General features: G+C 67.6%; 208 protein-coding genes and 1 pseudogene (2 of these 209 running past the window's edge). 111 read left to right on the top strand and 98 right to left on the bottom strand.

The features are described from left to right. A protein-coding gene (locus ACZ50Q_RS16660) for a cytochrome b/b6 domain-containing protein (RefSeq protein WP_464079013.1) crosses the window boundary here: on the bottom strand, positions 1 to 583 show its 5' portion. 41 nt of this gene lie to the left of the window's left edge; 583 of the gene's 624 nt are visible here — the first part of the coding sequence; it begins with the start codon at positions 581 to 583; its stop codon lies beyond the left edge, outside the window. A gap of 146 nt (positions 584 to 729) precedes the next feature. On the opposite strand from ACZ50Q_RS16660, the gene ACZ50Q_RS16655 reads away from it, so the two are divergent. Further along, the gene (locus ACZ50Q_RS16655) at positions 730 to 1449 is read left to right on the top strand and encodes a response regulator transcription factor (protein WP_076521195.1); all 720 of its coding nucleotides are present in this window, start codon (positions 730 to 732) and stop codon (positions 1447 to 1449) included. Further along, on the top strand, positions 1446 to 2924 hold the full coding sequence (locus ACZ50Q_RS16650; RefSeq protein WP_092575283.1) for a sensor histidine kinase: 1479 nt from the start codon (positions 1446 to 1448) through the stop codon (positions 2922 to 2924). Before ACZ50Q_RS16655 ends, ACZ50Q_RS16650 begins: the two co-directional genes overlap by 4 nt. Here ACZ50Q_RS16650 and ACZ50Q_RS16645 read toward each other — a convergent pair. The 13 genes from ACZ50Q_RS16645 to ACZ50Q_RS16585 all read right to left on the bottom strand — a co-directional run bounded on the left by ACZ50Q_RS16645 (position 2921) and on the right by ACZ50Q_RS16585 (position 14782). Continuing rightward, positions 2921 to 5527: a PEP/pyruvate-binding domain-containing protein gene (locus ACZ50Q_RS16645; RefSeq protein ID WP_464079012.1), complete on the bottom strand. Its 2607-nt coding sequence runs from the start codon at positions 5525 to 5527 to the stop codon at positions 2921 to 2923. The two genes, ACZ50Q_RS16650 and ACZ50Q_RS16645, sit on opposite strands and share 4 nt — an antisense overlap. Further along, positions 5524 to 6171 carry a TetR/AcrR family transcriptional regulator gene (locus tag ACZ50Q_RS16640; protein ID WP_464079011.1) on the bottom strand — a complete coding sequence of 216 codons (648 nt, stop codon included), beginning with the start codon at positions 6169 to 6171 and terminating at the stop codon, positions 5524 to 5526. Before ACZ50Q_RS16640 ends, ACZ50Q_RS16645 begins: the two co-directional genes overlap by 4 nt. Before the next feature lie 118 nt (positions 6172 to 6289). Further along, a complete protein-coding gene (locus tag ACZ50Q_RS16635; protein ID WP_464079010.1) occupies positions 6290 to 7249 on the bottom strand; it encodes a DMT family transporter in 960 nt (319 codons plus the stop codon). Positions 7250 to 7378: 129 nt separating this feature from the next. Then, the gene (locus tag ACZ50Q_RS16630) at positions 7379 to 8245 is read right to left on the bottom strand and encodes an AraC family transcriptional regulator (protein WP_464079009.1); all 867 of its coding nucleotides are present in this window, start codon (positions 8243 to 8245) and stop codon (positions 7379 to 7381) included. Between the two features lie 32 nt (positions 8246 to 8277). Beyond that, positions 8278 to 9576, bottom strand: coding sequence for an RNA polymerase sigma factor (locus ACZ50Q_RS16625; RefSeq protein ID WP_464079008.1), 1299 nt, complete (start codon positions 9574 to 9576; stop codon positions 8278 to 8280). Next, positions 9573 to 9980: a VOC family protein gene (locus tag ACZ50Q_RS16620; RefSeq protein WP_076521188.1), complete on the bottom strand. Its 408-nt coding sequence runs from the start codon at positions 9978 to 9980 to the stop codon at positions 9573 to 9575. Before ACZ50Q_RS16620 ends, ACZ50Q_RS16625 begins: the two co-directional genes overlap by 4 nt. A 67-nt stretch (positions 9981 to 10047) precedes the next feature. Next, the gene (locus ACZ50Q_RS16615) at positions 10048 to 10461 is read right to left on the bottom strand and encodes a YciI family protein (protein WP_076521187.1); all 414 of its coding nucleotides are present in this window, start codon (positions 10459 to 10461) and stop codon (positions 10048 to 10050) included. 416 nt (positions 10462 to 10877) lie between these two features. Further along, on the bottom strand, positions 10878 to 11231 hold the full coding sequence (locus ACZ50Q_RS16610) for a YciI family protein (protein WP_092575302.1): 354 nt from the start codon (positions 11229 to 11231) through the stop codon (positions 10878 to 10880). A 98-nt stretch (positions 11232 to 11329) separates the two neighbouring features. Then, on the bottom strand, positions 11330 to 11521 hold the full coding sequence (locus ACZ50Q_RS16605) for a helix-turn-helix transcriptional regulator (RefSeq protein ID WP_076521185.1): 192 nt from the start codon (positions 11519 to 11521) through the stop codon (positions 11330 to 11332). Next, positions 11518 to 11904 (bottom strand): hypothetical protein, encoded by a 387-nt coding sequence (locus ACZ50Q_RS16600; protein WP_464079007.1) that lies wholly within the window; start codon positions 11902 to 11904, stop codon positions 11518 to 11520. Before ACZ50Q_RS16600 ends, ACZ50Q_RS16605 begins: the two co-directional genes overlap by 4 nt. A gap of 229 nt (positions 11905 to 12133) precedes the next feature. Then, positions 12134 to 13147: an OmpA/MotB family protein gene (locus ACZ50Q_RS16595; protein ID WP_092575310.1), complete on the bottom strand. Its 1014-nt coding sequence runs from the start codon at positions 13145 to 13147 to the stop codon at positions 12134 to 12136. Next, positions 13144 to 14037, bottom strand: a complete 894-nt coding sequence (locus ACZ50Q_RS16590; protein WP_464079006.1) for a motility protein A — start codon at positions 14035 to 14037, stop codon at positions 13144 to 13146. Before ACZ50Q_RS16590 ends, ACZ50Q_RS16595 begins: the two co-directional genes overlap by 4 nt. A gap of 154 nt (positions 14038 to 14191) precedes the next feature. Next, positions 14192 to 14782 (bottom strand): GNAT family N-acetyltransferase, encoded by a 591-nt coding sequence (locus ACZ50Q_RS16585; RefSeq protein WP_464079005.1) that lies wholly within the window; start codon positions 14780 to 14782, stop codon positions 14192 to 14194. Between the two features lie 122 nt (positions 14783 to 14904). On the opposite strand from ACZ50Q_RS16585, the gene ACZ50Q_RS16580 reads away from it, so the two are divergent. Beyond that, positions 14905 to 16647, top strand: a complete 1743-nt coding sequence (locus ACZ50Q_RS16580; RefSeq protein WP_464079004.1) for an NYN domain-containing protein — start codon at positions 14905 to 14907, stop codon at positions 16645 to 16647. A 25-nt stretch (positions 16648 to 16672) separates the two neighbouring features. Here the strand turns inward: ACZ50Q_RS16580 and ACZ50Q_RS16575 are convergent, their stop codons facing one another. Further along, on the bottom strand, positions 16673 to 17545 hold the full coding sequence (locus ACZ50Q_RS16575; protein WP_464079003.1) for an AraC family transcriptional regulator: 873 nt from the start codon (positions 17543 to 17545) through the stop codon (positions 16673 to 16675). A 74-nt stretch (positions 17546 to 17619) separates the two neighbouring features. Between ACZ50Q_RS16575 and ACZ50Q_RS16570 the strand changes: the two genes are divergently transcribed. The 3 genes from ACZ50Q_RS16570 (at position 17620) to ACZ50Q_RS16560 (ending at position 18845) form a co-directional block, all read left to right on the top strand. Further along, the gene (locus ACZ50Q_RS16570) at positions 17620 to 17880 is read left to right on the top strand and encodes a hypothetical protein (RefSeq protein WP_464079002.1); all 261 of its coding nucleotides are present in this window, start codon (positions 17620 to 17622) and stop codon (positions 17878 to 17880) included. 151 nt (positions 17881 to 18031) lie between these two features. Further along, positions 18032 to 18538, top strand: a complete 507-nt coding sequence (locus ACZ50Q_RS16565) for a 2-thiouracil desulfurase family protein (RefSeq protein WP_464079001.1) — start codon at positions 18032 to 18034, stop codon at positions 18536 to 18538. Further along, positions 18528 to 18845, top strand: a complete 318-nt coding sequence (locus ACZ50Q_RS16560) for a hypothetical protein (protein WP_464079000.1) — start codon at positions 18528 to 18530, stop codon at positions 18843 to 18845. The genes ACZ50Q_RS16565 and ACZ50Q_RS16560 overlap by 11 nt, the downstream gene beginning before the upstream one ends. 12 nt (positions 18846 to 18857) lie before the next feature. Here the strand turns inward: ACZ50Q_RS16560 and ACZ50Q_RS16555 are convergent, their stop codons facing one another. Further along, the gene (locus ACZ50Q_RS16555; RefSeq protein ID WP_464078999.1) at positions 18858 to 19427 is read right to left on the bottom strand and encodes a hypothetical protein; all 570 of its coding nucleotides are present in this window, start codon (positions 19425 to 19427) and stop codon (positions 18858 to 18860) included. Between the two features lie 225 nt (positions 19428 to 19652). Here ACZ50Q_RS16555 and ACZ50Q_RS16550 point away from each other — a divergent pair, with 225 nt between their 5' ends. Continuing rightward, positions 19653 to 20264, top strand: coding sequence for a TetR/AcrR family transcriptional regulator (locus ACZ50Q_RS16550; RefSeq protein ID WP_464078998.1), 612 nt, complete (start codon positions 19653 to 19655; stop codon positions 20262 to 20264). A gap of 390 nt (positions 20265 to 20654) precedes the next feature. Beyond that, on the top strand, positions 20655 to 23060 hold the full coding sequence (locus tag ACZ50Q_RS16545) for a mechanosensitive ion channel domain-containing protein (protein WP_464082007.1): 2406 nt from the start codon (positions 20655 to 20657) through the stop codon (positions 23058 to 23060). Between the two features lie 6 nt (positions 23061 to 23066). Here ACZ50Q_RS16545 and ACZ50Q_RS16540 read toward each other — a convergent pair whose 3' ends face one another. Further along, positions 23067 to 23768 (bottom strand): hypothetical protein, encoded by a 702-nt coding sequence (locus ACZ50Q_RS16540; RefSeq protein ID WP_464078997.1) that lies wholly within the window; start codon positions 23766 to 23768, stop codon positions 23067 to 23069. 244 nt (positions 23769 to 24012) lie between these two features. Here ACZ50Q_RS16540 and ACZ50Q_RS16535 point away from each other — a divergent pair, with 244 nt between their 5' ends. Next, positions 24013 to 24927, top strand: coding sequence for an MBL fold metallo-hydrolase (locus ACZ50Q_RS16535; RefSeq protein WP_464078996.1), 915 nt, complete (start codon positions 24013 to 24015; stop codon positions 24925 to 24927). Here the strand turns inward: ACZ50Q_RS16535 and ACZ50Q_RS16530 are convergent. The 7 genes from ACZ50Q_RS16530 to ACZ50Q_RS16500 all read right to left on the bottom strand — a co-directional run bounded on the left by ACZ50Q_RS16530 (position 24911) and on the right by ACZ50Q_RS16500 (position 32500). Further along, entirely contained in the window at positions 24911 to 26311 is a 1401-nt protein-coding gene (locus ACZ50Q_RS16530) for a M20 family metallopeptidase (protein ID WP_464078995.1), read from the bottom strand. The genes ACZ50Q_RS16535 and ACZ50Q_RS16530 overlap by 17 nt on opposite strands. Next, positions 26308 to 27288, bottom strand: a complete 981-nt coding sequence (locus ACZ50Q_RS16525) for an ABC transporter ATP-binding protein (RefSeq protein WP_092575346.1) — start codon at positions 27286 to 27288, stop codon at positions 26308 to 26310. The genes ACZ50Q_RS16530 and ACZ50Q_RS16525 overlap by 4 nt, the downstream gene beginning before the upstream one ends. After that, on the bottom strand, positions 27285 to 28274 hold the full coding sequence (locus ACZ50Q_RS16520; RefSeq protein ID WP_076521163.1) for an ABC transporter ATP-binding protein: 990 nt from the start codon (positions 28272 to 28274) through the stop codon (positions 27285 to 27287). Before ACZ50Q_RS16520 ends, ACZ50Q_RS16525 begins: the two co-directional genes overlap by 4 nt. Positions 28275 to 28276: 2 nt before the next feature. Beyond that, positions 28277 to 29194: an ABC transporter permease gene (locus ACZ50Q_RS16515; protein WP_076521162.1), complete on the bottom strand. Its 918-nt coding sequence runs from the start codon at positions 29192 to 29194 to the stop codon at positions 28277 to 28279. Position 29195: 1 nt separating this feature from the next. Next, on the bottom strand, positions 29196 to 30113 hold the full coding sequence (locus tag ACZ50Q_RS16510; protein ID WP_464078994.1) for an ABC transporter permease: 918 nt from the start codon (positions 30111 to 30113) through the stop codon (positions 29196 to 29198). A gap of 63 nt (positions 30114 to 30176) precedes the next feature. Beyond that, complete coding sequence (locus tag ACZ50Q_RS16505; RefSeq protein WP_464078993.1) at positions 30177 to 31763, bottom strand: ABC transporter substrate-binding protein; 1587 nt, start codon at positions 31761 to 31763, stop codon at positions 30177 to 30179. A 23-nt stretch (positions 31764 to 31786) separates the two neighbouring features. Further along, on the bottom strand, positions 31787 to 32500 hold the full coding sequence (locus tag ACZ50Q_RS16500) for a GntR family transcriptional regulator (RefSeq protein ID WP_371466541.1): 714 nt from the start codon (positions 32498 to 32500) through the stop codon (positions 31787 to 31789). Between the two features lie 235 nt (positions 32501 to 32735). Between ACZ50Q_RS16500 and ACZ50Q_RS16495 the strand changes: the two genes are divergently transcribed. From ACZ50Q_RS16495 to ACZ50Q_RS16485, 3 genes are all read left to right on the top strand, one after another. Further along, positions 32736 to 33932: a pyridoxal-phosphate-dependent aminotransferase family protein gene (locus ACZ50Q_RS16495; protein ID WP_464078992.1), complete on the top strand. Its 1197-nt coding sequence runs from the start codon at positions 32736 to 32738 to the stop codon at positions 33930 to 33932. 22 nt (positions 33933 to 33954) lie between these two features. Next, positions 33955 to 35013, top strand: coding sequence for a serine hydrolase domain-containing protein (locus ACZ50Q_RS16490; RefSeq protein ID WP_076521158.1), 1059 nt, complete (start codon positions 33955 to 33957; stop codon positions 35011 to 35013). Positions 35014 to 35140: 127 nt separating this feature from the next. Continuing rightward, positions 35141 to 36151 (top strand): aldo/keto reductase, encoded by a 1011-nt coding sequence (locus ACZ50Q_RS16485; RefSeq protein WP_464078991.1) that lies wholly within the window; start codon positions 35141 to 35143, stop codon positions 36149 to 36151. A gap of 15 nt (positions 36152 to 36166) precedes the next feature. Here the strand turns inward: ACZ50Q_RS16485 and ACZ50Q_RS16480 are convergent, their stop codons facing one another. Beyond that, entirely contained in the window at positions 36167 to 36739 is a 573-nt protein-coding gene (locus ACZ50Q_RS16480; RefSeq protein ID WP_092575356.1) for a TetR/AcrR family transcriptional regulator, read from the bottom strand. Positions 36740 to 36954: 215 nt separating this feature from the next. Here ACZ50Q_RS16480 and ACZ50Q_RS16475 point away from each other — a divergent pair, with 215 nt between their 5' ends. The 3 genes from ACZ50Q_RS16475 (at position 36955) to ACZ50Q_RS16465 (ending at position 42813) form a co-directional block, all read left to right on the top strand. Beyond that, on the top strand, positions 36955 to 38130 hold the full coding sequence (locus tag ACZ50Q_RS16475; RefSeq protein WP_092576230.1) for an efflux RND transporter periplasmic adaptor subunit: 1176 nt from the start codon (positions 36955 to 36957) through the stop codon (positions 38128 to 38130). A 93-nt stretch (positions 38131 to 38223) separates the two neighbouring features. Next, positions 38224 to 41373, top strand: a complete 3150-nt coding sequence (locus ACZ50Q_RS16470; protein WP_464078990.1) for a multidrug efflux RND transporter permease subunit — start codon at positions 38224 to 38226, stop codon at positions 41371 to 41373. A gap of 3 nt (positions 41374 to 41376) precedes the next feature. Next, entirely contained in the window at positions 41377 to 42813 is a 1437-nt protein-coding gene (locus tag ACZ50Q_RS16465) for an efflux transporter outer membrane subunit (RefSeq protein WP_464078989.1), read from the top strand. 19 nt (positions 42814 to 42832) lie between these two features. On the opposite strand, the gene ACZ50Q_RS16460 is transcribed toward ACZ50Q_RS16465, so the two are convergent. Then, positions 42833 to 44173 (bottom strand): MFS transporter, encoded by a 1341-nt coding sequence (locus ACZ50Q_RS16460; RefSeq protein ID WP_076521153.1) that lies wholly within the window; start codon positions 44171 to 44173, stop codon positions 42833 to 42835. A gap of 81 nt (positions 44174 to 44254) precedes the next feature. Continuing rightward, positions 44255 to 45916 (bottom strand): GMC family oxidoreductase, encoded by a 1662-nt coding sequence (locus ACZ50Q_RS16455; RefSeq protein ID WP_464078988.1) that lies wholly within the window; start codon positions 45914 to 45916, stop codon positions 44255 to 44257. A gap of 134 nt (positions 45917 to 46050) precedes the next feature. Between ACZ50Q_RS16455 and ACZ50Q_RS16450 the strand changes: the two genes are divergently transcribed. Further along, positions 46051 to 46923: an IclR family transcriptional regulator gene (locus tag ACZ50Q_RS16450; protein ID WP_464078987.1), complete on the top strand. Its 873-nt coding sequence runs from the start codon at positions 46051 to 46053 to the stop codon at positions 46921 to 46923. A 51-nt stretch (positions 46924 to 46974) separates the two neighbouring features. On the opposite strand, the gene ACZ50Q_RS16445 is transcribed toward ACZ50Q_RS16450, so the two are convergent. After that, entirely contained in the window at positions 46975 to 47403 is a 429-nt protein-coding gene (locus tag ACZ50Q_RS16445) for a VOC family protein (protein WP_464078986.1), read from the bottom strand. 166 nt (positions 47404 to 47569) lie between these two features. Between ACZ50Q_RS16445 and ACZ50Q_RS16440 the strand changes: the two genes are divergently transcribed. From ACZ50Q_RS16440 to ACZ50Q_RS16400, 9 genes are all read left to right on the top strand, one after another. Continuing rightward, entirely contained in the window at positions 47570 to 48181 is a 612-nt protein-coding gene (locus ACZ50Q_RS16440; RefSeq protein WP_076521150.1) for an LON peptidase substrate-binding domain-containing protein, read from the top strand. Between the two features lie 27 nt (positions 48182 to 48208). Beyond that, positions 48209 to 49099 carry a ParB N-terminal domain-containing protein gene (locus tag ACZ50Q_RS16435; RefSeq protein ID WP_464078985.1) on the top strand — a complete coding sequence of 297 codons (891 nt, stop codon included), beginning with the start codon at positions 48209 to 48211 and terminating at the stop codon, positions 49097 to 49099. A 223-nt stretch (positions 49100 to 49322) separates the two neighbouring features. Further along, positions 49323 to 50003 carry an RraA family protein gene (locus ACZ50Q_RS16430; protein WP_092575375.1) on the top strand — a complete coding sequence of 227 codons (681 nt, stop codon included), beginning with the start codon at positions 49323 to 49325 and terminating at the stop codon, positions 50001 to 50003. Beyond that, on the top strand, positions 50000 to 51202 hold the full coding sequence (locus tag ACZ50Q_RS16425) for an aminotransferase class I/II-fold pyridoxal phosphate-dependent enzyme (protein ID WP_092575378.1): 1203 nt from the start codon (positions 50000 to 50002) through the stop codon (positions 51200 to 51202). The genes ACZ50Q_RS16430 and ACZ50Q_RS16425 overlap by 4 nt, the downstream gene beginning before the upstream one ends. A gap of 72 nt (positions 51203 to 51274) precedes the next feature. Beyond that, positions 51275 to 52096, top strand: a complete 822-nt coding sequence (locus ACZ50Q_RS16420; RefSeq protein WP_092575381.1) for an ABC transporter substrate-binding protein — start codon at positions 51275 to 51277, stop codon at positions 52094 to 52096. Positions 52097 to 52230: 134 nt separating this feature from the next. Next, positions 52231 to 52920, top strand: coding sequence for an amino acid ABC transporter permease (locus ACZ50Q_RS16415; protein ID WP_076521146.1), 690 nt, complete (start codon positions 52231 to 52233; stop codon positions 52918 to 52920). Further along, on the top strand, positions 52913 to 53602 hold the full coding sequence (locus ACZ50Q_RS16410; protein WP_076522118.1) for an amino acid ABC transporter permease: 690 nt from the start codon (positions 52913 to 52915) through the stop codon (positions 53600 to 53602). The genes ACZ50Q_RS16415 and ACZ50Q_RS16410 overlap by 8 nt, the downstream gene beginning before the upstream one ends. 11 nt (positions 53603 to 53613) lie before the next feature. Further along, the gene (locus tag ACZ50Q_RS16405; protein WP_464078984.1) at positions 53614 to 54348 is read left to right on the top strand and encodes an amino acid ABC transporter ATP-binding protein; all 735 of its coding nucleotides are present in this window, start codon (positions 53614 to 53616) and stop codon (positions 54346 to 54348) included. Positions 54349 to 54415: 67 nt separating this feature from the next. Then, positions 54416 to 55351 (top strand): LysR family transcriptional regulator, encoded by a 936-nt coding sequence (locus ACZ50Q_RS16400; protein ID WP_175493070.1) that lies wholly within the window; start codon positions 54416 to 54418, stop codon positions 55349 to 55351. Here ACZ50Q_RS16400 and ACZ50Q_RS16395 read toward each other — a convergent pair. From ACZ50Q_RS16395 to imuA, 4 genes are all read right to left on the bottom strand, one after another. After that, positions 55348 to 55725, bottom strand: a complete 378-nt coding sequence (locus tag ACZ50Q_RS16395; protein WP_464078983.1) for an I78 family peptidase inhibitor — start codon at positions 55723 to 55725, stop codon at positions 55348 to 55350. The two genes, ACZ50Q_RS16400 and ACZ50Q_RS16395, sit on opposite strands and share 4 nt — an antisense overlap. A gap of 143 nt (positions 55726 to 55868) precedes the next feature. Then, positions 55869 to 59108, bottom strand: coding sequence for an error-prone DNA polymerase (locus ACZ50Q_RS16390; RefSeq protein ID WP_464078982.1), 3240 nt, complete (start codon positions 59106 to 59108; stop codon positions 55869 to 55871). A 1-nt stretch (position 59109) separates the two neighbouring features. Further along, positions 59110 to 60579, bottom strand: coding sequence for a Y-family DNA polymerase (locus ACZ50Q_RS16385; RefSeq protein WP_092575390.1), 1470 nt, complete (start codon positions 60577 to 60579; stop codon positions 59110 to 59112). Then, positions 60509 to 61213 (bottom strand): translesion DNA synthesis-associated protein ImuA, encoded by a 705-nt coding sequence (gene imuA / locus ACZ50Q_RS16380; RefSeq protein ID WP_464078981.1) that lies wholly within the window; start codon positions 61211 to 61213, stop codon positions 60509 to 60511. Before imuA ends, ACZ50Q_RS16385 begins: the two co-directional genes overlap by 71 nt. Positions 61214 to 61496: 283 nt before the next feature. Here imuA and ypfH point away from each other — a divergent pair, with 283 nt between their 5' ends. After that, complete coding sequence (gene ypfH / locus ACZ50Q_RS16375) at positions 61497 to 62201, top strand: esterase (RefSeq protein WP_464078980.1); 705 nt, start codon at positions 61497 to 61499, stop codon at positions 62199 to 62201. 42 nt (positions 62202 to 62243) lie between these two features. Here the strand turns inward: ypfH and ACZ50Q_RS16370 are convergent, their stop codons facing one another. The 11 genes from ACZ50Q_RS16370 to queE form a co-directional block, all read right to left on the bottom strand. Beyond that, positions 62244 to 63371, bottom strand: a complete 1128-nt coding sequence (locus ACZ50Q_RS16370) for a DUF6708 domain-containing protein (protein ID WP_464078979.1) — start codon at positions 63369 to 63371, stop codon at positions 62244 to 62246. A 55-nt stretch (positions 63372 to 63426) separates the two neighbouring features. After that, entirely contained in the window at positions 63427 to 66006 is a 2580-nt protein-coding gene (locus tag ACZ50Q_RS16365; protein WP_464078978.1) for a T6SS effector BTH_I2691 family protein, read from the bottom strand. A 24-nt stretch (positions 66007 to 66030) separates the two neighbouring features. Beyond that, on the bottom strand, positions 66031 to 66912 hold the full coding sequence (locus ACZ50Q_RS16360; RefSeq protein WP_464078977.1) for a DUF4123 domain-containing protein: 882 nt from the start codon (positions 66910 to 66912) through the stop codon (positions 66031 to 66033). Beyond that, complete coding sequence (locus ACZ50Q_RS16355; protein ID WP_464078976.1) at positions 66909 to 68966, bottom strand: type VI secretion system Vgr family protein; 2058 nt, start codon at positions 68964 to 68966, stop codon at positions 66909 to 66911. The genes ACZ50Q_RS16360 and ACZ50Q_RS16355 overlap by 4 nt, the downstream gene beginning before the upstream one ends. Before the next feature lie 506 nt (positions 68967 to 69472). Beyond that, positions 69473 to 70894, bottom strand: coding sequence for an efflux transporter outer membrane subunit (locus ACZ50Q_RS16350; protein WP_092575396.1), 1422 nt, complete (start codon positions 70892 to 70894; stop codon positions 69473 to 69475). Between the two features lie 66 nt (positions 70895 to 70960). After that, on the bottom strand, positions 70961 to 71875 hold the full coding sequence (locus ACZ50Q_RS16345; protein ID WP_464078975.1) for an efflux RND transporter periplasmic adaptor subunit: 915 nt from the start codon (positions 71873 to 71875) through the stop codon (positions 70961 to 70963). Continuing rightward, the gene (locus ACZ50Q_RS16340; protein WP_076521137.1) at positions 71872 to 72090 is read right to left on the bottom strand and encodes a DUF1656 domain-containing protein; all 219 of its coding nucleotides are present in this window, start codon (positions 72088 to 72090) and stop codon (positions 71872 to 71874) included. The genes ACZ50Q_RS16345 and ACZ50Q_RS16340 overlap by 4 nt, the downstream gene beginning before the upstream one ends. Continuing rightward, positions 72087 to 74138: an FUSC family protein gene (locus tag ACZ50Q_RS16335; RefSeq protein ID WP_464082006.1), complete on the bottom strand. Its 2052-nt coding sequence runs from the start codon at positions 74136 to 74138 to the stop codon at positions 72087 to 72089. Before ACZ50Q_RS16335 ends, ACZ50Q_RS16340 begins: the two co-directional genes overlap by 4 nt. A gap of 2 nt (positions 74139 to 74140) precedes the next feature. Beyond that, positions 74141 to 74614: a MarR family winged helix-turn-helix transcriptional regulator gene (locus ACZ50Q_RS16330; RefSeq protein ID WP_076521135.1), complete on the bottom strand. Its 474-nt coding sequence runs from the start codon at positions 74612 to 74614 to the stop codon at positions 74141 to 74143. A gap of 160 nt (positions 74615 to 74774) precedes the next feature. Beyond that, complete coding sequence (gene queD / locus ACZ50Q_RS16325) at positions 74775 to 75218, bottom strand: 6-carboxytetrahydropterin synthase QueD (protein ID WP_076521134.1); 444 nt, start codon at positions 75216 to 75218, stop codon at positions 74775 to 74777. A gap of 28 nt (positions 75219 to 75246) precedes the next feature. Continuing rightward, positions 75247 to 75879: a 7-carboxy-7-deazaguanine synthase gene (gene queE / locus ACZ50Q_RS16320; protein ID WP_076521133.1), complete on the bottom strand. Its 633-nt coding sequence runs from the start codon at positions 75877 to 75879 to the stop codon at positions 75247 to 75249. A gap of 225 nt (positions 75880 to 76104) precedes the next feature. On the opposite strand from queE, the gene arfB reads away from it, so the two are divergent. The 4 genes from arfB (at position 76105) to ACZ50Q_RS16300 (ending at position 78724) form a co-directional block, all read left to right on the top strand. After that, positions 76105 to 76521, top strand: coding sequence for an alternative ribosome rescue aminoacyl-tRNA hydrolase ArfB (arfB, locus tag ACZ50Q_RS16315; protein WP_464078974.1), 417 nt, complete (start codon positions 76105 to 76107; stop codon positions 76519 to 76521). 9 nt (positions 76522 to 76530) lie between these two features. Then, a complete protein-coding gene (locus ACZ50Q_RS16310) occupies positions 76531 to 77223 on the top strand; it encodes a DUF2238 domain-containing protein (protein WP_464078973.1) in 693 nt (230 codons plus the stop codon). 69 nt (positions 77224 to 77292) lie between these two features. After that, complete coding sequence (locus ACZ50Q_RS16305) at positions 77293 to 77640, top strand: ArsR/SmtB family transcription factor (protein WP_076521130.1); 348 nt, start codon at positions 77293 to 77295, stop codon at positions 77638 to 77640. A gap of 28 nt (positions 77641 to 77668) precedes the next feature. Then, a complete protein-coding gene (locus tag ACZ50Q_RS16300) occupies positions 77669 to 78724 on the top strand; it encodes an alkene reductase (RefSeq protein WP_092575416.1) in 1056 nt (351 codons plus the stop codon). 98 nt (positions 78725 to 78822) lie between these two features. Here ACZ50Q_RS16300 and ACZ50Q_RS16295 read toward each other — a convergent pair whose 3' ends face one another. Beyond that, positions 78823 to 79671, bottom strand: a complete 849-nt coding sequence (locus tag ACZ50Q_RS16295) for a lysostaphin resistance A-like protein (RefSeq protein ID WP_464078972.1) — start codon at positions 79669 to 79671, stop codon at positions 78823 to 78825. Between the two features lie 155 nt (positions 79672 to 79826). On the opposite strand from ACZ50Q_RS16295, the gene ACZ50Q_RS16290 reads away from it, so the two are divergent. After that, on the top strand, positions 79827 to 80201 hold the full coding sequence (locus ACZ50Q_RS16290) for an MAPEG family protein (protein ID WP_464078971.1): 375 nt from the start codon (positions 79827 to 79829) through the stop codon (positions 80199 to 80201). A 50-nt stretch (positions 80202 to 80251) separates the two neighbouring features. Here ACZ50Q_RS16290 and ACZ50Q_RS16285 read toward each other — a convergent pair whose 3' ends face one another. The 10 genes from ACZ50Q_RS16285 to ACZ50Q_RS16240 form a co-directional block, all read right to left on the bottom strand. Further along, entirely contained in the window at positions 80252 to 80686 is a 435-nt protein-coding gene (locus ACZ50Q_RS16285; RefSeq protein WP_076521126.1) for a carboxypeptidase-like regulatory domain-containing protein, read from the bottom strand. Between the two features lie 191 nt (positions 80687 to 80877). After that, a complete protein-coding gene (locus ACZ50Q_RS16280; RefSeq protein ID WP_464078970.1) occupies positions 80878 to 81672 on the bottom strand; it encodes an NRDE family protein in 795 nt (264 codons plus the stop codon). A 3-nt stretch (positions 81673 to 81675) separates the two neighbouring features. Continuing rightward, on the bottom strand, positions 81676 to 83637 hold the full coding sequence (locus tag ACZ50Q_RS16275) for an FUSC family protein (protein WP_464078969.1): 1962 nt from the start codon (positions 83635 to 83637) through the stop codon (positions 81676 to 81678). 39 nt (positions 83638 to 83676) lie between these two features. Next, positions 83677 to 84159 carry a YbaK/prolyl-tRNA synthetase associated domain-containing protein gene (locus ACZ50Q_RS16270; RefSeq protein WP_076521124.1) on the bottom strand — a complete coding sequence of 161 codons (483 nt, stop codon included), beginning with the start codon at positions 84157 to 84159 and terminating at the stop codon, positions 83677 to 83679. Between the two features lie 66 nt (positions 84160 to 84225). Next, positions 84226 to 84951: a response regulator transcription factor gene (locus ACZ50Q_RS16265; RefSeq protein WP_464078968.1), complete on the bottom strand. Its 726-nt coding sequence runs from the start codon at positions 84949 to 84951 to the stop codon at positions 84226 to 84228. Positions 84952 to 85083: 132 nt separating this feature from the next. After that, positions 85084 to 86553: an efflux transporter outer membrane subunit gene (locus tag ACZ50Q_RS16260; protein WP_464078967.1), complete on the bottom strand. Its 1470-nt coding sequence runs from the start codon at positions 86551 to 86553 to the stop codon at positions 85084 to 85086. Between the two features lie 5 nt (positions 86554 to 86558). Beyond that, on the bottom strand, positions 86559 to 87704 hold the full coding sequence (locus ACZ50Q_RS16255) for an ABC transporter permease (RefSeq protein WP_092575436.1): 1146 nt from the start codon (positions 87702 to 87704) through the stop codon (positions 86559 to 86561). After that, positions 87701 to 88648 carry an ABC transporter ATP-binding protein gene (locus ACZ50Q_RS16250; RefSeq protein ID WP_464078966.1) on the bottom strand — a complete coding sequence of 316 codons (948 nt, stop codon included), beginning with the start codon at positions 88646 to 88648 and terminating at the stop codon, positions 87701 to 87703. Before ACZ50Q_RS16250 ends, ACZ50Q_RS16255 begins: the two co-directional genes overlap by 4 nt. Beyond that, positions 88645 to 89598: an HlyD family secretion protein gene (locus tag ACZ50Q_RS16245; protein WP_464078965.1), complete on the bottom strand. Its 954-nt coding sequence runs from the start codon at positions 89596 to 89598 to the stop codon at positions 88645 to 88647. Before ACZ50Q_RS16245 ends, ACZ50Q_RS16250 begins: the two co-directional genes overlap by 4 nt. A gap of 2 nt (positions 89599 to 89600) precedes the next feature. After that, the gene (locus ACZ50Q_RS16240; protein WP_464078964.1) at positions 89601 to 90329 is read right to left on the bottom strand and encodes a TetR/AcrR family transcriptional regulator; all 729 of its coding nucleotides are present in this window, start codon (positions 90327 to 90329) and stop codon (positions 89601 to 89603) included. Between the two features lie 162 nt (positions 90330 to 90491). Here ACZ50Q_RS16240 and ACZ50Q_RS16235 point away from each other — a divergent pair, with 162 nt between their 5' ends. The 3 genes from ACZ50Q_RS16235 to ACZ50Q_RS16225 all read left to right on the top strand — a co-directional run bounded on the left by ACZ50Q_RS16235 (position 90492) and on the right by ACZ50Q_RS16225 (position 92962). Continuing rightward, positions 90492 to 91541: an NADP-dependent oxidoreductase gene (locus ACZ50Q_RS16235; protein WP_464078963.1), complete on the top strand. Its 1050-nt coding sequence runs from the start codon at positions 90492 to 90494 to the stop codon at positions 91539 to 91541. Continuing rightward, complete coding sequence (locus ACZ50Q_RS16230) at positions 91538 to 92233, top strand: type 1 glutamine amidotransferase domain-containing protein (protein WP_092575454.1); 696 nt, start codon at positions 91538 to 91540, stop codon at positions 92231 to 92233. Before ACZ50Q_RS16235 ends, ACZ50Q_RS16230 begins: the two co-directional genes overlap by 4 nt. A gap of 129 nt (positions 92234 to 92362) precedes the next feature. Continuing rightward, positions 92363 to 92962, top strand: coding sequence for an HD-GYP domain-containing protein (locus ACZ50Q_RS16225; protein ID WP_464078962.1), 600 nt, complete (start codon positions 92363 to 92365; stop codon positions 92960 to 92962). A gap of 20 nt (positions 92963 to 92982) precedes the next feature. Here ACZ50Q_RS16225 and ACZ50Q_RS16220 read toward each other — a convergent pair whose 3' ends face one another. After that, positions 92983 to 94581, bottom strand: coding sequence for a glycerol-3-phosphate dehydrogenase/oxidase (locus tag ACZ50Q_RS16220; protein ID WP_464078961.1), 1599 nt, complete (start codon positions 94579 to 94581; stop codon positions 92983 to 92985). Positions 94582 to 94674: 93 nt separating this feature from the next. Next, complete coding sequence (locus ACZ50Q_RS16215; protein ID WP_231952158.1) at positions 94675 to 95466, bottom strand: DeoR/GlpR family DNA-binding transcription regulator; 792 nt, start codon at positions 95464 to 95466, stop codon at positions 94675 to 94677. Positions 95467 to 95686: 220 nt separating this feature from the next. On the opposite strand from ACZ50Q_RS16215, the gene ACZ50Q_RS16210 reads away from it, so the two are divergent. The 7 genes from ACZ50Q_RS16210 (at position 95687) to ACZ50Q_RS16180 (ending at position 102894) form a co-directional block, all read left to right on the top strand. After that, positions 95687 to 96772, top strand: coding sequence for an ABC transporter ATP-binding protein (locus tag ACZ50Q_RS16210; protein ID WP_464078960.1), 1086 nt, complete (start codon positions 95687 to 95689; stop codon positions 96770 to 96772). Further along, positions 96772 to 97860, top strand: a complete 1089-nt coding sequence (locus ACZ50Q_RS16205; RefSeq protein ID WP_464078959.1) for an ABC transporter ATP-binding protein — start codon at positions 96772 to 96774, stop codon at positions 97858 to 97860. Before ACZ50Q_RS16210 ends, ACZ50Q_RS16205 begins: the two co-directional genes overlap by 1 nt. Further along, positions 97857 to 98747, top strand: a complete 891-nt coding sequence (locus tag ACZ50Q_RS16200) for a carbohydrate ABC transporter permease (RefSeq protein ID WP_076521110.1) — start codon at positions 97857 to 97859, stop codon at positions 98745 to 98747. The genes ACZ50Q_RS16205 and ACZ50Q_RS16200 overlap by 4 nt, the downstream gene beginning before the upstream one ends. Further along, positions 98740 to 99552, top strand: a complete 813-nt coding sequence (locus ACZ50Q_RS16195) for a carbohydrate ABC transporter permease (protein WP_076521109.1) — start codon at positions 98740 to 98742, stop codon at positions 99550 to 99552. The genes ACZ50Q_RS16200 and ACZ50Q_RS16195 overlap by 8 nt, the downstream gene beginning before the upstream one ends. 12 nt (positions 99553 to 99564) lie before the next feature. After that, entirely contained in the window at positions 99565 to 99873 is a 309-nt protein-coding gene (locus ACZ50Q_RS16190) for a DUF2160 domain-containing protein (protein WP_464078958.1), read from the top strand. A 138-nt stretch (positions 99874 to 100011) separates the two neighbouring features. Then, positions 100012 to 101742: an ABC transporter substrate-binding protein gene (locus ACZ50Q_RS16185; protein ID WP_092575474.1), complete on the top strand. Its 1731-nt coding sequence runs from the start codon at positions 100012 to 100014 to the stop codon at positions 101740 to 101742. Positions 101743 to 101919: 177 nt separating this feature from the next. After that, positions 101920 to 102894: an alpha/beta hydrolase family protein gene (locus tag ACZ50Q_RS16180; RefSeq protein WP_464078957.1), complete on the top strand. Its 975-nt coding sequence runs from the start codon at positions 101920 to 101922 to the stop codon at positions 102892 to 102894. 15 nt (positions 102895 to 102909) lie between these two features. Here the strand turns inward: ACZ50Q_RS16180 and ACZ50Q_RS16175 are convergent, their stop codons facing one another. Beyond that, complete coding sequence (locus ACZ50Q_RS16175) at positions 102910 to 103965, bottom strand: GGDEF domain-containing protein (protein ID WP_464082005.1); 1056 nt, start codon at positions 103963 to 103965, stop codon at positions 102910 to 102912. A 107-nt stretch (positions 103966 to 104072) separates the two neighbouring features. Continuing rightward, positions 104073 to 104969, bottom strand: coding sequence for an NAD(P)/FAD-dependent oxidoreductase (locus ACZ50Q_RS16170; RefSeq protein WP_464078956.1), 897 nt, complete (start codon positions 104967 to 104969; stop codon positions 104073 to 104075). 290 nt (positions 104970 to 105259) lie between these two features. Between ACZ50Q_RS16170 and ACZ50Q_RS16165 the strand changes: the two genes are divergently transcribed. The 3 genes from ACZ50Q_RS16165 (at position 105260) to ACZ50Q_RS16155 (ending at position 109162) form a co-directional block, all read left to right on the top strand. After that, complete coding sequence (locus ACZ50Q_RS16165) at positions 105260 to 106081, top strand: glucose 1-dehydrogenase (protein WP_464078955.1); 822 nt, start codon at positions 105260 to 105262, stop codon at positions 106079 to 106081. A gap of 7 nt (positions 106082 to 106088) precedes the next feature. Then, on the top strand, positions 106089 to 107909 hold the full coding sequence (locus ACZ50Q_RS16160) for a glycoside hydrolase family 15 protein (RefSeq protein WP_464078954.1): 1821 nt from the start codon (positions 106089 to 106091) through the stop codon (positions 107907 to 107909). 125 nt (positions 107910 to 108034) lie between these two features. After that, positions 108035 to 109162 (top strand): acyl-CoA dehydrogenase family protein, encoded by a 1128-nt coding sequence (locus ACZ50Q_RS16155; RefSeq protein WP_076521100.1) that lies wholly within the window; start codon positions 108035 to 108037, stop codon positions 109160 to 109162. A 25-nt stretch (positions 109163 to 109187) separates the two neighbouring features. On the opposite strand, the gene ACZ50Q_RS16150 is transcribed toward ACZ50Q_RS16155, so the two are convergent. The 5 genes from ACZ50Q_RS16150 to ACZ50Q_RS16130 all read right to left on the bottom strand — a co-directional run bounded on the left by ACZ50Q_RS16150 (position 109188) and on the right by ACZ50Q_RS16130 (position 111897). Then, positions 109188 to 109580, bottom strand: a complete 393-nt coding sequence (locus ACZ50Q_RS16150) for a DUF2784 domain-containing protein (protein WP_076521099.1) — start codon at positions 109578 to 109580, stop codon at positions 109188 to 109190. Positions 109581 to 109632: 52 nt separating this feature from the next. Beyond that, positions 109633 to 110208: a restriction endonuclease gene (locus ACZ50Q_RS16145; RefSeq protein ID WP_076521098.1), complete on the bottom strand. Its 576-nt coding sequence runs from the start codon at positions 110206 to 110208 to the stop codon at positions 109633 to 109635. Between the two features lie 33 nt (positions 110209 to 110241). Next, the gene (locus ACZ50Q_RS16140) at positions 110242 to 110484 is read right to left on the bottom strand and encodes an RNA-binding S4 domain-containing protein (protein ID WP_076521097.1); all 243 of its coding nucleotides are present in this window, start codon (positions 110482 to 110484) and stop codon (positions 110242 to 110244) included. A 27-nt stretch (positions 110485 to 110511) separates the two neighbouring features. Further along, positions 110512 to 111270 carry a DUF502 domain-containing protein gene (locus ACZ50Q_RS16135; protein ID WP_464078953.1) on the bottom strand — a complete coding sequence of 253 codons (759 nt, stop codon included), beginning with the start codon at positions 111268 to 111270 and terminating at the stop codon, positions 110512 to 110514. Positions 111271 to 111429: 159 nt separating this feature from the next. Then, a complete protein-coding gene (locus ACZ50Q_RS16130) occupies positions 111430 to 111897 on the bottom strand; it encodes a winged helix-turn-helix transcriptional regulator (RefSeq protein WP_076521095.1) in 468 nt (155 codons plus the stop codon). Positions 111898 to 112032: 135 nt separating this feature from the next. Here ACZ50Q_RS16130 and ACZ50Q_RS16125 point away from each other — a divergent pair, with 135 nt between their 5' ends. The 3 genes from ACZ50Q_RS16125 to ACZ50Q_RS16115 all read left to right on the top strand — a co-directional run bounded on the left by ACZ50Q_RS16125 (position 112033) and on the right by ACZ50Q_RS16115 (position 117323). Continuing rightward, on the top strand, positions 112033 to 113334 hold the full coding sequence (locus tag ACZ50Q_RS16125) for a D-amino acid dehydrogenase (protein WP_076521094.1): 1302 nt from the start codon (positions 112033 to 112035) through the stop codon (positions 113332 to 113334). A gap of 192 nt (positions 113335 to 113526) precedes the next feature. Continuing rightward, positions 113527 to 114654, top strand: coding sequence for a metallophosphoesterase family protein (locus ACZ50Q_RS16120; protein WP_464078952.1), 1128 nt, complete (start codon positions 113527 to 113529; stop codon positions 114652 to 114654). After that, positions 114651 to 117323, top strand: a complete 2673-nt coding sequence (locus ACZ50Q_RS16115; RefSeq protein ID WP_464078951.1) for an AAA family ATPase — start codon at positions 114651 to 114653, stop codon at positions 117321 to 117323. The genes ACZ50Q_RS16120 and ACZ50Q_RS16115 overlap by 4 nt, the downstream gene beginning before the upstream one ends. On the opposite strand, the gene ACZ50Q_RS16110 is transcribed toward ACZ50Q_RS16115, so the two are convergent. Together ACZ50Q_RS16110 and ACZ50Q_RS16105 are read right to left on the bottom strand one after the other, a co-directional pair. Beyond that, complete coding sequence (locus tag ACZ50Q_RS16110; protein ID WP_464078950.1) at positions 117320 to 118276, bottom strand: hypothetical protein; 957 nt, start codon at positions 118274 to 118276, stop codon at positions 117320 to 117322. The two genes, ACZ50Q_RS16115 and ACZ50Q_RS16110, sit on opposite strands and share 4 nt — an antisense overlap. A gap of 417 nt (positions 118277 to 118693) precedes the next feature. Beyond that, positions 118694 to 119680, bottom strand: coding sequence for a Bug family tripartite tricarboxylate transporter substrate binding protein (locus ACZ50Q_RS16105; protein ID WP_076521090.1), 987 nt, complete (start codon positions 119678 to 119680; stop codon positions 118694 to 118696). Positions 119681 to 120265: 585 nt separating this feature from the next. Here ACZ50Q_RS16105 and ACZ50Q_RS16100 point away from each other — a divergent pair. The 17 genes from ACZ50Q_RS16100 to ACZ50Q_RS16020 all read left to right on the top strand — a co-directional run bounded on the left by ACZ50Q_RS16100 (position 120266) and on the right by ACZ50Q_RS16020 (position 136620). Then, the gene (locus ACZ50Q_RS16100; protein ID WP_092575509.1) at positions 120266 to 123181 is read left to right on the top strand and encodes a monovalent cation/H+ antiporter subunit A; all 2916 of its coding nucleotides are present in this window, start codon (positions 120266 to 120268) and stop codon (positions 123179 to 123181) included. Next, positions 123181 to 123525 carry a Na+/H+ antiporter subunit C gene (locus ACZ50Q_RS16095; protein WP_076521088.1) on the top strand — a complete coding sequence of 115 codons (345 nt, stop codon included), beginning with the start codon at positions 123181 to 123183 and terminating at the stop codon, positions 123523 to 123525. The genes ACZ50Q_RS16100 and ACZ50Q_RS16095 overlap by 1 nt, the downstream gene beginning before the upstream one ends. After that, entirely contained in the window at positions 123522 to 125153 is a 1632-nt protein-coding gene (locus ACZ50Q_RS16090) for a monovalent cation/H+ antiporter subunit D (RefSeq protein ID WP_464078949.1), read from the top strand. The genes ACZ50Q_RS16095 and ACZ50Q_RS16090 overlap by 4 nt, the downstream gene beginning before the upstream one ends. Then, positions 125153 to 125635: a Na+/H+ antiporter subunit E gene (locus ACZ50Q_RS16085; RefSeq protein ID WP_076521086.1), complete on the top strand. Its 483-nt coding sequence runs from the start codon at positions 125153 to 125155 to the stop codon at positions 125633 to 125635. Before ACZ50Q_RS16090 ends, ACZ50Q_RS16085 begins: the two co-directional genes overlap by 1 nt. Further along, complete coding sequence (locus ACZ50Q_RS16080) at positions 125632 to 125913, top strand: K+/H+ antiporter subunit F (protein WP_076521085.1); 282 nt, start codon at positions 125632 to 125634, stop codon at positions 125911 to 125913. The genes ACZ50Q_RS16085 and ACZ50Q_RS16080 overlap by 4 nt, the downstream gene beginning before the upstream one ends. Beyond that, positions 125910 to 126251 (top strand): monovalent cation/H(+) antiporter subunit G, encoded by a 342-nt coding sequence (gene mnhG / locus ACZ50Q_RS16075; RefSeq protein ID WP_092575514.1) that lies wholly within the window; start codon positions 125910 to 125912, stop codon positions 126249 to 126251. The genes ACZ50Q_RS16080 and mnhG overlap by 4 nt, the downstream gene beginning before the upstream one ends. A gap of 157 nt (positions 126252 to 126408) precedes the next feature. Continuing rightward, entirely contained in the window at positions 126409 to 126903 is a 495-nt protein-coding gene (locus ACZ50Q_RS16070; protein ID WP_464078948.1) for a hypothetical protein, read from the top strand. Between the two features lie 73 nt (positions 126904 to 126976). Beyond that, positions 126977 to 127825, top strand: a complete 849-nt coding sequence (locus ACZ50Q_RS16065; protein WP_092575520.1) for an HAD family hydrolase — start codon at positions 126977 to 126979, stop codon at positions 127823 to 127825. Positions 127826 to 127835: 10 nt separating this feature from the next. Beyond that, entirely contained in the window at positions 127836 to 128327 is a 492-nt protein-coding gene (gene tadA / locus ACZ50Q_RS16060; RefSeq protein WP_464082004.1) for a tRNA adenosine(34) deaminase TadA, read from the top strand. Then, entirely contained in the window at positions 128324 to 129379 is a 1056-nt protein-coding gene (locus ACZ50Q_RS16055; protein WP_092575523.1) for an LD-carboxypeptidase, read from the top strand. The genes tadA and ACZ50Q_RS16055 overlap by 4 nt, the downstream gene beginning before the upstream one ends. A 109-nt stretch (positions 129380 to 129488) precedes the next feature. Next, positions 129489 to 131093, top strand: a complete 1605-nt coding sequence (locus ACZ50Q_RS16050; protein ID WP_092575526.1) for an ABC-F family ATPase — start codon at positions 129489 to 129491, stop codon at positions 131091 to 131093. A 140-nt stretch (positions 131094 to 131233) separates the two neighbouring features. Continuing rightward, positions 131234 to 132460, top strand: coding sequence for an MFS transporter (locus tag ACZ50Q_RS16045; protein WP_464078947.1), 1227 nt, complete (start codon positions 131234 to 131236; stop codon positions 132458 to 132460). A gap of 109 nt (positions 132461 to 132569) precedes the next feature. Further along, positions 132570 to 133340 carry an ABC transporter ATP-binding protein gene (locus ACZ50Q_RS16040; protein WP_464078946.1) on the top strand — a complete coding sequence of 257 codons (771 nt, stop codon included), beginning with the start codon at positions 132570 to 132572 and terminating at the stop codon, positions 133338 to 133340. 68 nt (positions 133341 to 133408) lie between these two features. After that, positions 133409 to 134407 carry an ABC transporter substrate-binding protein gene (locus ACZ50Q_RS16035; protein WP_092575535.1) on the top strand — a complete coding sequence of 333 codons (999 nt, stop codon included), beginning with the start codon at positions 133409 to 133411 and terminating at the stop codon, positions 134405 to 134407. Beyond that, positions 134404 to 135177 (top strand): ABC transporter permease, encoded by a 774-nt coding sequence (locus tag ACZ50Q_RS16030; RefSeq protein WP_076521076.1) that lies wholly within the window; start codon positions 134404 to 134406, stop codon positions 135175 to 135177. Before ACZ50Q_RS16035 ends, ACZ50Q_RS16030 begins: the two co-directional genes overlap by 4 nt. 16 nt (positions 135178 to 135193) lie before the next feature. Then, positions 135194 to 136000 (top strand): transporter substrate-binding domain-containing protein, encoded by an 807-nt coding sequence (locus tag ACZ50Q_RS16025; RefSeq protein ID WP_464078945.1) that lies wholly within the window; start codon positions 135194 to 135196, stop codon positions 135998 to 136000. A 32-nt stretch (positions 136001 to 136032) separates the two neighbouring features. Continuing rightward, positions 136033 to 136620 (top strand): IMPACT family protein, encoded by a 588-nt coding sequence (locus ACZ50Q_RS16020; RefSeq protein WP_092576244.1) that lies wholly within the window; start codon positions 136033 to 136035, stop codon positions 136618 to 136620. A 92-nt stretch (positions 136621 to 136712) separates the two neighbouring features. On the opposite strand, the gene ACZ50Q_RS16015 is transcribed toward ACZ50Q_RS16020, so the two are convergent. Beyond that, on the bottom strand, positions 136713 to 137087 hold the full coding sequence (locus tag ACZ50Q_RS16015; protein WP_076521074.1) for a thioredoxin family protein: 375 nt from the start codon (positions 137085 to 137087) through the stop codon (positions 136713 to 136715). Between the two features lie 174 nt (positions 137088 to 137261). After that, positions 137262 to 138284, bottom strand: a complete 1023-nt coding sequence (locus ACZ50Q_RS16010; protein ID WP_464078944.1) for an LLM class flavin-dependent oxidoreductase — start codon at positions 138282 to 138284, stop codon at positions 137262 to 137264. A 233-nt stretch (positions 138285 to 138517) separates the two neighbouring features. On the opposite strand from ACZ50Q_RS16010, the gene ACZ50Q_RS16005 reads away from it, so the two are divergent. Further along, positions 138518 to 138874, top strand: coding sequence for a VOC family protein (locus ACZ50Q_RS16005; RefSeq protein ID WP_464078943.1), 357 nt, complete (start codon positions 138518 to 138520; stop codon positions 138872 to 138874). 57 nt (positions 138875 to 138931) lie between these two features. On the opposite strand, the gene ACZ50Q_RS16000 is transcribed toward ACZ50Q_RS16005, so the two are convergent. Then, positions 138932 to 140224: an NCS2 family permease gene (locus tag ACZ50Q_RS16000; protein ID WP_076521072.1), complete on the bottom strand. Its 1293-nt coding sequence runs from the start codon at positions 140222 to 140224 to the stop codon at positions 138932 to 138934. Positions 140225 to 140334: 110 nt separating this feature from the next. Between ACZ50Q_RS16000 and tsaD the strand changes: the two genes are divergently transcribed. Further along, complete coding sequence (gene tsaD / locus ACZ50Q_RS15995) at positions 140335 to 141366, top strand: tRNA (adenosine(37)-N6)-threonylcarbamoyltransferase complex transferase subunit TsaD (RefSeq protein WP_464078942.1); 1032 nt, start codon at positions 140335 to 140337, stop codon at positions 141364 to 141366. A gap of 51 nt (positions 141367 to 141417) precedes the next feature. Here the strand turns inward: tsaD and plsY are convergent, their stop codons facing one another. Next, positions 141418 to 142056 carry a glycerol-3-phosphate 1-O-acyltransferase PlsY gene (plsY, locus tag ACZ50Q_RS15990; protein ID WP_092575555.1) on the bottom strand — a complete coding sequence of 213 codons (639 nt, stop codon included), beginning with the start codon at positions 142054 to 142056 and terminating at the stop codon, positions 141418 to 141420. A 179-nt stretch (positions 142057 to 142235) separates the two neighbouring features. On the opposite strand from plsY, the gene surE reads away from it, so the two are divergent. From surE to rlmD, 7 genes are all read left to right on the top strand, one after another. Then, the gene (gene surE / locus ACZ50Q_RS15985) at positions 142236 to 142994 is read left to right on the top strand and encodes a 5'/3'-nucleotidase SurE (protein WP_076521069.1); all 759 of its coding nucleotides are present in this window, start codon (positions 142236 to 142238) and stop codon (positions 142992 to 142994) included. Further along, complete coding sequence (locus ACZ50Q_RS15980) at positions 142979 to 143803, top strand: protein-L-isoaspartate(D-aspartate) O-methyltransferase (protein WP_175493059.1); 825 nt, start codon at positions 142979 to 142981, stop codon at positions 143801 to 143803. The genes surE and ACZ50Q_RS15980 overlap by 16 nt, the downstream gene beginning before the upstream one ends. A 16-nt stretch (positions 143804 to 143819) precedes the next feature. Beyond that, positions 143820 to 144677 (top strand): peptidoglycan DD-metalloendopeptidase family protein, encoded by an 858-nt coding sequence (locus tag ACZ50Q_RS15975; RefSeq protein WP_464078941.1) that lies wholly within the window; start codon positions 143820 to 143822, stop codon positions 144675 to 144677. Further along, positions 144674 to 145453 (top strand): 3'-5' exonuclease, encoded by a 780-nt coding sequence (locus ACZ50Q_RS15970; protein ID WP_464078940.1) that lies wholly within the window; start codon positions 144674 to 144676, stop codon positions 145451 to 145453. Before ACZ50Q_RS15975 ends, ACZ50Q_RS15970 begins: the two co-directional genes overlap by 4 nt. A gap of 189 nt (positions 145454 to 145642) precedes the next feature. Continuing rightward, on the top strand, positions 145643 to 146269 hold the full coding sequence (locus ACZ50Q_RS15965) for a hypothetical protein (RefSeq protein WP_464078939.1): 627 nt from the start codon (positions 145643 to 145645) through the stop codon (positions 146267 to 146269). A gap of 355 nt (positions 146270 to 146624) precedes the next feature. Further along, on the top strand, positions 146625 to 147377 hold the full coding sequence (locus ACZ50Q_RS15960; protein ID WP_092575567.1) for a TorF family putative porin: 753 nt from the start codon (positions 146625 to 146627) through the stop codon (positions 147375 to 147377). A 175-nt stretch (positions 147378 to 147552) separates the two neighbouring features. Beyond that, positions 147553 to 149046: a 23S rRNA (uracil(1939)-C(5))-methyltransferase RlmD gene (rlmD, locus tag ACZ50Q_RS15955; RefSeq protein WP_092575572.1), complete on the top strand. Its 1494-nt coding sequence runs from the start codon at positions 147553 to 147555 to the stop codon at positions 149044 to 149046. A 109-nt stretch (positions 149047 to 149155) separates the two neighbouring features. On the opposite strand, the gene cueR is transcribed toward rlmD, so the two are convergent. Together cueR and ACZ50Q_RS15945 are read right to left on the bottom strand one after the other, a co-directional pair. Beyond that, positions 149156 to 149548 (bottom strand): Cu(I)-responsive transcriptional regulator, encoded by a 393-nt coding sequence (cueR, locus tag ACZ50Q_RS15950; protein ID WP_076521062.1) that lies wholly within the window; start codon positions 149546 to 149548, stop codon positions 149156 to 149158. Further along, positions 149545 to 151827, bottom strand: a complete 2283-nt coding sequence (locus ACZ50Q_RS15945; RefSeq protein WP_464078938.1) for a heavy metal translocating P-type ATPase — start codon at positions 151825 to 151827, stop codon at positions 149545 to 149547. The genes cueR and ACZ50Q_RS15945 overlap by 4 nt, the downstream gene beginning before the upstream one ends. Before the next feature lie 153 nt (positions 151828 to 151980). Between ACZ50Q_RS15945 and ACZ50Q_RS15940 the strand changes: the two genes are divergently transcribed. From ACZ50Q_RS15940 to ACZ50Q_RS15930, 3 genes are all read left to right on the top strand, one after another. Beyond that, positions 151981 to 152181 carry a heavy-metal-associated domain-containing protein gene (locus tag ACZ50Q_RS15940; protein ID WP_076521060.1) on the top strand — a complete coding sequence of 67 codons (201 nt, stop codon included), beginning with the start codon at positions 151981 to 151983 and terminating at the stop codon, positions 152179 to 152181. A 181-nt stretch (positions 152182 to 152362) separates the two neighbouring features. After that, positions 152363 to 153091 (top strand): glutathione peroxidase, encoded by a 729-nt coding sequence (locus ACZ50Q_RS15935; protein ID WP_076521059.1) that lies wholly within the window; start codon positions 152363 to 152365, stop codon positions 153089 to 153091. Between the two features lie 133 nt (positions 153092 to 153224). Continuing rightward, complete coding sequence (locus ACZ50Q_RS15930; RefSeq protein ID WP_464078937.1) at positions 153225 to 154655, top strand: dihydrolipoyl dehydrogenase; 1431 nt, start codon at positions 153225 to 153227, stop codon at positions 154653 to 154655. Positions 154656 to 154743: 88 nt separating this feature from the next. Here ACZ50Q_RS15930 and ACZ50Q_RS15925 read toward each other — a convergent pair whose 3' ends face one another. Together ACZ50Q_RS15925 and ugpQ are read right to left on the bottom strand one after the other, a co-directional pair. Beyond that, entirely contained in the window at positions 154744 to 155634 is an 891-nt protein-coding gene (locus ACZ50Q_RS15925) for a 23S rRNA (adenine(2030)-N(6))-methyltransferase RlmJ (RefSeq protein WP_076521057.1), read from the bottom strand. A 12-nt stretch (positions 155635 to 155646) separates the two neighbouring features. After that, entirely contained in the window at positions 155647 to 156396 is a 750-nt protein-coding gene (gene ugpQ / locus ACZ50Q_RS15920; RefSeq protein WP_092575588.1) for a glycerophosphodiester phosphodiesterase, read from the bottom strand. Between the two features lie 305 nt (positions 156397 to 156701). Between ugpQ and ACZ50Q_RS15915 the strand changes: the two genes are divergently transcribed. Beyond that, complete coding sequence (locus ACZ50Q_RS15915) at positions 156702 to 158666, top strand: SurA N-terminal domain-containing protein (RefSeq protein ID WP_464078936.1); 1965 nt, start codon at positions 156702 to 156704, stop codon at positions 158664 to 158666. Positions 158667 to 158682: 16 nt separating this feature from the next. On the opposite strand, the gene ACZ50Q_RS15910 is transcribed toward ACZ50Q_RS15915, so the two are convergent. Further along, complete coding sequence (locus ACZ50Q_RS15910) at positions 158683 to 159330, bottom strand: arylesterase (protein WP_464078935.1); 648 nt, start codon at positions 159328 to 159330, stop codon at positions 158683 to 158685. Here ACZ50Q_RS15910 and ACZ50Q_RS15905 point away from each other — a divergent pair. After that, on the top strand, positions 159329 to 160006 hold the full coding sequence (locus ACZ50Q_RS15905; RefSeq protein WP_076521053.1) for an ABC transporter ATP-binding protein: 678 nt from the start codon (positions 159329 to 159331) through the stop codon (positions 160004 to 160006). The genes ACZ50Q_RS15910 and ACZ50Q_RS15905 overlap by 2 nt on opposite strands. Positions 160007 to 160357: 351 nt before the next feature. After that, entirely contained in the window at positions 160358 to 160663 is a 306-nt protein-coding gene (locus ACZ50Q_RS15900) for a hypothetical protein (RefSeq protein ID WP_464078934.1), read from the top strand. 64 nt (positions 160664 to 160727) lie between these two features. Here the strand turns inward: ACZ50Q_RS15900 and fabV are convergent, their stop codons facing one another. Next, positions 160728 to 161918 (bottom strand): enoyl-ACP reductase FabV, encoded by a 1191-nt coding sequence (gene fabV, locus ACZ50Q_RS15895; RefSeq protein ID WP_464078933.1) that lies wholly within the window; start codon positions 161916 to 161918, stop codon positions 160728 to 160730. 106 nt (positions 161919 to 162024) lie between these two features. Continuing rightward, positions 162025 to 162999 carry a DMT family transporter gene (locus ACZ50Q_RS15890; RefSeq protein ID WP_464078932.1) on the bottom strand — a complete coding sequence of 325 codons (975 nt, stop codon included), beginning with the start codon at positions 162997 to 162999 and terminating at the stop codon, positions 162025 to 162027. Between the two features lie 111 nt (positions 163000 to 163110). Between ACZ50Q_RS15890 and ACZ50Q_RS15885 the strand changes: the two genes are divergently transcribed. The 7 genes from ACZ50Q_RS15885 (at position 163111) to ACZ50Q_RS15855 (ending at position 170549) form a co-directional block, all read left to right on the top strand. Beyond that, positions 163111 to 163998: a LysR family transcriptional regulator gene (locus tag ACZ50Q_RS15885; RefSeq protein ID WP_076521049.1), complete on the top strand. Its 888-nt coding sequence runs from the start codon at positions 163111 to 163113 to the stop codon at positions 163996 to 163998. Between the two features lie 414 nt (positions 163999 to 164412). Beyond that, positions 164413 to 165459: a TRAP transporter substrate-binding protein gene (locus tag ACZ50Q_RS15880; protein ID WP_464078931.1), complete on the top strand. Its 1047-nt coding sequence runs from the start codon at positions 164413 to 164415 to the stop codon at positions 165457 to 165459. A 155-nt stretch (positions 165460 to 165614) separates the two neighbouring features. Next, positions 165615 to 166235: a TRAP transporter small permease subunit gene (locus ACZ50Q_RS15875; RefSeq protein ID WP_076521047.1), complete on the top strand. Its 621-nt coding sequence runs from the start codon at positions 165615 to 165617 to the stop codon at positions 166233 to 166235. Next, positions 166232 to 167515, top strand: a complete 1284-nt coding sequence (locus ACZ50Q_RS15870) for a TRAP transporter large permease (RefSeq protein WP_464078930.1) — start codon at positions 166232 to 166234, stop codon at positions 167513 to 167515. Before ACZ50Q_RS15875 ends, ACZ50Q_RS15870 begins: the two co-directional genes overlap by 4 nt. 66 nt (positions 167516 to 167581) lie before the next feature. Beyond that, complete coding sequence (locus ACZ50Q_RS15865) at positions 167582 to 168265, top strand: DUF2848 domain-containing protein (protein WP_464078929.1); 684 nt, start codon at positions 167582 to 167584, stop codon at positions 168263 to 168265. Positions 168266 to 168356: 91 nt separating this feature from the next. Beyond that, complete coding sequence (locus ACZ50Q_RS15860) at positions 168357 to 169706, top strand: amidase (protein WP_076522114.1); 1350 nt, start codon at positions 168357 to 168359, stop codon at positions 169704 to 169706. A gap of 36 nt (positions 169707 to 169742) precedes the next feature. Beyond that, positions 169743 to 170549, top strand: a complete 807-nt coding sequence (locus ACZ50Q_RS15855) for a putative hydro-lyase (RefSeq protein ID WP_464078928.1) — start codon at positions 169743 to 169745, stop codon at positions 170547 to 170549. A gap of 18 nt (positions 170550 to 170567) precedes the next feature. Here the strand turns inward: ACZ50Q_RS15855 and ACZ50Q_RS15850 are convergent, their stop codons facing one another. The 5 genes from ACZ50Q_RS15850 to ACZ50Q_RS15830 all read right to left on the bottom strand — a co-directional run bounded on the left by ACZ50Q_RS15850 (position 170568) and on the right by ACZ50Q_RS15830 (position 176244). Beyond that, positions 170568 to 171872, bottom strand: coding sequence for an alpha/beta hydrolase (locus tag ACZ50Q_RS15850; protein WP_464078927.1), 1305 nt, complete (start codon positions 171870 to 171872; stop codon positions 170568 to 170570). A 256-nt stretch (positions 171873 to 172128) separates the two neighbouring features. Then, positions 172129 to 173199, bottom strand: coding sequence for a porin (locus ACZ50Q_RS15845; protein ID WP_464078926.1), 1071 nt, complete (start codon positions 173197 to 173199; stop codon positions 172129 to 172131). Positions 173200 to 173467: 268 nt separating this feature from the next. Then, on the bottom strand, positions 173468 to 174769 hold the full coding sequence (locus ACZ50Q_RS15840) for a TRAP transporter large permease (RefSeq protein ID WP_076521041.1): 1302 nt from the start codon (positions 174767 to 174769) through the stop codon (positions 173468 to 173470). After that, entirely contained in the window at positions 174762 to 175262 is a 501-nt protein-coding gene (locus ACZ50Q_RS15835) for a TRAP transporter small permease (RefSeq protein WP_076521040.1), read from the bottom strand. The genes ACZ50Q_RS15840 and ACZ50Q_RS15835 overlap by 8 nt, the downstream gene beginning before the upstream one ends. Before the next feature lie 7 nt (positions 175263 to 175269). After that, complete coding sequence (locus ACZ50Q_RS15830; protein ID WP_076521039.1) at positions 175270 to 176244, bottom strand: TRAP transporter substrate-binding protein; 975 nt, start codon at positions 176242 to 176244, stop codon at positions 175270 to 175272. 280 nt (positions 176245 to 176524) lie between these two features. On the opposite strand from ACZ50Q_RS15830, the gene nudC reads away from it, so the two are divergent. The 3 genes from nudC to ACZ50Q_RS15815 all read left to right on the top strand — a co-directional run bounded on the left by nudC (position 176525) and on the right by ACZ50Q_RS15815 (position 181719). Next, entirely contained in the window at positions 176525 to 177295 is a 771-nt protein-coding gene (gene nudC / locus ACZ50Q_RS15825; RefSeq protein ID WP_076521038.1) for an NAD(+) diphosphatase, read from the top strand. A gap of 202 nt (positions 177296 to 177497) precedes the next feature. Beyond that, positions 177498 to 178007: a winged helix DNA-binding protein gene (locus ACZ50Q_RS15820; protein ID WP_076521037.1), complete on the top strand. Its 510-nt coding sequence runs from the start codon at positions 177498 to 177500 to the stop codon at positions 178005 to 178007. 88 nt (positions 178008 to 178095) lie between these two features. Continuing rightward, on the top strand, positions 178096 to 181719 hold the full coding sequence (locus ACZ50Q_RS15815) for a hydantoinase B/oxoprolinase family protein (RefSeq protein ID WP_076521036.1): 3624 nt from the start codon (positions 178096 to 178098) through the stop codon (positions 181717 to 181719). Positions 181720 to 181742: 23 nt separating this feature from the next. Here the strand turns inward: ACZ50Q_RS15815 and ACZ50Q_RS15810 are convergent, their stop codons facing one another. Next, complete coding sequence (locus ACZ50Q_RS15810; protein WP_464078925.1) at positions 181743 to 182777, bottom strand: C45 family autoproteolytic acyltransferase/hydolase; 1035 nt, start codon at positions 182775 to 182777, stop codon at positions 181743 to 181745. Between the two features lie 167 nt (positions 182778 to 182944). Here ACZ50Q_RS15810 and glnH point away from each other — a divergent pair, with 167 nt between their 5' ends. The 5 genes from glnH (at position 182945) to ACZ50Q_RS15785 (ending at position 186598) form a co-directional block, all read left to right on the top strand. Then, entirely contained in the window at positions 182945 to 183694 is a 750-nt protein-coding gene (gene glnH, locus ACZ50Q_RS15805; RefSeq protein ID WP_464078924.1) for a glutamine ABC transporter substrate-binding protein GlnH, read from the top strand. A gap of 164 nt (positions 183695 to 183858) precedes the next feature. After that, complete coding sequence (gene glnP / locus ACZ50Q_RS15800; RefSeq protein WP_076521033.1) at positions 183859 to 184515, top strand: glutamine ABC transporter permease GlnP; 657 nt, start codon at positions 183859 to 183861, stop codon at positions 184513 to 184515. Beyond that, positions 184512 to 185240 carry a glutamine ABC transporter ATP-binding protein GlnQ gene (gene glnQ, locus ACZ50Q_RS15795; protein WP_464078923.1) on the top strand — a complete coding sequence of 243 codons (729 nt, stop codon included), beginning with the start codon at positions 184512 to 184514 and terminating at the stop codon, positions 185238 to 185240. The genes glnP and glnQ overlap by 4 nt, the downstream gene beginning before the upstream one ends. Positions 185241 to 185336: 96 nt before the next feature. Next, the gene (locus ACZ50Q_RS15790; RefSeq protein WP_464078922.1) at positions 185337 to 185831 is read left to right on the top strand and encodes a MarR family winged helix-turn-helix transcriptional regulator; all 495 of its coding nucleotides are present in this window, start codon (positions 185337 to 185339) and stop codon (positions 185829 to 185831) included. Then, on the top strand, positions 185828 to 186598 hold the full coding sequence (locus ACZ50Q_RS15785) for a DNA alkylation repair protein (RefSeq protein WP_464078921.1): 771 nt from the start codon (positions 185828 to 185830) through the stop codon (positions 186596 to 186598). Before ACZ50Q_RS15790 ends, ACZ50Q_RS15785 begins: the two co-directional genes overlap by 4 nt. A gap of 132 nt (positions 186599 to 186730) precedes the next feature. Here the strand turns inward: ACZ50Q_RS15785 and ACZ50Q_RS15780 are convergent, their stop codons facing one another. The 3 genes from ACZ50Q_RS15780 to gmk are packed head-to-tail and all read right to left on the bottom strand — an operon-like array spanning position 186731 to position 189928. After that, positions 186731 to 189025 carry a RelA/SpoT family protein gene (locus tag ACZ50Q_RS15780; RefSeq protein WP_076521031.1) on the bottom strand — a complete coding sequence of 765 codons (2295 nt, stop codon included), beginning with the start codon at positions 189023 to 189025 and terminating at the stop codon, positions 186731 to 186733. Between the two features lie 22 nt (positions 189026 to 189047). Next, positions 189048 to 189251 carry a DNA-directed RNA polymerase subunit omega gene (gene rpoZ, locus ACZ50Q_RS15775; protein ID WP_006219679.1) on the bottom strand — a complete coding sequence of 68 codons (204 nt, stop codon included), beginning with the start codon at positions 189249 to 189251 and terminating at the stop codon, positions 189048 to 189050. 44 nt (positions 189252 to 189295) lie between these two features. Beyond that, a complete protein-coding gene (gene gmk, locus ACZ50Q_RS15770) occupies positions 189296 to 189928 on the bottom strand; it encodes a guanylate kinase (RefSeq protein WP_464082003.1) in 633 nt (210 codons plus the stop codon). A gap of 153 nt (positions 189929 to 190081) precedes the next feature. On the opposite strand from gmk, the gene ACZ50Q_RS15765 reads away from it, so the two are divergent. After that, positions 190082 to 190852, top strand: a complete 771-nt coding sequence (locus ACZ50Q_RS15765; RefSeq protein ID WP_464078920.1) for an SDR family oxidoreductase — start codon at positions 190082 to 190084, stop codon at positions 190850 to 190852. Positions 190853 to 190945: 93 nt separating this feature from the next. Here the strand turns inward: ACZ50Q_RS15765 and ACZ50Q_RS15760 are convergent, their stop codons facing one another. Then, positions 190946 to 191542, bottom strand: a complete 597-nt coding sequence (locus tag ACZ50Q_RS15760) for a C40 family peptidase (protein WP_464078919.1) — start codon at positions 191540 to 191542, stop codon at positions 190946 to 190948. A 374-nt stretch (positions 191543 to 191916) separates the two neighbouring features. Here ACZ50Q_RS15760 and ACZ50Q_RS15755 point away from each other — a divergent pair, with 374 nt between their 5' ends. Beyond that, complete coding sequence (locus tag ACZ50Q_RS15755) at positions 191917 to 193416, top strand: AMP nucleosidase (protein ID WP_464078918.1); 1500 nt, start codon at positions 191917 to 191919, stop codon at positions 193414 to 193416. Positions 193417 to 193644: 228 nt separating this feature from the next. Next, entirely contained in the window at positions 193645 to 195132 is a 1488-nt protein-coding gene (locus ACZ50Q_RS15750; RefSeq protein ID WP_464082002.1) for an amino acid permease, read from the top strand. A gap of 145 nt (positions 195133 to 195277) precedes the next feature. On the opposite strand, the gene ACZ50Q_RS15745 is transcribed toward ACZ50Q_RS15750, so the two are convergent. Together ACZ50Q_RS15745 and ACZ50Q_RS15740 are read right to left on the bottom strand one after the other, a co-directional pair. Continuing rightward, positions 195278 to 195562 carry a helix-turn-helix domain-containing protein gene (locus ACZ50Q_RS15745; RefSeq protein ID WP_464078917.1) on the bottom strand — a complete coding sequence of 95 codons (285 nt, stop codon included), beginning with the start codon at positions 195560 to 195562 and terminating at the stop codon, positions 195278 to 195280. Between the two features lie 125 nt (positions 195563 to 195687). Next, positions 195688 to 196620 carry a YicC/YloC family endoribonuclease gene (locus ACZ50Q_RS15740; RefSeq protein WP_076521027.1) on the bottom strand — a complete coding sequence of 311 codons (933 nt, stop codon included), beginning with the start codon at positions 196618 to 196620 and terminating at the stop codon, positions 195688 to 195690. Between the two features lie 184 nt (positions 196621 to 196804). Here ACZ50Q_RS15740 and rph point away from each other — a divergent pair, with 184 nt between their 5' ends. Further along, on the top strand, positions 196805 to 197539 hold the full coding sequence (rph, locus tag ACZ50Q_RS15735; RefSeq protein ID WP_464078916.1) for a ribonuclease PH: 735 nt from the start codon (positions 196805 to 196807) through the stop codon (positions 197537 to 197539). Between the two features lie 7 nt (positions 197540 to 197546). On the opposite strand, the gene ACZ50Q_RS15730 is transcribed toward rph, so the two are convergent. Both ACZ50Q_RS15730 and ACZ50Q_RS15725 read right to left on the bottom strand, forming a co-directional pair. After that, complete coding sequence (locus tag ACZ50Q_RS15730) at positions 197547 to 198929, bottom strand: MmgE/PrpD family protein (RefSeq protein ID WP_464078915.1); 1383 nt, start codon at positions 198927 to 198929, stop codon at positions 197547 to 197549. A 16-nt stretch (positions 198930 to 198945) separates the two neighbouring features. After that, positions 198946 to 200106: an acyl-CoA dehydrogenase family protein gene (locus ACZ50Q_RS15725; protein ID WP_092575660.1), complete on the bottom strand. Its 1161-nt coding sequence runs from the start codon at positions 200104 to 200106 to the stop codon at positions 198946 to 198948. Positions 200107 to 200335: 229 nt separating this feature from the next. On the opposite strand from ACZ50Q_RS15725, the pseudogene ACZ50Q_RS15720 reads away from it, so the two are divergent. Next, positions 200336 to 201721, top strand: a pseudogene (locus tag ACZ50Q_RS15720) (methyl-accepting chemotaxis protein); the annotation flags it as partial. Positions 201722 to 201919: 198 nt separating this feature from the next. On the opposite strand, the gene ACZ50Q_RS15715 reads toward ACZ50Q_RS15720, so the two are convergent. Beyond that, positions 201920 to 203665, bottom strand: a complete 1746-nt coding sequence (locus ACZ50Q_RS15715; RefSeq protein ID WP_464078914.1) for an EAL domain-containing protein — start codon at positions 203663 to 203665, stop codon at positions 201920 to 201922. A 337-nt stretch (positions 203666 to 204002) separates the two neighbouring features. On the opposite strand from ACZ50Q_RS15715, the gene rdgB reads away from it, so the two are divergent. The 5 genes from rdgB to ntrC all read left to right on the top strand — a co-directional run bounded on the left by rdgB (position 204003) and on the right by ntrC (position 210232). Beyond that, a complete protein-coding gene (gene rdgB / locus ACZ50Q_RS15710; protein ID WP_092575665.1) occupies positions 204003 to 204626 on the top strand; it encodes an RdgB/HAM1 family non-canonical purine NTP pyrophosphatase in 624 nt (207 codons plus the stop codon). Between the two features lie 32 nt (positions 204627 to 204658). After that, positions 204659 to 205879, top strand: a complete 1221-nt coding sequence (hemW, locus tag ACZ50Q_RS15705; RefSeq protein WP_464078913.1) for a radical SAM family heme chaperone HemW — start codon at positions 204659 to 204661, stop codon at positions 205877 to 205879. 184 nt (positions 205880 to 206063) lie between these two features. Further along, positions 206064 to 207476: a type I glutamate--ammonia ligase gene (gene glnA, locus ACZ50Q_RS15700; protein WP_464078912.1), complete on the top strand. Its 1413-nt coding sequence runs from the start codon at positions 206064 to 206066 to the stop codon at positions 207474 to 207476. 186 nt (positions 207477 to 207662) lie between these two features. Further along, positions 207663 to 208727: a nitrogen regulation protein NR(II) gene (gene glnL, locus ACZ50Q_RS15695; RefSeq protein WP_076521019.1), complete on the top strand. Its 1065-nt coding sequence runs from the start codon at positions 207663 to 207665 to the stop codon at positions 208725 to 208727. Beyond that, a complete protein-coding gene (gene ntrC / locus ACZ50Q_RS15690) occupies positions 208727 to 210232 on the top strand; it encodes a nitrogen regulation protein NR(I) (RefSeq protein ID WP_092575671.1) in 1506 nt (501 codons plus the stop codon). Before glnL ends, ntrC begins: the two co-directional genes overlap by 1 nt. A gap of 56 nt (positions 210233 to 210288) precedes the next feature. On the opposite strand, the gene ACZ50Q_RS15685 is transcribed toward ntrC, so the two are convergent. Further along, positions 210289 to 211200: a LysR family transcriptional regulator gene (locus ACZ50Q_RS15685; RefSeq protein WP_076521017.1), complete on the bottom strand. Its 912-nt coding sequence runs from the start codon at positions 211198 to 211200 to the stop codon at positions 210289 to 210291. 181 nt (positions 211201 to 211381) lie between these two features. Here ACZ50Q_RS15685 and ACZ50Q_RS15680 point away from each other — a divergent pair, with 181 nt between their 5' ends. The 5 genes from ACZ50Q_RS15680 to ACZ50Q_RS15660 all read left to right on the top strand — a co-directional run bounded on the left by ACZ50Q_RS15680 (position 211382) and on the right by ACZ50Q_RS15660 (position 215813). Next, the gene (locus ACZ50Q_RS15680) at positions 211382 to 212080 is read left to right on the top strand and encodes a pirin family protein (protein ID WP_464078911.1); all 699 of its coding nucleotides are present in this window, start codon (positions 211382 to 211384) and stop codon (positions 212078 to 212080) included. Positions 212081 to 212182: 102 nt separating this feature from the next. Further along, entirely contained in the window at positions 212183 to 213088 is a 906-nt protein-coding gene (locus tag ACZ50Q_RS15675) for a pirin family protein (RefSeq protein ID WP_464078910.1), read from the top strand. Positions 213089 to 213166: 78 nt separating this feature from the next. Further along, positions 213167 to 213802 carry a CGNR zinc finger domain-containing protein gene (locus ACZ50Q_RS15670; RefSeq protein WP_464078909.1) on the top strand — a complete coding sequence of 212 codons (636 nt, stop codon included), beginning with the start codon at positions 213167 to 213169 and terminating at the stop codon, positions 213800 to 213802. Positions 213803 to 213995: 193 nt separating this feature from the next. Continuing rightward, positions 213996 to 214868, top strand: coding sequence for an alpha/beta fold hydrolase (locus ACZ50Q_RS15665; RefSeq protein WP_464078908.1), 873 nt, complete (start codon positions 213996 to 213998; stop codon positions 214866 to 214868). Between the two features lie 39 nt (positions 214869 to 214907). Continuing rightward, a complete protein-coding gene (locus ACZ50Q_RS15660) occupies positions 214908 to 215813 on the top strand; it encodes a LysR family transcriptional regulator (protein ID WP_092575687.1) in 906 nt (301 codons plus the stop codon). A gap of 6 nt (positions 215814 to 215819) precedes the next feature. Here the strand turns inward: ACZ50Q_RS15660 and ACZ50Q_RS15655 are convergent, their stop codons facing one another. Beyond that, the gene (locus ACZ50Q_RS15655) at positions 215820 to 216284 is read right to left on the bottom strand and encodes a RidA family protein (protein ID WP_092575689.1); all 465 of its coding nucleotides are present in this window, start codon (positions 216282 to 216284) and stop codon (positions 215820 to 215822) included. Between the two features lie 79 nt (positions 216285 to 216363). Further along, positions 216364 to 217095 (bottom strand): SDR family NAD(P)-dependent oxidoreductase, encoded by a 732-nt coding sequence (locus ACZ50Q_RS15650; RefSeq protein ID WP_464078907.1) that lies wholly within the window; start codon positions 217093 to 217095, stop codon positions 216364 to 216366. Between the two features lie 207 nt (positions 217096 to 217302). On the opposite strand from ACZ50Q_RS15650, the gene ACZ50Q_RS15645 reads away from it, so the two are divergent. Further along, a complete protein-coding gene (locus ACZ50Q_RS15645; protein ID WP_464078906.1) occupies positions 217303 to 218277 on the top strand; it encodes a Bug family tripartite tricarboxylate transporter substrate binding protein in 975 nt (324 codons plus the stop codon). Between the two features lie 54 nt (positions 218278 to 218331). Here ACZ50Q_RS15645 and ACZ50Q_RS15640 read toward each other — a convergent pair whose 3' ends face one another. From ACZ50Q_RS15640 to ACZ50Q_RS15630, 3 genes are all read right to left on the bottom strand, one after another. Then, positions 218332 to 219108, bottom strand: a complete 777-nt coding sequence (locus ACZ50Q_RS15640) for an ABC transporter ATP-binding protein (RefSeq protein WP_464078905.1) — start codon at positions 219106 to 219108, stop codon at positions 218332 to 218334. Between the two features lie 5 nt (positions 219109 to 219113). Beyond that, a complete protein-coding gene (locus ACZ50Q_RS15635) occupies positions 219114 to 220784 on the bottom strand; it encodes an ABC transporter permease (RefSeq protein ID WP_464078904.1) in 1671 nt (556 codons plus the stop codon). Between the two features lie 145 nt (positions 220785 to 220929). Next, entirely contained in the window at positions 220930 to 221973 is a 1044-nt protein-coding gene (locus ACZ50Q_RS15630; RefSeq protein ID WP_092575701.1) for a Fe(3+) ABC transporter substrate-binding protein, read from the bottom strand. Between the two features lie 341 nt (positions 221974 to 222314). Between ACZ50Q_RS15630 and ACZ50Q_RS15625 the strand changes: the two genes are divergently transcribed. Beyond that, a complete protein-coding gene (locus ACZ50Q_RS15625; RefSeq protein ID WP_076521008.1) occupies positions 222315 to 223091 on the top strand; it encodes a ferredoxin--NADP reductase in 777 nt (258 codons plus the stop codon). A gap of 138 nt (positions 223092 to 223229) precedes the next feature. On the opposite strand, the gene ACZ50Q_RS15620 is transcribed toward ACZ50Q_RS15625, so the two are convergent. Continuing rightward, positions 223230 to 224018: the 3' portion of a Bug family tripartite tricarboxylate transporter substrate binding protein gene (locus ACZ50Q_RS15620; protein WP_464078903.1), read on the bottom strand. 174 nt of this gene lie beyond the right edge of the window; only the last 789 of its 963 coding nucleotides appear in the window; the start codon falls outside the window, past its right edge; it ends in the stop codon at positions 223230 to 223232.

The raw sequence follows: 224018 nt of genomic DNA, 5'->3' as shown, positions 1-224018 counted from the left end.
GCGCGACCATCGCCAGGTGGACAGCGACGAACGCCACCAGCAACGCCATCGCGACGAAGTGCACGCGGCGCGCGGCTTCGTAGCCGCCCATCAGCTCGCGCAAAAGGTCGAATTGCACGGATTTCCACAGCACCAGCCCGGACAGGATCAGCACGGCGATATCGGCCATGACAAACAGATAGGCCAGGCGCTGCACCTGGTTGTAGCGGCGCGGATCCGCGTGGGACAGCCTGCCGCGCAGGGCCGAGACCAGGTCGCGCGCCACGCCGCCCGCGCTGACGGGCAGGAACTTGCGCCACAGGCGGCCGGTGGCGATGTTCATCGCCAGGTAGAACAGGCCATTGAAGAACAGCAGCCACATGCCGGCAAAGTGCCACTGCAGCGCGCCGCCCAGCCATCCGCCCAGCGTGATGCCGTTGGGAAACGTGAACGCGAAGAAGGGCGCGGCGTTGTAGATGCGCCAGCCGCTCATCACCATGATGACCACGGCCAGCGCATTCAGCCAATGCGACACCCGCAGCCAGGCGGGGTGGATGGGCGCGTTCTGTGGCGGCAAGTCGTCGATTGCGGGTCGAGCCAGCATGGCGGTCTCCGGTGGGGGGGCTGTCGTTGGAGGCATTCTTGCCCCGCGCCAATATCGAAGTCCTCACGCAAAGTTAAATTAAATGTGAACTTTCACCCCCGCCGATTGGCGACAATAGGCGCATCGATCACGCCCCAGGTAGCCCCATGGATACGCCCCGCCGCGTACTGATAGTTGAAGACGACGCCCACATCGCGGAACTGCTGCGCCTGCACCTGCGCGACGAGGGCTATGACGTCGAGCACGCGGCCGACGGCGACGCGGGCATGCGCATGCTGGAAGAGGGCGGCTGGGACGCGCTGGTCCTGGATCTGATGCTGCCCGGCATCGACGGGCTGGAAATCTGCAAGCGCGCGCGCGCGATGGCGCGCTATACGCCCATCATCATCACCAGCGCGCGGTCCAGCGAAGTCCACCGCATCCTGGGCCTGGAGCTGGGCGCGGACGACTATCTGGCCAAGCCGTTTTCGATGCTGGAGCTGGTGGCGCGGGTGCGCGCGCTGCTGCGCCGCAGCGACGCCATCGAGCGCAATGCGCGCCTGGATGCCGGCAGCCTGGCCGTCCATGGCGTGTCGATCGATCCGATCGCCCGCACGGTGGACGTGGACGCGCGCCGCCTGGACCTCACGCCCCGCGAGTTCGACCTGCTGCATTTCTTTGCGCGGCATCCGGACAAGGTGTTTTCGCGCATGGACCTGTTGAACCAGGTGTGGGGCTATCAGCACGAGGGCTACGAACACACGGTCAACACGCACATCAACCGGCTGCGCACCAAGATCGAGGCCGACCCGTCCAACCCGCAGCGCATCCTGACCGTGTGGGGGCGAGGGTACAAATTTTCGGCGGCCCCGGGGGGACAGTCATGAAGCGTTTCACGCTGACCCAGCGCCTGTCCGGCGTCTTCGCCTTGCTGCTGCTGGCGTGCTGCGGGGCGTCGGCCTGGCTGCAGATCGCCGCCAATTCGCGCTACGAACAGGAGGTCGTGCAGCGGCTGTCGAGCGGGCTGGCCCAGCACATTGCCGGGTCCACCGAGCTGATGGACGCCGGCGGCTGGAAGCCCGGCGCCGTGCGGTCGCTGTTCGACATGCTGATGGCGGTGAATCCGGCCGTCGAGGTCTACCTGCTGGCCAGCGACGGACGCATCGTGGCCGACGCCGCGCCGCCCGGGCAGATCAGGCGCGACCGGGTGGATCTGGGCCCGGTGCAGCGCCTTCTGGCCGGGGGGATGCTGCCCATCGCCGGCGACGACCCGCGCAGCCTGGACGCGCAGAAAGTGTTCAGCGCCGCGCCGGTGCGCGTGGACGGCCGCGAGCAAGGCTACGTCTACGTGGTGCTGCAGGGCCAGGCGCATGATGCGCTGGCGATGGATGTGTCGCGCAGCTCGGTGCTGCGCACGACGCTGTGGTCGATCGCGCTGGTGGCCCTGCTGGGACTGGTGGCGGGCCTGGCCGCGTTTGCGCTGATCACGCGGCCGTTGCGCGCCCTGACGCGCGCGGTGCGCGCCTTCGATGGCGACGAAGGCCAGGCGCTGGCCGCGCTGGCGCCGCCGGACGAGCTGGCGGCGCGCGGCGGCGACGAGATCGCGGTGCTGCGGCGCACGTTTGCGCAGATGGGGCAGCGGATCTCCGAGCAGTGGCGCGAACTGACGCGCCAGGACCAGCAGCGGCGCGACCTGGTCGCCAATATTTCGCACGACCTGCGCACGCCGCTCACGTCCCTTCATGGTTATCTGGAGACGCTGCGCCTGAAGGACGAGTCGCTGGACCCGGCCGAGCGCCGCCGCTACCTGGACATCGCGCTGGCGCAAAGCCGCAAGGTCGGCCGGCTGGCGCAGGAGCTCTTCGAACTGGCGCGGCTGGAGTCGGGGCTGGTGCGGCTGGAGCCCGAGACGTTCTCGCTGCCCGAACTGGTGCAGGACGTGATCCAGAAGTTCGAACTGGCCGCCGAGGCGCGCGGCCAGCGGCTGACGACGGCCATCGCGCAGGCGCTGCCGCCGGTGCGCGCGGACCTGGGGCTGATCGAGCGCGTGCTGACCAATCTGCTGGACAACGCCATCCGCCACAGCCCGCCGGGCGGGCGGATCGAATTGCAGCTTGGCGTGTCCCGCAACCGGGTGCAGGTCCAGGTCAGCGATTCCGGCACGGGCATCCCGGAGGAACTGCGCGCGGGGCTGTTCACGCGCGCGTCGGCGCTGAACAGGGGGCCTGGCGACGCTGGCGGGCTGGGCCTGGTGATCGTGCAGCGCATCCTGCAACTGCATCAGAGCGAGATCCGGCTGGTCGACGGGGCGGCCGGCGGCGCGGTGTTCCAGTTCGACCTGGCGGCGGGAAACCCGGCCTAGGGCATGTCGTCCGGCACGCGCCGGACCACGCCGCGCACGGCGTCCACCGCCAGCATGTCCCCCGTGGCGACGCCTTCCAGAATTCCCTGCACGTTCACCACGGCCGGAACGCCGAATTCGCGCGCCACGATGGCGGCGTGCGACAGGTAGCCGCCGGCTTCCATCACCACCGCGCCCGCGCGCAGGAAAAGGGGCGTCCACGCAGGGTCGGACGACGCCGCGACCAGGATGCCACCGGCAGGCATGGCCAGGCCCTCTTCCGGCGTGCGGGCGACGAACGCGCGGCCGCGAGCGTGTCCGCCCGCCACCGGCGTGCCGCGCCACGAATCGCCGGGCGCTGCCCCGGCCGGGGGCGTTTGCGGCGCGCCTACTGGCACGCCAACCCGCACGCCAACCCGCACGCCAACCGCCGCGTCGCCGGTGGCGTATTCGGTGATGACATCGGGGTCCGGCAGCGCGGCCCAGGCCTGCAGTTGCTCGCGTCGTGCCGCCGCCCGCCGGCCCAGGGCGGCGGCGGATATCCGGCCGTCCGCCAGCGCGAAGATTTCGGCGGCGTTCAGATGGAAGATGTCGTCCGGGACGGCCAGCCCGTCCGGGCCGGCGGTGCGCCGGCCCAGTTCCCGCGCGATTCTGCGGGCCACGGCCAGATAGGCCACGAGCACGCTGCGCGCGGCCTCGCGCTGGTTGCCTTCCAGGCGGGACGCGGCCAGCAGTTTGGCGGCCAACGGCCGTTGCCAGAAGGGCAAGGCGCGGCGCACGCGCTGCCATGCCTGCCGCGCCGCGTCGGCCTGCCGTGCGCGCAGCGCGGCGGGGTCGGCGCCGATCAGGTTCAGCACGCTGTCCAGCAGGTAGCCCGGGGCCTCGCGCCAGCGCGGATTGCGTAGATACGTCTCGTAGACGGCGCGGTGGCCATAGCGGCGCAGAAAGTCCGCAAAGGCCGTCTTGAACGGGCTGCCGTCCGGGAGGGCAGCCAGCCACGCGGCGCTGTCGCGCCCAGGCGCACGCAGCCAGGCAAGCGCCGCGGCGTCGTCCGCGGCCAGTTGCGCCAGCCGCATGAGCGCGTAGCCCTGCTCGGCGGTCACGCTGGGATCGCCGCCCGCCATCAGGGCGGCGGTCAGCGCGTGGCCTTCGCCGGGGGCGGCGCGCTCCACCATTTCCAGCAGCTTGGATAGCGCGCCGCCGCCCGAACCCTGCAGGAAAAACAGCTCATCGGCGGCCAGCACGGTCTGGAACTGTTCGCGCAGTTGGGCGCCCAGGGCGGCGTTGGAAGCGGGCAGCGGCGCATCCAGCCATGCCTGCGCGCGCGCCATGAACCGGGGCAGGTCGGCAGCGGCCTGGCGGCGCAACGGGGCGGCCCGGCGCAGATAGCGCACGAGGCGCAGACCATGGCGCAGGCGCTGCGCAGCGGTCAGGGGCGGCACGCGGATCTCGGGCTGCGGGCCGCCCAGCAAGGCATTCATGTCGCGCGGCTTGACCCCGAGCGCGTCGTAGCCCACCCATTGGATGACCGACGCGTTCAGGTAGGCGCGGCCCTGGAACAGTGCCGCGAGCCGCACGCCGGGCAGCGTGCCGTAGCCGCTCAATTCAAAACCGCAGGTGAGCATGCGCTGCGCCATGACGCGGCCCGCGTCCCATTCCAGGGCCGACATGGCCTGCGGCAGCACCTCGCGGGTGTTGCCGCGCGACCAGTAATCGGGCTGGTTTTGCAGCGCGGGATAGGTGCGGCGGGCGGAGGCGGTGACCGGCCGGGCCTGGACGATCCAGAACCGCTCGCCGTCCCAGGCCCACTCGATGTCGTAGCCCCCGCCGCCGTAGTCCAGCGCGCGGGCGGCGTCGCGGGCGATGTCGCCCAGGGCCTCGGCCTGCGCGTCCGTCAGCACGGCCCGCGCGGCGACCGCGTCGGGCGTGGCGGCCAGGCGGGTGCCCGCGCCGCGCGGGACAGGCTGCGTCGCGTGGCGCTTGGCGCCGATGCGCCGGGCCACCAGCGGCCAGGCCTGGCGCAGGGTGTGTTCACGCAGGCGGTACTCGTCGCCCTCGGCCTGGCCGTTCACGAGGGATTCGCCCAAGCCCCAGTTGGCGTGGATGATCATCTCGTCGTGGCGGCCGGTGGCGGGATCGATGGTGAAGATGATGCCCGAGGCCGCCGCCTCGATCATCGGCATCACCACCACGGCCATGCCATCCGCGTCGCTGTCGGTCAGGCCGAGGCGCTGGCGGTAGGCCTGGGCCTGGGGCGTCCACCGCGAATCCCAGATGCGCCGCAGCGCCTCCTGCGCCGCGTCCGGTCCGCGCACATTCAGGCACGAGAGATGGATGCCGGCGAACGACGCGCCCGCGGAATCCTCCTGTGGCGCCGACGAGCGCAACGCCAGCGGACGGTCCAGCCAGCCGCGGGCGTGCAAGGCCTCCAGCAAAACCTGCGCGACGCCGGGCGGCAGGTCCTGGCCGGGCCGATGCGCGTGGCTGGCCTGCGCCGCCAGCACGAAGCCGTCGGGCACAGGCACGCCGAATTGGGCCATGCGGCCCAACTGCCATCCTTTGCCGCCCGCCGCTTGCGGGCCGGCGTGGGCCGCCGCCGCCCAGTCCAGCACCAGGGCGGTCATGCCGCGCGCCGGTCGACGCCGTCCATGAAAAGGGCGATCGCGGCGTCGAACTCCGTCTTGAGCGACGCGCCGGGCTGGTCCAGCCAGCGCAGCAGGGCGCCCAGGTAGAGAAACTGCAGGTGGTGAGCCAGCAGATCCGCGGCCAGGTCGGACCGCGCCTGGCCCGCAGCCTGCGCGTCCTGGATCAAGGCGGCGAAGACGGCCTGCATGCCGCTGCGGGGGGAGCGCGCGTCGCCGCGTCCGCCCGGCTGCACCGTGGCAAGGCGGTAGCGCAGATAGGGGCCCAGGTAGGCGCGATGCGATTCGGACCAGTGCGCCGAGGCATGCAGCAGGCGCGTGAGCCGCGCGGCAAGCGTGGGGAGCGCTTTCAATGCGGGCCCCAGGCCGGCCAGCGACGCCGCCAGTTCGCCGTGGAAGCGGTGCGCCAGCAGGGCTTCCTTGACGGGGAAATGGTTGTAGAGGGTGCCCTTGGACACGTCCGCCTGCGCCGCAATCTGTTCCATCGTCACCGCGTCGTAGCCCAGCGTTTCGAACAGGCGCCACGCGGTCTGGGTCAGATGAGACAGGGTCTGCTGGCGCTTGCGCTCGCGGCGGCTGGTGTCGGCGGCGTCGGCGTCGGGAAAAACAGGGATGGCGTCGGGCATGGCGGATCCAATGATTAGACGGCGTAGAAAATTATACGTCGTCCAATAATTGACGAGGTGCCCGCCGGCGGTGGGCCGTCGCACCGGGTGGTAACGGGCGGCCCCCGCAGGCGCCGCTTCACGCGGCCGCCGCCACCGCCTGCGGCTTCACCCGCACGGCCCGCAGCACGCCCACCACCAGGCAAGCAATGCCCACCAGCGTCAGCGGCGCCGGCATGCTCCCGCGCAGGATGAACGCATAGGCCAGCGCCGCCAGGGTTTCGAACACGATGAGCTGGCCGGCCAGCGCCGTGGGCAGCCGCTGGCTGGCTTCGTTCCAGCACAGGGTGCCCAGCCAGGACGCGAACAGGCCGATGGCGATCATCAACCCCAGAAACACGTCGGGGCGAGGTCCCAGCGGCATGTCGAACCCGCTGCCGGCGGCCGCCATGCCGATCCACAGCAGGCCGTAGCCCGCCAGCGCCAGCGGCAGCGTGGCCACGCCCTGCGCGGTGGCCCAGGTGCGCGGACTGCGGCCGGGATGGTTGCGCAGCCAGTCGGCATTGCGCAGCGGATACCACGTCCAGCACGCCACCGCGCCCAGCGCGAGCAAGGCGCCGATCGCGTGGCGCGACATGTCGGCATCCGCCTCCTGGCGCAGCGCCTGCAACTCCACCTGGTTGACGCAGGCGATGCCGAGCGCGATGAGGCCCAGCGACGGGGCCAGCCGCCGCCACGGCAACCGGCCGTCGCGGCGCGCATTGCGCAGGTTGGCGCTGATGGCGATGACCACGGGCAGGGTGCCGATGATCATGGTCGGCACCGGTCCGCCGGCGCGCTGGATGGCGCTGGCCAGGCACAGGTAATACAGCAGGTTGCCGATGGCGGCGAGCTTGAGCGCCTCGATCCAGTCCGCGCGCGTCAAGAGGCGCAGGTTGCGGCGGTCCAGCCAGGCGAGCGGCAGGGCGATGAGGCCGAACGCGAGGTAGCGCGCCACGGATTGCAGCGCGGCCGGATACTCCGGCAGCAGCAGCGGACCGATGAACACCAGCCCCCACATCAGGCCGGCGGCCAGGGCGTAAAGGGTTCCAGCCCACATACATCGCACTCCAGGTCTTGAATGCCGCCAGTCTAGCCAGGAGCGCGGGGCCGAATCTTGTACCAGATTGCGACGCCGGCGGCGGCGAGGCGCGCACCGGCAGGCACGTGCCCATTACCCGCGCACCTTTTACCCGCGCACCTGTTTCTGATAGCGCGACGGCGTGACGCCATAGCGGCGCGAAAACGCGCGCGTGAGATGCGCCTGGTCGGTCAGCCCGGCCGCCAGCGCCACCTGGGCCGGCGCCACGCCTGCCGCCAGCAGGCGCTTGGCCTCGTACAGCCGCAGCGCCATCAGCATCTGCTGCGGCGTGGCGTGGTGATGCGCCTGGAAGCTGCGCAGGAAATGGAAGGGGCTCAGCCCGGCCACCGCGGCCAGTTCGTCCAGCGTCAGGCGGCGCGACAGGTTCGCGTGCAGGTAGTCGATGACCGGTGCGAAGCGGGGCGCGCCTTCGGCCGCGGCGGGACGCGGCACGCCAGCGTGGCGGCGGAATTCGCCCAGCAGCGCGAACAGCGCGCTGTCGAAGGCCAGCGGCTCGGATGCGTGCCACAGCGTATCGAGCAGCGCGGTGACGCGCTGCGCGCCGGCGGCATCGCGGCCCACGGCGGCGCCGAACCACCAGCCGGTCTCCCCGGTCACCCGCGCGGCGACGTCCGGATCGATGTAGGCCATGCGGTAGCGCCAGCCGCCTTCGGTTTCGGCGCGTCCGGTGTGCAATTCGTCGGGGTTCATCGTCACCAGCGAGCCGGGGGGCGCCAGGTGGTCGGCGCCGCGGTAGCGGAAGCGTTCGACGCCGGATTCGATGGCGCCCAGTCCGAACGCCTCATGGGTATGCGGTTCGAAGGCGTGGCGGACGATGTGGGCGCGGTACAGCTCCACCCCGGGCTGGTGGGCCGCGCGGCGAAACTGCGCGCGGTCACCGGGATGGTCGAACGCCGCCGGCACGCCCGTGAGGGGCGGCGCGGCGGGATCAGGCGTGGCGGCGGCGCGTGGCATGCCTGGGATTTAAGCACGCCGCGTCCGGCCCCTCATTCGTCCGGAGTCGGGTCGGGTTCCCGGGACATGTCGCGGGCCCGCGCCAGCAGCAGTTCGCGCTCGCGGGCGTTGCGCGTCATGCCGGCCGCGCGCTCGAATTCGTCGCGGGCTTCGGCCTTGCGGCCCAGCCGGGCCAGCAGGTCGGCGCGCACGCTGGGCAGCCAGTGATAGTTGGCGAGTGACGGGTCCGCCGCCAGCGCGTCGGCCAGATCCAGTCCGGCCTGCGGGCCGTATGCCATGCCGACGGCGACGGCGCGGTTCAGCGCCACCACCGGCGACGGCGCGGCCTGGGCGAGCGCATCGTACAGGGCCACGATGCGCGGCCAGTCCGTTTCCGCGGGCGTGCGGGCGCGGGCGTGGCAGGCGGCCAGTTCGGCCTGCAGGGCATAGGGGCCGCGCGCGCCGCCCAGCGCCTCGACGCGCGCCAGCGCCGCCAGCCCGCGCCGGATCAGCAGCGGATCCCAGCGCCGGCGGTCCTGGTCCATCAGCAGCACCGGCCGGCCCGCGGCATCGGTGCGCGCATGCAGGCGCGACGCCTGCAGCTCCATCAGCGCGACCAGCCCGTGCACGTCGGCCTCGTCGGGCGTCAGCTCTGCCAGGATGCGGCCCAGGCGCAGCGCTTCGTCGCACAGGCCGGGGCGCATCCAGTCCTCGCCCGACGTTGCCGAATAGCCTTCGTTGAAGATCAGGTAGATGACCTCCAGCACCGAGGCCAGGCGGGGCGCCCGGTCCGCGGCCTTGGGCACCTCGAAGGGCACATTGGCCGCGGACAGCGTGCGCTTGGCCCGCACGATGCGCTGGGCGATGGTCGATTCCGACGCCAGGAAAGCGCGCGCGATCTCGGCCGTGGTCAGCCCGCCCAGCAGCCGCAGCGTCAGCGCCACGCGGGCCTCCGTGGACAGCAGCGGGTGGCAGGCGGTGAAGACCAGCCGCAGCAGGTCGTCGCCGATGTCGTCCTGACGCGCCGCATCCAGCGCGTCGACGAAATCGGGCTCCACGTCGGCCTGCAAGGCCTCCAGTTCGTGGCCGATCTGCGCGTGCTTGCGGGCGTGCAGCGCATCCAGCCGCAGGCGGTCGCGCGCGCGGTTCTTCGCGGTGGTCATCAGCCATGCTCCGGGATTGTCCGGCACGCCCGTCTGCGGCCAGCGTTCCAGCGCCGCGACCAGGGCGTCCTGCGCCAGTTCTTCGGCCAGTCCCACGTCGCGCACGAGGCGCGCAACGCCCGCGATGACGCTGGCGGCCTCGATCCGCCAGACCGCCTCGATGGCGCGATGCGTGGCCGCCTGCGTCATGCGCCAGCCGCTTCGCCCGGGACCATGTACGCCAGTTCCCAGATGTGCCCGTCCAGGTCCTCGAAGCCGTGCGCGTACATGAAGCCGTGGTCCTGCGGCGCGCGCGGCGCCGTGCCGCCCGCCGCCACCGCGCGCGCGACCAGGTCGTCGACCTCGGCCCGGCTCTCGCAGGACAGGCAGACCAGCACTTCCGTGCTTTGGGTGGCATCGGCCACCGGCTTGCCGGTGAAGCCCTGGAAGAAATCCTTCACCAGCAGCATGACGTAGAGGTTGTCGCCGACGACCATGCAGGCGCCCTGGTCGTTGGTGAAATCGGGATTGAAGTCGTAGCCCAGTTTCCGGAAGAATGCCTGGGACTTCTGCATGTCGGCGATGGGAAGGTTGACGAAAATCTGCTTGTGCATGGCGTGTCTCGCTTTGTGTGGGGGGGGCGTTCGGGTCTGGCTCTGCGTTGCGCGGGGGATGGCGGCTTCAGTGGCTGGGCGAGGGCATCTGGCGGAAGCGCTCGACCTGCGGGCTGGGCTCGAAATCCTCCAGCTCGAACACCTGGCGCACCTCGATCTCGCATGCCTGGCCGGGGAAGGGCGACGGAAAGCGCATCGCCCATTGCATCGCCTCTTCGCGCGAGCGCACCTGGATCATGGTGTAGCCGGCGATCAGTTCCTTGGTCTCGGCGAATGGCCCGTCGATAAGCCGGCGTTCGCCGCCGCCGTCATAGCGCACGCGCCAGCCCTTGGACGTGGGCTGCAGTCCATTGGCGTCCAGCAGCACGCCGGCCTTGACCAGGGCTTCGTGGTAGGTCGCCATCGCGGCGAGCAGGCTGTCGTCCGGCATCTTGCCGGCTTCGCTGTCGGGCGTGGCCCGAACGAGGATCATGAATCGCATCGGTGTGATCTCCTGGATCGATGGGCAAGTCCCGGAAGGGGGACTTGTATTGCATCGACGAACGGCGCGGCTGCGGATCGACAAGGTTTTTGTGACCCCAGGGTAAACACTAGGTCAAACGGGGGCGCTTCGCAGTTGGTTACGAAGATCCAGCCCTTGTTGCAGGCACCTTCCCTACACTCGCAAGCTTTCCAAACGCCTGAAGCCACGATATGAAAGTCCTGTGCAGCCTTGCCCTTGTTGCCTCCTTGTTGTCCGGCTGTGCCGTGTATACGCCGCAAGGGTCTGTCGTCGTCGACCCGCATGATGGCGGCGGCCGCGGGGGCTTCTGTCCGCCCGGACAGGCCAAGAAGGGCAATTGCTGAAGCAGCCGCGTGTCCGCGTGGTGACGCCGGGCTGGCATCGCGCCACAGCCACTACAGGAAGCAGGGCCCCAGCTCCCTGACCTCGACCGTGGCCCATTGCGCCGCCGGGCATTCGGCGGCCAGGGCCAGCGCCTCTTCGCGCGAGTCGCAGGTCAGGAGGAAGAATCCGCCAATCATCTCCTTGGCCTCGGCATAGGGGCCGTCCACGATCTGCCGTTCTCCGTCGCGCACGCGCAGGCGCGCGCCTTCGGCCTCGGATTTCAGGGATTCGGCGCGGGCGAGCAGGCCGCGCGATTGCAGGGATTCGGCGTAACGCAGCATCTGCGCATAGGCCTCGCGGCCTTCTTCGGGCGTGCGCTGGGCGCGCTGGCCCACCGGTTCTACGATCAGAAGCAGGTAAGACATGGGGACTCCCGGGGCGGACTGCGGACGCCGCGAGCGGCGGGTCCGCTAGGTTAACGCCGATCCCCGCGTGCGCGCCACGGCGCCGAGGCGCAGCGGCGTCATTCTTCCTGGAAGATCGATTCGATCGCGGTGTCGAACACGCGGGCGATGGCGAACGCGAGCGGCAGGCTCGGATCGTAGCGGCCCGTTTCGATGGCATTGACCGTCTGGCGCGACACGTCCAGACGCTCGGCCAGCGCGGCCTGGCTCCAGCCGCGTTCGGCGCGCAATTCGCGGATGCGGTTTTTCATCGATGGCGCAGCGTTTGGACGAGGGTCGTGCATGCCCAGACCCCGCCCATCAGCGGCCAGACCACGAACATGCTCAGCTTCGGAAAGCCCGCGATTTCCAGGAAGCCATAGGTGAACGTGACGCCGGCCGTGACCGCGGCGGCGATGGCCAGATGTTCCAGCGTGGTCTTGCGAATGAACTCGTCCGAACTGCGGACCGCGCGCACGACGGCGCGCAACGCCAGCAAGAAGGCGAGCATGGGCGTGAGCAGCACGGCGGTGCGCAAGGCGCCTGCCGGCATGTCCAGGCTGAGGCGCAGGGCGCCCACCAGCAGCACGATGTAGAGGGCGAACGCGATGCCCAGTTCCTTGAAATAGCGGCGCTTTGCCTGGTTTTGACTCATGGGAATGCCTGTGTGGATGTAAAGCGTGCTTGATATTCTGGCGGGGCGGTTGGGGTGTGTCAAGGGTCCTTTACATCTTCGGGTGTGCGCTTCAGCCAGTCTTTGCACGCAGGACGCAGGACGCAGGACGCAGGACGCGGGGCGCGGGGCGCAGGCCATGCACAGGCCCGCCGCCCAATCGAACGGCAATAAAAAACCGGCTTGCGCCGGTTTCCGAAGGGGATCGCGATCAGGACCGGGCCGGCGCCTTGGCGGCGGTCTCGGCGGCTTTGGCCGCCGCGTCGGGGCGCGACGCCGGCTTGCCGGCATCGGTCGCCTGCGGGGTGGCGGCCGCTTTGGTGGCCTGCTGCGGCGTGATGTCCATGATCAGTTCGACGCGACGGTTGGCGGCGCGCCCGGCAGCCGTGTCGTTCGACTCGATGGGGCGCGTTTCCGCATAGCCCACCGCGCGCAGGCGCTGCGGGTCCACGCCGTCGCGCACCAGTTCCCGCAGCACGCTGGTCGCGCGGCTGCTGGACAGCTCCCAGTTGGAGGCGAACTGTTTGGTCAGGATGGGCACCGGATCGCTGTGGCCTTCGACCGACACCTGGTACGCATTTTTGTTCAGGATGCCCGCCAGGCGCTTGATCACGTCCAGGCCTGCGTTGCTGAGCGTGGCCTGGCCCGAGGCGAACAGCAGCTCGTTGCTGATGCGAAAGCTCACCGACTGTTCATTGACGATCACATCCACCGAATTGCCCAGGTCCGCCAGGCCCAGCGACTCCTTGGACGGGGCGGTCAGCGGCTTGGCGGCCTCGGCCACCACGACCTCGTCGTCGGCCGCGGGGGGCGCGGACGACGCGACGACCGGAGCGGGGGGAGCAGGTAGTTCCTTCCAGCTGGCGGGGATGGCCACGCTGTCGAACTCGGAATACTCGCCGTCGTAGGCGGGCAGTCCGGCCGCGGCCAGGGTGCCGACGACTTCCACCGCTTGATCGGACTTGCCGTAGCCGCCGCCGTGTAGCGCAATGGCCAACATGACGACGAGCATGGCGAGCAGCAGCGTGATGAGATCCAGATAGCTCAGCAGCCAGTTTTCAGAATCCTGTTCGACGGATTCCTCGACGTGCCAGCGCGCGTAGCGGTCCTGGCGGTCGCTTTCGCTGGGCCGCCAGCCGCTATTGGCGGCCGCCTTCTGTGCGCGTAGCTGCGCCTGGCGGGCCTGCTCGATCCGCTGGGCGAGGGAAGGGGAAATCAGGCTCATTGACGCGCGGCTGCCGGGCGGACGAGGGTGGCGGGAGCGCCGGCGGCATTGCCTGCCGCGGCGGCGGGCGCCGGCTTGCCCTGGCCTTCCGGCTTGGCCTTGGGCCGGGCGTCGGCGCCGCCATCGTAGATTTCGTCTTCGACGTGCATCACGAAGGAATTCAGGGTCTCGCGCACCATGGCCGGGCCGCGCTTCTCGCACATCATCGAGATGCCCTGCAGCACCATGTTCATGGACTCCACGCGGCGCGCCGTGCGGCGTTCCAGCTTCAGTGCGATCGGCTTGCAGACCAGGTTGGCGAGCAGGATGCCGTAAAACGTGGTCATCAGGCCGATGGCCAGCTGCTGGCCGATGGTCTGCATGCTGCCATCGCCCAGCACGGCCATCAGGTTGATCAGGCCGACCAGCGTGCCCAGCATCCCGAAGGCCGGCGCAAACGTGGCCATGACGCGGAACATCTGGGCTTCGGCCTGCTCGCGGGCGCGCAGGCGGGCCACGCGCCACTTCAACAGCTCGATGATCTGCTCTTCGGGCGTGTTGTCGATGATGAGCTGCACGCCCGTGCGCAGGAACGGATTCGAGACTTTCTTGAGCTCGTGCTCAACCTTGTGGACGTCGGTGTTCATCCAGAGCTGGGCCATCCCGACCAGTTCTTCGATGTCGCGCTGCTGGTCGTGCTGGTCATTGCGGAACACGGTGCGCACCAGCTTGAAGACGCGCACGACTTCCTGCAGCGGATACGCGATGAACAGCGCCGCGCAGGTGCCGCCCAGCACGATCGCCAGGCCCGGCAGATTGAAGTACAGGCTGGAGTCGTTGGCGGACAGCGCCACGACGATGACCAGGGTGAGCAGGCCGACAACGGCGCCGATGACGGTAGACGGATTCATGGATGTTGCCCGATGACAAGGCATCCCACGCGCGGAATGCCGGATTTTCGGGAATTCTAGCCAGCGCGGGCCCAGGTCAATCGGCCGGAAAGCGGGGCGAAATAGGCGATAAGCGCCGGGTTGACCGGCCAGGCGGCCGGCCGAGACGCCCGTCTTAATCGGGGACGAACTCGGCTTCGGGGGAGCCGGCCTGGCGCGCCATCCATTCGTCGCGGGTGATCTCCCAGATCTCGCAGGCATGGCGGCCGCTGACCAGGCCGCGTTCCTCGGTGGCCACGCAGCGCATGCCGCTGCTTTCCGATATCCGGCGCGAGGCCGTGTTGGCGATGGCCTTGGGCGCGCGCAGCACGGGCTTGCCCAGCACGCCGAACCAGTAGGCCGTGGCGGCGGCGCAGGCTTCGGTCATGTAGCCCAGGCCCTGCTGGGCCGGATCCAGCCAGAACCCCCGGTTGTTGCCGGGGTCGTCGTTCATCAGGCTGATGACGCCGATCAGCTGGTCCGGCTGCGCGCGCGTGCGGATCGACCAATGCCACTGCGTCCCGCGGCGCACGGCGGGCAGGGCGGCCTGCTCGATGTACTGGCGCGCCCCATCGTCGGGGTACGGCCAGGGCACCTGGTCGGCCAGGAATCGCACGACGTCCCATTGGGCAAAGATGCGCTGGATGGCGTCCGCGTCCGCCAGGCACAGGGGCCGCAGCAGCAGTCGAGCGGTGGTCAGTTCAGGAGGCGGAGCGGCGTCGGGCATGGCGGTAGCGGACTGGGAGGCCGGAGAGGTCAATCGGAAATGTATATCATGGGCGGATTGTGGCGGCGTATCGCCTGGCTTGGCCCAGGCTTGGCGTGGGCGGCCGCGGAATTGGAGAGAACATGAACAACCCCAACGAAAACGTCAGCATGGCGCTTTTCTGCGACTTCGAGAACGTGGCGCTGGGCGTGCGCGACACCAAATACCAGAAGTTCGACATCCGGCCGGTGCTCGAGCGCCTGCTGCTCAAGGGCAGCATCGTCGTCAAGAAGGCCTACTGCGACTGGGAGCGCTACAAGGAATTCAAGGCGCCCATGCACGAGGCCAACTTCGAGCTCATCGAAATTCCGCATGTGCGGCAGTCGGGAAAGAACTCGGCCGACATCCGGCTGGTCGTGGATGCGCTGGACTTCTGCTACACCAAATCCCACGTCAACACCTTCGTGATCATCAGTGGCGATTCCGATTTTTCGCCGCTCGTGTCCAAGCTGCGCGAGAACGACAAGAAGGTCATCGGCGTGGGCGTCAAGCAGTCCACCTCGGACCTGCTCATCGCCAACTGCGATGAATTCATCTTTTATGACGACCTGGCGCGCGAAGGCCAGCGCACCGCCGACGCACGGCGAGACACCCGCGGCGCCAGCGTCCAGCGCCGCTCGCCGGACGAGGAACGCCGCCGCAAGGAAGAGCAGGAAGCCCGCAAGACCCGCGCCGTCGAGATGGTCGTCGAGACGTTCGAGGCCCTGGTGGCCGAACGCGGCGACAGCGGCAAGATCTGGGCCTCGGCCCTGAAAGACGCCCTCAAGCGCCGCAAGCCGGATTTCAACGAGTCCTACTACGGGTTCCGCGCGTTCGGCAACCTGCTGGAAGAGGCGCAGTCGCGCGGCTTCCTGGAGGTCGGCCGCGAGGAAAAGTCCGGCACCTATGTCTACCGCGACAGCACGGGCGGCGAGCGCGTCGCGGGCGGCGATGCGCCGGCCGAATCCGCGCCGGAAGGCGTGGCCGACCACGCGGACGCGCAGGCCGGCGGCGGCAGGAATTCGCGCAAATCCCGCGGCGGCCGCAAGTCGGCGGGCGGGCGGACGGCGGGCCAACAGGGCGGCGCGGACCGGGACGATGGCGCTTCGCCGTCCGCGGATCATGCCGGCGAGCCGGACGCCTGGAAACAACCCGATGCGCCCCGCCAGACCGAAGGCGGCACGGTCGTCGACGCGCCCGCGCTTGCGGGGCAGATGGCGGGCGCCGATCAACCGGAGGATGCCGGCCAGGCCCGCAGTCACGATCAGGACGAAGGACGTCCGCCCCGCAATGCGCGGCAGGCGGACCGGCGTTCGCGCGGCGCCAGGCCGGCAGGCGGTGCGCGGCGGGCGCGGGACGAGGCGCAGGCCGACGCACCCAGCCAGCCGGACGCGGCGCCCGCGGGCGACCGTGTGCCGTCCGACGCACCCCAGGCCCCGGCGGTCCCCGCGCCGTCCTTCGGCCGGCCCCCGCAACCCCTGCCGCAATCGGCGCTCGTGCCCATGCCGCCGCCAGTCGTGAACGTGGGCGAATGGACCTTCGTCACGCCGCCTGTCCAGGCCGAACGCGAACGCCCGGCGAAGGCGGCCGATCCGATCACCGGCCCCGCAGCCAGCCCGGCCGCCGAACCCGCACCCGCCGCCAAGCGAGGACGCGGTGCGCGCAAGACCGCCGCGAAGGCCGAAGACGGCGCGCAGAGCGAGGCCAAGCCTGCCGCAGGGAAATCCGCGCCCGCGAGGTCCGCGGCCGAGCCGGCGGCAGAGGCCGCGACGCCCGCCAAGCCGGCGCGCAAGACGGCCCGCAAGACCGCGCCGCGCGCCGCCAAGAAGGCGGCCCAGGAGGGTTGAGCGCGCTCGGGCGGGGTGCCAGTGCTTAATCCGCCTGGCGGTCCGCCCGTGGCCTGAACCGGCCCGGCGTGGCGCCCAGTTCCCGCTTGAACATGGCGATGAACGCGCTGACGTTGTCATAACCCAGCTCCAGCGCCACCGTGGTCACCGCAGCCCCCGCCGCCAGCATTTCCTGGGCGCGCATCAGGCGCGCGCGCTGCCGCCATGCGCCCACCGGCAATCCCGTCTCGGCAAGAAAACGGCGCGCCAGCGTGCGCGGGGCCATGCCGACGGCGGCCGCCCATGCCTGCAGCGGCCGCGTGTCCGCGGGGTGGTCCGACAACGCCAGCGCCAACTGCTGCAAGCGCGCATCGCGCGGCAGCACGAGCGCGACCCCGGCGTGCGGCAGGCTACGGATCTCGTCTCGAATCACCTCGACGATACGCCGGCGCGCCGGATCGGCGGTGTCGGCGTCTTCTCCCCAGCTTGCCGCGCGTTCGATCGCGGCCAACAGCAAAGACGAGGCCTGCAATACGCACGGCCGTTGCGGCAGGCCTGCGCAGGCCGCGGGGCTGAGATAGGCGCTGTAGCCGGCGTAGGGACCGTGCGAGCGCAGCCCATGCGGGTGACCGGGAGGAATCCAGACGGCATGCTGCGACGGGACGACCCACTGCTGGTCTGCCGCGTAGACGGTCAGCAGGCCTTGCCACGCGCCCAGCAATTGACCCCGCGCGTGCTCGTGCATGGCCGTGTGCCGAAGCGCACCGTCCTGCCGGGCGACGGCGATGAGCCGCGGGCCCCCACGCGCGCGGGCGCGCTCGGGAGCCAGCAGCGGCGCGCCCGGGGCGCAGGAAGAAGCGGGCGCCGGACCGGGGCGGACGCCGGTGCGCGAAGCGGGTGGCTGAAACGCGGTATTCATTGGCCAGACTGACGCAGTTATGCCGAAAGATAGGGCTTATCGTAGCGCCTGTACCCAACCCTCAGGAGTCAATCATGAAAGCCCAGGATGTGCTGCCGGACGGCAAGGACCAAGGCATCTTCCATGGGGTGGCGGTGCGCAAAGGCACGGTCGGCGCGTTTCTGGCCAATGCCCGCGTGTGCGTCGATCCGGCGGCGCCGCCCGAGGCCGTCGCCGACGCGCGGCGGGACATCCAGGACGCGATGCCCGCCCTGCGGGCGCTGGGCCTGTTCGACATACTCCAGGTGCGCGATCCGGCGCTTCGGGACTGGATGCAGGCGTTGCCGGGCAACTAGCGGACCGGTTCCGCGGGCAAGGGGCATGCCCGCATTCGTGTTCTATGATTCGAGCCTCGGACGCCGGTCTGTACGTTCGGCCCCGGATTCCCGGCCCGAGCAGCCCAAATCCACCGTCCGCCTCCACCGACTCCCCATTTCCCGGTCCTGCATGCATTACGTTCTGGTCAGCTCCTGCCTGTTGGGCAATCCCGTGCGCTACGACGGCCGCAGCGTGCAGCAAGGCGATGCCGTGCTGGACCGGTGGCTGCAGGAAGGCCGGGTCGTCGCCGTCTGTCCCGAGGTGGCGGGCGGCATGCCGATCCCCCGGCCGCCCGCCGAGATCGAGCCGGGCAAGGACGCGGCCGCGGTGCTGGCCGGCCGGGCGCGCGTCGTGGCGGTGACGGGCGACGACGTCACGCAGGCGTTCGTGCGCGGCGCCCACGAGGCGCTCGCGGCGGCGCAGGCGCGCGGCATCCGCATCGCCGTGCTGAAAGAAGGCAGCCCGTCCTGCGGCAGCGGCTATGTGTACGACGGCCATTTCGCCGGCCGCCGCCAGCCCGGCGTGGGGGTGACCGCTGAATTGCTGCGCCGCGCGGGCCTGCAGGTCTTCAGCGAAAAGCAATGGGGCGAAGCCGCCGCCTGTCTCGCGGCGCTGGAGGCGGGCGATGCTGAGTGAGGCCGGTGACTGGCTGGTCCTGCTGGGCGTGGCCGCATGCGCCTATGCGGCATGGAAAAGCGCGGCGCGCGCCGGCCGCAGCCGTGCGATTGCGCGCGTGGCGGCGCTTTTTTGCCTGGCCTTGTCCGCATTCTTCTTCTACGCCTGGTACGCGCAGTACCTGAAATGGGACTTCAACGAACTGGGCCGCTACTACGATCCGGTCGACCAGGTGGTCTATACGGACGCAGGGTTCGTCTGGGTGTTGCCGGCCGCCGCGCTGTTGATCCTGGGCCTCTTGTACGCCCGGCGCGGCTGGCGGCGCTGATCGCGCGGTGCGTCAGTTGGCGCGATACCCGCGGCTGGTCATGCAGGAATCCAACGCTCGGTTGTAGGTGTCCACCATGATCTGGGTGGTCCAGGCGTTGATGGTGGCCGGATCGTACCCGCTCTGGTTCATGGCCCAGCGCCGGCAGTCGGTCGTGGCGTTCGCCTGGGCGGTATTGACCGCGGGGGCCGGTTCATACTGCACCGGCGCGTATTGCGGCACGGGCGTCGAATAGGCAACGGGGGGCGTTTCATACACCGGCGCCGCTTCATAAACCGGGGCGCCATACGCCGGCGCCGCATAGAGGGGAGGGCTCGTGTACCCCACGCCGGACGAATACACCCCGGTCTGCACGTAGGAAGGCCCCGAATTGGCCGCCAGCAGCAGCCCGACCGTCGCCAGCGCAAATGCGCCGCCGATCCACCAGCCGTCCGAACTGCTGCCGCCGCCACCGTGATGGTGGTGATAGCCGCCGCCATGGCCGCCGCCCCAATATCCGCCACGCCCGCCAGCCACCGCCGGCGCGCTGGCCACCGCCAGCGCCAATGCCGCCATGGCCACCCGGCCTGAAAACCGCTTCATGATCTTGCTCCTCGGCCGCCCGGAGCCGGCACCGTGCACGGCGCGGACGACAGCCTTACTTTACTGCTCCGTCGCCGCAATAAGTTGTCGCAAGCGATACGGGGATTTCAAGTGATTTCAGGCGCGTGACCGAGGCCGGGAACGGGTTGCTCGCAGTGGCCGACGCGTGGCCAAACCGTCCTGCCGCGTGTGGCGTAAAGGGGGGATAGGTAGTACTTTCTCGCGATGAACACGGCACTACCCATTTCGGCATCGCAAGACAAGCGTCTCACCAAGGGTGAGCGTACGCGGCTGCTGCTATTGGCCGTCGCCGCGGCAGAGTTCGCCGAGCGGGGATTCCAGTACACCCGGGTCAGCGACATCGTCGCCCGCGCCGGCGTGACCCAGCCCGTGTTCTACCAATACTTCGCCAGCAAACAGGCGGCCTACGACGAACTGGTGGGCCTGTTCGCCCAGCGCCTGCGTCACGCGATCAGCCAGGCGCGGCTGCCTGGCGACCTGCACGGCGCCGAACTGGCCGCCCGAATCCGCCAGGGCGTGGGCAGCCTGCTCGCCATCTTGCAGGAAGATCCCAACCTCACCCGCATCGGCTTCTTCCAGGCCGACGCCGCCGAGGCGCTCAAGGACGAACTGGTCGCCATGATCGCCGACAACGTGCGCGCCGAGCAGCAGGCCGGCCTGTTCCGCCCCGAAATATCGCCCGAGTGGTTCGGCCAGTCCCTCATGGGCATCATCGAACGCTTCACCCGCCAATCCCCCGACGCCGCCCGCCAGCAGGCGCTGGCGGAATTCATCACGGATCTGCTGCTGGATGGGATGCGCAGGCGGCCAGGATAGGGCCGTTTCGCGTGTCAGCTTGCGATGGCGCGTGTTTTTGCGCTGCAGGAATGGAGCGACGACGCGTGACGGTGACTCAGTTGGCGGCGCCGACGTCACGCCAGATCCCGCGAACCCGGCGCCCCAGCCCATGCTCCCCCTCGCACCACACCGCCCGCGCCCTCGGGGACAGACCCATGGGCTTTATCATGTGCCCTGTGCCCAAGCACGCGACCTTGTTCGCGTGCCCGCTTTATTGCCTGACATTCATGCCCTGATCGCAGAGGAGATTCATTAGTGGTTCGATCCTCAACGACAGCATCCCTATCCCTTCCCACCCGCCATCACGCCGCCATTTCCTGGCGGCGCAGACGGGAGAGGCCCTGGCTGGCGGTCCTGCTGCTGGGGGCGATGCTGAGTTGCCTGTCGTTGCTCTGGCACGCACCCGCCAAGGCCGCGCTTCCGCTGCTGTCACAGACCCAGACACAGGAACCCGCGGCCGCGTCTCCGGCGCTGACGCCCGCCGCGCTGGCCGACCTGCTGGACAATCCCGAGGCTCGCCAGGCCCTGATCGACCAGTTGCGTGCGCAGGCGGCCGGGGACAAGCCGGCGGCTGGCGGAACGGCGCCGGTGCGGACCGCGTCATCGCAGGCGCCGCCTGCCGAGCCGGCCGAACCCACGCTGCTTGAGCGCATGACCGACGGCGTGCAACGCTTCCTGACCGGCGTGGCCGCCGACATGGGGCAGGGCGTCGACGACATGCGCGCGCTGGCCTCGGGCCGCAGCCTGCGCCTGGACAGCGGCACCGCGGGCGCCGCGCTGCTGCCGCTGGCATTGGCCGCCGTGGTCACGCTCGTCGCGTTCCTCCTGCTGCGCATGATCGCCATGCGCATCTACACCCGGATCGACCATTGGGTGGCCGAGCTGGGCTGCGGCGCGGCGGCGTCACCCGCACGGGGCGCGCCCGCGTCCATGCGCGTGCTGGCCCGCCGGGCGGGCGCGATCGTGGGGGCGCTGGCGATCGACGTGGTTGTCGTGATGCTGGCCGTCATGGCGGGCGGCGCCGCGGCGCTGTGGGGCACGCCCGGGCGCGGCGCGCTGGATGCGCTGGCGGCCGTGTTCCTGCAGGCGTTCGTGGCGGTGGAGATCGTCAAGGTGCTGATCCGCACGGTGTTCGCCGTCCGCCATCCGCACCTGCGGCTGCTGCCCATGTCGGATGAACTGGCCAGGTACTGGTGCGGCTGGCTGTTGCGCATTGCGGCGATGGCCGGCTACGGCACGCTGCTGGTCGGTCCCGTGATGGCGGCGACGCTATCGCCGGCGCTGGGGCGGCTGGCGACCATGCTCATCATGCTGGCGGTGTACATCTATGCCGTGCGCGTCATCTGGCAGAACCGCCGGGCCGTGCGCGAGCGCCTGGACCGGCGCGCCGCGGGGGCGGCCACGTTCATGGGATCGAGGCTGCGTTTCCTGTCGCGCGTCTGGCACGTGTTGGGGATCGGCTATTTCACGATCCTGCTGGTGGTCAGCCAGGTCGATCCGACCAACGCGCTGCCGTTCATGGCCCGCGCCACGGCGCAGACCCTGCTGGTCATCGGCGTGGGCAGCCTGCTGATCCTGCTGCTCAATACCGTGCTGGCCAAGCCCATCCGACTGTCGGACGACCTGCGGCGGCGCCTGCCGCTGCTGGAGGCGCGCGTCAACGCCTACGTGCCGGCCACGCTGAAAGGGGTCGGCTGGATCATCCGCATCGTCATCGTGCTGCTGATCCTGGATGCGTGGCAGGCCTTCGACCTGTCGCGCTGGCTGGCCTCGGACGCCGGGGCCGCCGCGATCAAGGTGGTGCTGAACATCGTCATCGTGCTGCTGATCGCCACGCTGGCCTGGACCGTCATCGCCAGCATCATCGAGCATCGCCTGAGCCAGAGCGAAGAGCGCGGCATGCCCAGCGCGCGCGAACGCACGCTGCTGGCGCTGTTCCGCAACGCGGCGCTGATCGTCATCGTGACGATGACGTTGATGGTGCTGCTGTCGCAGATCGGCATCGACGTCGGTCCGCTGATCGCCGGCGCCGGCGTGGTCGGCCTGGCCATCGGGTTTGGTGCGCAGAAGCTGGTGCAGGACATCATCACCGGCGTTTTCATCCAGCTTGAGAACGGGATGAACGAGAACGACGTGGTGCAGGTGGCGGGCGTGTTCGGCACCGTCGAGAAGATGACCATCCGCTCTGTCGGCATCCGCACGCTGGATGGCGGTTATCACCTCGTGCCGTTCTCGTCGGTGGATGTGGTGGCCAACCATATGCGCGACTTCTCTTACCACCTGGGCGAATACACCATTGCGCACCGCGAAAGCATCGACGACGCGATCGAGCATCTGCGCGCGGCCTTTGCCGAGCTGATGACGGATTCGGTGCTGGGACCGGAGATCCTGGAAGAGATGACGGTGGCCGGCGTCACGGCGGTCAACGACAAGGGCGTGACGATACGCATCCTGATCAAGACCACGCCCGGCATGCAGTGGGCGGTGCAGCGCGGCTACAACCGGCTGCTCAAGAAGCATTTCGACGCCGCCGGCATCGAGCTGCCGTACCCGCACACGGTGGTTTACTTCGGGCAGGACAAGCGCGGTTACGCGCCGCCTGCCAACGTGGCCTTGCAGACTGAACGCGCGGACGAGGGCGACGACGCCCGCGCCGCGGGCCATACGCGCCGCCGGCTCAAGCCGGAGGCGGCCGGCGAGGATTCGGCCGAGGTGCTGGGCAATGAGCTGGAGGCGCGGGAGGAGCCCGACGCGGCACCCGCCCGGACGTCGTGACGGTCTTCAGTCGATGACCTTGACGCCTGCGGCCCGCAGGCGTTTTTCGACGGCCTGGTATCCGGCCTGCGTCATGTCGGTCTTGCGGATGGCCTGGTCGCACGCCGCGCGGTCGTCGGGGCAGCCGGACTTTGCCGGCATGTCGCCCGCGACCACGAAGTAGTCGATGACGAACTGCGCGACGTGCTTGTTGGTGGGCTTGCCTTGCAGAAAGCCGGCGATGTCGGCGCGGAACGTCGCGACGGTCTTTTCAGCGACGGTCTTCCAGTCCTGGCATTGCGAGAACGTCACCACGCCCTCGGCCCACGCCAGCTTGCGGCACAGGAGCATCGCCTCGGCGGGCGCGACGCCCGCGGGCAGGGCGACGCGCACCGTGGCGCCGCTGGTGCCGGCGAAAGTGAGCACCCCGGCCTGCGCCGCGGCGGCATCGATCTTGGCCTTCAGCACGAAGGCTTCTTCGATCACGGCCGGCAATTGCTTTTTGGGGCCCGTCGCGTACATGTCGGAGACGACCTCGGCATCGACGCGGGCCAGGTCCATTTGGCGGCCCAGCAGGCGGCGCTCGGCCAGGAGCAAGCCATCGTGCTCTTCACGGATGGCGTATTCGAGCACGGCTTTTTCTTTGGCGCTGGGCGTGTAGGCGGCGTGGGCCAGCGAAGGCTGCAGGGCGCAGGCCGCGGCGGCGAGTGCGAGGGAAAGCGATTTCATGAAGGTTCGGCGGATGGTGAAAGGCCGCAAGCGTAACCGAGATTGCGCGACGTGATCACGGCTTGCCCGCGCGCATTGGTGCGCATCGCACAACATCGTGCTTCCGGCGCCGTGTCTACCGCGCGCACGGCCCCGGTCCTACGATGCCCTCACTGTCTCTTCCCTGCCTGAGGCCCCCATCAAGGATGCATGCGACCCCGGGGTGCCGCACGGCCTGTTCGCCCGCCATCAAGGAGCTTTCGCCATGTATTCCGCAGACACCCAGGATTCCATCACCCAGGAACCCATCGACCGGGTCCCGTCCCGCTACGCCGTGCAGATCGGCGACATCGACGCGCTGGTCGTCAGCGACGGCGTGCTGCCGCTGCCCACCTCAACCATGGCGACCAACGCCGATCCCGCTGACCTGGCCGTCTGGCTGGATCATATGTTCATGCCGCCGGACGCCTTCGACTGGCCGCTGAACGTGATGGTGGCGCGCAGCGGCGACCAGACCATTCTTATCGACGCGGGGCTGGGCGGCCAGTTCCCGGGCTTTCCGCGCGCGGGCATGTTCCCGCAACGGCTGGCCTCGGCCGGCATCCCGCTCGAAACCGTGACGGACGTGATCATTACGCACATGCACATGGATCACGTGGGCGGGCTGCTGGTCCCCGGCGTCAAGGAGCGCCTGCGCCCCGATGTGCGCATCCATGTGAATGCGACCGAGGTCGCGTTCTGGACCTCGCCGGACTTTTCTCAGACGGTCATGCCCAAGCCGGTGCCCGCGGTGCTGCGCTCGACCGCGACGAGCTTCTACGAGACGTACCGCGACCGGATCCGCGTCTTCGAGGACCGCCACGAAGTGGCCCCGGGCGTGACCGTGCGCCTGACCGGCGGGCACACGCCCGGCCACTGCGTGGTGGACCTGGTCTCGGGCGGCGAGCGCCTGACGTTTGCCGGCGACGCCGTGTTCCCCGTGGGCTTTGACCATCCCGAATGGCACAACGGCTTCGAGCACGACCCGGTGGAATCGGCCCGTGTGCGCTTTGCGCTCTTTAACGAACTGGCCGAAAACAAGGGCCTGCTCGTGGCGGCGCACCTGCCGTTCCCGTCCGTGGGACGGGTGGCGGTGGAAGGCGATGCGTTCCGCTGGGTTCCGGTCATCTGGGACTACTGATCGCGGGCGTATTCCCCGCGCCCAGATCCCAGTACAGCCCGGTCATCAGGCTGAGCGCCTGCCGCAGCAGTGCCGGCGGCAGGTGTTCGTTGGGCGCGTGCTGCGAGCAGCCGGGATAGGAGTGGGGCACCCAGATCGTGCGCAGGCCCAGCACGTCGGTGAAGATGTCGTTGGGCAGCGAGCCGCCCAGGTTGGGCAGCAGCGCGGCCTTCTGGCCCGACGTGCGTTCCAGCGATTCCACGGCCCAGCGCACCCAGGCGTCGTCGGGATCGATGCGCGTCGCGCGGAACATGGATTCGCGGGTCAGGGAGATCTTGACCATCGGAAAGCCGTGGCTGTCCAGGTGCCGGCGCAGGGCGGGGATGAGGTCGTCGGGGTCCACGCCCACCACGAAGCGCAACTGGCAGCGCGCCCAGGCGCGCGGCGGGATGGCATTGACGGGCGTGTCGGGGTTGCCGGTCTTGTAGGCCAGCACCTCGAACGAGCACCAGCCGAACACGCGCTCGGCGGGCGACAGGCCCGGTTCGCCCCAGTCGGGCTCGATGTCGGGGCCGTCCGCGCCGCCGTCGACTTCGCAGTCGGCGAGCGCGCGCCGCACGGCGGCCGGCAGCGCCTTGGGCACCCACTCGGGGATGAGGATCTTGCCGGTGGGCGAGGCGATGCTGGCGATCGCGTGGGCAAGCTGCAGGCCGGGGTTGGAAATCAGTCCGCCCCAGTTGCCGGAATGATGGCCGCCGGCGCGCGCCTCGATCGTGAGGTCGAAATTCAGGCTGCCGCGCGCGCCCAGGAAAATGGTGGGCCGATTGGCGCTCAGGCGCGGGCCGTCCGAGGCGATCAGCAGATCGGCCGCCAGCAGGTCCCGATGCTCGGCGCACAGTTCGCGCAGGCCCATGGAGCCGGTTTCCTCGCCCATCTCGATCAGGTACTTGGCGTTAAAGCCCAGCGCGCCGCGCGTTTCCAGCACCAGCCGCAGGGCCTCCATGTTGATGGTGTGCTGGCCCTTGTTGTCGGCGATGCCGCGGCCGTACCAGCGGCCTTCGGCCTCGGTCAGCGCCCACGGCGACAGGCCTTCCTTCCATTCGCGTTCCAGGCCCCGGATGACGTCGCCATGCCCGTAGCCCAGCACGGTGGGCAGGGCGGGATCCTCGATGCGCTCGGCATAGAGAAAGGGCGCCAGCGCCTTCGGATGCGTGAGGGTGCGGCAGGTAAAGCCCAGGGCCTCGAAGGCCGGGCGGATCTCGGACTCGAGGTAGTCCGCCAGCACGGCGGCGCGTTCCGGGTTCTGGCTTTCGGTGGGCAGCGCCAGCCGGCGCGCCAGCAATGCGCGGAAGGCGCCGGAATCAAAGCATTGTTCCGCCTGGGCGATGGCGTGTGCGCGGGTCATGGCTGGGTAACTCCCTGGGAAGTGGGGGTGACGGACGGATAGAGGTGGCAGGCGACGAGCGCGCCGTCGCGCTCGGCCAGCGCGGGGCGCTCGGTCTTGCATTGCGCCATGGCGTGCTGGCAGCGCGGATGGAAAGGGCAGCCGGAAGGCGGGTGCAGCGGATCGGGGAACGACAGGCCCAGGCCCATGTCGGGAATGCCCAGGCCGGGCTCGGGCGTCAGCACCGACGCCAGCAGCGCCTGCGTGTAGGGGTGGCGCGGGTCATGGAAGAGGCGGGCGGTGGGGGCCGATTCCACCACGCGGCCCAGGTACATCACGGCTACGTGGGTGGCGATGTGCTCGACCACCGCCAGGTTGTGGCTGATGAAGACATAGGTCAGGTTGAAGTCGCGCCGCAGATCCATCAGCAGGTTCATGATCTGCGCCTGCACCGACACGTCCAGCGCGGAGGTCGGCTCGTCGCAGATCACGATCTCGGGTTGCATCACCAGCGCGCGCGCGATCGCCACGCGCTGGCGCTGTCCGCCGGACAGTTGGCCCGGCGTGTTGTGGGCCAGCCGGGGCGGCAGGCCCACGCGCTCCAGCATGTCGATGGCCTTGTGCATCTTGGGATTGGGGATGCCATGCACCTCCAGCGGCAGGGACACGATGGAGGCGATGGAGCGGCGCGGGTTGAGCGACGAATACGGATCCTGGAAGATGGGCTGCACGCGCCGGGCCAGCGCGCGCCGGTCTATCTGGCGGATGTCCTGGCCTTCCAGGCGGATGGCGCCTTCGCTCGGTGGGGTCAGGCCCAGCAGCATGCGCGCCAGCGTGGACTTGCCGCAGCCGGACTCGCCCACGATGCCCAGCACCGCGCCGCGGTCCACGGCCAGGTCCACGCCATTGACCGCGTGCAGGGTGGCGCGCGGGCGGAACATCCCCGCGCGGACGGTGAATTGCCGGCTGACGGCGTCGGCTTGCAGCAGCGCGCTCATGCCGGCACTCCTTCGGCGCCCAGGATGCAGCGCCATTGCTGGCCAGTCGCCTGGCCGTGGACGGGAACCGCTTGCCTGCATTGCGGCTGGGCATGCGGGCAACGGTCGGCGAAGGCGCACCCGCGCAGCTCGCCCACCAGCGACGGCACGACGCCGGGAATGGTGCCCAGCGCCTGGCCGGGCGCCGTGCGACCGGGAACGGGAATACAGCCCAGGAGCCCCTGCGTGTAGGGGTGGTGCGGCGTGGCGAAGATGTCGGCCACGGGGCCTTCCTCGACGATCTGCCCCGCGTACATCACCGCCACCTGCCGCGCGATGCGCGCCACCACGCCCAGATCGTGCGTGATCAGCACCATCGCGATGCCCAGTTCGGCCTGCAGGTCGGCCAGCAGCCGCAGGATCTGCGCCTGGATGGTGACGTCCAGCGCGGTGCTGGGCTCGTCGGCGATCAGGAGCTCCGGACCGCACATCAGCGCCATCGCGATCATGACGCGCTGGCGCAGCCCGCCCGACAACTGGTGCGGATACTGCCCCAGGCGCTGGCCGGCCGACGCGATGCCGACCTTCTCCAGCAGCTCCACGGCCCGGTCGCGCGCCTGCTGGCTGCTCGCCTTGCGGTGGTGGATGTAGTGTTCGGTGAGCTGTTCGCCGATGGCGTAGGCGGGGTTGAGCGCCGTCATGGGCTCCTGGAAGATCATTGCCATCTTGCTGCCGCGCAGCGCGTTGATGCGCCGGCCGCGCGCCGTGGACAGGTCCTCGCCCAGCACCGCCAGCCGGCGCGTGCTGCGCCGGGCGGCCTTGGGCAAGAGGCCCATGATGGCCAGCGAGGTCATGGACTTGCCGCAGCCCGATTCCCCCACGAGGCACAGCGTTTCGCCGCGGCGGACCTGGAAGGACACGTCGCGCACCGCGTGCAGCGCGCCGCGCGGCGTGGCGATGTCGACCGTCAGGCCCTGGACGTCCAGGACGATATCCGTGCTGTTCATGCTCAGGCCCTCTCTTCAGGCGTCAGGAGTTGATGCAGGCCGTCGCCGGCCAGGTTGATCGCGAAGATCAGGAGCGCCAGGGCCGATCCCGGGATGGCGATCAGCCAGAACGAGAAGAACATGTAGGCCTTGGCTTCGGAGATCATCAGGCCCCAGGACGGCAGCGGCGGTTGCACGCCCAGGCCCAGGAACGACAGCGACGCCTCAAGCAGGATGGCGCTGGCCGCTTCCAGGGTGGCGATCACGATGAGCTGCGGCACCACGTTGGGCAGGACCTCGCCCCAGACGATGCGCCAGGTGCTGGCGCCCGCGGCCTGCGCCGCGGCCACGTATTCCAGCGAGCGCACCTGCTGCGTGGCGCTGCGCATCACCACGGCGTAGCGGTCCCATTTGAGCAGGCCCAGCACCAGGATCACCACCCACAGCGATCCGCCGACGATGGCCACGGTGGCCAGCGCCACCAGGATCACCGGCATGGACAGGCGCGTGGTGATGAGGAACGACACGGCCATGTCGACCTTGCCGCCGAAGTAGCCGGCGGCCATGCCCATCGCGGTGCCGATGAGCCCCGAGATGAGCGCCACGCTGATGCCGATCAGGAGCGAAATGCGCGCACCGTAGAAGAGCCGCGACATGTAGTCGCGCCCGAGCTGGTCGGTGCCCAGCGGGTGCAGCCAGGTGCCTTTTTCATACCAGACGGGCGGCGCGGTACGGTAGGCCAGGTCCTGGAAGTAGGGATCGTGCGGCGAGATCCATGGCGCCAGCAGCGCGATCAGCACGATGACGAGCAGGATGCCGCCGCCGGCCAAAAGCGCCTTGTTGCGGCGCAGCCGGCGCCAGCGCAGCGCGGAGGCGGACAGTTCCAGCGGCGCCGGGGCGGGCGCGCCGGGCGCGGAAGGAGTGAGGATAGGCGTGTTCATGTCAGGACACCCGGATGCGCGGATCGAGCCACGCGTTGGCCACGTCGCTGGCGAGCGTCAGCAACACGTACAGCACCGACAGCAGCAGCACGATGAGCTGCATGACCGGGTAGTCCTTGTACGTGATGCTCTGGTAGGCGAGGTACCCCAGGCCGTCCAGCGCGAAGATGGTCTCGATGACGACCGAGCCGCCCAGCAGGTAGCCCAGTTGCACCGCGGCCAGCGCCACGACCGGGACGATGGCATTGCGCAGGGCGTGCTTGAAGATGATCTTCCTGGCCGGCAGGCCCTTGGCCCGCGCGGTGCGGATGTAGTCGGCGCCCAGCACCTCGATCATCCCCGCGCGGATCAGGCGCATGAAGGCCGGCGCCACGTAGTAGCCCAGCGCGATCGCCGGCATGACGAAGTGCTGCCACGTGCCGCTGCCCGACACCGGCAGGATGCGCAGCGAAATGGAGAACAGCATGATCAGGATCAGCGCGAAGAAGAAATTCGGCAGCGCCTGGCCCAGCACGGCGATGGCCAGGCACAAGCGGTCGATCAGGCTGCCCTTGTACAGCGCGGCCAGCACGCCCAGCGGAATCGAGATCAGGAGCGCGAAGGCCAGCGCGGCCATGCCCAGCTTGAGCGTGGTGGCCAGCTTGGACAGGATCAGCGGTCCGGCCTCGGTCTTGAAGTACACCGAGGTGCCGAAGTCGCCCTGCAGGATGTGCCAGAGCCAGTCGGCGTACTGGACGATGATGGGCCGGTCCAGCCCGTAGGTCTTGCGGATCAAGTCGATGTCGGCCTGCCGCGCGCCTTCGCCGGCCAGGGCCAGCGCCGGATCGCCCGACAGGTGCAGCAGCAGGAACGCCAGGACGGACACGGTCAGCGCCACCAGGGCCGCCAGGCCCAGGCGCCTCAGCGTGAAATAAAGCATAGGACTACCTCTCTGTTCAGCAGCGCCGGGCAGGCATGGGGCCGGCCCGGCGCGGACCGCGCCTTACTTCCAGCTCATGTCCCAGAAGCGCACCAGCTCATCCGAGTAGGGCTTGAAGTTCACGTCCTTGGTGGCGACGTAGTAGGCGGGCAGCGTCCACAGCGGCACCGCGTAGGCCTTTTCCGCGATGATGTCCAGCGCCTCTTTGTAGGCTGCCTTGCGCGGCGCGAGATCGATCGTGTGGTCGCCCTTGTTGAGCAGGTCGCGCACCTTGGGATCGCGGGTGATGTCGTCGTTGCCGAAGGCGAAGTACACCGGCGTGGACGCGGACACGTCGTTGACCAGGTTCGAGCCCCAGGTCTGGTGCGTGAGCGACGCCTTGTTGGCGCGGATCATGTCGCGCATGGCGGCGTACTGCAGGAAGTTCAGCTTGGCCCGGATGCCGACGGCCTGCAGGTAATTGATGATGGCCTCGGTCTGGTTGCGCTCGCGGTAGGCCACGATGTCGATGTCAAAGCCATTGGGATAGCCCGCCTCGGCCAGCAGCTTCTTGGCCTGCGCCGGATCGTACTTGTAGGTCGGCGCGCCTTCCTGCGTGCAGCCGACCTGCGAGGGCGTGCAGATGGTATTGATGAGCCCGCCGCCTTCGCCCACGATGTTCTTGAGCATGGATTCGCGGTCGATCGCGTGGATGATGGCGCGGCGCACGCGCTCGTCCTTGAGCTGCGGCGCGGGCGTGCCCTCCAGGATGTTCATCTGCATGAACACGATGCGCATGGTGTTGCCCGTGACCATCTGCAGGTTGGGCATGCCGCCCAGCTGTTCGGCCTGGTCCTTGGGCACGCTCATGATCAGGTCTTCGCCGCCCGAGATCACTTCCGCCATCTGCGTCTGGCGGTCGGGGATGAAGCGGATGACCACCTTGCCGATCTTGGGCTGCGCCTTGGGCGAGTCCTTGAAATAGTCGGCATTGCGTTCCAGGGTGATGGACTTGCCGGGCTGGTAGTCCACCACCTTGTAGGGACCCGATCCGACCGGCTTGGCGTTCATGCCCTTGGGGCCGACTTCCTGGTAGTACTTGGCGGGATGGATGGCGGCCGTGGTGGACAGGTATTCCTTGGCGCCGGGGAAGGGCTGCTTGGTGGTCAGGCGCACCGTGTATTTGTCGATCTTCTCGACCTTGTCGATCCACGACACGTTCTGCTGCGTGACCGCCTTGTTCTTGGGGTCGGCCACGAAGTTCAGCGTGTACACGACCGAGTCGGCGTCGAACTCCTCGCCGTTGTGGAATTTGACGCCTTGGCGCAGCTCGAATTCCATGGTCTTGTCGTCGATCTGCTTCCAGCTCTTGGCAAGCTGGCCCTTGTACTCATTGGTGACGGGATCGCGGTAGAGCAGGGTGTCCCACACGTTGGCCGCGATGATGACGCCGATGCGCACGTTGTTGAAGTAGGGATCGACGCTTTCCGGCGCCTGGTCGTAGGCCATGCGCAAGGTGTCGTCTTTCTTGCCGGCAAGCGCCGGCTGGGTGGCCAGGGCGGCGCAGGCAAGCAGGGCGGCGGCCAGGGACTTGAGCGCAGGGATGCGGCGGGAGGACAGCGCGGGTGCAGCGGGGGTGAAGCGATAAGGTGTGAAGCGACAATCAGCCATGGTGAAGGCTCCTCTTGAAGACACTACATGTGTTGCGTATCTATCGTCTCGCTCCGGCTTTTGAGCGCCGCCTCGCATTTGCGCTGCAGGTGCTGCCGCATGATGGCTGCCAGCCGGTCCGCGTCACGCGCGGCCAGGGCCTCTGCCATTTCTATGTGTTCGCGCATCGCCAGATCCCATTTCTGGCGGTTTTCATTCGACACGAAGCGCAGGTTCTGAATTCGTGCGTTCTGCGCGTCGTAAAGCTGTTTCAGCAGGCTGTTGTGGGCAGCCAGGCTGATGCGTTCGTGGATTTCCCGGTTGATCCGGAAGTACGTCGGCAGATCGTGGCGGGCATGGCTGGCCATCATTTCGAAGGTCAGCGCGCGGATCTCCGCGATCTCCACGACCGAGGCGCGTTCGCAGGCCAGCCGGCAAGACATGGCTTCCAGGCCGCCGATGACTTCGAAGATCTCGCGGATGTTGGCCAGCGACAGCGCCACCACCTGCGCGCCGCGGTTGGGTTCGATCTGCACCAGGCCTTCGGCGGCCAGCAGGCGGAACGCCTCGCGCAGCGGCGTGCGCGACACGCCGAGCAGGTCGCACAGCGCGCGTTCGTTAAGCCGTGTGCCTGGCGGGAACTCGCCCTGGATGATGCGTTCGCGCAGCGCGCCCGCCGCCGTGCCCGCCAGGGTGCGGCCGTCGCCGGCGGCACGGGCCGCCGGTTGCGGCGCGGGATCGGGCGAGGCATCGGCCATCGCGTGATCCGGCAACAGGCTAGGATCGCTGCGCATTGGTATACAAAAATTCCCCTTGTTTTCGCAGACTATAAACCCGACTTCGTCTTCCCTCTGATGGGTGCATACCCTAGGTTATGCGGGCAAAAACAATGGGATAGAGTGGCGCATGCCGCATATCCGCCTGCCGGCAGCGCGCGGTTCGCCTGCCGCGTCACACTGGCTGGTATACAAAACATCCATTTTGGGGCCACGCATGCTCACGCTGAACACCCATCCGTCTGGCCGGCATTTCCTGCAGATTCCCGGACCCACCAACGTGCCGGACCGGGTGCTGCGCGCCATCGACCAGCCCACCATCGATCACCGCGGACCCGAGTTCGGGGCATTGGGGCGGGCGGTGCTGGCGGGCATCAGGCAAGTCTTCCAGACCGACGGCCCCGTCGTCATCTTTCCGGCCTCGGGCACCGGGGCGTGGGAGGCGGCGCTGGTCAATACGCTGTCGCCCGGCGATCGCGTGCTGATGGTCGAGACCGGCCATTTCGCCAGCCTGTGGCGCAAGCTTGCCGGGCGCCTGGGCCTGGACGTCGACAACATCGAAGGCGACTGGCGCCATCCGGTGGACCCGGACGCCATCCGCGCCCGCCTGGCCGACGACGCCCAGCACCGCATCAAGGCAGTCTGCGTGGTGCACAACGAGACGTCCACCGGTGTCACCAGCGACATCGCCGCGGTGCGCGCCGCCATGGACCAGACCGGGCACCCGGCGCTGCTGATGGTGGACACGATTTCGTCGCTGGGCTCCATCGACTACCGCCACGACGAATGGGGCGTGGACGTCACGGTGGCGGGCTCGCAGAAGGGGCTGATGCTGCCGCCCGGCCTGTCGTTCAACGCGGTGGGGCCGCGCGCGCTGGCGGCGGCCGAGACCGCCCGTTTGCCGCGGTCCTACTGGGATTGGCGCGAGATGCTGGGACCCAACGAGAAGGGCTATTTCCCCTACACGCCGTCGACCAACCTGCTGTATGGCCTGCACGAAGCGCTGGCGATGCTGCACGCCGAAGGCCTGCCGAGCGTGTTCGCCCGCCACGAGCGCCACGCCCGCGCCACGCGGCTGGCGGTGGCGGCCTGGGGGCTGGAGCTGCTGAGCCTGGACCCGGCCGCGCACAGTCCGGCGCTGACCGCCGTGCTGATGCCCGAGGGCCATGGCGCGGACGCGCTGCGCAAGGTGATCCTGGACCGCTACGACATGTCGCTGGGGCAGGGGCTGGGCAAACTCTCCGACCGCATCTTCCGCATTGGCCACCTGGGCCATTTCAACGATCTGACGCTGTGCGGCACGCTGGCCGGGGTGGAGATGGGGCTGGCCGCGGCCGGCGTCCCGCACCGCCCGGGCGGGCTGCAGGCGGCCATGGAATTCTTGTCCCGCGCGCCGGAACGCGCGGCGGGCTGAACCAATCACTACGAGGGAACCGATGAATACGCTCATGCAGCAGGCGATCCAGTTCGCCAATGACCACGAATCGCCCTGGGACCGCAGCGTCAAGGGCAATTTCGGCGTGCACCTGAATGATCCGCCGCCCTGGAACCGCCTGCTCGGCCCCATCCATGACCGCGGGCCGGTGTCCGGCGTGGTCGTGGTGGACGGCAAGACGGTGGCCGCCTGGGGCGAGCCCGACCGCGCCGACCTGACCTTCAGCGTCGCCAAGCTGTACCTGGCCATCCTGGCGGGCGTGGCCCATGACCGCGGCCTGCTGCCCGACGTGGACGAACCCGTGGGCAAGCGCGTGCCGGGCATCGGCTTTGACGAAGGCCGCAACGCGTCCATCACCTGGCGTCACCTGTTGCAGCAGACCAGCGAGTGGGAAGGCGAACGCTTCGGCGTGTCGGACCAGGCGGACCGCTACCGCGCCGTCACCTTCGGCGTGCCGCCCGACGGCAAGAAGGGCGATGCGCGCCCGTTGCAGACGCCCGGCACGTACTGGGAATACAACGACGTGCGCATCAACCAGCTGTCGTATGCGCTGCTGCACCTGTTCAGGAAGCCGCTGCCGGAGGTCTTCCGCGAGGCGGTCACGCGCCCCATCGGCTGCAGCGAAGACTGGCAGTGGGTGGGCTACGACAACGCCTGGGTCGAGATCGACGGCCAGCGCATGCCGTCCGTGCCGGGCGGGTCGCACTGGGGCGGCGGCATGTCCATCAGCGCCAACGACCAGGCGCTGATCGGCCAGATGCTGCTGAACGACGGCCAGGCCAATGGGCAGCAGATCCTGTCGCGCGAATGGCTGCAGGCCATGCGCACGCCGTGCGACATCGCGCCGTACTACGGCTACCTGATCTGGCTGAACCACGAGGGCAAGGTGTTTCCCAGCGTGCCGTCGTCCAGCTTCTTCGGGGTCGGCGCGGGCAGTTCCTTCACGTGGGTGGAGCCGGAGCGCAAGATGGTGGTGATCGTGCGCTGGCTCAACTCGGCGCATGCGGATGCGCTCTTCGGCAAGATCCTTGCCGCGGTGGATGCTGGCGCGGGGGTCTGACACCTCGCAAAGCCCGGCGCGCCGCGCGGGTTTTGCGGCGTGTCAGGATTTTTCGGGCAAGATGTGGCGTTCGGCCGCGCTGCGGCGCGGCCACGCCTGACCTCTTCATCCGATCAAGGAACACGCCATGAATTACCGCCGACTGGGAACCAGCAATCTCCGGGTATCGCCGCTCTGCCTGGGCACCATGATGTTCGGAGAGCAGACGCCCGATGACGAGGCCGCGCGCATCGTCGCGTCGGCGCGCGACCATGGGCTCAATTTCATCGACACGGCCGATGTCTACAACGAGGGCCGTTCGGAAGAGGTGGTTGGCAAGCTGCTCAAGGGCCAGCGCCACGACTGGGTGCTGGCCAGCAAGATCGGCAATCCCGTCGGCAAGGGGCCGAACCTGGCGCATTACTCGCGCCAGTGGCTGATCCGCGGGGTGGAGCAGAGCCTGTCGCGCATGGGCACGGATTTCATGGACATCCTGTACCTGCACCGCGACTACCACGAGGAAAACCTCGAAGAGGCGCTGTGGGCGCTGGGCGACCTGATCCGCGCGGGCAAGCTGCGCAGCTTCGGCCTGTCGAACTTCCGGGGCTGGCGCATCGCCGAAGTGATGCGCCTGTGCGAAAAACTCGGCGTGCCGCAGCCGGTGGTGTGCCAGCCTTACTACAACATGCTGAACCGCGGACCGGAGGTCGAGATCCTGCCGGCCTGCAAGCATTACGGGCTGGGCGTGGTGCCGTACAGCCCGATCGCGCGCGGCGTGCTCACGGGCAAGTACCTGCCGGGCCAGGCCCCCGCGGCGGATACGCGCGCCGGGCGCGGCGACCGCCGCATCCTGGCCACCGAATTCCGCGAGGAGTCGCTGCAGATCGCGCAAAAGCTCGTCCAGCACAGTGCCGCGCGCGGCGTGCAGCCGGGGCATTTCGCCACCGCCTGGGTGCTGGCCAATCCCGTCGTCACGGCCGTCATCGCCGGCCCGCGCACGCTGGCGCAGATGGACGACTACTACGCGGCGCTGGACGTGACGATCACGCCCGAGGACGAGACCGTGGTGAACGACTGGGTGACGCCGGGCCACGCGTCCGCGCACGGCTACAACGATCCGAACTATCCGTTTTATGGGCGTCCGGTGACGGCTGTGTAGCGGTCAACCCCGCGATCAGCCCCGCGCCGCCGAGGGCTCGGCGGCGATGCCGTGCAGCATCATCTGTTCGGCGACCTGGGCGATCCCCATGCGGGCGATGCGCCCGCGCCGCTCGGCGTCCACCATGCTGGTGATGACGGCAATCAAAAGTTCGCTGAGCGCGGCGGCGGTCATGTCCACGCGGAAGACGCCTTCGCGCTGGCCTCGCAGGAAAAACGCGTCCAGCGTTTCCTGATACCCGGACCAGCTGTTCATGATGTCCGGCTCCAGTTCGGTGTCGGGCTTCCAGTTGTAGATCAGGAACGCGGTCAGCTCCTTGTGCGCCAGATGCTGTTCGATCAGGCTGCGCAGCGCCGCGCGCGGCGGGGCGGTCTCCAGATGCGAATCCGCCAGCGCCTGCTTCATGACGTGCGCGCAGTGCGTCATGAGCCGCAACACCAATTGGTCCCGTGTCTTGCAGAACCGGTACAAGGTCGCCTTGCTGACGCCGACCGCCTTGGCCAGTTCCTGCAGCGTCGCGCGCGGCTGGTCCACCATGGCAAGCGCCAGCGCGACGAGCAGCCGTTCGTGGCCGGCTTCTTCAGACATTGCTTCCTCCCCGTTTGTGCTTATCCCTTGGGCCGGTATTGGATCATGGTCGATTCACTTTGTACAAACTTTGGTCATTTGATCAAGTAAAGACTTGTTATTGGTCAAAATAAGTCTACATAGCCGCAAATGAATCATTATTGATTCAAATCATCCTTTAAGGTAGCATCGGCGTCTCTTTGAATTCAAGACGCGGTGCGCGGGGGATGTGAATGATGTGGAACAAGGCATGGCGACTGCCCCTGGCGGCGTTGGCGGCGGCAACCTTTCTGGCCGCGTGCGGCGGGAAGGAGGGCGGCGAGCCGCAGGCGGCCGGACCGCGTCCGGTGAAGGCGCTGGCGGTGCAGCCCCAGCGTTACGCACTGACCAGCGAACTGCCCGGCCGGGTCGAGCCCATGCGCGTGGCCGAAGTCCGCGCCCGCGTGGCCGGCATCGTACTCAGCCGGGATTTCGAGCAAGGCGCCGACGTGAAGGCGGGCGACGTGCTGTTCCGCATCGACCCGGCGCCGTTCAAGGCCGCGTTGTCGCGCGCGCAGGGCGAGCTGGCCAAGGCCGAGGCCGCCGTGTCCGACGCGCAGGCCGTCGTCAGGCGCTACGCGCCGCTGGTCAAGATCGAAGCCGTCAGCCAGCAGGACTTCGATACCGCCAACACCACGCTCAAGAGCGCGCTGGCGGCCCGCCGCTCGGCCCAGGCCGACGTCGAGACCGCGCGGCTGAACCTGGACTACGCCACCGTGAAGGCGCCCATCTCGGGCCGCATCGGGCGCGCGCAGGTGACCGAGGGCGCGCTCGTGGGCCAGAACGAAGCCACCGTGATGGCGACGATCCAGCAGCTCGATCCGGTCTACGTGGACTTCAACCAGCCCGTGGCCGACATGCTGCGCATGCGCGCCGCCATGCAGGACGGCCGCCTGGGCGCGGGCGAGGGCGCCAGCATCTCCATCACCATCGACGGCACCGACCAGCAGCGCGAAGGCCGTCTGCTGTTCTCGGACATCGCCGTGGACCGCGGCACGGGCCAGGTCGCGTTGCGGGGCGAGTTCGCCAATCCCGACGTGTTGCTGTTGCCCGGCATGTACGTGCGCGTGCGCACGCAGCAGGGCGTGGACCCCGAAGCGATCCTGGTGCCCCAGCGCGCCGTCACGCGCAGCACCGATGGCAAGCCGCAGGTGCTGGTGGTGGGGGCGGATGACGTCGTGGAGAGCCGCGCGGTGCAGACCGGCACGATGCGCGGCGGCGATTGGCACATCACCGAGGGACTGGCGCCGGGCGACCGCGTCATCGTCGGGGGCGCGAGCGGCGCCGTCCCCGGCCAGAAGGTCAGCGTGACGCCCGTGAACCCGGCAAAGCTGGCCGCCGCCCGCGATGCCGCAGTGCCTGCCGCGCAATGAGCGGGCTGTGTGATCGGCCTCTGTTTGATCGGCTATTTGATCGGCCTGTGTAAGCAGCCTGTGATGCATCGCGCGCAAACCCGAAGGTAGAACATGTCCAAGTTTTTCATTGGCCGCCCCAATTTCGCCTGGGTGGTGGCCATTTTCATTTCGCTCGCCGGCCTGCTGGCGATTCCGTCGCTGCCGGTGTCGCAGTTTCCGGTGGTGGCCCCGCCGCAGGTGACCATCGCGGCCACCTATCCCGGCGCGTCCGCGACCGTGCTGGTCGATTCGGTGACCAGCGTCATCGAAGAGGAGCTGAACGGCGCGAAGAACATGCTGTACTACGAGTCGTCCAGCAGTTCCAGCGGCAGCGCGGAAATCACCGTCACGTTCGAGCCAGGCACCGATCCGGACCTGGCGCAGGTGGACGTGCAGAATCGCATCAAGAAGGCCGAGGCGCGCCTGCCCACGGCCGTGACGCAGCAGGGCCTGCAGGTCGAGCAGGCCAGTTCCAACTTCCTGATGATCTATGCCCTGACGTACAAGGGCGATGACGCGAACAAGGACGTGGTGGGGCTGTCCGACTACGCCGCGCGCCACATCAACAACGAGATCCGCCGCGTCGACGGCGTGGGCAAGGTGCAGTTCTTCGGGGCCGAAGCCGCCATGCGCGTCTGGATCGACCCGCAGAAGCTGCTGGGCCTGGGCCTGTCCGTGGCGGACGTCAACGCGGCCATCGCCGCGCAGAACGTGCAGGTGCCGGCCGGCAGCTTCGGCAGCCGTCCCGGCGCGCCCGAACAGGAGCTGACCGCGACCCTGGCCGTCAAGGGCACGCTGGACAATCCCGAGGAGTTCGGCCGCATCGTGCTGCGCGCGAATCCGGACGGCTCGTCCGTGCGGCTGGCAGACGTGGCGCGGCTGGAAGTCGGCCGGCAGAGCTATGACTTCGAAACGCGCCTGAACGGCAGGAAGTCGGTCGGCGCGGCGGTCCAGCTTGCGCCGGGCGCCAACGCCATCGACACCGTCAAGGCGGTGAAGGCCCGGTTGCAGGAACTGTCGGCTTCGTTCCCCGAGGACGTGGCCTATTCGGTGCCGTTCGACACCTCCAAGTTCGTCAGCGTGGCGATCACGAAGGTGGTGCACACGCTGCTGGAAGCGATGGTGCTGGTGTTCCTGGTGATGTTCCTGTTCCTGCAGAACTTCCGCTACACGCTGATCCCGACCATCGTGGTGCCGGTGTGCCTGCTGGGCACGTTTGCGGTGATGTCGGTGCTGGGCTTCTCGGTGAACATGATGACGATGTTCGGCATGGTGCTGGCCATCGGCATCCTGGTGGACGACGCCATCGTGGTGGTCGAGAACGTGGAGCGGATCATGGCCGAGGAGGGGCTGTCGCCCCGCGAGGCCACGGTCAAGGCCATGGAGCAGGTGTCCGGCGCCATCGTCGGCATCACGCTGGTGCTGTCGGCGGTATTCCTGCCGCTGGCGTTCATGAGCGGGTCGGTCGGCGTCATCTACCAGCAGTTCTCGCTGTCGCTGGCGGTGTCGATCCTGTTCTCGGGGTTCCTGGCGCTGACGTTCACGCCCGCGCTGTGCGCCACGTTCCTCAAGCCTATCCCGAAGGGCCATCACGAGGAAAAGAAGGGGTTCTTCGGCGGGTTCAACCGCGTCTTCAACCGCCTGACGGGCCGCTTCGAGGCGCTGAACTCGCGGCTGGTGCGCCGCACCGGCCGCTACATGGTCATCTACGTCGCCATTGTCGCGGTGCTGGCCGTGCTGTACGTGCGCGTGCCGGAATCCTTCGTGCCGCCGGAAGACCAGGGGTATGTCATCGTCGACGTGCAGTTGCCGCCGGGCGCGACCCACATGCGCACCGACAAGGTGGTGGCGGACGTGGAGCAGCACCTGTTGTCGCTGGACGCCATGGGCGACGCCTTCACCGTGATGGGATTCAGCTTTTCGGGCACCGGCCAGAACGCGGGCATCGCGTTCCCGACGCTCAAGGACTGGTCCGAGCGCGGCGAGGGCCAATCGGCCACCGACGTGGCCGACAGCGTGAACGCGCGCTTCGCGGCGATCGACGACGGCGCGGTCATGGCCGTCAATCCGCCGCCCATCGACGGGCTGGGCAATTCGGGCGGCTTCGCGCTGCGGCTGCAGGACCGCGGCGGCCTGGGTCGCGCGGCGCTGACCGACGCCCGCAACCAGTTGCTGGCGCAGGCCAACAGTTCGCCCGTGATCGCCTACGCCATGATGGAAGGCCTGGCGGATGCGCCGCAACTGCGGCTGGACATCGACCGCGAAAAGGCCGAGGCGCTGGGCGTGGGGTTCGACGTGATCAGCACGGCGATCTCGTCCGCTTACGGGTCGGCCACGATCAATGACTTCGCCAATGCCGGCCGCCTGCAGCGCGTGGTGGTGCAGGCCGACGTGCGCGACCGCATGACGCCCGAAAGCATCCTGCAGCTGAACGTGCCGAACAAGACGGGCGGGATGGTGCCGCTCAGCGCGTTCGTCAAGACGGACTGGGAGACCGGGCCGGTGCAGATCTCGCGCTACAACGGCTATCCGGCCTTCAAGATCGCGGGCGACGCGATGCCGGGCAGCAGCACCGGCGAGGCGATGGCCGAAATCGAGCGCATCGTGGCCGGACTGCCCGAGGGCATCGGCTACGAGTGGACGGGCCTGTCGTACCAGGAGAAGTTCGCCGGTTCGCAGGCGCCCATGCTGTTCGCGCTGGCGTTCCTGGTGGTGTTTTTGCTGATGGTTGCGCTGTACGAAAGCTGGGCGATTCCGGCTTCCGTGATGCTGATCGTGCCCATCGGCGCCCTGGGCTCGGTGCTGGCGGTGACCTTGCTGGGCATGTCGAATGACGTGTACTTCAAGGTGGGCCTCATCACCATCATCGGCCTGGCGGCCAAGAACGCCATCCTGATCGTGGAGTTTGCCAAGAGCCTGCGCGAACAGGGCCACACGCTGGCCGACGCCGCCATCCAGGCCGCCAAGCTGCGCTTTCGGCCCATCGTGATGACGTCGCTGGCGTTCATCCTGGGCGTGGTGCCGCTGGCGCTGGCCACCGGCGCGGGCGCGGCCAGCCAGCGCGCGCTGGGCGTGGGCGTGATCGGCGGGATGCTGACCGCCACGCTGCTGGGCGTGATCTTCGTCCCCATCTTCTTCGTGTGGGTGCTGTCGCTGGTGCAGCGCTGGCGGGGCAAGTCCTCGCCGGCATCCGCCGCCGCGCCGCGCACGGTGCAGGAGTAATCCATGATGCAGACCTTCTTTCCCTTGCGGATTTCCGCGCTGGTCCTTGCCGCGGCGCTGGCCGGTTGTTCGATGGCCCCGGTCTACGAACGCCCGGCCTCGCCGGTAAGCGAGCACTGGGGCAACGCCACGTCCGGCCCCGGGCCCTCGGCCGCGGCGACGCTCGGCTGGCAGTCCTTTGTCACCGACGAGGCCTTGCGCAAGCTGGTGGAACTGGCGCTGGAGAACAACCGCGACCTGCGCCAGTCGCTGCTCAATATCGAAGCGGCCCGCGCGCAGTACCAGATCACGCGCGCGGACCGGCTGCCGACCCTGGACGCGCAGGGCACGGGCACGCGCCAGCGCGTGCCGGGCGACCTGAACACCACCGGCACGTCCGGCGTGCAAAGCAGTTACCAGGCCGGCGTGGGCCTCACGGCGTTCGAGATCGACCTGTTCGGGCGGGTGCGCAGCCTGTCCGATGCGGCCCTGCAGGAGTTCCTGGCGACCGAGGCCACCGCGCGCAGCGCGCAGATCAGCCTGGTGGCCGAGGTGATCCAGGCCTACGTGGCCCGCGACAGCGCGCAGCGGCGCCTGGACGTCACGCGCCAGACGCTCGCCAGCCGCGAGGCGTCGCTGGAACTGATCGTCAAGCGCCGCCAGGCGGGCACGGCCACCGCCCTGGACTACCAGGAGGCGCTGGGCCTGACCGAACAGTCGCGCGCCGAACTGGAACGCATGGACCGCGAGGTCCGGCAGGCCGGCAACGCGCTGGGCCTGCTGGTGGGCGTGCGCGACCTGTCTCCCTATCTGCCCGCGCGCACGGCGGATGCGCCCATGCTGGTGCAGGAGATCGCGGCGGGTGCGCCGTCGGACCTGCTGGAGAACCGGCCGGACATCCTGGCCGCCGAGCGTCAGTTGCAGGCGCGCAATGCCAGCATCGGCGCGGCGCGGGCGGCGTTCTTTCCCAGCATTTCGCTGACCGGCCTGTTCGGCAGTTCCAGCGCGGACCTGTCGGGCCTGTTCGACTCGGGCCAGCGCGCCTGGTCGTTCACGCCGCAGATCACGCTGCCGATCTTTGCCGGCGGGCGCAACGTCGCCAATCTGGATCTGGCGACCGTGCGCAAGGACATCGCCGTGGCCGAGTACGAAAAGACCATCCAGACGGCGTTCAGGGAGGTGTCCGACGCGCTGGTGGCCACCGAAACGCTGCGGCGCGAAGAGGCCTCGCGCCGCGCGCTGGCGCAGTCCAGCCTGGTCGCGATGCGCCTGTCGGAGGCGCGCTACCGGGGCGGCGTGGACAGCCATCTGCGCTATCTGGACGCGCAGCGCAGCGCGTACACGGACCAGATCGCCTACATCGACGTCAGTGCGCAGCGCCAGGCGGCGCTGGCGACCCTGTTCAAGGCGCTGGGCGGCGGCTGGCCGGCCCAGCAGCCGCCGCAGGCCGCGCGGGACTGAGGCGCGGCCGGCCTTCCGGCTACGCCTTGCGCAGACCGGCCGCCTGCATGGACGGCTGGTTGGCGCCGTCCAGCTCGGCCGGCTGCCTGCCGCGGCCGATCAGCCAGGCGCACACCGCCGACACCACGCCCGCGAACATCACGTACAGGCAGATCAGCCAGGGCTGGCCGCCGCCTGTCTTGAGCAGCGCCGTGGCGATGATGGGCGTGATCCCGGAGGCGAAGATGCCGGAGAACTGGTAGACGAAGGAAATGCCGGTGTAGCGCACCTTGGCGTCGAAAAGCTCGCAGAACAGCGCGGCCTCCGGCCCGTAGACGGCGGCGTACAGGATGCCGAACGGGATGATGATGGCCAGCCAGATCAGCATCACGTTGCCGCCGCTGTTGATCATCATCCAGAACCCCGGAAAGGACGCGGCCGCGGTGATGAGCGAGCCCCAGAAATACACGCGGGTGCGCCCGATGCGGTCGGACAGCCGGCCAAAGAACGGGATGAAAAAGCACATGACCAGCGCCGCGGCCATCACCCCGATCAGCGCCTCGGTCCGCGTGATCTGCACGGTCTGCGTCAGGAACGAGATCGAGAACACGCCGAACACGTTGAAGAACACGCCGTCGATGTAGCGCGCGCCCATGCCCTTGACCACGTTGCCCGGATAGCGCCGCATCATGTCCATGAAGGGGATGCGGCTCTCGGCGTTCTGCGCCTTGACCGCCGAGAACTCCGGCGTTTCCTTGATGTTCAGCCGGATGTACATGCCCACGGCCACCATGACGGCCGACACCAGGAACGCGACGCGCCAGCCCCAGGCCATGAACTGCTCGTCGGTCAGCAAGACGGACAGCAGCGCCACGGTGCCGGACGCCAGGCACAGCCCGATGGCCAGGCCGATCTGCGGCAGCGACGCGTAGAAGCCTTTCTTGTCGGGCGGGGCGTATTCATACGCCATGAGCACCGCGCCGCCCCATTCGCCGCCCAGCCCGATGCCCTGGAACACGCGCAGCAGGAGCAGAAGAATGGGCGCCCAGACGCCGATGGTCTCGTAGGTGGGCACCAGGCCGATCAGGAAAGTGGCCACGCCCATGATCATCAGCGTCATCACCAGCATGCTCTTTCTGCCGATGCGGTCGCCGAAATGGCCGAAGATCAGCCCGCCCAATGGCCGCGTGACGAAGCCGACGGCAAAGGTCGTATAGGCCAGCATGGTGGAAACCAGCGGGTCGCCTGCCGGAAAGTACAGCTTGTTGAATACGATGCCGGCGACGACGCCATACAGGAAAAAGTCGTACCACTCGATGGTGGCGCCGATCAGCGAGGCGGTGACGACTTTGCGCACCGCCGCTTCGTTTTGCTTGGCCATGTCTAGTCTCCTTTGGTGGGTCGGCCGGGCAATCTGCGTTGCCGCGGACCGGGTCTGTCTGCGATATGCGATATGCGATTCCTATCCTGGGTCCGTCATTGCCATGCGGGCCGGCGTGCGCACGGCCTGCGCACGCGCCTGGCGCGCGTCTTGCAGCATGAAATCCGCCGCGCGCTCGGCCAGCATCACGACGGGCGCGTTGGTGTTGCCCGACACCAGCGTGGGCATGATCGAGCAATCCACCACGCGCAGCGCCGACACGCCGTGCACGCGCAGCCGCGCGTCGACCACGGCCATGGGATCGCTGCGCGGCCCCATCTTGGCCGTGCCCGACGGGTGGAAGATGGTGGCGCCGTATTCGCGGCAGAAATGCAGGATCTCGTCGTCCGAACGCATGTCCGCGCCGGGGCGGAACTCGCGTTTCATCAGGCCGGCCAGCGGCTCGGTCGCGGCCAGCCGGCGCGCATAGCGCACGGCGGCGACGGCCATGCGGCGGTCCAGGTCCGTCGACAGGTAGTTGGGCTGCATCGACGGCGCCTCGAACGGATCCGCGCTGCGCAGGCGCACGCGTCCGCGCGAGGTCGGGCGTAGCTGGCATACGGAATAGGTGCAGCCCGAGAACGGATGCACCTTGCCGCCGGCCATGTCGGCCGACAGGGTCGCAAAATGGAACTGGGTGTCGGGCGTGCGGCTGGCCGGATCGACCCGGCAGAACAGGCCGCCCTGGTTGATGCCCACGGCCAGCGGGCCGCTGCGCAGCAGCAGCCATTGCAGCCCCATGCGCAGGCGTCCGGTCAGCGTGCGCAACTGGTCATTGGTGGTGATGGGCCGGGTGGTCTCGTAGATCAGGCGGATCTGCAGGTGGTCCTGCAGGTTTTCGCCCACGCCGGGCAGGTCGCGCACCACGCCGATGCCGAATTCGCGCAGCAGGCCGGCCGGGCCCACGCCCGAAAGCTGCAGCAATTGCGGCGATTGCAGCGCCCCGGCGCACAGCACCACTTCGCGCCGCGCGCGCAGCGTGCGCACCTGGCCACCCTGGCGGTAGCGCACGCCGCAGGCGCGGGTGCCCTCGAACAGCACGGCCATGGCGTGCGCGTCGGTCTCGATGCGCAGGTTGGGCCGGTCCTGCGCCGGACGCAGGTAGGCCACGGCGGTGGAGCAGCGGCGGCCGCGGCGCGTGGTGAGCTGGTAGTAGCCCACGCCCTCCTGATCGCCGGTATTGAAGTCGCGCAGGTGCGGGATGCCCAGTTTCCCGGCGGCGCCGATCAGCGCTTCGACCAGCGGGTGGGGCGTCTTGATGGACGTGGCGTTCAGCGGGCCTTGCGTGCCGCGGGTCGGGCCGGGGCCCAGGTCGTTGTTTTCGAGCTTGCGGAACCAGGGCAGGCAGTCGTCCCAGCTCCAGCCCGGATTGCCGGCGTCGGCCCAGGCGTCGTAATCGCCCTGCTGGCCGCGGATGTAGATGAGGCCATTGATGGCGCTGGAGCCGCCCAGCGTGCGTCCGCGCGGCCAGTAGATGCGGCGGCCCAGCATGTTCGGATCGGGGTCGGTGTAGAAGCCCCAGTTCACGACCTTGTGGAACATCGTCTTGCCGTAGCCGATGGGGATATGAATCCACGGATAGGTATCCTGGGGGCCGGCTTCCAGCAGGCAGACGGCATGCGCGCCGTCCGCGCTCAACCGGTTCGCCATCACGCATCCGGCCGAGCCGGCGCCCACCACGATGTAATCGACGGTATCGGACATTTCCACGCGGTCTCCCTTATATTTGTCCGGCAGGGCCGCGGTCCGCGCTACGCCATGCGGACCGGGCGGGCATCTGAGGCGATTCTAGGAAGCGCGCGCACAGAACAAAGCACAACACGCGCAGGGGCGGAGAAATGGAACAGAACATGCAGCTTCGGTTTCAAAATCGCAGTGCAGCATCGGATCAGGCGGCCGATGGCCGCGCCGACGACGCAGGCGGGCAGCAGGAGGCCGCGCGTTCGCTGCGGGCGCTGCTGGTGCTGGATCACCTGGCCCGCGCCCAGCATCCGCCCACGCTTGCGCAGCTTGCGCAGCGGCTGGACATGCCCAAGACCACGCTGATGCGGCTGCTCGCCGCCATGCAGCGCGCCGGCTACGTGGCGGCCACGCCCACCGAAAACGGTTTCGTGCCCGGACCGCAGGCGACCTCGCTCGCGCTTGCCACCTTGCGCGCCTGCGCCTTCACGCGCGCCTGCCGCGCGGTGCTGACCAAGCTGGTGGGCACGCTGGGCGAAACCTGCAACCTCACCGCGCCGGACGGCGACCGGGTCGTCTATATGGAACGCGTCGAGACGTCGGAGCCGCTGCGCCTGTTTTTCGCGGTGGGCAGCCACGTGCCCATGCATTGCACCGCGAGCGGCAAGCTGTTCCTGGCGTCGATGAACCGGCTGGAGCGCAGCCGCGTGCTGGCGCGGCTGCCGCTCACGCGCAATACGCCGCGCACGCTGACCGATCCGGCCCGGCTGGAAGCGGAACTGGAGCGCCTGGCCGCGCGCGGCATCGGCATCGACAACGAGGAATTCGTGCGCGGCATGAGCGCGGTGGCGGTGCCGGTGCGCGACGGCGAGGACCGCGTGGTCGCGGCGGTGGCCTGCCATGCGCCCACGGCGCGGGTCATGCTGGACGATCTGCTGCGCGCGGTGCCGGTGCTGCAGGGGGCGGCGCAGTCGCTGCACGAGGTGCTGGCGGCGCACCGGCCGGGCGGCCAGGGCGAAGCGCGGCCCTGAGCGCCGGGCCGGTCGACCGGGCCGGTCGCCCGGGGCTGGCCGCCCGCGCCCTCAGTGGCTCAGGCGTCCGCCGCTCACCATCCAGCGGGTGCCGTAACGGTCGATCAGGGCGCCGTAGGCTTCCGCCCAGAAGGTCTTTTGCAGGGGCAGGGTGACGCTGCCGCCCTCGGCCAACTGGTCGAACACGCGGTGCGCGTCGGACACCGTGGGATAGACCAGCGCCAGCGCCACGCCCTGTTTGCCCGGATACGGGTGGCCGGCGGTGGCGTCGCTGGCCAGCAGCGTCTGCTCGTCCAGCGTCAGTCGCGCATACATGACGCGCGCGGCGTCTTCGTCGGACAGCACGGGCATGGCGGCGTCCGCGGGCGCATCCGCATAGCGGACCAGGGCGTCCAGGCGGCCGCCCAGCACACGTTCATAAAAGCGCATGGCCTCGGCGCAATTGCCGTCGAAACTGAGGTAGGCGGATAGCTGGGGCATGATGTCTCCGTGCGGGATGGGGGCCGGTGCGCGCGCCTGGCCAAGGCGAGCCGCGAATCGGGCCTATGATGTGAGTCTGCCGCGAAACGGCGGCGGCGTAACGTGTTTTTTCACCTGCAGGTGCCCGTGGAAGATGTCTTCCTCGTGACATGAACTGGAGGCGGCCATGTCGCTGATTCCCTTGTTTCCGCTATCCAATCCGCTGTTTCCGGGCGGCGTCGTCCATCTGCGCATCTTCGAGGTGCGCTATCTGGACATGATCCGCCGCAGCATCGCGCAGGGCGCCGAGTTCGGCATCGTGGGGCTGCTGGCGGGCAGCGAGGTGCGCTCTCCGGAAGGCGTGGAGACGCTGTCTCCGGTGGGCACCATGGCGCGCGTGGATACCTGGGAAGCGCCCATGCCGGCCCTGCTGGAAATCCGCTGCATGGGCACCACGCGCTTCCGGCTGCGGTCCAGCGAGGTGGCAAAATACGGGCTTTGGATGGGCGAGACCGAGCCCATTCCCGATGACCCGCCCACCCCCGTGCCGGCGGCCATGCAGGGCAGCGCCGATGCGCTGGGCCGGCTGGTGGCCCAGTGGCAGCAGGAAGGCGTGCCCGCCCGGAAGATGCCGCTGGCGCCGCCGTTCCGGCTGGACGATTGCGGCTGGGTGGCGAACCGCTGGTGCGAACTGCTGCCTCTGCCGCCGGACGACAAGGCCACGCTGCTGGGGCTGACCGACCCGGTCGCGCGCCTGGCGGCGATCCAGGACGTGCTGCGCGGGCAGGGGCTGGCGTAGGGCGAGGCCGTACACGATTTGGACACCATGGATATCAGGATAGATGAAGGCCTGCGCGCCTATATAGACCCGCTGACCGAAGACGAGCACGCCGCGCTGGAGCGCAGCCTGCTGGCCGAAGGCTGCCGCGACGCCCTCGTCCTGTGGGGCGACCTGCTGATCGACGGCCACAACCGCTATGCGCTGTGCATGAAGCACGGCATCCCGTTCCGCACGACGCAGAACACGCACTTCAAGTCCATGGACGACGTGCATCTGTGGATGATCGAAAACCACCTGGGCCGGCGCAGCGTGTCGGACTTCCAGCGCGGCGTGCTGGCGCTGCGCAAAAAGGAAATCCTGCAGGCGCGGACCGACGCCGAGGAAGCGCCGGCCGAGGGGGCGCCGCAGGACGGACCGCCCGATGACGGATCTCCGCCCTGGGATGAGGACGCTCCGGCGCAGGAAGGCGCCGCGCCCCGCATGCCCGCCAACACGAACTGGAAGCCGGCCGTGCCCAGCCGCCAGGCGCTGGCGCGCGCCGCCCGCATCAGCAGCAATACGCTGGGCCAGATCGAGAAAATCCAGAAGAGCGCGGCGCCCGAATTGGTGCGCGCCGTGAAAGCGGGCGCGATTTCCATCAACGCCGCGGCGGCGGTGGCGTCGCTGCCCGCCGAACGCCAGGCCGCGGCCGTGGCTGGCGGGCGCAAGGAACTGCAGCAGGCCGCCAGGGAAGTGCGCCAGGCCAAGGCGCCGGCGCCGCGCGAGGCGCCGCCCGAGGTGCCGATCGACAGCATCGAGGACATGCCCGCCGAAATTGCGCGGCTGCGGCAGTTGCTGGCCAAGCTGACCGACGAGCGCGACCAGTTGAAGAAGAAGGTCATGCATCTGACGGTGGCCTTGTCCGAGGCGCGCAGCGCGGCCGGTGGGGATGATTGACGGCGACGATGGACGGCGGCGGGTGATCCAAAGCGGTGACTGACGGCGATGTCCAAGGCCGTCCGCACCCGGATGCACGAATAAGGGATAACCCTTAAAGCCCGAAATCCACGAAAAAAATTCGTGGATCAATGGGAATTTATATCGTTTTGAGGAAAGGCTTGTGCGGCTTTGTAATGCAGGTTCGCTTTAACGCATCCCGCATTCACACCTGACTTCCCTTATGAATCCCATCGGATATCGCATACTTTCCCGGCCCGGGCCGGCCGTCGCCGCCGACGTGCTGGCCGGCTTCGCCAGCATCGGCTCGGCCCAGATCAGCGACTGCATGAACCGCCTGTACGGCGTGTCGGGCCTGCGGCCGCTGCACGGCGGCACGCGCCGCACGGTCGGCCTGGCGCTCACCGTCAAGACCCGTCCGGGCGATAACCTGATGATCCACAAGGCGATTTCGCTGGGTGGCGCGGGCGACGTGATCGTCGTGGACGGGGCGGGCGACACCAGCAACGCGCTCGTCGGCGAACTGATGATGATGGACGCGCAGTCGCGCGGCATCGAAGGCTTTGTGATCGACGGCGCCGTGCGCGACGCGGACGTGTTCGCGCAGGGCGAGTTCGGCTGCTTTGCGCGCGCCGTGTCGCACAAGGGTCCCTACAAGGACGGCCCCGGCGAGATCAACGTGCCCGTGTCGGTGGGCGGCCAGGTGGTCCAGCCCGGCGACGTGGTCGTGGGCGACGCCGATGGCGTGGTGGTGATCCCGGCCGAACATGCCAGCGCGGTGCTGGCCCTGGCCCTGAAGAAGGAAGCCGACGAAGCCGTGGCCAAGGAAAAGCTGCGCGCCGGCACGTACACCAAGCCGTGGCTGGAAAAGACCCTGGCCGAAAAGACGGGGGCGGCCCAATGAGCATCGTCGCCGACCGCATCAAGCGCATCAAGCTGTCGCCCAGCGTGGCCGCGCGCGCCATCATTGCCGAACTGCGCGAGCAGGGCCGCCGCATCATCGACCTGACCATCGGCGAACCGGATTTCTCCACGCCCGAACACATCCGCCAGGCGGCCACCGCCGCCATGAACCGCGGCGAGACCAAGTATCCGCCGGCGCAGGGCACGGTCGCCCTGCGCAAGGCCGCGGCCGCTCATCTGCGGGAAGCCACCGGCGTGGAATACCCGGCCGCGCGCGTCATCGTCAGCACGGGCGCCAAGCAGGTGATCTTCAACGGCCTGGCCGCCACGCTGAACGACGGCGACGAAGTCCTGATCCCGGCGCCGTTCTGGGTGTCGTATCCGGACATGGTGCTGGTCAACGGCGGCGTGCCCGTTGCCGTGGAAACGTCGCCCGCCACGGACTACAAGGTGACGCCGCAAGCGCTGGAACGCGCCATCACGCCGCGCACCAAGTGGCTCATGATGAATGCGCCCAGCAATCCCACCGGATCGGTCTACAGCGCGGACGAGCTGCGCGGCCTGGCCGAGGTCCTTCAGCGCCATCCGCACGTCTGGCTGATGACCGACGACATCTACGCGCGCCTGAACTTCACCGGCGAGCCGACGGTGCACCCGTTGCAGGTGGCGCCGGAACTGGCCGCGCGCACGCTGGTGGTCAACGGCGTGTCCAAGGCCTATGCCATGACCGGCTGGCGCATCGGCTATGGCGCCGGTCCGGACGAACTCATCAAGGCGATGGCGATCCTGCAATCGCAAAGCACGTCGGGCGCCTCGTCGGTCAGCCAGGCGGCCGCGCTCGAAGCCCTGACCGGCCCGCAGGACTGCGTGGTCGAGTTTGCCAAGGTGTTCCGCGAACGCCGCGACCTGGCGATCGCCGAACTGTCCGGCGCGCCGGGCCTGGACATCGTCGTGCCGCAGGGCGCTTTCTATGTCTTTCCGGACTGCTCGGGCCTGTTGGGCAAGAAGACGCCGGCCGGCGATGTGATCGCCACCGATACCGATTTCACGCACTACCTGCTGCGCGAAGCCGGCGTGGCCGTCATCGACGGCCACGCCTACGGCGCGCCGGGCACGTTCCGGCTGTCGTTCGCCGCATCGCTGGACGATATCCGCCAGGGATGCGCCGCCATCCGCGAGGCCTGCGCCAGGCTGGCCTGACGCCCGCCGGATCGATTCATTCAGCGCCACAACCAGTCTGTTCACCACACAACCATTCAAGGGGAATCAACAATGAAGCGTCACACTCTATTTGCCGCCTGCCTCGGCTTGGCCTCGCTGGGCCTGGCCGGACTTGCCCATGCCGACCAGGTGGACGACATCAAGGCGCGCGGCGAGCTGATCTGCGGCACGCTGGGCACCTCGCAGCCGTTCAGCTTCCAGGATGGCGCGACGCGCCAGCTCGTGGGCTACGACGTGGACGTCTGCAAGCTCGTCGCAGACAAGCTGGGCGTCAAGATCAACTACAAGCTGCTGTCCGTGGCCGCGCGCGTGCCTGAACTGAACGAAGGGCGCGTCGACATCCTGGCGGCCAACCTGGGCTATTCGCCCGACCGCGCCCAGCAGATCGCCTTCAGCCACGCCTATTACGTCAGCCCGCAAAAGCTGCTGGTGCGCAAGGATTCGGGCCTGGATTCGATCGAAGCCCTGAACGGCCGCCGCATCGGCGCGACCAAGGGCTCCAGCTCCGAGCGCGAAATCAAGCGCATCCTCGACAAGTCGCAGGTCATCGGCTATGGCGACAGCTCGGCCACGTACCTGGCCCTGCAGCAGAAGAAGGTGGACGCGCAGTTCGCCTCCGAGCTGGTCCTGGTGCGCCTGGTGCTGCAAAGCCCGCCGACGGCGCCGGTCAGCGTGATTCCGAAGGCGGTGTTCGACGAGCCCTGGGGCCTGGGCGTGCGCAAGTCCGAACCGCGCTTCCTGCAAACGGTGAACCAGGCGCTGGATGAGGCCGAGGCCTCGGGCGCGGCCGGCAAGCTGTTCGACAAGTGGTTCGGTCCGGAAACGCCCTACAAGCTGGAACGCAGCTTCAAGATCGGCCCGATTGCCGGCTGAGGGCGCGGACCGCAGCGCTGTCTTTCGCCAGTCCCCGTCACGGCTTCCCGCGTCTTGCAAGGCAACGCCAGGCAACGCGCGGGGAGCCGTGACGCTTGGCGTCGAGTGCCCGATCGCAGGAGATTGATAGTTTTATGAGCTTTCTAGACGCTTCCCAATACCAGCTACTGCTCAGCGGCATGGCCGTCACCGTGCAGCTTTTCCTGGTCGCCTGGGTCATGGCGTTTTCCATCGCGGTGACGCTGGTGGTGGTGCGCGCCACCAACCTGGCCCCGTGCCGCTGGCTGGTCGACGCCTATGTCGAATACCACCGCAACGTGCCGCTGCTGGTGCAGGTGCTGTTCTGGTATTTCGGCATGCCCGAGCTGCTGCCGGAAGGCTTTCGCATGTGGCTGTACGCGCACAACGCCGAGATGTCGCTGGCGGCGATCGCGCTGGCGCTGGGGTCGGCCGCCTACATCGCCGAAGACATCCGCAGCGGGCTGCGCGCCATTCCGGGCACCCAGTTCGAGGCCGCGCGGGCGCTGGGCGCGAGCTATCTGCAATGCATGCGCTTCGTGATCGTGCCGCAGGCGGTGCGCATCTCGATTCCGCCGCTGGTCGGCCGCGCGCTGCTGCTGTTCAAGAACACCAGTGTGGCGATGGCGATCGGGGTGATGGAGCTGACCTACCAGGCCCGGGAGATCGAAAACGAGACCTATCGCACCTTCGCCACCTTTGGCGCGGCGACGATCATGTACCTGCTGGGATCGTTCCTGATCATGGCATTGGGATCGCGCCTCTACGCCCGTTATCGTCTGAACCGCGGAGGCCATGGTGCTTGATCTCCTGATGCAATACTGGCCCACGCTGCTCGTGGGCCAATACCCGAACGGTCCGCTCGGCGGACTGGCGCTGACGCTGATCCTGGCGGCCCTGGGCCTGGCCATGTCGCTGCCGCTGGCGCTTTTGATCGCGCTGGCCCGCGTCAGCCCCTACGGCTGGCTGCGCACGGCGAGCAAGGCGCTCGTCAATGTGGTGCGCGGGATGCCGCTGCTGATGCTGATCTTCTGGGCGTATTTCGTCGTGCCCAAGCTCACCGGCCAGGTGGTCAGCGGCTTCTGGACGCTGATCTTCGCGCTGGTGGTATATGAAAGCGCCTATCTGTCCGAGGTGATCCGCTCCGGCATCGAGGCGGTGCCGCGCGGGCAGATCGAGGCCTCGCGCTCGCTGGGCGTGGGCTACTGGACGACGATGCGCAAGGTGGTGCTGCCGCAGGCGCTCTTTAACGTGCTGCCCAGCATGACCAGCCAGTTCGTCTCCACCATCAAGGAAACGTCGCTGGGCTATGTCATCAGCGTCAACGAACTGACCTTTGCCGCCAATCAGGTCAACAACCTGGTGCTGACCCAGCCGCTGCAGGTGTTCGGCATCCTGGCCATCATCTACTTCGTGGTGTGCTTCAGCCTGAGCCGCGGCGTGAGCTGGCTGGACCTGCGCATCCGCCGCTCGCGCGCCATGGCCTAAAGGAACAAAACATGATCAAACTCGAGAAAGTCAACAAGTGGTACGGCGAGCATCATGTGCTCAAGGACGTGGACCTGGCGGTGGCGCGGGGCGAGGTCGTGGTGGTGTGCGGCCCGTCGGGGTCGGGCAAGTCCACCATGATCCGCACGGTCAACCGGCTGGAGCCCATCGAAAAGGGCCGCATCCTGATCGACGGCGCCGATATCTACGAGAAGGGCGCCAACCTGAACGCGCTGCGCCAGAAGATCGGCTTCGTGTTCCAGCAGTTCAATCTGTTCCCGCACATGAGCGTGCTGGAGAACGTGATCTTTGCGCCCGTCAACATCCGCAAGCAGCCGCGCAAGCAGGCGGTGGACCTGGCGCGCGGCCTGCTCGACCGCGTGGGGCTGGCGCACAAGATCGACGCCTATCCGGGATCGCTGTCGGGCGGCCAGCAGCAGCGCGTGGCGATCGCGCGGGCGCTGGCCTTGCAGCCGCCGGTGATGCTGTTCGATGAGCCGACCAGCGCGCTGGACCCGGAGATGGTGGGCGAGGTGCTGCAGGTGATGAAGGGCCTGGCCAAGGACGGCATGACGATGGTGTGCGTGACCCACGAAATGGGCTTCGCGCGCGACGTGTGCGATCGCGTGGTGTTCATGGACGCGGGCGAGATCCTGGAAGTGGACACGCCCGAGCGCTTCTTCAGCGCCCCGGCGCATCCGCGCGCCCAGCGTTTCCTGGCGGACATCCTGCATCCGCGCGGCTGAACTCCCGGGGCCGCGCGGCCGCGAGGATAATGTGAGGGTTTCCATGCGCTTTTCTTCCTCCGCGGCGATGTACACCCTCAAACAGCTAGAGGCTTTCTACTGGAGTTCCGAACTGGGCAGCTTCAGCGCGTCGTCGCGCAAGCTGCACACCACCCAATCGGCCGTGGCCAAGCGGGTGGGGGAACTGGAGGCCTTTGCCGGCTCGCCCTTGTTCGAGCGGCGGGCCAAGAAGCTGCTCATGACGCCGCAGGGCCGCAAGCTCTTCGAGCTGGCGGGCCAGATGCTGGAACTGAACAGCCGCATCGTCCAGAACATGGCCGATCCGGCCAGCTTCGAGGGCGTGGTGCGGCTGGGCGTGACGGAACTGGTCGGCATGACCTGGCTGGCGGGGCTGATCAAGCAGATCAGCCAGCGCTACCCGCGCGTGCAGCTGATGCCCGAGATCGACGGCGGCATCACGCTGTACGAGCGGCTGGAAAAGGACGAACTGGACCTGGCGATCATGCCGGGGCCGTTCTGGGGCTACCAGTACGATTGCACCCACCTGGGCGCGGTCACCAATGTCTGGATGGCCAGTCCGGCGCTGGATATCGATGTCTCGGCGAACCTGACGCCGCAGGACCTGGCGCCCTATCCGGTGATTTCCCAACCCACGAATTCCGCGCTCTCGCACCTGTATGACGCCTGGTTCGCGGAGCAGGGGATGCCGGTCAAGCGCGTGCTGACGTGCAACAGCCTGGGAATGATGGCCCAGCTGACGATGCTGGGCCTGGGCATCAGCTACCTGCCGGGCGCGTATTTCGCGCCCTTGGTCGCGCGCGGGGCGCTTTGTCAGTTGAATGTGCAGCCGGACCTGCCGACCATCAATTACTACGCGGTCCATAAGAAGAACATCGTCAACCCGGTGGTCTCCCGGGTGATCGATATTGCGCGCGAAGAGTGCGCGTTCGAAGTGGCGGGGGCGTTCCTGCCCCATGTGCCGCCCGCCGCCGGAGTGGCCTAGCCGCAGCGGATCGCGGTCATGACGTCCTTGTCGTCCACGATGAGGTTCAGGCGGGTGTTGTTGTATTCCATCGTGACCACCTGGCCCGGGCGCAGCATGCGCGCGGTGGTGCTGCCGCTGCGCGTGCGCAGGTCTTCCATGACCGAGGGTGTTGCCTTCTGGCCGATCTGCGACTGCAGCGGGCCCGCGTCGCAGGTCTTGCCGCTGGTGCTGCCGGGCATGGCTGACGACGAACCGTAGGAAGTCCCGGCGCCGATGCTCGAGGACGCATCCGAGGAGCTGGAGGCCGGCGCGCTGGACGTGCGCGAGCCGCCGGTATTGGCGCACGCGGCCAGGCTGGCAACCAGCAGGAAGGGGATCAGCTTGCGGATCATGTAGGACTCCTTACAACGAGCGGACAAAAAGCCATGATAGACCAGCGGCGAGGCGCTGTGCTTAGGGCGCGCCGGGCGCGTGCACGCCCTGCAACGGTCCGCGGCGGGCCGGGGGCCCCGAAAAGGGGGCGGGTCGGAAAACCTCAGTGAAAGTTGCGGCTGTGCGCCGCCAGTCCGCCCAGCAGGTCGGACATGTCCACCAGCCGCTGCGCGATCAGGTGGCGCACGCCATCGACGCTCTGCCAGGCGCCGAACACGCCCAAGAGCGTAGCGCCCAGCAGTTCGCGGCGCTGGCGTTCGATCAGTTCGGGGCGCACCACCACGTTGACGGGGCCCGTCTCGTCTTCGAGCGTCACGAAGATGACGCCCTTGGAGGTCTGGGGGCGCTGGCGCACCGTGACGATGCCGCAGGCGCGCGCGACGCGCTTGTTGGGGTAGCCGTTCAGCACCGAGGCCGGCTGGAAATTGCGCGCGGCCAGTTGGGGGCGCAGCAGCGCCACGGGATGGCTGTGCAGCGTCAGGCCCACGCTGCGGTAATCGGCGGCCACGGTCTGGCTTTCGGTCGGGGCGGACAGTTGCGGGGCCTGGGCATCCACGATCTCGGCATCGCGCAGCAGGTCGCGGCTTTGCACGCTGGCGGCGGCCTCCCAACTGGCCTGGCGCCGGTGGCCCGCCAGCGTGCGCAGGGCGTCGCCGGCGGCCAGCGCGTTCAGGTCGTGCCGGTTGAGCCCGGCGCGCCGGGCCAGGTCGGCCGTGTTGGCAAAGGGCGCGTCGGCCCGGGCGGCCTCGATGCGGCGGACGGCGTCCTCGCGCATGCCCTGGATCAGGCCCAGGCCCAGCCGCACGGCGGGGCGGGGCGGCTCGGGCGGCGGCGCGTGGGCGTGCGCGCGGCGCGCGGCGCCCGGATGGCCGGGAGGCGGTTCTTCCAGCGCGGCGTCCCAGCCGCTGACGGTGACGTCGGCGGGCAGGATGCAGACCCCGTGGCGCCGGGCGTCCTGCACCAGTTGCGCGGGCGCGTAAAAGCCCATGGGCTGGGAATTGAGCAGCGCCGCGAGGAAGGCTTCCGGTTCGTGGCGCTTGAGCCAGGAGCTGGCGTAGGCCAGCAGGGCGAAGCTGGCGGCATGGCTTTCCGGAAAACCGTATTCGCCGAACCCCTCCACCTGCCGGAACAGGGCCTCGGCGAACTCCAGCGTGTAGCCGTGCGCCAGCAGCCCGCCCACCAGCTTGACGCGGAACTTGTCCACGCCGCCCTTGCGCCGCCACGCGGCCATGGACCGGCGCAACTGGTCGGCCTCGCCGGGCGAGAAGCCGGCCGCCACCACCGCGATCTGCATGACCTGTTCCTGGAAGATGGGCACGCCCATGGTCCGGCTGAGCACGCCGCGCACCCTTTCGCTGGGGTAGGTTTCGGGCTCTTTCTTCTGGCGGCGCCGCAGGTAGGGGTGGACCATCCCGCCCTGGATCGGTCCGGGGCGCACGATGGCCACCTGCACCACCAGGTCGTAGTATTCGCGCGGGCGCAGGCGCGGCAGCATGGTCATCTGGGCGCGCGATTCGATCTGGAACACGCCGATGGTGTCGGCATCGCAGATCATGTCGTAGGTGGGCGCGTCGCCTTCGGGGATGTCCTGCAGGGTCAGCGGCCGGCCCCGGCGCTGGCTGGCCAGTTCCAGCGTGCGGCGCAAGGCCGACAGCATGCCCAGCGCCAGCACGTCCACCTTCAGCAGCTTCAGGGCGTCCAGGTCGTCCTTGTCCCATTGCACGACGCTGCGGTCCTGCATGGCGGCGTTCTCGATGGGCACCAGGCGCGAGAGCTTGCCGCGCGAGATCACGAAACCGCCCGGATGCTGCGACAGGTGGCGCGGAAAGCCCATCATGGTCTGCGCCAGCGACGCCCACTGGCGCGCCACCCGGGATTCGGGGTCCAGGCCGCAGGCGCCCAGCGTGCGCAGCATTTCTTTTTTGCCGTCCCACCACTGGTGGGCGCGGGCCACGGCATCGACGACGCCCGGGTCCACCCCCAGCGCGCGCCCGGTATCGCGCAGCACGCTGCGCGGCCGGTACGAGATGACCACCGCGGTCAGGGCGGCGCGTTCGCGGCCATACTTGCCGTAGATGTACTGGATGACTTCTTCGCGGCGCTGGTGTTCGAAGTCCACGTCGATGTCGGGCGGTTCGTTGCGCTCTTTGCTGATGAAGCGTTCGAACAGGTTGTTGCCGCGCTGCGGGTCCACCGCGGTGATTCCCAGGCAATAGCACACGGCGGAGTTGGCGGCCGAACCCCGGCCCTGGCACAGGATGCCGATGCTGCGGGCATGCTGGACGATGTCGTAGACCGTCAGGAAGTAGGCCTCGTAGCCCAGCTCGGCGATCAGCTCCAGTTCCTTTTCGATCTGCGCGGCCACGTTGTCCGGCACGCCCGCCGGAAAGCGCCGGCGGGCGCCGGCCAGCGCCTCCTGGCGCAGGTAGCTGGCCGGCGTATGGCCGGGCGGCACGATCTCGTCGGGATATTCATAGCGCAGCTCGTCCAGCGAAAACGTGCAGCGGCGCGCCACGGCCAGGGTCTGCGCCAGGGCGTCGGGCGGGTACAGGCTGGCCAGCCGCATGCGGCTGCGCAGGTGTTGTTCGGCATTGCCGGACAGTTCGTAGCCGCATTGCGACACCTGCCGGCGGGTGCGGATGCCGGTCAGCGTATCGTGTAGCGGCTTGCGCGAGCGGACATGCATCTGGACCTGCCCGACCGCCACCACGGGCAGTTGCGACGCCTGGGCCGCATGTTCGACGGCGGCGCGGTGCAGGTCGTCGCGCGACTGGTGCAGCAGGGTCAGTCCCACCCAGGCGCGGCCGGGAAAAAGGCGCGCCAGCCAGCACGCCTGGTCGGCCATGCGGTCGGCGTCGGTGCCGTAGGCGGGCGTCAGGATGGCCAGGCATTCCGGCAGGCTGCGCAGATGCGCGTAGCCGCCGGGCGGATCGGCGAGGTCTTGCGGGGAGAGCCGGTACTCGCCCTTGGGCGCCCGGGTGCGGGCCAGCGTGATGAGTTCGGAGAGGTTGCCGTAGCCTTCGCGGGTCTGCGCCAGCAGGGTCAGGCCCAGCGGCGCGGCATCGGGCGCGGCGCGCAACTGGAACGTGGCGCCGACGATCAGCGGCAGTTTCAGGGTCTTGGCCTCGGTGTGGGCGCGCACCACGCCCGCCAGCGAGCATTCGTCGGTCAGGGCCAGCGCGGCGTAGCCGAGTTCGGCGGCGCGCGCGGCCAGTTCCTCGGGGTGCGAGGCGCCCTGCAGGAAGGAAAAATTGGACTGGCATTGCAGCTCGGCATAACCGGGCAAGCCGGCCAGGGTTTCAGCCGGGTCCAGCGGATCGGGGGCGTCGTCGTCCGTGCGCATGTCAGGCGTACAGTCCGTGCAGGAACCAGCGGGCGTCCTCGGCATCGCGCTCGCGGTAGATCCAGTAGCGCGCGCCGGCCGCGTCTTCGGCGACGAAGTAATCGCGCACGGTCAGGACCGGATCCCACCAGCCGCTTTCGATGCGTTCGGGACCGCGCATCAGCCGCAGCGCCTGCCCGCCGTATTGGGGGCGATGGCCGGACAGCTTCAGGGGCTGCGGGGTTTCCAGCAGCCAGAAGGGGCGTTCGAGCAGGGGCGGCAGCGGGTCGGGGCGCTGGGGCGCGGCCAGCGCGTCGCCCCAGGCATTGGCGGTCTCGGGGCGGTGGTCGGCGACGGGCCGGGCGTGGCGCACCCGGTCGCGGCCCAGGCGCGCCACCAGCAGGTCCAGGAGCCGCGCGTGGTCGGCGGCGGTGCCGCCCGGCTCGGGAAACAGGGTGGTGCTGGCGGCGGGCTGCTCGACCGTGTCGGGCGCCTGCAGCGTGACGGCGATGACGGGGGCTTCCAGCGTGAAGTGGTTCAGTTTTTCGCGCAGCAGCGGCAGGAGCTGCCGCGCCTGCCAGACGGGCTGCGCGAGGGCCAGCTCCAGTTCGGTGGGCGGCCGGGCGTGGCGGCCGCGTTCGTGGTCCATGCTGAGCACCACGCGCTGGACGGCCAATTGCCGGGCGGCCAGCCAGCCGCCCAATTGTTCGGCCAGGCGGCCCGCGACGGCCAGCACCGCGTCGGTGTGCTCCATATAGTCCATGAGTTCGATGCGCCGCGAAAACCGATGCGGCGGTTCGATCCAGCGGTGGAGTTCGGGCGCCTGGCCGTAGGCGGCGTCCAGGGCCTGCAGCAGGTCGGGCGCGCTGCGCCGCTGCAGGCCCGCGCGCGGCAGGGCGCGCAGGTGCGCCAGCGTGTGGCAGCCGATGTCGTCCAGCCAGTGCCGGCGGTCGTGCGCCTGGGGCAGCAGCGACAGGGGCAGGGCATCGAGCCGCCGCGCCAGGGTGGACAGCTTCAGCGTGCGCCGGGGGACGCCCCGGCCGGCACGCCGCGCCAGCAGCCAGGCGCCCGTGGCGGTGGGCGCCATGCCCAGGGTCATGCGCAGGTCCAGCGCGCGCAGCGTCGCGGCCACCCGCCGTGCCAGCGCGCGCGGCCCGCGGAAGAACATCAGGCTGGCGCCCACGTTCAGCAGCACGGTGTCGCCGTCGGCCAGCGCGATTTCAGGGGTGTACTGCAGCAAGGCCAGCGCCGCGCCCTGCAGGGCCTCGGCTTCGGCCTGCGCATTGCGCGGCAGCAGTTCCACGCCGGGGGCGATGGCCGCCGCGCCCGCGCGGCGCATGCCGGGCGTCACGCCGGCCTGGCGGGCGGCGGGAGTCAGGGCGGCGACCCGTTCCTGGTCCAGAACGGCGAACGCCTCCTGTTCATGCGGCCAGTGCGGGCGTATGACGTCCAGCGGCAGGCAGCGCAGGCAGGCGGCGATCCAGAGGCGCATGGCGGGGAGTGGAAGGGGTAAGGGCGCCGGGCTCCAGGCCCACGTACAGCGGGGTGTCGCAGACAGGCCCCCGGCGCTTGAGTATGTGCACGGACAAGCCGCCCGGCGCGGGCGCCAGCGCCAGCCGCAGGGCGGCGGGCGTGGCGTTCTGCGCGGCGCGGGACGGGCGCACGGCGATGAACAGCAGGTCGCTGGCCTGGGCGGCCAGGTGCAGGCGGCGCAGGGATTCGGGGCGCACATTGGGCAGCCAGCAGATCAGCGCGCCGCAACTGCCGTTTTTCAGGATCTGTTCGGTGGCCCACAGGGCGTCGACCGGCTTTTCGGGCGCCACCCAGAGCAATTGCCGGGGATCCAGCCGCCAGCTCATCCAGCTGGCGATGTGGGGGACATGCGGCGGCTGCACCAGGGCAATGGGACGGCGTGTTTCCAGCTGGGCAAGGGCGGGACGCAGCAGGCGGATTTCTCCAATGCCGGGGTGCGGGGTCAGCAGTTCGACGAGCGATCCCAGCGGCCAGCCGCCGTCGGGCAGTTCGGCCGAGAGCGCCGCATGCCCGGTAGGCAGGGTGCGTGCGGCGCCCTGGGCCAACTGCGTGGCGCGCCACAGCGCGGGATGGATACGTTCGGGGGACTGCATGGCGGGGACGCCTGGTGGTAAATGACTGTATGAATATACAGTATTGTACCGGGCTTTGGCGCCGGGCTTCGGGGCCAGACTTAGACCCGCCGGACGTATCGCCATGTGCCGCGCCGCGGGCCACGAACGGGCCGGTGCCCAGGGCTCGTCCCGGCGCTATCATGGCCAGGTGACGCGCCGGGCGGCGCGCAGCAAACCCGGGCAGGCTCCCAGGCGGCGCGCCTTTTACAATGCGGCAATCGGGGCGCCGTTTGACGTCCCCAAGCCAGTACGGAGCGGTTTCATGGCGTCTTCCAGTTCTATCGAATTTCTTCCCGATCCGGGCGTCGACGTGCGCCAGCTCTTCATCCTGCTGCACGGCGTGGGCGGGTCACCCGACAACCTGGCGCCTCTGGCCCAGGCGCTGCGCGCCGCCTTCCCGAGCGCGGCCGTGCTGATCCCCGAAGGCTTCGAACCATTCGACGGCGGCGGCGCCGGCCGGCAGTGGTTCTCCGTGCGCGGGGTCACCGAGGAAAACCGCGCCGACCGCGTGGCCCAGGCAATGCCGCCCCTGGAAGCCTACGTGCGCGACGCGCAGGCGCGCTTCGGCTTGCTGCAATCCGACACCGCGCTGGCCGGTTTTTCGCAAGGCGCCATCATGGCGCTGGAACTGGTGCAGGCCCACGACGGCATGGCCGGCCGCGTCCTCGCGTTTTCGGGCCGCTACGCGCAACTGCCCAAGACCGCGCCGCAATACACCACCATTCATCTGCTGCACGGCGCCAACGATCCCGTCATGGCCGTGGCCAACGCCCAGGCGGCGCAGGCCCGGCTGGCCGAACTGCATGGCGACTCCACCATCGACATCGCCTCCCACGTCGGCCATGAACTGCATCCCGCCCTGATCCAGCGCGCCATCGTGCGCCTGCAGACCTGCGTGCCGCTGCGCAGCTGGGAAGCGGCGCTGGGGCTGAACCAGACGCCGCCGGATGGGACGACGGTGCATTGAGCTGACGTGTATCCAGCGTCTGGCCTCGGGCCGCCAGCATGGTTAGCCATGCGTGTTGATACCGCTTGGGGACGCCGCGCCGCCTTCGCACGCTGATGGCCTCGTTTCATGCTCAGGTGCCCGAAGCGGCGGCCAGTCAGTTGCGACCGACAAGGACGGAGTGGGGTGGCCGGGCAGTCCCGCCTGACGAATGATCCTGGGCCAACGCGGTTCCCATCCCAAGAGCAACGATAGCCAGTGCCCGGTCGCATGGATCAAGATTACGGGAGACAGCAGTACCGACAGCAAGACCACGAGCCGGCGCTGGTCGGCGCGCCAGAGAGGCTTGAGAAAACTCCAGGGTGCGGCAAACGACAACCACGGCCAAGGCACTTTAGTCAGTAGCTTGCGGGGGCGAGGCACAGCGTTGGGGCCTTCTTCCATGTAACGCCGGATGAATTCCCAGAGATTGACCAGATCGCTGGTTCCATCGGCGGTCTTGCCCACGAACATGAGGTGATTGTGGGGCAGGCCGGTCATGTCCTGCGTCCACGCCAGTAAAAGCTGGGTGCCCGTGCCGGCCATCTCCGGTTTTCCTGCGGCTGCTTCGGGCGAGACCAGGTCCCACGCGAGAACGGCGATGCCGCCGGCGTAACGAGGACGATGCAGATATACCTGCCGTGTGATGCGGTTGAAGCGGATGAGGAGGCGGCGTTGGACGAAGTTTTCCAAGCGGAGCCAGCGCCATATGAACCGGCGAATAACCAGAACCAGCCCAACGGTTATCAGTGGCGTTGCGAGCGCAGCAACGTAGTCGCCCATATCTGCCGGCCTGCTTGACCACGGATACACGTGAGTCCACCACACCGTGCTGAAGGCGGCGCTCAGCGCGAACAGCGACCAAGTCAGATAGAGCAACGGCACAGTGAATAGTGTGATGAAACCCCGCTTTTCTTGAAGCGCGCCGGCCCGGAGTTCGATGTAGGTATCGTTAAACGCGTATAACGATCCTTCCGCGCTGGGATGCTCACTAACACGATCGCGAATTCCGATTTCTCCACTGAATCGTTTCCCGGTTTTAGCCAAGCTTTCGCTTTCAGTGGCTAGCGCCACCTTGGTGGCATCGTCAAAGCCCCTACGTAGATTTGCGATGGTCTGCACCGTCCAGGCTTGCTCTTCAATGAAATACATTTACTTCACCGCATTGAAAGCTTCGAACAATTTTTGCAGTTCGGTCGACTCATCTTTAAAGGGCTTGAAAAAGCCATTTGGCGATCGAATCCCGAAACAGCAATGGGCACACCAAGTTTCCATTTCGTCTGGCTCTAATACCCAGATAGTTACCGTGATCAACAAGCCTATAGCCGTGCCCCAGCCCAACGCCAATCCAAGCAAGGCAGATATGCGGGCGACAGCGAGACCTTCTGCCTGACGAATGAGAGCAGGCAACGCTGCTCGAAGGAACTGCCTCTCTGTGTTTTGTAGTATCCAACGTAAAAGAGGCCCGGACGTAGAGAATGAAATGGCTGTAGAGAGCCCTGTAATTCCTAACGCGACCACGGCATGTGCGAGATACGCAAAACCCAATGCCCGGTGATCTTGGGCGAAGGCTTTTCGCATATCCGACACGTCCAGTGCCACCATGATGCGCTCCTCCAAGCGCCGCTAATGCGCCGCCAGACAACTTCAATCCGCCCAATGCAATTGACGTTCCTCTACCGACGACCGTGTTAGCGCCATATCTCGCTGCTACAGATTCCACACTCGTCGCCGCCAACTCGAACCCCGCCGCCGCCGTCGTCAATCCCGCCGCGGTGAATTCCGCCCATTGTCTGGCCTCCTTGTCCGAGGCGCTGCCTTTGGTCAACAGCAACACGGCCTCAAGCAGGGCGATGATTGCACCACCCCGAATCTTGTAGAACTCGCCGCTGCCTCCGCGCTGGAACTCCTGCGCAAGCGCACCGCGAACGCGTCCTATATGGGCGTTCAATTGCCCGGCCACGCGCGCGTCGCTGGCCGCCTGGCCTGCCAGCGCCAGATCCTGTAGCCGGATGCCTGTCGCAGCGCGACCGAGTTGGGCATGCATCAACCCCATAAGGGGCACCAGCAATCGGCGATCAACCGCGTTGCCGGGCACCTGTTTCAGGACGAATTGATTGAGTTGCGCGAAAAGCGCTAGCACGTGGCCCAACGGCCGGTCGGTGAACCATGTGTGCGTGCCCGCTTTCCGGGCCGCATCTACGGCACTGTCCGCCTTCGCGATCAAATCGACGACGTTCTTGAAGCGTTCGTCCGCCTTGCCCAGCAGAGTCACGGTATTGTCAACGGTAAGCGTGTCTTCGGCTTTTGTCTTCGCCAATGCAACCCGGGTTTGAGCTTCGATGTCGACCTGGTTCCGGGTCAGCGCGCGCAACCCAAGATTCCGTTTGCCGATCTCGATGTCGGTCCACCAGCCCTCGAGCTGCGCGTTTCCGTTGGGACACCCGTTCATGCCTATCACGCACAAGCCGACTTGTTCGGCGAACGCCAACCCCCATACCGGATCGTGACGGTCATATAAGTCTAAAGCGGTGTCCATCACCGGGCTCGTCATCCATGCCAGATGATCGGCGCTCCGTATGTCCATTACCTGCTGAACCTGTTCGTCGCGTCGCCGGAATTCTCGCTGAATGCCTGCTTTGGCATCGTCCCAGTTCAACAGCTTCTGGTATCTGTCGAAGGCAGTCAGAGATTCTTTGGCAGCAAGCTCCTGCACGCGCTCTGGCGTATAGAGATTCTCGTACTGTTTGTTCAAGTGCGGACTCAGCGTGTAGCCGGCGTTGGCATGCAAGGCCTGCCCCAGCAATCGCTCGCCACGCTTCACCGCGCGGTCGAGGTGACCTTTTTGCATGGCGGTCTTTATGTTGTCGAGCGCCTGGGCGACGGCATAGCGACGCTCATTGCTGATGCCTTCATGGTCCTTCGTTTCCAGCCAAGGCCGCATTTTCTCGATCGCATCGTTGCGCCAGGCATTGAGCTCTTGAGCAATGCCGATGGCATCATCCAGGACTACGGCAAATCCCTGATCGGCAGCCAGTTCCCGTTGAACGCTGGCCAATATCGAGCCCATGCTCACAGGATCGGTGCCCGGTCTGAGTCCGCTGCGGAAGGGTGGGAATGCCTGGTCCTCGAGCGCGTTGCGCGCGGCTGGGCTGGAGGCCGCAAGATACTCGGCAACCCTGGTCGAAATCTCAGGCGGATCGAGGACGTCGTCAGAAATGCTGCATCGTTGAACGAGCCCCCGAATATCGAACTTCTGCAGGCGATTACGGAACAAACTGATGTCGCGATAGCGTTCCAACGCGGCAGGGCTAAGAGGATCGCGCGCAAAAAGCAGTCGGGATTCCTCGATGTCCTCGGGGTCTCCGATCGTAATGGTCCAAGCGCCAAGAGCGGCCATTCCGGTCATGTGCGCACCCGGATCGCCCGGCCAGATGGGTCGAAGCAGGCCGGTTGCATGCGCCTGATAGGCTGCCTCGCACGTAAAGGGGCGTCCTATCCGTTTCGTGAAAACGTACACGTATCCTTCTCGAAGCCAGCGTATGGCATAGCGAGTGGAATTCAGTTTCGGCGTGAGTTGCCGTCCCAGGTTTTTGGGAAGGTCTGGCGCCAGGATCATCGCGGCGTCGTGGTCGGCGCTGGCAATGATGCCATAACGAAGCGGAAGTATCTTTACAGAGCGTTTGCAGCCGCCGCAAGGACCGTTCGGGGGGGCGACGGGGTTCCGGCTGGCGGCGTTGCCGCTGGATGAAAACAAGTTTTGGATGTGGTCGAACGAATTGGGCATGTGGATCGCTTAGTCTTGGGAAGATCAAGCCGCTCGGCTCAGCAAGGCAAGATAAAGATTGCCCAATCGTCCATTGCCGGAGGCTGCGGCTTGGACAGCATGTTGCCAATGACGGTCGTTATGCAGTTGCTGCGCAGGCCTGCTTAGCGCCATGAAGACGTAGTCATGAAGGCTCTCGGACGAGGACAGGCCCAGACTCCTGGCAGCGTCCAGATGAGCCATTACGCGCGCAAGACGCACATTGCGACAATCGGTATCGAACAAGGATGGCTCGTGCTCCTCCGCTTCCCTGAGCAGGCGATGAGGAAAGGGGTCCGCAGACAGCGCGTTCCAAAGGTGGGCGTCCATGATTAGCGTCGGCGGTGGCAGCGGGTTCCTCGCGTGCATGCCATTTCCTGGGACACGACCCCACAGTCGGCGCTCCGAATCCGCCCTTGGAATCCACCAGGAGACAACTGGCGCGATAAAGGCTTTCCACCAGGCCGGATCTGCAGTCTGGTGCAGCACTGGCAGAACAAAAGGATCGTAGTGCCGCAGCAGATAAGTGCCACCGTCCGCCCCCTGCGCTAGCGTTGCATGGCTCAGGTGCGAGGCCAACTCGGCGGGCGGCAGCGTGCTTATGATCCAGCCGTGCAGGGCATTGTGAAGGCGACCTTGGAATTCCTCGACCAAGCTGCCACAGTCGGCGATTTCCGCGGATCGGGCAGCAAGCAGAAGTGGCGAATACGGGCGCAATGCAAGCCATTGTTCCTGCCGCAGCAGCGGATGGGAGCGGCCGGAAAACTGTTCGGACACGGCACTGCGCAGCGTCTCGTCCAGACCGGCTATATCACTGACCGCAATCAGGTGCCGCGGCGCCCCGGGCACCATCAAGTCGGTGATCAGTTTCCGTAACAGCGTAGTCATGCTTTCACCACTGCGCTGTGCTCCATCGCAGCCTTGATCCAGCAGCCTACACACACGGGCTCGCCGACTTCTGGCTCGCCATGAACGTTTAGAGGAACGCCCCCTCGTCCGCCGCTAAAGTCAATGTTGCCCGCCCTGAAGTTGACCGCGGCGCCGTTGAATTTCAGCCCGCCAGAATCCAGCGTCAGAACGCCGCCCGGTGTGCTCCAACGCATCGACTCTGCGCTGACTTCGTATTCCTTGGTTGTGACCGACACGCGTTGAGCGGCCCGCATCCGATGATGTCCTTCGACCTGTAGTTCGAGATGTCCTCCCACGACCGCAGTATGGTTTGCGGCGATGCGATCTATCCGGTGGTTACCTATTTCTTCTACTCGGTCTTTGTCGATGGATATGTGTTGACTACGTTCGATGACCAGCGTTTGATCGCGCTTGATGGTTACGGACTGGTCCTGGCCAATGTCGATTCGTTCGTCTCGTACGATCTTTTCTTGCCGGTCTTGCCCGACCGTTAGCATTTCATCGCGGCCTATCCTTTCGCTGCGGTCGTTACCCACGAAGGTGGTCTCATCGTGGTTGACATGAATGTTCTGATCTTTCTGCGCGTGGACGTAGATCTCCTCGCGATTCAGTTCATCCTCGAAGCGCAGTTCATTGAACCCATCGCCCTTGTGCGACTTGCTCTTGATCGTCATCCGGGTCTTGTGCTGCGGCAGTTCATAAGGCGGCAGGTTGATCGCCCGATAGGTGCGCCCCGTGATGATGGGCTGGTCGCAATCGCCGTCCAGGAAGTCCACGATCACTTCCTGGCCGATGCGCGGTATGGCCATGTGGCCCCAGGCCGCGCCCGCCCAGTTCTGCGAGACGCGGATCCAGCAGGAGCTGTGTTCGTCATTGCGGCCCAATCGGTCCCAGGGGAACTGGACCTTCACGCGGCCGTATGCATCGCAGTAGATCTCTTCGTTGGCAGGTCCCACGACCGAGGCGATCTGCGGGCCGTCGATGCGGGGCTTTGGGGCAGGCGCCGGCTTCCAGTCGACCTTGTCCGGCACGATGTCGGCGGTGTAGCGGTATTGGGTGCCTTGCGCGGCGTCGGCGCCTTCTTCCTGCTGGCTGGTGTGCTGGATGCCGTGGTGCTGCATGCGCACCGGGCGCCAGCCGTGGTTCCAGTCTTCCCGCGGGTGGCCGGTCAGGTCGAACGCCACGCCGGGAATGAGGCGCGCGTCGTCGCCTTCGACGCGCGCCATGCGGGCGTCTCGGCGCAGGCCGAGGAGGCGGCTGTGGGTGAAGGGCTTGCCGGCTTCGTCGCGTTTGTAGCGGCCGGGGTAGTCGTAGCGTTCGTAGCGGGAATCCTGGTGATCCAGTTCGCGCGCTAAAGCCGAATGCTCCTGGTCGTACTGTGGGTGGGTGTAGGTGTAGTCGCGCTGCGTCTGGCGCGCGGTGCGCACGTGTTCGGCATAGGTGAAGCGGCGCAGGGCCGGTTCGGGTTGATCGCCGCCGGGCGTTGGGTTGTAGGTGACCGGGCCGCCATCGATCGCGCCATGCACGTAGATCCGATCGCCGTGGATCAGTCGGTGGCCCTTGTCGGTGTGTTCAAAACGGTAGAAGAATCCCTCTTCGGCCGCGAGCCGATCGAGGAACTGCAGGTCCGTGTCGCCCGCCTGCACGCAATACTCGCGCGGCAGGTGTTCGTGGGTCGTGACCTGTTCGTAATTCGTAATGCCGTGGGACTTGATGACCTGATCCAGGATCTCCGGCACCGACTGCTGCTGGAAGATGCGCCAGTCGGAGCACAGCGACGCGCGCGCCAGCGCCGGTTCCACCACGGCGCGGTAGCGGGTGCGCCGGAAACCGGTGTCGCCTTGTTCAAACTCCGTGACGATGCCGTGCACGTGGCGCACCGGCACATCCCCGCGCCAGATCGTGAAGAGCGCGGGCTGGTCCAGCAGCGCGCCGAAGTCCACGGCCGCATCGAAGCTGGATAACTCCACGCGCAATAGAAAGGTCTCGGACAAGGCTTCGTCCAGCGTGAACTCGATGACGTCGAAGTCCACGCCGGCGGCGGCCGGCGAGAACGTAAATCGCATATCGGATGAATGTGGCATCTCGGTATCCTGCGCAGCCGCTTCGGTGACGGCAATCCGTTCCAGCTGCAGATTTACAAGAAGAAGACGGAGTTACCGATTGCGGCGACTCCGTGACTTGGCCAGAGGAGCCTGCCTACGGTCTGGTTGGTGACGCTGATGCAGGCGGGGGGAGGCATGATGGATTCGTGTGTCGTTGTGAGACCCGATGGGGCCGGAAGCGTCCTGGTGCAGACGCAGCGACATATGCGAAATCCGTGCCAGGTTTGGAAAGCCTGAATAATCCTTAGTGAAATCAATGCGCTAGGAAAAAAGGGCGGTGTATGCATCCCAGTCGGGCGAGTCCAACTGCTGCAAAAGCCCATTTCCAAACGAAAAAAACCGGGCCAAATTTGACCCGGTTTTTCATAACCCTTTGATTAATAAGAAAATGCAGTGGGCCAATTTTGGCCCGGGTGGGTCAAATCTGGCCCGCCTTACTTCTCCCACCCCCCGCCCAACGCCAGAAACAACGCAATCTGGTCGCTGCTCAGCTCGGCCTGTGACGCCGCCAGCGCGCTTTCGTTGCTGGCCAGCGTGCGTTCGGCGTCCAGCACGGTCAGGTAGTCGGTCTTGCCGTACTGGAACAAGCGCCGAGCCTGCGACGCGGCTTCGGCGCTCTGGTCGCGGGCGGCGCGCAGGGCGGTGTCGCGGTCGAGCTGGCGGGCGTAGACGACCAGCGCGCTCTCGGTTTCGCGCAGGGCGTTCAGCACGGTGGCGTCAAAGCGCGCGGCGGCGGCCTTGGTGTTGGCTTCGGCTTGCGCGATGCGCGCTTGCGCGGCGCCGGTGTTGGGGATGGTCCAGGAGATGAGAGGGCCGACGCTCCAACTGAAGGTGCCGCGGTCGCCGAACATGGTGGCCGGGCCGCCCGACGCGGCCGACAGGCCCAGTGTGATCTTGGGATAGAGGTCGGCCGTGGCCACGCCGATGCGCGCGGTGGAGGCGGCCAGGGTGCGCTCGGCCTGGCGGATGTCCGGGCGGCGGCGCAGCAGTTCTGCCCCGTCGCCGACCGGGATGGTTTCGGTCAGTTTCGGCGCGGTGGCGCATTGCAGCAGCGCCGGGGAGATCTCGTGCGGCGTCTGGCCGGTCAGCGCGGCCAGGCGGTACAGCGCGGTGCGCTGCTGGGCCTGGAAGGGCGGCAGGTTGGCCTGCAATTGTTCGAGCTGGCTGCGCGCGCGGGTGACGTCCAGCGTGGTGCCGCGGCCGGCGCGCTGCAGGCGGCTGACGGCGTCGAGGGATTCCTTCTGGACCTGCACGGAGTGCTGCGCCGAGGCGAGCTGCATGCCCGCGGCACACAGGTTGGCGTAGGCACGCGCGGTCTCGGCGGCGACGGTGACGCGGGTGGCGTCGTAGGCGGCCTGCGCGGCCTGTGCGTCATCGGTGGAGGCTTCCACGGCGCGGCGGATCTGGCCGAAAAGGTCGAGTTGATACGACACGCTGGCGCCGGTGGAATACGACCAGCGGTTGGGAGGATCGATGCCGGGTTGCAGTTCCTGCAGGCCGGACACGTGGCCGAAGGTGGGCGACGCGTTGACGCCGAGGGTGGGCTGCTGCTGGGCGCGGGTCTCCTGCAGGGCGGCCTGGGCGCGCTCGAGGTTGGCGCTGGCGACGCGCAGGTCGGTGTTGGCGGCCAGGGCCTTTTCCACCAGGCCGTCCAGCATGGGGTCGTTGTACAGGCGCCACCAGTGGCCGGGCACCGCCTCTTGCCGGTACACATCGTCCTGCGCTTCTACGAAGGACGATTGCGCGCTCGGCCGCTGGGACACCGACTCCGGCGGCACCTTGTAGTCGGGGCCCACGGAGGCGCATCCGGCCAGCGCGAGGGCCAGCGTCAGCGGGAGGAGAAGTCTGGTTTTCATGGCAGGTACGGCTTGGCGTCGATAGGAAGTTGAGGGTTTCGAAAAGGCGTGCGGCGTGCGCTCGCGTCAGGAGGCGTGGGGCGCGGCGGCCGCGGCCTGGGCGGGGCGGTCGTCGACGGAGACGGTGGCGGTCTGGCCGGCGACCAGGCGCACGCCGTCGGGCACGTCGTCGATCTTCACGCGCACGGGAATGCGCTGCGCCAGGCGGACCCAGTTGAAGGTGGGGTTCACGTTGGGAAGCAGGTTGGCGCCCGTGCTGCGGTCGCGGTCGGCGATGCCCATGGCGATGCTCTCGACGTGGCCGCGGATGTGGCGCGATTCGCCCATCAGGGTCACGGTCACGGGATCGCCTTCGTGGATGCCGGGCAGCTTGGTTTCCTCGAAGTAGCCTTCGACGTAGAAGGAGCCGGCGTCCACCAGCGCCATCACGCCATGGCCGGCCGTGGCGTAGGAGCCCGCGCGCAGGTCCAGGTTGGTGACGCGGCCGTCGCTGGCGGCGACGACGCGGCTGCGTTCCAGGTTCAGCCGCGCGGTGTTCAGTTGCACCTGCGCCTGCGCCAGCGCCGCTTCGGTCTGCTGCACCTTGGTCTGGCTTTGTTCCAGCGTTTCGGCCGCGACGAGCTGTCCGAGCGACCGGTTGCGCTTGGCGTCGCGCAGCGCCTGGTCGTGGGCGACCTGCTGCGAGCGCACGGCGGCCTCGGCCTGGTCGTACGCAAGCTGGAAGCGGGCGCGGTCGATCTCGAACAACAGGTCGCCGGCCTTCACGTCCTGGTTGTCGTGCACGGGCACGCGGGTAACCAGTCCGGAGACGTCGGGCGCGACTTGCACGACATAGGCCTTGACGCGGCCGTCGCGCGTCCAGGGTTCGACTTCATAGTGGTCCCAGAGCTGCCAGCCGGCGTAAGCGGCGGCGGCGACGACGACGGCCGTGACCGCGAACTTGCCGATGGCAGCAGGACGAAGGGCATTGGGGAGTTTCATACCGGTCTTTGCAGAAAATAGGGGGAAATGAGGGAGACGCCGTACAGCAGCACCACAAAGAGCGCCAGGTCAAAGAGCGCGGGGTGCCACACCAGGCGGTAGAGTCCGGCGCGGGCGAGCACGCGGCGCACCGCCCAGGCCACGCCCAGGGTGATGACGCCCAGCACCAGCAGCCAGGGGAAATAGATGCCGTAGAGATTGAATTCGCCGATCATGATGCTTGGCTCTCCAGCGTGGGATGAGCGGGTTGGTAGTCGGGCGCCTCGGGGAAGAACGCGCGGCGGATGCCGACCAGCGCCACCACGGCGCGGTCGCGCGCGTGAGGGCCGTGCGGCGTGGCGGCGACGCTGCCCAGCGCGCGGTCGATCTGCGCCAGGAACTCGGGCGTCTTGTCCTGCACGCGCCCCGATGAACGGACCCGGAAAAACTGCGCCAGGCTGTCGAGCACCGGCCCGATCGTGGCGTCGGCCATCGGCAGGTGCCGGCGGGCCCGTTGCAGTTCGGTGATGTCGCGCCCCACGCGCAGGTCTTTCAGCGCGTCGGCCGCGACCAGGTCGTCGGGCCGCCTGGCCAGCGCCAGCCGCGGCTGCAAGAGGCCGATGCGGTCCAGCATGCGGGCGGTGTACGTATGGCGTGAAGGCGCGCGCGGCGAGCTGGCCAGCGTCGCCAGCTCTTTCCAGTTGGCGGCCTGGATGCGGCGCGCGCTCCAGTCGGCGCTGACGGTGCGGAAGATCGCGGCGATGATCGCGGCCGTGGCCACGCCCATGCACTGCGCGACCTGCGTGTCGATGAAGGAAACGACATTGGCGGTGTTGGTGTCCTGCAGGGCCATGGTGCCCAGAAAGCCGAACAGCATGGCCATGCCTTTGCCGGTGCTGGCCGGCCGGGCGATGAAGATGCCCAGCACGAAGGCCGTCGGCAGCATGGACAGCGCCAGCATTTCGAACGAGTGGATGGCCGGCATGATGCCCAGCAGATACAGCGCCGACAGCGGGATCGAATACACCGTGTAGGTCAGGAACTGCATGATGCCCGGCACGGGATTGTCCTGCGAGGCGAAGAAGCAGCTGAAGATCGCGGCCATCAGCGCGGCGGTGGCGCCATTGCTCCAGGCTGTGCCGATCCAGAAGGCGCAGCAGACCGAGATGGCCACGCCCGCGGCCAGCGCGGACAGCAGCGCCAGCCCGTGATCGCGGTGCAGCGCCGAATTGGGATCGCGGGCCGCGCGCGGGGCCCGCACCGGCGCGCCTGCCAATCCCGCGTGGATGTCGCGGCGCAGGGCGAGGCATTCGTCATAGGTGTCGATCAGCTCGCGCAGCCGCGTCATCAGGCTGGCCAGGAGCGCATCGCGCCAGGTCGAACGGCTGTCGATGCCGGGCGTCAGCCGGGTGACAGCGGCGCGCAGCCGCACCGCGGTCTCATGCGAGGCCTGCGCGCCGGCGTTGATCCATTCCGAAATATCGGACAGCAGCGACTGCACCGGCTCGGGCAGGTCCTGGCCGTTGGCCTGCAAGGCGCGCATGCGGTCCTCGACGGCCGATACGGCGGGCGTCAGCGCGGCGATCTGGTCCTGCATGGCGCGCACGGCGCCGGCGGTCCAGCGCAGGTTGCTGGTGTCGAAGGGAACATGGGTGGACAGCAGGCGCAACTGCGTGATGTCGTTGGCCAGCACGCGGCGGTCCTTGTCGCGCTGTTCGGCGTTCTTGCCGCTCAAGGTGTCATGCATCCAGTTGCGCGCGTCGCGCACCGCCTTGTCCAGTTGCAGCGTCAGCGCGGGGGCAAGGCCGCGCGGCAGGATGATGCTGTGGATCAGCGTGGCGCACACGATGCCCAGGCTGATCTCCTCGACGCGCGCAAGCGCCGTGTCGAAGACGAGGGAAGGGTCGGTGACGCTGGGAAAGCCGATCATCGCCGCGGTGTAGCCCGCCAGCATGAACAGGTAGGACCGCGGCGTGCGGTCCAGCACCGACATGTACAGGCAGGCGCCCACCCACAGCACCATCGCCCCGGTCATGACGACCGGCGAATTCGACAGCCGGGGCACCATGTAGACGGTGGCGGCCGACCCGAAGAAGGTGCCCACCAGGCGATACAGCGCCTTGGAGCGCACGGCGCCCGACCAGGGCTGGGCCACGACATAGGCGGTGGTCATGGCCCAGAACGGACGCGGCAAACCGATGCTGTAGGCCAGGTAGAGCGCCATGATGGCGCTCAGGTAGCTCTTGAGCGAGAAGACCGTTTCGCGGACGTTGGGCAGATTCACTTTCATGGCCGCGCGTCCTCTTGCGCCCCGGCGCCGCTGCGGCCCAGCGACACCTTCATGGCGTCGAAGACGCGCAGGCACGCTTCGAGGTCGGACTCGCTGATGCCGTTGAAGATGCGGCGGCGCAGTTCGACCAGCACGTCTTCGACCTGGGCGCGCAGCGCGTGGCCGGCCTCGGTGAGGTGCAGGGTGCGGGCGCGGCGGTCGTGGGGGTCTTCGCGGCGTTCCATCAGCCCGGCGGCGACCAGTTGGTCCAGCACGCGCACCAGCGAGGGGCCTTCGACGCCCAGTGCCTCGGCCAGCGCGCCCTGGCGCACCCCGTCGCCCAGCCGGCCGGCCAGGATGACGGGCCAGGCGGTGGCCTGCGACAGGCCGTAGTCGACGAGCGCCTTGTCGGCGGCGCCGCGATAGGCGCGCGACAGCACCATGAGGTTGGCGGTGGTGGCCATGAGCTGGGAGTCGGAAGGAGTAGGCATGGAATAGATTGTATCCTATCTATTAGCTTACTAATGATTGAAAATGACGACTATCTCGATAGATCTTTTCAATTGGAAAAATAGGGGAGCGGTTTTCCATGGATGGAAAACCGGGGACGAAACTGCGACCGGCCGGCGCGACAGCGGCCGGCCTATCCGGTCAACCGTTGCAGTCGGCCCAGCAGTTCGGCGTTTCGTAGAGGCGCACGCGCGTCAGGCGCAGTTCGGCGCCGTAGTGGCCGTGATAGTGCGGGGCCAGCGTTTCGAAGACGATGGCCGCCAGGTTTTCCGCGGTGGGGATGCGGTCCAGCACGACGGTCTTGTGGCCGGGCAGGGAGTCCAGGAATCCGCGCACGGCGGCATCGCCTTCATAGACCAGGAACGCGTGGTCCCAGACGTCCACGATGTGCGTCTTGGCGATGTGCTTGATCTCGGAGAAGTCCATCACCATGCCGTTGTCGGACTCGCCGGGCGCCTGCACCACGTCGCCCGTCAGGGTGATCTCCAGCACGTAGCGATGGCCGTGCAGGTTGCGGCACTGGCTGCGGTGGTCGGGGATGCGGTGGCCGGCGTCGAACTCGAGCCTGCGGGTCACGGAAATCATCGCGCGCTCCGCACGGCGTGGGGGTGAATCATGGAATGCCTATGTATTTGTGGGTTTGCAGGCTGAGCCGCCATTGCGGGTGCTGCATGCAGTACTGGACGGCCTGCTCGGTGTTGGCCGCGCGCGCGGGTCCGTCCATGGGTTGCAGGAAGAAGTGTTCGAAATCGAGGTGCGCGAAGGCGTCGGGCAGGGCATTGAGCTGGGGGTAGACCAGCTTGAGCTCGTTGCCGCGCTCGACCACGACCGGCGCCGTGCCTTTGGGACTGACGCAGATCCAGTCGATCCCCGCGGGCGGCTTGATCGTGCCGTTGGTTTCGATGGCGACGGTAAAGCCGCGGGCATGGATGGCGTCCAGCAGCGGCGCGTCCAGTTGCAGCAGCGGCTCGCCGCCCGTGAAGACCACGTAGCGGTTGTGCGTGTCCGGACCCCAGGCCGCGGCGATGGCGTCGGCCAGGAGGTCGGCCGAGGCGAACTTGCCGCCGCCGTCGCCATCGGTGCCGATGAAGTCGGTGTCGCAGAAGGTACAGGCGGCGCTGGCGCGGTCGCTCTCGCGGCCGGACCACAGGTTGCAGCCCGCGAACCGGCAGAATACCGCCGCGCGGCCTGCGTGGGCGCCTTCGCCTTGCAGGGTCTTGAAGATTTCTTTGGCGGTGTAAGTCATAGGGGGGCGGGCGGCCGGGCGCCGCGCGATTCGAGCAAAAGCGCGCTATTTTACTTGGCGCGGCGGATATGCGCCGAAAGACCCTGCTGGGCGGGGGTTCGGCGCAGCCGCGCGAGCCGCCGGCGCCCCGGCCCGCTCCGCCCCGCGTCCGCAGCATTCGCCGGCCCCGCGACCCGCCGGCCCACGTCGTGCAGGAAGCGTGGCGGCCCTGTAGACTTCCCGCCTATGTTTCACGTCCAAGACTCGCTTTTCATCGACGAACGCGACCTGACCTTCTCCATGATCCGCGCCCAGGGCGCGGGCGGGCAGAACGTCAACAAGGTGTCCAGCGCCGTCCATCTGCGCTTTGATGTGCGCGCTTCCCGTCTGCCGCCCGAGGTGCAGGACGCGCTGTGCGTGCTGAGCGACCATCGCATCTCCAAGGAGGGGGTGATCGTCATCAAGTCGCAGGCGTTCCGCAGCCAGGAAAAAAACCGGGCCGAGGCCATCGAGCGCCTGGTGGCCATGGTCCGCGCGGCGATCCGGGTCGACAAGCCGCGTCGGGCCACCAAGCCGACGCGGGCCTCGCAGCGCCGGCGCGTGCAGCGCAAGGTGCTGCACGGCGAGGTCAAGCGGCTGCGCGGACGGGTGCAGGGCGAATAGGAGGGGATCATGTCAGACGCGCGCCGCCGCTATCTGCTTACGCTGGCCGGGGTGTTCGCCGTCATCTGGACGGCTTTGGCTATCAATCCGCACGACCGCTCGGCCTGGGCGCTGGAAAACGCGCTGGTGCTGGCCCTGGGCGCCGTGCTGTTCGCCACGCGGCACGCGTTTGTGTTTTCGCGCGCGTCGTACACGCTGATCTTCCTGTTCCTGTGCCTGCACACCGTGGGGGCGCATTACACCTATTCGCTGGTTCCGTACGACGAGTGGTGGCGCGCCCTGACCGGTCACAGCCTGAACAGCCTGCTGGGCTGGGAGCGCAACAACTTCGACCGGGTCGTGCACTTTTCCTACGGGCTGCTCCTGGCCTATCCGATCCGCGAGATCTTCCTGCGCGTGGCCGAGGTGCGCGGGTTCTGGGCGTATTTCCTGCCCCTGGACGTGACGCTGTCCACCTCGGCGCTCTACGAGCTGATCGAGTGGGGCGCCGCGGAGTTCTTCGGCGGCGACCTGGGCGCAGCCTATCTCGGCACGCAGGGCGACATCTGGGACGCCCAGAAAGACATGGCGCTGGCGGCGCTGGGCGCGGTCATCGCCATGACCGTGACCGCGCTGGTCAACTGGAAGGCGCAGCGCGATCTGGCCCGCGATTGGGCCGACAGCCTCAAACCCGCGCGACGGCGGCAGGCCGATAGTCCTTGATGCCCGCAGGGGCATTTCTATATATCGGACAAACACGATATATGATTCGATAAATTGCGATATACCAATATGACCGCAACTCCCTCACCCTCCGACCAGAACATCGCGCAGCCCGCCATCGACGCCGACGCCATCCTCAAGGCGCTGGCCAATCCGGTGCGGCGCGACATCCTGGCCTGGCTGAAGACGCCGCATGCGTACTTCGAGGAGCGCCCCGGCCACACCTTCGAACACGGGGTGTGCGCGGGCCACATCGATGACCGCTGCGGGCTGTCCCAGTCGACGGTGTCGTCGCATCTGGCCGTTTTGCAGCGCGCGGGCCTGATTTCGGCCACGAAGGTGGGGCAGTGGGTCTTTTTCCGTCGCAACGAGCCCGTGATTGCCGCGTTTCTGCGGCAGTTGAACCAGGATATGTAGCCCCATTGCCGGGACGAAAGGACTTTGCATGAACCCCTTGTTTGAACCGCTGAAAGTTGGCGACCTGACGCTGCGCAACCGCGTGGTCATGGCGCCTTTGACCCGCCAGCGCGCCAGCGCCGGCCGCGTCCCCAACGACCTGATGGTCGAGTACTACACCCAGCGCGCCGGCGCCGGCCTGATCCTGACCGAAGCCACCGCGGTCACGCCGCAGGGCGTCGGCTATGCCGATACGCCCGGGTTGTGGTCGCCGGAACAGGTCAAGGGCTGGCGCAAGGTGACGTCCGCCGTGCACGACAAGGGCAGCCTGATCGTGGCGCAGCTCTGGCACGTGGGCCGCATTTCCGATCCGATGTTCCTGGACGGCGAACTGCCCGTCGCGCCCAGCGCCATCGCCGCCAAGGGCCACGTCAGCCACGTGCGCCCCAAGCGCGCCTACGTGACGCCGCGCGCGCTCGAGACCGACGAGATCCCGGGCGTGGTGCAGGCCTACCGCCACGGTGCGCAGATGGCGATGGAAGCCGGCTTCGACGGCGTGGAAGTGCATGCCGCCAACGGCTACCTGCTGGACCAGTTCCTGCAGGACAGCACCAACCACCGCACCGACCAGTACGGCGGTTCGGTCGAAAACCGTGCGCGCCTGCTGATGGAAGTGGTCGACGCCTGCGTGGCCGTCTGGGGCCCGGGGCGCGTCGGCGTGCACCTGTCGCCGCGCGGCGATGCGCACGACATGGGCGATTCGGACCGGGCGGGCCTGTTCACATATGTGGCGCGTGAACTCGGCAAGCGCGGCATCGCATTCCTGTGCGTGCGCGAACATGAAGGCCCGGACAGCCTGGGGCCGGTGCTGAAGGCCGCGTTCGGCGGCGTGTATATCGGCAACGAGGGCTACACGCGCGAGAGCGCCGAAGCCGCCGTGGCCGCTGGCAGGGCCGACGCCGTGGCGTTTGGCGTACCCTACATCGCCACGCCCGACCTGGCCGAGCGCCTTCAGCGCAACGCGCCGCTCAACACGCCGAACCCGGCGACCTTCTACGCTTCCGGCGCGGAAGGGTATACGGACTATCCGGCACTGGCGGCTTGAAGTTGCTGCTTGAAGTTGCAGCTTGACGTTGCTGCTTGAAGCCACCCCCTGCAGCCACCCCCTGAAGCAATGGCCCGCCCTCGGCGGGCCTTTTGCTTTCACAGCGCGGCGCGCATCGGATAGGTGAACAGCCCGAAGTGCGCCGCGTTCAGGCCCAGGTGCGCCAGCACGGCGGCGGAAAGGCCGCCGTACCGGTAAGCCAGGCCATAGGCCGCGCCGGCCAGCCCGGCCAGCAGCATCCATTGCCATCCGCCCGCAAAATGGGCCAGCCCGAACAGCACGGCCGCCACGGCCAGCGCCGCCCAGCCGCCCCACGCGCGGCTACGCCAACGCTGCGACAGGCGCTCTTGCACATACCCGCGAAACAGCGCCTCTTCGGCCAGCGTCACCAGCAGCGCATTGTTGATCAGCCAGATCCAGCCCGACGGCGGCCACTTGGGCGCCCACTGCACCACGTCCAGCGCCAGCGCCAGGCCCAGGCATGCCGCCACCGCGGCCCCGCAGGCCAGCAACGCCGCCGACAGGGTGAGGCGCGCACTGGCCGCGGCCATCGGCGGCGCCATCGCCAGCACCACCCAGAACGCCACCAGCGGTTTGTCCAGGTTCAGGAACATGCCGAACGGCACGGCGCCAGGACTGAGCGGGGCGGGTTCGATCACGCGCAGGTTGTGAAAGCCGGGCAGCAGATGCGCAAAGAGCAGCACGGCCACGGCCACGAACAACGCGTGCCCGGCCGCGCGCGCGGCCGGGCACGCCTGCGAACGCGCCAGCACCGCGGCACCGAGCAGCAGCGCCGGCCACGCCAGCGCGACCGGGTCGGCGACGCCCTGGGCCAAGGCCCAGGCCCACGCCACCGCCAGAGGGGCCAGGGCCCAGCGGCGCGTGCAGGGCGGCCACAGCATAGCTGCGGCCAAAAACAGGGCGGACCAGGGCAGGTCGTGAGGCATCGGCGGGCGGGGATTCGGGCGAACGCCAGAGTGTAAGCGCGGCCTGCGCCGGGCGCCGCTTTTGCCTTGCGTGCATTTTCAGGCGACCATGCGGCAGCGGCGGCAGACGCCCCGCGTGTCCGGCGGGCCGGGAACCGCCATCCAGGGAGTCAGGGATGAAGAGTATCGCGTGGTTGATGTTGGCGGCGGCGCTGCTGCCGTTCGTGTGCACCATCATCGCCAAGGCCGGCGGCAAGCAGTTCGACAACAACGATCCACGGACGTGGCTGGGGCGGCAGGAGGGATGGCGCGCCCGCGCCAACGCCGCCCAGGCAAACACCTTCGAGGCCCTGCCGTTCTTTTACGCCGCCGTGCTGTTCGCGCTTTACAACCAGGCGCCCGCCGAGCACGTGGCCACGCTCATGGCGTGCTGGTTGGGGACGCGGCTGGGTTACGTGGCGATGTACCTGGCCAATTGGGGCGCGCTGCGCTCGCTGGTCTGGACGGCGGGGGTGGGCTTCGTGATCGCGATCCTTTTCGCGGGCGTCTGAGGCCCGCGCCGGATCGTGGCGGCGGCGCTATCGGCAGCCGCCGCGCCGCGTCACTTCCATTCGAACATGGCGCGCGCGGTGCCGGAATCCTGCACCGAGACCTGGCGTTCCTGCGCCTTGCCGTCGAAGGTGGCCGAGATCCGGTAGCTGCCGGCCGGCAGCTTGACCAGCATGTAAGGGCCTTCGGCAGTGACCTGCAACACCGATTTGCCCTGCGCGTCCCGGATGACGACGGCGACGTCGGCGACGTAATCGGCCTTGCCGCCGCGCTGGGCGGCGAAGGTGAGCGCCAGCGGGTAGTTGCCGGAGGCGGCCTTCATGGCTTCGGATTCGTCGATGCCGATGCCGCCGCTGACGTATTCCACCGAGCCTTGATGCTTGACGGGCGGCATCCCGGCCTGGGCCGTGGAAAGAATGCCGGCGATGGCCATGCTGCCCACCGCCATGGCGGCGGCCATCGTGCAGCGTTCAAAACGTTTGTTCATGGAATTCTCCTGCGGGTAGGTCCGGCGCGGCCGAGCGGTCGCTCGCGTCCACCGGACGATTGCACTTCGTTCGATCCGGTCGCCGGAACCGAGTTCGCGTCGTCTCGGCTCGGAAATCAACCGTTTGTATCAGCCGCTTTTTTCTTGAGCGCGCCTGGCAGACGTCCGCATCACGCATCTCGCATCACGCATTACGGATTACGCGTCATGGTAGCTGCCGCGTGCCAGGTGAAGGTCAGCTGGCTCTCGCCGCTGACCGAGCCGTCCGGCGCGAATCGCCGTTCGTGCAGTTCGCCCGCGCCGTCGCCGTGCAGCGCCATCACGCTGGAGCTGCGGGTGCCGTAGTCCGGGCTGACGATGAACGGGCTGCTGAGCAGCTTTTCGCGGTCCAGGGGCAGGCCCGTGGCGGGCAGGTCGGCGTCGTCCGCGGGCAGGGGATCGGCAAGCGCCGCGAACAACGCGGGCAGGTCGGGCTGCGGATGGCTCTCCAGCACGGCCGTGAAGGCGGCCTTGGTCCGCGCCAGCTTGGGCCAGGGCGTGTCCAGCAGGTGATTGGACAGCGCGTACACGCCGGGCGCGAGGCGCCGCGGTCCGCCATCGCGGTTGCTCAGGTACCAGGCCTGCGCGGCATCGCCCACGATCAGGTTGAACCCGTTGTAGGCCTGGTCCCGGCGATGCACGTCCTCCAGGTACGCCTGCGGGGCGATGTCCCCGCGCAGGAAGTCCTCGACCAGCGCGCCGCGCGACGGCGCGTTGTCCAAATGCCGGCCCGGTTCGCGGAAATTGGTCACCAGCGCATAACGCCCGTGCGCCGTCACCCCCATCCAGGTGCCGCCCGCCAGGCCGTCGCGCCCGGCATAGATGCCGGGGGCGTCGGGCCATTGCGCGGCGGGCAGGGTGGGGCGCGCGTGGAATTCGTCGCGATTCGCGGCGATCAGCACGGGGATGCCCGGCAAGGTGTGCAGGGCCAGTACGGCAAGACACATGATTCAGACCTGATGAAGAGGGGAAGGGGGGGCGGGACGCCCGGGCGCCGCGGTGAAGTCGGGGCCGGCCAGGGTGGCGCGCAACGATTCGATTTCGGCGGCGACGTCCCGCAGCAGGGGCGACGGCGCCTCGATGGCGTCCGGGGGCACGGGCTGGCCCTGGTTGACGGCGGCGGCAATGCGGTCCAGGGCGGCGGCCAGTTGGGCGACCTGCGCGGCAGGGGGCGCGGGCTGGCCGGCGGGCAGCGACCACACGGTGTCGGAGATGGCGTTGGCCACGCGTTCCAGCGCCACTTCCACGGGCCACCAGGCCAGGGCGCGGCGGCTGACGAGCCGCGGTTCGGACAGTCCGCGCTGCAGCGCGATGCGCAGGTCGGACAGCCGCGCGTAGGCGCGCGCGCGCAGGTCGTGCCGGCTGCCGGGATCGGCCTGGAACACGGTGTTCAGGTAGGCGGCCAGCGTCGAGGTGGCGGCGGACACGGCATGGTCCAGGTTGCTGCGTTCGATGCGAATCCAGGGCAGGTAGCCCACCAGCAGCACGATGGCCGACGCGACCCCCACGTCCACCAGCCGCGCCAGCGCGATGGACCAGCTTCCGGGTTGCAGCGCGCCGATCAGCAGCATGAGGATGGGCACCAATATGGCCGAGAACAGCCCGTAGTTGCGCCGTATCGACCAGGGCAGCAGCGCCGCCAGCCCGGCGACCGTGAGCAGGCTCGCGACGCCGCCGCGGTCCAGCGCCAGCACGGTGGCGCTGATCGCGACGCCCACCACGCTGCCCGCGCAGCTTTGCAGCGCGCGGGCAAAGACCGACCCGAAATTGGGCTTGAACACCACCACGACGATCAGCGGCACCCAGTAGGACCGGGGCAAGGCGGTGGCCAGGGCGACCGCCTCGGCGGCAAGCAGGCAGAGCCCCAGACGCACCAGATACCGCACGGTGGTCGGCCCGGGGCGGTAGGTCCGGACCAGCACGCGCCAAGGCGTGCGCGCGGGCGCGGGCGGCAGGTCGGCGCCGTCATCGGCTGGCGTGGCCCGCGTGCCGTTCAGCAGCGGCTGCGCCTGCTCCAGCGCGTCCGCAAGCTGCGGCATGCCGGCGCGGCGCAGCGCGGCGATGTCGTCGCGCGCGTCCGGCTCGGCGTCATTTTCGACGCGGTCGGCCAGATGGTTCATGACCCGGGCGCATTCGGCCGGCAGCACGCGCCCGGCGCGCGCCAGCGCCAGCGCGGCGTTGGTGAGCGGCGTGCAGGCCTGCAGTTGGGCGACCAGGCGCGCCAGCCGCGGCGACGGGCCCGCCGACCGGCCCCGCGCGGCCAGGACGGTGTCGTAGGCGGTGGCCATGGCGCCTTCCATCTCGCGGCGCGCGGCCATGACGCGCGAGGTGCCGGTGGCCGCGAACATCGCGGCCAGCTTGCGGTAGGCCTGCGCCACCGCGGCCCGCTCTGGCGCGATGGGATTGACGACCCAGCCGGACAGCGTGAGCGCCAGGCCGAACAGCCCGCCCACGCCCACCAGCGCGGGCGGCAGCCACGGCGGCAGGGTCGAGGCCAGGCTGGAACCGACGATCACGTAGGTGGCGAACTGCAACGTGGCGACGGCCGCGATGGTGTTGAACGTGCCGACCAAACTGGCCGCCAGGACCAGCAGCATCATGCCGGCGGCGGTCCAGAGTCCGTGGCCGGCCATCAGGCTTCCCAGCAGATAGCCCAGCGCGCCGCCGAACACCGTGGCGCCGATGGACAGCGCGCGGTTGCGGTAGGGGCCGCCGTTGTCGCCCGTGATGGCGGGCAGCGCGCCCAGCGCCACCAGCGCGGCCGCCGGGCCCTGGTCCAGGACCAGCCCCGCGGCCGTCGGCAGTCCGATGGCCAGGGCGGCGCGCAGCATCACCCAGGGGTTGACCGGCGAAGGCTCCAGGTGCGCCAGGCTCATCAGCCAGCGCATGTTGGACGCGTGCGGGTGGCTCATCGATGGGCGGCGGGACAAGGCGGCCTCATGGGACGGTGCTCAGGCTCTGGTCAGCGGCGCCTCGTCGGGCGCCGCCAGGCGGAAGTAGTCTTCGGTGTTCAGGAGGATGGACGCGTCCAGGCGTCCGGCGTTGAAGACGATTTCCTCGTGCCGCTCGCGCAGGCTGGGATCCACCAGCAAGCACAGGTCCGGATTGAAGCTGAAGGGCGGGATGGCGCCGATCTCGCAGCCGGTGAGCTCGCGCGCGAGGTCGCGCGACGCGAGCGAGGCTTTCTTGCCGCCCGCGGCGCGCGCGATCGCGTCCAGATCGGCCTGCTTGTCGGCCGGAAACACCGCGAGCACGTTCTTGCGCAGATTGGACGAGATCTTCACCCGGCAGACCAGCGCCTTGGCGCCCTGGCTGACTTCGGTGCCGCGCACGGCGGCGACTTCGACGGACCGACCCGCCGCGGCGTGTTCAAGCAGGCGATAGCGGGCCTGGTGCTGGGTAAGCAGGGCTTGCAGGCGTTCAAAGACTTCCATGGGGGCGACGGGAATGGGGCGGGCCGGGAGTCGGCCTCGTACGCGGAATCATACGCCCGCGCGGCGCTAGATTTCCCCGGTGAAGGCGTAGCCCCAGCCCCAGACCGTGCGTATCGGCAGCTCGACGTTGACATCCTGCGCCTTGCGCCGCAGGCGGCTGACGACGACGTCCGTGCGGCGCATCGACTCGCGGCCCGAATGCGGATCCAGGCCGGGCGGGTCGCCGCGCGGCATGCGCTTGTCGGGCGATCCGGTCAGTTTCAGCAGGAACTCCCGCTCGGCCTGGGTCAGCGCCAGGCGCGTGCCCTGCGGGCTGACCAGGGTCCAGGCGGCATCCAGGAATTGCCACTTGCCGGTGAGCACGGCGGGCGCCGAGGGCGCCGCGGGTCGCGTGTCGGCCTCGGGGGCGCGGCGGCTGGCGGCGGCGGGCACGCGGCGCACCAGCGCCTGCAGGGCGGCCGCGATCTCGGCGGTGGCCACCTCGGGCGAAAAGCAGGCGTCGGCGCCGCAGTGCAGGCCGAGAATGCGGTTCTCAGGGGTGTCGAAGGCGGAAACGGCGACGATGCCGGCGGTGGTGTCCATGGCGCGCAGACCTGCGACGGCCATGCAAAGATCGGTAAATTCGGCTTGCATCACGAGCAGCGGGGTGCGGCGGGCCTGGAACAGGCGGAACAGTCCGTTGGAGTCTTCGCAAGGACGCGGCGAGAACCCCATTTCGGCCAGTTCGTCGCTGCGGCGCACGCGCTGGCTGGCGTCGGGAGCGAAGACGATCAGGTCTAATAGGTCATTCATGAATCGTTGTGAACATCATGCAGCTTGAGCGCTTGCATGATGCATCGGTTACAACGGTTTCCCAAACCGCGCACAACGACACTTTCCTACCCGAATTCTCGGCCATGGCCGCGAGATAAGCCTTTCGCGGCGTCAGGGAGCGTCGCCGGAGACCTCATTCCACCAGCCGCCGCCCAGCGCTTGTAACAAAGCGGCCGTGTCGGTGTAGCGCGCCGCATCGGCCTGGATGCGCGAAATCCGCGTCTGTAACACCTGGCGCTGGCTGTCCAGCAGGCTCAGATGGCTGATGCCGCCCGCCTGGAAACGTCCCGCCGCGATGCGGCCGGCCTCGTCGGCGCGGCGCCACGCGTCGTCATAGGCCGCGAAGGCCTCGCTGTCCGTCTGCACGGCGCGCAGCGCGTCGGCCACCTGGCGGAATCCGTCCAGCACCGTCTGCCGGTAGGACGCGGCGGCCGCGTCATAGGCCGCCTCGGCCGAGCGCTTGCGCGCGCGCAGCTCGCCGCCATGAAAAAGCGGCTGGACCAGTCCAAGCCCCAGATTCCACACGTTCACGCCATCGGACAGCTCGTTCACGCCCGTGCGTTGCGACCCGAAACTGGCGGTCAGGGTGAACTGCGGATACAGGTTGGCCGTGGCCACGCCCACGTCCGCCGACGCCTTGTGCCACAGGGCCTCGGCGGCCAGGATGTCGGGCCGCTGGCGCGTCAGGGCGGAGGGCACGCCCGTGGGAACGTCCGGCGGCAGCGTCAGGTCCGCCAGGCGCAGTGGCGGCGACTGCAGGGCGGCGGGCGCCACGCCCAGGTAGGTGGCCAGTTGATGGGTGACCTGCGCCAACTGGTATTGCAGCGGCGGCACGGTAGCCCGGGTCTGGGCGACCAGCAGTTCCTGGTTGCGCAGATCGGCCAGCGCGATGCCGCCCGCGTCCAGGCGCTTTTGCATGATTTCCTGCTGGCTGACCTGCGCCGCCAGCAGCGCGTCCGTGGCCGCCAGCCGCTCGGCCAGGTCCGCCTGGCGGATCGCGGCGGTCACGACGTTGGCCGCCAGCGACATGCGCGCGGCCTGCAGTTCGTGCGCCTGGTAGTCCATCTGCGCGGCCAGGCCCTCCAGCACGCGCTGGTTGGCGCCGAACACGTCCAGCGTGTAAGACACGTCGATGGAGGCGTTGTAGAGCGTGAAAGGCGGGGGCGGCTCGGCCACCGGCACGCCGTAGGCCGCCGGATCCACCTTTTGCCGGGCGACCGACAGATTGCCGTCCACCGAGGGCAGCGTGCGGCCGCCGGTCTCGGCGGACAGGTCCTCGCGCGCCTGCCGCAGGCGGGCGCGCGCTTCTTCCAGCGTGGGACTGGCGGCGAGCGCCTGGCGCACCAGCCGGTCCAGTTCCTCCGACCGGAAAAGCTGCCACCACTGCGCGGGAATGTCCGCGCCCGGCTGCAGGCGCTGGTCGCCCGCGGGCAGCGCATCCTGTCCCTGCGGGGTGTAGGACGCCACGTCCGGCGCGGCAGGCTGCGGAAAGTCGGGGCCGACCGCGCAGGCGGACAACAGCGCGCTCAGCGCGAGCGTGGCGAGGGGGCGGGGAGCGGACAGGCGGGCGGGGCGGCGCATGGGCATCAATCCAGGGTGCGGCGGTAGAACTTCACGGCGGCGGTCATGACGATGACGGTAAAGACCATCAGCGGCCAGATGTTCGGCCACAGGTCCCACCAGCCGTTGCCTTTGAGCAGGATGCCGCGGATCAGCCGGTTGAAATACGTCAGCGGCAGCAGGTTGCCCAGGTGCTGCGCCCACATCGGCATGCCCTGGAACGGGAACATGAATCCCGACAGCAGCATGTTGGGCAGGAAATAGAACATGGTGAGCTGCATGGCCTGAAGCTGGTTCTGCGCCAGCGACGACAGGGTGATGCCCACCGTCAGGTTGGCCGCCACGAACAGCAGCGCGGCCAGGTAGACCGACAGCAGGCTGCCCATGATGGGCACGTGAAACACGAAATGCGCGGCCGCCAGGATGATGCTGGCCTGGATCAGGCCGATGGCGATATAGGGCACGATCTTGCCGGTCATCACCTCGATCGGCCGCACTGGCATCGCCAGCAGGTTTTCCATGGTGCCCCGTTCGCGCTCGCGGGTCATGGCCAGCCCGGTCATCATCACGAGCGTCATCGTCAGGATCACGCCCATCAGGCCCGGCACGGTGTTGTATTGCGAGATCTGCTCTTCGTTGTAGAGCTGGTGGATGCGCACGTCGAAAGGCGGCTGGCCGCCCGCCAGGCTGGCGAGCGGTCCGGTCAGGTCCTTTTGCGCGACGGCCTGGGTCAACTGCGTGGCCGCGCCCAGCGCCATGCCGGTCGCCATGGGGTCGGTGGCGTCAGCCTCGATCAGCAGGGCCGGGCGCTCGCCGCGCAACAGGCTGCGGGTGAAATCCGGCGGAATCGTCACGACGAACAGCACGCGCCCCTGAGCCAGCGCGGCGCGTCCCGCCTCTTCGTTGTCCAGTTCCTCGACGATGTGAAAGTAGTCCGACGAGCGCATCGCCGCGATGAAACTGCGCGTGAAGGGGCTGTGGTCCGACGCGATGACGGCGGTGGGCATCTGCCGCGGATCGGTGTTGATGGCGTAGCCAAAGAGCGCCAGTTGCATGATGGGCAGTCCCACGATCATGCCGAAAGTGATGCGGTCGCGGCGCAGCTGCAGGAACTCCTTGAGCACCATGCTCCACCAGCGCGACCAGGAAAATCCGTTCAGGCGCAGGCTCATGGGGCGCTCGCAAAGTTGTCGGTGGACCGGTTCATCAGGTAGATGAAGACGTCCTCCAGGCTGGTGTCGATGCGTTCCAGGCGCAGGTCCTGGCCGTCGATGGCGGCGCGCAGCGTGCGCTCCAGCAATGCCGCATCCCGGCCGCTGACGTGCAGCGCCGAGCCGAAGGCCACCGTCTGGTCCACGCCCGGCGCGCCGCGCAGTTGCTGGCCCAGCGGCACCAGGTTCTGCCCGTGGATCGCCCAGGTGGTCAGGCCCTGTTCGGCGATGACCTCATCGGCGGTGCCCTGGGTCAGCAGCTTGCCGTAGGAAATGTAGGCCAGCTTGTGGCAGCGTTCGGCCTCGTCCATGTAGTGGGTGCTGACCAGCACCGAGATGCCGCGCGCGGCCAGCTCGTGGAGCTGTTCCCAGAAGTCGCGCCGCGCCGTGGGGTCCACCCCGGCCGTGGGCTCGTCCAGCAGCAGCAGCCTGGGCTGGTGCAGCAGGCAGGCGGCCAGCGCCAGCCGCTGCTTCCATCCGCCCGACAGCGATCCGGTCAGTTGCCCGGCGCGGCTTTGCAGGCCGAGGTCCTGCAGGGCGCGGTCCACCGCCTCCTTGCGCTGGGCCATGCCGTACATGCGCGCCACGAAGTCCAGGTTCTCGCGGATGGTCAGGTCCTCCCAATACGAGAACTTCTGCGTCATGTAGCCCACGTTGCGCTTGATCTGCGCGCTGTCGCGCAGGATGTCGTAGCCCAGGCAGGTGCCGCTGCCCGAATCCGGCGTGAGCAGGCCGCACATGAGGCGGATGCAGGTCGTCTTGCCGCTGCCGTTGGGGCCCAGAAAGCCGAAGATCTCGCCCTTGCGCACCTGCAGCGTCACGTCGTTCACGACGTGCTTGCTGCCGAAGTGCTTGTTCAGGCCGTGGACGTCGATGACGTAGCCGCCGGCGTCGGTTGCGCTCATGGCAGGGTCGCCTCCACGGGCTGGCCGGGATGCAGCCGCGCCGCCGCGTCGGGCGCGGGGCGGGCCTCGACCATGTAGACCAGCTTGCTGCGGCTTTCGCGGCTGTAGATCACCGGCGGGGTGTATTCCGCCTGGTCCGAGACGTAGTCGATGCGCACGGGTATCGGGTCGCCGCAGCCGTCGCAGCGCAGCGTGGCCTCCTGGCCGATCTTGAGCGATCCCACGACCGTCTCCGGCACGAAGAAACGCACCTTGACGTTGCCCGGCGGCAGCAGGCTGACGACCGGGCTGCCGGCGGGGACCCATTCGCCCACGCGGTACATCGTGTCGAACACGCGGCCGGCCGCGGGGGCCGCGAGCTGCTTCTGGGCCAGCGTCCATTCGGCCTGCGCCAGCGCCGCGTCGGCGGCCTGGACCTGCGACGCCTGCGCGCGCCGCGCCTCGTCGCGGCCGGGCAGGCGGTTGACTTCGACCTGTGCCTGCAGCTCGCGCACGCGGGCGGCATCCGACTGCGCCTGTTCGCGGCTGTCGTCCAGTTGCGAGCGTGCGATGCCGCCGATGCGGAATTGCGCGATGTCGCGCTGCAGTTGCGCGGCGGACCGCCGGCTGGCGGCTTGCGCCTGCGCCAGTTGCGCCAGGCTGACGTCGACTTCGGGCGGCCGCTTGCCGGTGGCGATGTCCTCCAGTTGCGCGCGCGCCGCCGCCAGTTCCGCACGCGCCTGATCGCGCGCCGCGGCCTCGCGCGTGGCGTCCAGCGTGTACAGGGGCTGGGCTGCGTCCACGAGCTGGCCGCGCCGCACCGCCAGGGAGTCCAGGCGGCCGGCCTCGGACGAGGCCACATACACGTAATCGCCCTCTACGTAACCCTGGTAGAAGGCCGGTTCATGGTTGCCGCAGCCGGACAGGGACAGCAGGGCCAGGGCGGCGGGCAGGGGGAGGCGGGTGCGCATGGTCAGCGTCCTGAGGGCGGGGCCGGGGAAAGGCCGGGCGGCGTGAATAGGCCACCCGTCAGCATGGCGATGGCGTGGGCCGCGATCGCCTCGTTGTCGATGGACTGCGCCACCGGGTCGTCCTGCCAGATCCGGCGCCACAGTGTGGATGTGGCCAGCGGCAGCAGGGTCAGGCCCAGGATGGAAAGAAACACCAGCCGCGGTTCGACGCCCGGCGTGATTGCGCCGCGGCGCTGGCAGTCGGCGATCAGGCCGGCAAAGGCCTGCAGCCGGTCCGAAGGCAGGTGGCGCAGCACGCGGTCGCGCAACTGGCCGCCTTCGTTAACGACCTCGTGCATCCACAGGGACGGCAACCAGGGCTTGTCGGTGGCGCTCTGGACCACGCGGCCCACGATCTCGGTGATGTAGCGCCGCGCCGACGCGGCCGGGTCCTGCGGCGCGTCGGCAGCGGCGACGTCCAGCGGCACGGGCGCCCACACGAAGCCGATCACCGGCACGATCCGTTCCAGGACCACGGCGTCGATCAGCTGGTCGCGGCTCTTGAAGTAGTAATGCAGCATCGCCGGCGTGACGCCAGCCCGCTGGGCGATGCTGGCGATGGTGGTCGCGGCGACGCCCTGGGCGGCGAACAGTTGCGTCGCCAGGTCCAGCAGGTTGGCGCGGGCGGCGGCGTTGTCCGGGCGCGGCGGGCGGCCGGGGCGGCGGGCGGGAGCGGAGGGTGCGGAAGACATGCGGCAGATTCTAATTAAAGAATTAATTAATTAAAAGGGGCGCGATCATCAGGGTTTCAAGCCCGGGGGACGGGGCGTGGATGGTGTAATGGACCGGTTCCCCGTCCCGCCGGCCGCACGCCATCACCGCGCCAGCCGGCCTTTACAAGGAGACCGCACGTCATGCCGCAATCCTCTTCGACCAACCGCCGGATCGTGCTGGCCGCGCGTCCGCAAGGCGAACCCGCCGACAACGACTTCCGTCTCGAAACGGGCGAGGTGCCGCAGCCCGGCCCGGGCCAGGTGCTGCTGCGCACGGTCTACCTGTCGCTCGACCCCTACATGCGCGGCCGCATGAGCGATGCGCCGTCCTACGCCGAGCCGGTCCGGATCGGCGAGGTGATGGTGGGCGGCACGGTCACGCGCGTGCAGGCCTCGAATCATCCGCAGTTCCAGGTGGGTGAATGGGTGCTGGCGCAATCGGGCTGGCAGGACTATGCCGTGTCCGACGGCGCCGGGCTGCTGCGCCTGGGCCCCAACCCGGAGCACCCGTCCTGGTCGCTGGGCGTGCTGGGCATGCCCGGCTTCACCGGCTACATGGGCCTGCTGGACATCGGCCAGCCCAAGGCCGGCGAGACCGTCGTCGTGGCGGCGGCCAGCGGCGCGGTGGGCGCGGTGGTGGGCCAGATCGCCAAAATTCACGGCTGCAAGGTTGTGGGCATTGCGGGCGGACCGGACAAGTGCCGGTACGTGGTCGAGGAGCTGGGCTTTGACGACTGCCTGGACCACCGGCAGCCCGACCTGCCCGGGCGCCTGGCCAAAGCCGTGCCGCAAGGCATCGACGTCTACTTCGAGAACGTGGGCGGCGCCGTCTTTGACGCGGTGCTGCCGCTGCTGAACCCGCGCGCCCGCATCCCGGTTTGCGGGCTGATCTCGGCCTACAACGCCACCAGCCAGCCCGAGGGCCCGGACCGCCTGGCGCTCCTGATGCGCACCATCCTGACCAAGCGCCTGCGGATGCAGGGCTTCATCATCTTCAACGAATACGCGCACCGCTACGGCGAATTCCGCGACGCGATGCAGGACCTCATCAAGCAAGGCCGCATCAAGTATCGTGAAGACGTGGTCGACGGCCTGGAAAACGCCCCGCGCGGACTGATCGGGCTGCTCAAGGGCGAAAACGCCGGCAAACGCATCGTGCGGGTCGGTCCTGACGAATGGAGCGCAACATGAACATACTGATCGTGCTGACTTCCCACGACACGCTGGGCAATACGGGGCGCAAGACCGGCTTCTGGCTGGAGGAGTTCGCGGCGCCGTATTACGCCTTCGTGGACGCGGGCGCCAAGGTCACGCTGGCCTCGCCGCTGGGCGGCCAGCCGCCGCTGGACCCCAAGAGCGACGACCCCGACGCCCAGACCGACGATACGCGGCGCTTTCGCCAGGACGAGCAGGCGCAGCGCCTGCTGGCGTCCACGCACCGGCTGTCCGAGATGCAGGCGTCGGATTTCGACGCGGTGTTCTATCCGGGCGGCCACGGTCCGCTGTGGGACCTGGCGGAAGACGTCAAGTCGGTCGCGCTGATCGAGACCATGCTGGCGGCGGGCAAGCCGGTGTCGGCCGTGTGCCATGCGCCGGGCGTGCTGCGCCATGCGAAAACCGCGGACGGCAAGCCGCTGGTGCAGGGCAGGCAGGTCACGGGCTTTTCCAACGCGGAGGAAGCCGCTGTGGAACTGACCGACGTGGTGCCGTTCCTGGTCGAGGACGAACTGAAAAAGCTGGGTGGCCAGTACAGCAGCGGGCCGGATTGGCAGCCGCACGTGGTCTGCGACGGGCTGCTCATCACGGGCCAGAATCCCGCGTCCTCGGTGGGCGTGGCCGAGGCGCTGCTCAAACGCCTGAAGGACCTGGCGGCGCCGGCCTGACGCCGAACCGCGCGCGGGCCCGGCCGCCGGGGGCGCGCCGGGCGGCCGGAAACCGCCTCGCCTTGTGTCAGAATCGCGGCTTTTCGATATTTGCGCGTCGCCCCGGTGTGGCGGCGCGCACGCTTTCCCATGCCTTCCGACGTTCCCGAAAACCCAGCAGGATCCTACGAAGCGGTGCTGTTCGCCGCGATGCAGGCGCGTGACCCGGCCACCGGCCGGCATTGCAACAGAGTCGTTGCGCTGAGCGTTGCGCTGGCCCGGGCCTGCGGGCTGGCCGAGGCGGAACTGGAGGTGATCGCCCCGGCCGCGCGGCTGCACGACGTGGGCAAGATCGGCACGCCCGATCGCGTGCTGCATCACCCGCACCGCCTGGAAAACGAAGATTGGGAAATCATGAAGGGGCACGCCGCGGCGGGCGCCGCCCTCATCATGCAGACCGCGATGCCGCAGCGCGAGGCCATTGCGCTGGCGGTGCGGCACCACCATGAGCACTTCGACGGCTCCGGCTACCCGGACGGACTGGCCGGGCATGCCATTCCGCTGCACGCGCGCATCATTTCGGTGGCCGATTCCTACGACGCGCTGGGCGACGCGCGGCCCTACCATCCGGCGCGCACCCATGCGCAGATCATGCGCATCCTGAACCAGGAGCGCGGATCCAAATGCGATCCCGACCTGCTTCGCGTGTTCGAATCGATGATCGGGGAAAGCCGGCTGCGCGTGCCGTAGCGGGGTCTACTTCAACCCGTCTACTTCAACCGATAGTGCGCCGCGACGGCGGCCAGGTCCTGCAGCGTGCGCTGCTGCCAGGCCGCGTCGTGGCCCAGTTCCTCGGCCAGGATGCGCGCAACTTCGGGGGCGGCCAGCATCGCGGCCTCGGCATCCAGGAACAGCGCGCGATTGCGGCGCGCCAGCACGTCTTCGGCGCTGCGCGCCAGTTCGAATCGCGCCGCGAAACGGACGTGCGCTTCCGAAAGCCCGCTCGCCTTGACCAGCATGCGCTGCGCGCCGGGCAGGGCCTGCAGCGTCGGCAGGTCGCTGCCGTAATAGCTGTCGGGCGTGCCGGCGTGTTCCTGCGAGGGGGCCAGGCCGCTGGCGCCGTGCAGCGGCAGCGATTCGGTGCGGCACGAGGCCTGCGTCAGCAACTGGTGCTGGATCGCGGTGTCCACCACGTCCTGCGCCATGCGGCGGTAGGTGGTCCACTTGCCGCCGGTCACCGTGACCAGCCCGGCCTTGGACACCAGGATGGTGTGTTCACGCGACAGCTTCTTGGTGGAGGCTTCCCCGGTGGCCTTGACCAGCGGACGCAGCCCGGCCCAGACGCTGGTGACGTCGGCGCGCGTGGGCTTGCGGCTCAGGTAGCGCGCCGCGGTGTTCAGGATGAAGTCCACGTCCTGTTCGCCGGCGTCGGGGTCCAGCGGCAGGTCCTGGCGCGGCGTGTCGGTCGTGCCCACGATGGTGTGGCCGTTCCACGGCACCACGAATAGCACGCGGCCGTCGTCGGTCTTGGGAATCAGGACGGCCCGCTTGCCGGGCAGGAAATCCTGCGGCAGCGTCAGGTGCACACCCTGGCTGGGCGCGACCATGCTTTGCGCGTTCTTGTCTTCCATGCGGCGCACGGCATCCACCCAGACGCCGGTGGCGTTGACGACGCAGCGCGCGCGCAGCGTGAAGGTCGAACCGCCGATCACGTCCTGCGCGGTCACGCCGTCCACCTTGCCGCTCGTGGTGGTCAGGCCGGTGGCGCGCACGTAGTTCACGGCCGTGCCGCCCAGGTCGAAGAGGGTGCGCATCAGGCTCACCGCCAGGCGCGCGTCGTCAAACTGGCCGTCGTAGTACAGGACGCCGCCCTTCAGGCTGCGGCCATTCACGCTTTCGGCCAGCGTCGGCGCATTGGCCAGCGTCTCGCGGCGCGACAGCCAGCGGCTGGGCGACAGGTTCAGCTTGCCGGCCAGCATGTCGTACATCTTCAGGCCGATGCCGTAGAAAGGCTGGTCCAGCATGCTGTAGGCAGGCACCACGAAGCCCAGGGGCCACACCAGGTGCGGCGCGTTGCGGTTGAGCAGGCCGCGTTCGTGCAGGGCCTCGCGCACCAGGCTGACATTGCCTTGCGCCAGATAGCGCACGCCGCCGTGCACCAGCTTGGTCGCCTTGCTGGACGTGCCCTTGGCAAAGTCGGCGCCTTCGATCAGCAGCGTGCGGTAGCCGCGCGAGGCGGCATCGACCGCGGTGCCCAGGCCGGTCGCGCCGCCGCCGATGACGATGACGTCCCAGGAGTGCGTGTTGTCCAGCGTGTTCAGAAGTCGGCTGCGGTCGGGCGGGGTGACGGAGGCGAGGGGTCGGTTCATGTTCTTTGATGGCGGCGGGGCCGCGAGGTAAATGCGTCGGTGGTCGCGTCGGCGGCCCGGCAGCGGACAACGGGCCCGCTCGGGCGCGCGCGGTCAGGGTGTGGGTTTCAGGGTGTTCGGCGCCGCGGCGACGTCGCAGCGCACGCCGGCGTCCAGCAGCACCTGGGCTAGCGGCTCCTGCGGGTGGGCGTCGGTGAAGAACCGGTCGATCTGCGAAATATGCGCCAGTTCCACCATGGCCTGGCGCTTGAATTTGCTGCTGTCGGCGGCCAGCCAGACCTCGCGCGATTGTTCGATGATGGTGCGGGCCACGCGCACCTCGCGAAAGTCATAGTCGCGCAGGGTGCCGTCGGCCTCGATGCCGGAAATGCCGATCAGGCCGATGTCGACCTTGAACTGGCGGATGAAGTCCATCGTGGCCTCGCCGACGATGCCGCGGTCGCGCGAGCGCACCACGCCGCCCGCCACGATGACTTCGCAGTCCGGGTTGTCGGACAGGATGTCGGCCACGTGCAGGTTGTTCGTGATGACGCGCAGCCCGCGGTGGCGCAGCAGCGCGCGCGCGATGGCCTCGGTGGTGGTGCCGATGTTCAGGATCAGCGAACAGCCGTCGGGCACGGCGCGCGCCACGGCTTCGGCGATGCGCTGCTTGCCCGCGGCGTGCAGCCCCTGCCGCTTGCGGTAGGCGATGTTCTCGATGGTCGAGGCTTCGATGCGGACGCCGCCATGAAAGCGCGACAGCAGGCCGGCTTCGGACAGGATGTTGACGTCCCGCCGCACGGTCTGCAGCGTGACGTCGAAGTGTTTGGCAAGCGCTTCGATCGAGGCGGAGCCCTGGGCCCGGACCATTTCGATCAGCGCGCTCTGGCGTGGATTCAGTGTCATGTTCGCATGATAAAACAACAAAAGCGAAAAATAATGACGCACCGCAAGATTGTTTTTTGTTCGCTTCTTGAGTAAAACGCACAAAAAACGAAAGCCATCTGAAAGAGTATGCTCATCGTGTTGTCCCGGCGCGTGCGCGCGCCGGCGCACGGAGCAGGGCGCTGTACCGAATACCGAAGTCCACAAAAACAGGGACATATAAGTAGGTTGAGGAGACTAGATGCAGCTGACCTTGGACGGGATCGTGTTGCGGGCCGGCTCGCAGACGCATCTGTATCCCATGAGCCTAGCCCCGGTTGCGGGCGCCATGACCGTCCTGCTGGGGGCGACCCTGGCCGGCAAGACCTCGCTGATGCGCATCATGGCCGGGCTGGACCGTCCCACCGAGGGCCGCGTGCGGGTCGACGGGGTCGACGTCACCGGCGTGCCGGTGCGCCAGCGCAACGTGGCGATGGTCTACCAGCAGTTCATCAACTATCCCTCCATGTCGGTCTACGACAACATCGCCTCGCCGCTCAAGTTGCGCGGCGCGCGCGACACGCGCGAAAAGGTCCACGCCATGGCCGCGCGGCTGCACATCGACCATTTGCTGGACCGGTATCCGTCCGAACTGTCCGGCGGGCAGCAGCAGCGGGTGGCGCTGGCGCGCGCGCTGGCCAAGGAAGCGCCGCTGATCCTGCTGGATGAACCGCTGGTCAACCTGGACTACAAGCTGCGCGAAGAATTGCGCGATGAGCTGTCCGAACTGTTTGCGGAAGGGCGGTCCACGGTGGTCTATGCGACCACGGAACCCGGAGAGGCGCTGCTGCTGGGCGGCCACACCGCCGTGCTGGACGCCGGAGAGCTGCTGCAATACGGCCCCACGGCCGAGGTCTTTCACCGGCCCAATTCGATCCGCGTGGCGCGGGCCTTCAGCGATCCGCCCATGAACCTGTTTGCCGCCCGGCGCCACAATGGCGGTTTCGTGTTGCAGGGCGACGTGGCGGTGGAACTCGCGCTGCCGCCGGGCGCCGATGCCGACATCACCGCCGGCCTGCGCGCCGGCGCCCTGGACGTGACGCCGCGCCCGGGTTATGTCGCCTTGCCCGGGCGGGTGACGCTGGCCGAGATCTCCGGGTCCGATACCTTCGTGCACGCCGCCACGGCCGCCGGCGACGTCGTGGCGCAACTGCCCGGGGTGCACCGCTACAGCCTGGACGAGCGCGTGGCGCTCTACTTCGATCCGGCGCAGACCTATGCCTTCGGCGCGGACGGCGCGCTCTTGACCGCGCCGCGCCGGCCGGCCAGCGTGGGGGGGGCGGCCTGATGGCGCAGATCGAGCTGGACCTGTCCCATTCGTACGTGCCCCAGCCCCGGTCGGACGAAGACTATGCGCTGCTGCCGCTGCGGTTCACGTTCCGCGACGGCGGGGCCTATGCCCTGCTCGGGCCGTCGGGCTGCGGCAAGACGACGCTGCTGAACTGCGTGTCGGGCCTGCTGCGGCCGTCGCAGGGGCGCATCCTGTTCGATGGCCAGGACGTCACCGACAAGAGCCCGCAGGCGCGCAACATCGCCCAGGTGTTCCAGTTTCCGGTGGTGTACGACACGATGACGGTGGCCCAGAATCTGGCCTTTCCGCTGCGCAACCGGGGCGTCGCGCCCGACCGCATCCGCGAGCGCGTCGGCCGCATCGCCGAAATGCTCGAAATGTCCCATGTCCTGGACCGCCGGGCCAGCGGCCTGACGGCCGACGCCAAGCAGAAGATCTCGCTGGGCCGGGGCCTGGTGCGCAGCGACGTGTCGGCCATCCTGTTCGACGAACCGCTCACGGTGATCGACCCGCAGCTCAAGTGGGAACTGCGGCGCAAGCTCAAGGAAATCCACCACGAGTTCAAGCTGACGCTGATCTACGTGACGCACGACCAGACCGAGGCGTTGACCTTCGCCGACCAGGTGATGGTCATGGCGCGGGGCCGCGCCGTGCAGGTGGGCAGCGCGGACGATCTGTTCGAGCGGCCCGCGCACACTTTCGTGGGCCATTTCATCGGCTCGCCCGGCATGAACTTCCTGCCGGCCGAGTGGCGCGACGGCGCGCTGATGGTGGGCCGGCACCGTCTGGACGGCCTGCCGGAGTCGCTGGCCGCCAAGCTGGCGGGCGCCGGTCCGGTCAAGCTCGGCGTGCGCCCCGAATACCTGCGGGTGACGCAGGCCGGCGCGCCCGGCGCGGTGCCCCTGCGCGTGGACCGCGTGCAGGACGTGGGCACCTACACGCTGCTGGTGGCCGATTTCGACGGCACGCCGGTGCGCGCGCGGCTGGGCAGCGATGTCGTCCCCCCCGGCCATGGCGGCGACGTGTGGCTGTCGGTGGTCAATCCGCACACCTGCTTTTATCGCGACGAGGCGCTGATCCCATGAAACCCACCGATCACCGGGCCTGGTTCCTGGTCATGCCAGTCGTGCTGTGCGTGGCGTTCTCGGCCATCCTGCCGCTGATGACCATCGTCAACTATTCGGTGCAGGACATCATTTCGCCGGACCGGCGGGTGTTCGTCGGCACGGAATGGTTTGCCGCCGTGCTGCAGGACGACGAGCTGCATGGGGCGCTGCTGCGCCAGATCGGATTCTCGTTCGCGGTGCTGCTCATCCAGATCCCGCTGGGCATCCTGCTGGCGCTGTCCATGCCGGCCAGCGGCTGGCGCGCATCCGCGGTGCTGGTGATCATCGCGTTGTCGCTGCTGATTCCCTGGAACGTCGTGGGCACCATCTGGCAGGTCTTCGGGCGCACCGACATCGGCCTCCTGGGCGCCACGCTGTCGTGGCTGGGCGTGGACTACAACTACACCGGCAATGATTTCGACGCCTGGATCACGGTGCTGATCATGGACGTGTGGCACTGGACGCCGCTGGTCGCGCTGCTGTGCTACGCGGGGCTGCGCGCGATTCCCGACGCGTATTACCAGGCGGCGCGGATCGACGGCGCCTCGCGCTTTGCCGTGTTCCGCTACATCCAGTTGCCCAAGATGCGCGGCGTCCTGATGATCGCGGTGCTGCTGCGCTTCATGGACAGCTTCATGATCTACACCGAGCCCTTCGTGCTGACGGGCGGCGGGCCGGGCAACGCCACCACCTTTCTGTCGCAGTACCTGACGCAGAAGGCGGTCGGGCAGTTCGACCTGGGGCCTGCCGCGGCGTTCTCGATCATCTATTTCCTGATCATCCTGCTGTTGTGCTTCATCCTCTACAACTGGATGCAGCGCGCGGGCACCACCGGCGGCTTCGACGAGGAGCGGGCAAATGCGTGAGAAAACCACCTGGTGGCGGGGCGCCTTCCTGACGCTGTACCTGGTGTTCGCCATCCTGCCGCTGTACTGGATGCTGAACATGTCGTTCAAGTCGAACACCGAGATCGTCAGCACGCTGACGCTCTGGCCGCGCGATTTCACCTTCGAGCACTACCGCACCATCTTCACCGATCCGGCGTGGTATTCGGGCTACATCAATTCGCTGATCTACGTGGTCATCAATACGGTCGTGTCGCTGGGCGTGGCGTTGCCGGCCGCCTACGCCTTCTCGCGCTACCGCTTCATCGGCGACAAGCACGTGTTCTTCTGGCTGCTCACCAACCGCATGACGCCGCCCGCCGTGTTCCTCTTGCCGTTCTTCCAGCTCTACAGTTCGCTCGGGCTGATGGACACCCACCTGGCGGTGGCGCTGGCGCATCTGGTGTTCAACGTGCCGCTGGCGGTGTGGATCCTGGAGGGCTTCATGTCCGGCGTGCCGCGCGAGATCGACGAGACCGCCTATGTCGATGGCTACTCGTTTCCGCGTTTCTTCCTGACGATCTTCCTGCCGCTGATCAAGTCCGGCGTGGGCGTGGCGGCGTTTTTCTGCTTTATGTTCAGCTGGGTGGAGCTGCTGCTCGCCCGCACGCTGACCTCGGTCAACGCCAAGCCCATCGTCGCCACCATGACGCGCACCGTGTCGGCCTCCGGCATGGATTGGGGCGTGCTGGCGGCGGCGGGCGTGCTGACCATCGTGCCGGGCGGCATCGTCATCTGGTTCGTGCGGCACTACATCGCGAAGGGTTTCGCGATGGGCCGCGTGTAGGAGGGGGGCGCCATGTTCAGCTGGATGGTGTGGACCACCCCGGTCGCCGTGTTTTTCACCTGCATCGTCCTGATGCTGATCGGCATGACGATCTGGGAACTGAAGTCGCCCACGCAGGAGCGCAAGGGGTTCCTGCCCCTGCCCACCACGCGCGGCGACCGCCTGTTCATCGGCCTGATGGCCGCGGCCTGGGTCAATCTGGCGTTCCTGGGTCTGGGCCAGAAGGCGATGGCGTGGTTTTCGCTGGACGAGCCGCCATCGGTGTGGATCAGCTTCGTGGTGTCCATGCTGCTGCTGGCGTTCATCATGAAAAAAGGGTGAAAAATAGGGTGAAAAAGGGTCAAAAAGGGGCGCAGACCCCTTGTCGGATTCGGGCAGTCAGAAAGGACTATCGGCCAGCGTCTTCCCCGGCCCGCGGTCCGCAGCACGATAGGGGAAGACTCATCGAGGAGACAGGTCATGAAATTGCGCATGCACGCCATGGCGGCCGCCATCGCCCTGATCGGAACGTCAGGGGCTTGGGCCGGCGAGCCGGAGGCAAAGAAATGGGTCGATTCGGAGTTCCAGCCCTCGTCGCTGTCCAAGGACCAGCAGATGGCCGAAATGAAATGGTTCATCGACGCCGCGGCCAAGCTCAAGGCCAAGGGCGTGAATGAAGTCAGCGTGGTGTCCGAAACCATCACCACGCACGAGTACGAGTCCAAGGTGCTGGCCAAGGCCTTTGCCGACATCACGGGCATCAAGGTCAATCACGACCTCATCCAGGAAGGCGACGTCGTCGAAAAACTGCAGACGTCCATGCAGTCCGGCAAGTCCATCTATGACGGCTGGATCTCCGATTCCGACCTGATCGGCACGCACTATCGCTACGGCGCCATCCTGCCGCTGTCGGACTACATGGCCGGGGCCGGCAAGGAATGGACCAATCCGCAACTGGATCTGAAGGATTTCATCGGCACCAAGTTCACCACGGCGCCGGACGGCAAGCTGTACCAGTTGCCGGACCAGCAGTTCGCCAACGTGTACTGGTTCCGCGCCGACTGGTTCGCCCGCCCGGACCTGAAGGAAAAGTTCAAGGCCAAGTACGGCTATGAACTGGGCGTGCCGACGAACTGGTCCGCCTATGAAGACATTGCCGCGTTCTTCTCCGATGACGTCAAGGAGATCGACGGCAAGCGCGTCTACGGCCATATGGACTACGGCAAGAAGGACCCGTCGCTGGGATGGCGCTTCACCGATGCGTGGCTGTCCATGGCGGGCGCGGCCGACAAGGGCCTGCCCAACGGCATGCCGGTGGACGAATGGGGCATCCGCGTCGCCGACGACAAATGCACGCCGGTCGGCGCGTCGGTATCGCGCGGCGGGGCCACCAACAGTCCGGCCGCCGTGTACGCGCTGACCAAGTACATCGACTGGATGAAGAAATTCGCGCCGCAGCAGGCCATGGGCATGACGTTCTCCGAAGCCGGTCCGGTGCCCGCGCAGGGCCAGATCGCACAGCAGATCTTCTGGTACACGGCCTTCACGGCCGACATGACCAAGAAGGGCCTGCCGGTCGTGAACGACGACGGCACGCCGAAGTGGCGCATGGCCCCGTCGCCCTACGGCCCCTACTGGAAGGACGGCATGCAGAACGGCTACCAGGACGTGGGCTCGTGGACGTTCTTCAAGTCCACCAATCCGGACAAAATGGCGGCGGCATGGCTGTACGCGCAGTTCGTCACGTCCAAGACGGTGTCGCTCAAGAAGTCGATCACGGGTCTTACCTTTATCCGCGACAGCGACATCAACAGCGAGTTCTTCACCAAGAACGCGGCCAACTACGGCGGCCTGATCGAGTTCTACCGCAGCCCGGCGCGGGTGGCGTGGACCCCGACCGGCACCAACGTGCCGGATTATCCGAAGCTGGCGCAGCTCTGGTGGAAGAACGTGGCCACCGCCGTCACGGGCGAAAAGACCCCGCAGGCGGCCATGGACAACCTGGCCAACGAAATGGATCAGGTCATGGCGCGGCTGGAGCGCGCGGGCATGGCGCAGTGCGCGCCCAAGCTCAATCCCAAGAGCGATCCCGGCAAGTGGCTGTCCGACCAGCACGCGCCGTGGAAAAAACTGGCCAACGAGAAGCCCAAGGGGGAGACGATTCCCTACGAACAACTGCTGTCGGCCTGGAAGGAAGGGAAGGTGAGGTAACGCGCGCGCCGGCAGGGAACGAACGCCACAGGCTGACTGTGGCGTTTGTTTTGGCGGGCGCGCGGAGGGCGGGCGGATGGCACGCCTGCGGCGGGGCGCGGCGGCGCACATGTCACAATCACGCTGGCCGCTGGCCGCGCGCCGCTTCCCCGCCACCTTCCGTTTTCCCGCGCCCGCATGACCATTTTTTCCAAACGCCTGTTGTCCCTGGTTCCCGCCGCCCTGGCGCTGTCCGCCAGCCTGTGCCATGCCGCCGGTTTCCAGCGGCTGAACCTGCCGATGGACCAGAACGGCCCGGGTCTGCAAGGGGCGGTCTGGACGCCCTGCGCCGAGCCGGCGGGTGAGATCAAGGTGGGGCGCAGCATCATCGCGGGCGTGCAGGGTTGCAAGATGCCCGCCGGCCGCTACCCGCTCATCGTCATGTCCCATGGATCGGGCGGCTCATACCTCAGCCACCATGACACCGCGGCGGCGCTGGCCGACGCGGGCTTCGTGGTGGCGGCGATCAACCACGTGGGCGACAACGCGCAGGACCGGTCGCGCCAGGGGTATCTGTCCATCTTCTCGACGCGGCCCCGGGAGATGCGGCGGCTGATCGACTACATGACGGTCGCCTGGCCGGACCGGGCGGGACTGGATGCGGAAAAGATCGGCTTTTTCGGTTTTTCGCGCGGCGGCTACACCGGGTTGGTGCTGGCCGGCGCCGTGCCGGATCTGCGCGCGGGCCTGGCGACCTGCGCCGACTCGCCCTCGCTGCCGATGTGCCGTGACATCGCGGCGGGGAAGGTGCCGCAGCAGCCGTACCCCGCGGATGCGCGCATCAAGGCGGCGGTGATCGCCGATCCGCTCAATGTGTTTCCCGGCGACGCGCTCAAGCGCGTGGCCGTGCCGATCCAGCTGTGGGTCTCGGAGAGGGGCGGTGACGGGGTCAGCCCTGCCAGCGTGGAATCGGTGCGCCAGGGACTGGGCGCCGCGCCGGACTACCAGGTCGCCGCGGGCGCGGGGCATTTCGCGTTCCTGGCGCCGTGCTCGACCGACCAGGCCTCATCGCTGCCCGGGATCTGCCGCGATGGCGAGGGATTCGACCGCCAGTCGTTTCACCGCGACCTGAACGCCCGCATCGTGGGGTTCTTCAAGGCCCAACTGCGATGAACGCCTGACCGCGCCTCAATGGATGGTGCGCGCCGCGCGGCGCGCGTGCTTGATCTCATACATCCGCGCGTCGGCCAGCTGGACGGCGGCCTCGGCGTCCAGTCCGGCGGGGTCCAGCGCCACGACGCCGGCGCTGGCGCCTTCGTAGGCGACCGAGGCTTCGCCCAGTGCATAGCGGCCCAGCGTCGCGGACAGGACGCGTTCTTCCATGGCGCGCGCGGCTTCCTCGGCTTCGGCGTGGTGCGTCACGCCGCCCGCTTCCGCGTGCTTGCGAGGCAGCGCCGGCCCCGGGCCGATCAGCACGAACTCGTCGCCGCCCAGCCGCCCCAGCATGTCCGACGAGCGCAGCGCGGCGGCAATCCGGCGCGAGACTTCCTGCAGGAAGACGTCGCCGGCCTGGTGTCCATGGGTGTCGTTGATGCCCTTGAATCCGTCCAGGTCGATTACGCCCACCAGCACGCTGCCGTGCTCGCGCACGGCGCGCGCCATCAGGCGGTCCAGCGCTTCGTAGAGCGCGCGGCGGTTGGGCAGGCCCGTCAGCGTATCGGTCAGCGCGTACGACATGAGCCGGACGTTGGCGGCATGCAACTGCTCGACCAGCATCTCGCGTTCGATGAAGCTGGCGATCACGCTGGAAAAGAGCTTGAGCACCGACTCGGCCTGCGGATCAATGTCGTGGCGCCTGGCGCTGGCCGCGCACAGCGTTCCGTACAGCACGCCGTCCTCGGCGCGCACCGGCGCGCTGACGTAGGTCTGTATGCCAAGCTGCCGCGCCGCTGCGGAGTCGGGCCAGCACCGCGCAACGTCGCTGGTGCACATGCGGCCTTCGTCCAGCGCGCGCTTGCAGAGCGTGTCGCCCCACTGCACGGACAGCCCTTCGGGTATCTGCAGTTGACCCACGTTGCGCGCGTAGCGCACGTGCTGCAGGTCGGCCTGCAGGTCGATCGAGGTCAGGTACGTCGATTCAAGTCCGGTGACGGCGCCCAGCATGTCCAGCAGGGGGCGGGTCAATTGCTCGACCGACTTGGCGGCGGGCAGGGTAGTCGACAGTTCGGCGAGGATGGGATCCAGCACGGCTGCTCCTGGATGCATGGTCGGATGAACTTTCGGCCCGGACTCTGCAAGCAGAGCGGGCCGGCCATCCGGCATTATGCACGCGCGCGGGCCGTGCCAGGGCGCTAGGCCATCACGAGCGAACGGTGCGCGCAGATGCCCGCCATCACGCCCGAGGCGCTGGCCAGCGTGGCGTTGGACATCGGCGTGGCCGCGTCGCCCGCGGCGAAGACGCCCGGCACCGTGGTCTGCTTGAGCTCGTCCACGCGGATCACGGGTCCCAGCGGCCCCTCGTCGAACGCGCACCCGAGTTGCCCGGCGAGCGGGCTGGCCATGTGCGTCCTGCTCGCCACGAAAAGCGCATGGATCGGCACCTGGCGGCCGTCGGCCAGCGCCACGCCGCGCAGCGCGGGCGCTTCGCCCAGCAGGCGCACGACCGGCGTGCGTTCCAGCCGGACGCCGCGCGCGGCAAGGTGCCGCGCTTCTTCCGGCGAGGGCTCGTACTGACCCTGCGTGAAGTAGGTGGTCGGCCCCCAGTCGGGCAGCAGCAAGGCCTGGTGCGCGGACATCGGATGTGCGGCCAGGACGCCCAGCGGTTCTCCCGCCACTTCATAGCCATGGCAATACGGGCAATGCAGCACCGTCTGGCCCCAGCGTTCCTGCAGGCCGGGCAAGGACGGCAATTCGTCGCGCATGCCCGTGGCCAGGATGAGGCGCGCGCCGCGTACGCGCTGGCCGGCGGCCAGGACAAGCTCGAACCCGCCGTCCACGGGCGCGGCCTGGAGCGCCTCGCCGTCCAGGAATGCGACGGTCGGATACCGGGCAAGCTGCTCGCGGGCGCGCGCCACGATCTCCTGCGGCGGCACGCCGTCCTGCCCGAGGAAGCCGTGGGCGTGCGCGGCGTAGCGGTTGCGGGGGCGCGCGGCGTCGACCAGCAAAACCTGCCGGCGCGCGCGCGCCAGTTGCAGGGCGGCGGAAAGGCCGGCGAAGCTGCCGCCGACGATGATGACGTCGTATTGCATGGGTGATCCTTTCAAGGTGGGGAGTCTCGATACTTTATAAGTTGCATGATAGGCAGCCTCGACGTTTTACGCAACTTATGATGTTTCATATGCATGCCCTGTGCATGTCTTGCGCATGTCTTGCGCATATCTGACGCATGTCTTGCCGCGTCCATGCCGCCCTTCGGGAACGCCGCTTGCTCGAACGAGCGCCAGCCGCGGGCGGGTTGCGCCGGCCCCCGGGCCAGGACTACCCTGGAACCCTCTACACCGGCGGCCGACCCCAAGAGCCGGCCGCCAAGGAGACTGGCATGCAGCAGACGACTGGGTTACGCGGCCGGGTGGCCGTGGTGACGGGAGCGTCCTCCGGCATCGGACGGGCCACGGCGATCGGCCTGGCGCAGGCGGGGGCGCGGGTGGTGGTGAATCACCGCGCGGGCGGCGATTCCCAGGCCCGCGGCGCGGCCGTGGTGGAAGCGATCCAGCGCGACGGCGGCACGGCGGTGGCCGCGGCGGCCGACATCAGCCGCGAAGCCGACGTCGATCATCTGTTCGCGCAGGCGGCGCAGCACTTCGGCCGGGTGGACATCCTGGTCAACAATGCCGGCGTCGAGCATCCATCGCCGATCGCCGACATGACGCTGGCCGACTGGCAGCGGGTCATCGACGTGAACCTCACTGGCCATTTCCTGTGCGCCCGCGCGGCAGCCCGGGCCTTCAAGTCGCAGCCGCCGGACCCGGCGCGGCAGAACCTCTCGGTGGGCAACATCCTCTTCATCAGCTCGGTGCATGAAGTGATCCCGTGGGCGTTCCAGGTGAACTACGCGGCGTCCAAGGGCGGCATTTCGCTGCTGATGAAGTCGCTGGCGCAAGAGCTGGCGCCGGACCGCATCCGCGTCAATTCCATCGCGCCCGGCGCCATCCGCACCGCCATCAACCAGCCGGCGTGGGACACGCCGCAAGCCTTGGCCAAGCTGCTGGAACTCATTCCCTATGGCCGGATCGGCGAACCGGAGGACATTGCGCAGGCGGCCGTCTGGCTGGCCGGCGATGCGTCCGATTACGTGACCGGCACGACGCTCTTCGTGGATGGCGGCATGACGCTGTACCCCGAATTCCGCGGCGCGGGCTGAGGCCGGCATGTCCAAACCCCTGGAAGACTACGGGCTCATCGGCAACATGCTGTCCGCCGCGCTGGTGGCGCGCGACGGGTCGATCGACTGGCTGTGCCTGCCGCATTTCGATTCGCCGGCGTGCTTTGCCGCGCTGCTGGGCGACCAGAATCACGGGCGCTGGCTCATCGCGCCGCACGGCAAGGTCCGGGCGACCTCGCGCCGTTACGTGCCCGACACGGCGGTCCTGGAAACGCGCTTCGAGACCCGGACAGGCTCGGTGCTGCTGTACGACTTCATGCCCCTCAGCGACGACGACGAGCGCGCGGACGTCGTGCGCATCGTGCGCGGCGAATCCGGGCACGTGCAGATGGACATGGAGCTCATCCTGCGCTTTAACTACGGCCAGAGCGTGCCCTGGGTCCGGCGGCGGGACTACGGCCTGAATGCCATCGCCGGGCCGGACGCGATCGAGCTGCACACCCCCGTCGAGCTCGAAGGCCACGACATGAAGACGACGGCGCGCTTTTCCGTGCACCCGGGACGCGTCGTGCCGTTCACCCTGTCGTATCACCGCTCGCACCGCACCCCCCGATTCGTGCCGGACCGCGTCGAAAGCATGGACCGCACGGTCTCGTGGTGGCAGGAGTGGTCCAAGCGCTGCCACTGGGAAGGCGCGCTGGACGGACGCCGCGATGCCGTGGTGCGCTCGCTCATCACCCTGAAGCTGCTGACCTTCCACCCGACCGGCGGCATCATCGCGGCGCCGACGACCTCGCTGCCCGAATTGCTGGGCGGCAGCCGCAACTGGGATTACCGCCATTGCTGGCTGCGCGATTCGGCCCTGACGCTGTACGCCTTGCTCAACGCCGGCTATCGCGAAGAGGCGGAGGCGTGGCGCCAATGGCTGCTGCGCGCGGTGGCCGGGCATCCGGACCAGTTGCAGATCATGTACGGCATCGCGGGCGAGCGCTGGCTCCCCGAGCTGGAAATCCCCTGGCTGCCCGGCTATGAGGGCAGCCGGCCGGTGCGCCGGGGCAACGGCGCGGCGGGACAGAGCCAGCTCGACATCTATGGCGAACTCATCGAAACCCTGTATGCCGCCCGCGTGGCGGACCTGGCGCCCCTGGCCGAAGCCTGGCGCCTGCAGAACGTGCTGCTCAAGCCGCTGGAAACGCGCTGGCGCGAACTGGACCACGGCATCTGGGAAGTCAGGGGCGAGCGGCGCGCCTTCACCCATTCCCGGCTGATGTGCTGGGTGGCGTTCGACCGGGCGGTGAAGGCCTGCGAGCGATGGGGCCTGAAAGGCCCGGTGGACGACTGGCGGCGGCTGCGCGAGCGGATCCGCAAGGACATCTGCGACCGCGGTTACGACCGTGCGCGGGGCTGCTTCGTGCAAAGCTATGGTTCGCCGGCGCTGGACGCGAGCCTGCTGCTGATCCCGCAGGTGGGGTTCCTGCCGCCCAACGATCCGCGCGTGGCGGGCACCGTGCACGCCATTGAAAGCGAGCTCATGCATGGCGGGCTGCTGCGCCGCTACTCGGTCGAGCACACCGACGACGGGCTGGAGGGCGAGGAGGGCGTGTTTCTTGCGTGCAGTTTCTGGCTGGCGGACGCCTACGTGATGCTGGGCCGGCTGGGCGATGCGGAAAGGCTGTTCGACCGGCTGCTGTCGCTGCGCAACGATCTGGGTCTGTTGTCGGAAGAGTACGACGTCGTGCGGCGGCGATTGATCGGCAACTTTCCGCAGGGCTTCTCGCACATCGGCCTGGTGAACACCGCCTACAACCTGAGCCGCGCCATGGGGCCCGCGCAACAGCGGGCCGAGCAGGACGCGCCGCGCGCGTAGCCGGATCCGGGCCGGTGTATTCTCGCAATCAGGCGGCCCGGTCCGTTCATCGCCGCCCGCACACAACATCGAGAGACCGCCGCGGCGCCCGCCGCGCGCGGGCCCCTGCACCAGGAGAGACAAGCATGCTTTTGACCGATGAACAGCAAAGCGTCCAGGAGATGGCGCGCCGGTTTGCGCAGGAGCGCCTCGCGCCCAATGCCGAGCGCTGGGATCGCGAGCACCACTATCCGGCCGACGCCATCGCCGAGATGGCGCAACTGGGCTTTTTCGGCATGCTGGTGCCCGAGGCGTGGGACGGCAACGACAGCGGCTACCTCGCGTACGCGGTGGCGCTGGAAGAGATCGCCGCGGGCAGCGGCGCCTGCTCCACCATCATGAGCGTGCACAACTCGGTGGGCTGCATGCCCATCCTGAAATTCGGCAATGACGCGCAGAAGGCGCAGTTCCTGCGCCCGCTGGCGCGGGGCGAGCATATCGGCGCATTTGCGCTGACCGAGCCGCAGGCGGGCTCCGACGCCAGCAGCCTGCACACCCGCGCCCGGCGCGACGGCGAGGACTACATCCTCAATGGCGCCAAGCAGTTCATCACCTCCGGGCGCAACGGCCAGACGGTGATCGTCTTCGCGGTGACCGATCCCGACGCGGGCAAGCGCGGCATTTCCGCCTTCATCGTGCCTACCGATACCCCGGGCTACAAGGTGCTGCGGGTCGAGGACAAGCTGGGCCAGCATGCGTCCGACACCTGCCAGATCGCGTTCGAAGACATGCGAATTCCCGCCGCCTGGCGCCTGGGCGAAGAGGGCGAGGGCTACAAGATCGCGCTTTCCAACCTGGAGGGCGGGCGCATCGGCATCGCCGCGCAATCGGTGGGCATGGCGCGCGCCGCCTTCGAGTGCGCGCGCGACTACGCCCGCGACCGCCAGGCCTTCGGCAAGCCCATCATCGAGCACCAGGCGGTGTCGTTCAGGCTGGCGGACATGGCCACGCAGATCCATGCGGCGCGCCAGATGGTGTTGCATGCCGCTGCCCTGCGCGAAGCCGGCCGGCCCGCGTTGACGGAAGCTTCCATGGCCAAGCTGTTTGCCTCGGAGATGGCCGAGAAGGTCTGCTCGGCGGCGATCCAGACCCTGGGCGGCTATGGCTACCTGAAGGATTTCCCGGTCGAGCGCATTTACCGGGACGTGCGCGTCTGCCAGATCTATGAAGGCACCAGCGACATCCAGCGCCTGGTGATCGCGCGCAACCTGTAGGCAGGGCCGGGCGGGGCGGCGGGCGCTACCTGCGCGCCGCGGCCGCCGCGTGCCGGGCGCCGGCCCGCCGGCGGGCCCACACGGCGTACACCACGATATTGCCCACGATCAGCAACGCGGCCAGCAGCATCTGCGTGGTCCGGGTGATGCCCTCGGGGTAGATGATGCCCAGCACGTAGTGTTCGATGAAGCCGCCCGCATAGCCTTCCTGTCCCGCGCGTTCGCGCAGCGACACTTCCAGCGGCGTCAGCGGACAGATCCAGCCCATGCCGATCACCAGCGCGCCCCAGGCCAGCGCCGGCAGATGCCAATAGGCGGCCCGCGGCTTCCACAGGGCCAGCAGGCCGCCGAACATCACGAATGCGACAAAGAGGCCATGCACGACCAGCACCAGGTCGGCAAGGATGCGATAGATCATCGGAGAAAACGCCCAGGGTTCGGTGAGGGAGATCCAGGCCCCGGCCGGGCCGTCAGGTTTTCAGGTCCCGCAGGAGCTTGGTGAGTTCGGGCGCCGTCATCAGCGACACGCCCTGGGCCTTGGCATATTGCCGGGCATTGTCGGACACGTCGCCCAGCGCGATGTAGATGGCTTCGCGTGCGCCGCGCCGCTCGCGCACGGCCTGCAGCTCGCGCAGCGGTTCCACGCCATGCCTGGCGGCTTTCCAGCGCTTGGCGCCGACGATGGCCACATGGCCGTCCTTGCTCAGCGCGAAATCGGCGCCGGGCGCCTGGATGCGCTCGACCTCGCAGCCATCGCGCCGGAATCCCGCTTCGACGACCCGCGAAAACTCCGCCCACGACATCGCGGCGACGGCCTGGGTCACGGCCTGCACGCGGGCGCCGGACGGCGCGCGCAACTGCTTGTAGGCCGCCATGATGGCGATCACGGCAAACGGCACGGCGGCGAAGACGCCCATGGCGGCGTACTCCAGCGGCAACGCGGCAAAGCCGCCCGCGCTCAGCAGCACGGCCACGCCGGCGGCCATCCACCACGGCGAGCGCAGCAGCACGGCGAAGATGGAGTTCTGGGACATCTTGAGTTTCATGGCGGCTCGCGGCGTGTCAGGTTCAACGGGTAATCAGGCTTGGCCGCCGGCGTCGGGCGCGCGCACCACGATGCGCACGTCGCCGCAGGTCACGATCTGGCCGTCGCGGATCTTGGCCGTCTTGCGCGTTTCGACCTCGCCGCCAACGCGGACCTGGCCGTCGGCCACGAGCATCTTGCCCGCGCCGCCGCTGTCGCAAACGCCCGTGGCCTTCAGGAGCTGGTTGATTTCAATATAGGGGCTGCCGGCGGCAAGCGTGAATTCGATGATGCGCATACTGGGTGAATCCGTGGGGGCGAGGGGTCAGGCGGGACCGCTGCCCGGGGCGCCGGGGTTGGCGGGGTTGGCGGAACTGGCCGGATTGGCGGCATTGGCGGTATTGGCCGCGCTGGCTGCATTGGCCGGATGGGCGGCCTCGGCCGGCGGCTGGGCGGCGGGCGCCGGCGGTCCGGCGGGCGGCACCGGACGGCCGTTGCCGGTTTCGGACCGCGCCATCCAGGCGATCAAGGACGAGCGCATGGCTTCCTCGACCGACATCTCGATGGGCTGCACCCACTCTTGCGGCACGAAGACCGTATAGCCGCCGATCATGTAGCCCATGGGCAGGTAGACCGCGACGCGCTCGCCCTGCGTGAAGCCTTCGGGCAGGCCGTCCATGCCGCGCCGGGTCACCAGGCCCACCAGTTCGAGCTGCTGGCCCGGAATGCGCAGGATGACGACCTGTTGGGCGGTGTTCTTGGAACTTGGCGAAAAGTAATCGGCAAAGCTCTTGAGCGACGAATAGATGCTCTTAACCACCGGCAGGTTGGTAAAGGGCATTTCCACCAGCGTCAGGAAGCGCTGCACGCGCTCCTTGGAGACGAGGTAGCCGATGGCCAGGATCCCCAGGATGCCCAGCAGCAATCCCATGCCCGGCACATAGAAGCCGCCGATGAACGGGCGCAGGAAGGTCAGCGCGACGCCTTCGGTCCAGGCGAGGAAGAGATACAGCAGGTAGATCGTCAGCGCCAGCGGCAGGACGGTGATCAGGCCACGGAAAAAGTATTTATAGAGGCGAGTCATAGGCAAGAGCAAAAAATGGGGGCGGACGAATGTGATGGCGCGCCGGGAGGGCCGCAGCATAGCAGCCGTCGCCGGATTTTCCGGTAACAAGACCGGCCGGACCAGGCTCGGCCCGGGTCATGTTTTATGGGACATGTCTTCTTTTAGTGTGAACCGGCCCTAGCGGTCCACCGGCAGGAACAGCGTCTCCTTGATCTCCTCCATGACGACATAGCTGCGCGATTCGGCGGACGCGGGCAGACGCTTGAGGATTTCACCCAGGAGGCGGCGGTATTCATTCATTTCGGTCAGGCGGGCCTTGACCAGGTAGTCGAAATCGCCCGACACCAGGTGGCACTCCATGACCTCGGGCACGTACAGCAGCTCTTTCTTGACCTTGTCGAAAACATCGCCCGACTTGGCCGACAGCTTGATTTCCAGGAACACCAGCAGGTTCTTGCCCAGCGCCGCAGGATTGACGCGCGCATGGTAACCCGTGATGACGCCTTCGCGTTCCATGCGCTTGACGCGGTCGGAGCAGGGGGTGGCGGACAGGTTCACGCGCTCGGCCAGATCGGTGACCGAAATGCGGCCTTCGCGCTGCAGGATATCCAGGATTTTGAGGTCGATTCGGTCGAGTTCGCGCATTTCACTTTTGCCGGTCAGAAAACCCGATCTTGCCGAGAAAAAGCCCTGGCAAAACAAAATCTTCAGTGCTTTTCACTGCTTAGGGGCTCATAGACTACCGAAATTCCCGTACAAAACCAAACACTGGAAAGCATCATGCATGTGATCGTCCTTGGCAGCGGCGTCATCGGCACCACCACCGCCTACTATCTGGCCCGTCAGGGCGCCAAAGTGACCGTGCTGGACCGCCAGCCCGCCGCGGCGCAGGAAACCAGCTACGCGAACGCCGGGCAGGTGTCGCCCGGCTATTCGACCCCCTGGGCCGCGCCCGGCATCCCGCTCAAGGCCTTCAAGTGGCTGTTCCAGAAGCATGCGCCGCTGGCGATCCGCCTGGACGGCAGCCTGTACCAATTGAAGTGGATGGCGGCCATGCTGGCCAACTGCTCGGCCGACCGCTACGCGGTCAACAAGGAGCGCATGCTGCGCCTGGCCGAGTACAGCCGCGACTGCCTGCGCGAATTGCGCGCCTCCACCGGCATCCACTATGAAGAGCGCACGCGCGGCACGCTGCAGCTGTTTCGCACCGACGCCCAGATGGAAGCCGCCCGCCGCGACATCGCCGTGCTGGAAGAAGTGGGCGTCCCTTACGAACTGCTGGACCGCCACCGCCTCGTGACGGCGGAGCCCGCGCTGGCCAATTCCGTCCACAAGCTCTCCGGCGGCCTGCGGCTGCCCAACGACGAGACCGGCGACTGCCAGCTCTTTACCCGCCGGCTGGCCGATATGGCCGCCGCCCTGGGCGTGGAATTCCGCTTCGGCCAGGCCGTCGCGGGCCTGGACACGGCGGGCGGCCAGATCGCCGGCGTGCGCGTCGGCAACGAGGTCTTGACCGCCGACCGGTACGTGGCGGCCTTCGGCAGCTACACGCGCGGGTTCCTGGAGCCCCTGGGGCTGGACCTGCCGGTGTACCCGGTCAAGGGTTATTCGCTGACCATCCCCATGAAAAACGAAGCCGCCGCGCCGGTGTCCACCATCCTGGACGAAACCTACAAGATCGCGGTCACGCGCTTTGACAAGCGGATCCGCGTGGGCGGCATGGCGGAACTGTCCGGTTTCGATCTGCGACTCAAGGACGCCCGCCGCAAGACGCTGGAACTGGTGGTGAACGACCTGTTCCCCGGCAGCGGGCACGTGGCCCAAGCCGAATTCTGGACCGGCCTGCGCCCCATGACGCCGGACAGCACGCCGGTCGTCGGCCCCACGCGCTACGGCAACCTCTATCTGAATACCGGTCATGGCACGCTGGGCTGGACCATGGCGTGCGGCTCCGGCAAGCTGGTGGCCGACCTGGTGATGGGCCAGCGGCCCGCGATCAGCACCGACGGCCTCGGGTTGTCGCGCTACGACCGCAAGGCCGCGTCCAGCCAGCCGCTCGTGCTGGGCGGCAAGGGCGCCTGACGCCCTGGCACTGTTCACCCCGTCGCTCCGGGACGGTCCACCCCGTCGCTCCGTGACGGTTCAACCCATTCGCGCCGCGGGCGCGAACGCAAATGCCCACGGGCCGCGCCAACGCGGCCCGTTGCTTTTTGGGTGGACAAATGCGCGCGGGCAGCGGCGGGAGCGTCCGTTTCTTTGTGCCAAAATCGCCGCATGACCCATTTCCTGCACACTGCCGACTGGCAGATCGGCCGACAGTACGGCCAGTTCGAAACCGACGATGCCGCCATGCTGGCCGAGGCCCGCTTCGACGTCGTCGCCCGCATCGCCGCCCTGGCCGCCGAGCGCCGCGTGGACGCGGTGCTGGTCGCCGGAGACGTCTTCGACACGCAAGGCGTGTCGGACCGCACGATCCGGCGTCTCTTTGCCGCCATGGCGGGCTACACCGGGCCATGGGTAATGATCGCCGGCAACCACGACGCGGCGCTGGCGGACAGCGTCTGGAGCCGCGCCATGCAGCTGGGCTGCATCCCCGCGAATGTCCACGTTCCGCTCGCCACAGGCGTGGTGGATCTGCCGGACGCCAATCTGGCCGTCCTTGCCGCGCCGCTCACGCAGCGCCACACCTACGACGACGTCACCCAGGCGTTCGACGCGCTGGCGTCCGCGCCCGGCCGCTTGCGCGTGGGCCTGGCGCACGGCAGCGTCGCAGGCCGCCTGCCCGACACGGTCGATGCCACCAACCCCATTGCACCGGACCGCGCGGCGCGCGCCCGGCTGGACTATCTGGCGCTGGGCGATTGGCACGGCTGCCTGTCCATCGACGAGCGCACCTGGTATGCCGGCACGCCCGAACAGGACCGATTTCGTGGCAACGAGCCCGGCTACGTGCTGGACGTGCGCATCGCCGAGGCTGGCGCCGTGCCCGTGGTCGAGCGCATCGCCACCGGCAAGTACCGCTGGTCCGCCTGGACCGAAACCCTCAGCCTGCCCACCGATGCCCAGGCGCTGGCTGAGCGCATGGCCGCGCTGCGGGCCGAAGACGTCCTGCGCCTGGACGTGCAGGGCCACGTCAACCTGGAAACCTGGGACGCGCTGCAACAGGCGGTGGACCAGGCCGCCGCGCAGGTGAGGGCGTTGCTGCCCGACCTGTCGGGCCTGCGCCTGGAGCCCGACGAGGCCGACCTGGCGGAGCTGCGCGCCAGCGGTTACGTGGGCGAGGTCGCTGCCCAGTTGCAGGCATTGCAGGCGGACGAGGAGCAATCCGCCGTGGCCGGCGAGGCCCTGCGGCTGTTGCTGCGGTTCCAGCGCGAGACGCTTGCGCCGGGAGCCGCAAAATGAAACTGTCGCGCATCTTCCTCGAAGAATTCCGCAAGTTCCGCCAGCCGCTGTCCCTGGAAGGGCTGCAGGACGGCCTGAACCTGTTCGTCGGTCCCAACGAGGCGGGCAAGAGCACCGTGGCCGCCGCCATCCGGGCCGCGTTTCTTGAACGCTACAGCACCAGCAAGGTCGCCGACCTGGCGCCGCGCGGCGAGTCGGGCGCGCGCCCCACCGTCGAACTGGCCTTCACCCACGCGGATCACGCGTACGTGCTGAAGAAGCAGTTCCTGTCGCGGGCCCGCTGTGAACTCGTCATCGACGACGGCGCGCAGCGGCTGGACGGCGAAGAAGCCGAGAACGCGCTGGCCGCGTTGCTCGGCTTCGAACTGCCCGGACGCGGCCAGAGCAAACCGGACCTGGCCGGCGTTCCGGGCCTGCTCTGGATACGCCAGGGCGACGGCCAGAACCTCCAGGAGGCCGCCAGCCACGCGGGCGCGCATCTGCGCGACGCCTTGACCCAACTGTCCGGCGAGCTGGCCTCCGGCGACGGCGACCGCCTGTTCGAGCGCGTGTCCGCGGAGCGCGCCGCGCTGCTGGATGCGCGCAACGGCCGTCCCAAGGGCAGTTACAAAGAGGCCGAAGACGCCTTCGTCCGCGCCGCCGCCGAACGCGACGAGTGCGAACAGGCCATGGCCCAGCTCAATGCGGACGTCGACCGCCTGGCCGTGCTGCGGCGCGAGCACGAGAGCGCGCAGGCGACGCAGCCCTGGAAGGACTTCGAGGCCAAGGCCGCCCAGGCCCGCGCGCGCCTGGCGGCGCTGGCCAAGGAGCGCGAGGCGTTCGAAAGCCTGCAGCGCGAGCAGGCCCAGGCCGCCCAGACGCTCGCCCTGTTGCAGGACCAGGTCCGGCGCGACCAACAAGACGACACCGACTATCAGGCGCTGCTGCGCGACGCGCGCGCCGCCCGCGCCCATGTGCAGGCCGCGCAGGAGCCGCTGGCCCGCGCGCAGCAGCAGCGCCAGGCCCGTGCCGCGGCGCTCGAGTCCGCCCGCCGGCGCGTGACGCAGTTGCAGGCCCTGGCCGACCGCCGCGACCTGGACCGCCAGTTGGCCCAGCTCAGTCCCGAGATCGAACGCCTGGACGGCGCCCTGAACGCGGTGGCGCAATTGATCGCCGAGGGGTCGGCCCTGAAGGCCGAGGCGGTCCGCCTTGAGATGTCGGACGCCGAGATCGAGGCGCTGCGCAAGGCGGGGCGCGAGGTCGGCAACCTGCAGTTGCAGCAGCAGTCCGTCGCCACGCGCCTGCGCTATCGGCTCGATGCCGGCCGCCATGCCCTGCTGGATGGCAAGCCGGTCGACGGTGCCGGCGAGGTCCTCATCACCGCCGCCGCCGAGCTGGATCTCCCGGGCGTGGGCCGGTTCCAGATCGAGCCCGGAGGCCAGGACCTGCCAGCCCTGCAGCGCGATCTGGCGCGCGTCGAGGCCGCCTTCGCCGCCTTGCTCAAACGCGCGGACGTCGAAACCCTGGCCGAAGCGGAGCAGCGCCACGCGCGCTATGGCGCCCTGCAACGGGAACTGGACGCCATGCGCAAGACCCTGGCCATCCACGCGCCACGGGGCGTGGATGCGCTGCGGACCCAACGCGACGAGGCGCTGGCCCGCAGGTCGCAATTGCAGGAGCGCCTGTCCAAGCTGCCGGCGGCGCCGGAGCTGACGGCCGGCGAACTGGCGGCCGGCGTCCCGGCGGCGGACTCGGACACGCCCGACGACGATCTGCCCGCCGCCGTCCAGGCGCTGCGCGAAGCCGAGGCCGTGGCGGTCCAGGCGGAGCAGGCGCTCGTCGATGCGCAGCGCGCCCTTGACGCTGACGCGGCCCGCGCCCATGTGCTGGAAGGGCAGGCGCAGGCGCGCGGCGCGGAATTGCAGTCGCCCGAGCGGGCCGCGCAGCGGCAGGCCCGCGCCGGACGCCTTGCCGAAGTGCGCAGCGGCCACGACCAGCTCGAACAGCGGGTGCGCGCCGCCCAGGCGGCGCTGGCCGAACACCGGCCGGACCTTGCCGAACAGGACATGCAACGCTTCGAGAAGTCCGCAGCCATCGAGCGCGAGGCGCAACTCAAGCGCCACGGCGAGATCCTCCAATTGCAGGGCAAGCTGGATCAGGCCGGCGCGCAGGGGCTGGGCGAACGCCTCTCCGAAGCCCAGGCGGCGTGCGAGCGCCTGCAACGGCGCCGGGACGAATTCGCGCGGCGCGCGGCCGCCCTGGATCTGCTGCAAAAGCTGCTGGCCGACAAACGCGCCGCGGCCACGCAGCGCCTGCAGGCGCCGCTGGCCCGCCGGCTGAATCACTACCTGGCGCTATTGTTTCCGGACGCGGCGCTGCGCCTAGACGACGCGCTCCTGCCCACGGCGCTGCGCCGCGGCAACGGCGAAGACCTGCTCGACGCGTTGAGCTTCGGCACGCGCGAACAACTGGGCATCCTGGCGCGCTTTGCCTATGCGGACCTGCTGCGCGAGGCGGGCCGGCCCACCTTGCTGCTGCTGGACGACGCGCTGGTGCACACCGACGACGCGCGGCGCGACTTCATGAAGCGCGCGCTGTTCGACGCCGCAACGCGGCACCAGATCCTCATGTTCACCTGCCACGGCGAGGCGTGGCGCGACATGGGCGTGGAGCAGCGCAGGATCGGCTAGCGCGCGGGCCCGGCGCTGCGCGCCGCGCCCACGTCCAGCCAACCGCTCCAGGGCTGGCCGTCCGGCGCGCTGCCAACGCGGCCGGTGTCGTCGGGCCCCGCCCAGTGCCCGCTCACGAGCTGGGACGGCCGCGTTTGCGCGACCACGCGCGCGCACACGTCCCAGGCGTCCAGCCGCACGCTCAGGCCGGCGTACACGCCATGGCCCGAGCCGGCCTGGATGACCCCGGCGGCCTGCACGCCTTCGCCTGCCCGGATGGCGCCCTCGGCGCGGATGTCCTCGCCCGCGATCAGGCCCCAGCCGCAGGCGAGATGGTCGCCGCACTCGATTGCCCCGCCCGCCTGGATGCCGCAGGCGGCATGGATTTCCTTCTCGGCGCGCACCGCGCCGCCGGCCTTGATGCCTTGCCCGCACTTGATGGCGCCTTGCGTGGCGATGTCCTGGCCCGCGTGCAGGTGGCCCGTCACGGCCAGGTCCTGTCCGGCGCAGATATCCCATTTGGCGCGCACGTTGCCGCCGCAGTCCAGGCGCGTGGCGGTCTCGATGCCCCAATCGGCGGCCACGTCGCCGCCCGCGCGCAGGTTGCCGCCGCTGGCGATGTTGCCGCCGGCCGTGATGTTCTCGCCGGCGACGATCGATTCGCCCGCTCGGATTCCGCCGCCCGTGACGATGCTGCGGCCCGCGCGCACCACCGTGTCCACGCTGATGCCCATGCGCACTTCCAGCGTGCCGGCGAACACGATGGCGTTGGCATCCAGGCTGTCCAGCCGCAGCACCGCATCGGTGGGGCCGAACTGGTCCAGCAGCCAGCAGGCGTCGCCGACGCGGCCATCGGCGACCAGGGCATCGAGCACGGCCTGGTAGTCCCCCTGGCCGTTGTGGTCGCGGATAAACCATTTGTAGCCGCCCGCGCAGGGGTTCTTGGCTTTGACGAATTTCTTGGTGAGTTGCATGGCGCTTGAACGAAAACGGTGCGTGGCCGCCCGCGAGCCGTCGTGGGCTGGCGCAGGCGAAGGGGAATGCGGGCGCGCGCCACGCGGCAGTGCGCCCGCCGGCCGGGTGCGGGCTGCAAGGCGCGTGGATGTGCGCAGGCAGCCGGCCACGGGCCGGAGCAGTGAGTCAGAAAGGGGAAGTGCGGGCGATTAGCCGGGCTTGGACCGCGCGTAAGCGGAACGCGCGGCGACCTCCTGCGAGCTCAACATCGTTGAGCGCAGGGCGCAGAGGGCGCAGGTGACGCAGGGAAGGGGGGAAATGTCGGATCGCACGGGGGCAGATGCTACCACCCGGGCATTTGCAGTCAAGCCGGCAACACTGCGCGGCGGGGCAAAAAGGGCGCTTGCACCCGGCAAGCGCCCCTTCGCCGGCGTCGGTCAGTTCGTCAGGACGATGTTGCGGTCCTTGGCGATGCGCTGGCGCAGTTCGAGTTCATGCTTGATCTGCGCGGCGTACTGGGCGGGCGTGTTGCCGTCCACCAGCGAACCGCCGTCCGCCAGGCGCTGGGCGATCTTCGGATCCTTCAGGGCCTTGACCGCCGCGGCGTGGACGCGGTCGATCACAGCCTGCGGGGTGCCGGCGGGAGCCACCAGGCCATACCAGGCCATGTTATCCATGTCGGGCAGGCCGCCTTCGGCGAAGGTCGGCACGTCCGGCAGGGCGGGCAGGCGCTTGGGCGCGGCCACGGCCAGGGCGCGCAGCTTGCCGGCCTGGATGTGCGGGATGGACGAGGGCAGGTTGTCGAACTGCGCGTTCACCTGGCCGGCGATCACGTCGTTCAGCGCCGGACCCGATCCGCGGTACGGCACGTGCACCATGTCGGTCTTGGTCAGGGACTTGAACAGTTCGCCGTCCAGGTGGCTGATGCCGCCCGCGCCCGACGAGGCGTAGCTGTACTTGCCCGGATTGGCCTTGAGCAGGGCGATGAACTCGGCCAGCGTCTTGGCGGGTACGCTCGGGTTCACCGTCATGACGTTGGGCACGTTCACCAGGTTGGTGATGGGCGCAAAGTCCTTGAGCGGGTTGTACGGGTTCTTGGGGTTGGTGGCCGGATTGGTCGCCATGGTGCTGACCGTGGCGACGCCCAGCGTGTAACCGTCGGGCTCGGCGCGCACCACGGCGTCGGCGCCGATGGAGCCGCCGCCGCCGCCGCGGTTTTCCACGACGACGGGCTGGCCGAGTTCACGGCCCAGCCCTTCGGCCACGATACGGGCGACGATATCGGTGGTGCCGCCCGCGGCAAAGGGGACGATCAGCCGGATCGGCTTATTGGGGTAGGGGTCGGCGGCCTGGGCGGCGGAGGTCAAGCAGAGGCCGGCGACGGCGGCGGCCAGGACGGCCTTGGCATGTGACAACACGTTCAAGAGTCTTCTCCATATTGTTGTTCCGAGCCGGCCGGCTTCTTGGACCGGCTTCGGTGAGGCGCGCATTGCCGGGGTGCGGCAAGACTACGCCTCGTGGGCGCAATTCCACACAGGTATGCCCCCAGGGTCAACTCGGGATTGTCCCTGCCATGACGAATCTCAAATCCAATCGTGGATCGGTGAATTCGGCGGAAATGCCGGCATTTGCAGGAAAAAGACTGTCTGACGGTCGGTTGAGCCCCCGTTACACCCGGTGAAATCCGCCAGAACACAATTTGAGCGGCTTCTGTTGCGCATTGATTGCGCAGTCATCGTGCTGTCATTAGCCGGGTAAATGCATAAATCTCTGCATAACTTACAAGAATCTGATATTTTTCGGGTGAGATTCTTGCCCGGTCTTGCAAGAAAGCTATTGCGTTTGTTTCTGTCTGCGCCGTTCAATGGCGTTGGTTGATGTCCCCGCGGGGCAACGTGTAGTGCAGCGACGCACCGGGCCAGGGTTCCGTCCGTCTTTCAATCCCCGGTCTGTTTCGTCTCTTGCTGCCTCGTGCTGGCGGGAGGGGGCCCGGACATTCTCGGAACGCCATGTCGCTGATCCTGATCCTCGCTCTGCCGTTCATCGGCAGCCTGTGCGCCGCGCTGCTGCCGTCCAACGCCCGCAACGCCGAGGCGTGGTTGGCTGGACTCATCGCCCTTGCCTGCGTGGTTCTGGTCGCTACGCTGTATCCCGACGTCGCCGACGGCGGGGTGATCCGGGCGGACATGCCCTGGGCGCCCGCGCTGGGGCTCCAGTTCACGCTGCGCATGGACGGCTACGCGTGGCTGTTCGCGCTGATCGTGTCGGGCATGGGCGCGCTGGTCGTGCTGTATGCGCGCTATTACATGTCGCCGGAAGACCCGGTGCCGCGCTTTTTCTCGTTCTTCCAGGCCTTCATGGGCGCCATGCTGGGCGTGGTGCTCTCGGGCAACCTGATCCAGCTCGTGCTGTTCTGGGAAATGACCAGCCTGGCGTCGTTCATGCTGATCGCCTATTGGCACCATCGCCTGGACGCGCGCCGCGGCGCGCGCATGGCGCTGACCGTCACGGGGGCGGGCGGGCTGTGTCTGCTGGCCGGAGTGCTGATCCTGGGCCATATCGTGGGCAGCTACGACATGGACCGCGTGCTGGCGGCGGGCGATCTGGTCCGGGCCGATCCCTGGTATCCGGCCGTGCTGATCCTGGTGGCGCTGGGCGCGCTGACCAAGAGCGCCCAGTTCCCGTTCCATTTCTGGCTTCCCAACGCCATGGCCGCCCCGACGCCGGTGTCGGCCTATCTGCATTCGGCCACGATGGTGAAGGCAGGCGTCTTCCTGCTGGCGCGCTTCTGGCCGGTGCTGTCGGGCACCGACGAGTGGTTCTGGATCATCGGCGGCCTCGGTCTGATCACGCTGGTGCTGGGCGCCTACGCGGCGATCTTCCAGCAGGACATGAAAGGCGTCCTGGCCTACTCCACGATCAGCCACCTGGGCCTCATCACGCTGCTGCTGGGGCTGAACAGCACCCTGGCGCTGGTGGCCGCCATCTTCCACATGATGAACCATGCCACGTTCAAGGCCTCGCTCTTCATGGCGGCCGGCGTGGTCGACCACGAAACCGGCACGCGCGACCTGACCCGGTTGTCCGGCCTTTACAAGGCCATGCCCATCACGGCCACGCTGGCGATGGTGGCCGCGGCCTCGATGGCGGGCGTGCCGCTCCTGAACGGCTTCCTGTCCAAGGAAATGTTCTTCGCCGAGACCACCTTCGTCAGCGGCGACCGGTACGTGCAGCTCGGCCTGCCGCTGCTCGCCACGATCGCGGGCGCTTTCAGCGTCGCCTACTCGCTGCGCTTCATCCTGCAGGTGTTCTTCGGCCCGCCGGCCACCGACCTGCCGCGCGCGCCGCACGAGCCGCCGCGCTGGATGCTGCTGCCCAGCGCGCTGCTGGTGTTCATGTGCCTGCTGGTGGGCATCGTGCCCAGCCTGACCGTCGGGCCTTTCCTGGCCACCGCCGCGCAGAGCATCCTGGGCGAAAACATGCCCGAATACAGCCTGGCTGTCTGGCATGGCTTCAACCTGCCGCTGGCCATGAGCCTGGTCGCGACGACGGCGGGGGTGCTTCTGTACCTGGCCCTGCGCGCCCATCAGCGCGCCAATCCCGGGCGCGTGCCGTTCATCTACCGCCTCGATGGCCGCCGCACCTTCGAGGCGCTGCTGGAGGGCTCCAGCGTCGCGGCCTCGTGGCTGCTGCGCTGGGGGTCGTCCCCGCGCCTGCAGGTGCAGATGGTGCTGATCGTCGTGGGCACGCTGTTCGTGGCGTGGCTGCCGCTGCGGGCAGGGGGCTGGCTGGACGGCGCGATGCGCCTGACGCCGGTCGACCCGGTATTCGCGCTGCTGTGGCTGGTCGGCGGCACCTGCGCGCTGGCCGCGGCGTTCCAGGCCAAGTACCACCGCCTGGCGTCGTTGGCGCTGGCGGGCGGGGCGGGCCTGATCACCTGCCTGACGTTCGTCTGGTTTTCCGCGCCCGACCTGGCCCTGACGCAGTTGTCGGTCGAGGTCGTGACCCTGGTGCTGCTGCTCCTCGGGCTGCGCTGGCTGCCGCGGCGCATCGAGCAGGACGACGAAGAAAGCCTCAAGGCCACGCTGATGGCGCGCGGTCGCCGCCTGCGCGACCTGGCGCTGGCCGTGGCGGCCGGCACCGGCATGGCGGCGCTGGCCTACGCGGTGCTGGCGCGGCCCCAAACCAATCCCATTTCCTCCTATTTTGTCGACCGGGCGCTGCCCGATGGCGGCGGCACCAACGTGGTCAACGTGATCCTGGTGGACTTCCGCGGGTTCGATACCTTCGGCGAAATCACGGTGCTGGGCATCGTGGCGCTCACGGTCTACGCGCTGCTGCGCCGCTTCCGCCCGGCCGCCGAAAGCGCCGACCTGCCGCGCCAGCAGAAAGAGCAGGACGGCGGCATTCCGGACGCGCCCGACATCAAGTCGCTGCTGCCGCCCGGGTCGATGATGGTGCCCGCGGTGCTGGTTCGCCTGCTGCTGCCGGTCGGCGCGCTGATCTCCGTGTACTTCCTCCTGCGCGGCCACAACCAGCCGGGAGGCGGCTTCGTGGGCGGCCTGGTCTTTGCCACGTCCGTGATCCTGCAGTACATGGTGGGCGGCGTGTATTGGGTCGAATCGCGCAGCCGGCTGAACCCCCAGAACTGGATCGGCATCGGGCTGCTGTGCGCGGGCATCGCGGCGGTAAGCGCGTGGCTGGCCTACAAGCCGTTCCTTTCCGCGCTCGCCTGGGATGTCGCGCTGCCGTTGATCGGCCACGTGCATGTGTCCAGCGTGCTGCTCTTTGACCTGGGCGTGTACATGCTGGTCGTGGGATCCACCGTGCTGGTGCTGGTGGCGCTGGCCCACCAATCGCTGCGCGCGCAACGCAAGGCCGCCGCCGAACTCCAGGCGGCCGCCGCTCAAACAGGAGAAGCCTGATGGAATTGATATACGCTGCCGCGATCGGCGTGCTGGCGGGCTCGGGCGTCTGGCTGCTGCTGCGGCCCCGGACGTTCCAGTTCATCATGGGCCTGTCGCTGGTCTCTTATGCGGTGAACCTGTTCATCTTCGGCATGGGCCGGTTGACCTCCGGCCGTCCGCCGGTGGTGGACCCCGCCTCGGCGCATGATCCTTCCTGGTATGCCGATCCGCTGCCGCAGGCGCTGGTGCTGACCGCCATCGTCATCGGCTTTGCCACCACCGCGCTGTTCCTGGTGGTGCTGCTGGCCTCGCGTGGCCTCACGGGCACCGACCACGTCGATGGACGGGAGTCCCAATCTTGAGTTTCTGGCTTCAACATCTTCCTGTCCTGCCCATCATCATCCCGCTGGTCGCGGGCGCGGCCATGCTGCTGCTTGCGGACACCAGCCGCTACGCGCGCGGCGGCATCGCGCTGGTGTCTACCCTGGCCCAACTGGCCGCCGCGCTCGCCTTGCTGTTCGTCGCCGGCGGCGGCGTGCCGGACGTCTGGCCGAACGGGGTAGGGGCCTACCTGGTGGGCGACTGGCCCGCGCCGTTCGGCATCGTGCTGGTGGTGGACCGCCTGGCGGCGGTCATGCTGACGCTGACCGCCGTGCTCGGACTGGCCACGCTGATCTACGCGTTGGCCCGCTGGGACCGCGCCGGCGTGCATTTCCATTCGCTGTTCCAGTTTCTGCTGATGGGCCTGAACGGCGCCTTCCTGACGGGCGACCTGTTCAACCTGTTCGTGTTCTTCGAAGTACTGCTCGCGGCCTCGTACGGCCTCTTGCTGCACGGGTCCGGCGTGGCGCGCGTCAGCGCGGGCCTGCAGTACATCGCCGTGAACCTGGTGGCCTCGTTCCTGCTGCTCATCAGCATCGCGCTGATCTACGGCGTGACGGGCACGCTCAACATGGCCGACCTGGCGCTGCGCGCCGGCAACCTGGCCGGCGTGGACCGCATGCTGTTCGAAGCGGGCGCCGCCATCCTGGGCGTGGCCTTCCTGGTCAAGGCGGGGGCCTGGCCGCTGAACTTCTGGCTGGTCAAGGGATATGGCTCGGCGGGCGCGCCGATCGCGGCCATGTTTTCGATCATGACCAAAGTTGGCATCTACGCGCTGCTGCGCATCGGGTCGCTGCTGCTGCCCACGGGCGCGCCCGCGGCCTTCAGCCTGGACTGGATGTTCGCCGCGGGGATGGCCACGCTGCTGTTCGGCGCGGTGGGCCTTTTGGCCACCCAGCAACTGGAAAAAATGGTCGGCTACTGCGTGATCGTGTCCGCCGGTACGCTGCTGACCGCGCTGGGCATGCCGGGCGTCACGCTGACGGGGCCCGCGCTGTTCTATCTGATCAGCTCGGTGCTGACGACGGGCGCGTTCTTCATGCTGGCCGAACTGATCGAACGCACGCGCAGCTTCGGCGCCAACGTGCTGGCGGTCACCCTGGATGCCTTCGACCTGGACGACCCCGCCTCGGTAAACCGGTCCGACGACGTGGTGGGCGTGGCGATTCCCGCTGCCATGGCCTTCCTGGGCCTGGCCTTCATCTCCTGCGCCTTGCTCGTGACCGGGCTGCCGCCGCTGTCGGGCTTTGTGGCAAAGTTCTCGCTGCTGTCGGCGGCCGTCTCCGCCGCGACCGAATCGGCGCCGCCGCGGGACGCCTGGCTGCTCGTGGCGGCGGTGCTGGTGTCGGGACTGGCTGGCCTGATCGGCCTGGGCCGCACCGGCATCCGCGTGTTCTGGGCCAGCGACGACCGCAGCACGCCGCGCCTGCGCCTCATCGAGGCCGGCCCGGTGGCGGTGCTGGTGCTGCTGTGCGTGGGCCTGGCCGCGGGCGCCGGACCGGTATCCGCCTACCTGGACGATGCCGCCCGGTCGCTGGACCAGCCCGCATCCTATATCGACGCCGTCATGTCCGCGCAGACCGTGCGCGGCGCCATGGGAGGAAGCTGATGCGCCGACTTTACTTCCTGATCCTGCCCACGCTCCTGTTCGTCCTGTGGCTGGTTCTGAACGAAAGCGTTTCGCCCGGACAGATCGCGCTGGGCCTCGCGCTGGCGCTGTGGTTCACGTGGGCCGCCGCGCGCCTGCGCCCCTTGCACGCGCGGCCGCGCCGGCTGTGGAAGGCGGTTCCGCTCATGCTGCGCGTGACGCTGGACATCATCCGGTCCAACATCGCGGTGGCAAAGCTGATCCTCAATCCGCGTCCCAACGAGTTTTCGCCCGGGTTCATCAAGATCCCCCTGACCATGCGCGACCCGCATGGCCTGGCATTGCTGGCCTGCATCGTCACGTATACGCCCGGCACGGTCTGGGTGGACCTGACCGAGGACCACAGCCTGAAGCTGCATGTGCTGGACCTGCAGAACGAAGACCACTGGTTCGAGCTGGTGCAACAGCGCTACGAGCGCCCGTTGATGGAGATGTTTGAATGAATTCCGTACTGTATTGGGCGGCATCCTTTGCCTTGCTGTGTTTTGCGCTGGGCATGGTGCTTGCCACCATCCGTTTGCTGCGCGGTCCCACCGCCCAGGACCGCGTCCTGGCCCTGGACACGCTGTATATCAACGGCATGCTGACGATGCTGGTGTTCGGCATCCGTTCCGGCACGTCCGTCTATTTCGACATCGCGCTCTTGATCGCGCTCTTTGGCTTCGTGGGATCCACCGCGATGGCGCGTTTCCTGCTGCGCGGCGAGGTCATCGAGCCATGATGGAGTTCGACCTTCCGCTGTGGGCCTCCATTCCCGCCAGCATCCTGCTGGTGCTGGGCGGCCTGCTTGCCGTGACCGGCTCGGCCGGTCTGCTGCGCTTCCGCGATTTCCAGTCGCGCATCCACGCGCCGACGCTGGGCAATACCCTGGGTTGCGCCTGCGTGCTGGCGGCCTCCATCCTGGTGTTTTCGGCGATGTCCGCGCGGCCGGTGTTTCATGAGGTCATCATCACGCTGCTGCTGATTGTGTCGTCCCCGGTCACGGCCATGCTGCTGATGCGCGCCGCCACCTATCGCAGCCGCTTGACCAAGGCCGAAGCGGACAAGGACGCTCGTTGATCTATTGCGTCCCCATTTTTTGGCGCTGAAACGTAACCTTACGAATTCACGTCGCTGGACATGTCCCCCACCGCGCCGTCATGGGATAGTGAGGTCAGTGGGCAGCGCAACGCAACGACGCGCCGCCCGGGTTCAATCTCTTCTAAAGGAGCTGACCATGAAACCTGTTTCCATGCCCTCGAAGCGTCTTGCTGCGATTCTCTGTACGGCCGGCTTGATGCTGGCGTCCGGCGCCGCCAGCGCCGCCGACACCAACGGCTCGTCGCAATCCCGCTACCAGCAGGACGTTGCGGCCTGCAAGAGCGGCACCACCGGGCAATCGCTGGATGCGTGCCTGCGCGAGGCCGGCGCCGCGCGCCAGGAGCGTAGCCGCCAGAATCTGCAGGAAGGCAGTCCTGACCAACTCCAGCAGAACATGCTGGCCCGCTGCAATCGCCTGCCGGAAGCGCAGCGCCAGAATTGCATCACGCAGATGACCTCGCCCACCAACGTGCGAGGCAGCGTGCAGGGCGGCGGCGTGCTGCGCGAGACCGTGATCCAGGTGCCCGCCGACACCATGGCGCCGGCCGGCACCACGCCGGGCATGGCGCCCGCTCCGGGCATGGCGCCTGCGCCGGGCACGGGCACGATGAGCTCGCCCATCCGCCAGTAGGGCAGTGCGTGAGGGCGCAGCCGCTGCCGCATTCAGGCAAAATGGCGGCTGTCGCCTTATTTCACGCATATTCATGTCCGACGTCATCGCCCTGATTTTCGATTTCGACGACACGCTGGCTTCGGACAGCACGTCCGGTTTCCTGGACAGCATCGGGGTGGACACGGCCGCCTTCTGGAAGGAACAGGTCGACCCGCTGCTGTTCCAGCAGGACTGGGACCCCGTGCCCGCCTACCTCTACAAGATGATCCAGTTGTCGCAGGCGGGGCAGCACGGCCTCATCACGCAGCAGCGCCTGAAAGACTGGGGCGCGCGGCTGGACCTGCACGACGGCGTGTCCACGCTGTTTCAGCGCCTGCGCGCCGCCGTGCGCGCCGAGCATCCGCAGGTGCAACTGGAGTTCTACCTGATTTCCAGCGGCATCGGCGACGTGGTCCGCGCCACCCCGATCGCGCACGAATTCACCGAGATCTGGGCGTCCGAATTCGTCTACGGCGACGACGGCGGCATCGCGTTCCCCCGCCGCATCGTCAGCTTCACCGACAAGACCCGGTATCTCTTCCATATCCAGAAGGGCATCATCGGCCGCGAATTCCGCAACAAGCCGTTCGAGGTCAACCGCAAGGTGCCCGAGGACCGGTTGCGCGTGCCGTTCGACCAGATGGTCTTCGTGGGCGACGGCTACACCGACATTCCCTGCTTTTCGCTGATCCGCCGCGCCGGCGGCTTTGCCTTCGGCGTCTGGGATCCCAAGCACCGCGACAAGCGCAGCCGGGCCTGGGGCTTCATCGAAGAAGGCCGCGTGTCCAACCTGAATCAGGCCCGCTATGACGAGCAGGCCGAACTCTACCAATGGCTGGAAGAGGCCGTCACCAGCCTGGCCGGCCGCACCGCCCTGAAATCGCGGGTGTACCGTGGTTGAGCCGGTCGCCATGGCGGCGGTCCCGCCCTGGACCGAACAAGACGCCCGATTCATGAGTTTGGCCCTGGAACAGGCCCAGGCCGCCTACGACATCGGCGAGGTGCCCGTGGGCGCGCTGGTCGTGTCCGCCCAGGGCGAGATCCTGGGCCGGGGCTTTAACCGCACCATCATCGACCACGACCCGACCGCGCACGCGGAGATCGTCGCCTTGCGCGGCGCCGCGCGCCAGCTCGAAAACTACCGGCTGCCCGGCATCACGGTCTATGTGACGCTGGAGCCCTGCGTCATGTGCATCGGCGCCATGCTGCACGCGCGCCTGGCCCGCGTGGTGTTCGGCGCCTACGATCCCAAGACCGGGGCCTGCGGCAGCGTGCTGGACGTCGGGTCCGTGCCCAAGCTCAATCATCACACTTCAGTCACCGGCGGCGTGCTGGCGGAACCCTGCGGCGACCTGCTGCGCCGGTTCTTCCGCGAACGCCGCGCCAAGGAATCCATCGCATGAGCACCCCCAAAGCCGCCAAGCCTGCCGCCAAGCCCGCCGCCAAGGCGCGCCGCGCCCGGGCCGCCGCCGTCCCGGCCCACGATCACCCGCACGATCACGGCCCGGACTGCGGCGACGACTGCGGCCACGATCACGGCCATGCCCACGGCCCCCTGCCGGACGCCCGCGGCATCTACCTGATTTCGCCATCCTCGGCCGTGCGCGACCCGGCCACCGTGGCGCTGGCGCGCGAGCGGCTGGAGGGGCAGGGCTTCAAGACCGCCCTGGACCGCACCGCGCTGGCCGAACACCAGCGATTCGCCGGCACCGACGCGCAGCGCCTCGCCAGCCTGACGCGCGCCGCCAAGCAGAAACTGCCCATCGTCATGGTGACGCGCGGCGGCTACGGCCTGGGCCGCCTGCTGCACGCGATCGACTGGAAGGCCATGGCCGACAGCGGCAAGCGCTTTGTCGGCATGAGCGATTTCACCGCGTTCAACCTGGCCCTGCTGGCGCAGACCGGCGCGGTCAGCTATTCGGGCGCCACGGCCGTCCAGGATTTCGGCGGAAAGAAGGTCGACGACCTGACCGAAGCCCTGTTCGGCGAACTGATGCGCGGCGAACTGGAAATTCTCAGCTTCGAAACGCAGGACGCCGACCCTGTCGACGCCCGCGGCATCCTGTGGGGCGGCAACCTCGCCATGGTGGCCTCGCTGCTGGGCACGCCCTACATGCCCAAGATCCGCGGCGGCATCCTCTTTCTGGAAGACGTGGCCGAGCATCCCTATCGCGTCGAACGCATGCTGATCCAGCTCTGGCAGGCCGGCATCCTGGCCAGGCAGAAGGCGATCGTGCTGGGCCGCTTCACGGAATACCGCCTGGCGCCCCACGACAAGGGGTACGATCTGCACGAGGTCGTGGCCTGGCTGCGCAAGACGGTCAAGGTGCCGGTCATCACCGGCCTGCCTTACGGCCACGTCGCCACCAAGGCCACCTTGCCGATCGGCCAGAAGGTGGGCATCGCCACCGAAAAAGGTCTCGCGCACCTGGTGCTGGACGAGCATCACCACTGATCCGGGCGGCGCGGGCGCCGGGGCGGCCCAAATTGGGGCCGCAGCTCCTTTGCTACACTAGCCGGTTTCCCCGCATGCGCCTTCGGGCGCCTTCAAACGCAAATACACCGTGATATCCACCGCCAATCTCACCATCCAGTTCGGTCCCAAACCCCTTTTCGAGAACGTCAGCGTCAAGTTCGGGGAAGGCAACCGTTACGGGCTGATCGGGGCCAATGGGTCGGGCAAGTCCACGTTCATGAAGATCATCGGCGGCGACCTCGAACCCTCCGCCGGCAACGTTTCGCTCGAGCCCGGGGTGCGCCTTGGCAAGCTGCGCCAGGACCAGTTCGCGTTTGAAGACTTGCGTGTGCTGGATGTCGTGATGATGGGCCACACCGAGATGTGGGCCGCCATGTCCGAGCGCGACGCCATCTACGCCAACCCGGAAGCGACCGAAGACGACTACATGCGCGCGGCCGACCTGGAGGCCAAGTTCGCGGAATACGACGGCTACACCGCCGAAGCCCGCGCGGGCGAGCTGCTGCTGGGCCTGGAAATCGCCGTGGACCTGCACAACCTGCCCATGCGCGAAGTGGCGCCGGGCTGGAAGCTGCGCGTGCTGCTGGCGCAGGCGCTGTTCTCGAATCCCGACGTGCTGCTGCTGGACGAGCCCACCAACAACCTGGACATCAACACCATCCGCTGGCTGGAAAACGTGCTCAACGGCTACCAGAGCACGATGATCATCATCAGCCACGATCGCCACTTCCTGAACCAGGTGTGCACGCACATGGCCGACGTGGACTACGGCGAGATCCGCATCTACGCCGGCAACTACGACGACTACATGCTGGCCTCCACCCAGGCCCGCGAACGCCTGGTGGCCAACAACGCCAAGGCCAAGGAACGCGTGGCCGAACTGCAGGACTTCGTGCGCCGCTTCGCGGCCAACAAGTCCAAGTCGCGCCAGGCCACCTCGCGCCTGAAGCAGATCGACCGCATCAAGGCCGACCAGGTCGTGGTCAAGCCCTCGTCGCGCCAGAACCCGTACATCCGCTTCGAGCAGAGCAAGGTCATGCACCGCCTGGCCGTCACCGTCGAAAACCTGACCAAGGCCTACGACGCGCCGGTCATCACGAAGTTCTCGGCCATGGTCGACGCCGGCGAGAAGATCGCGATCATCGGCGCCAACGGCGTCGGCAAGACGACGCTGCTGCGCCTGCTGGCCCTGGACCTGCAACCCGATTCGGGCACGGTGAAGTGGTCCGACAACGCCGACCTGGGCTACATGGCCCAGGACGTGTCCGACCACTTCCTGCAGACCGACATCAACCTGTTGGACTGGATGGGCAACCATCGCCAGCCGGGCGACGACGACCAGTCGATCCGTTCGGTGCTGGGCCGCCTGCTGTTTTCGGCGGACGACCTGCCCAAGGCGCCCAAGGTGCTGTCCGGGGGCGAAAAGAACCGCATGACCTTCGGCCGCCTGATGCTGGGCCGGCACAACGTCATGCTGCTCGACGAGCCCACCAACCACCTGGACATGGAATCGATCGAGTCGCTGCAATTCGCGCTGGAAAAGTACGAAGGCACCCTGGTGTTCGTCTCCCATGACCGCGAGTTCGTGTCCGGCCTGGCCACGCGCGTGATCGAAATCCTGCCTTCCGGCGAGATTGTCGACTATCGCGGCGGCTACGAAGACTACTTGTCCTCGCGCGGCATCGAGGCCTGATCCCGCACGGCCTTCCATGAAACGGCGCACCCGGTCGGGTGCGCCGTTTCTTGTTTCTGTTCAGCCCGACGAAACCCGCGCGCGCTATCATCCGGCCCGTTCCTGGCCGGTGTCCGGCCAGGCATTCTCCTGTTTTCCCAATGTCTCCCTCCCAGCATGCCGCGCCCGATGGCGCGCAGATCGGCACGTTCACGCTGACGGCCCGCATCGTCGCCATCGCTTTCTTCACTTTCATCTGCTATCTGGCGATCGGCCTGCCGCTCGCCGTGCTGCCGGGCTACGTGCACGGCAACCTGGGCTATGGCTCCGTGCTGGCGGGCCTGGCGATCAGCGTCCAATACCTGGCCACGCTGCTCAGCCGCTCGCACGCCGGGCGCATGGCCGACACGGTCGGTCCGAAGCAGACCGTCGTCATCGGCATGGCGGCATGCGCGGTCAGCGGGATCTTCCTGCTGCTGGCGTATGCCTTCGAACGGACCGACTGGCTGAGCCTGACGGCGATCATCCTCAGCCGCCTGGCGCTGGGCTTTGGTGAAAGCTGGGTGGGCACCGGGGCGGCCACCTGGGCGATCTCGCGGGTAGGGCCGCTGCACACGGCCCGCGTGATTTCCTGGAACGGCATCGCCACCTACGGCGCGCTGGCGCTGGGCGCGCCGCTGGGCGTGCAGCTTGAAAAGCACTGGAGCATGGGCGCGCTGGGCGGGGCGGTGCTGTTGCTGGGGCTGGCCGGTCTGGGACTGGCCATGGCCCGGGCCGCGGTCGCCATCGTGGGCGGGCACCGCATGGCGTTCAAGAGCGTGGTGCTGCGCGTCTTTCCGCACGGCATGGCGCTGGGCCTGGGGTCGGTAGGCTTTGGCACCCTGGCCGCCTTCGTGGCGCTGTACTACGCCAGCCGCTCGTGGGAAGGCGCGGCCCACGCGCTCAGCGCCTTCGGCGGCGCGTTCATCGGCGTGCGCCTGCTGTTTGCCGGCACCATCACCCGCTTTGGCGGCTTCCGGGTCGCGCAGGTGTCCTTCCTGGTCGAAGCGGCGGGGCTGTTGCTCCTGTGGCTCGCGCCCAATCCCGGCCTGGCGCTGATGGGCGCCGCGCTGACCGGCTGCGGCTTTGCGCTGGTGTTCCCGGCCATCGGCGTCGAGGCCGTGGCGCGCGTGCCGGCCGGCAGCCGGGGCGCGGCACTGGGCGCCTATTCGGCCTTCCTGGACCTCGCGCTGGGCGTGACCGGACCGGTCGCCGGCTATATCTCCAGCGGCTTCGGCTATCCGGCGATCTTCCTGGCGGCCTCGCTGTCCGTGCTGGTGGGCCTGGCGATCGCCTTCGGGTTGCAGCGCGCCGCCAGCCGGCAGCAGGCCCAATCGGCGCCGATCTGATGCGTTATTACCGGAAGCAGTAAAGACATTCGATATCAATCGTTTGGATTCATATAACGAATTGTTAGATTTGAGGCTCGTTTTTCACGCGCGCCCACGATCCGTTTCCATGAATCTGACCTTCGATCACGTCCACAAGCACTTCGGCGACCTGCCCGTCGTGGATGGCTTCACCAGCGAATTCAAGACCGGCGAACTGGTTGCGCTGGTCGGACCGTCCGGCTGCGGAAAATCCACCTTGCTGCACCTGGCCGCGGGCCTCGAAATGCCCACGCAAGGCCGCGTGCTGGCGGACGGCAAGCCGGTCGCCGGTCCGCATCCCAGCCGCACGCTGGTGTTCCAGGAGCACGCCCTCTATCCCTGGCTGACGCTCGAAGACAACGTGGCGCTGGCCCTGGAATTCCAGAACACCCCCAAGAAGCGCGCCCGCGTAGCCGCGCGCGAATGGCTTGCCCGGGTCAGCCTGGCGGGTTTTGAACACTACTATCCGCACCAGGTGTCTGGTGGCATGCGCCAGCGCGCGGCGCTGGCCCGCGCGTTCATCGCGCAGCCCCAGACCATGCTGATGGATGAACCCTTCGGCGCCCTGGACGCGTTGACCCGCCTGAGCCTGCAGGACGTGCTGCGCCAGCTCATCGCGCAGGAAAAGCCCACCGTGCTGCTGGTCACGCATGACGTCGACGAGGCCCTGTTCCTGGCCGACCGCATCGTCGTTTTCAGCCCGCGCCCGGCGCGCGTGCTGCGCGAATTCAACCTGGCCCACCGCGTCAAGACCCACGACCTGGCCGACCTGGCCGCCGAAAAGCGCGAGATCCTGCGCCTGTTGGGCATCGCGGTCGACGGCTCGGGCGCGCACTCGGACATGGCGCTGGCCGCCTGACCCGCTTTCTGACATTTCCCGCGGCGGCGCCCTGGCGCCGCCCGATTGTGAATTCCCTGGAGCTCCTGATGAAACTGAAGCAATGGTTGTCCCTGCCGCTGGCCGCGGCGCTGCTGGCGGCGGCCCCCGCGATGGCCGCCGAGAAATTCCGCGTGGGCTATCTGCGCGTGATGGACGATGCGCAGGCCATCGTCGCGCAAGAGGGCGGCTACTACAAGAAAGCCGGCCTGGATTCCGAACTGATCGAATTCAAGTCGGGCACCGACCTCATCAAGGCCATCGTCGGCGGCCAGCTCGACATCGGCGTGCTGGGGTTCACCAACGCCGTGGCCTGGGCCTCCAAGGGCGCGGACCTGAAGGTCGTGGGCGGCGCGCAGCAGGGCTATCACTCGCTGGTCGTGCGCGACGATTCCGGCATCAAGGACATCGCCGGCCTGAAGGGCAAGACCCTGGCTTCGCAAGCCGAGGGCAGCACCGCGGACGTGGTCCTGAAGGGCGTCGTGCTCAAGCAGGGCAACCTGTCGGCCGACGACGTCAACGTCATGGGCGTGAGCCCGGCGGTCGCCGTGCAGTCGCTGGTGGGCAAGCGCGTGGATGCGGCCTTCCTGTTCGAGCCCTACGACCGCATCGCGCAGCTGGTCGCGCCGGTCAAGCAGATCTACGAAGTCGGCCAGGCCTGGCCTTTCCCGTGCATGGTCGTCATCACGTCCGGCGAGACCCTCGCCAAGCGCAAGGACGACGTCTGGAAGGCGCTGGACGCGCAGAACCAGGCCATTACGCTGCTGCAGAAGGAACCCGCGCAGGCCTCCAAGCTCATCGCCTCCTACTTCATCGCCGAGCCCACGCTCAAGACGCTCTCGCGCGGCGAACTTCCGCGCGAAACGGTCATCGCCGAGGCCATCAGCACCCAGGTGTTCACGCCCAAGCTGACGGACAAGGACACGGCCCGCATGCAGGAGATCGCAGACATCCTGCAGGCCCAGGGATCGCTCAAGACGCGTGACGGCAAGCCGTACGACGTCTCCAGCATCGTCGACCTGTCCTGGCAAGAGGCTCGCAAGCTTTGAGCGCATCGACTCGTGTGACCGGCGCCCGCAAGCACATTGCGGGCGTTTTGGGTGTCCTGTTCATCCTGGCCCTTTGGCAACTGGCCGCGTTCGCGCTCCCCGACTTCCTCATGCCGGGCGTGCCCGCGGTGGTCGAGCGCCTGTTCGAAGACCTGGGCAAGCAGTCGTTCCACCAGAGCCTAATGGGCACGCTGGGACGCCTGGGCGCGGGCTACGGCCTGGCGCTCGCGGCCGGCGTCGGCTTCGGCCTGGTGGCCGCCGTGCTGTTCTTCTTTCGCGAAGTCCTGCGCAGCGCCATCGTCATCCTGCAATCGATCCCGTCCATCGCCTGGGTGCCGCTGTTCCTGATCGTGATGGGCTTCGGCAACACGCCCATCATCGTGGTCGTCGCGCTGTCCGCGTTCTTTCCGGCCGCGCTCAGCGTCATGAACGCCACCGAATCCGTGCAGCGCGTGCACGTGTCGGCGGCGCGCGTCATGGGCGCCACGCGCTGGGGTCTGGTCAAGCGGGTGTACCTGCCCGCCGTCATGCCCGAGCTCATCACCGGCGCGCAGCTCGCGTTCGGCAACGCCTGGCGCGCGCTGATCTCGGCCGAAATGCTGATCGGCTTCGGCAAGGGGCTGGGACGTTCGCTGGCCTATTCGGGCGAAATCGCCGACATGACGGGCGTCATGACCAACATCCTGGTCATCGCCGTGCTGGCCGCGCTGATCGACCAGTTCGTGCTTGAAAACCTCAAGCACCGCCTGTTGCGCTATCAATACGTCTGAGGCCGCGGAGCAAGCCATGATGTCGCGGTTGCGTCCATTCGTCCTTGCCGCCAGCCTGGCGCTGGCGGGCCTCGCGCTGGCGCAGCCCGAGACCTTCCCGGCGGCGCGCGCCCGCGGCGAACTGGTCGTGGGCGTGCCGTACCTGCCGCCGCCGCCCGCCGCCGGCGCCAAGATCCGCACCCCGGAAGGCCTGGACGCGGCCATCGCCGACAAGCTGGCCGCCAGCCTGAAACTGCCTGTGCGCCTGGTGCAGTTGCCGGCGGGGCAGGCCGCCACGGCGCTGGCTTCCGGCCAGGTCGATCTGGTGCTGGCCGAGCGCGCGAACGGCCAGCCCGCATCGGTGGCGGCGCAGCCCACCGGCTACGCCGCGCGCCCCAAGGCGGTGATCCGCAGCGACACGCCTTTGCGCAAACCCGCCGACGCGAAGGGGCGCACGGTCTGCATGGCCGAGGCCGCCGCCCACGCGCAGGCCCTGGCGCAGGGCTGGGGCGCGGTCGTCAAGACCTACCGCGTGCCGTCCGACGCGCTGGTCGCGGTGCGCGAAGGGGCCTGCGACATCGGCCTGGTCGACGACGCGGTGTGGGAGCCGCTGATGCGCTTTCCCGAATGGAAGAAATTCTCGTCCACGCTGACGCCGGACGGCGCGCGCCAGGAGCGGGTCTGGTTGCTGCGGGCGGGCGACGACGCCTCCCGTGCCTGGCTGGGCCAGGAAATGCGCGCGTGGGACCGCGCCGGCGCCTGGAAGGCCATGGCGTCGAAGTGGGCGCGCGACGTCGCGTTCGACGTCTACCTGGACCAGGAAGTGCCCGACTGCCACGGCTAGCGCCGCCGGTCCACGCACTTACAATGCCGGGCATGACGTACACGTTGACCGCGCCCTGCACGTACCAGGAAGACATCAAGAAGAGCCGCTTCGTCGCGTACGCGGCGCCCGTGGCGGCGATCGAAGACGCCATGCGTTTCTTTGCCGAACACAGCGACCCCGAGGCCACGCACAACTGCTGGGCCTACCGCATCGGCCAGGAATACCGCTTCAACGACGATGGCGAGCCCGGCGGCACGGCGGGCAGGCCGATCCTGCAGGCCATCGAAGGCCAGGACATGGATCGCGTGGCGGTCCTCGTGGTGCGTTGGTACGGGGGAATCAAGCTGGGTGCGGGGGGACTGGTGCGCGCCTACGGCGGCTGCGCGGCCAATTGCCTGCGGCTGGCCGAAAGGACCGAGATCGTCGACCTGGCAACCGTACGCTGCGCGTGCGGATTCGCGGAAATGGCGCTGCTGAAATCCCGCCTGTCGCAGGCGGGCGCGGCGATCCGGCAGGAAGACTACGACGCTGATGGCGTGACGCTGCTATTTGCGGTGCCGCGCGCCGCCGTGCCCGAACTGGAAGTCACCGTGGCGAACATCACGCGCGGCCGTTCGGCGTGGGAGGTCATTTCCTAGCCCGACGCAGGACGCACGGTGTGCACAAGGCGCACAGGGAGTCGTCCAGCGCCAGTGCAAAAAGAAGGGGCCCAACCGGGCCCCTTGCTCATTCACGCGTCCTGGCCGTCCTGGGCCGCCGCGATTTCCTTGTGGACTTGTTCCATGTCCACTTCCTTGATCTTGGCCAGCAGCTCATTGAGCTGTCCGCCGGACAATGCGCCCGGTTGCGAGAACAGCAGGACTTTTTCGCGGAATACCATCAACGTGGGGATCGAGCGGATGCCCAGCGCGCCGGCCAGTTCCTGCTCCACATCGGTATTCACCTTGGCGAACGTGACGTCCGGATGTTCGGTGGCCGCCTGCTCGAAGACCGGCGCGAAGCCGCGGCACGGGCCGCACCAGGGCGCCCAGAAGTCGACGATCAGGGTGCCGTCGGGCGTGATGGCTTCCTGGAAGCTGTCTTTGGTGAGTTCAACAATACTCATATGAAATCCTTGCCGCGCGGGCGGCGAAAAGCAAAAGCAGTGGCGAAGACCCCCGGTTTACGCCCCGGCGTGCGGCGGCGACGCATGGTTGCCAAAGGCCCGATGACCAATAGTAGAGCCGGTCACCGCTGCGTCGCAATGGTTGGCGCTGTGCGCAAGCGCAGTCGGCGGCCCTCAGGCCGCGGTTTTGGTGGAGACGCCGGCGCCGTTCTTCAACGAGGCGACGATTTCGAAAGAGCGCAGGCGGTCCGCGATGTCATAGAAGTCGGACACGATCATGGCCTCGTCGGCCTGGGTTTCCGCGACCAGGGCTTCGAGTTCGCGCTTGACGGTATCCGGCCCGCCCACGATGGAGGCGCCCAGTCTCTGATTGACCGCTTCGCGCTCCCATTCGTTCCACAAGCCGTCCATGCTGTCGACGGGCGGCTGCAATTGCAGGCGGTGGCCGCGCACCAGCGACAGGAACTTCAATTGCTGCGTGGTGGACTGGAAACGGGCGGCCTCGTCCGTTTCCGCGGCGATCACCGGCACGCCGATCATCGAATACGGGCGCGACAGGGTCTCGGAGGGTTTGAAGAGGTGGCGATACAGGCGCATCGCGGCCATGCCCTCGGGAGAAAAATGGCCCGCGAACGAAAAGGGCAGGCCCAGTTCGGCCGCCATGCGCGCGCTGAAATCGCTGGAACCCAGCAGCCAGATCGGAATGTCCAGGCCTTCGCCGGGAATGGCGCGCACCGGCTGGCCGGGGCGCGAAGGCGCCAGGAAGGCGCGCAGTTCCTCGACCAGCGCCGGAAACTCCAGGCCGCTGCGCGGACTGCGGCGCAGCGCCTGCTGCGTCGCGCCGTCGCTGCCGGGCGCGCGGCCCAGGCCCAGGTCGATGCGCCCGGGGTACAGGGTCTCCAGCGTGCCGAATTGCTCGGCGATGATCAGCGGCGCGTGGTTGGGCAGCATGATGCCGCCCGAGCCGACGCGCAGGGTCTTGGTGTGGCCGGCCACGTGACCGATCAGCACGGCCGTCGCGCTGCTGGCCACGCCATTGATGTTGTGGTGTTCGGCCAGCCAGAAGCGGTTGTAGCCCAGCTGCTCGACATGCTGCGCCAGCGCAACCGTATTGCGGAAGGCGTCCGCGGCATCGCGCCCCTGCACAATCGGGGCCAGGTCCAGCACGGAAAAGGGGATGGTGGCCAGGGCGCTCATGCGTGCGCCTCCGCGGCGTGGGGACAGGCGGGCCGCGCGGGAATGAAACGGGAAGGGCGCAAAATGTACTCCATATGCTGATCTACATGAGGAGTGTATCGGCGAATTCAACCGCACCCGTCAGCAACCATGCCCTTGGCCGGGTTGATTGAATTTTCCGATCCCTACAATAGCGAACGGGCAAACGCGGCCGTTCGGGCCGCTTTCAATCATCCGCCACCAAGGAGACGCGCATGGGTGCCAGAGGCAAGGACAACCAGATCGACAACATCGAATTCAACGTTGCCGACATCGCGCGCAGCAAGCGCTTCTATGGCGAGGTCTTCGGGTGGACCTTCACGGATTACGGGCCCACCTATTGCGAATTCACCGATGGCCGCCTGACGGGCGGCTTCACGACGGGGGAAGCCGTGCGCCCGGGCGGTCCGCTGGTGATCCTGTACGGCGATGACCTGGCCGCAACCCAGCAGCGTATCAAGGCAGCCGGCGGGCGCATCAGCCGGGAGGCGTTCACGTTCCCGGGTGGCAGCCGCTTCCATTTCACGGATCCGGATGGCTACGAACTGGCGGTGTGGACCGCGGCCAAATGAAAAACCGCCGCAGGGCATGACCTGCGGCGGCTTGAAACGAACAGCGGATAAGGCCGCCTATTCCGGGAAGAATGCGTAGCGGATGACGAACAGCACCGCCACGAGCCACGTGGCCGGGTGCACGTCGCGCATCTTGCCGGTGGCGGTCTTGAGCACCACGTAGCTGATGAAGCCGAACGCGATGCCGTTGGCGATCGAGTACGTGAACGGCATGACCAGCGCGGTCAACGCGGCCGGCGTGGCTTCGCAGACGTCGTTCCAGTCGATGTCGATGAGCTCGCGCATCATCAGCCCGGCGACGTAGAGCAGGGCGGGTGCGGTGGCATAGGCCGGGACGGCGCCCGCGAGCGGCGAAATGAACAGGGCGGCCAGGAACAGCAGGCCCACGACCAGCGCGGTCATGCCCGTGCGGCCGCCGGCCTGCACGCCGGATGCGCTTTCGACGTAGGCCGTGGTGCTGCTGGTGCCCAGCATGGAGCCCGCGACGATGGCGGTGCTGTCGGCAAAGAGCGCGCGGCCCAGGCGGTTGGGACGATCTTCGGGAACCAGCCCGGCGCGCTTGGCCACGCCCACCAGCGTGCCGGTGGCGTCGAACACTTCGACCAGGACGAAAACCAGGATCACGTGCACGAAGCCCGTGTGCAGCGCGCCCAGGATGTCCAGCTTGAACAGCGTGGGCGACAGGCTGGGCGGCGCCGAAAAGATGCCCTTGAATTCGTTGTAGCCCAGCACCATGGACAGCACCGTGACGACGATGATGCCGATCAGGATGGCGCCGCGCACCCGCAGCGCGTCCAGCGACGCGATCACGAAGAAGCCCAATATGGCGAAGAGCGGGCCATGCGAGGTCAGGTTGCCCAGCGTGACCTTGGTGACCGGATGCGCGACCACGATGCCGGCGCTGGATAGCGCGATAATGGCCAGGAACAGCCCGATGCCGGCCGCGATGGCGCTGCGCAGCGAATGCGGAATCCCCTTGACCAGCCAGACCCGGATGCCGGATATGGTCAGGAACAGGAAGATGATGCCCGAAATGAACACGGCGCCCAGCGCCTGCTCCCAGGTGTAGCCCATGGTCTTGACCACGGTGAAGGCGAAAAAGGCGTTCAGGCCCATGCCGGGCGCCATGCCGATCGGCCAGTTCGCGATGAACGCCATCACCAGCGAGCCCAGCGCGGCGGCCAGGCAGGTGGCGACGAACACCGCGTCGCGGTCCATCCCCGTCGAGGACAGGATGTCCGGATTGACGAAGATGATGTACGACATCGTCAGGAATGTCGTCAGGCCCGCCACGATTTCCGTTCTTGCGGTCGTGCCGTGCTCACGCAGCTTGAAAAGCTTCTCCAGCATTCGAGTCCCCAGGGTTTTTGCAGGATTTTAAGATTGTGTCGGGCGTGGCCGGACACCGCGCCCCGTTCATGAACAGGCGTATTTTCGCATCAGTTGTAAACTCTGCCGCCATGATTATTCTCGGCTTTGAAAGCTCCTGCGACGAAACCGGCGTCGCAGCCGTCTGCACGGAACGCGGCCTGCTCGCGCACGCGTTGCACACCCAGATCGCCATGCACCAGGAATACGGGGGCGTGGTGCCGGAACTCGCCTCGCGCGACCACATACGCCGCGTCGTGCCGTTGACTCGCCAGGTGCTGCAAGAGGCGGGCATCCAGATGTCCGACATCGGCGCGGTCGCCTACACGGCGGGGCCTGGCCTGGCCGGCGCGCTGCTCGTGGGCGCGAGCGTGGCGCAGTCGTTTGCCTGGTCCCGCGGCCTGCCGGCCATCGGCATCCATCACCTCGAAGGCCATCTGCTGTCGCCGATGCTGGCCGATCCGCGGCCTGAGTTTCCCTTCATCGCCTTGCTCGTCTCGGGCGGGCATACCCAGCTCATGCGCGTGGACGGCGTGGGCCGCTACGAATTGCTGGGCGAGACGCTGGACGACGCCGCGGGCGAAGCCTTCGACAAGTCCGCCAAGCTGATGGGCCTCGGCTATCCGGGCGGACCGGCGCTGTCCCGGCTGGCCGCCAGCGGCGACGCCTCGCGCTTCGATCTGCCGCGCCCCATGTTGCACAGTGGAGACCTGGATTTCAGCTTCAGCGGCCTGAAGACGGCCGTGCTGACGCGCGTCAAGGCGGCCGAACGCGATGGCGGCCTGGACGAGCAGACCCGCGCCGATCTGGCCGCCGCCACGCAGGCGGCCATCGTGGAAGTGCTGGCGGCCAAGGCCATCCGCGCGTTGAAGCAGACAGGCTTGCGCCGGCTGGTCGTCGCGGGCGGGGTGGGGGCCAACCAGCTCCTGCGCGCCAAGCTCGACGCCGCGCTCAGGCCCCTGAAGGCGCGCGCATACTTTCCGCCGCTGGAACTCTGCACGGACAACGGGGCGATGATTGCGTTTGCGGCCGCCGAACGGGTCAAGGCGGGATTGGCGACGCTGGACGCCAGCGCGCACAGCTTCACCGTGAAGCCGCGCTGGGACCTGGCCGATATCGCCTGAAACGACGCGGGCGGCCAGGGCCGCCCGCAAAACCCGGCATCAGGCCTGGATTTACTTCTTCTTGCTGCCGAGACGGCTTTCGGTGCCCTGGATCAGGCGGGCGATGTTGGCGCGGTGGCGGTAGAAAAGCAGCACGCCGATGATCGCCAGCGCCACGCCCAGCGCGGGCTGCGCCTGCCAGGCCAGGCCCGATCCAAACACGTAATAAACCGGCGCAAAGAACGCGGCCACCAGCGCAGCCAGCGACGAATAGCGGAAGAAAATGGCGATGATCAGCCACGTGGCGGCGGTGGCGACGGCAAGCCACGGCTGGATCGCCACCAGCACCCCCAGCGCGGTGGCCACGCCCTTGCCGCCCTTGAAGCCCAGGAACACGGGGTACAGGTGGCCGATGAAGACGGCCAGCGCCACGCAGGCCAGTGCGACGGGGCCGATGCCCGGCGCCAGCCGTTCGGCCAGCCAGATCGCGAACCATCCCTTGGCTGCGTCGCCCAGCAGCGTCAGCGCGGCGGCGGTCTTGTTGCCGGTGCGCAGGACATTGGTGGCGCCGGGGTTCTTGGAACCGTAGCTGCGGGGGTCCTGCAGGCCCATGACCTTGCTGACCACCACGGCGAACGGCACGGAGCCGATCAGGTAGGCCAGCACGACGAGCGCGACGGAAAACGCCAGGGAGGGTTCGGTTATCGCCATGGAAAGGGAGTCCGTTGTTGTAGTAATGGCTGCGGATTCTACCGCGCCCGGGCAGGCGCGGGGTTCGGGTTATCGAGCGGGCGCCGCGAATCCGGGACGCGTCGCCGGGCAGCCGCGACGGGTCGGCGGACGGTACAATCCGCAACGTCACCCGCGTTTTATTTTCTTTCGGATGCACAATGCGAATTCTGGTTTCGAACGACGATGGTTACTCGGCCCCCGGGCTTGAGGCGCTGGTAGCGGCGCTGGAAGGCCTGGGCGACCTGACCGTCGTCGCGCCCGAAACCAACCACAGCGGCGCCTCCAACTCGCTCACGCTGAACCGGCCGCTGTCGGTGCGGACCGCCTCCAACGGCTTCATCGCGGTCAACGGCACGCCGTCGGATTGCGTGCACGTCGCGCTCACCGGCCTGATGGACGCGCGCCCCGACCTGGTCGTGTCGGGCATCAACAATGGCGCCAACATGGGCGACGACACCCTGTATTCGGGCACCGTCGCCGCCGCCAGCGAAGGCTATCTGTTCGGCATTCCCGCCATTGCCTTCTCGCTGGCCGAAAAGGGCTGGGAACACATCGACTCCGCCGCGCGCGCGGCGCGCAAGGTGGTCGAGCGCCATCTGGCCCAGCCGCTCGCGGCGCCGGTGCTGCTCAACGTCAACATCCCCAACCGCCGTTTCGAAGACATGCACGGGTTTGCGGTCACGCGCCTGGGCAAGCGGCATCCGTCGCAGCCGGTCGTGCGCACCACCACGCCCTACGGCGACACGGTCTACTGGATCGGACCGGTGGGCCTGGCCGCGGACGCCACGCCCGGCACGGACTTCCATGCGGTCGAGCAGGGCATCGTGTCGGTCACGCCGCTGCGCCTGGACCTGACCCAGCACAGCCAGCTTGACGAGATCCGCACCTGGGCGGAGCCGCTATGCGCAAACGGATAAGCCAGCCGGACCTCACGCCGGGCGCCGCCGGCCGCGCCAGCCCGGCGCGCCCCGACTCCGGACGCCTCGGACCGGGCTATACGCCGGCCAACAGCAACACCCGCATTTCCGCCGCCACCTTGCAGCGGCAATCGCAGGCGCCGCTGCCGCAGGCGGGCAGCAACCTGGGCCTGAACTCCGAACGCTTGCGCCAGGCCATGGTGCAGCGCTTGAGGACGCAGGGCATTACCGACGAGCGCGTCCTGAACGCCATGGCCGCGGTGCCGCGGCACCTATTCGTGGACGAGGCCCTGGCCAGCCGCGCCTATGAAGATGCCGCGTTGCCCATCGGCCATTCGCAGACTATTTCACAGCCGTGGGTCGTGGCGCGTATGATCGCGGCTGCCTGCGAAGACCGCGCACCCACGCGGGTGCTCGAGGTCGGCGCGGGCTGCGGGTACCAGGCCGCGGTGCTTGCCCAGTTCGTGCGCGATGTCCACACCATCGAACGCATACGTGGACTGTACGAGCTTGCGCGCGAGCATTTGCGCGCCTTGCGGCTGACCACCCGGATCCGGCTGATCTATGGCGACGGCACCTTGGGGCTGCCCGGCGTGGCGCCGTTCGATGCTATTGTTGTGGCTGCCGCTGGTCTGGCCATCCCGCAAGCGCTGCTTACGCAGCTTGCGCCGGGCGGTCGCCTGATCGCTCCGGAAGGGGGCTCCAACCAGCGCCTGGTTCTTATCGAACGCACAGGCGCGGCCAGCTGGAAACGTACTGAACTAGAGGCCGTGCGCTTTGTGCCGCTACGGTCCGGAATACAATCTTGAGCGACAGGAGAAACGTATGCTCAACGGGCAGTTGCAACTGACCGATATGAATAGGGGCGCGTCTTTGACGCGCCTGCGCCGCCCGCTCTTCGCAGTGGGGGTCCTCAGCCTCGCCATCCTGGCCGGCTGCGCATCCAAAGGTACCCGTGCCCCGGTGGTCGACATGACCGGCGGGCAACCCGCGCCGACGGCCACGTCAGGCAGCTATGTGGTCAAGCCGGGCGACACACTCTACAAGATCGCCCGCGCCAACAACGTCGACATCGAAAACATCAAGCGCTGGAACAACATCAGCGACCCCAACCAGATCTCGGTGGGGCAGGTGCTGCGCATGTCGGCAGGCGCAGGCGGCGGCGCGCAAACCGCGCCGGTCTCGGGGGCCAAGCCGCAGCCCCGTCCGCTGGACCAGCCCGAAACCCCCGCGGCAAGCACGCCGGAGCCCGAGGCCACGCCCACGCCGGCGCCGGCTCCCGTGGACACCAAGCCGGCCACGCGCGCGGCTGACGCGGGCGTCATCAACTGGGCCTGGCCGGCCAGCGGCCAGATCGTGCAGGGGTTCAACACCAGCAGCAAGGGCATCGACATTGCCGGCGCGCTGGGCGACCCGATCACCGCCGCGGCCGACGGCCTGGTCAAGTACAGCGGCAACGGCGTGCGCGGGCTGGGCAACCTCATCATCGTCGAGCACCAGAACGGCTTCATCACCGCCTATGCGCACAATCGCGCGCTGCTCGTGAAGACGGGCCAGACGGTCAAGCGCGGCGCCAAGATCGCCGAACTCGGCCAGAGCGACACCACGTCGCCGCGCCTGCATTTCGAGATCCGTCGCCAGGGCACGCCCGTCGACCCGATGCAGTACCTGCCGCCCAAATGACGCCCACCCTGGTATTCGACCTCGAAACCATCCCCGATGCCGATGGGCTGCGCAAGCTCAATGGCTGGGGCGCCGACGTGCCCGACCAGGAAGTCGTCGAACGCGCGCTCACCGCGCGGCGTGAGGCCGTGGGTCACGACTTCCTGCCCCTGCACCTGCACAAGGTCGCGGTGGTGGGGTGCGTGTTCCGCGACGACCAGGGCTTTCGCGTCAAGACGCTGGGCCAGCCGGACGATCCCGAAGCGGCCTTGCTCGCGGGTTTCTTCAAGACCATCGAACGCTACACCCCGCGGCTCGTGAGCTGGAATGGCTCGGGCTTCGACCTGCCGGTGCTGCATTACCGCAGCCTGATCCAGGGCGTGCCCGCGCCGCGGTATTGGGACATGGGCGAAGAAGACCGCGACTTCAAGTTCAACAACTACATCTCGCGCTACCACACGCGCCACGTCGACCTCATGGACGTGCTGGCCAAGTACAACGGCCGCGCCAATGCGCCGCTCGATGAACTGGCCAAGCTCTGCGGCTTTCCGGGCAAGCTGGGCATGGACGGCAGCAAGGTCTGGGAGGCCTGGAGCAGCGGCCGCGCCGACGAGGTGCGGGCGTATTGCGAGACCGACGTGGTCAATACGTGGCTGGTGTATTGCCGCTTTCGCTTTCTGCGGGGTGAACTTGACCGCGCGGCTTACGAGGCCGAGGTCGCGCTGGTGCGCGATACCCTCGGCGCCAGCGACGCGCCGCACTGGAAGGAATACATGGCGGCCTGGGACGCGGGCTAGCCGCGACGCCTGCCGCATCGGATGCGCTTGCGTCGCGACGCAAGCCGCAAGACGGACGGGGCCTGCAGGGCCCCGTTCTTGCGTCGGCAGGTAAGCAATCGACTGAAACAAGACGGGCGCGCGCGAAACCTGGATGAAACCAGCGGGATCGCACAATGGCCTCGCTTTCTTCACTTTCAGGAGACACACATGTCCCGATTCGCTATCCGCTCCAATCTGGTTGCCCTTGCAATCGTCGCCGCTTCCAGCGGTTTCGCGGCCGGCACCGCGATGGCTGCGCCGCCGCCTCCCGCCGATGGCGGTCCGGCCGCCATGCACGAAGGTCACCGCGGCGGCGGTTTCCACAAGGGCATGCGCGACGGCCTCTTCATCCCCGGCCTGGGCCCCGTGTCCAAGGCCCAGGTCGCCGAACTGAAGCTCGACGCCAAGCAGGAAGCCCTGTTCAAGACCGCCCAGGAAAGCCAGCGCAGCCTGCACGAAGCGATGCGCGCCGCCGGCGGCAAGCGCCACGATCTGCTGAAGGCGCAACTGGACAGCGGCAAGCTGGATCCCCGCGCCCTGATCGAGCAATCCGAAAAGCGCCGCGACCAGTTCGGCGATCAGGCCAAGCAGGTGCGAGACCAATGGCTGGCCGTCTGGGACAGCCTGAACGAGACCCAGCGGGGCCAGGTCACCAAGATCGTCAAGGAACGCGAAGCCCGCATGGCCGAGCGTCACGCCAAGATGGAAGGTCGTCATGGCAAGGGCCGCGCCGGCATGCCGCCGCCTCCGCCCGCCGGCGACGTGCCCCCGCCGCCGCCGCCTCAGGCCAACTAAGCCTGCCATCCCCGGCTTGACCCCACGGCCCGGCCCCTGCCGCAGGGCGGGGGCAAGCCCCGCCGGCTGCTTCAAACCCCGGACGCCCCGCGCGTGCCGGGGTTTTGTTCGTGTAGGTGGACGCGTCGCTCCCCGTTATGACGCATGCGCCGCCAACGCGCCCCAAAGCGGGGCACCAAACTGGTGCGTCAGGCCCGCCGCCGCGCGCCGGCCATGCGTTTGTGTGCATGGCCAGACCTGGCATGGACATTGCTTCATGGAATTTGAGCCGGCAATACCCTTGCAGCAGGGCCGGTCAGCCGGATGCGCCATGCGCTGTCCGCTTTCTCGTAAATCCGATCAGGACTTCCGCACCATGAAGAAGACGTTGCTAGCCTTGCCCTTCGCGCTTGCCGTTTGCTTTGCAGGTCTGGCGCAGGCCGAACCCACCGATCTCGGAGGCGGCTTTTCACTCAGCGGTAACGCAACCATAGTCAGCGACTACCGGTTTCGGGGCTACTCCCAGACCGATTTTCGTCCCGCCGTGCAGTTGGGCTTTGACCTGAACCATAGTTCGGGCTTCTATCTGGGCAACTGGAACTCCAACGTCTCCAGCTTCGTCTTCACCGACGGCAACCTGGAAATGGACTTCTACGGCGGCTGGAAGGGCGACGTCGGCGGCGGCTTCACGCTGGATGCGGGCGTGCTGCATTACTACTATCCCGGCTCCAGTTCGCCCAAAGGCGGCAACTACAACAACACCGACCTGTACCTGGGTGCGTCCTACGGCAACTACAGCCTCAAGTACTCGTACACGCCCAGCGACTTCTTCAGCACGCCGGACAGCAAGGGCACGTGGTACCTGGACGGCACGGCTACCTTCGACCTGGGCGAAGGCTGGGGCCTGGTGGGTCATCTGGGCTACCAGAAGCTCAAGAACCAGACCAACATGGACGGGGATTCCATCGGCCACTATGTCGACTACAAGGTCGGCGTGACCAAGGACCTGAAGGGGTGGATCCTGGGGCTGGCGGCGGTCGGCGCCACCAAGGACAACTGGCTGCCCACCAAATACGGCCACCCGTCGGGCCGCATCGGCGCCGTCTTCTCGGTGGCGCGTTCATTCTGAAATCCGTGGCGGCGCCCTGAACAGCGCCGGCTTTTGGGGTTTGCGGGATTCCGCCCGGCCAGGGCGGCGTCCGGCAAGCCCCTTTTTTTACGTTCCGGCCCCATCGGATCCATTTCCGGGAATGCGCGAAGTCCTTTTACAATCACGGGTTGCGTGCAATTCTGGACTGCGTGAGATGTCTGACGTTTTGAGTATCGAATCCCTGGACCTGGAAGCCAGGGGGATCGCCCGCCGCGACGGGAAAGTCATTTTCGTGGAAGGCGCCTTGCCCGGCGAGCGGGTCACCGCGGTGACGCTGCGCCGTAAGCCTTCCTATGAAACCGCGCGCGTGGACGAGGTGCTGCGTCCCTCGTCGCAACGCGTCCGGCCGCGCTGTCCGCATTTCGGCGTCTGTGGGGGCTGTGCCATGCAGCACCTGGAGCCCACCACGCAGGTGGCCATCAAGCAGCGCGCGCTGGAAGACACGTTCTGGCATGTGGGCAAGCTGCGCCCGGCGCTGATCCTGGCGCCGCTGCAGGGCCCGACCTGGGGCTACCGCTACCGGGCGCGCCTGTCCGTGCGCGTGGTGCCCAAGAAGGGCGGCGTGCTCGTCGGGTTCCATGAACGCAAGAGCAGCTACGTGGCCGACATGCGCGAATGCCATGTGCTGCCGCGTCACGTCAGCGACCTGCTGATCCCGCTGCGCGAGATGATCTCGTCGATGTCCGCGCCGGACCGCATGCCGCAGATCGAAGTGGCGCTCGGCGAAGGCGTGACCGCGCTCGTGCTGCGCCATCTGTTGCCCCTGACCGACGGCGACATCGCCATCCTGCGCGCCTTCGCGGCCCGGCACGACGTGCAATGGTGGCTGCAGCCCAAGGGCCCGGACACGGTGCACGCCCTGGAGCGCGAGCATAACGACGCGCTGTCCTACACCATGCCGGAATTCGGCCTGCGGATGCCGTACCGGCCCACCGATTTCACGCAGGTGAACCACGCCATCAACCGCGCGATGGTGTCGCGCGCGCTCAAGCTGCTGGACGTTCAGCCCACCGACCGCGTGGCCGATCTGTTCTGCGGGCTGGGCAATTTCACCTTGCCCCTGGCGACCCAGGCCCGCGAAGCCGTGGGCGTCGAAGGCAGCAAGGCGCTGACCGACCGCGCCTTTGACGCGGCCTCGCGCCATGGCCTGGGCGACCGCACCCGCTTTGCCACCCTGAACCTCTTCGAGGTCGACGTGACCTGGCTGCGCAGCCTGGGCTACTTCGACCGCATGCTCATCGATCCGCCGCGCGAAGGCGCCCATGCGGTGTCGCAGGCCTTGTCGGAACTGTCGTACGAAGAGCGTCCCCGCCGCATCGTCTACGTGTCCTGTAATCCGGCCACCCTGGCGCGCGACGCGGCCATTCTCGTCCACGAAGGCGGCTACGTGCTCAAGGCCGCTGGCGTGATCAACATGTTCCCGCATACGGGGCATGTGGAATCGATCGCCGTGTTCGAATCGCTCGATGCGCAAGGCGTGATTGACGCGAAGGAACGGGCCCGCCAGCGCGCGGTGCAGGCAGCCGCCGACGCCTTGGCGGCGGAAGAGGCCCGCCTGGCTGCCGCCGCCGAAAAGGCGGCCGCCAAACAGGCCGCCACCGAAGCCTACGAGGCCCGGGTCGCCGCCGAGGCGCAGAGCGGACAGTAAACCTGCCCGCCCCGTCGGGATCGGTCCGCGGGGCAAAGCCGGAAAGGGCGGCGGGCGCCGCATTCCGGCCCACGCACCGGTCCGCGCCGCGCTGGGCCGGGCGCCATGCTCAAGGGGCGCAGCCCAGGTTCTCCAGGATGGGGCAATCGGGCCGGTCGTCGCCATGGCAGTGCTGCGCCAGGTGCTTGAGCGTGGCGGCCATGTCGCGCAGCGCCTCGGCCTTGCGCTCCAGTTCCTGGACATGTTCCAGCGCGATGCGCTTGACGTCCGCGCTGGCGCGGCTGCGATCCTTCCACAGCGCCAGCAGCTCGTTCATCTGCTCCACGGAAAACCCCAGGTCGCGCGCGCGGCGCACAAAGCGCAGCGTATGCAGGTCCTGGTCGCTATAGACGCGGTAACCCGAGTCGGTGCGCACGGCCGGCCCGATCAGTCCGATGCTTTCGTAATAGCGGATCATCTTGGCCGAAATGCCAGACTGCCTGGCGGCTTGTCCGATGTTCATGCCGGGCTCCCATGGGGTCGGAATGTCTTCAGGCGCAGCGCGTTGCCCAGCACGAAGACGCTGGACAGGGCCATGGCGCCTGCCGCAAAGATGGGCGAGAGCGACAGGCCGAACGCCGGATACAGCGCGCCCGCGGCCAGCGGAATCAGCGCCGCGTTGTAGGCGAACGCCCAGAACAGGTTCTGCCGGATGTTGGCCAGCGTGGCCCGGCTGAGCGCGATGGCGTTGGGCACCCCGTGCAGATCGTCGGACATCAGCACGACGGATGCCGCCTCGATGGCCACGTCCGTGCCGGTGCCGATGGCGATGCCCGTGTCGGCCGCTGCCAGCGCGGGCGCGTCGTTGATGCCGTCGCCCACGAAAGCCACCTTGCGGCCGCCTTCGCGCAGCGTGGCGATGGCCTGCACCTTGCCGTCGGGCAACACCTCTGCGCGCACTTCGTCGATACCCAGCTGGCGCGCGACGGCCTGCGCGGTGTGCCGGTTGTCGCCCGTGATCATGGCCGTCTTCAGGCCTTGGGCATGGAGCGCGGCGATCGCGGACACGGCAGACGGCTTGACCGGGTCCGTCACGGCCATCATGGCGGCCGCGCGGCCGTCGACGGCCACATAGATCGGCGTCTTGCCATCGGCGCCCCAGTCGGCGGCACGCGCGCCGAACGCGCCGACGTCGACGCCGCGCTCGGCCATCAGGCGGGCGGCGCCGGCCAGCACCTGGCGGCCGTCAACCGTGGCTTGGACCCCGGCGCCGGTGATGGCGGCAAAGCCATCGGTCGCCAGCAATTCGATCTTGCGTTCGGCCGCCGCGGCCACGATGGCCAGCGCAATGGGATGCTCGGAGCGCGCCTGCACCGAGGCGACCCACTGCAGCACCTGCTGCGCGTCATGGCCGGGTGCGGGTTCCAGTTCGGTCATGGTCGGCTTGCCCAGCGTCAGCGTGCCGGTCTTGTCGAAGGCCACCACGTCCACGTCGCGCAGCGTCTGCAGCGCGTCGCCCTGGCGGAACAGCACGCCCATCTCGGCGGCCCGTCCGGTGCCCACCATGATGGACGTGGGCGTCGCCAGCCCCATGGCGCACGGGCAGGCAATGATCAGCACCGCCACCGCATGGACCAGCGCCTGCGACAGCGCGGGTTGGGGCCCCAGGAAGAACCACACCAGGAAGGTGAGCAGGGCGGCCGCCATCACGGCCGGCACGAACCAGGCGGTCACCTGGTCCACCATCGCCTGGATCGGCAGGCGGGCGCCCTGGGCCGCTTCCACCATGCGGATGATCCGGGCCAGCATGGTGTCCGCCCCGGTGTGCGTGACGCGCAGCGTGAAGCTGCCCGAGGTGTTCAGCGTGCCGCCGGTGGCTTGCATCCCCGGCTGCTTTTCCACCGGCACGGGCTCGCCCGTCAGCATGGATTCGTCGACGTAGGAGCTGCCTTCGATGATGTCGCCGTCCAGCGGGATTTTCTCGCCGGGGCGCACCATGACGATGTCGCCGGTGCGCACGCGTTCGATCTCGACGTCCTGCGCCTGGCCATCGCGCACCACACGCGCCGTGCGCGGCTGCAATCCGATCAGCCGCTTGATGGCCGCGCCCGTCTTGCCCTTGGCCCGCGCTTCCAGCATGCGGCCCAGCAGGATCAGCGTCACGATGACCGCGGCGGCCTCGAAATAGACGTTGCGCGCGGCGTCCGGCAGCCAGCCCGGCGCGAACGTCGCCACCACCGAATAACCCCAGGCCGCGCCGGCGCCCAGCGCCACCAGCGAATTCATTTCCGGCGCGCGGCGCCACAGCGCCTCAAAGCCCTTGGTGAAGAACTGCCGGCCCGGCCATGCCAGCACGGCGGTGGTCAGCGCGAATTGCAGCAGCCAGCTGTTCTGCCTGCCGATCGTGTCCAGCACCCAGTGGTGCATGGCCGGGATCAGGTGCGATCCCATTTCCAGGGCGAATACCGGTAGCGTGAGCAGCAGCGCGGCGATGAAGGCGTGCTGCAGCCGCTGCGCCTCGGCGTCGCGCGCCTGCGACTGCCGCTCGGCATGGTCGTCCTGGGCCGCGATGGGATGCGCCTCGTAGCCCATCTTGCCCACCGCGGCGACCAGCGCCTGCGGCTGGGCGGCGGCCGGGTCGAAGGACACCAGGGCGCGTTCGGTCGCGAGGTTGACTTGCGCCCGCGCGACGCCCGGGACATTGGTCAGGGCCTTTTCCACGCGCTTGACGCAGGATGCGCAGGTCATCCCTTCGATGGCGAGTTCCAGTTCGGAAAAAGAGGAGGGAGGGGCAACGCTCATGGCAGTCTCTGTCTGGATGGGAACACCCAGTTTCATCCTTCCCATCGTGGGAAGGTCAAGCGTCATTCTAGACTTGACCTTCCCACGATAGGAAGGTCTAAGCTGCCGGTGCGGTGGCTGAGCCAGTCCACCCTCAATCCTTTGGAGAAAAACATGAGCATCGCGTTCCAAGTCCCCGACATGACCTGCGGCCACTGTGTGAAGACCATCACCGGGGCCGTCAACCAGGCCGTTCCGGGCGCCGTCGTGGCCGTCGACCTGCCCACGCACCGGGTGACGGTGACGGGCACGGACCAGGCCGACAAGGTGGAAGCCGCCATCCGGGAGGCGGGCTACGAGCCGGCGCGGGTCTGACGCAGCATCCCCCTGGGGCGAGGTTGTGATAGTTTCGGTCTTTAAGGCTGTGAATATTCGATTGCCTGAAACTATCGATCAATTGAATTTATTAAATTGGTTTAATTGATAGCTGGGATTTATGATTCTGTTCATGGCGGGTCGTCAATCCGCCACCCCAAGCCACCAAGGAGAAATTCGAATGCTGCAAAACCGCGAAGGCCAACGTGTTCCCAACGTAACGTTCCCCGTCCGCGAGGACAACACGTGGAAGAAGGTCACGACCGACGACCTGTTCAAGAACAAGACGGTCGTGGTCTTCTCGCTTCCCGGCGCCTTCACGCCGACCTGCTCGTCGACCCACCTGCCGCGCTACAACGAACTGGCCCCGGCGTTCTTTGCCGCCGGCGTGGACAGCATCGTGTGCGTCTCGGTCAACGACACCTTCGTCATGAACGAATGGGCCAAGGACCAGGAATCGGCCAACATCACGCTGCTGCCGGACGGCAACGGCGCCTTCACCGAAGGCATGGGCATGCTGGTCGACAAGAGCGACCTGGGCTTTGGCAAGCGTAGCTGGCGCTACTCGATGCTGGTCAAGGACGGCGTGGTCCAGAAGATGTTCATCGAGCCCGAAAAGGAAGGCGACCCGTTCGAAGTGTCGGACGCCGACACCATGCTGGCCCACGTCGCGCCGTCGGCCAAGAAGCCCGACCAGGTCGTGGTGTTCTCCAAGCCGGGCTGCCCGTTCTGCGTCGAGGCCAAGGCGCTGCTGGACAGCAAGGGCTACGCCCCGATCGAGATCCCGCTTGAAAACAAGGTCCGCGGCCGCGTGATCGGCGCGGTGTCCGGCAAGGGCACGGCTCCCCAGGTGTTCATCAACGGCGCCCTCATCGGCGGCCTGGAAGACCTGAAGGCGCACTTCGCCTGATCGGCGGACGCATGACCGGGCAGGGGACGCGATCCCCGTCCGGCCAGCCCGGTGCCGCGCGACGTTGGTCGTCGCGCGGCACCGGCGCCACCAGCCATCCTGAACATCACGCTACACCGGGGGATCTCCAACCATGAAAACTCTGCATACCGATATTGCTGTCATCGGCGCCGGCACCGCAGGCCTGGCCGCCTACCGCGCGGCCAAAGCGGCGGGCAAGCGCGCGCTGCTCATCGAAGGCGGGCCCTATGGCACTACCTGCGCCCGTGTGGGCTGCATGCCCTCGAAGCTGCTGATCGCGGCCGCCGAGGCCGCGCATGCCGCCGCGCACACGGAGGCATTCGGCGTGCATATCGGCGGCGAAGTCACGGTTGACGGCGCCCTGGTGATGGACCGCGTCAAGCGCGAACGCGACCGCTTTGTGGGGTTCGTGGTCGACGGCGTGGAGAGCATCCCGGCGCAAGACAAGCTGCGCGGCTACGCCAGGTTCGTGTCGGACACCGTGCTGCGCGTGGATGACCACACCGAAATCCATGCGTCGCGCGTGGTGATCGCTACGGGCTCGCGCCCGTCCGTTCCGCAGCCGTTGCGCGAGCTGGGCGACCGCCTCGTCGTAAATGATGACGTGTTCGAGTGGGACGATCTGCCGAACCGCGTCGCGGTCTTCGGGCCGGGCGTGATTGGGCTGGAACTGGGCCAGGCCCTGGCTCGCCTGGGCGTGGAAGTGCGCGTCTTCGGCATGAGCGGCAGCCTGGGCGGCATCAGCGACCCGCAGGTGCGCCAGACCGCGCGCAAGATCTTCCAGCGCGAGTTCTACCTGGACACGGACGCCCGCGTGCTGGAAACCTCCCGCGTCGGCGACGAAGTGCAGGTGCGCTATGTGGCGCTGGACAACACCGAGCGCACGGAACGTTTCGACTACGCGCTGGTCGCCACGGGCCGCCGTCCGAACGTGGACGGCCTGGGACTGGAAAACACGTCGCTCACGCTGAACGCCCAGGGCGTGCCGGTGTTCGACCGCCTGACCATGCAGGCCGGCGACGCGCCCATTTTCATTGCGGGCGACGCCAATGCCGACGCGCCGCTGCTGCACGAGGCGGCCGACGAAGGCCGGATCGCGGGCGAAAACGCGGCGCGTTTCCCCGAAATGCGCCAGGGCTTGCGCCGTGCGCCGCTGGGCGTGGTGTTCTCGGATCCGCAGATCGCGCTGGTGGGGGCGGGGCACGCGAAACTCGTGCCCGGCACCTTCGTCACGGGGGCCGTTGACTTCAGCGACCAGGGACGCTCGCGCGTCATGCTGAAGAACCGCGGCATGCTGCATGTGTATGCGGATATCGAGACCGGCCGCTTCCTTGGCGCCGAAATGATCGGTCCGAGTGCCGAACACATCGGCCATCTGCTGGCGTGGGCCGTCCAGCAGGAACTCACGGTGGCGCGCATGCTGGAAATGCCGTTCTACCATCCCGTGATCGAGGAAGGCCTGCGCACCGCGTTGCGCGACGCGGCATCGAAGCTGGCCCAGGCGCAGGACGCGCTGCGCCAGGCCGACGTCGAAACAGTCTGAAGGCGGCGCAATGCGGCAGGGGCCGCGCCTACCAGGCGCGGCCCCTGCCGTTTGCATGCTTGCCGCGCCCCGGGGGCGCGGCGCCGCCTCAGTCGTCCGAGTGCTTCTTGGCGACCGGGAACGGATTCTCGCGGTATTGCAGCGTGAAGCCCGCCCGCTCGTCCTGCCCCAGTTCGCGCGCCAGATAGGGCATGGCCTGCTTGAGCGCGTCGTGCAGCGTCCAGGGCGGATTGATGAGGAACATGCCGCTGCCGTGCAGGCCGTAACCGTCAATGGTGGCCTTCTTGACCGTCAGCGTCGCGTGCAGCCAGCTCTTGACCTTCAGGTTCTCGAAATGGCGCGCCATTTCGCTGGCCTCGCGGCGTTGCACCAGCGGATACCAGATGGCGTAGGTGCCCGTGGCAAAGCGCTTGATGCACTCTTTCACGGTGAGCAGGGTGCGGCGATAGTCGTGCTTGTCCTCGTACGAGGGGTCGATCAGCACCAGGCCGCGGCGCGTAGGCGGCGGCAGCAGCGCCTTGACGCCCTCGAAGCCGTCGTCGCCGTAGATCGTGGTTTGGCGCTGCGCGGCGCGGCCCTGGTGTTCCAGGTTGCCGACCAGCGTGTCGATCTCGGTGGGGTGCATCTCGAACAGCCGCAGGCGGTCGGACGGGCGCAGCGCGTCCAGCGCCAGCCAGGGCGATCCGGGATAGCGCCGCAGCCGGCCGTTGGTGTTGTAGCTGCGGATGCGGGCGACGTAATCGGCCAGGATGGGCGGCAGGTCCTGCGCTTCCCACAGCCGGCCGATGCCGTCGGCGAATTCCGAGGTCTTGGCCGCCCAGTCGCTGTCCAGGCTGTACAGGCCGGCGCCCGCATGCGTGTCGATGACCCAGTAGGGGGCGTCTTTCTTGTTGAAGTAGTCCAGGGTGTGGACCAGGATGGCGTGCTTGAGCACGTCGGCGTGGTTGCCGGCGTGGAAGGCGTGGCGGTAGCTGAACACGGGCGGTCTGCCTCAGGCGGCCGGCCGGATGGCGGCCAGCTCGTCGGTGAAAATGCCGTCGATGCCCCAGTCGAGCAGCAGGCGCGCGCGTTCGGGGTCATTGACGGTCCAGGCCGCGATTCGGTAGCCGGCGGCATGCACGGCGTCGATCAGTTCGCGGGTGGCGTCCTTCTGGTTGATGTTCAGGGCCACGCAGTCATATTTGGCGAGGCGTTCGCGCCAGTCGGCCGGCACCTTTTCCACCAGCAGGGCGCGCGGTAGCTCGGGCGCCGCGTCGCGGGCCGCCGCCAGGGCGTCTTCGGCAAACGAAGACAACAGGGGCGCGGTGTCCGCGCCTTGCCACAGCTCGCGGGCGGCCAGGGCGACGGCGCGTCCGGTCTCGGCCTCGCGGCCAGGGCAGGGCTTGATCTCGACATTGCTGGCGATGCCGTTGGCCACCGTATACCGCGCGACGGCGGCCAGGGTGGGCAGCGGCTCGCCGGCGTAGGCGGCCGAATGCCAACTGCCGAAGTCAAGCTGGGCAAGCTCGGCGTAGGTCTTGGCCGCGGCGGGCCCCTTGCCGTTGGAGGTGCGGTCGACGTCGTCGTCGTGCATCAGGACCAGCACGTTGTCGCGGCTCAGCTTCACGTCGTATTCGAACATCGTGAAGCCATGTTCTGCGCCGACGCGCATGGCGGCCAGCGTGTTCTCCGGCGCCAGACGGCCGCCGCCGCGGTGCGCGATGTAACGGGAATAGGGCCAGGAGGGAAGATTTGCGGTCATTTGGGTGCTGCGGTTGGATTCTTCTGGAACAGCTTGCAAGGATACCTTGTCTTCGCGGGTGTCACCTGCGCCCCGCGCCCGGCGGGGCCCTGGAACCCGGGCGAAACGGGCCGCGCCGGGCCGCGCATCTCAACAAAGCGGCCGTTTGGGGCCGTTTGCCTCCGTAATGAATGAGAAATGCTAAAATCCGCCCGCTGATTCCGGTATAGCCGGTATGGGAATAGGGCGAATCGACTTCGCCTTTTTTTATGCGTTTTTGTGCGGCCCCCGGGCGTCTACCCTCGGAGCGCGGCAACAGGGATTCCATGTTCGAATTTATTCGCAGCCATCGGCGCTGGATGCAGTTCATCCTGCTGATTCTGATTGTGCCGTCCTTCTTCCTGGTCGGGATTCAAGGCTATGACAGCTTCATGCGCCAGGAGCCCGAGTTGGCCACCGTCGCGGGCCAGCCGATTTCCCGCGCCGAGTTCGACCAGGCGCACCGCAACCAGCTCGAGCAGTTCCGCCAGCGCCTGGGCGCGCAGTTCGACCCGGCAGTGATCGACACGCCGGCGCTGCGCGAAAGCCTGCTGAACCAGCTGATCAACCAGCGCCTGTTGGCCAATGTGGCCGCCGACAACCGTTTCTCGGTGTCGGACGAGACGCTGCGCAACACCATCGCCGCCATCCCCGAAGTCCAGGACAACGGCCGCTTCTCGCCCGAGCGCTACCGCCAGGTGCTGGCGGCCCAGGGCATGTCGCCGACCTCGTTCGAAGCCGGCCTGCGCCGTGATCTGGCGATTGCGCGCGTGCTCGAACCCGTGGGCCAGTCGGCCCGCGCGCCCGCCGAAGTCGTGTCCGCCCTGGAGGCGGCGCTGACGCAGACCCGCACGGTCCAGTTGCGCAGCTTCTCGGCGGCGGACTACCGCTCGCAGGTCAGCGTGACGCCGGCCGACATCCAGGCCTGGTACGACGCCAACAAGCAGCAATTGCAGGTGCCCGAGCAGGTGCAGGTCCAGTACATCGTGCTGGACGAAGCCGCCGCCACGCAGGGCGTGCAGGTCAAGGACGAGGACCTGGCTGCCTACTACGAACAGAACAAGAGCCGCTTTGGCCAGCCGGAACGCCGCCGCGCCAGCCACATCTTCATCGAACTGCCGTCCGGCGCTTCGGAAGAGGCCCGCAAGGCCGCGCGCGCCAAGGCGGAAGACATCGCCAAGCAGGCCGCCGCCGATCCCGCCAAGTTCGCTGAACTGGCGGCCAAGAATTCGCAGGACTCGGGCTCGGCCGCCAAGGGCGGCGACCTGGGCTGGATCGCCCCGGGCGCGCAGGCTGGCGCGCTGGACAAGGCCATCTTCGGCCTGGGCCTGAATCAGGTGTCCGGCGTGGTCGAAAGCCCGTTCGGCCTGCACATCCTCAAGGTCACCGAGATCAGTCCCGCCGCCATCAAGCCGCTGGCCGAGGTCAAGGACCAGATCACCGCCGAAGTCCGCAAGCAGATCGCCGCGGAGCGCTTCTCCGAAATGGCCAGCCAGTTGAACAAGCAGGTCTACGACCAGCGCGACAGCCTGCAGCCGGCCGCCGATGCCGTCGGCCTGAAACTGCGCACCGCTTCCGGCGTCACGCGTGAAGGTCTGCTGCCCGCCGACAAGGCAGGCCCCGGTTCGGCTGCCGACAGTCCGGACGCCGCGCTGCTGGACAACCCGCGCGTGCGCCAGGTGCTGTTTTCGCCTGACGTCCTGCGTGAAAAGCAGAACTCCGGCGTGATCGAACTGGCGCCCGACACGATGCTGGCCGTGCGTGTGGCCGCGGTCGAGCCCGCGCACGTGCCGCCGCTGGACAAGGTCAGCGAAGTCATCCGTGGCAAGCTGCTCGATGAGCGCTCGGCCGAAGCCGCCCGCAAGGCTGGCGAAGCGGCCCTGGCGGCCGACAAGGCCAACCCGGCTGCCGCGCCCGAAGGCTTCGGCCCCGCCATCACCGTGTCGCGCCAGGATCCGAAGGACCTGTCGCGCCCGGTGCTGGATGCCGTGATGCGCCTGCCGTCGTCCACGCTGCCGGCCTACGCGGGCGTGCAGTCCGGCGTCGATTACACGCTGGTGCGCCTGGAAAAGGTGGAGGCCGGCAACGCCGACGCCGCCGGCAAGGAGCGCCTGGCGCAGCAATTGTCGGGCGCCTGGGGCCAGGCCGAGACCGAGGCCATGATCCGCATGCTGCGCGAGCAGTACAAGGTCAATGTGCTGCCGTCCGCCGCCGAGGTCATCCGCGGCGATCAGGCCCAGGCCGCGGGCTGACCGCCCCGGCGCAGGTTCAGTTCAACAGGGGCCGCAGCGCCGGCCACACGTTGTCCAGCAGTTGAGGTTGGGCATCCTCGTTCGGATGGATGCCGTCAGCTTGGAACATCGCCCGGTTCGTTGCAATACCTTCCATCAGGAAGGGCACGAGCCGGGCTTTTTCGTCTTTGGCGACCTTGGAAAACACGGCCGCGAAGCGCTGCGCGTAATCCCGGCCGTAATTGGGCGGGATCTGCATGCCGACGATCAGCACGTCGGCATCCGCCTTGCGGGCCGCCTGGGCCATGGTGCGCAGATTCTGCTCGGTCATGTTCAGGGGCAGGCCGCGCAGGGCGTCATTGGCGCCCAGCTCCAGCACCACCACGGCCGGCGCATGCTGGCGCAGCAGGGCAGGCAGGCGCGCAACGCCGCCGCTGGTCGTGTCGCCGCTGATGCTGGCGTTGACGACCTGGAACTTCGGGTATTGTTCGGAGATCCTCGCCGACAGCAAGGGCACCCAGCCGGTGCCGCGCTTGATGCCGTATTCGGCGGACAGGCTGTCGCCCACCACCAGCACGGTGCGCGGGGCGGAACCCTGGGCTGCCGCGGCGGTCTGAGCGAGGGCGGGCGTCGCCGAGGCGGTCGCGAAGGCAGTCACAAGAAGCAGACGGGAAAATAGGCGCATGGATAGCAATAACTCGATCGTGGTGAAAGGGCTGGGCAAGCGGGTGGCCGATGCCGGCGGGACGCTCTCTATCCTGGAAGGCATTGATTTTACGGTCGCCGCGGGCAGCGCCGTGGCCATCACGGGCAGCTCCGGCTCGGGCAAGTCCACCTTGCTGGGACTCCTGGCCGGCCTGGATGTTCCCAGCATGGGCAGCGTACACCTGGCGGGGCAGGACCTGTTCGCGCTAGACGAGGACGGCCGTGCGCGCCTGCGAGCCAATCATGTCGGTTTCGTGTTCCAGTCGTTCCAGCTCCTGCCCAACCTGACGGCGCTGGAAAACGTGATGCTGCCGCTGGAGCTGGCCGGCCAGGCGGCGCGCGAGGCCGCGCAGGCCATGCTTGAGCGGGTCGGGCTGGGTGCGCGCCTGCACCACTATCCGCGCACCCTGTCGGGCGGCGAGCAGCAGCGCGTGTCGCTGGCCCGGGCCTTCGTGGTGCAGCCCGATCTGTTGTTCGCGGACGAGCCCACCGGCAGCCTGGACGCCGCCACGGGCGTGACGGTCATCGACCTGATGTTCGACCTGCACCGCGAACACGGCACCACGCTGGTGCTGGTGACCCACGATGCTCAACTGGCCGCGCGCTGCGGACGGCAACTCGTGCTGGCCGCGGGCCGCATGGTTCAGGGCGCCTGACGCCATTCTTGCGCCGCGCTCGCGGCGCTTTTTGTCTTGCGAAGGCCTTGTCGCGCGTCAGTGCGGCAGGCCCGCGTCCTCAAAAAATCATATCTGCAATCTGCGTTTGCAGTTCGACCTGCAATGTTGCGCCTGTGCAGCGTCAATCGAAAAATTATTAAAAAATCGAATTGCTGCGTAAAAACAACCGGAGTAGGCTCTTTTCAACGACGAAGTTGGCATTGAATACCCGCGCAGATGCGGCAGGTCGGATGGATTACTTGGTGCGGCCTTAGCTTTTGCGCAAAAGCGCCGTAATAGGAATGAAGAATGCAGTGCCGTTCTTGTTCTTACCCACGCCAAGGAGTTGCCATGTCTATACGTTCGTCAATCCATGCATCCTTGTTTGTTGCTTTGCTGGCCCCGGCGGTCGCCAGCGCGGACGGCGGAGTCATCCGCTTCGTCGGTGCAGTCGTAGAACCCAGTAGTTGCATGCCCCGCGTGACGCACGCCAATCCTGCCGCGCGTCCCACGGTCGCCTGCGCCCCGGTCCGCGGCCAAGGCACGTTCGATCCGGCGCTACGCGTCAAGACGAGTGTGGTGCAGGTGCCTGCGGAAGGCCCTCAGGCAGCGCGCGCCGCGTCCAAACGGTACGTGGTCACGTTGGAATACATCTGACCGAGGCGGCGCCCCGGCTGGCCGGGGCAGCCAGGCACGCGAGGCCCGCGGGCCCCGCGGCTGGTCAGATCAGTCCGCGCATTTCCACGACGGGATCGACGTCGGCGTCATAATCCACGCCGTCGATTTCAAAGCCGAAGAGGCGCAGGAATTCGCGCTTGTAGCCCGCAAAATCGGTCAGCGTATAAAGGCTGCCGGTGTCGACCTGGTTCCATAGGGCCTGTACTTGCGCCTGTACGTGCGGAGCCAGTTCCTTGCGATCGGCGCGCAGGCGTCCTTCCTCATCCATGATGGGCGAGGGGCCGCAGAGGCTGTCGCGGTAGAGGCCATACACCTGCTCGATGCAGCCTTCATGGGTGCCGTCTTCCTTCATGACCTTGAAGAGCAGCGACAGGTACAGCGGCATCATCGGAATGGCCGAGCTGGCCTGCGTCACGACGGCCTTGAGCACCGACACGCGCGCGTCGCCGCCATGGGCCGCCAGCTTTGCGCGGATGTCCAGCACCTTCTGGTCCAGGTCTTTCTTGGCGGCGCCGATCGAGCCGTTCCAGTAGATGTCGTGCGTGATCTTTTCGCCCAGATACGTAAAGGCGGTGGTGGTGGCGCCTTCGGCCAGCACGCCGGCCGCCTGCAGCGCATCGATCCACATCTGCCAGTCCTCGCCGCCCATCACGGCGACGGTGGCGTCGATCTCGGCTTGCGAGGCCGGTTCCAGCACGCCGTCCTTGATGAGTTCCTTGTCGGTGTCCAGGCCGCGCAGGGTCACGGACTTGCCGATGGGCTTGAGGGTGGAGTTGTAGACCTGCCCGGTCTTCGGATGCGTGCGGCGCGGGGCGGCCAGGCTGTAGATGACCTGGTCGACCTGACCCATGCCCGCCTTGATGGCGGCGATGGTCTTTTGCTTGATCTCGTCGGAGAACGCATCGCCATTGATGCTTTGCGCGGTCAGGCCTTCGGCCTCGGCGAACTTGTGGAAGGCGGCGCTGTTGTACCAGCCCGGCGTGCCCGCCTTGCTGGCTTCGCCCGGGCGTTCGTAGAAGACGCCCAGCGTCTGCGCGCCACAGCCGAATGCCGCGGTGATGCGCGCGGCCAGTCCGTAACCGGTCGATGCGCCCAGCACCAGCACGCGCTTGGGCCCCCCGGGCACCGCTCCCTGCGCCTTCACGTAGTCGATCTGGTTCTTGACGTTGGCCTCGCAGCCGACGGGATGGGTGGTGACGCAGATGAAACCGCGCACGCGGGGCTTGATGATCATGAGGGCCTCTTGTTGGGGATACGCCAGGGGCCGATGCCGCATAGGGCAAAAGGCGAAGCGCATTGTACGGGAGGCGGTCGGCCCGCGGCGGCGGGCCGGCCGCCGTTCAGCGAGCGGCCGTCTTGCCGGAGGCGGAACCGGCCGGGACGGCGCCCTGGGCGCGGCTGCGTCGCCATTCGACCAGGCCGATGCCCATGCCGCTGGCGCAGATGATCGCGATGCCCAGCCAGGTCAGCGGGTCGGGGAAGTGGCCCCACACCAGCCAGCCGACCGACGCCGCGCTGATGATCTGCAGGTAGATGAACGGGGCCAGCGTGGAGGCCGGCGCGCGGCGGTAGGCGGCGATCTGGAACAGGTGGCCCAGGCCGCCGGTGAGGCCGGTCGAGATCAGCACGATCCAGTCCAGCGTGGACAGGCCCTGCAGCACGGGCAGGGCGGGCGGCAGGATGAAGGGCAGGGTGACCGTCAGGCACACAGTGCCCACCGCGCCGCTCCAGATCAGGGACGTGAACGGGTCGTCGCCCGCCACGCGGCGCGTGGCGATGAATTGCGCGGTAAAGCAACAGGCCGTCAACAGCCCGAAGATCGTTCCGATGGGGTGCAGCCCGCCGCCGGGACGGATGACGATGAGCACGCCGACGAAGGCAATGCCCGCGGCGACGAAGCGCGACAGGCGCGCGGGTTCGTTCAGGATCCAGGGCGCCAGCGACAGCACCAGCAGCGGCGCCAGGAAGTTGATGGACGTGGCCTCGGCCTGCGGGATGTAGCTCAGCGTCGTAAAGAACATGAGCGTGGCCAGGAACATCGAGCCGCCGCGCACGAGCTGCTCGCGCGGCTTCTTGCTGCGCAGCACGGCCGTGCCGCGGGCCGGCAGGACCAGTGCCAGCACCAGCACCAGGTGAATGGCATAACGGAACCAGGACAGCACCAGGAGCGGTACGCCCGCATCCATGACCCACTTGCCGCTGGCGTCCAGGCAGGACAGGGTCCACATCGACAGCACCAGCAGCAGCACACCGATCATCGGGCCGCGCGCGGCGGACGCGCCGGGGCGCGGGCGACCGTTATCGGCCGGGGACATGGACAGGGCTCCTGTTCTGGATGAAGGGACCGTCGCGCCATCGGACTGATGCAGGCGACGCGGCGCTGGGCGGCTGACATGATACGCTCATCCCGGCAGGGGAACAGGCCAATGATAGAACTACGAAACGTCGAAACTTTTTTCTGGGTCGCCACGCTGGGCAGCTTTCGCGCCGCGTCGGACAAGCTCAACACCACGCAGCCCGCGGTCTCGCAGCGCATCGCCTCGCTCGAGGCGGACCTGGGCGTCAAGCTGTTCGACCGCGATGCGCGCGGCGTCAAGCTGACGGCCAAGGGGCATGAACTGCTGTCGCACGCGGAGCGCATGCTGCAGGTGCGGCGCGACATGTTCGAGGCCGCGCGCGAGCAGAACGTCATGTCCGGCACGGTGCGCATCGGCGTGGCCGAGACCATCGTGCAGACCTGGCTGCCAGCCCTCATCGAACTGATCCATGCGACGTATCCGGCGCTGGTGCTCGAGATCGAGGTGGACACCACGCATGTGCTGCGCTCGCACCTGATGTCGCGGCAGATCGACCTGGCGTTCCTGATGGGGCCGGTGCTGGAGGCCCGGGTCGAGAACCTGCCGCTGTGCACGTATCCGCTGGCGTGGGTGGCGAGCCCGTTGCTGGACCTGGGGCCGGAGCCCCTGACGCTGGCGACGATCGGCAAGCTGCCGATCATCACGTATCCGTCCAACAGTTCGCCGTACCGCGTGGTGCGCGACATGCTCACGCGGGCGGGGATCGCGTCGCCGCGCATGTATGGCAGCGCGTCGATGTCCATGGTGGTGCGGATGACGCAGGATGCAATTGGCACCAGCGTGATCGCGCCCGTGTTCCTGGGCAAGGAACTGGCCCGCGGCGAACTGCGGATCCTGCAGGTGCAGGCCGATCCGCTGCCCGAGCTGAGCTTTACCGCCACCTGGGTGCAGGGGCCGGACAGCCACGCCGTGCGCATCATCGCGCAGATGGCGCAGAAGGTCGCGGCGCAGGCCTGAACGGCCAAATGGCCGTAGGTGTTTTCCCCAGATGGGGCGCCGCGCCACCCGTGGCCGGCGCGCATGCCGCGCCGGTTTGCGCAGTGCGGCATCTGCCGCAAAGCCGCGCCGATGCGTCGTTTGCGAAAAACGGCGGCAAATTGCGCGGCGAGACCCAAAAAAAATTTATACCCCCACATCGCAACATACGATTGGACGGTCGCCGCCCCTGGCGATGCAATGGCGCTACAGAAATAAGTAGCGCCTGGATACACAGTGCGGGGGAAAACCATGAATAGGCATCAGTTGCACGTCGGACCTGACGCATTTCCTGTCCCTGCCTTGCATCCCTGACACCCGATTCTTAACGGCGCGCGACCAGGATAACGGGATCCCGCGCGCGACAGACGATCCCGCCAGCCAGGAGTTTTGTCCATGAAGAAGTCTCTTGCTTTCGCCGCCGTCGCCGCCAGCCTGTTGGCCGGCGCCGTCCAGGCCCAGGACCTGCCCAAGACCAACCTGAAGGTCGTGGGCGGCCTGTCCAACCTGACCGCTTACAACGACTACGAGAAGCCGTTCTGGACCAAGACCATTCCCGAGCTGTCCAAGGGACAGGTCACGGCGGAGATCAAGGGCTTCAACGAAATGGGCCTGAAGGGGCCTGAGCTGCTGCGCCTGATGTCGCAGGGCGTGATCGAATTCGGCACCGCCACGCTGTCGTACTTCGCCAGCGACAATCCCATCAACGAAGCCATCGACCTGGCCGGCCTGGCGCCGGACGTCAAGACCGCGCGCGCCGTGACCGACGCATTCGAGCCCGTCTACGCCAAGCTCTACGGCGAAGGCAACAACGTCAAGCTGCTGGGCATTTCCACCTATCCGGCGCAGGTGCTGTTCTGCAATGCCGAGATCAAGGGCCTGGCCGACATCAAGGGCAAGAAGGTCCGTACCAGCAGCCGCACCACGGCCGAATTCGTGGAAGCGCTGGGCGGTTCGAGCGTGACGATGGCCTTCGGCGAAGTGGTCCCCGCGCTGCAGAACAAGGTTGTGGACTGCGCCATCACGGGTTCGCTGTCGGGCTATTCGGCCAAGTGGTATGAAGTGTCGACCCACCTGGTCGCGCTGCCGATCAACTGGAACCAGCAGATCCATGCCGTCAACCAGAAGGCCTGGGACAAGCTGGATCCGAAGGTGCGCACGTTCCTGCAGACCAACATCACCACGCTGGTCGACAACATCTGGGACGCCGCCGCCCGCCAGACGCAGGAAGGCTATGACTGCAACACGGGCGCTGCCGCATGCCCGTTCCCCGTCAAGGGCAAGATGGTTCTGGTGCAACCCTCCGATGCCGACCGCGCCCTGCTGAAGAAGGTGGCGCAAGAGGCCGTGCTGCCCAAGTGGGCCGCCCGTTGCTCGGCGCAGTGCGTGAAGGACTGGAACGCCACCGTCGGCAAGACCCTGAACCTGACCGCCAGCAAGTAAACGCCAGGACGCGCCAGCCCGCGGGCCGGCGCGTCCGCCGGCCAACGCGCCGGCCTGCTGTACCCGCCCGCGACACGGGCTTGCAATACCGGCTTGCGATACCGGCCTGCGCCATCCGCCTGTGATGCCAGGCCGAGCCACCCGAGGTTCCATTCATGACTCAAACCGAACACTTCCGCCTGCTCGGCGGCCTGTTGCGGCGCGCCGAGAGCTTTTCGCGCGCGGCCGTATGGGCCGGCGGCGCCCTGACGGTCGCCAGCGTGCTGCTGATCTCCTTTGACGTGCTGGCCCGTAAATTCCTGGGCTTCACGACCGGCGGCGCGGACGAACTGTCCAGCTACGCCTTCGCGATCAGCACGTCCTGGGCGCTGGCCTTTGCGACGCTGCAACGCGCCAACGTGCGCGTCGACGTGCTGTACCAACACCTGCCCGTCCGACTGTCGGCCGTGCTGGACTGGCTTTCCATTGTGGCGCTGGCCGTCTTCATGGTGTTCCTGACCTACTACGCCTACGACGTGGTGGTGACGTCCTGGACCCAGAAGTCCACCGCCAACACGCCGCTGGCCACGCCGCTGTGGATTCCGCAGGGCCTGTGGATGCTGGGCCTGGGCTGGATGTGCATCACCGTCGCGCTGATGCTGGCGCGCGCCTCCGCTGCCCTGGTCACGGGCGACATCGAACTGGTCAAGCAGATCTGCGGCGTGCGCTCCGCGCAGGAAGAGGCCGAAGAAGAAGCCGCCGCCGGCGAGCGCATGGTCAAGGGAGAATCCGCATGATTGCCACCGCGTTGACACTATTGCTGGTGCTCATCGGCCTGTCCATCCCCGTGGGCGCCGCGCTGGGCGTGCTGGGCCTGATCCTGGACCCGATGTTCTCGATGCTGCCGCTGACGCGCGCCATCGGCGAGATTTCCTGGAGCTCGAACAACGAGTTCCTCCTGGTGGCGATTCCGCTGTTCATCATGCTGGGCGAGGTCTTGCTGCGCGCCGGCTTTGCCGAGCGCATGTACGGCGCCATGAGCCTGTGGCTGTCGTGGCTGCCGGGCGGGCTGATGCATGCCAATATCGGCGCGTCGACCCTGTTTTCGGCGACCTCCGGCTCCAGCGTGGCCACCGCGGCCACCGTGGGCACCGTCGCCATTCCGCAGATCCGCAAGTACGGCTACAACGAACCGCTGTTCCTGGGCAGTCTTGCCGCGGGCGGCACGCTGGGCATTCTTATCCCGCCCTCGATCAACCTGGTCATCTATGGCGTGCTGACGAACTCGTCGGTGCCCAAGCTGTACCTGGCCGGCATCATTCCCGGCTTCGCGATGGCGATGCTGTTCATGCTGACGGTGGTCGTCGCCTGCGTCGCCAAGCCGTCGTGGGGCGGCAAGAAGATCAGCGCGACGTGGGGCCAGCGCCTGGCCAGCCTCGTGCACCTGGCGCCGCCCATGGGGATCTTCTTCCTGGTGGTGGGCTCCATCTATGCGGGCCTGGCGACGCCGACTGAAGCCGCGGCGCTGGGCGTGCTGGGCGCCTTCATCCTGGCAGCGTGGTTCCGCCGCCTGAGCTGGTCGATGCTGCGCGAGGTGATGGAGGGCACGATGCGCTCCACGGCGATGATCATGCTGATCGTCATCGCGGCGAGCTTCCTGAACTTCATCATGTCGGCCACGGGCTTGACGGATGCATTGACCAAGTCCATCACCGGGCTCGGCTTGTCGCCCGGCTGGATGTTGCTGATCGTGGTGATTTTCTATCTGGTGCTCGGCTGCTTCATGGAAACCCTGTCCATGATGATCACGACGATTCCCATCGTCGCGCCCATCATGATCGCGCTGGGCTACGACCCCATCTGGCTCGGCATCGTGATCATCATCCTGGTCGAGGCCGCCCTGATCACGCCGCCCGTCGGATTGAACCTGTTCGTCGTGCAGAGCCTGCGCAAGAGCGGTTCCATGAGCGCGGTCATCGTCGGCAGCCTGCCGTTCGTCGCAGCCATGTTCGTGATGCTGGCGCTGCTGGCGTTCTGGCCCGACATCGCGCTGTGGCTGCCGCGCGTCTTTGGCTGATTTCCCTTTGATCCCGGCGCGGCCCGATGCCGCGCCGTTCTTCACCCCCTTCTTCGCAGGACAGACATGAAAGCCGTATTCAAGATCGACGACGCCAATCCCCGTCAGGTGGAAGTGGATTTCAACACCGTGATCGTGGCGGGCTGGGCCGGCCGCGACATGGCCGCCATCGAGCATCACATCGAAGAATTGGCCGCCATCGGCGTGCCGCGTCCGAGCAGCGTGCCGCTGTACTACCGCATCGCGGAGAACCAGTTGACCCAGGCCGCCAACGTGCAGGCGCTGGGCGAGGAGTCGTCGGGCGAAGTCGAGACGTTCGTCTTTGCCGTGGACGGCGAGATGTACGTCAGCATCGCTTCCGACCACACCGACCGCAAGCTGGAAACGGTCAGCGTGGCCATGTCCAAGCAGGTCTGCGTCAAGCCCGTGGCCACCGAGGCCTGGCGCCTTGCCGACGTGGCGGACCACTGGGACGAGCTGGTCATCCGCTCCTATATCGTCGAGAACGGCGAAAAGGTGCTGTACCAGGAAGGTCCGCTGTCCACGCTGCGCACGCCGCAGGACCTGATCGCGGGCTACACCGGCGGCGCTGCCGTGCTGCCGCAAGGCGCGGGCATGACCTGCGGCACCGTGGGCGCCATCGGCGGCATCCGCGCGGCGGCGGATTTCACGATGGAACTGCACGATCCGCGCCTGCAGCGCACGTTGCGCCACCGCTATCATGTCGAATCGCTTCCCGTGGTGGCCTGACACCTGCCATTCCCGGCACTGATTAACCGGGCGCATTCCTGCGGATGCGTCCGTTCGCACATTCACGCCGCCCGGCGGCATGAGGACAATGATGGTTTCGACCCTGAATGATCTGACCACGGCCCTGCGCGAGGGCCGCAGCACCTCCGTTGCGCTGACCGAAGCCGCGCTGGCGCGGGCCCAGGATCCGGCGGGCGAGGGCGCCCGCGCGTTCACCAAGCTGTATGCCGAATCGGCGCTGGCCCAGGCGCGCGCGTCCGACACGCTGCGCGCGGCGGGCATCGTGCGATCCGCGATCGACGGCCTGCCCATCAGCATCAAGGACCTGTTCGACATCGAGGGCGAAACCACGATGGCCGGTTCGGTGGCGCGCGAAGGCGAGCCCGCGGCCGAGGCGAACGCCGAAGTCGTGCAGCGCCTGATCGCCGCCGGCGCCGTCATCATCGGCCGCACCAACATGACCGAATTCGCGTATTCGGGCCTGGGCATCAATCCGCACTACGGCACGCCCCTCAACCCCTACGACCGCGCCACCGGCCGCATTCCCGGCGGATCGTCCTCCGGCGCCGCCGTTTCGGTCGCGGATGGCATGGCTGTCGCGGGCATCGGTTCGGACACGGGCGGCTCCGTGCGCATCCCGGCCGCCCTGTGCGGCCTGACGGGATTCAAGCCCAGCGCTTGGCGCGTGTCCATGCAGGGCGTGCTGCCGCTGTCGGCCAACCTGGACTCCATCGGTCCCATCGCCGCCAGCGTGCGCTGCTGCGCCGAGCTGGACGCCATCCTGTCGGGCGACGCGGGACCGCTGCCGCAGGCATTGCCCGTGCGCGGCCTGCGCCTGGCCATTCCGACCACGCTGGCGCTGGACGCCATGGACAAGCATGTGTCGGACAGCTTCGCGGCGGCGGTGCAGCGGCTGGAAGCGGCCGGCGCGCTGATTGACCGGATCGAGATTCCCGAATTCGCTGAACTGGCGTCCATCAACAGCAAGGGCGGCTTCACCGCCGCGGAAGCCTGGGCCTGGCACCGCGACCTGATCGCGCGCGCGGGCAAGCGCTACGACCCGCGCGTGGTGTCGCGCATCATGCGCGGACAGGACATGTCGGCGGCGGATTACCTGGATCTGCTGGATGCGCGCGAAGCCTGGGTCGCCGCCGTGGATCACCGCATCGCGGGCTATGACGCGCTCATCATGCCCACCACGCCCATCGTGGCGCCGCCCGTGGCGGACCTGCAGGCCGCCGACGAGGCCTACTACGCCGCCAACGGCCTGATCCTGCGCAATCCGACGCTCATCAACTTCCTGGACGGCTGCGCGCTGTCGCTGCCGTGCCATGCGGCGGGCACCGCGCCGGTCGGCCTGATGATCGCCGGCAGCAACGGCGCGGATCGCCGGATCCTGGGCATCGGCCTGTCCGTCGAAGACCTGTTCGCCGGCCGCTGACCGGCATTTCAAGCAACCTGCAACAAGAGAACTTTCATGCCTGACGCCGATAACGTTCGAACCAGCCTCGCGCTTGCCCGGCAGGCGCGGCTGGACGCGCGCAGCGGGCGCCTGACCGGACCCACGGCCAATCTGGCGCCGGGGCACGTGCAGGCCAACCTGGCCATCCTGCCGCGCGCGCTGGCGGCGGATTTCCTGCACTTCTGCCAGCGCAATCCCAAGCCTTGCCCCTTGCTGGCCATGTCCGAACCGGGCGACCCGTCGTTGCCGGAACTGGGCGCGGACATCGATATCCGCACCGACATTCCGCGCTACCGGGTCTGGAAGGACGGCGTGCTGGTCGCCGAACCGACGGACGTGCGCGACCTCTGGCGTGACGACCTCGTCTCGTTCCTGATCGGCTGCTCGTTTTCGTTTGAAGAGGCCATGCTGGACAACGGGCTGCCCGTGCGTCACATCGAACAGGGCAGCAATGTGCCGATGTACCGCACCAACATCCCCACGCAGCCCGCCGGCGTCTTCGGCGGTCCGCTGGTGGTGTCCATGCGCCCGCTCAAGGCGGCGGACGCGATACGCGCGATCCAGGTGACGTCGCGCTTTCCGTCCGTGCACGGCGCGCCGGTCCACATCGGCGATCCGTCGCTCATCGGCATCGCTGACATCGACCGTCCCGACTACGGCGATCCGGTGGAGATCCGCGCCGGGGAAATGCCCGTGTTCTGGGCCTGCGGCGTCACGCCGCAGTCGGTCGTGGCGGCCGTGCGGCCCGAGTTCTGCATCACGCACGCGCCGGGCCACATGCTGGTCACGGACCTCATCAACAGCCGCATGGCGGTGTTCTGACCGGGCGCTGCGCAGGCTTCAACGCTTGCGCATGAGTGCTTCGACGCGCTGGTCGTAGTCGGGCGGGAAGGTCCAGAAGCGCATGCCTTGCTGCGTGTAGCCTTCCTGCAGCCCGCGGTCGGCTGGCGCCTTGTGGTACAGGAACTGCATCAGCACGTCGCTGCTGACCCAGCTGTTGCCGAACCAGAAACTGTGCGCGCGGCGGTGCATGTCGGGGATGGCGCGCGGATCGACCCAGATCATGTCGAAGTTCAACTGCTGGGAAGCCGCGTTCACGAATTCCACCTGTTCCGGCGTCAGGTCGTCCGCGCTGGGGCGGCCGGCCCGGGACGCGCGCTGATGGCGCGCCGCGAAGCCCAGGGCGCGATCGTCCAGGTTGGCGCCCAGGCTTACGCGTTCGGTCAGGTCGATGTACTGGCGCAGGTCCGTCACGAACCGATAGGTGTCCTCGTCGGGCGCCGCAAAATAGATCTGCCCCAGGCGCAGCCGCGCACGCAACTGCTCGCGGCTTTCGCCGTCCCGCGGCTGGGCCAGCGTGGCCAGCCCTTCGCTCGCGATCCGCGCGCCCGCGCTGAAGGCGAGCACGTTGATGTGTTCGGCATTCGTGTTGCTCGCCAGCAGTTCTATCAGCCGCGCAAACGCGGGCACCGACGCGCGCGCGGCGCGGACATCGGTGGCATAGGACAGCAGACTGCCCGCCGAGGGCCACAGGAAGGCCAGCACGACGGCCTGGCGGCCCGTGAAATGATGGAACTGGGCGGCCTGCGCGGTGCCGCGCCACACGGCGTTGTTGAACCCGTGCACGTAGATGATCAGGTCGCGGTGCCGGCTGACCGCCAGGGCGTCGTTGATGAGGTCGAAGTACGCCCGCGCCTCGGGCGAGGCTTGCACGTCGCTTTGCAGGGGCAGCGCGACCAGCTCGTCCATGCGCTCCAGGCTGAGCACCGGCCGGCCGCGCTGGCTGCCCGAGGTGGAAAGCTGCCGCAGTTGATCCCAGTCCAGCGTGCCGTCGCCGATCTGCACCTTCGCGATGCCCAGGCGCAGCGTGTCGCTGGGGAAAATGGAATAGAACGGCTGGCGCGACCCAATGAACACGGCGCGGTTGGTGGCGTACAACAGGGGGATCGAGGTGCTGTCGAGCGCCGCGTCCTTGTGCTCGAAGGGATCCACGTGGCCGGTCGTGAACTTGAGCGGCGTGGGCATCAACTGCACGGGCGAGGAGCAGGCCGCCAGCAACGCCATGGCTGCCGCCAGCAGGGCCGTCAGGACAACCCGCAGCGGATGGCTCGGTGACGCAGACGCGCAGGCACGCAGGAGGCTCATGCGGTGGGCCCGGTTCAGGTTGGTGGGGATGGGCGCTGCGCAGGCGCCGGGAGCGTCACGCGAAGCGCCACCGTCATACCACTGCAAACGGCGAAGGCACGCGTGGATTGTCGCCGTGGTCATGGCGACGATCAAGGGGGAAGGGGGGGTGTCTGACACCCTTGGGGCACGGTCTCGGAAGGAAGACCATTTCACACGGATGCCAGACAGCTCGTTTTGACACGCGCCGGCCCGGCGGGGGCCGGCGCTTGGGGCGTCAGAAGATGTGGCGCATGCCTACGGCGGCGCCGAGCTGGTGGCTCTGACCGGCGATTTCGCCGCTGGCGGCGTCGCTGACCTTGTTCCAGTCGATGGTGCCGTACAGTTGCGTGCGCTTGGACAGCGCGTATTCGGCCACGGCGACCAGCGCGTAGCGCTTGCCCTTGTCGCCTTCCTCGACCACGTTCTCGCTGCGGTCGTAGTAGGCCGCGCCCGTGATGGCCCAGCGCGGTGTGGCCTGCCAGGTCACGCCGGCGAAATAGCCGTTGTCCTTGCGATCGAGGCTGGCGGTGGTGGTGCCGCCCATGACGCCGTTGACCCAGCCCGTTTCGTCGCGGCCATTGAAGTAGCCCGCGAAGACCTTGGCGGACTCGAACTGGTAGGAGGCGTTCAGGTTCCAGGCGCGCTGGCGCTGGTCGGAGTCGGCGGCGGCGTAGGTCTGTTGCCAGGCCGCGCCCAGGCCGAGCTGGCCCACGGTGTAGCGCAGGCTGGCGCCATATTGCTGGCCGGCCTTGCGGTCGTCCCAGTCGTCGCCGTTGGCCCACGAGGCCACCACGGCCAGGTTGCCGAAGGTGTTGGCGTATTTGGTCATGTTGTTGGTGCGCACGCGCGACATGGCGGCGGGCAGCCAGGCGTTCTGCTCGTAATTGCCGACGGTCAACGGGTCGAAATAATCGGCCAGCAGGTCGAACATGGGCGTGTTCTGCAGGCCCAGCGTCAGCGTGCCGATGTTGCCGCCATCCAGGCCGACGTAGGCCAGGCGGCTGAAGGCCTTGGACGTATCCGACCCGCGGCCGTTCTGCAGGTTGACGCCGTTTTCCAGGCGGAAGAAGGCGCGGTTGCCGTTGCCCAGGTCTTCCGAGCCGCGCAGGCCCCAGCGGCTGTTGGAGATGGCGCCGTTTTCCATGGAGACGCGGCTGCCGTCTTCGCCCACGGCGCCTGAACTGGTGCTCAGGTAGCGGATGCTGACGTCGGCGATGCCGTACAGGGTGACGCTGGTTTCGGCGCTGGCCGTACCGGCGGCCAGGCCCATGCCGGCCGCGGCCAGCGTGAGGGTGATGCGTTTCACTTGAGACTCCTCCAGGTGTAGCTGATTTGTGGTTGCGCCGCGCTTTTGGCTTGGCGGGTCGCGCCCGGCGGTTGGCCGCGCGCCTGGGGATTCTAAGAAAGTTGGCGCGGCCGGAACATCGAAAAACTTCGGCGTTTTCCCGGGTTTACAGCCTGAGGCGACCGCGACAGGTCCCCAAGCAGAAAAAACAGACCGACGGAAAAGAAAAAACCCCGTTCGAAGAACGGGGTTTGGAGGGCACGGGGCCTGGGCGACGCTTGCGCGGGCGCTACAGCGTCATGTGCAGCGGCAGCCAGGTCGCGATGCCGGGAATCACATAGAGCAGCAGCACGGCCACCGTCATCAGGATGAACATCGGCAGCGAAGCGCGGGCGATGTAGGGCAGTTCCCGCCCGCTCATGCCCGACAGCACGAACAGGTTGAAGCCCACCGGCGGTGTGATCTGTGCCATTTCCACCACGAACACGACGAAGATGCCGAACCAGATCAGGTCGATGCCGGCCGCCTGCACGGTCGGCAGCAGCACGCCCATGGTCAGCACCACGATCGAGATGCCGTCCAGGAAGCAGCCCAGCACGATGAAGAACACCATCAGCGCCATGATCAGGCCGAACTGGGGCAGGCCCAGGCCGCCGATCCATTCTGCCAGCGCGCGCGGCAGCCCGATGTACCCCATCGCCAGGGTAAGGAACTGCGCGCCCGCCAGAATCAGCGCAATCATGCAGTACAGCCGGGTGGCGCCCAGCAGGGACTGCATGAAGCTGCTGCGGTTCAGCGACCCTTGCAGCGCCGACAGGAACAGCGCGCCCACCACGCCGACCGCCGCGGCTTCCGTCGCGGTGGCGATGCCGGTGTAGATGGAGCCCAGCACCGCGCCGATCAGCAGAAGCACCGGAATCAGGTGCCGCGAGCGGCCCAGCTTTTCCATGAAGGACAGGCCGGGGTCCGCCGCCGGAACCTGGTCCGGATTGCGGATGGCCCACCAGGCGATGTAGCCGCTAAAGAGCAGCGCCAGCACGATGCCCGGCACGATGCCCGCGATGAACAGCTTGGCGATGGACACGTCCGCCGCCACGCCGTACACGATCATGATGATCGAGGGCGGGATGAGCAGGCCCAGCGTGCCGGCGCCCGACAGCGTGCCAAGGATCTTGTCCTCGGGGTAGCCGCGGCGCGTGAGCTCGGGGATGGTCATCTTGCCGACCGTCGCGCAGGTGGCCGCCGATGAGCCGGACACCGCCGCGAAGATCGCGCAGCCGATCACGTTCGTGTGCAGCAGGCGGCCGGGCACCCGGTTCAGCCAGGGCGCAAGCCCCTTGAACAGGTCTTCCGACAACCGGGTGCGGAACAGGATTTCGCCCATCCACAGGAAAAGCGGCAGGGCGGTCAGCGTCCAGCTGGACGAGGCGCCCCAGATCGTGACGGCCATGGCGTCGCCCGCGGGGCGGCTGGAGAAGATCTCCATGCCGATCCAGGCCGTGCCCGCCAGCGTCAGGCCGACCCACACCCCGCAGCCAAGCAGGACGAAGATCGAAACGACCAGTAGGGTAATGACGAGAAGTTCATTCATGAGTTTGCTGCGATGTGGCGGCGGAGAGGCCGCGCGAACGGCGGATCAGTTCATCGACGAGGGCGACGAAGAACAGGATCGTGCCGACGGCCATGGTCGTCTGCGGGATCCAGAGCGGCGTGGCGTCGTTCGACGTGGAGATGTCGTTGAACAGCCAGGAGTCGTACGTGAGCTTGACGCTGAAAAACGCGAAGGCGGCGGCCAGCAGGCAGCCGACGGCCAGGGCGAAGATGTCGAGCCGGCGGCTGCCCGCGGGCGCCAGCGAATTGAGCAACAGCGTCACGCGGATGTGCTCGCCGTGCTTGAACGTGCTGGCCAGCGCCAGGAATCCCGCCGCGGCCATGAAATACCCGGCATAGGCATCCGTGCCGGGAATGTTGAAACTGAGCTGGCGGGAGATGATCGCCGCCAGCACTGAAACAAGTACGCCTATCGTGCACAGGCCGGCCAGCAGGCCGGCCGCGCCGTACAGGGAATCTAGAAAACGGCGCATGTCGGAATTACTGCTTCTTGTAGGCGTCGATCATGGCCTGGCCGTCCGCGCCGGCCTTCTTGAGCCAGTCGTCAAGCATGCGCTTGCCGATCACGCTCAGGCCTTCCTTGAGTTCGACCGTGGGCTTGATGGTTTCCATGCCGTTCTTGGCCAGCTCGGCCTGATACCACTTGTTCTTTTCCTGCGACAGCTTCCAGCCGCGTTCCTCGGCTTGCGCGGCGGCCTTTTTCAGGGCTTCCTGCGTGGCCGGATCCAGCGCGTCGAACGCCTTCTTGTTCACGATGATGGCGTTCTTGGGCAGCCAGGCCTGCGTGTCGTAGAACTTCTTGATGTACTCGTAGGTCTTGGTGTCGTAACCCGTGGACGCGGAGGACATGTAGGAATCGATCACGCCGGTGGCCAGCGCCTGGGCCAGTTCGGCCTGCTGCACGGTCACGGGCTGCGCACCGACCAGTTCGGCGATCTTGGCCGTCACCGGGCTGTAGGCGCGCCACTTCAGGCCCTTCATGTCGCTGATCTGCTTGATGTCCTTGTTGGCGAAGATGCCCTGGGGCGGCCACGCCACGGCGTACAGCAGGGTCATGCCCTGCGAGGCCAGCTTCTTTTCCAGGAAGGGCTTTTGCGCCTGGTACAGCTTGAACGAGGCGTCGTAGCCGGTGGCCAGGAAGGGCAGGCCGTCCAGTTCGTAGACCGGGTCTTCGTTGGCGAAGTTGGTCAGCAGGATCTCGCCGATCTGCGCCTGGTTGCCTTGCACCGCGCGCTTGATCTCGGGCGCCTTGTAGAGCGAGGCGTTGTTGTGCAGCGTGATCTTGAGCTTGCCATCCGACAGCGTGTCCACGTCCTTGATGAAGGTGGTCAGGTTCTCGACGTGGAAGTTGCTCGCCGGGTAGGCGCTGGGGAGGTCCCACTTGGTCTGGGCCTGTGCGCCCGCGCTGAATGCCAGGACGATGCTGCCGGTCAGCAGCGAGATTTTCTTGTACATGGTGGTCCTTCTTTGCGAATGGTGAAGACGGGTCTTTCCCGATAGGCAGTGCGGAAAAAGATTGCGCGGCGCGGCGTCGCGCCGCCTGAGCGCCGTGCCATTCTATGTTGCTGTGCGGTAACAAAGCGCGGTAAATCGCCGTTTTACGGGTAATTCCTAAGGCTGCCTGTCGTTCATTGATTGAAGGTTCAATGTTTGCGGTCCATGACCGCCGAGGCGTTATCGGCGCACGGTTTTTCTTCTAAGATTGCGCCATTGCCTACGCAGCGCAGAGGGTCGTGTGAATTTCGTTTTTCGCCGTGATGAGTTGCTGGTCGAGACATCGTCCAGCGTGTTGCCGGATTCGGCGTTGTGCGAACGCATCGGCCTGACTGCCGCGGCCTTGCTGCCCGTCTGGGTGCAGGCGGATTCGCCGTATCGGACGGTGTGCGTCGAGCCCGGCATCGAAGCCCCGGAAGGCTACGCATTCAAGAAGCTGCGGTCGCTGTTCGGCGTGTTCGATGACGAGGCGATGGCATTGGCGGGCCGCGCCTACCAGATCGCCGAATGGGCGCGCACCCATCGCTTCTGCGGCGCCTGCGGCACCCGCGCCGAGCGCGTGGCGCACGAATTCTGCCTGCGCTGCCCCGCCTGCGGGCTGTCGGCGTATCCGCGCATCGCGCCGGCGATGATGGTGCTGATCCGCAAGGGCGACAGCATATTGCTGGCGCGCCACGCCAACGCGCCCACGGCCCGCTACACGGCGCTGGCCGGCTTTGTCGAGCCGGGCGAAAGCATCGAGCAGACCGTTCATCGCGAAGTCTTCGAAGAGGTGGGCCTGAAGGTCGGCAACCTGCAGTACTTCGGCAGCCAGCCCTGGCCGTTCCCGCACTCGCTGATGGTGGCGTTCACGGCGGACTACGTGTCGGGCGACATCCGTGTCCAGGAAGATGAGATTGTCGACGCCCGCTGGTTCGGCCCGGGCGACGCCATGCCCGAGATCGCGGCCCGCATTTCGATTGCCGGCTGGCTGATCCGGGCGAACCTGCCCATGGGCTGGACCGCGCCCTGACGGCCTGAGCCGTATGGCCCGAGCCCGGTGCCTCCGTGCCCTGAGGGACCGATGCCCTGAAGGCCGGCAGGTCGATTCCACCTAGGGGTATTCCCTCGAAGCGAGGGATTTTTTACGGCCACGCCTTATTTTTTATTGATGAAATATGGATAAATTATTAGTATTTCATCCAGATAAACTTGGCTTTCGGGTCCTGGCTCCTATGTCCTCTGCGTTGATTGCGTCATCGGCTCATCTGGCTGGCGGTAGCGCGCCAGATCTTTCCGAAGTGGAATTCGGCCTGATGATCGCCGGCCATGCGTTCGATCGCTGGACCGTGCGTTGCATGGCGGCTGCCGGCCTGCCGGACCTGACGCCTACCGACGTCATGGTGTTCCACCACGTCTACCACCGTCAGCGGCCCAAGAAGCTGGCCGACATCTGTTTCACGCTCAACGTGGAAGACACCCACGTCGTCAGCTATGCGCTGAAAAAGCTGGACCGGCTGGGCGTGGTGCGCGGCGAGCGCAGCAGCAAGGAAGTCTTCTACAGCGTCACACCGGAGGGCGCGGCGATCCTCAAGCGCTACGGAGAAATCCGCGAGCAGTGCCTGACCGCCGGCCTGGACGCGCCAGGCGGGGGCGGGCTGGAATTCAGCCGCCAGTTGGCGCACACGCTGCGCGCGTTGTCCGGACTGTATGACCAGGCGGCGCGTGCCGCGACCTCTCTCTGATTCCAATACGCGGGGCAAGGCCCCGATCCATCCGCAACCCGACCGTGGCCGAGCGCGCCCCGGCGGCCTCTTGTTTTCGAGGATACCTATGAAGTGGCAATTCTGGATTGACCGTGGGGGCACCTTCACCGACATCGTGGCGCGCCGCCCCGATGGCACGACCACCACGGCGAAGATGCTGTCGGAAAACCCCGAGCAGTATCGCGACGCCGCAGTCGCGGGCATACGCAAGCTGCTGGGCATCGCGCCCGGCCAGCCGGTGCCCGCCGATCAGGTCGAGTGCGTGAAGATGGGCACCACCGTGGCCACCAACGCACTGCTCGAGCGCAAGGGCGAGCGCACCTTGCTCGTGACCACGCGGGGCTTTCGCGATGCGCTGCGCATCGCCTACCAGAACCGCCCGCGGCTCTTCGACCGCAATGTGCTGCTGCCCGAGATGCTGTACGAATCCGTCATCGAGGCGGACGAGCGCGTCGCGGCCGACGGCGAGGTGATCCGTCCGCTGGATGAAGCCGGTCTGCGCAAGGACATGCAGGCCGCGTACGACAGCGGCATCCGCGCCGTCGCCATCGTCTTCATGCATGCCTGGCACGCCACCGGCCACGAACAGCAGGCCGCGCGCATCGCGCACGACATCGGCTTCACGCAGGTGTCCGTCTCGCACGAGGTCAGCCCGCTGATCAAGTTCGTCTCGCGCGGCGACACGACCGTGGTGGACGCCTACCTGTCGCCCATCCTCAAGCGCTATGTGGACCAGGTGGCTGGCGAGCTGCCGGGCATCCGCCTGATGTTCATGCAATCCAGCGGCGGCTTGACCGACGCGCATCGTTTCCGCGGCAAGGACGCGATCCTGTCGGGTCCGGCGGGCGGCATCGTCGGCATGGTGCGCACCAGCGAGATCGCCGGTTTCCCGAAGGTGATCGGCTTTGACATGGGCGGCACGTCGACCGACGTGTCGCATTACGCGGGCGAGTTCGAGCGCGAGTTCGAAACCCAGGTGGCCGGCGTGCGCATGCGCGCGCCCATGATGAGCATCCATACGGTCGCGGCCGGCGGCGGCTCCATCCTGCATTTCGACGGCGCGCGGCTGCGCGTCGGGCCGGATTCGGCAGGCGCCAATCCCGGTCCGGCCTGCTATCGCCGGGGCGGTCCGCTCGCGGTGACGGACTGCAATGTCCTGCTGGGCAAGATCCAGCCCGATTTCTTCCCCAAGGTGTTCGGACCCGAGGCCAACGAGCCCCTGGACCGCGACGCCGTGGTCGAACGTTTTTCCGCGATGGCCGCCGAGGTCCGCGCCGCCACGGGCCGTGAGATGTCGCCCGAACAGCTGGCCGAGGGCTTCCTCGAGATCGCGGTGGGCAACATGGCCGAAGCCATCAAGCGCATCTCGGTGCAGCGTGGCCATGACGTCACCGAATACGCGCTGACCGTGTTCGGCGGCGCCGGCGGGCAGCATGCCTGCCTGGTGGCCGACGCGCTCGGCATGACGACCGTCTTTGCCCACCCGCTGGGCGGCGTGCTGTCGGCTTATGGCATGGGCCTGGCCGACCAGACGGACATGCGCCAGAAGACGGTCGAAAAGGTGCTGGACGCGGCCCTGATGAGCGAGCTGAAGGAAGAGCTGGACGTCCTGGCAAGCCAGGCTGTCGGCGAACTGCGCCGCCAGCATGTGGCCGAGGCCGACATCGGCGTGCAGCGCCGCCTGCACCTGAAGTACCGCGGCACGGATACGGCGCTGGAAGTGGCGTTCACCGACCTCGCGCAGGCCCGCCACGACTTCGAGGCCGCCTATCGCCAGCGCTATTCGTTCCTGATGCCCAACCGCGAACTCGTGGTCGAGACCATTTCGGTCGAGGCGACGGGTGGGGGCGAACGCGTGGGCGAGGCAGCGACGGCGCGCGCCCGCGACGGCGCGCTGCAGTCCCGCCGCGTGGTCAGCATGTACAGCGCGGGCGCCTGGCGCGATACGCCGCTGTACGTGCGCGAAGACATGGCAGGTGGCGACGTGGTTCCGGGCCCGGCCATTATTTCCGAGCCCAACCAGACCACGGTCGTGGAACCCGGCTGGCAGGCCGAGCTGACCGCGCAGGACCACTTCGTGATCCGCCGCGTGGAAGCGCGTCCCGAGCGCCGCAAGGTCGGAACGCAGGCCGACCCCGTCATGCTGGAGGTCTTCAACAACCTCTTCATGTCGATCGCCGAGCAGATGGGCTACCGCCTGCAGAACACGGCGTACTCGGTCAACATCAAGGAGCGCCTGGACTTTTCCTGCGCCATCTTCGATGCGCAGGCGCGGCTGATCGCCAATGCGCCCCACATGCCGGTGCACCTGGGTTCCATGGGCGAATCGGTGCGCACGGTCATGAACGCCAACGCCGGCCGCATGATGCCGGGCGACGCCTACGTCGTGAACGACCCGTACCACGGGGGCACGCACCTGCCGGACGTCACGGTCATTACGCCCGTGTTCGACAAGGCGGGGCGCGAGATCCTGTTTTACGTGGGCTCGCGCGGCCACCACGCCGACATCGGCGGGACCACGCCGGGCTCCATGCCGCCGGATTCCAAGACCGTTGAAGACGAGGGCGTGCTGTTCACCAATTTCCAGCTCGTCAAGAACGGCGAGTTCCGGGAAGAGGCCGCCCGCCAGATCCTGGGGTCGGGCCGCTGGCCGGCGCGCAATCCGGACCAGAACATCGCCGACATGCATGCGCAGATCGCCGCCAACGAAAAGGGCGTGCAGGAGCTTCTGCGCATGTGCGACCACTTTGGCCTGGACGTCGTGCGCGCCTACATGGGGCACGTGCAGGACAACGCGGAAGAGGCGGTGCGCCGCGTGATCTCGGTGCTCAAGGACGGCAGCTACGAATACCCGCTGGACAACGGCGCGGTCATCCGGGTGGCCGTGCGCGTGGACACCGAGGCGCGCAGCGCCGTGGTCGACTTCACCGGCACGTCGCCGCAGTTGGACAACAACTTCAACGCGCCCGGGGCGATCGCGGTGGCGGCGGTGCTGTACGTCTTCCGCACCATGGTCAACGACGACATCCCGCTGAACGACGGCTGCCTGGTGCCGCTGTCCATCATCCTGCCGGAAGGCTCGATGCTCCGTCCGAACCCGCCGGCATCGGTGGTCGCGGGCAACGTGGAAACGTCCATGTGCATCGTCAACGCGCTGTATGGCGCGCTGGGCGTGCTGGCGGCCAGCCAGGGCACGATGAACAACTTCACGTTCGGCAACGCGCGCCATCAGTACTACGAGACCATCTCGGGCGGCACGGGCGCGGGCCCGGTGCGCATCGACGCGGCCGGTCCGCATGACGAGGGCTTTGCCGGCACGTCGGTGGTCCAGGCACACATGACGAACTCGCGCCTGACCGATCCCGAAGTGCTGGAGTTCCGCTTCCCGGTGCGGCTGGAATCCTACGAGATCCGCAAGGGCTCGGGCGGCAAGGGCCGGTATCCGGGGGGCGACGGCGGCGTGCGCCGCATCCGTTTCCTGGAAGACATGACCGCGGCCATCCTGTCGAACAACCGGCGTTACGCGCCGTTCGGCCTGGCCGGCGGGCAGCCCGGCGCGATGGGGCGCAACTCGGTCGAGCGCGTGGACGGCACCATCGAGGAACTCGGCCCGCAGGACAGCGCGCAACTGCACCCGGGCGATGTGTTCGTCGTCGAAACGCCGGGAGGCGGGGGTTACGGCACGCTGTGATCCGGGCGGGTGTCGGGTCCCGTTCAGTCGGGATCGGACATCACGTCCAGCGCGATATCGGCGCGCGCCTTGCGGTCGTGCACGCGCAGGACCACGGCGTCGTCCGTGATCTCGAACAGGGCGGTCGCCAGGGTGTTCTCGTCGTCGGGATCATCCCGCGCGGTCCGCAGGATCGGCAGGGCGCCCTCGGTGTCGAGCAGCGCGGCAAGCATGTCGGCGCTGCCCGACTCCGGGGACCACCCATCCACCAGGCCTTCGATCCGGTTCTGCCGGGCCCGAGACGAATCGGTGACGATCTGCGGCTGGCCGCGCGTGTCGGCGTGCACCATATGGTTGGCGTGCCCGTAGCGTCGGCCGATTTCCAGTATCGACACCGAGCCGGGGGTGACTTCGGCGCTCAGCAGGCGCGCGTCCGTGGCCGCGCCCAGCGTGTGGTGAAAGCCGCCGGCATGGGGCAGGTCGCGCAGCAGCGCCACCGCTTCGTCCAGGGTCGCGCAGTCCAGGACCGCGCGCGCAAGGAACATGCGCGGCACGCCCGTGTGCCGCTGCCGCGTGCGCAGATTGTTGATGGTCTGCACCAGCCCCGCCCGGTTTGCGGCAAAGGTGTGCCCGGGCAGCGAGCCAGGGTAGTAGAAGCTGAGATAGCCCGGCGCGTCGTCCAGCGCGACGTCCACCAGATGGCAACGGCCATACAGATACGGATCGCCGTCTTCGTTGTGGCCGATCCAGCGCGCGCCATCGGCGGTGCGCAAGGCCACCGAGGTGCAGCCGTCCGTGGCGCTGTGGAGCAGATCTCCGCGGCAGTGCCACAGCAGCACGTCCTTGATCGGCATGCGCAGGCCTTCGGCCATTCCCTCGAGTTCTTCCCAGATCAGCGGCAGGGCGGCCTGCGTCTGTTGCGCCAGGTCGTCCACGAAGGGATGCCCGCGCCATGGCCGCAGCGCTTCCCAGGTTCCGCTCTGCTCCAGGTAGGTCGCCATGATCGGGCGGGCCAGCCTGCCCAGCGCCTGACCGACCTGGCGGCGGTTTCCGGTGATACGTAGGTACTTGTAAGCCATGGGAATCCTCCGGATGTCTCGCGGATTGTAAGTTTTCTCCCGCCCGCCCGGCGGGGACTGATGCGTTAAGATCGTCGATAAGCTGGCCCGGCGAACCCGGCTCAGCCCAGGAATCATGCCCTTACAACAGCCCCGGGGTGCCTGGCGCTCCCCAAGAGGAGAGTTTCATGATCAAGCGTAAAGTCGCCGCCGCACTGGTCGGCCTGTCCCTCACCCTGACCGGCGCTTCGGCCGTCCAGGCCCAGGGCAAGGAATTGGTGGTCGCCACCGATACCGCTTTCGTGCCGTTCGAATTCAAGCAGGGCAATACCTATACCGGATTCGACGTCGATCTTTGGGCGGCCATCGCCAAGGAACTCAACCTCAAGTACAAGCTGCAACCGATGGACTTCGCCGGCATCATCCCCGGCCTGCAGACCAAGAACATCGACGCTGCGCTGGCTGGCATCACGATACGCGACGATCGCAAGAAGGTCATCGATTTCTCCGATCCCTACTACGAAAGCGGCCTGGCCATCCTGGTGGGTGATAAGAACACCGACATCAAGGACGCTGCCTCGCTGGCCGGCAAGACCGTGGCCGTCAAAACCGGCACCGCCACGGTCGACTTCCTGCGGTCCCAGGTCCCCGACGCCAAGCTCAAGCTGTTCCCCAATATCGACAACGCCTACCTGGAACTGGCGACCGGCCGCGTGGACGCCGCGGTGCACGACACGCCCAACGTGCAGTATTACGCCAACACGGCCGGCAAGGGCCGCGTGAAGGTGATCGGGTCGGTCAAGAGCGGCGACTTCTACGGCATCGCCTTCCCCAAGGGCAGCCCGCTGGTGCCCGAGGTGAACAAGGCGCTCGCCACGCTCAAGGCCAACGGCCAGTACGACGCGATCTACACCAAGTGGTTCGGCAAGAAGCCCTGACGGGCCCGGATAGCCGCACTTTTCGCGGGCGCGCCGCCTAGGCGGGACGGGACCATGCCGGCGCCGGCCGCAATGCCGGCTTCCGGCGCAGGCACCGTCTTCGCGCTTACGCGGTTGCCCGCGCCATGATAGGGGCGCGCCATCGCGCGCCAGGGGGGAAGATCGTGGAGTTCGACTGGGCTGTAATCAACGATGCGCTACCCAATCTGCTGACGGGTACGCTCATGACCATCAAGATCACGTTCTGGGGCCTGGCGGGCGGTTTCCTGCTGGGCGCGCTGTCGGGCGTGACGCGGGCCTACGGGAACGCGATTCTCTCGGGCATTGCGCAGGTCTATGTCGCGGTCATCCGCGGCACGCCGATCGTGGTGCAGGTCATGTTCATCTATTTCGCGCTGCCCTTGCTGGCGGACATCCGGGTGGACGCCGAATGGGCGGCCATCGTCACCCTCATCATCAATTCGGGCGCCTACATCTCGGAAATCGTGCGCGGGTCGCTGCTGTCGGTCCACAAGGGGCTGAAGGAAGCGGGGCAGGCCATGGGGCTGCCTTTCCACAAGATCCTGCTGCACATCATCGGGCCGGTCGCATTCCGGCGGATGATCCCCCCGCTGGGCAATCAGTGCATCATCAGCCTGAAAGACTCGTCGCTCTTCATCGTGATCGGCGTGGCCGAACTGACCCGGCAGGGACAGGAAATCATGGCCAGCAATTTCCGCGCGGTCGAAATCTGGTCGGCCGTCGCGATCATCTACCTGATACTCACGGGCCTGATGGCGCTGACCCTGCATCTGGTCGAAAAGAGGATGCGCATCCTATGAGCATGATCGAATTCCATAACGTCACCAAGCGCTTTGGCGACTCGACGGTGCTAAATGGCATCTCGTTGAACATCGATGCGGGCGAGGTCGTGGTGGTGGTGGGGCCGTCCGGCTCCGGCAAGTCCACATTCCTGCGCTGCATCAACGTGCTGGAGACCATCAACGAGGGCGACCTGCTGGTCGATGGCCTCAGCGTGAAGGGGGATCCGGCGCAAATCCGCGAGATACGGCGCGAGGCGGGCATGGTGTTCCAGCAGTTCAATCTGTTTCCGCAGATGACGGCGCTGGAAAACGTCATGTTCGGGCCGGTGCACACCCGGGGCCAGAGCCGGGCGGAAGCGCGCAAGCTAGCCGGGGAGTTGCTTGCCAAGGTCGGGCTGGCCGAACGCATGAACCACTATCCGGCCGAACTTTCGGGCGGCCAGCAGCAGCGCGTGGCGATCGCGCGCGCGCTGGCGATCATGCCCAAGCTGATGCTGTTCGACGAGCCCACCTCCGCGCTGGATCCCGAACTGCGCCATGAGGTGCTGCAGGTCATGCGCGACCTGGCCGAGGAGGGCATGACCATGGTGGTCGTCACGCACGAAATGGAATTCGCGCGCAAGGTCGGCAGCCGGCTCATTTTCATCGACGCCGGCAAGATCGCGCACGACGGTCCGCCAGAGGAACTGCTGAACAATCCTCCCAGCCAGCGCCTGAAGGACTTTCTGCAGCATGTGACGTGAAACGGTCCGTTGTCACGTGCAGAGGGCCACGCGGCCGCACGGTTTTTGGTGTGGCTGGCATATAATTAGCCACCGTATAGTATGGTGGCTTTTAAATTGGAACTTGAGCAGAAGTACCGTGCGCTCATTCAGGAAGCGCAACGACGCAACACGCCCGACGTAGAGGGCATTTTTCTATGCTTTCAGACGCTTTCGCTGGCTGCCAAAATCGACCGCGACTGCGCCGCGCTACTGGCGCCGCATGGCCTGTCGGAAGGGCGCTTCGTCCTGCTGTTTTTGCTTGATGCCGCGCCTGATGGCCTGGCTCCCAATGCGCTGGCCGAACGCGCCGGCATCACCCGAGCCACCGTCACGGGTTTGCTCGACGGCCTGGAGCGGGAAGCACTGATCGAGCGCCATGCAGACGCCAACGATCGTCGCGCCCTGTGCATACGGCTCACGCGCAAGGGAAAGCGGATTGCCAAGCAGGTGTTCGAGCAACACGGCCGCTGGATCGCCGGCCTGTACGGCAACCTTTCTACGCCAGAGCGCAAACAACTGGCCGCCCTGTTGGAAAAGATTGCGGGCAATCTGGGGGGGGCGGCGTCGTGACTGCTCCCCGAAAAGGTGCCACCCGAGCTGCCGATATTCCTGCCGACGTCTTGCAGGCCCTGTCGCGCGGCGAGATGCAGAGCGCAACCTTGGCCGAATGCATGGCGCTTGATCAAGCGACACTCATGCGCGTGGTTTTTCCGGAGCTGCCGCCCAAGGTGCTGAAAGATGTCGATTCGGCTTGCGAACTCGGTGTTCTGAAACGCATGGGCCGCATCGGCGCGGTGTTGCTGGATGCACTGGGCCCCGACGGCATCGAAGTCTGCCGGGCGCATGGCGCCGATACCGTGCGTGGCTGGGCCTGCTTCATGATCGGCGCCCAACCCGATCTGCCTCTGTCTGCGCGCCTGTCCGCTATCCGGCCGTTGGCGGACGACGACCATTTCGGCGTGCGCGAGTGGGCCTGGATGGCGGTACGCCCACATTTGGCGGAGGCGCTGAATGTGTCCATCGCCCTTTTGGCGCAATGGACGTCATCGCCTTCCGAACGGTTGCGCCGCTTCGCCAGCGAAGCGCTTCGGCCGCGCGGCGTTTGGTGTGCACATATCGCAGCCCTCAAGCACGAGCCGGCACAGGCGCTACCGATTCTGTCGCCATTGCGCGCCGATCCTTCCGTCTACGTGCAGGACTCGGTGGCCAACTGGCTCAATGATGCCGCCAAGGATCAGCCCGCCTGGGTGCGCGATCTCTGCGCCCAATGGTTACAGCCCACGCCTGCCGACGCCACCCGCCGCATCTGCGAGCGCGCCATGCGCAGTCTGAAGTGACGAGGCTCCTCTCATGTGCGGCTATCTGGTTGCCGCGATACTACCGATGATGAGGTGAGCGCGGCCGCGCGGCCGGCGCAGACATGAAAAAAGGCGTCCGGTTCTGCCGGACGCCTTCGGGATTGCAGTGCCTCAGCCCTTAACCCGGACGATCTTCTGCACCTGCGGCACATGCCGGATCGCGCGGATGACCTGGGCCAGGTGCTTGCGGCTGTCGACCTGGATCGTCAGATGCAGCGACACGGTGGCGACCGCATCATCGTGCATCGTGACGTGGACGATGTTGGCGTCGGCGGCGGTGACTTCGGCTGCCAGCCGCCCCAGTACGCCGCGTTCATTGCGCGTGACGATGTCCAGGCGCGTGGCCAGGTGCTTGGCGGTCTGCGCGTCCCAACCCACGCTGATCCAGCGTTCGGGTTCGCGCAGGCGTTGGCGCATCGCCACGGGGCAGTCGGCGGTATGCACCACCAGGCCATGGCCCATGCGCATCCCGGCCACGATGGGGTCGCCGGGCAGCGGACCGCAGCAAGGAGCAAGTTGCACCGCCTGGCCTTCGTTGCCCTGGATCAGGATGGGCGCGCTGCGCGCCGAGGTCAGCTCGTCCACCGCGGCGGCGGTGGTGGCGACAAGCTGGTGCTCGGGTGCGAAGCGGCGCGCGACGACCGCCGCCAGCCGCTTGCCCAGGCCGATGTCGGCCAGGATTTCCTCGCGCGAGCTGGCTCCGGTGCTGCGCGCCAGCTTCTGCCATGCCGGGTCGTCCGTGGCGGGCAGGGGCATGTGCAGCTCCTGCATCGCCTGGGCGAGCAGCCGCTCGCCAAAGGCAACCGACTCCTCGTACTTGACCGTGCGCAGATAGTGCCGGATCTCGGAGCGCGCCCGGCCGGTGCGTACGTAATTGAGCCACTGTGCGTTGGGACGCGAGGCCGGGGACGTGACGATTTCCACGGTGTCGCCGCTGCTCAGTTCGGTGCGCAGGGGCACGAACTCGCCGTTGACCTTGGCCGCCACCGCCTGGTTGCCGATGTCGGTGTGGATCGCATAGGCGAAATCCACCGGCGTGGCGCCCCGGGGCAGCGAAATGATCTTGCCGCGCGGCGTGAACACGTAGACGGCATCCGGAAACAGGTCGACCTTGACGTGTTCGAGGAATTCGCCGGAATCGCCGGTCTGGCTCTGGATGTCCAGCAGCGATTGCAGCCACTGGTGGGTGCGCTTCTGCAGGTCGTTGAGCGTCAGGTCCGCGCCCTTGTACAGCCAGTGCGAGGCCACGCCTTCTTCCGCGACATGATGCATGTCGCGCGTGCGGAACTGGAATTCAACCGGCGTGCCGTAGGGACCGACCAGCGTGGTGTGCAGGGACTGGTAGCCGTTCACCTTGGGGATGGCGATGTAGTCCTTGAACTTGCCGGGCACCGGGCGGAACAACTGGTGCAGCGTACCCAGCGCCAGATAGCACTCGGGCAGCGTATGGACCACGACGCGGAAACCGTAGATGTCCAGCACGTCCGAGAACGACTTCTTCTGGTCGACCATCTTGCGGTAGATGCCGAACAGGGTCTTTTCGCGGCCGCTGACCTCGGCTTCGATGCCCGCGGCGGGCAGGGCGGCGCGCACGGAATCGGCGATCTTGGTGATGACCTCGCGACGATTGCCGCGCGCGGCCAGCACGGCCTTGTACAGCACCTGGTAGCGGTTGGGGTACATCGCGGCAAAGCACAGGTCCTGCAGTTCGCGGAACAGCAGGTTCAGGCCCAGCCGGTGCGCGATGGGCGCGTAGATGTCCAGGGTCTCGCGGGCGATGCGGCGCCGCTTTTCGGGGTTGACCGCGTCCAGCGTGCGCATGTTGTGCAGCCGGTCGGCCAGCTTGATGAGGATGACGCGCACGTCGCGCGCCATCGCCAGCAGCATTTTCCGGAAGCTTTCAGCCTGTTGTTCGGCCTTGGTGGCGAAATCCAGGCGGTCCAGCTTGGACAGGCCGTCGACCAGTTCCGCGACTTCGGGGCCGAATCGTTCGGCCAGCTCGTGCTTGGCGATGCCCTGGTCTTCCATCACGTCGTGCAGCAGGGCGGCAGACAGCGCGTTGACGTCGAGCTTCCAGCCCGCGCAGATTTCCGTGACGGCGATGGGATGCGAGATGTAGGGCGAGCCGCTGGCGCGGAACTGGCCCAGGTGCGCCTGGTCCGCGAAGCGATAGGCTTCGCGCACGCGCTCTACATCGTTCTTGTCGAGATAGCTGCCGATGATTTCGGTCAGCGGCGCCAGCGAGGCGACCGGGGATCCGGTCGCGTCCGCCGCTTCTTGCGCGGCGACGGACGGTGGCGTGGGGGAGTTCTTATCTTTCTTGCCCGTGCGGCGCCCGAGACGGGAGCCGGCACGCAGTGCGGCAAGCAGACCAGATGAAGCGTACTTCAGCCCGGGAAAAGCCATGCTAGCAGCCCCCCGGCAGTGATCAGGTGGGAACTTTACGCAGCATTTCCACGCCGGTGAGGCCGCCCGCGATTTCGCGCAGTGCAGTGACCGTGGGCTTGTCTTTGCTGTCCAGGCGCGGGGCATGGCCTTGCGCCAATTCACGGGCACGGTACGTCGCGGCCAGCGTGAGCTTGAAACGGTTGGGGATTTGATTCAGACAGTCTTCGACGGTAATGCGAGCCATTAGGACACCTGGTGCTGATGGAAGATAGGGAGAATGCGTTCGGCTCAGTGTTCGGCCGGGATGCCAAGTTGGGCAAACAAGTCGGCGTGCCGGGCGGCCTGAGACGAAAAGCGTAGCCGCGCGGCGCTGACAATTTGGGTCAGTTCCGACAAGGCTACGCTAAATTCTTGATTAATAATAACATATTCGCATTCAGGCGCGTGGGCGATTTCGCCGCCCGCGGCCATCAGCCGGCGGGCGATGACCTGCGGCGCATCCTGGCCGCGCGCCTTGAGCCGGCTTTCGAGTTCGTCGATGGAGGGCGGCAGCACAAAAATGCCGATCGCGCCGGGGAAACGCTGCTTCACCTGGCGCGCGCCTTGCCAGTCGATTTCAAGCAGCACGTCGCGGCCCTGGCTGGTGGCCTCGTCGATGCGATCGCGGGGGGTGCCGTAGAAATTGCCGTGGACTTCGGCCCATTCCAGCAGGTTCTGGGCTTCGCGCATGCGCTTGAATTCGTCGGCCGACACGAACCGGTATTCACGGCCGTCTGCTTCGCCCGGGCGGGGCGCGCGCGTGGTGCACGAAATGGAAAGCAGGATGGAAGGATCCTGGGCGAGCAGGGCCTTCACGAGGCTGGACTTGCCGGCGCCGCTGGGCGCGACGACCATGAAGACGTTTCCGGGAGTGGCGTGCATGAATGAATGTGACCGGCGTGTGATGCTAAGACTCGAAGAATAGCAAATCGCGCGGCGCGGCTGTTGAAAGTGTGTTGCGCTTGGAACCTTCGCTTGCAGCATCCGCGGGACGATTCGGGTAGGATTTCGCGCATCCATAAGCAGGAGAATCCGATGACGACGAACGAGATCGACCCGCCCCGCGTGGCCTTGGTAACCGGCGCCGGCACCGGCATAGGGCGCGCGGTTGCCCTGGAATTCCTGGCGCAGGGCTATCGGGTCGTGCTGGCCGGCCGCCGGCGCGAGCCGCTCGAAGCCACGCGCACCGCCGCGGGCGAAGACGGATTGCGGGCGCTGGTGGTGCCCACGGACGTCTCGGACGAGCAGGCGGTCCGCGATCTCTTCGACACCGCCCAGCGCGAATACGGCCGCCTCGACGTGCTCTTCAACAACGCCGGGCGCGGCGCGCCGGCGGTGCCGATCGAGGAATTGCCGGTGTCCGTCTGGCGCGACGTGGTCGACACCAATCTGACCGGCATGTTTCTGTGCGCCCAGGCCGCGATACGCATCATGAAGGCGCAGAACCCGCGCGGCGGACGCATCATCAACAATGGCTCGATCTCCTCGCACGCGCCGCGTCCGTTCTCGATCGCCTACACGGCCACCAAGCATGCCGTGACCGGCCTGACCAAGTCGATTTCGCTGGATTGCCGGCCGTACAACATCGCCTGCGGCCAGATCGACATCGGCAACGCCGCGACCGAAATGACCGAGCGCATGGCCGCCGGCATCCTGCAGGCCGATGGCAGCACCAAGGTGGAGCCGCGCATGGACGTGGCCCACGTGGCGCAGGCCGTGGCCGCCATGGCTCGCCTGCCGCTGGACGCCAACGTACAGTTCATGACGCTGATGGCCACGAACATGCCGTTCGTGGGCCGGGGCTGACGCTTCCGGTCCGGCAGCGGGCATTGGGCGCACGGCCTGCGGTCATGCGCCCATACGTCCCCCAGGGCGCCAGCCCGTAACGTGCTTGCCGGTTCAGCGAGAGGCTTGGGCCAACATTTGCTTGGGCGGCGTGTCCAGGTAGGCGCGGGCGCCGAGGTAGCGCTTGGACCAGTACGCGGATTTCATGTCGTCCACCCGCACCTTCGTGCCTCGGCGCGGCGCGTGCACGAACTTGTTCTGGCCGATGTAAATGCCCACGTGCGAGGTCACGCCCCGTCCGCGGGTGGCGAAAAACACCAGGTCGCCAGGACGCAGTTCCTTTTTGGCGGCAACGTTGTGCCCCTCGGAGCGCTGCGCGCGGGCGGTGCGGGGCAGTTCAAGTCCGGCGATTTCGCGGAAGACATATAGAACGAGGCCGCTGCAATCAAAACCGTCGGCGTCGTCGCCGCCCCAGCTGTACGGCGTGCCGATGGCTTCCAGGCCGGCCTGCACGACGCGTTCGCGCAGCGTGGGCACCGTGGGCTCTTGCGCCAGGCGCAGGCCGCTGAGGGTGGGGCGGGCCTGATCGGAAGCCAGCGATGCGTGGGCGGCGCCGGGGGTCCAGGACAGGGTCAGGGCCAACAGCGGCGCTGACAGGAATGCGGGAATGCGGAAAAAGGAAAAGCGGACTTTTCGCGTGGGCGGAGTCATTACGTCACTTCAAGAATCGGAGTGGGCGGCATGGCTTTGCCTGGGATGGCAAGCCGGCGGAAAAGGGAGCGGTTCGCAGGCGGAACACCCGGAACGCCTCACGATTATAATGTAATAATGTTTCATTACATTTGTAGTGCAATGCAGCATTATCGGCCGCCCGCTGTTACGGCCTTTCCACCGGCTGCCGTAACAGGACGCCCCCCTGGCGATCCCGGATGCGGCAAGGATGCGCGGATATCCCCATCCGCGTGCGGGCCTGTCACGTGATCGCGCACCGCCTCGGGCATAATCGACTGCATCGGCTCCCCGCGGCGCCGCCGCGCGCGGCAAGGGATTCGAGCAAGACAGATAAGAAGGCGGAGTAAAGCTCAATGATGAACGCAGTACACCTTTTGTCGTCCTTCAACCGGCCCGAGGCGTTGCCCTTCGAACCCTTCCAGGACGCACAGTCCGCGGTGGACCGGCTGGCTGAAATCTATGCGCGCAACACGGCCTTTTTGCGTACTGCCTTTCGTGAGGTCTTGAAGGACCCCGGCAATGGCGCCGCCCGTTTCAGGGCCTATTACCCAGCCATCCGCATCGTCGTGGAGACCTACGACCCCATCGACACCCGGCTTTCGTACGGCCATGTCGCCGAACCGGGCATCTACCAGACGACCATCACGCAGCCGGCGCTGTTTCGCGATTACCTGATCGAGCAGGTCGGCCAGTTGTTGCAGAACCATCGGGTGGCGGTTGAAGTGGGCGAATCCGATTCGCCGATTCCGCTGCACTTCGCCTTTCCCGAGGGCGCCTACGTGGAAGGCGAGCACCTGGAGGCGCTCAAGCGGCCCCTGCGCGACCTGTTCGACGTGCCGGACCTGGCGGTCACGGACGACGCCATCGTCAACGGCTCCTGGCGGGGCAAGGAAGGCGAGCCCCGGCCGCTCGCGCCGTTCACGGCGCAGCGGGTGGACTATTCGCTGCACCGGCTGCAGCACTACACCTCGACCGCGCCGGCGCACTTCCAGAATTTCGTGCTGTTCACCAATTACCAGTTTTATGTGGACGAGTTCTGCGCGCGCGCCCGCGCGCTCATGTCCAGCGGCAACGAAGACTACGAGATGCTCGTCGAGCCGGGCAATCGCATCACCCGCCGCGGCGAAAGCGGCCCGGGCGATGAGGTCCAGCCGGTGCGCCTGCCGCAAATGCCCGCGTACCACCTGGTACGCGGCGACCATTCCGGCATCACCCTGGTGAATATCGGCGTCGGGCCGTCCAACGCCAAGACGATCACGGACCACATCGCCGTGCTGCGCCCGCACGCCTGGCTCATGCTCGGGCACTGCGCCGGCCTGCGGGATTCGCAGCGGCTGGGCGACTACGTGCTGGCGCATGGCTACGTGCGCGAAGACCACGTGCTGGACGACGACCTGCCCACCTGGGTGCCGGTGCCGGCGCTTGCCGAGGTGCAGGTTGCGCTGGAGCAGGCGGTGGAAGAGGTGGCCGGGCTGTCCGGGTGGGACTTGAAGCGCATCATGCGCACAGGCACGGTGGCGACCATCGACAACCGGAACTGGGAATTGCGCGATCACGTCGATCTGGTGGAACGCTTCGCGCAGTCGCGCGCGATCGCCCTGGACATGGAGTCCGCCACGATCGCGGCGAACGGCTTCCGGTTCCGGGTGCCTTACGGAACCCTGTTGTGCGTGTCGGACAAACCCCTGCACGGCGAACTGAAGCTGCCGGGCATGGCCAGCGCGTTCTATCGGCGCCAGGTCAACCAGCATCTGGAAATCGGCATCCGGGCGCTGGAGCGCCTGCGGGACATGCCGCCGGAGCGGCTGCATTCGCGCAAGTTGCGCACGTTCATGGAAACAGCGTTTCAATAAATGCGAGGCGGGCGGGGCGCCAGGACGGTTGATCCGTCCCCCGCCGCGGGTCATTTTTCATGTCGGGGCCGATTGCGCTATTCTCGCGCGTTGCTCGGATTTCCCAGGGCCTACGCGCTGCGTTGCGCGAGGCCTGCAGACGTGAAGGAATGCATTTTGGCTCCATCGGAACACGATGATCGCCGCTCAGGCGGCACGCGCAAATCGGAGGCGGGCAGGCCGTCCGAACTGCGGCGCACGCTGTCCGCGCGCCACCTGACGATGATCGCCGTGGGCGGGTCGATCGGCACCGGGCTGTTCGTGGCGTCGGGCGCGACCATCGCCAAGGCCGGCCCCGGCGGCGCGCTGCTGGGGTACGTGCTGATCGGCATCATGGTCTATTTCCTGATGACCAGCCTGGGCGAACTGGCGGCCGCGATGCCGGTGTCCGGCTCGTTTTCCACGTACGGCGCACGCTACGTCGAAGACGGTTTCGGCTTCGCGCTGGGCTGGAACTATTGGTACAACTGGGCCGTCACGGTCGCGGTGGACCTGGTGGCGGCGCAGCTTGTCATGGCGTATTGGTTTCCGGACGTACCCGGGTTCTACTGGAGCGCCTTGTTCCTGGCGGTCACTTTTGGGCTGAACGCCCTGTCAGCCCGAGGGTTCGGCGAGGCGGAATTCTGGTTCGCCCTCATCAAGGTGATCGCCGTGCTGGCTTTCGTCGTCATGGGCGTGATGATGCTGCTGGGCATCATCCGCGGCGGCGAGACCGGTGGCCTTGCCAACTGGACCGTGGGCGACGCGCCTTTCGCCGGCGGGTTCGCCGCGCTGATCGGCGTGGCGATGGTGGTGGGCTTTTCGTTCCAGGGCACCGAACTTATCGGTATCGCCGCGGGCGAATCCAAGGACCCGGCGCGCAACCTGCCGCGCGCGGTGCGCCAGGTGTTCTGGCGCATTCTGCTGTTCTACGTGGCGGCGATCCTGGTCATCGGCCTGCTGATTCCCTATACCGATCCCCATCTGCTGCGCAACGATGTCGAGGACATCAGCGTCAGCCCGTTCGCGCTGATTTTCGAGCGGGCCGGCCTCTTGGGGGCGGCATCGGTCATGAATGCCGTCGTGCTGACCTCGGTGCTGTCGGCCGGCAACTCGGGCATGTACGCGGCGACGCGCATGCTGTACAGCCTGGCGCGCGAAGGCAAGGCGCCGCGCATTTTCGGGCGCATTTCGCATAGCGGCGTGCCGCTGTGGGCGTTGCTGGCCACCACGGCCGTCGCGGCGCTGTGCTTCTTCACGTTCATCTTCAGCCCCAACGCCGTCTATATCTGGCTGCTCAACACGTCGGGGATGACCGGCTTCATCGCGTGGCTGGGCATCGCCATCAGCCACTACCGTTTCCGCCGGGGCTACGTGAAGCAGGGCAACAGCCTGGCCGATCTGCCCTATGTGTCCCCGTTCTTTCCCTTCGGTCCGATCTTCGCGTTCGTGCTGTGCCTGGTCATCACGCTGGGCCAGAACTACCAGGCCTTCCTGCAGGACCGGATCGACTGGGGCGGGGTGGTGGCCACGTATATCGGCATTCCGCTCTTCCTGCTGATCTGGGCGGGCTACCGGCTGGCGCGCGGGTCGCGCGTTGTCAACTATCGCGACATGCGCTTCCCGGATGCGCGCGCCCGCAGGGATTATCTGGATTCGGCGTTGCGGGGCGAGCCGGCCACGGGCGAGATCCGCTGAAAGAGGACGGGTGCATGCCTTGAGAAATGCGCTTCGTCCGAGTCTCCCGAAGGCACTGATCTGCGCTCGCATCGCGCTGTCGGCTCAGTTTATCCCGCGACGGATCGGTGCCAAGGATTGATCGATTCGAGGTCAGGACTGACGGTTAGTCCAATGCCTCGATGACTGCTTCGGGATTGCGTTCTATCACGTTAAGCAAAACCAGCGCCGGTCCTCTCGGGGACCGATCGCCACGCTCCCAGTGTCGCAATGTCGCAGTGGAGAAACCAAACCGGGCGGCGAACTGCTCTTGAGTCATGCCTACTTTGGCCCGCACGGCCTTCACATTGACCACGCGAGGGCGGTGCATAGGCACACCTGGCAGATCACCCTTGGCGTGGGCAATTGCTTCTTGCAAGCCTTGCTTGATGTTGGTGAATGCGGTGCTCATGATTTCGTTCGTCCTTTCCAGATGTTCACCAATATATCTACGAACCCGGCCAGGTTCAGTCTGCTTTCTGGTGGGCACCCCCATTTCCTCGCTCTCGCGTGGAGTAGGGGCTCCCCGGATCCGCATCACTCGATGTTCTGCGCCTGTTCGCGCATCTGCTCGATCAGCAGCTTCAGGTCCATCGCGGCGCGGGTGACTTCCATGCTGCCGGCCTTGGAGCCCAGCGTGTTGGCTTCGCGGTTCATTTCCTGGAACAGGAAGTCCAGGCGCTTGCCGGCGCTGCCGGCGTTCTTCTTGCCGGCGGACGGCTTGCCGCCGCCGTCCGTGAGCAGGTGCCGCAGTTCTTCCAGGTGCGAGCGCAGACGGGACAGCTCTTCGGCCACGTCGATGCGCAAGGCGAACAGGTTGGCTTCCTGGGACAGGCGTTCGGACAATTCGGCGCCGGAGATATGGGCAAAACCGCCGGGGAAGGCCGATTCCACGCTTTCGCGCAGCTTGGCGGCCTGCCGGTCGCGGTGGTCGGCCAGGAGTTGCGGCAGGTGGGCCTGCACGATGTCGACCACGCGGGCGACGCCGTCGGCGCATTCGCGCATCATGCCGGCGAGGCGTTCGCCTTCGCGTTCGCGGCCTTCCTGCAATTGCGTCAGGGCCTGCTGGGCGGCCTGCAGGCAGGCGGCGCCCCAGATCTGCGGATCGAGCGCGTCATTGCCACGCTGGCCGGGCCAGTTGAACAGCTCGGCCAGGCGCGGCGAGGCGATGTCGGGGATGATGCGGCGGGCGGCCTGGAGCTGTTCGGCCAGGCTTTCGAGCCAGGCAGGGTCCAGCTTGGACAGGTCCGCGCTGGCGGCGCGGGTATAGGACACGCGGATCTCCACCTTGCCGCGGGCCAGGTTGGCCGTCAGCAGTTCGCGCAGCGGCGTTTCGACGTGGCGCAGCTCGTCGGGCAGGCGGAAATACAGGTCGAGAAAGCGGCTGTTGACGCTGCGCAGTTCTATGGCAAGCGTGCCTTGTTCTAGGTCTGCTCGGGCGTTGCCGAAGGCGGTCATGCTGCGGATCATGATGGGCGTGTCCTGGTGATTCTTGGGGTGGAAGCCGGTTGCGCCGGGGCCCGCGGCGCCCAGGTCGTGGGCAGCGGGTCTGTGTTTTCAACCGGATGCATCGCGGCAGGATACTCCAAGCGCGCTGTTCCCGTGGCGCCTGCCCGTACAATGCCGCGAATCGAAGCCACGTCTGGAGCCTGCTGTGACCACTCTATCCACCCTTGCCCGGCCCTCGGGCCGCGCCGTCGACCAACTGCGTCCTTTCAGCCTGGAGCGCGGCTTCACGCGCTACGCCGAAGGGGCGGTGCTGGTGAAGGCGGGCGATACCCACGTGTTGTGCACGGCAAGCGTCCTGGACAAGGTGCCGCCTTTCCTCAAGGGCAAGGGCGAAGGCTGGGTGACGGCGGAATACGGCATGTTGCCGCGCGCCACCCACACGCGCGGCGACCGCGAGGCGGCGCGCGGCAAGCAGAGCGGCCGCACGCAGGAAATCCAGCGCCTGATCGGCCGCAGCCTGCGCGCCGTGTTCGACATGAAGGCGCTGGGCGAGCGCACGCTCCACCTGGACTGCGACGTGCTGCAAGCCGACGGCGGAACGCGGTGCGCCAGCATCACCGGCGCCTGGGTGGCGGCGGCCGATGCGGTCGCGCTGCTGATGAAACGGGGCGACCTGACGGCCAATCCCATCCGCGACGCGGTGGCCGCGGTGTCCGTGGGGCTGGTGGGCGGGCAGGCGGTGCTGGATCTGGACTATCAGGAAGATTCCGCCTGCGACGCCGACGTGAACGTCATCATGACCGGCAGCGGCGCCTTCGTGGAGGTGCAGGGCACGGGCGAAGGGGCGACCTTCACGCGTGCCGAACTGGATACGATGCTGGTGCTGGCCGAGAACGGCATCGCCAACCTGGTGCAGGCCCAGCGCGCCGCCCTGGCGTAGCGGCCGGTCAGGCGGATTGCCGGGGCAGCAGCGCGTCCACCTTGCCCCGGTTCTCCAGTGCCCAGATCGTGGCGATCAAGCCGCGAAGTTCGGGTTCGGTCGCGGCGTCCGCATAGCGGCCCAGGCTGAGCGTCTTGTCCTCGATCTCCGCGCGGCTCAGGGTATTGCCAGGATCGCCCTTGGGTTCGTCCACCCGTCCATGCAGCGTGCGACCGTCGCGGGTATACACCGTGACTTTGCCGATCCAGCGCTGCGGATAGGCGCCATCGACTTCGTCGTCCAGCACCATTTCCACCTTGCCGCGGAAGGCCGCGACGCCTGGGTCATCCAGGCCGGCGTCGAATTCCGCCAGCCCGGCGCGACCTTTGCGGGCGATTAGCGCCAGCACCGTTCCCATCGAGAACTTGGACTGGTGCACCGTCTGCGGGTTGACGACGGGGCCCAGCACATCGATGGCGCCCTGGTGGACGTGCGCCACGACGCGCTCGACGTCGGCTTCGGTGAGGCCGTTGTCGCGCAGGACCTGCTGCAGGGCGTCGGCCGCCGGATGCGTGTGCCGGCATGACGCGTGGAACTTGAACGAGGTTTCGGCCAGCGCCCAGCGCTGGCCCAGGCGGTCGCACAGGCGGCTGGGATCAGCGTCCGTGGACATGCCGGCGGCCATGCCCTGCGGACCTTCGAGGATGTGCCGGGCGCCCGTGAAACCTTCCCGGGCCAGGTAGGCCGCGGTGATGCCGTCGGCCGCCGCCTTGGCGGTGTGAAGCTGCTTGGAATCGGCGGCGTCGCGCAGGAACTCCCAGAGTCCGGCCGCCTGCGTGCCGGCCGAACCCAGCGCGTGCAGCATTTGCTCGGGCGTCAGGCCCAGCAAGCGGCCGGTGGTGACGGCGGCGGCCAACGTGCCCGCCGTCCCCGTGGTGTGGAAGATCTTGTAGTGGGACCGGCCCAGGAATTCGCCCACGCGGATGCCGACCTCGTAGCCCGCCACGGCGGCGGTGAGCAGGTCGCGGCCCGACGCGCCCAAGGCCTGGGCGACGGCCAGGGCAGGGGGGAACACGACCGCGGCGGGGTGGAAGACCGACCCGTTGTGCACGTCGTCCTGTTCGACCACATGCGCGGCGGCGGCGTTCACCATGGCCGCAAACAGCGGCGTCGTGCGGCGGCGGGTGATCAGGACTTCGCTGGGACCGTCCGCCGGGCCCATCGCCGCGGCGTAGCGGTCGATGGCCTGGACGGCGCGGGCGGAGGCCCCGGCCAGGATCGAGGCCAGGCAATCGAGCAGCAGGTCTTCGGCGCGGCGCAGCACCGGCGCCGGGATGTCTTCATAGCGCAGGTTGGCGGCAAAGGCCGCGAGTTGGGCGCTCAGGTGCGGGGTGTCTTGGTCAGCGTTCATGGGCAAGGGTGGCGTGTCAGAAGGAGCGGGGCAGGCCCAGGATGTGTTCGGCGACGTACGACAGGATCAGGTTGGTCGAGATGGGCGCGACCTGGTAAAGACGGGTTTCGCGGAACTTGCGTTCGACGTCGTACTCGTTGGCAAAGCCGAAGCCGCCGTGGAACTGCAGGCAGGCATTGGCCGCCTCCCAGGACGCGTCGGCGGCCAGCAGCTTGGCCATGTTGGCCTGGGCGCCGCACGGCTCGTGGGCGTCGAACAGGCGGCAGGCCTCGTAGCGCATCAGGCTGGCGGCCTCGACGTTGATGTGGGCGCGGGCGATGGGGAACTGCACGCCCTGGTTCTGCCCGATGGGGCGGCCGAACACCACGCGCTCTTTGGCGTAGGCGGTGACCTTGTCGACAAACCAGTAGCCATCGCCGATGCACTCGGCGGCGATCAGCGTGCGCTCGGCGTTCAGGCCGTCCAGGATGTATTTGAAGCCCTTGCCTTCTTCGCCGATCAGGTTTTCTTCGGGGATTTCCAGGTTGTCGAAGAAGAGCTCGTTGGTCTCGTGGTTGACCATGTTGGGGATGGGGCGGATCGACATGCCGTGCTTGACCGCGTGGTGCAGGTCGACCAGGAAGATCGACATGCCTTCGGACTTGCGCGTCACCTGGTCGAGCGGCGTGGTGCGCGCCAGCAGGATCATCAGGTCCGAATGCTGCACGCGCGAGATCCAGACCTTCTGGCCGTTGATGACGTACCGGTCGCCGCGCTTGACCGCGGTGGTCTTGATCTTGGTGGTGTCGGTGCCAGTGGTAGGTTCGGTCACGCCCATGGACTGCAGGCGCAGTTCGCCGGCGGCGATGCGGGGCAGGTATTCGCGCTTCTGGGCTTCGGAGCCGTGGCGCAGCAGCGTGCCCATGTTGTACATCTGGCCGTGGCAGGCGCCGGAGTTGCCGCCGCTGCGGTTGATTTCTTCCATGATGACCGAGGCCTCGGTCAGTCCCAGGCCCGAGCCGCCGTATTCCTGCGGGATCAGGGCGGCCAGCCAGCCGGCTTCGGTGAGGGCGCGGACGAAATCCTCGGGGTAGCCGCGCGCCTCGTCGATCTTGCGGAAGTAGTCGGCAGGGAACTGGGCGCAGAGGTCGCGCACGGCTTCACGGATGTCCTGGTAGGCGTGGGAGGCTTGGGGCATAGGGCTGCTTATCGGGTGGGTGGGATGGTTCGATTCAGCATCGAATGTGCCGCAACGCGGCAGACGTGCCAATTCACAATTCATTAATACGGGGTTCCTGATCGCAAAAGCGCGCCTTCATGACGGCAGTGCGACATGCGGTTCCGAGGTTGTGTCAAGAAATTGCCAAACTGGGTGGCCATAATCCGCAGCACTGCCGCGCAGGCGGCGAGGCTACACACGGATTCATATGCGGAAAAATCTGAGGGTCACGACGGCGCTGTCGGCCATTCTTGCCTTGTTCGTCGTGCTGTTCGCGGTCGCCGCGGCGGCGGGCATCACGGTATTGCGCGACAACCGCGCGGATATCGAGGCCTTGGGCCGCGGCAGCATCGAAAGGGCCAGCGACCTCGCGGACATGACCAGCCGGCTGTTCCAGGCGCGCGCGGCCCTGACGGACGCCAAGACCGCCATGGAGGGCGGCCTTGAAGAGGCGCGCAACGCGTCGCTCGCGCAGGCCGACGCCTTGCTCAAGCAGGCCACGGCCAGCCTGGCGCGGCTGCGCGCCAATCCGGACGACAGTGCGCAGGGCGCGCCGCTTTTCGGGCAGGTGCTGGCGGCCTATGCCGCCTTCGCGGACCAGACCCTGGTGCCGATGCACAAGGCGATCCAGGGCTGGAACGGCATCGAGGTCAACCGCCTGACGGACAAGGCCTTGCCCACGAGCGGTGCGGCCTACGTCCGGCAGGCCGAGGCCTATCAAACCTATGCCCGCGAGCAGGGCCAGCAGGCGGTGGCCGGCGCAAGCCGCACCCTGGAGCGGGTGATCCTGGTCGCGGCGGGCGTGCTGGGTTTTGTGCTGATCCTGGCGGTGTTGATCCGCCTGGCATTTCGCCGCAGCATCCTGCGCCCGCTCAACGAGGCCGGGGCGCACTTTGACCGCATTGCGGACGGGGACCTGACCGGCGCGATCGCCCTGCGCGGCGACAACGAGATCGGGGTGCTGTATTCGGCAATGCGGCGCATGCAGACGGGGCTGTCGGCCGCGGTGGCGTCGGTGCGCCAGGGCGTCGAGGAAATCCACACGGGGTCCGGCGAGATCGCGGCCGGGGGCGCCGACATGTCGGACCGCGCGGCGCGCCAGGCCGGGTCGCTGCAGGAAGCGGCGGCCAACATGACGCAGCTTGCGCATACCGTGCAGCTGACCGCCGGCAATGCCGACCTGGCAAGCCGCCAGGCGCTGAGCGCCACGCAACTGGCGCAGCGCGGCGGCCAGGCGGTCGATGAAGTCGTGCACAGCATGCAGGGCATCGCGGACAGCGCGCGGCGCATCGGCGAGATCGTGGGCGTGGTGGACAGCATCGCCTTCCAGACCAACATTCTTGCGCTCAACGCGGCGGTGGAAGCGGCGCGCGCCGGCGAGCAGGGCAAGGGATTTGCCGTGGTGGCGGGCGAGGTGCGGTCGCTCGCCCAGCGCAGCGCGCAGGCGGCCCGCGAGATCAAGGGCCTGATCGAAGACTCGGCCGGGCGGGTGGACGCCGGCGTGCGCCACGTGAAGCTGGCGGGCGAGACCATGCGCGACATGGTCGCGTCCGTGGACAGCGTTACGCAGATCGTGGCCGAGATTTCCAGCGCCACGGCCGAACAGGCCGCGGGCATTGCGTCGGTGAACGATGCCGTGGCCGACATCGAGCGCTCCACGCAGGAAACTGCCGCCATGGTCGAGCAGACGGCGGCGGCAGCGGCCGCGCTGGAATCGCAGGCGCAGGGATTGCGCCGCGCCGTGGCCAAGTTCCAGATCGCCCAGGGGGCGCAGCCCGCCGGCGTCCAGGCCCTAGCCGGTGAGTTGCGGCAGCATGGCCCCGGCGTAGCGCTCGGCCACCAGCGACAGGTTCCCGTGCTTGACCTTGTGCTTGACATGCGCGGCAGCCGACGCGATGTCCTCCGGGCGGATGCGCTCGCATAGCGAGGGCGTGACGGTCAGGGCGCCCACGCCCAGCGTCACGAAGGGAAAGAAGCGTGGCACGCCGTAGCGGTCCTCGGCTTCGATGCCGCCGTTGCGGCGGCCCTGTTCGTCGTACAGGGCCACCGCCGCCTCGTTGAACTCCGCGATGATGCGCTCGATGCGCGCCATCCAGTCCGCGCTGCGCAGCAGCACGACGAAGTCGTCGCCGCCCACGTGTCCCACGAAATCGCGCTGCGGATCGCAGTGGCGTTTGATGACCTCGGCGGTGAGCATGATCATGTCGTCGCCGCGCCAATAGCCGTAGACGTCATTGAACGGCTTGAAGTTGTTCAGGTCGCCGTAGCAGATGGTGAAGTCGGCGGCGTCTTCCAGCAGCGTGGCGATGTGCCGGCTGATGGGAATGTTGCCCGGCAGCGAGGTGAGCGGATTGGCGTAGCGTGCGGCCTCGATGCGCATTTCGGTCACCGAGCGCACCAGCGTCTCGCCCGTGGCCAGGCCGTCGTAGCGGCCCTCGCGGGTGATGATCAGCCCGTCCATCAGGTAGCGCTGGTCTTCGGAGATCAGCACATGGCTCAACTGGTCGATGGACACGTTCACGTCCACCAGCACGGGCTCGGCATTCATGAAGGTCGAGCAGGCATCGCGCCCGAACAGCTCGCGCGTGTAGCGCTGGGCGTAGTGTTCCGAGAAATCCCGCCGGTTGATGATGCCGACCGGCCGGTTGTCGCCGTCGATCACCGCCACGGCGTGCAGGTTCTTGTGTTCGATGAACAGCCGGTGCACGTCGTCGTTGGTGTGCTTGGTCAGCAGGGCGGCCGGCGCCTCGACCCGCAGGCTGGCCGCGGTACCGCCCGCCGAGCGTTGCGACACCGGGGCCGACGAGCGCGAGCGCAGCGAATCGCGCAGCGGTGGCGTCAGTTCGGTCAACAGCGTCTCGTCGGGCATGCCCAGGAACCAGCCCTGCGCGTAGCGGATGTCCAGCTCGCGCACCACCGCCAGGTCCGCAGCGGTTTCGATGCCTTCGGCAACGACGGAGGTGCCCAGGTGCTGCGCGACCTTCAGAATGGCGCGCACCATGTTCTGCTTGCGCTCGTCGTGGCCGATGCCGTCAAAGAAATAACGGTCGATCTTGACCAGCTCGGGCTGGGTTTCAGCCCAGAGTTGCAGATTGGAATTGCCGACGCCGTAGTCGTCGAGCGCGATGCGCATGCCGGCCTCGCGCAGGCAGGCGAATGCGTCGTGCAATTCGCCCATGCGGTCCGACAGCGGGTCCTGTTCGGTGAGTTCGACGATGATGCTGCCCGGTTCGAGCGCGCAATCCTTGAGCAGCCGGGCCGGCATGTCGTGGCCCCACAGCGTCCAGTAATGGAGCAGGGCCGATCCGGACAGGTTGAGGAACAGCTTGCCGGCGGCGTCGTTCTGTTCAAACCCGCGCGCCCCGGCGCGGAAGCTGGCCAGTTCGAGCTGCGGATGCAGCCCCTGGCGGCGCGCCTCGGCGAACAGGGCATCGGGAAAGTGCAGGGGAGTGTCGGCGGGGCCGCGGATCAGGCTTTCGTGGCCATAGATGCGGCTGTGTGACAGGTCGACCACCGGCTGGAAGCGGGGGCGCAACAATCTTTCGCGCAGGATGCCGGCCAGGCTGGCATGGGCGGGCGCTCCGTGGGCTGGGTTGAGGAGCGCGCGGGACGCGGCCGGCCTTGGCAAAGCGTGAAGTGAGTTCATCGCCGGGGCATTGAGATACGATCAGTGACAAGATGGGTCATATTGACGACAAAATATGTCTGCGTTGTTGCGCCGCGCTGTTGCGTCGCATTGTTGCGCCGAATCGTGACGTGCAATATTCAGTCGCTGTTACAGAAGTGTCAACCGGCATTTGCGGTCCCCGGCGGTACCCGCGCCTGCATCGTGGGATGCGCGCCCGCAGGGGGCCGGGGCCTATACAATCCGCGCTATGACTTCCCCCAAGATTCCCGATACCCTGCGCCGCGTCGTCCTGGCGTCCAACAATGCCGGCAAGCTGCGTGAGTTTTCCGCCTTGTTCGCGCCCCTGGGCATTGAACTGGTTCCGCAAGGCGACCTGGGCGTGCCTGAAGCCGAAGAGCCGCACGTCACGTTCGTCGAAAACGCGCTGGCCAAGGCGCGCCACGCCAGCCGCCTCACCGGGTTGCCGGCGCTGGCCGATGACTCCGGCCTGTGCGTGGCTGCGTTGGACGGGGCGCCCGGCGTCTATTCGGCGCGCTATGCCAAGATGCACGGCGGAGAAAAGTCCGATGCGGCCAACAACGCGCTGCTGGTGCGCAACCTGGCGGACGTAGCCGACCGCAGCGCCTGGTACGTGGCCGTTCTGGCCCTGGTGCGATCCGAAAACGATCCGCGCCCGCTCATCGGCGAAGGCCTGTGGCACGGCGAGATCATCGACGTGCCCGAAGGCGCCAACGGCTTTGGCTACGATCCGCATTTCTACCTGCCCGACATGGCGCTGACCGCCGCGTCGCTGGATCCCGACGAAAAGAACCGGGTCAGCCACCGCGCCCGGGCGCTGCGCGAGCTGCTCAGCAAGCTGAGCCAGGCCTGACCAAGGCGCCCCCGGGGCGCCAGGAATTTTGCATGTCCATCACCATACCCATCCGCAATGACATGGGCGCACCCGCGTCGCGACTGGTCGTGCCCGCGGGCGCCACGCTGACCAGCCTGCCGCCGCTGTCGGTCTACGTCCACGTGCCCTGGTGCGTGCGCAAGTGTCCTTATTGCGACTTCAATTCACACGCCGCGCCGGGCGAAATCCCGGAACGCGCTTATCTGGATGCCCTGCGCAGCGACCTGGAGCAGTCGTTGCCGTCGATCTGGGGCCGCCAGGTGATTTCCGTCTTCATTGGCGGCGGCACGCCCAGCCTGCTGTCCGCCGCCGGGCTGGACGAACTGCTGGCCATGCTTCGGGCCTATTTGAATCTGTGGCCGGACGCCGAGATCACGATGGAGGCCAACCCCGGCACGGCCGAGGCGGACCGCTTCAGGGACTACGCGGCCAGCGGCGTCACGCGCTTTTCGTTGGGCATCCAGAGCTTTGACGACGCGCAGCTCAAGAAGCTGGGCCGCATCCACGACGCCGCCCAGGCCCGCGCCGCGATCGACATGGCCCAGCGCGCCGCGCCGCGGGTCAACCTGGACATGATGTTCGCCTTGCCCGGCCAGACGCTGGACGCCTGTAGGACCGATCTGCGGCAGGCCATTGCCTTCGGCACCGAGCATCTGTCGCTGTATCACCTGACCATGGAGCCCAATACGGTCTTCGCGAAGTTCCCGCCCGAAGACCTGCCCGACGACGACACCAGCGCCGCCATGCAGGACGCGGTGGAAGCGGAGCTGGCCGCGGCGGGGCTGGCGCGCTATGAGGTGTCGGCTTACGCCAAGCCGGGCGCCCGTTGCCGGCACAACATGAATTACTGGGAATTCGGCGACTACCTGGGCATCGGTCCCGGCGCGCACGGCAAGCTGTCGTTTCACGACCGCATCGTGCGCGAGGCCCGGCTGCGCAACCCGGACTCCTGGATGCAGGCGGCCATGGCGCGCGACGGCAGCCATCTGGCCGAAAGCCGCCAGGTCGGGCCGGACGAGCTGCCGTTTGAGTTCATGCTCAATGCGCTGCGCCTGAAAGAGGGCGTGGCGGCCACCGCCTTCCATGAACGCACCGGCTTGTCGCTTGCCGTCATCGCGCACCAATTGGAGGCAGCCTCGAAACGGGGCCTGCTGGACGCCGATCCCACCCGCCTGCGGGCCACGCCCTTGGGCTGGCGATTCCTCAATGACCTGCAGGAAATGTTCCTGTAAGGTGCAAGCACCAGGATGGGGCGATCGTGCCCCATCTTTTGCACCATAACGGTGCTACATTTCCCCAAACCCGCACCGCCTCCCCCCGGGAATACCGGGGGATAAACCTGGCACGCATATTGCTTCCTTCTTTTATGCCAGTCGACGGGCAAAGCCCTCGACCCTTTTATCTAATGGAGATGACATGGCAAGCCCGAAAGACGTCCTGAAACAGATCGCCGATAACGAAGTGAAATTCGTGGATTTCCGCTTTACCGATACGGTTGGCCGTGAGCACCACGTTTCCGTGCCCACCACTGCTATCGATGAAGACAAGCTGGAAAGCGGGCAGGCTTTCGACGGTTCGTCGATCCCGGGCTGGAAGGGCATCGAAGCCTCCGACATGCTCCTCATCCCCGACTGCTCCACCGCGAACATGGATCCGTTCCGCGAAGAGCCGACCCTGATCCTGTCGTGCGACGTGGTCGAACCGTCGGACCTGAAGGGCTATGACCGCGACCCGCGTTCGCTGGCCAAGCGCGCCGAAGCCTACCTGAAGTCCTCCGGCCTGGGCGACACCGCCTACTTCGGTCCGGAACCCGAATTCTTCGTGTTCGACGGCGTGACCTGGAACACCGACATGTCGGGCACGTTCGTCAAGATCAAGTCCGAAGAAGCGCCCTGGTCCACCGGCCTGGAATTCGAAGGCGGCAACACCGGCCATCGTCCGGGCGTGAAGGGCGGCTACTTCCCCGTCCCGCCGGTCGATTCGTTCCAGGACATGCGCTCGGAAATGTGCCTGCTGATGGAACAGATGGGCGTGCCGGTTGAAGTGCACCACCACGAAGTGGCTGCCCCCGGCCAGCTCGAAATCGGCACCAAGTTCAGCACGCTGGTCCAGCGCGCCGACTGGACGCAGATCGTCAAGTACATCGTGCACAACGTGGCCCACGCCTACGGCAAGACCGCCACGTTCATGCCCAAGCCCGTCGTCGGTGACAACGGCTCCGGCATGCACGTCCACCAGTCCATCTGGAAGGACGGCCAGAACCTGTTCGCGGGCAACGGCTACGCCGGCCTGTCCGAATTCGCCCTGTACTACATCGGCGGCATCATCAAGCACGCGCGTGCCCTGAACGCCATCACCAACCCCGGCACGAACTCGTACAAGCGCCTGGTCCCGCACTTCGAAGCGCCCGTCAAGCTGGCCTACTCGGCCCGCAACCGTTCGGCCTCGATCCGCATCCCCTACGTGGGCAACCCGAAGGGCCGTCGTATCGAAACGCGCTTCCCGGATCCCCTGGCCAACCCGTACCTGGCGTTCTCGGCCCTGATGATGGCCGGCCTGGACGGCATCCAGAACAAGATCCACCCGGGCGATCCGGCCGACAAGAACCTGTACGACCTGCCGCCGGAAGAAGACGCGAAGATCCCGACCGTTTGCGCCTCGCTGGAAGAAGCGCTGGAAGCCCTGGACAAGGACCGCGAGTTCCTGACCCGTGGCGGCGTGTTCAGCAACGACATGATCAACGCCTACATCGACCTGAAGATGGCCGATGTGACGCGTCTGCGCATGACGACGCACCCGGTCGAATTCGACATGTACTACAGCCTCTGATGCATTGAGGCCGTGGCTGGGGGGAGCGCGATGATGTAGGCAGAAACCAGGGCCCACACCATGCGCACCACCAGGTCGCCGTCCGACGAACTGCCTGTCCGGCCCGCGCCGGCGGGCAGGACGCCGGCCCGGCGCCCCCGTCGCGGACGCGTTCCGCTTTCCCCTGTCCATTCGGGTACGTTGAAAATGAATGTAGAAGCTCTCGATCTGCTAGCCACGTCAGTTTTCCTGGTCAACGAGCGCGGCCACATCGAATACGCCAACGCAGCCGCCGAGGACCTTTTCGGCCGCTCGCGCAAGCAACTGGGCGGGCAGTCCGCCGCCACCCTGTTCGACAATCCAGAGAATATCCAGTCATCGATCGACCGCGCCGCGGGCGGCCGGTACGCGGACGTGAGGCAATTGGCCTCGCTGCGCCGCGCCGCCGAATCCGTGGAAGTCGCCGTGACGACCGTCGGCCTGACCGGCCAGCGTTGGCCGGTGCTGATCGAGACGCGCGAAATCGAGCAGCGCGTCCTGGCCGATCGCAACCACCGGCTGGTGGACGAGATAGAAGCCCACCGCGAATTGCTGCGCAATCTGGCGCATGAAGTCAAGAATCCCCTGGGCGGCCTGCGCGGCGCCGCGCAGTTGCTGGAAGCCGAGCTGCCCAGCGCGGCCCTGGCCGAATACACCCAGGTCATCATTTCCGAAGCCGACCGCCTGCAGGCGCTGGTGGACCGCCTGAGCGGTCCGCAACGTGTGCCGCTGAACGCGCGGCCGGTGAACATCCATGAAATCTGCGAGCGCGTCTGCGCGCTCATCCAGGCCGAGTTCCGCAACGACGTCACGATCCAGCGGGATTACGACGCCTCGGTGCCCGACCTGAAGGGCGACGCCGCCCGCCTGATGCAGGCTGTGCTCAACGTGGCGCGCAACGCCGCGCAGGAACTGGTGGCGCGCCCGCAAGGCCCGCAGACCGAGCCCGGCGTGGTCACCCTGCGCACGCGCGTCGCGCGCCAGGTCATGCTGGCGCACCGGCAGCACCGCCTGGCGCTGGTGCTGTCCATCATCGACAACGGTCCGGGCGTGCCGGACCACATTCGCGACCGCATTTTCCATCCGCTGGTCACGGCCAGGGCAGGTGGTACCGGCCTGGGCCTGAGCCTGGCGCAGGATTTCGTGCAGCAGCACGGCGGCATCATCGAATTTGAATCCCGACCGGGGCGCACCGAGTTTCGCCTGGTCCTCCCGATGGAGCCCGCAAACTGATGAAACCCGTATGGATCGTCGACGACGACCAGGCCATCCGCTGGGTCCTCGAAAAGGCCCTGGCCCGCGCTGGCGTCCCCACCCGCAGTTTTTCCCAGTCGGCCGACGTGCTGGAAGCGCTTTCGCGCGAAACGCCCGTCGCGCTGGTGTCCGATATCCGCATGCCTGGCGGCAACGGCCTTGAGCTGTTGCGCCAACTGAAGGAGCGCCATCCGGGCCTGCCGGTCATCGTGATGACCGCCTTTGCCGACCTGGACAGCACCGTTTCCGCCTTCCAGGGCGGCGCGTTCGACTACCTGGCCAAGCCCTTCGACGTGAACGAAGCCGTCGCGCTGATCCAGCGCGCCATGCAGGAGTCCGCGCAGCCGGAAGCCCCCGAAGGGCAGGGCGAGGCAGGGCAAAACAACGAGCGCTGGATGATGACGCAGTCGTCATCCACCGCGATGCAGGAAGTCTTCCGCGCCATCGGGCGCCTGGCGCAATCCAAGGTCACCGTGCTGATCACCGGCGAGTCCGGCACCGGCAAGGAACTGGTCGCCCGGGCGCTGCACGGCCACGGCGTGCGCGCCAACGGACCGTTCGTGGCGCTGAACGCCGCGGCCATCCCGCGCGACCTGCTGGAGGCTGAACTCTTCGGCCATGAACGCGGCGCGTTCACCGGCGCCAACAACCTGCGCCGCGGCCGCTTCGAAGAGGCGCATGGCGGCACCTTGTTCCTGGACGAAATCGGCGACATGCCGATCGAGTTGCAGACGCGCCTGTTGCGCGTGCTGGCCGAGGGCAGCTTTTACCGCGTCGGCGGCGCGCAGCCCGTGCGCGTGGACGTGCGCATCGTGGCGGCCACCCACCAGCCGCTGGAACAGCGGGTCGAGCAGGGCCTGTTCCGCGAAGACCTTTTCCATCGCCTGAATGTGATCCGGCTGCGCCTGCCGCCGCTGCGCGAGCGGGTCGAGGATATCCCGGCGTTGGCGCAGCATTTCCTGACGGCCAGCGCGCGCACGCTGGGCGTGCCGGTCAAGCGCCTCACGCCCGAGGCGCTGGCCGTGCTGACCAAGTTCGACTTTCCGGGCAACGTGCGCCAGCTCGAGAACTTCTGCCACTGGCTGACGGTGATGGCGCCCGGCCAGACGGTGGACCGCATCGACCTGCCGCCCGAGATCCGGGCGATGGAACACCAGCCGCCCGCGGGCGCCGCGCCGCTGCGGCCTGCCGTGCCGACGGCAGGGGTGGGCACGGTCGTTCCGGCGGGGGCTCCGGCCGCCGCCAGCGCTGACGATGGCGCGCCCCGCAACTGGCAGGACTCCTTGTTGCGCGATGCGCAGTACCGGCTGGAACGCGGCGAGCCCGCGGTGATGGCCACGCTGACGCGCCAATTCGAGAAGATCCTGCTGCAAAGCGCGCTGGACGCCAGCCGCGGCCGGCGCGTGGAAGCCGCGTCGCGCCTGGGCATCGGCCGCAATACCATCACGCGCAAGCTGCGCGAGTTGGGGATCGAGGACGAGTAACCGTCCCGGCGCCGGGCTCGCGGGCCCGCGCCGTGCATTCCCGCCCGCCTGCCTGCCTACAGACCCAGCAAGCTCTCGCACAGGCGCGGCGATTTCAGCTTCTGCAGCCACCACTTCATCGCTTCGCCCGGCGGCTCCGCCCGCCAGGCGTACGCGACGTGTTCCGTCAGGGACATGCCTTCATCCGTTTCGCACACCACGAGCAGTCCCTGCGCCAGGTAAGGCGCCGCCAGCGTCAGCGGCAGGTAGCCGCAGCCCAGGCCGCGCACCTGCGCCTCGATCTTGGCCTGCATCGACGGCATCACCAGCGTCGGTTGTTCCGACAGGATGCCCCGCGACTGCACCGGCAGGTTGCGCGAGGTATCGGCGATCACCACGGCGCAATAGCGCGTGATGTCGGCGCGACTGAGCGGCTGGGGCAGCGACGCCAGCGGATGGTTCGCCGCCACGCAGAAGCCGAACTGCATCACGCCGATCGCCTGCGTGCGATACGGCCCGGTGGGTTCGCCCGCCGCGCCCGCGCCGATGACGAGGTCGGCGCGGCCCGACGTCAGCGCATCCCAGTTTCCGCTCAGCACTTCGGTGGAAAAGCGCAGCGTCGTGGCGCTGCCCACCGCATGGAATTCGTCAATGAGGTCATAGATGGGCCGCCACGGCAGCACCGCGCTGACGGCGATGCGCAACTGCACTTCCCAGCCCGTGGCGATGCGCTTGACGCGGCTGGCCAGCTCGTCCAGCGACTGCAGCAGGTGCCGTCCGTCCTTGAGCAGCGCCTCGCCCGCCGGCGTCAGCAGCGCCCGGTGTCCCGAGCGGTCGAACAGCAGCACGTCCAGGCCGTCCTCCAGCTTGCGGATGGAATAGGTGACGGCGGAGGGCACCTTGCCCAGTTCGCGCGCCGCCTTGGCGAAGCTGCCGTGGCGCGCGATGGCGTCGACCAGGATGAGGAGTTCGGGCGTAATCGGTTGCATGGAAATCGCGTCGGAAATTGGCATTCAAATAATTTGAACGAAGTCATCAAAATATAGCGCCAAACGCAGCCCGGAGCACGCGCAGAATATCACTCATGCCGGGGTTGCAGCCAAACGGAACGGCAAAGAGCCAGACGAGATGCAGCCCTAATCATTCATATTATTGAAACAGGAGTTCAACATGCTTACGATCCGCCGCGCTGCCGAACGGGGTCACGCCAACCATGGATGGCTCGATTCGTTCCACACTTTCTCGTTTGCCAACTACTACGACCCGGCTCACATGGGCTTCGGCGCGCTGCGCGTGATCAACGATGACCGCATCGCGGCGGGACGCGGCTTCGGGACCCACGGCCACCGGGACATGGAGATCATCACCTACGTGCTCGACGGCGCCATCGCCCACAAGGACAGCATGGGCAGCGGCTCCACCATCCGCCCGGGCAACGTCCAGCGCATGAGCGCCGGCCGCGGCGTCATGCACTCCGAGTTCAACCCGCTGCCGGACGCCGAAACGCACATGCTGCAGATCTGGATCGAGCCGGACGTGACCGGGATTGCGCCCGAGTACGAAGAGCGCGCGTTCAGCGACGCGCAAAAGCGCGGCCGGCTGCAAGCCCTGGTGACGGGCGACGGCGCCGACGGGTCGATGAAGATCCATCAGGATGCCCGGCTGTATGCGGGCCTGTTCGACGGTGACGAGTCGGCCGCGCTGACGCTGGCTGCCGGGCGCCGCGCCTGGGTCCATGTGGCCCGCGGCAGCCTGACCGTCAACGGCGTCGAGTTGGCCGCCGGCGACGCCGTGGCCATCACCGGCGACAGCAGCGTCGAGCTGTCGGGCGGCAAGAACGCCGAAGTGCTGGTGTTCGACCTGGCCTGAGGCCAAACGCCGGGCGGATGTCGTAATCCGCCCGGTTTCACCCTGTATCGGCCGCGAGGCCATTAAGATGGCCCCAGGCCAATTCATGCGGAGCATTGCACCATGTCGACCTTGTCCCAAGCCGGCGAAAGCCAGATCGAAACCATCGTGGTGCCGCGCACCAGCGACCTGGGCGGGTTTTCCGTCCGCCGCGCCATCCCGTCCGCGCAGCGCCGCAGCGTCGGCCCGTTCGTCTTCCTGGACCACATGGGTCCGGCCGATTTCGACGTCGGCAGCGGCATCGACGTGCGGCCGCACCCGCACATCGGCCTGTCCACCGTCACCTATCTGTACGAAGGCTCCATGGTGCACCGCGATGGCGCGGGCCATACCCAGACCATCCTGCCCGGCGAGGTGAACTGGATGACCGCGGGCCGCGGGATCGTGCACTCCGAGCGTTCCTCCCCGGAGAGCCGTCTTGCGCCGCAGCGGCTCTGTGGCCTGCAGATCTGGGTCGGCCTGCCCAAGGCCCATGAAGAAACGGACCCCGGTTTCACCCACTACGGTCTGGACGCGCAGCCTGTCGTCGAAGGCGAGGGCGTGCGCGCCCAGGTCGTGGCGGGCTCGCTGTTCGGACAGACCTCGTCGGTCAAGACCCTGTCGCCCCTGTTCTATGGCGACCTGCAACTGCAGGCCGGGGCCACCACCGTGCTGCCGGCCGAACATGAAGAGCGTGCCGCGTATCTGGCGCAAGGCACCGTCGAGATCGAGGGCCAGGTCTACGAAAGCGGCCGCCTCGTGGTGTTTGCGCCGGGCAAGCCCGTGCAGATCCGCGCGAAGACCGCTGCGCGCTTTGCCGTGCTGGGCGGCGAACCGCTGGATGGGCCGCGCTTCGTGTGGTGGAACTTCGTTTCCAGCAGCAAGGACCGCATCGAGCAGGCCAAGCAGGACTGGCAGCGCACGCGCTTTGACCAGGTCGTGCCGGGCGACGAGACCGAATACATCCCGCTGCCGGAACCGCGCGTCTGACGGACATGACACTCGCTCCGGTGATGGTGTAACTTTTAATGTGTTTTTTTGAGGGTTACACTGTCCTCGGAGGTCACCATGAACGCCGCGCACGCACCCGAAGTCCACGCACCCGAAGTCCAGGCATCCGAAGCCCACGCACCCGAATTCAGGCAACTGGGCGACCATGTCGCCCTGGACATGATCAATACCGTCGAACAAGGCGGCGCCGGTCCGCTGGACCGCTGGCAATCCGACGCGGACGTGTCGGCGTGGCTTGCGCTGTCCGGCCTGGCCGCGGGGCAGGGGGCCGCGCCCGCCGGCCTGCTGGAAAGCGCCCGCAGCCTGCGCGAGACGGTTCGCGAACTGGTGGTGCAACGCAAATCGGGCGCGCCGCTCGCGCTTTCTGAACTCAACCGCGCGCTGGCGGCCGGGGGAAGCCACCTGGAATTGTCCGAGACCCCAGGCGCAGGCCTGTCGCTGGCGCGCCGTTACCCGACCAAGACCCCGGCCCAATGGTTGCTGCCCGTCGCCGAGGCGGCCGCCGACCTGCTGGTTAACGGCGAATTCGGGCTGGTGCGCAAATGCGAAAGCGAGGCGTGCTCGCTCTGGTTCTACGACCGCACGCGTTCGCACAAGCGGCGCTGGTGCAGCATGGCGTTGTGCGGCAACCGGCACAAGGTCGCGGCATTCCGGCAGCGCGAGGCGGCCGACGCGAACGCCAAGCCTCGCTGATCGGTAGGGGTAGATACGAAACCCGGCACGCGTGCCGGGTTTTTTCATGCGCGGGGCCAATGCCAGGGGAATCGGCAAGTTGGCGATTTAGTAACCGTTAAAACTGCTATTGACAGGTTACGCAGGGCGCGTAGACTGTGTTCTGACGCGTCGACACAGTCCGATTTTCCCTATCCCCATCCCGGAGCCCGATATGACCGCCCAAGCCACCCCCACCGTTCACTACCGCCACGCCCACGCCGATGGCCTGCGATTCTTCTACCGCGAAGCCGGCGACCCGCAAGCGCCCGTACTCCTGCTGCTGCACGGATTTCCCAGCTCGTCGCACCAGTTCCGCAATGTGATCCCCCAACTGGCCAGCCGCTTTCGCGTCATCGCGCCCGACCTGCCGGGCTTCGGTTTCACCGATGTGCCAGCCGAACGCCAGTACCGCTACACGTTCGACAACCTGGCCAAGTCGCTGGAAGCCTTTGTCGACGAACTCGGCCTGACCCGGTACGCCATGTACTTTTTCGATTACGGCGCGCCGACCGGCCTGCGCCTGGCGCTCGCGCACCCCGAGCGGGTGACGGGGCTGGTGTCCCAGAACGGCAACGCCTATCTCGATGGCCTGGGCGATGCCTGGGCGCCGATCCGCGCCTATTGGGAGGACCCGTCGCCCGAAAATCGCCAGACCATCCACGACGCCATCCTGCATCTGGAAGGCACAAAGTGGCAGTACGTGCACGGCGTGGCCGACCCCGACAGCGTCGCCCCGGAGGGCTACACCCTGGACGCGGCTTTGCTGGAACGTCCCGGCAACAAGGACATCCAGCTCGATCTCTTCCTGGACTATGCGAACAATCTGAAGCGGTATCCGGCGTTCCAGGCGTTCTTCCGCCAATCGCGCCTGCCGACGCTGGCGATCTGGGGCCGCAACGATCCGTTCTTCATCCCGCCTGGCGCCGAGGCGTACCGCCGCGACAATCCGGATGCCGTCGTCGAACTGCTGGACACGGGTCACTTCGCGCTGGAAACTCACGGCCAGTACATCGGCCAGCGCATCATCGACGTGCTGCTGGGGTGACCCGCAGGGAACGCTGCCCGCCTATTTGCAGGAGCCCGCATGACCCGCCACTTCGACGACCTGCAATTGGGCAGCATCGAGATGTTCTGCCTGGCCGCGGAACTGAGCAGCTTCACCGCGGCGGCGAATGCCGCTGGGGTTACGCCCGCGGCCGTCAGCCGCAGCGTGTCGCGGCTGGAGGCGCGGCTGGGCATACGGCTCTTCGTGCGCAGCACCCGGCATATCCGCCTGAGCGACGAAGGGCTGGCGTATTTCGAGCAGGTGCGTCCCGCGATCGCGCAACTGGTCGACGCGGAGCGCCAGGTGGGCGGGCAGGGCGCGGCCGGGCGGTTGCGCATCAGCCTGCCCACGCCGTATGCGCATTACCGCGTCCTGCCGCTGCTGCCGGCGTTTCGCGACCAGTATCCCAACGTCGACGTCCACGTCCACATCAGCAACCGCAATGTCGATTTCGCCGACGACGGCTATGACCTGTCGGTGCGCGGCCGTGCGCCCGACGACTCCACGCTCATCGCGCGCAAGCTGGAAGACGCGGAGCTGGTGGTCGTCGGCGCGCCCGACTACCTGCGCAGGCGCGGCACGCCCCAGTCGCTGGACGACCTGGGCGCGCACGACTGCATCCAGTTCGACCGGCCCAGCAGCGGGCGCCGCCTACCGTGGACGTTTCAACGCGACGGCGAATCCGCCGACATCCTGACCGAAGGCCCCTACGGCACCGCCGAGGACGTACTGGGCGGCGTGTCGCTGGCCCGGGCGGGGGCAGGGCTGTTCCAGACGTACCGTTTCGTGGTCGAGGAAGACCTGCGCGCAAACCGACTGACCGAGGTGCTGCAGCGCCATGGCGGCAGCACCCGGCCTTTCGTGTTGCTGTACCCGCACGCCCGGCATGTGTCGCGCCGGGTGCGGGCGTTCGTCGACTTCCTGGTCGACAGGCTGGGGCGCTGAGCGCGCTCAGGCGCGCGTCAATTGCGCGATCACCACCAGGATGACCGACGCATTGGCAGGCTGCTGCGAAACCGAATTGGCGGTACGCGCATGGCCTGCCTTGTCGCCCAGGACACGCGCAAAGAGCCCGGACGCGCCGTCGAGCACCGCGGGCTGGTCGAAAAACCCCGGCGCGCTGGCGACGTAGCCCTCCACCCGGACGATGTGGTCGAGCCGGTCGAAACTGCCGGCGTGCTGGCGTATCTGCGCCAGCACATTCAGCGCCGCCAGTTCCGCGGCTTGCCGGCCCTGGTCGACGGTCAGGGCCGCGCCGACTTGCCCCTGCCACACGACACGGCCGTCGCGCAGCGGCAATTGCCCCGAGATGAACAGCAGATCGCCCGCCTGGCTGGCGGCGGTGTATTGGCCCAGCGGCTGGGGCGCGGGAGGAAGGCTGAGGCCGAGTTCGGCCAATCTGGCTTCAATGGACATGGCGGTATCCCGGTGCGCGGAACGCCGGAAAGGCGTTCCGCTGTAGTGGGTCGTGATGGGTTCGTGATGGGTTCGTTGTTTACCAGTGGCCGGCCGCGGCGCCGCCGTCCACGGGCAGGATGGCGCCCGTGGTGTAGGCCGAATCCGTCAGGTATAAGACCGCCCCGACGATGTCGTCCACCTTGCCCATGCGGCCCGCGGGCTGCAGCGAGTTCAGGAAGCCGAACGTGGCGGGATCGTGCATCGGCGTCTCGATGATGCCGGGCGCCACCGCATTGACGCGGATATTCCGGTCCGACAGTTCGATTGCCAGCGCCCGCGTCGCGTGATTCAGGCCGCCCTTGATCAGCACGGGCAGCAACGCCGGCACGCGCATGCTGGGCTGCAGCGCAATGCTGGCCGTGATGTTCACGATGTGGCCGTCGCGGTTTTCGGCCATGTGGCCCGCCGCCTGTTGGGTGATATGGAAAAAGCCCTTCAGGTTGGTGTCGATGATGCGGTCCAGGTCGTCGTCGGTGTACTCGCCCAAGGGCTTGGGGATGAAGATGCCGGCGTTGTTGATCAGCACATCGATCCGGCCAAAGCCCGCGATGGCCTGGCGCACGATCTCGCGGGCCGTGCCGGCGAGCGCGATGTCGCCGGCGACGGGAAGAAAGCTGGCGGGATTGCCCAGGCGGTCGGCCGCCGCGGCGAGCCCTTCCTGGCTGCGGGCGTTGCCCACCACGTTGTCGCCTCGGCGCAGATAGGCCTGCGCCAGGGCGAATCCGATCCCGCTGGACGCGCCCGTGATCACTACGGTCTTGTTGGACATTTCAATACTCCGGTTCTGGCATGTGAAGGGTGCCTGCGCGCTCAGACAGTGAGACGAACTATAGGAGCGCGCGCGCCGGCGATAAACGCCCGCGCCGGAACATGAATTGATACCTGGCGGAACAAGCGGCGCTCGCCGCTGTGCGAACGGGCCGTCCGGCGATAAGATGCGCTACCCGTGCATAACGACAAACGGGACGGAGACAACATGCATCGCCACACCAAGAATGCGCTGCGCGGCCTGGCCGCGCTGGCGTTGAGCCAGATCGCGCCGGCGCACGCCGCGGGCTACCCGGCCAAGCCCATTACCTTCATCGTGCCGTACACCGCCGGCGGGACGACCGATCTGGTCGCGCGCACTGCGGGCCAGAAAGTGGCCGAGAAGCTCGGACAGCCCGTGATCGTCGAGAACCGTCCCGGCGCGGGCGGCAATATCGGCATGGACGCGGTGGCCAAGGCGGCCCCGGACGGCTACGTGATCGGCTTTGGCGCCATCTCCACGAACGCGCTGAATCCTTTCGTATATCCGAAGATGCCCTTCGACCCGACCCGGGATTTCACCGGCATCAGCATGCTGGGGGCGTCGTCCGTGGTCCTGGAGGTCGGGCCGTCGGTCAAGGTGGACAGCGTCAAGGACCTGATCGCCTACGCCAAGACGCATCCGGGCACCGCCTACGGCACGCCGGGCACGGGCACCTCGATGCACCTCGCAGGCGTGATGTTCGACCAACAGACCGGGGCCGGCATGCAGCACGTGCCCTACAAGGGCAGCGCGCAGGCGCTCAATGACCTGCTGGGCGGGCACCTGCCGGTGATGTTCGACAACCTGCCCGCATCGCTGCCGCACATCCAGGCAGGCAAGGTCCGCGCGTTGGCCGTCACCGGCAGCAAGCGTGCGCCGGCGCTGCCGGACGTGCCGACGCTGGCCGAGCTGGGCTATTCGGGCGCCGTGGTGGATCCGTGGTTCGCGGTCTACGGGCCGGCCGGCATGTCGCCCGAGGTCACCCGCGCCCTGAGCGACGCCTTTCAGGCGGCGCTCGCCATGCCGGACGTGAAGGACAAGCTGGAAAAGGCCGGGTTCATGCCCTACGGCTCCACGCCGCAGGAAGTCGAGCGCCTGACGCAAAGCCAGCACGAGGCCTTCAAGGCCTTGTCGCAAAAGGTCAAGCTGTCGGCGGACTGATGGGCGGGCGGGACCCCGGCCGCTCAACGGCCGAGGGTCCCGCCCGTGGCGGGGCTAGCGGCCGCGCGCCAGCGCCTGTTCCCGCTGCTCTTCCAGCGCCTCGCGACGGATGAAGTCGCGCACGAAGGCGTCGGCAGGATGATGGTGCAGGTTATAGGGCGTGTCCCATTGCGCGATGCGGCCCTTGGCCATGATGCCGATGCGGTCGGCGATGGCGAAGGCCTCGGCCTGGTTGTGCGTCACCAGGATCGCGGTGTGGCCGGTCGTCTTCAGGATTTCGCGCACCTCGAAGGCCAGGCGCTCGCGCGTGTCCACGTCCAGGTTGGAAAACGGTTCGTCCAGCAGCAGCAGGTCGGGCGAGGGCGCCAGCGCACGGGCCAGCGCCACGCGCTGCTGCTGGCCGCCGGAGATCTCGTGCGGATAGCTGTTCGCGGCATGCGCCAGGCCCACCAGCTCCAGCATTTCCTCGACGCGGCGCGCGCGCTCGGGACGCGGCAGCTTGCGCAGTCCGAACGCCACGTTCTGCGCGACGGTGAGGTGCGGGAACAAGGCATAGTCCTGGAACATCATGCCCACGCGGCGCAGCTCCGGCGCGACCTGTTCGGTGGGCGAAGAGATGACGACGCCGTCCAGCAGGATGCGGCCCGCGCGCACCGGCTCGAAGCCGGCGATCGCGCGCAGCACCGTGGTCTTGCCGCAGCCCGATTCGCCCAGCAGGCAGCCGATGTGGCCGGCGGGCAGGCCGAGCGACAGGTCCTGGACGATCGGCTTCAGGCCGGCAGGCGTGTCGTAGGCCAGGGAGATGTGGTCGATTTCAAGCAGATCGGGCACGATGATCAATGTCCCATTTTCAGATTGGTGCGCGCCAGCAGGATGACCGGCAACAGACCGGCCAGCACGATGGCCAGGGCCGCCACGGCGCCTTCCTCATACGTGCCGCGCGCGGCTTCCGCGTAGAGCCAGGTGGCGAGCGTGTCGAAGTTCATGGGGCGCAGCAGCAGGGTCGCGGGCAGTTCCTTCATGGCATCGACGAACACCAGCAGCGCGCTGGCGGCCAGCGCGGGGCGCAGCAGCGGCAAGTGGACGCGGCGCAACGTGCCAGCGGAGGTCTCGCCCAGCAGGCGGGAAGCCTGCTCCAGCGAAGGCGGAATGCGCGCCAGCCCCGCTTCGAGCGCGCCGGTTGAAATGGCCAGGAAGCGGATCGCATACGCGCACACAAGCGCGCCCATGGAACCCATCAGGAACAGCCCGGTGCCGCCGAAGAGGCGCGCGACCGCGGTGTCGATCCACACGAACGGCGTCAACAGGCCAATGGCCAGGACGGTGCCGGGCACGGCGTAGCCCAGGCTGGCGATGCGCGCGCAGGCGCGCCCCGGATTGAAGCTGGCGCTTTCGCGCAGGCTGCGGCCGGCCCAGGCGACGATCAGGCCGCACAGCAAGGTCACGACCGTGGCGCTGGAGGCGACGATCACGGTGTTGCTCAGGCCGCGGATCAACTGGTCGGACACGCCGCCCACCAGGTGCAGGCGCTTGTAGGTTTCCACCACGAGATACAGCGCGGGCGCGGCGAACCCCAGCAGCACCGGAATCCAGCCCAGCACGACCGCGACCGCGGCGGACGCGCCGTGCAGCCGGCGCGGCTGCATCGGCCGCATGCGCTGCGTGTTGGCATAGCGCTGCCGCTTGCGGCCATGGCGTTCCAGCAGGATCAGTCCGATGACGATGGCCAGCATGGTCAGCGCGATCTGCGCCGCGCCCGCCAGGTCGGATCGCGTGACCCAGGTGGTGTAGACGGAGACGGTCAGCGTCTGCACGCCCAGGAACTCGGACGCGCCGATGTCGTTCAGCGTCTCCAGCAGCGCAAGGCTCACGCCGACCACGATGGCCGGCCGCGCCAGGGGCAGGGCGACGCGGCAGAACACCGCGACGCGGCCCGCGCCCAGCGTGCGCGCCGCTTCGAGCAGACTGGCCGCCTGCGTCATGAACATGACGCGGGTGCTCAGGTAGACATAGGGATACAGCACGAAGCCCAGCACGAAGATCGCGCCGTAGATCGAGCGCAGGTCGGGCAGGCGGAACTGGCGGGGGCTGTCGTAGCCCAGCAGCGCGCGGATCGCGGACTGGATGGGGCCGATGGGATGCAGCAGGTCCAGATAGGCGAAGGCGATGATGTAGGTGGGCACCGCCAGCGGCAGCAGCAGGGCCCAGGTGAGGATCCGGCGCGTGGGAAAGTCGTACGCCGTGACCAACCACGCGGCGCCGGTGCCCAGCAGCGTCACCACGATGCCGACGCCGGCAAGCAGCAGGGCGGTGTTCGCGAGGGCTTGGGGCAGCACGTAGCTCGCCAGGTGCTGCCAGTGTTCCAGGCTGCCGCCCAGCGCCCACCAGCCCAGCGTCAATACCGGCGCAAGCACCGCCAGCGCGATCAGGGCCGCGCCGGCCAGCCAGCCGGTTCCGCGTTCAGACCAGCGCAGCCGCAGCGGCCGGGGCAAGGAATCTGTATGCATGCTTCAAAGTCGGTTGCATCAAAGGCAAGGCCTGTTCCCCCGAAAAGCGGGAACAGGCCCTACGCGTGGCCCCGCTGCCGGGGCGCTTGCGTGTCACTGCCGCAGGGTTGCGCCATGCCCGTGGGCATGGCTGCCCGGCAGCTTATCAGTTGTCGAAGCCGACCTTGTCCACAAGTTCGCTGGCTTGCTTGCGGTGCTTTGCGATCTCGGTCAGGGGCAGGGGATCGACCTTCAGTTCGCCGAAGCTTGCGACGACCGGATCCAGCTTCACGCCCTTGCGGACGGGGTATTCATAGTTGGCCTGCGCATACAGGGCCTGCGCCGGCTCGGACACCAGGAAGTCCAGCAGCTTGACCGCGTTGGCCTTGTTGGGCGCATGCGCCGCCACGGCCGCGCCGCTGATGTTCACGTGCGTGCCGCCGCTCTTGGCGTTGGCGAAGGTCGGGCGGATGACCTTGATGGCGTCGCCCCACTTGCGTGCGTCGGTGCCCGGTTCGGCGTTCTTCATGTGGCCGACGTAGTAGGCATTGGCCAGGCCGATGTCGCAGATGCCACCCAGGATGTCGCGCGCCACGTCGCGGTCGCCGCCGGCGGCCTTGCGGGCCAGGTTGGCCTTGACGCCGCGCAGCCATTTCTCGGTGGCTTCGGCGCCGTCGTGCGCGATCATCGAGGCGACCAGCGCGGTGTTGTAGGGATGCTGGCCCGAACGGATGCAGACTTTGCCCTTCCATTTGGGATCGGCCAGGTCTTCGTAGCGGAAGGACTCCAGCTTGAGGTCCTTTTCCACGTACAGCACGCGGTCGCGCAGCGACAGCGCGTACCACTTGCCGTCGGCGCCGCGCAGGTTGGCGGGGATGACCGATTCCAGCGTCTGCGACTTGACGGATTGCGTGACGCCGCCGTCCACGAGGTCGAGCAGGTTGCCGATGTCCACGGTCATCAGCACGTCGGCGGGCGACTTGGCGCCTTCAGCCTTGACGCGCTCCAACAGGCCGTCCTTGACGAAAACGGTGTTGACCTTGATGCCGCTTTCCTTGGTGAAGGCGTCCAGCAGCGGCTGGATCAGCTTGGGTTCCCGGGTGGTGTAGAGGCTGACTTCTTCCGCGGCGTTGGCCGAAACGGTGAAGGCGGCGGCGCCGGCGAGCGCCAGGGCGCGCAGCAGCGAATTCAATTGGGGACGCTTGGTCATGAAGGAACTCCAGCTCAGGCTGAAACGAAAATGGCTTGGCGGAATCGGTTGCCCGTCGCCGTTGCCAAAACGGTCTGCTAACGAAAATGATTATCAAGTGAGAGTGCGACGATAACAGGAAGCAATGCGCCGTTCAACTGTCCGTAAGCCGATGATTCAGGACCTTGATTCCTATCAAGATGGAATAAGGGTATTACGGAATAATGAGAGCAGTTATCATCGAGACCCTGTAGAATAGGGTCAACCCTAATGCCCGCCGCGTCCTTTTCCGCGGCCGGGAAATGACCTCGCGGCGCCAGCCGGGCCATGCCCGTCCACTGTCCGCACTTACTGAATACGACATGGCTGCTTTCAACACTGAGCGCGTACTTAGCGTGCACCACTGGAACGACACCCTGTTCTCCTTCACCACGACGCGTGACGCGGCCTTGCGGTTCCACAATGGCCACTTCGTGATGATCGGCCTCGAAGTCGAAGGCAAGCCGCTGCTGCGGGCCTACAGCATCGCCAGCGCCAACTACGAAGAAAACCTTGAATTCCTCAGCATCAAGGTGCAGAACGGTCCGCTGACCTCGCGGCTGCAGCATCTGAAAGAAGGCGACACCATCCTCGTCAGCCGCAAGCCCGTGGGTACGCTGGTCGTCGACGACCTCAAGCCCGGCAAGCACCTGTTCCTGTTCGGCACCGGCACGGGTCTCGCGCCTTTCATGAGCATCATCAAGGACCCGGACGTCTACGAACGCTTCGACAAGGTCATCCTGGTGCACGGCGTGCGCTGGGTCAGCGAGCTGGCCTACGCCAACTACATCGAAAACGAGCTGCCGAACAACGAGTTCTTCGGCGACGTCGTGCGCGACAAGCTGGTCTATTACCCCACGGTCACGCGCGAGCCCTTCCGCAACCAGGGCCGAATCACCGAACTGCTCGAAAACGGCAAGCTGTGCGCCGATATCGGCATTCCGCAGATCAACCCCGAAACCGATCGCGCCATGATCTGCGGCAGCCCGCATATGCTGGCCGACATCAGCGCCATGCTCGACAGCCGCGGCTTCGTGGTGTCGCCGGGCGTGGGTCAGCCGGGCGATTACGTCGTCGAACGCGCCTTCGTGGACAAATAACTCGCTGCGGCTACGTCGGCCGGACAACGTCCTGACGTCAGTCGCAACGACAGTCGCAAAAAAAGGCCCATCGCAATCGTGATGGGCCTTTTGCCATTTGTTTTTTGCCTTGTGCGCCGATGGCGCACGGCGCGGGGTTCATTCCGGCTGGATGCCGGCCTTCTTGATGATGTCGCCCCACTTCCTGGATTCGGCTTGTTGGAACTTCGCCAGCTCGTCCGGGGTCGACGTGGCGGCCTCGGTGCCGGTCTGGGCGTAGAACTGTTGGGCGGCCTTGCCCTTGGTGGCGTTGACCAGCAATTCGTTCAGGCGCTTGACCACATCGGGCGGCGTGCCGGCCGGCGCATAGGCGGCGAACCAATAGCCCATCTCGTAGCCTGGCACGCCGGCTTCGGCGATGGTGGGTACGTCCGGCGCCAGCGGCGAGCGTGCCTGGCCCGTCACGCCAAGCGCGCGCAGCTTGCCGGACTTGACCTGGGGCAGGCCGGTGGCCGAATCGGTGATCATCATGTCGATCTGCCCGCCCAGCAGGTCCGTGACGGCCAGCGGGTTGCTCTTGTAGGGCACGTGCAGCAACTGCACGTTCGCCATCTGCTGCAGCAGCTCACCCGCGATGCGGCTGCTGGAACTGCCGCTGCCAAAGCTCAGCTTGCCCGGCGACTGCTTGGCCAGGGCCAGGAACTCGCCCACCGTCTTGGCGGACGAACTGGGATTGACCACCATGATCTGGCCGCCCTTGCCCAGCAACGTGAGGGGGGCAAAGTCCTTGACCGGATCGTAGGTCAGCGATTTGTAGAGATGTTCGTTGGCGGCGTGCGTGGTGTTGGTGGTGATCAGCACCGTGTAGCCGTCCGGCGTGGCGCGCGCGCCCGCCGCCGCGCCGATCATGGCGCTGGCGCCGGGCTTGTTCTCGATGACGACGGCCTG

It is taken from the genome of Achromobacter sp. T5-5 (assembly GCF_055397965.1).
The sequence above is the reverse complement of the archived record's forward strand: the minus strand, read 5'-3'. Positions and strand labels throughout refer to the sequence as shown.

Bases quoted from the DNA above. Each gene is read 5' to 3' on its own strand.
- ACZ50Q_RS16230 (WP_092575454.1), top strand. From the start codon at position 91,538: ATGAACATACTGATCGTGCTGACTTCCCACGACACGCTGGGCAATACG.
- ACZ50Q_RS15970 (WP_464078940.1), top strand. From the start codon at position 144,674: ATGACGCCCACCCTGGTATTCGACCTCGAAACCATCCCCGATGCCGAT.
- ACZ50Q_RS16440 (WP_076521150.1), top strand. From the start codon at position 47,570: ATGTCGCTGATTCCCTTGTTTCCGCTATCCAATCCGCTGTTTCCGGGC.
- ACZ50Q_RS15890 (WP_464078932.1), bottom strand. From the start codon at position 162,999: ATGTCCCCGGCCGATAACGGTCGCCCGCGCCCCGGCGCGTCCGCCGCG.
- ugpQ (WP_092575588.1), bottom strand. From the start codon at position 156,396: ATGACCGCAAATCTTCCCTCCTGGCCCTATTCCCGTTACATCGCGCAC.
- ACZ50Q_RS16545 (WP_464082007.1), top strand. From the start codon at position 20,655: ATGCTGAGTTGCCTGTCGTTGCTCTGGCACGCACCCGCCAAGGCCGCG.
- fabV (WP_464078933.1), bottom strand. From the start codon at position 161,918: ATGATCATCAAGCCCCGCGTGCGCGGTTTCATCTGCGTCACCACCCAT.
- rpoZ (WP_006219679.1), bottom strand. From the start codon at position 189,251: ATGGCTCGCATTACCGTCGAAGACTGTCTGAATCAAATCCCCAACCGT.
- ACZ50Q_RS16480 (WP_092575356.1), bottom strand. From the start codon at position 36,739: ATGTCTGAAGAAGCCGGCCACGAACGGCTGCTCGTCGCGCTGGCGCTT.
- ACZ50Q_RS16505 (WP_464078993.1), bottom strand. From the start codon at position 31,763: ATGGCTGATTGTCGCTTCACACCTTATCGCTTCACCCCCGCTGCACCC.
- ACZ50Q_RS15670 (WP_464078909.1), top strand. From the start codon at position 213,167: ATGAACGCCGCGCACGCACCCGAAGTCCACGCACCCGAAGTCCAGGCA.
- ACZ50Q_RS15940 (WP_076521060.1), top strand. From the start codon at position 151,981: ATGAGCATCGCGTTCCAAGTCCCCGACATGACCTGCGGCCACTGTGTG.
- ACZ50Q_RS15660 (WP_092575687.1), top strand. From the start codon at position 214,908: ATGACCCGCCACTTCGACGACCTGCAATTGGGCAGCATCGAGATGTTC.
- ACZ50Q_RS16560 (WP_464079000.1), top strand. From the start codon at position 18,528: ATGCTGAGTGAGGCCGGTGACTGGCTGGTCCTGCTGGGCGTGGCCGCA.
- ACZ50Q_RS15865 (WP_464078929.1), top strand. From the start codon at position 167,582: ATGAAAGCCGTATTCAAGATCGACGACGCCAATCCCCGTCAGGTGGAA.
- ACZ50Q_RS16595 (WP_092575310.1), bottom strand. From the start codon at position 13,147: ATGAGCCTGATTTCCCCTTCCCTCGCCCAGCGGATCGAGCAGGCCCGC.
- ACZ50Q_RS16055 (WP_092575523.1), top strand. From the start codon at position 128,324: ATGAGCACCCCCAAAGCCGCCAAGCCTGCCGCCAAGCCCGCCGCCAAG.
- tadA (WP_464082004.1), top strand. From the start codon at position 127,836: ATGGCGGCGGTCCCGCCCTGGACCGAACAAGACGCCCGATTCATGAGT.
- ACZ50Q_RS16285 (WP_076521126.1), bottom strand. From the start codon at position 80,686: ATGAACAAACGTTTTGAACGCTGCACGATGGCCGCCGCCATGGCGGTG.
- ACZ50Q_RS16450 (WP_464078987.1), top strand. From the start codon at position 46,051: ATGGAACAGAACATGCAGCTTCGGTTTCAAAATCGCAGTGCAGCATCG.
- ACZ50Q_RS15980 (WP_175493059.1), top strand. From the start codon at position 142,979: ATGCGCAAACGGATAAGCCAGCCGGACCTCACGCCGGGCGCCGCCGGC.
- ACZ50Q_RS16430 (WP_092575375.1), top strand. From the start codon at position 49,323: ATGAATCCCATCGGATATCGCATACTTTCCCGGCCCGGGCCGGCCGTC.
- ACZ50Q_RS16605 (WP_076521185.1), bottom strand. From the start codon at position 11,521: ATGAAAAACCGCATCCGCGAATTGCGCGCCGAACGCGGCTGGAGCCAG.
- ACZ50Q_RS16625 (WP_464079008.1), bottom strand. From the start codon at position 9,576: ATGACGCAGGCGGCCACGCATCGCGCCATCGAGGCGGTCTGGCGGATC.
- ACZ50Q_RS16200 (WP_076521110.1), top strand. From the start codon at position 97,857: ATGAAACCCACCGATCACCGGGCCTGGTTCCTGGTCATGCCAGTCGTG.
- ACZ50Q_RS16420 (WP_092575381.1), top strand. From the start codon at position 51,275: ATGAAGCGTCACACTCTATTTGCCGCCTGCCTCGGCTTGGCCTCGCTG.
- ACZ50Q_RS16590 (WP_464079006.1), bottom strand. From the start codon at position 14,037: ATGAATCCGTCTACCGTCATCGGCGCCGTTGTCGGCCTGCTCACCCTG.
- ACZ50Q_RS16600 (WP_464079007.1), bottom strand. From the start codon at position 11,904: ATGAGTCAAAACCAGGCAAAGCGCCGCTATTTCAAGGAACTGGGCATC.
- ACZ50Q_RS16220 (WP_464078961.1), bottom strand. From the start codon at position 94,581: ATGAACCGACCCCTCGCCTCCGTCACCCCGCCCGACCGCAGCCGACTT.
- ACZ50Q_RS16225 (WP_464078962.1), top strand. From the start codon at position 92,363: ATGCCTTCCGACGTTCCCGAAAACCCAGCAGGATCCTACGAAGCGGTG.
- ACZ50Q_RS15930 (WP_464078937.1), top strand. From the start codon at position 153,225: ATGAAAACTCTGCATACCGATATTGCTGTCATCGGCGCCGGCACCGCA.
- ACZ50Q_RS15910 (WP_464078935.1), bottom strand. From the start codon at position 159,330: ATGCGCCTATTTTCCCGTCTGCTTCTTGTGACTGCCTTCGCGACCGCC.
- glnL (WP_076521019.1), top strand. From the start codon at position 207,663: ATGAATGTAGAAGCTCTCGATCTGCTAGCCACGTCAGTTTTCCTGGTC.
- rlmD (WP_092575572.1), top strand. From the start codon at position 147,553: ATGTCTGACGTTTTGAGTATCGAATCCCTGGACCTGGAAGCCAGGGGG.
- ACZ50Q_RS16490 (WP_076521158.1), top strand. From the start codon at position 33,955: ATGAATACGCTCATGCAGCAGGCGATCCAGTTCGCCAATGACCACGAA.
- ACZ50Q_RS15635 (WP_464078904.1), bottom strand. From the start codon at position 220,784: ATGCATACAGATTCCTTGCCCCGGCCGCTGCGGCTGCGCTGGTCTGAA.
- ACZ50Q_RS16645 (WP_464079012.1), bottom strand. From the start codon at position 5,527: ATGACCGCCCTGGTGCTGGACTGGGCGGCGGCGGCCCACGCCGGCCCG.
- ACZ50Q_RS16250 (WP_464078966.1), bottom strand. From the start codon at position 88,648: ATGAGCGCAACCGACGCCGGCGGCTACGTCATCGACGTCCACGGCCTG.
- ACZ50Q_RS16205 (WP_464078959.1), top strand. From the start codon at position 96,772: ATGGCGCAGATCGAGCTGGACCTGTCCCATTCGTACGTGCCCCAGCCC.
- plsY (WP_092575555.1), bottom strand. From the start codon at position 142,056: ATGGCGATAACCGAACCCTCCCTGGCGTTTTCCGTCGCGCTCGTCGTG.
- ACZ50Q_RS16585 (WP_464079005.1), bottom strand. From the start codon at position 14,782: ATGCCCGACGCCGCTCCGCCTCCTGAACTGACCACCGCTCGACTGCTG.
- ACZ50Q_RS16650 (WP_092575283.1), top strand. From the start codon at position 1,446: ATGAAGCGTTTCACGCTGACCCAGCGCCTGTCCGGCGTCTTCGCCTTG.
- ACZ50Q_RS15860 (WP_076522114.1), top strand. From the start codon at position 168,357: ATGGTTTCGACCCTGAATGATCTGACCACGGCCCTGCGCGAGGGCCGC.
- glnA (WP_464078912.1), top strand. From the start codon at position 206,064: ATGGCAAGCCCGAAAGACGTCCTGAAACAGATCGCCGATAACGAAGTG.
- ACZ50Q_RS16385 (WP_092575390.1), bottom strand. From the start codon at position 60,579: ATGCGCCTCTGGATCGCCGCCTGCCTGCGCTGCCTGCCGCTGGACGTC.
- ACZ50Q_RS16535 (WP_464078996.1), top strand. From the start codon at position 24,013: ATGTATTCCGCAGACACCCAGGATTCCATCACCCAGGAACCCATCGAC.
- ACZ50Q_RS16425 (WP_092575378.1), top strand. From the start codon at position 50,000: ATGAGCATCGTCGCCGACCGCATCAAGCGCATCAAGCTGTCGCCCAGC.
- ACZ50Q_RS15900 (WP_464078934.1), top strand. From the start codon at position 160,358: ATGTCTATACGTTCGTCAATCCATGCATCCTTGTTTGTTGCTTTGCTG.
- ACZ50Q_RS16085 (WP_076521086.1), top strand. From the start codon at position 125,153: ATGCGCCGACTTTACTTCCTGATCCTGCCCACGCTCCTGTTCGTCCTG.
- ACZ50Q_RS16570 (WP_464079002.1), top strand. From the start codon at position 17,620: ATGAAAGCCCAGGATGTGCTGCCGGACGGCAAGGACCAAGGCATCTTC.
- ACZ50Q_RS16360 (WP_464078977.1), bottom strand. From the start codon at position 66,912: ATGACTACGCTGTTACGGAAACTGATCACCGACTTGATGGTGCCCGGG.
- ACZ50Q_RS15885 (WP_076521049.1), top strand. From the start codon at position 163,111: ATGATAGAACTACGAAACGTCGAAACTTTTTTCTGGGTCGCCACGCTG.
- ACZ50Q_RS16330 (WP_076521135.1), bottom strand. From the start codon at position 74,614: ATGCCTACTCCTTCCGACTCCCAGCTCATGGCCACCACCGCCAACCTC.
- ACZ50Q_RS16100 (WP_092575509.1), top strand. From the start codon at position 120,266: ATGTCGCTGATCCTGATCCTCGCTCTGCCGTTCATCGGCAGCCTGTGC.
- ACZ50Q_RS16240 (WP_464078964.1), bottom strand. From the start codon at position 90,329: ATGTCTTCCGCACCCTCCGCTCCCGCCCGCCGCCCCGGCCGCCCGCCG.
- hemW (WP_464078913.1), top strand. From the start codon at position 204,659: ATGTCCATCACCATACCCATCCGCAATGACATGGGCGCACCCGCGTCG.
- ACZ50Q_RS16580 (WP_464079004.1), top strand. From the start codon at position 14,905: ATGAACAACCCCAACGAAAACGTCAGCATGGCGCTTTTCTGCGACTTC.
- ACZ50Q_RS16460 (WP_076521153.1), bottom strand. From the start codon at position 44,173: ATGGCCAAGCAAAACGAAGCGGCGGTGCGCAAAGTCGTCACCGCCTCG.
- ACZ50Q_RS16165 (WP_464078955.1), top strand. From the start codon at position 105,260: ATGCAGCAGACGACTGGGTTACGCGGCCGGGTGGCCGTGGTGACGGGA.
- ACZ50Q_RS15680 (WP_464078911.1), top strand. From the start codon at position 211,382: ATGCTTACGATCCGCCGCGCTGCCGAACGGGGTCACGCCAACCATGGA.
- ACZ50Q_RS15730 (WP_464078915.1), bottom strand. From the start codon at position 198,929: ATGAACGCTGACCAAGACACCCCGCACCTGAGCGCCCAACTCGCGGCC.
- ACZ50Q_RS16575 (WP_464079003.1), bottom strand. From the start codon at position 17,545: ATGAATACCGCGTTTCAGCCACCCGCTTCGCGCACCGGCGTCCGCCCC.
- ACZ50Q_RS16015 (WP_076521074.1), bottom strand. From the start codon at position 137,087: ATGAGTATTGTTGAACTCACCAAAGACAGCTTCCAGGAAGCCATCACG.
- ACZ50Q_RS15625 (WP_076521008.1), top strand. From the start codon at position 222,315: ATGGCTGCTTTCAACACTGAGCGCGTACTTAGCGTGCACCACTGGAAC.
- ACZ50Q_RS16485 (WP_464078991.1), top strand. From the start codon at position 35,141: ATGAATTACCGCCGACTGGGAACCAGCAATCTCCGGGTATCGCCGCTC.
- ACZ50Q_RS16140 (WP_076521097.1), bottom strand. From the start codon at position 110,484: ATGCGCATCATCGAATTCACGCTTGCCGCCGGCAGCCCCTATATTGAA.
- ACZ50Q_RS15850 (WP_464078927.1), bottom strand. From the start codon at position 171,872: ATGAGCCTCCTGCGTGCCTGCGCGTCTGCGTCACCGAGCCATCCGCTG.
- ACZ50Q_RS16245 (WP_464078965.1), bottom strand. From the start codon at position 89,598: ATGCGCACCCGCCTCCCCCTGCCCGCCGCCCTGGCCCTGCTGTCCCTG.
- ACZ50Q_RS16125 (WP_076521094.1), top strand. From the start codon at position 112,033: ATGCATGTGATCGTCCTTGGCAGCGGCGTCATCGGCACCACCACCGCC.
- ACZ50Q_RS16435 (WP_464078985.1), top strand. From the start codon at position 48,209: ATGGATATCAGGATAGATGAAGGCCTGCGCGCCTATATAGACCCGCTG.
- ACZ50Q_RS16365 (WP_464078978.1), bottom strand. From the start codon at position 66,006: ATGCCCAATTCGTTCGACCACATCCAAAACTTGTTTTCATCCAGCGGC.
- ACZ50Q_RS16635 (WP_464079010.1), bottom strand. From the start codon at position 7,249: ATGTGGGCTGGAACCCTTTACGCCCTGGCCGCCGGCCTGATGTGGGGG.
- ACZ50Q_RS15830 (WP_076521039.1), bottom strand. From the start codon at position 176,244: ATGTACAAGAAAATCTCGCTGCTGACCGGCAGCATCGTCCTGGCATTC.
- ACZ50Q_RS16000 (WP_076521072.1), bottom strand. From the start codon at position 140,224: ATGCTGGAGAAGCTTTTCAAGCTGCGTGAGCACGGCACGACCGCAAGA.
- ACZ50Q_RS16495 (WP_464078992.1), top strand. From the start codon at position 32,736: ATGCTCACGCTGAACACCCATCCGTCTGGCCGGCATTTCCTGCAGATT.
- ACZ50Q_RS16290 (WP_464078971.1), top strand. From the start codon at position 79,827: ATGAAGAGTATCGCGTGGTTGATGTTGGCGGCGGCGCTGCTGCCGTTC.
- surE (WP_076521069.1), top strand. From the start codon at position 142,236: ATGCGAATTCTGGTTTCGAACGACGATGGTTACTCGGCCCCCGGGCTT.
- mnhG (WP_092575514.1), top strand. From the start codon at position 125,910: ATGATGGAGTTCGACCTTCCGCTGTGGGCCTCCATTCCCGCCAGCATC.
- ACZ50Q_RS16120 (WP_464078952.1), top strand. From the start codon at position 113,527: ATGACCCATTTCCTGCACACTGCCGACTGGCAGATCGGCCGACAGTAC.
- ACZ50Q_RS15685 (WP_076521017.1), bottom strand. From the start codon at position 211,200: ATGCAACCGATTACGCCCGAACTCCTCATCCTGGTCGACGCCATCGCG.
- ACZ50Q_RS16080 (WP_076521085.1), top strand. From the start codon at position 125,632: ATGAATTCCGTACTGTATTGGGCGGCATCCTTTGCCTTGCTGTGTTTT.
- ACZ50Q_RS16550 (WP_464078998.1), top strand. From the start codon at position 19,653: ATGAACACGGCACTACCCATTTCGGCATCGCAAGACAAGCGTCTCACC.
- ACZ50Q_RS16265 (WP_464078968.1), bottom strand. From the start codon at position 84,951: ATGAATGACCTATTAGACCTGATCGTCTTCGCTCCCGACGCCAGCCAG.
- ACZ50Q_RS16340 (WP_076521137.1), bottom strand. From the start codon at position 72,090: ATGATCGGCGAATTCAATCTCTACGGCATCTATTTCCCCTGGCTGCTG.
- ACZ50Q_RS16640 (WP_464079011.1), bottom strand. From the start codon at position 6,171: ATGCCCGACGCCATCCCTGTTTTTCCCGACGCCGACGCCGCCGACACC.
- ACZ50Q_RS16610 (WP_092575302.1), bottom strand. From the start codon at position 11,231: ATGTCTTACCTGCTTCTGATCGTAGAACCGGTGGGCCAGCGCGCCCAG.
- ACZ50Q_RS15740 (WP_076521027.1), bottom strand. From the start codon at position 196,620: ATGATCCGCAGCATGACCGCCTTCGGCAACGCCCGAGCAGACCTAGAA.
- ACZ50Q_RS15935 (WP_076521059.1), top strand. From the start codon at position 152,363: ATGCTGCAAAACCGCGAAGGCCAACGTGTTCCCAACGTAACGTTCCCC.
- ACZ50Q_RS16150 (WP_076521099.1), bottom strand. From the start codon at position 109,580: ATGATCTATCGCATCCTTGCCGACCTGGTGCTGGTCGTGCATGGCCTC.
- ACZ50Q_RS16110 (WP_464078950.1), bottom strand. From the start codon at position 118,276: ATGCAACTCACCAAGAAATTCGTCAAAGCCAAGAACCCCTGCGCGGGC.
- ACZ50Q_RS15975 (WP_464078941.1), top strand. From the start codon at position 143,820: ATGCTCAACGGGCAGTTGCAACTGACCGATATGAATAGGGGCGCGTCT.
- ACZ50Q_RS16040 (WP_464078946.1), top strand. From the start codon at position 132,570: ATGAATCTGACCTTCGATCACGTCCACAAGCACTTCGGCGACCTGCCC.
- ypfH (WP_464078980.1), top strand. From the start codon at position 61,497: ATGGCGTCTTCCAGTTCTATCGAATTTCTTCCCGATCCGGGCGTCGAC.
- ACZ50Q_RS16180 (WP_464078957.1), top strand. From the start codon at position 101,920: ATGACCATTTTTTCCAAACGCCTGTTGTCCCTGGTTCCCGCCGCCCTG.
- ACZ50Q_RS15755 (WP_464078918.1), top strand. From the start codon at position 191,917: ATGATGAACGCAGTACACCTTTTGTCGTCCTTCAACCGGCCCGAGGCG.
- ACZ50Q_RS16035 (WP_092575535.1), top strand. From the start codon at position 133,409: ATGAAACTGAAGCAATGGTTGTCCCTGCCGCTGGCCGCGGCGCTGCTG.
- queD (WP_076521134.1), bottom strand. From the start codon at position 75,218: ATGATTTCCGTGACCCGCAGGCTCGAGTTCGACGCCGGCCACCGCATC.
- ACZ50Q_RS16305 (WP_076521130.1), top strand. From the start codon at position 77,293: ATGACCGCAACTCCCTCACCCTCCGACCAGAACATCGCGCAGCCCGCC.
- rdgB (WP_092575665.1), top strand. From the start codon at position 204,003: ATGACTTCCCCCAAGATTCCCGATACCCTGCGCCGCGTCGTCCTGGCG.
- ACZ50Q_RS16170 (WP_464078956.1), bottom strand. From the start codon at position 104,969: ATGCAATACGACGTCATCATCGTCGGCGGCAGCTTCGCCGGCCTTTCC.
- ACZ50Q_RS16300 (WP_092575416.1), top strand. From the start codon at position 77,669: ATGAACCCCTTGTTTGAACCGCTGAAAGTTGGCGACCTGACGCTGCGC.
- ACZ50Q_RS16510 (WP_464078994.1), bottom strand. From the start codon at position 30,113: ATGCTTTATTTCACGCTGAGGCGCCTGGGCCTGGCGGCCCTGGTGGCG.
- ACZ50Q_RS16045 (WP_464078947.1), top strand. From the start codon at position 131,234: ATGTCTCCCTCCCAGCATGCCGCGCCCGATGGCGCGCAGATCGGCACG.
- ACZ50Q_RS15725 (WP_092575660.1), bottom strand. From the start codon at position 200,106: ATGCCCCAAGCCTCCCACGCCTACCAGGACATCCGTGAAGCCGTGCGC.
- glnQ (WP_464078923.1), top strand. From the start codon at position 184,512: ATGAGCATGATCGAATTCCATAACGTCACCAAGCGCTTTGGCGACTCG.
- ACZ50Q_RS16010 (WP_464078944.1), bottom strand. From the start codon at position 138,284: ATGAGCGCCCTGGCCACCATCCCCTTTTCCGTGCTGGACCTGGCCCCG.
- ACZ50Q_RS16190 (WP_464078958.1), top strand. From the start codon at position 99,565: ATGTTCAGCTGGATGGTGTGGACCACCCCGGTCGCCGTGTTTTTCACC.
- ACZ50Q_RS16195 (WP_076521109.1), top strand. From the start codon at position 98,740: ATGCGTGAGAAAACCACCTGGTGGCGGGGCGCCTTCCTGACGCTGTAC.
- ACZ50Q_RS16115 (WP_464078951.1), top strand. From the start codon at position 114,651: ATGAAACTGTCGCGCATCTTCCTCGAAGAATTCCGCAAGTTCCGCCAG.
- ACZ50Q_RS15765 (WP_464078920.1), top strand. From the start codon at position 190,082: ATGACGACGAACGAGATCGACCCGCCCCGCGTGGCCTTGGTAACCGGC.
- ACZ50Q_RS16275 (WP_464078969.1), bottom strand. From the start codon at position 83,637: ATGAGCCACCCGCACGCGTCCAACATGCGCTGGCTGATGAGCCTGGCG.
- ACZ50Q_RS15630 (WP_092575701.1), bottom strand. From the start codon at position 221,973: ATGACCAAGCGTCCCCAATTGAATTCGCTGCTGCGCGCCCTGGCGCTC.
- ACZ50Q_RS15760 (WP_464078919.1), bottom strand. From the start codon at position 191,542: ATGACTCCGCCCACGCGAAAAGTCCGCTTTTCCTTTTTCCGCATTCCC.
- ACZ50Q_RS15840 (WP_076521041.1), bottom strand. From the start codon at position 174,769: ATGAATGAACTTCTCGTCATTACCCTACTGGTCGTTTCGATCTTCGTC.
- ACZ50Q_RS16145 (WP_076521098.1), bottom strand. From the start codon at position 110,208: ATGAAACTCAAGATGTCCCAGAACTCCATCTTCGCCGTGCTGCTGCGC.
- ACZ50Q_RS15810 (WP_464078925.1), bottom strand. From the start codon at position 182,777: ATGGCTTACAAGTACCTACGTATCACCGGAAACCGCCGCCAGGTCGGT.
- ACZ50Q_RS16095 (WP_076521088.1), top strand. From the start codon at position 123,181: ATGGAATTGATATACGCTGCCGCGATCGGCGTGCTGGCGGGCTCGGGC.
- ACZ50Q_RS16345 (WP_464078975.1), bottom strand. From the start codon at position 71,875: ATGAAACTCCCCAATGCCCTTCGTCCTGCTGCCATCGGCAAGTTCGCG.
- ACZ50Q_RS16070 (WP_464078948.1), top strand. From the start codon at position 126,409: ATGAAACCTGTTTCCATGCCCTCGAAGCGTCTTGCTGCGATTCTCTGT.
- ACZ50Q_RS15855 (WP_464078928.1), top strand. From the start codon at position 169,743: ATGCCTGACGCCGATAACGTTCGAACCAGCCTCGCGCTTGCCCGGCAG.
- ACZ50Q_RS16280 (WP_464078970.1), bottom strand. From the start codon at position 81,672: ATGTGTCTTGCCGTACTGGCCCTGCACACCTTGCCGGGCATCCCCGTG.
- ACZ50Q_RS15675 (WP_464078910.1), top strand. From the start codon at position 212,183: ATGTCGACCTTGTCCCAAGCCGGCGAAAGCCAGATCGAAACCATCGTG.
- ACZ50Q_RS16135 (WP_464078953.1), bottom strand. From the start codon at position 111,270: ATGACTCGCCTCTATAAATACTTTTTCCGTGGCCTGATCACCGTCCTG.
- queE (WP_076521133.1), bottom strand. From the start codon at position 75,879: ATGACTTACACCGCCAAAGAAATCTTCAAGACCCTGCAAGGCGAAGGC.
- ACZ50Q_RS16415 (WP_076521146.1), top strand. From the start codon at position 52,231: ATGAGCTTTCTAGACGCTTCCCAATACCAGCTACTGCTCAGCGGCATG.
- ACZ50Q_RS16565 (WP_464079001.1), top strand. From the start codon at position 18,032: ATGCATTACGTTCTGGTCAGCTCCTGCCTGTTGGGCAATCCCGTGCGC.
- ACZ50Q_RS16445 (WP_464078986.1), bottom strand. From the start codon at position 47,403: ATGCCCCAGCTATCCGCCTACCTCAGTTTCGACGGCAATTGCGCCGAG.
- ACZ50Q_RS15815 (WP_076521036.1), top strand. From the start codon at position 178,096: ATGAAGTGGCAATTCTGGATTGACCGTGGGGGCACCTTCACCGACATC.
- ACZ50Q_RS16515 (WP_076521162.1), bottom strand. From the start codon at position 29,194: ATGAACACGCCTATCCTCACTCCTTCCGCGCCCGGCGCGCCCGCCCCG.
- ACZ50Q_RS15870 (WP_464078930.1), top strand. From the start codon at position 166,232: ATGATTGCCACCGCGTTGACACTATTGCTGGTGCTCATCGGCCTGTCC.
- ACZ50Q_RS15745 (WP_464078917.1), bottom strand. From the start codon at position 195,562: ATGAGCACCGCATTCACCAACATCAAGCAAGGCTTGCAAGAAGCAATT.
- ACZ50Q_RS16525 (WP_092575346.1), bottom strand. From the start codon at position 27,288: ATGAGCGCGCTGCTGCAAGCCGACGCCGTCAGCCGGCAATTCACCGTC.
- ACZ50Q_RS16395 (WP_464078983.1), bottom strand. From the start codon at position 55,725: ATGATCCGCAAGCTGATCCCCTTCCTGCTGGTTGCCAGCCTGGCCGCG.
- ACZ50Q_RS16620 (WP_076521188.1), bottom strand. From the start codon at position 9,980: ATGCACAAGCAGATTTTCGTCAACCTTCCCATCGCCGACATGCAGAAG.
- ACZ50Q_RS15835 (WP_076521040.1), bottom strand. From the start codon at position 175,262: ATGCGCCGTTTTCTAGATTCCCTGTACGGCGCGGCCGGCCTGCTGGCC.
- ACZ50Q_RS16155 (WP_076521100.1), top strand. From the start codon at position 108,035: ATGCTTTTGACCGATGAACAGCAAAGCGTCCAGGAGATGGCGCGCCGG.
- ACZ50Q_RS15645 (WP_464078906.1), top strand. From the start codon at position 217,303: ATGCATCGCCACACCAAGAATGCGCTGCGCGGCCTGGCCGCGCTGGCG.
- ACZ50Q_RS16065 (WP_092575520.1), top strand. From the start codon at position 126,977: ATGTCCGACGTCATCGCCCTGATTTTCGATTTCGACGACACGCTGGCT.
- ACZ50Q_RS15875 (WP_076521047.1), top strand. From the start codon at position 165,615: ATGACTCAAACCGAACACTTCCGCCTGCTCGGCGGCCTGTTGCGGCGC.
- ntrC (WP_092575671.1), top strand. From the start codon at position 208,727: ATGAAACCCGTATGGATCGTCGACGACGACCAGGCCATCCGCTGGGTC.
- ACZ50Q_RS16215 (WP_231952158.1), bottom strand. From the start codon at position 95,466: ATGACACTGAATCCACGCCAGAGCGCGCTGATCGAAATGGTCCGGGCC.
- ACZ50Q_RS16235 (WP_464078963.1), top strand. From the start codon at position 90,492: ATGCCGCAATCCTCTTCGACCAACCGCCGGATCGTGCTGGCCGCGCGT.
- ACZ50Q_RS16400 (WP_175493070.1), top strand. From the start codon at position 54,416: ATGTACACCCTCAAACAGCTAGAGGCTTTCTACTGGAGTTCCGAACTG.
- ACZ50Q_RS15880 (WP_464078931.1), top strand. From the start codon at position 164,413: ATGAAGAAGTCTCTTGCTTTCGCCGCCGTCGCCGCCAGCCTGTTGGCC.
- ACZ50Q_RS16500 (WP_371466541.1), bottom strand. From the start codon at position 32,500: ATGGCCGATGCCTCGCCCGATCCCGCGCCGCAACCGGCGGCCCGTGCC.
- tsaD (WP_464078942.1), top strand. From the start codon at position 140,335: ATGATTATTCTCGGCTTTGAAAGCTCCTGCGACGAAACCGGCGTCGCA.
- ACZ50Q_RS15915 (WP_464078936.1), top strand. From the start codon at position 156,702: ATGTTCGAATTTATTCGCAGCCATCGGCGCTGGATGCAGTTCATCCTG.
- ACZ50Q_RS16130 (WP_076521095.1), bottom strand. From the start codon at position 111,897: ATGCGCGAACTCGACCGAATCGACCTCAAAATCCTGGATATCCTGCAG.
- gmk (WP_464082003.1), bottom strand. From the start codon at position 189,928: ATGCACGCCACTCCCGGAAACGTCTTCATGGTCGTCGCGCCCAGCGGC.
- ACZ50Q_RS16520 (WP_076521163.1), bottom strand. From the start codon at position 28,274: ATGAACAGCACGGATATCGTCCTGGACGTCCAGGGCCTGACGGTCGAC.
- ACZ50Q_RS16475 (WP_092576230.1), top strand. From the start codon at position 36,955: ATGTGGAACAAGGCATGGCGACTGCCCCTGGCGGCGTTGGCGGCGGCA.
- ACZ50Q_RS16160 (WP_464078954.1), top strand. From the start codon at position 106,089: ATGTCCAAACCCCTGGAAGACTACGGGCTCATCGGCAACATGCTGTCC.
- ACZ50Q_RS16020 (WP_092576244.1), top strand. From the start codon at position 136,033: ATGACGTACACGTTGACCGCGCCCTGCACGTACCAGGAAGACATCAAG.
- ACZ50Q_RS15905 (WP_076521053.1), top strand. From the start codon at position 159,329: ATGGATAGCAATAACTCGATCGTGGTGAAAGGGCTGGGCAAGCGGGTG.
- ACZ50Q_RS15655 (WP_092575689.1), bottom strand. From the start codon at position 216,284: ATGTCCATTGAAGCCAGATTGGCCGAACTCGGCCTCAGCCTTCCTCCC.
- ACZ50Q_RS16615 (WP_076521187.1), bottom strand. From the start codon at position 10,461: ATGCGATTCATGATCCTCGTTCGGGCCACGCCCGACAGCGAAGCCGGC.
- ACZ50Q_RS16310 (WP_464078973.1), top strand. From the start codon at position 76,531: ATGTCAGACGCGCGCCGCCGCTATCTGCTTACGCTGGCCGGGGTGTTC.
- ACZ50Q_RS16540 (WP_464078997.1), bottom strand. From the start codon at position 23,768: ATGAAATCGCTTTCCCTCGCACTCGCCGCCGCGGCCTGCGCCCTGCAG.
- ACZ50Q_RS16270 (WP_076521124.1), bottom strand. From the start codon at position 84,159: ATGGAAGTCTTTGAACGCCTGCAAGCCCTGCTTACCCAGCACCAGGCC.
- arfB (WP_464078974.1), top strand. From the start codon at position 76,105: ATGTTTCACGTCCAAGACTCGCTTTTCATCGACGAACGCGACCTGACC.
- imuA (WP_464078981.1), bottom strand. From the start codon at position 61,213: ATGCAGTCCCCCGAACGTATCCATCCCGCGCTGTGGCGCGCCACGCAG.
- ACZ50Q_RS16530 (WP_464078995.1), bottom strand. From the start codon at position 26,311: ATGACCCGCGCACACGCCATCGCCCAGGCGGAACAATGCTTTGATTCC.
- ACZ50Q_RS16260 (WP_464078967.1), bottom strand. From the start codon at position 86,553: ATGCGCCGCCCCGCCCGCCTGTCCGCTCCCCGCCCCCTCGCCACGCTC.
- ACZ50Q_RS16655 (WP_076521195.1), top strand. From the start codon at position 730: ATGGATACGCCCCGCCGCGTACTGATAGTTGAAGACGACGCCCACATC.
- ACZ50Q_RS15780 (WP_076521031.1), bottom strand. From the start codon at position 189,025: ATGGCTTTTCCCGGGCTGAAGTACGCTTCATCTGGTCTGCTTGCCGCA.
- ACZ50Q_RS16465 (WP_464078989.1), top strand. From the start codon at position 41,377: ATGATGCAGACCTTCTTTCCCTTGCGGATTTCCGCGCTGGTCCTTGCC.
- ACZ50Q_RS16350 (WP_092575396.1), bottom strand. From the start codon at position 70,894: ATGAAAACCAGACTTCTCCTCCCGCTGACGCTGGCCCTCGCGCTGGCC.
- ACZ50Q_RS16185 (WP_092575474.1), top strand. From the start codon at position 100,012: ATGAAATTGCGCATGCACGCCATGGCGGCCGCCATCGCCCTGATCGGA.
- glnH (WP_464078924.1), top strand. From the start codon at position 182,945: ATGATCAAGCGTAAAGTCGCCGCCGCACTGGTCGGCCTGTCCCTCACC.
- ACZ50Q_RS16370 (WP_464078979.1), bottom strand. From the start codon at position 63,371: ATGTATTTCATTGAAGAGCAAGCCTGGACGGTGCAGACCATCGCAAAT.
- cueR (WP_076521062.1), bottom strand. From the start codon at position 149,548: ATGAACATCGGACAAGCCGCCAGGCAGTCTGGCATTTCGGCCAAGATG.
- ACZ50Q_RS15650 (WP_464078907.1), bottom strand. From the start codon at position 217,095: ATGTCCAACAAGACCGTAGTGATCACGGGCGCGTCCAGCGGGATCGGA.
- ACZ50Q_RS16025 (WP_464078945.1), top strand. From the start codon at position 135,194: ATGATGTCGCGGTTGCGTCCATTCGTCCTTGCCGCCAGCCTGGCGCTG.
- ACZ50Q_RS16455 (WP_464078988.1), bottom strand. From the start codon at position 45,916: ATGTCCGATACCGTCGATTACATCGTGGTGGGCGCCGGCTCGGCCGGA.
- ACZ50Q_RS16210 (WP_464078960.1), top strand. From the start codon at position 95,687: ATGCAGCTGACCTTGGACGGGATCGTGTTGCGGGCCGGCTCGCAGACG.
- ACZ50Q_RS16005 (WP_464078943.1), top strand. From the start codon at position 138,518: ATGGGTGCCAGAGGCAAGGACAACCAGATCGACAACATCGAATTCAAC.
- ACZ50Q_RS15965 (WP_464078939.1), top strand. From the start codon at position 145,643: ATGTCCCGATTCGCTATCCGCTCCAATCTGGTTGCCCTTGCAATCGTC.
- ACZ50Q_RS15960 (WP_092575567.1), top strand. From the start codon at position 146,625: ATGAAGAAGACGTTGCTAGCCTTGCCCTTCGCGCTTGCCGTTTGCTTT.
- ACZ50Q_RS15665 (WP_464078908.1), top strand. From the start codon at position 213,996: ATGACCGCCCAAGCCACCCCCACCGTTCACTACCGCCACGCCCACGCC.
- ACZ50Q_RS16470 (WP_464078990.1), top strand. From the start codon at position 38,224: ATGTCCAAGTTTTTCATTGGCCGCCCCAATTTCGCCTGGGTGGTGGCC.
- ACZ50Q_RS15820 (WP_076521037.1), top strand. From the start codon at position 177,498: ATGTCCTCTGCGTTGATTGCGTCATCGGCTCATCTGGCTGGCGGTAGC.
- ACZ50Q_RS16295 (WP_464078972.1), bottom strand. From the start codon at position 79,671: ATGCCTCACGACCTGCCCTGGTCCGCCCTGTTTTTGGCCGCAGCTATG.
- ACZ50Q_RS16555 (WP_464078999.1), bottom strand. From the start codon at position 19,427: ATGAAGCGGTTTTCAGGCCGGGTGGCCATGGCGGCATTGGCGCTGGCG.
- ACZ50Q_RS16630 (WP_464079009.1), bottom strand. From the start codon at position 8,245: ATGCCACGCGCCGCCGCCACGCCTGATCCCGCCGCGCCGCCCCTCACG.
- ACZ50Q_RS15945 (WP_464078938.1), bottom strand. From the start codon at position 151,827: ATGAGCGTTGCCCCTCCCTCCTCTTTTTCCGAACTGGAACTCGCCATC.
- ACZ50Q_RS16255 (WP_092575436.1), bottom strand. From the start codon at position 87,704: ATGAGCCTGCGCCTGAACGGATTTTCCTGGTCGCGCTGGTGGAGCATG.
- ACZ50Q_RS16390 (WP_464078982.1), bottom strand. From the start codon at position 59,108: ATGCGCACGGACGACGACGCCCCCGATCCGCTGGACCCGGCTGAAACC.
- ACZ50Q_RS16405 (WP_464078984.1), top strand. From the start codon at position 53,614: ATGATCAAACTCGAGAAAGTCAACAAGTGGTACGGCGAGCATCATGTG.